The sequence below is a fragment of the Pedobacter suwonensis genome (assembly GCF_900111825.1).
Lineage (GTDB): Bacteria > Bacteroidota > Bacteroidia > Sphingobacteriales > Sphingobacteriaceae > Pedobacter > Pedobacter suwonensis.
Map to the genome: position 1 here is coordinate 57,672 of NZ_FOJM01000010.1, position 182,351 is coordinate 240,022.

Sequence of the window (182,351 nt, forward strand, 5' to 3'; positions counted from 1 at the left end):
GCACGAAACCGGCCATAGTAAAATAATTACCGCTGGCTGCAGCTTTGGTGGTTATCACGCTGCAAATTTCGCTTTCAGGCATCCTTGGCTGGTTAGCCATATGTTTAGCATGAGTGGCGCTTTCGATATAACGGGCCAGCTAGACGGTTTTTACAATGATGATGTTTATTTTAATAACCCGATTGATTTCATATTGAACAACAGTAATCCTGAGCTACATTACATGAAAATTGTTTTAGGTACAACCGACCGCGATATGTGCAGGGCAGATAATGAGCGTTTATCCAATATCCTAAATAAAAAGGGCATCAACCACTGGCTGGATATCAGACAAAACGCAGATCACGACTGGCCAATCTGGAGAGAAATGTTTCCGGATTATATTGCACAGCTATAGATTAGTCCTTAGTCTTGAGTCTGTAGTCGATTTAGTTACAAGCATCAAACAATTAGCCGATTAACCAGTTACACAATAAACAATATTTACCAATGAAGAAAATAGGGATTTTATTTGGACAGGAACGCTCTTTTCCTGAAGCCGTAATCGAAAGAATTAATCAAAAAGCAGAGGAGGGCATTACTGCCGAAGCGGTTAAAATCGATAAGATATTTCAGAATGCACCACTGGGTTATTCAGTAATCATAGATCGCATTTCGCAGGATGTACCATTCTACCGCGCTTCATTAAAAAATGCTGCCATTACAGGAACTGCCGTAATCAACAATCCATTTTGGTGGAGTGCGGACGAGAAGTTTTTTAATAATGCCCTGGCCGAACAAATTGGTGTTCCAGTACCTAAAACGGCCTTGATCCCTTCCAGAGAACATCCAACGGGAACAACGTCCGAATCATTTTCTAACCTGGAAATGCCCTTAAACTGGGATGCGATTTTTGAGTATGTGGGTTTTCCGGCTTATATGAAACCTTACGATGGCGGTGGCTGGAGAGATGTTTATAAACTTCATGATAAAGAAGATTTTTTTGACAAACACAGTGGCACGCAGCAATTAGTGATGCTTTTGCAGGAAGAGATCATTTTCGAAGAATATTTCAGGTGTTATTGTATAGGTGGCAAACATGTTCGCATTATGCAGTACGACCCACGTAACCCACATCATTTACGGTATGCAACCGAGGGTAAATCGCCAGATCCGAAATTGCTTAAAACAGTTGAAGAATATACTTTAAAACTATGTCGCTATTTAGGATATGATTTCAATACGGTTGAGTTCGCGGTGCGTAATGGAGTACCTATTGCTATCGACTTCTGTAACCCGGCTCCAGATGCCGACATTAAAAGTGTTGGTCAGGAAAATTTTGATTGGGTAGTAGAAACCACAGCAAACTATGCGATAGAACGGGCCAAAGCACAAAAAGACGGACAAGATAATTTAACATGGGGCGAATATATTAAATCGTCAGTTGGAGGCAAACCTCTAATCGCTAAAGCTGAATCAAAGATCACTAAAACAACCGCGGCAAAAAAAACTACGCCTACCGAAAAGGCTAAAGCGACAACAACAGAAAAAACAACTGCAAAAACTAAAAAAGCTGCAGTAAAAAAATAAAGGGGATTTAATTTATAATTAGCAAAGGATGAACGAGTTTACGCTGGGCATAGAAGAAGAATACATGGTAATTGATCCCGTTACCAGAGAACTTACTTCTCACGAACAAAAAATTGTTGAAGCCGCACAAAAAATACACAAAGACCAGGTTAAGGCAGAAATGCACCAGGCTGTGGTAGAGGTGGGAACAGGTATTTGCCGTACCACTACCGAAGCGCGCAAGGAAATTGCTCAATTGCGTTATACCGTTTCTCAACTGGCCGGAGAGCAGGGCCTGCGGATTGGAGCCGCGGGAACACACCCTTTTTCTCACTGGGAAAAGCAGCTGATTACCGAACATCCACGTTACAACGAAATTGTGAACGAACTACAGGAGGCTGCACGTTCTAATCTTATTTTTGGTCTGCACGTACACGTAGGTTTCCAATCGCGCGAACTGGCTATCCACATTGCCAACCAGGTGAGATATTTCTTACCACACGTTTTTGCTTTGTCAACCAATTCTCCGTTTTGGGAATCGCGCAATACTGGTTATAAATCTTTCCGCACTAAAATTTTCGACAAATTTCCGCGTACCGGAATTCCTGATATTTTTAACAGCATTGAAGATTATGACAATTATGTAAAACTGCTCATCAAAACCAATTGCATGGATAACGCCAAAAAAATATGGTGGGATATCCGCGTGCACCCTTTCTTTGATACCGTTGAATTCCGCATTTGCGATTGCCCGATGTTAGTAGATGAAACGATGGCCCTTACAGCCTTATTTCAATCCTTATGTGCCAAACTGTACAAACTGCGTTTACAGAACATGGAGTTTATCAGTTATTCAAGAGCGTTGATTAACGAAAACAAATGGCGGGCAGCCCGCTACGGAATTGATGGAAACCTGATTGATTTCGGAAAAGAAATGGAAGTAAACTGCCGTAACCTCGTTTTGGAATTATTGGATTTTGTGGATGATGTAGTGGATGATTTGGGCTGCCGCGATGATATTAATTACGTACATAAAATATTGGAACACGGTACTGGTGCAGACCGGCAGTTGGCCGTTTACCAGCAAACCGGTAGCTTTGAGGCGGTGGTAGATTACATTACTAATCAAACACTTATAGGCGCAAAGTAATTTTAGGATGGATAAAAGAAGCTTAAGAGTAGCCGTTATTGACATGAATAACGGTGCACCCAACCAGGGCATCCGGGGAATTCAGGAAATCTTATCCCGTTTTAAAAAGGATAACGATATTGATTTAAGTTTCGATATTTTTGATTTAAGGCAAAAAGGAGAGATACCAGGCATAGATTATGATGCTTATATTTCAAGCGGTGGCCCGGGCAGCCCAACCGAAAGCAAGGGTGAAAAATGGGAAAATGTTTTTTTTGATCTGCTCGACCAGATTGAGGCATTTAACCAGGCCCATGAAGAAAAAAAGAAATTTGCTTTTTTGATCTGCCACTCCTTTCAATTGGCTTGTAGAAAATATAACCTGGGCAACGTAACCGAAAGGCGCTCGAATGCTTTTGGTATTTTCCCGGTAACCTTAACTGAAGATGGAGAAAGAGACGAAGTTTTTAACGGCATTACAAACCCCTTTTTTTCGGTAGACAGCAGAGACTGGCAGGTTATAGAGCCAAATCTTGCCGCTTTTGAAAAAAAAGGCGCAAAATTGCTGGCCATTGAAAAAGAACGTAAACATGTCGACTTGGAGCGCTGCATGATGTCGATCCGCCTTTCTGATGAAATCATTGGTACGCAATTTCACCCAGAGGCTGATCCGGTGGGCATGAAAATGTACCTGCTACAAGAAGAAAAGAAAAAAGCCATTGTAGATATGCACGGCGAACAAAAGTATCTGGATATGTTGAACAGTCTGGATGATCCGGCGAGGATTGTATTAACGCAAAGTATTATCTTACCTAATTTTTTAAAAAAAGCCGTTGGGAATTTGCAAAAACAGCTGTCGTTGCGAACTGAAGAAATGGATTGAGCGCATGCGTGAAGCAATCTTTCTTTCACCAAATCGTCATTTCGACTGAAACGCAGTGAAATGGAGAAATCTATGAAATACGTGTAAATAAAAACCTATGATACCTGCCCAACGCCAAAAATACAATCAACAATTCACTAACGAGAAATACCAAAATTTCCTCACACAACTGCAAAGCAGTTATCCGGAAATTCCGTTTCGGGTAGCAGAAACGCCTCTTTTTGTTCCAAAATCTTTAAAAGAAAAGTTAATTGTGGCTGGTGAAGAAATCATAAAACTGATTAAGCAACCTAACTTTAAAGCACTTACGCAAAAGGCAATCCCATCCGAATGGAACGTACCTAATGAAAATGACCAGCCACATTTTTTAACTTTTGATTTCGGCATATGCAAAAATCAGGCTGGGGAACTTACGCCAATGTTGATCGAAATGCAAGGATTTCCTTCCCTGTATGGCTTTCAACATCACCTGGCAAAAACTTTTAAAAGTAGTTTTGACATTGATGATTCCGTGAACCATTTCTTAAACGGTTTTACTGAAGATAAATACATCGCCTTACTCAAAGAAGTTATTATTGGCCAGCACAAACCCGAAGAAGTGGCGCTAATGGATGTTGATGCCCCAAACCAGAAGACAGCCATTGATTTTTTTGTGACCCAAAAAATGCTTGGCATTAAAATTTTGGCATTGGAAGAAATTAAAAAAGAAGGCAAAAGGCTCTTTTACGAAGAAGATGGTAACAAAATCCAGTTAAAAAGAATTTATAACCGCCTGATCTTTGATGAAGTAGCCAATAACGCCGAAATCTTTAAAAACAGCTTCGATCCGCGTGAGGAACTCGAAGTGGAATGGGTAACGCATCCCAATTGGTTTTATCGGGTCAGTAAGTTCACCATGCCTTTCCTCAAAAGTGAGTTTGTACCCGAAACACGCTTTTTAAACAAAATAGAAAAACTACACGCCGATTTAGAAAACTATGTGCTGAAACCCTTATTTTCTTTCGCCGGCATGGGCGTTATTATTGATGTAACTGAAACGGACATTGCCAATATCAAGGATCCTGAAAACTGGATTTTACAGCGGAAAGTAAATTATGAGCCTGCGGTACAATCGCCGGATGGTGGTGTAAAAGCCGAAATCAGGATGATGTATTTGTGGCCGGATGGCGGTGAACCCCAGCTTTGCATTAACCTTGCCCGTCTTAGCCGCGGTAAAATGATCGGCGTGCGCTATAACGCCGATTTCGATTGGGTTGGCGGCACTGTCGGTTTCATGGAATAATTCTGCGTTTTAACCGCAAAGTGTGCAAAGAAAGACACAAAGAACACCTTAGCATGGCTACTATAAATCAGTATACACACAAAACCGTTCTTTGCTCTCTGTGAAAACTCCGTTTCCTCTGTGGTAAAAGCACAATAGCGCCCTTTGCGAAAACCTCTGCGTACTTTGCGGTTAATAATAAACCATGCATATACATAAAAACCGCTCTGTGTAAAACTCCGTTTCCTCTGTGGTAAAAACACAATAGCGCCCTTTGCGAAAAGCTTTGCCCACTTTGCGATTAATAATAAACCTTGCATAAAAATACATCTCTGCTCTCTGTGGAAAACTCCGTTCCCTTTGTGGTAAAAACACAATGGCGCTCTTCGCGAAAAGCTTTGCGTACTTTGCAGTTAATAATAAACCATGCATTACATAAAAACCGCTCTGTGTAAAACTCCGTTTCCTCTGTGGTAAAAGCACAATAGCGCTCTTCGCGAAAAGCTTTGCCCACTTTGCGGTTAATAATAAATCATGCATAAAAATACCTCTCTGCTCTTTGTGGAAAACTCCGTTCCCTTTGTGGTAAAAACACAATGGCGCTCTTCGCGAAAAGCTTTGCGTACTTTGCGGTCAATAATAAATCATGCATAAAAATACCTCTCTGTGTAAAACTCCGTTTCCTCTGTGGTAAAAACACAATAGCGCCCTTTGCGAAAACCTCTGCGTACTTTGCGGTTAGTAGCGGCATGACAATAATTTACATTCATCTGAATGCCATACTACTCAAAGACCTTATATTTGTATTATGGATATTCAAACGATTTTAGTCTTTTTACTTTTTGCGGTAGCATTAGTATATGTTGGCCGTTTGGTTTTTAAATCTTTGCATGTAAAAAAAGATGGATGTGGTGGTAATTGCAAATGTGGAGTAGATTTTTCTGATATTAAGCCCGTAAAAAAATAACACCTCACCTCTATGATTCGTCAGTTTCAAAAATACTTACAGGAAAAAATAGAAATAACTGATGAACAGTTCGAAAGCATATCGTCTGTTTTAAAAATTAAAAAATTCGAGAAAAACGAAATCGTTCAATATACAGGCGATAATTTTAAACATGGATATTTTGTAGGCAAAGGTTTATTACGTGCCTATTCAATTGATGCGAAAGGTAAAGAACACATCCTTCAGTTCGCACCCGAAAACTGGCTGGTATCAGACCGCAATAACATGAATAACGAGCCCTCTATATTTTTCATCGATGCCATAGAAGCAACTGAAGCCGTTTTAATGCCTAACAATTTCATGGAAGAAGCAGCCAGGCAAGTACCATGCTTGCAGCCCATGCAAATTAAACTACTGAATAATTCGATCCGCTTTATGCAGAAGCGCATTAATATGCTACTTAGCGCAACCGCTGAAGAAAGATACCTTGATTTTATTAAACTTTATCCTAACCTCACGCTCCGCGTACCACAGTGGATGATTGCATCTTATCTGGGCATTACCCCCGAATCATTAAGTCGCGTAAGGAAGGAACTGGCGAACAAACATTTCAGACCGTAGACAATTTTGAACGAGTGGATGGTGAATGAGTGAATGCTTTAATTAAATTTAGGCCGCTAACCCTTCAACATTATCTCCAATCCACCTATCATTTAATCATTTCCAATTACTTACCATACATCAATATGCAGTAAAAACCTATGTTATACTTTTGTGTTGTTAATATTAAAAACCTCAAAAACAAAAGATATGGCAACTACAAAATGGACATTAGATCCAACCCACAGCGAATTACAATTTAAAGTAAAACACTTAATGATTACTACTGTAACCGGTAGTTTAAAATCTTTCTCAGCAGAATTATTGTCTGAAGGTGATGAGTTCGAAAATGCGGAGATTTCTTTCAAAGGTGATATCGGTTCGCTTGATACCGGAAACACTGATCGCGACAACCATTTAAAAGGTGCTGATTTTTTCGACGCTGAAAAATTTGCCCACGTTGAATTTAAATCCAGTTCAGTAGAAAAAGATGGCAGCGATTATATCGTTAAAGGCGATTTAACTATTAAGGGCGAAACCAAACCCGTAAAATTAACTGCAGAATTTGGTGGCATTGCTACCGACCCATGGGGCAATACCAAAGCAGGTTTTACCTTAAGTGGAAAAATTAACCGCTCTGATTTTGGTTTAACCTGGAATGCAGCATTGGAAACCGGTGGTGTAATGGTAAGTGAAGAAGTGCGCATTTTAGGTGAATTACAGTTTGTGAAACAAGCATAATCTAGCATAGAGCAAAGCGCATGGGGCAGCTGATGCTCCTTGCGCTATGCACCATGCCTTAAATATTGAAGGTAATGGAAACAAAACAAATAGAAAAAGTACTCAAAGCTCCTGCGCCACACATGGTTGGTGATGGATTTAGGGTACACAATTTTTTTCCAGGCGGTTATCAGATCAATATGAGTCCTTTTTTCCTGATGGATTATGGCTCGAAGATCGAATTCTCGGCGAGGAAAGAACCACGGGGGGTTGGCGTTCATCCGCATCGTGGTTTCGAAACCGTAACAATTGCCTATCATGGTGCGGTTGCACATCATGATAGCTATGGAAACAGCGGGGTAATTTATCCCGGTGATGTACAATGGATGACTGCAGCAAGCGGTGTTTTACATAAAGAATACCACGAAACCAATTACAGCTTAACTGGTGGCCCATTTCAAATGGTTCAGCTCTGGGTTAACCTGCCCGCCAAAGACAAAATGGGGAAACCTGGTTATCAAGCCATTAAACAGGCAGACATGGCTCATTTTGACGTACCCGGAGATGGAGGAAAAATTGAAATTATAGCGGGCAATTATGAAGGTATAAAAGGAAATGCAACTACTTTTAGCCCGATAGAACTCTATAATGCCCGCTTAAATAAAGGTGGCCAGGCAACTTTTAATTTTCCCGGGCATTATAACACCGGATTCATGGTAATTGAAGGTTCGATTAAAATAAATGGATCGGAAACAGCTGCGGCAGATCATTTTGTCCACTTTGGCAACAAAGGCACAATGATTAAAATCGAAGCCCTGGAAAATAGTGTGATTTTAATATTGAGCGGAGCGCCCATAGACGAGCCTATTGCACAATATGGCCCATTTTTAATGAATACCGAGGCTGAGATTCATCAGGCCATTGAAGATTACAATCACGGTAAATTCGGTTATTTAGAGGATTAAGAAGTTTAAATAACTTATATTTTAAGCCGGCATTTTTTGATAAATATGCCGGCTTTTTGCTTTTATATTTTGACCTAATTCCTGCCGATCGAATTATCATCCCTGGTTAGCACTGCAATTTTATTAGGTTGCCAATCGGTGTTAAGTATTCATTTTTAGCTCATTAATAAAAATAGTATCTTAGGGAAAACTAACGATCTTATCTGAAAACGCTTCCCTTCAATCATTCATCCAATCTTCATATTCGTTAGTGACATTTGATTAATAAATCAGAAAAGAAAAATGTCCGGAAAACAAATATTTCAAACTGAGACTAAAACACGCTGGCACGCATTTACCTGGGTAAGCCGTACGTTTTTTGTAGTCTTCATTGTCGCAATCATTTGTGTTGTGTACACACTGTCTTCAGTACAGGCACCTAGTTTGCCATTTATCAATACGAATACACCTTTAACACAAAAACAGTTAGAGAGGTTAAAAAAATCACAACGGTATAAAGATTTTACCATCGAAAAATCAAAGTTGCAAAAAATCAAAAAAGACCGTGAACGCCGTATTTTAACCCATCATGGTAATAATAAGCGCATTAACATGGCTTTTTATGTCAGCTGGGCAGCAAGTAAAGAATCATCTATATCGGATTTAAAACGCAACATCAGCCACCTGGATATGGTTGCTACAGAATCGTTTTTTTTGAATGGCGATTCTATTGTAAACAAAGTTGATACTGCGGCTTTAAATGTGATACATGCCGGTAAAAAATCGGCTCTTGCAGTGGTTTCAAATTATAATAAAGACCATTGGGATGGTGCAGCGGTAAGAAGATTGTTAACTGATCAGCCGGCACAGCAAAAATTGATTTACGACCTCATCGCAATAACCAAAAAATACGGCTATAGTGGAATCAATATAGATTTTGAGGAACTCAACCTTCAAAATAGTGATAGTTTTAACGCCTTCATGAAGAATCTTTATACACAGTTTCACGCTGAAAAACTGATCGTATCTCAGGATATTTCACCAGAAAATGATGATTATAAGCCTGAAATTCTTCAAAAGTATAACGATTACCTTGTGTTAATGGCTTATGATCAGCATACCGAACAAAGTAACGCCGGTGATATTTCGCACCAGGAATGGGTAGAGGAAAAACTTGATGACATCTGCAATAAAGTTGATGCTGACAAAGTAATCCTTGCACTGGCTTGCTACGGTTACGATTGGCCAAAAAATAGCATTGGAGAACCGGTTACCTATGAGCAGGCAATGACAAGAGCGGTTACTTATAAAAGCAAGATAAACTACGATCCCGCTTCTGCCAATTTAAACTATACTTACAATGATGGAAGCGGAATTGAACACGAGGTGTATTTTACCGATGCAGCTACCTATTTTAATTTAATCCGCAAAGCTGATGACTGGGATATTGCCGGTGTAGCTTTATGGCGTTTAGGTTCGGAAGATAAACGTTTGTGGTCGTTTATTTCTAACGACTTAAGTTTGGATACGTTAAAGCAAAAACCATTCGACTTACGCAAAATTGCTTCGTTAAATATGGGGGGAATCTCCTATTTGGGCGATGGTGAAATATTAGACCTCATTTCTACTCCTAAACCAGGCAGCGTAAAATTCACTTTAAATAAAGAAGATTTCTCCATTGCCGATCAAAAATATACCAGGCTTCCAGAGCAATACGTGATTAAAAGGTTTGGAGAGGCCGATAAAAAAATTGCTTTAACTTTTGATGATGGCCCGGATCCTGTTTATACACCGCAGGTACTGGATATTTTGAAACGGGAAAAAGTACCTGGCTGTTTCTTTGTAGTCGGCGTTATGGCCGAAAAGAATATGGAGTTATTAAGGCAGGAATATAATGATGGTTACGAAATTGGAAACCATACCTTTTTCCATCCTGATATGTCGGCCATTGGCCCTAAAAGGGTGAAATTTGAATTGAATGCAACCCGCAGGCTAATTGAAGCCGTTACCGGACACAGTACCATTTTGTTCCGTGCACCATTTAATGCCGATGCCGAGCCACAGAACATTTCCGAAATTTTACCGGTTGCACAAAGCCGTAAAGAGAACTACATCAACATTGGAGAATATATCGATCCGGAAGATTGGGAGCCTGGCAAAACTGCCGATCAGATTTTTAATGAGGTGGTAAAACAGCAAAATAACGGCAATATCCTTTTACTGCACGATGCTGGCGGAAACCGCGAAGCTACCGTTGCAGCTTTACCGCGGATCATCAAATTTTTTAAGGCCAAAGGTTACACCTTTACTACCGTGGGCGATTTGATGGGCAAAAAAAGATCTGAGCTCATGCCCGCCGTAAAATCTACTGCAAACAGTGGTTTTTCAGGTTCAGGAGACTATTTTTTCATCAATTTTTTCTATTACGGCAACATCATTTTAAATATTATTTTTTCTGTTGCCATTGTACTGGCTATTTTAAGAACCCTATTTATAGCCTATTTAGCGATCAGACAGCGAAAAAGAGCAAAACGCAATACCGGTAAACTAGTACAGCATCCTTCAGAAAAAGTAAGCATTATTATTCCGGCCTACAATGAAGAAGTAACTGCAGTTCAAACCATCAATAGTTTGTTAAAAACTACCTACCCTGATTTTGAATTGATTTTTGTTGATGATGGATCAAAAGATAAAACCTTTCAAATGGTGAATGAACATTTTGGCAGCCATCCCCAGGTAAAGGTTTTCTGTAAAGAAAATGGTGGCAAAGCGTCTGCATTAAACTATGGCATTTCAAAAGCTAATGCTGAATTTGTAATTTGTATTGATGCTGATACCCAATTAAAAAATGATGCGGTGACCGAACTGATGCGCTATTTCTATAGCGATAAAATAGCAGCTGTAGCGGGAACCGTAAAAGTTGGAAATGCCAACAACATCATAACCAAATGGCAATCGATAGAGTACATCACGGCCCAAAACATGGACAGAAGGGCTTTCGATTTGCTAAATACGATTACCGTAGTGCCAGGAGCGATAGGAGCCTTTAGAAAAAAGGTGGTTTTAGAAATTGGTGGTTTTACTGTTGATACCCTTGCAGAGGATTGTGATTTAACCATGCGGATTTTAAGGGCCGGGTATAAAGTTAAAAACTGTGATGCAGCAATTGCCTATACAGAAGCTCCGGAAACGGTAAACATGCTGCTAAAACAACGTTTCCGCTGGAGTTTCGGAGTAATGCAAAGCTTCTGGAAAAACAGAAAAACATTGCTAAACAAAAAATACGGTTATTTTGGGATGGTAGGAATGCCAAATATCCTGATTTATCAAATCATTTTACCATTGTTTTCCCCACTTGCCGATCTCTTTATGCTTATTTCTTTAATTAGCGGTCTGTTTTCATTAAGCGCTATTAATAATTTAACACTAACCGGATTTTCAGGAATTTTAAGCCTTCATAACGGTTTTGGCCAGGTACTATTCTATTATATTATCTTCATCTTTGTGGATATGATTTTTGCAGCAATTGCTTTTAAGATGGAGAAAGAAAAGTACACCAATTTACTTTACATTTTCCTTCAGCGTTTTTTCTGGAGACAGTTGATGTATGTGGTATTATTCCGTTCGTTCAGAAAAGCGATTAAAGGTGAGTTGGAAACCTGGGGAACCATAAAAAGAACAGGGAATGTTAAGGAACAGGTAGCGTAACAAAATCCCGGTCTAAAAAGAAGTCAAGTTTTAATAGCTGGTGGGCTTTAAACTTGACTTCTTCAGTTATAACCAGAAAAGATTTTTTTACTTCTCAATTAAGCAAACGGCATAAGAAACAACGCCCTCTTCCCTACCAACAAAGCCCATTTGCTCATTGGTGGTTGCTTTTATGGAGATATCTTCCGTAGGAATTCCCGTTGCATCAGCAATGTTTTGTTGCATGGCGGGAATATGGGGGTTAATTTTTGGTGCTTCTAAACAAAGCATGGCATCGATATTTCCGATACGCCAGCCTTTTTCAGACAGTAGTTTAACGGTTTCTTTAAGCAGGATTAAACTGCTGATGCCTTTCCATCTCTCATCTGTGTTCTTAAAATGAAAACCAATATCACGAAGGTTAGCGGCCCCTAAAAGCGCATCGCAAATGGCATGAAGTAAAACATCTGCATCCGAATGTCCAAAAGCACCCTTATGGTGATCTAAGGTAACACCACCAACAACAAAGGGATGTTGATCTTTTAACTGATGTACATCAAATCCGAAACCTACTCTAATTTTCATGTTTATTTTGCTTTAATCTTATTTATCTTTTGCTTTATTTTTGCCAAAGTTAAACAATAGACCAAAACGTAGGGTATTTGCAAGCGGACTAGTCTGTGCATTTGCAATTAAATAAGAGAAATCGATATTAAAAACATTGTATTTTAACCCCAGCCCTAAGGTAAAATACCGGCTGTCACCTTTCATCGGGCTCTGATAGTTATAACCTGCCCTAACCGCAAACTGTTGATTATACCAGTATTCGAGACCTGTCGAAATCCCCACTTCCTTTAATTCTTCACTAAAACCACCTGGTGCATCGCTAAATGAACCAAAAATTCCGGCAGGTACCGAGCGGTTTGGATCTTTTCCGCTTACAATGTTGTTGTTTGAATCGTATATAGGTTGTGTGGGTACCAGTAATTTGTTAAAATCAAGCGCAAAGGTTAGCGTACTAAAATCATCTACCGTAAATGTAGATGCGCCACCAATTTTAAAATTAGTAGGTAAAAAGAAATTTTCTCCGCCATCTGAATAACTCATCTTTGTTCCGATATTGGATATATTGGCTCCGGCAGAAAGCACGGCCTGCCTCCCAAATAATATGGTAGCTGTTTTATATAAGCCAGAAACATCAACTGCTATAGCATTCCCACTGCGCACCTGTCCGGAAGAAGAAAACTGACCGGAAGCCAAATTCGAGTAAATATACCTTAACGAAGTTCCCAGCGAAAACTCCTTACCAAAATTACGCGCGAAAGAAACATCAAAAGCGAGTTCGTTAGGATTGGCGATCCCAAGATCCTGTTGGTTAATATCGGTAAGCTGAATAGATCCCAAAGAAAAATATCTTAAAGATGCACCAATGGTATTGCGATCGTCAAGCTTGTAAAAGCCGCTTAAATAAGCAAGATTAATATCTGGCACCAAACTTTTTAACCATGGGCTGTAAGACACAGCAAATCCGTAAGGTTTATCCAGAAAAGCAAGTTTAGAAGCATTGATACTGGATGAATTTACATCACCTGCTACGGCTACGCCGGCATTACCCATTGCACCAGCACGGGCATCGGGAGTAATGAGCAGAAATGGAACTGCTGTTACAATGTTGTTTGCTTCACTACCGTTTGTTTGGGTATTACCTATGGTTACCTGAGCATTTGTTTTACCAAACACCAATGCCATTGAGAGTGCAGAAAAAGCAAGTTTACTAATGTACTTGAAATTCATCCTTTTAAAGGTACGTAATTTTAGATTTTGGTATTGAATAATCACTGGAGAATATATCAGTAACGTAAAACCAAAACTTATATTTCACCAAAATACGAATTCTATCATTATTTACTAATTAAACATACGATTTTTACATATGGGTGGTAGTCATTAAACTGTAAGTATAAAACCAATAAGCACTTAGCAAAATGACAAGTTATCAGTCGTTTCAAAGAATATCCTCATCAAACCGGCTTTACAGCTGAAAAGTCAAAAACTAAATATGGCTTATTTCAGTATGTATTTAAACATTAATTTATTTGTGATGTTTATCATAAGTTGCTTCAATCGTATCTTGTATTCGTGATCAATATATAATATGATAAACTTTATACAACTTATAAAAGCCTGCGAAGTGACCAGCCAATAATTTTATCTTGCTTATTTATAATTATTTAACGTTAATTTCGTTTAAAAGAAATACATAGCCATAAATTTAAAGTAACGCGTTATTCGATCAAAAAACATTAGCTATTTTTATTCCTACATTATTTATATATTCAGTTAAAATTTGTTTAATTTTATCGGTTAAAAGGCCATTAGGTTATATCCAGTCGCTTCTTATGAAAAAACTAATACTATATTCTTTTACCTGTTTGTCATTAGCCGTCGTCCTTTCGGGTTGTAGCTCAAAAAGTGCGAGTTCCAGCAAAACAGGCATTCCTTATGCAAATAGGAAAAGCAAAAACAACCAATCTGGTGCTTTTGCAGTAGCTACCCAATATAAAAGGGCACCAGGCCCTGGTTTAATTCCGATTGAGGGCGGGGTTTTAGTTGTTGGCGGTAGTGCCATTGAAGTACCAGGTGTTGAGCCCAATATTTATAATTATAAAAGACAGGTAACCGTACCATCTTTTTATATGGATGAAACTGAGGTATCAAATACCGACTGGTTAGAATACCTTCACTGGATCAGGTACAATTATCCTGAAGATCAAGAGTATTATTATAATGAGCTTCCTGACACCTTAGTTTGGCGCCAGGCATTATCTTATAATGAACCTTATGTAGATAACTATTTAAGACACCCTGCTTACCGTGATTATCCTGTAGTGGGTGTTTCCTGGGAACAGGCTTCACGTTATTGTGAATGGAGAACTTCAAGAGCGAACGAATTTATTTTACGTGAAAAAGGAATCTTAACTGATTATAAAACGCTTGCCGGCAACGGAAAAGCTAAAGCTGGCGACCCTGCAACACCCAGACCCGATAAACCTTTCAATACAGATGCCTATTTAAATGGCCAGTATGATGATAAAGGCAGAAATGCGTTTATTGATTATAATACTAAAGCTGGTGCTGCCACAACCACAGCTGGTGGAACGGCAGGAGGTACAGGTAAAAATAACCAGCCAAGGAGAACTGCTACCTTAGAAGATGGGGTAATTATGCAGCCGTACCGCCTACCAACTGAGGCTGAGTGGGAATATGCTGCTTTGGGTTTGATCGGTAATACGGAATATGAGAATATCAATCAGAATAAAATTTACCCATGGAATGGCTTAGGTGTTAGTTCTGCCAAAAAGAAAACCAGAGGTATGATTCAGGCGAACTTTAAAAGAGCGCCTGGAGATTATATGGGGGTTGGCGGTTCATTGAACGATAAAGGAGATTTAACAGTTCCGGTTATTCAATACGCGCCAAACGACTTCGGCTTATATAATATGGCAGGAAACGTAAACGAGTGGGTAAATGATGTTTACAGAACCGGTACTTTTACTGATGCTGACGCATTTAACCCTTACCGTGGTAACTATTTTACCAACAAAAAGTTAGCAGACCCACAAAGTGGAAAAATTGCGTTGGATAAATATGGTAATCCGATTAAAGAAAATGCCTATTCCGGAAGAAAACAAACCTGGGCCGAAAAACAGGCACAAGCGAAACGTGCTGATTCGATTTCCAAATCGACTGATCCACAATCGCCGGTAGCTTCAACCAGTTATCAGGCCGATCAAAGAGGCTATCGCGACAGACAAAATACGTTGTTAAATGAGGAAGGTGTAACACTGGTAAACGATAAATCAAGAGTGTATAAAGGTGGTTCATGGAATGATATGGCTTACTGGTTAAACCCTGCAACGCGTCGTTTTATGCAACAAGATGAATCATCGGCTGAAGTAGGTTTCCGTTGTGCCATGACCATGCTGGGTGCACCAGAAATTAGTACTGCAGGGAAGAGAAGTTTCAAAAACCCTCCACAAAAGCCTTACAGGGTGAGTAGAGGTAGATAAAAAAGAAAAGTCCCGACACCAGATCGGGACTTTTTTATGGGGCATATTTTTTAGACAAGTCATTAACTGCCGTAATTGGCCTTTCGATTGAAACTCAGTGAAATGGAGAGATCTATCTACTCAAGAGAAACGGCCCTGAAATAAATTACCTTCGGTTAGCTCGCTAATGCTCGGTTCAGGGTGACGACACCAACAAATAGCTTAGCGTGAACGAGCCTAACTATTTAAACTGTACCAAAATCTGATTTTTTTCTACTTTATCCCCCTGCTTAATCAGGATCTTTTTAAGCACCCCATCGGTTGATGATTTTAAAATGTTCTCCATTTTCATCGCTTCCAACACCAGAAGGTTATCTCCTTTTTTAACCTCGGCATTTTCGTTAACCAAAACCTTTAATACTAAACCAGGCATAGGAGCCTTAATCTCAGAAACTTTATTAGTGGTCAAATTATCCAGACCAAGTTGCTTTAGTAAAACATCAAACTGATCTTCAATAACGATCTGATAAATATTTCCATTTACCTTTATTTTACAGGTTTTTTCACTTTTGTTGATGTCAACAAGTTCCGTACTGAAAGACCTGTTTTGGTATAACACGTGTGTATTGCCCTGGCCGATTGTACTTAGATCGAGCTGAATCTGCTCTCCATTCACTAAAAAAGATGAATCCTTGTTCTCAACCTCAAATAAAAACTGATCGTTTACTTTTACTTTATACATGGCTTATTGTGTTAAAGCATACTGCACCAAATTTGCACCCATTTTTAACGCTTTGGTTCGTGTTTCCTGCGTATCTTCAGGATAAGTACCAAAGTCTTCCCAGCCGTTCCCTAAATCGCATTCATAGGTATAATAACAAACTATCCTACCCTTGTAAATTAGAGCAAATCCTTGAGGGCGTTTATTATCGTGCTCATGGATTTTGGGTAAGCCTCCGGAAAATTTAAACTTTTGATTATAAATAGCATGGTTAGCTGGCAACTCTACAAAATTAAGTTCAGGAAATACCCTTTTCATTTGCGGCCTTATAAATTTATCCAGGCCATAATTATCGTCTATATGAAGAAACCCGCCACCTGTAAGGTATTGCCTCAAGTTTCTGATTTCCTGATCGCTGAAAACAACATTCCCATGTCCGGTCATGTAAATAAACGGATAATTGAAAATCTCTCTCGATCCTGCTTCTACTATACTTTCTTCAGGATGAAAGTTAGTTTTCAAATTGGCATTACAATAGGCAATTAAATTGGGTAAAGCTGTTCTGTCTGCATACCAATCGCCACCGCCATTATACTTTAATTTAGCCATACGGTAAGTGGGCGGAATAAAAGCAGTAAGGCCTAAGCTTATGGCTAAAAGACTAAAGCTTAAAGTTAAAAACTTTACACCTTTTGAAAACTGAAAATTGAAAACTGAAAACTTCAAACTGACTATCGGTTAAGGTAATTGATTTCAAAACAAACAGATAAAGCGGCAGTTTCTGTGCGCAACCTGTTATCACCTAAAGTTAATGCTTTAAAGCCTTTGTTCAAAGCTAAATCAACTTCATTTGGTGTGAAATCCCCTTCAGGACCAATAAGAATTAAATACTTTTGATGCGGTGCAACCAGTTTGGATATATATTGTTTTTCTCCCTTATCGATACAATGCGCAATTAACCTATGGCCATCAAAAGGTTCCCTTAAAAAAGCTTCAAAAGAGATGGCATCATTTAATTTAGGATGATAAGCTTTAATAGATTGTTTTACGGCAGATGTAATGACTTTATTAAGCCGATCTTCCTTAACTACCCTTCGCTCCGACCGATCAGTGATAACAGGTGTAATTTCATCAATACCCAACTCTGTAGCTTTTTCTAAAAACCATTCTATCCGATCGATATTTTTCGTTGGTGCGACAGCTATATGCAAATAATGATTTCTTTTATGAAATTCCGTTTCTACCTTTAAAACAGACAAAGAAACCTTCTTGGGATTATCGGAGGTAATTTCAGCAGTATAAAAGCCACCTTTCCCGTCTACTAAATTAACAATATCTCCGATAGTTAGCCTAAGCACCCTAACACAGTGTTTGCTCTCTTCCTCGTTTAGTGTATAAGAATTTTGGGTGATATCCGGTGTATAAAAAATATGCATTGTTGAAATTAATGATTATCAACCATATCTTCTTTATTGATTACCAGTTCTAATTTAATGGTTTCGATATTTTGCTCTGTCTTTTTTAAGATGGTAAACAGGTAACCATATGATTCGTTGCTTTCACCCACTTCCGGAATACGTTCAAAAATATGGGAAACCAATCCGCCAATAGTATCGAAATCTTCATCCTCTGGCAAATCGTGAGGTAGATATTCGTTCACATCATACACAGTGGCAAATGCATTTACGATAAATTCATTATCAGAAACCTTTTCTACCAATGGTTTTTCTTCATCGTATTCGTCTTGTATTTCTCCTACCAGCTCTTCTACAATATCCTCTAAGGTAACCATACCCGCTGTACCTCCAAACTCATCTAATACAATCGCAATCTGTATGCGATTACTTTGCAGCTCGCTCATCAGATCGTTAATTTTTTTGGTTTCGGTAACGAAATATGGTTTTCTGATGATATCTTTTAATGTCCAGTGCTGGTTACCGGCTGCAACTAAAGGTAAAATATCTTTAGCATGGATAATTCCAACAATCTTATCCATAATATCATCGTAAACAGGCAAACGCGAATATCCTTCCTTAATAATCGTATCTATCACTTCTTCTTTTGGAGAAGTTAGCTCAATACCAGAAATTTTCGTTCGTGGCACCATGATATTCTTTACCACACGCTCATTAAAATCAAATACATTTTTAATCAGCTCGTGCTCGTTATTATCCAATGCACCGCTTTCTTTGCCCTGATCAAGCAGATACTGTAACTCTTCGGTACTGTGGATTGACTCGTGACCAGCAGATGTGTCAATGCCAAATGGTTTAAGAATAATGGCAGCAAGACTGTTCAGTGTCCAAATGAATGGTTTAAATACTACGTAAAATAGTTGCAACGGTACAGAAACGAAAAGCGTTGTGGCTACAGGCCTTTGGATAGCGAAAGATTTCGGTGCCAATTCTCCAAAGACAATATGCATGATTGTGATGAGCGAAAAGGCTACAATTGTAGATGCTGTGTGAATCGAAGCATCGCTTAAACCCCATTCTAAACTATCGAAGAGATTCTTAAAAATGGTATGCATAACGCCTTCACCTACCCAACCTAAGCCAAGTGATGCAAGCGTTATGCCTAGCTGTGTGGCGGCTAAATATCCGTCGAGATTATGGATAATCCCTTTGGCCATTTTGCCAACCCGACTGCCTGTTTTTGCTTTAATTTCAATCTGTGATGCCCTAACCTTTACAATTGCAAACTCTGCTGCAACAAAAAATCCGTTAAGTAACACCAAAAATAACGCTAGGAATAATCTCCAGCCAACAGCAGTGGTATCGGTTTCCTGTACCGCAGCCAAAACTCCGTTTGTAGGCAGGATTGCACTAAGCTCTAAATTTAAAAACAAACAGACCGTGGGTAAATCCATTATGCTAATTCTCTAAATGTTGTGTTATAAAGTTCTATGCTTTCTTTTATTACTTTATGCGCATAGCGAACACCAAGTAAATGTTCGATAGTTACATTTTTATCTTCTAATGCTTTATAATCCTGAAAGAAACGAACAATTTCTTTCATCTGGTGTGGCGGCAACTCATCTAAATCGTTGATATAGTTTACCGACATATCGTGAGCAGCGACAGCTATGATTTTATCATCCTGCTCACCATTATCTACCATATGCATTACACCAACTACTTTCGCCTCAATCAATGTCATTGGATACACATCTACTGAACAAAGTACCAAAATATCTAATGGATCTTTATCATCGCAATAGGTTTGCGGGATAAAACCATAGTTTGCGGGATACATAACAGATGAAAAAAGAACTCTATCTAACTTAATCAAGCCAGATTCTTTATCTATTTCATATTTCGCTTTTGAGCCCTTAGGAATTTCAATAATTGCGTTTACAATTTCTGGAACATTGTGTCCAGGAGATACGCTATGCCACGCGTGATGATCGTCTTTTGCCATTTTTAATTTAAATCTGTTTTATCCTCTTCAGTGCCACTCACTACTTTACTTTTTACAAAGGTAATTAATAATGGAATAGTTGTAATAAGGATAAAGCCAATAATAATATATAATAAATAATCGTTGATTTCTTTTTCAAATCTTCTGCCTAAAAAATAACCGAGCAAAGTTAAGGAACAGATCCAAAGTACGGCACCCAATATATTATATAAAGCAAATTTTTTAAAATCCAGTTTCACAACTCCTGCAAAAATCGGTGCAAAAGTTCTAACAATAGGTACAAATCTGCCCATTATTAACGCAAAGGCACCTTGTTTCTGATAATATTCCTTTGCGGCTTTTAAATATCTCTTTTTAAAAAAGAAACTGTCTTTTCTGGTATACAATACCGGACCAGTTTTACGTCCGAACCAATAACCTGTAAAATTTCCGGAAATGGCTGCTACGCATAACCCAGCCAGGAGTACTGCAATGTTTACATCCAGCTTGCCGGTCGCCACAAACATTCCTGCCAAAAACAATAAATAATCACCAGGAAGGAAAAAGCCGAAAAACAGCCCTGTTTCTGCATAGATAACGAATACAACTAAATAGAATCCGCCCTCCCTCAATAATTTCTCGGGATCAAGTAGCTGATGCAGGTTATTCCAAAAATCGTGCATATTCAATTATTCGTAAAACTACAAATAATTATTAAACTACAACATACCTATATGAGGTTTAAAATAATTGCAGGATAAATACCCAATACCAATGTTATTGCTACAGAAACCAACAAAACCACTTTATATTGAGAAGGTGTTGAAAGCTCTGTCTCGGCACCATCTTTAAACCACATGGCTACAATCACCCTAAAATAATAATAGAAACCAACCAGTGCATTTAAAATCGCAAATGCCACAAGCAGGGTTTTATACTCTGTCATTACATTCAGGAACATTAGGTACTTTCCAATAAAACCCGCTGTCAGCGGAATACCAGCCAATGAAAGCATGGCTATGGTTAAACACAATGCAACTAACGGATTCCGTTTTGCCAGGCCATTAAAGCTCTCGAAGCTATCGCTACCTGTTTTTTGTTTAACCAAAATTAATACGGCAAAGGCGATAATTGATGCAAAAGTATAAGCCGCTGCATAAACCAGCACATTATTTCCTGAGTTTTTGGTTAGTACAATTAACGAGAACAATAAATAACCTGCATGCGAAATACTTGAATATGCCAGCATACGCTTGAAGTTCTTCTGGAACAGCGCCGTTACATTGCCTATGAATAAAGTTAAACAAACGATTACCATCAATGGCGCAACCCAAAACTCGTGGAGTGGGGCAAAAGCATCAGCAAATAACCTTAAGAATGCCGCGAAACCTGCAGTTTTAACCACTGTACTCATAAAAGTGGTAATTAACGATGGCGCACCTTCATATACATCTGGGGTCCAGAAGTGGAACGGAGCAGCACCAACCTTAAAACTCAAGCCAATCATCATCAGAATTACCCCAGGATAAAATATGGGTGAAACTGCCTGATTATTGACCAGGTAAGCCTGTATTTTATCTAAATCAAAAGAGCCTGTTGCACCATAAATTAAGGTTATTCCGAATAACAGAAAACCGGTTGAGAAAGCCCCCATTAGGAAATATTTTAATGAAGCTTCGTTAGAGGCAAAATCCGTTTTACGGATACCCGCCAAAATGTATAAACTCACAGCCATGATTTCCAGGCCTACAAACAGCATGGCCATATTTTTATACGATACCATCATGATCATACCCGCTAGTGCGAAAAGAATCAAGGTATAATACTCGGCTATGTTATCGCTTTTGGCGTGGAAATAGTTCTGTGTCAACAAGAAGATTAAGAGTGTACCGACAATACATATTCCTGAAAATGCCAGTGCAAAGTTATCTGTCTGCATCATTCCGAAATGAACAGCATTACCATTCCATGCAGAAAAAGTAAATCCCAATGCAGTAAGTAAGCCAACAACGGTAAGTGGTAGTAATGCTTTTTTTGCCTTAAACAAACCTGCATAAAGCACTACAAAAGCTGTTATACTAATGGTTATAATAATATTCATTGCTTAATTTACTGTGTTTAATTTTTGATTTACCTGTTCTAATAAATGTTGTACAGATGCCTCTGTTAAATGCAAAACCGGTTTTGGATAAACACCCAGAACAATAATTAATGCACATATGGTATAAAGAACCAATTTTTCGGTTCCTTTGATATCGGTAAAAGTGATGGTTAAGCTATTGGTTTGTCCCAACATGACGTTCTGATACATGCGCAACATGTAAACCGCACCAAAGATAATGGTTAAACCGGCAATGGCAGCAGCCCAGATACCGTAGTTGTAAACACCCATCAACAATAAAAACTCACCAATAAATCCATTCGTTCCTGGTAAAGCCACTGTTCCCAACACGATAATTAAGAATGCAATTGACAACTGAGGTGCTACTTTGGCAATTCCGCCCAACTCTTCAATTTTATTGGTTTTAACACGCGAGAAGATGATATCTAAAACAAAAAATAAACCAACAACATTAATACCATGGCTCAACATCTGCACCATTGCACCTTGCATACCTTGCTGGTTAAAAGCAAAGATCCCTGCTGATATTAATCCAACGTGAGCGATAGATGAATAGGCAACTAAACGTTTAGCATCTTTTTGGGTAAAAGCAATCAGCGAAGCATAAACAATACCGATGATTGATAAAACAATAGCCAACTGTCCCCAATCATGAACACCTGCCGGAACAATTGGCAATAACCATCTGATTACACCATAAATACCCATCTTTAGCATAATACCTGATAACAACATGGTTCCTTGTGCAGGTGCTGCAGTATAGGTATCAGGCTGCCAGGTATGGAAAGGGAAAACCGGCATCTTGATCGCAAAAGCGATGAAAAAAGCCCAGAAAACCCATCCCTGTTGTGCACTGTCTAAGTTTAAAGCATAAAAGGCCTGAATGTTAAAATTGTGCGCAGGGTTTTGAAGATAGAGATAAATAATCCCCATCAACATAAACAATGAACCAGCAATGGTATACACAAAAAACTTCATGTTGATCCGGATGCGGTCTTTTCCGCCCCAAATGGCACAGATAAAGTAGATCGGAATTAATGCCGCTTCCCATCCGATATAAAACAAGAAAGCATCTAATGCGGTAAATACCAATAATAAACCCGTTTGCATGAATAAAATCAATGCATAAAATGCAGCCGGACTTTTATATTGATGGTTGTAGCTTGATAAAATGATGATCGGTACCAGTAAATTGGTAAGCAATACCACCAGCAGGCTGATGCCATCAATACCTGCATGGAAATTAATCCCCAGATCAGCAATCCATGGCAGGTTAACCTCAAACTGGGTACTTGCATCCGGAATGAAATTGCAGGCGATAACCAAAGCCAGCACTAAAGAAGCTACCGAAAATACGGTAGAAACGATTTTTGCCGACTTACCAGCAAGTGCCGTAATAATTGCACCTGCAAGCGGTAGAAATATAAGTAGTAAAAGTTGTTCCATTATTTATTTTGAACCCTTTTTATATGTAGAAAAATGTATACAATAGCAATGCGATGATACCAAATACCATCATAAATATATAGAAACCTACGTTTCCACTTTGCAATAAACGAATACCTTTACTGGCCTCATTAGTGCTCCATCCCAATCCATTTACAATTCCATCAATAAATTTATTGTCGATAATCCTGTAAAAGAATCTTGATAGGGCATCCAACGGTTTGGTAATGATGAAATCATAAATCTCATCTAAATAAAATTTGTTGTAGGATAGTTTTGCCAATGCTGAACGCGGTGCTTCATCAGCAACAGGAACCCGGGCTCCTTTAACATACCTGGTATAAGCATACAATAAAGCTATTACAGCTGCCGCAACCGAAACAGCCATTAATGAGTATTCAGTAGAGTAACTTAGCTCCAATTCATGCTGTGCAACACCTGCTCCTGATAACCAATGGGCCAACCATTCGTTACCACCAAAAACGTGAGGAAGATTAATTGCTCCACCAATTGCAGCAAGAACAGCTAAAATAATCAGAGGTAAAGTCATCGCTGCTGGCGATTCGTGTACGTGGCTTTCTTCATGATGTGTTCCGCGGTATTTTCCAGAGAAAGTCAGGAACATCATTCTGAACATATAGAACGCCGTTAAAAACGCGGTTAAAACCCCAATTCCCCAAAGTATCGGACTAGCCTGGAAAGCATGTGCCAAAATTTCATCTTTAGAGAAGAAACCCGAGAATGGCGGTAAACCTGCAATGGCAATCGTACCGATCATCATGGTTAAAAAAGTAACCGGAAGTTTCTTTCTCAATCCGCCCATATGGCGCATATCTTGTTCGTGATGCATGGCATGAATTACAGAACCTGCACCCAAGAATAATAATGCTTTAAAGAATGCGTGGGTTAATACGTGAAAGAATGAACCGGTATACGCACCAACGCCTAAACCTAAAAACATATATCCCAGTTGTGATACGGTCGAATAAGCCAATACCTTTTTAATATCCGTTTGTGTTAATGCAATGATAGCGGCTACTAAAGCTGTTGCTGCACCTATAATGGCAATAATGTGCTGGGTAAGCGGTGCCAGATCAAATAATACACTAGAACGTGCAATCATATAAATACCTGCCGTTACCATTGTTGCAGCATGGATTAACGCTGAAACCGGTGTTGGTCCGGCCATTGCATCTGGTAACCAGGTAAACAAGGGCAATTGAGCTGATTTACCACAAGCACCGATAAATAATAAAATGGTGATTAAAACCAAGATATCTGTACTTCCACTAGCCGCCTGAGGGAAAACTTTAGCAAATTCTACACTGCCAAAAGTATTGAAGATTAAGAATACACCTAACAAAAAGCCCAAATCGCCGATGCGGTTCATTACAAAAGCTTTTTTAGCTGCTGATGCATAAGCACTATTGGTGTACCAGAAGCCGATTAGCAGGTAAGAGCATAAACCTACACCCTCCCAACCGATAAACATCACAATGTAGTTTGAACCCAATACCAATAACAGCATGAAGAACACAAACAAATTTAGGTAAGCAAAAAACTTACCGAAACCAGCATCACCGTGCATATAACTGGTTGAATATAGATGGATCAGGAAACCAATTCCGGTGATGATCAAAAGCATGATAGCGCTTAAAGGATCTACCAGAAAAGATAAAGGAATGTGCAATGCACCTGCACTGATCCAATCGAATAAAAGTACTTCGTGAGATTTTTGTGTATCGCCTTGTAAACTAAAGAAAATAACTAAGCTGATTACAAAAGAGGCTAGGATTACCCCACTTCCGATGATGCCAACAAGTCCTTTAGATAAAGAGTTTCTGCCCAGCCCATTAATTACAAAACCTAAAAAAGGTAGTAACGGAACCAACCAAATCAATTGTTCTATTGTCATTCTTATTATATATTTACCACTTAAGGCGATTTAAAACATTAATATCTATCGATTTTGTATTTCTGTAAACCATAACGATGATGGCTAAACCAACTGCAACCTCTGCAGCTGCCAGGGCCATAATGAAAAATACGAAAACCTGTCCGGATGGATCGTTGCTATGCACAGAAAAAGCGGTTAACAATAAGTTAACGGCATTAAGCATCAGCTCTACTGACATAAAGATTACGATGGCATTTCTACGGGTAAGTACACCGATTACGCCAATAGAAAAAATAATGGCGCTTAAATAGATGTAGTGATTTAGCGGAACGCCCTGAAGTTGTGATGTTAAGTTTTCCATTATGCTTCTACCTCATCTCTTTTAGATAATAAAACGGCTCCTACCATTGCTGCCAATAGTAATAGAGATGACAATTCGAATGGTAATAAGAACGGGCCAAAAAGCTCCTTACCAAGATTTTCCACCAATCCCAATCCCGGATTTTTTAAAATCAATGGACTGGAAATACTTGCTGATTTTAAAGAACCGATTAAGGTAACCACCAAACAACCGCCGGCAATCACCCCGACGATTTTAATCAACGGCGATTTACTCGGTTCGGTGTCCTTATTCAGGTTAAGCAACATCAGTACAAATAAGAAGAGTACCATAATTGCCCCCATGTAAACAATAAAGTTTACCACTGCTAAAAACTGTGCGTTTAGCAATACATAGTGAACAGTGAAGGTAAAAAAGGTAAGGATTAAGTACAATACACTGTGGATTGGATTTTTTGCAAAAATCACCAGCAGCGAAAATATGATACTTAATGTGGCTACGAAATAGAATACTTGTGTACTCATTAATTGTTTATTTATTTAATATGTTTTCGTCACCCTGAATTTATTTCAGGGTCTTGTAGAGAAGATGCTGAAATAAATTCAGCATGACGATTATCTTAGTTATAGTGTTCGTGTCCTCACGAACCATTATTTATTTTTTCATTTCCAGTGGTGCCTCTACCAACTTATCTTTTCCGTAAATAAAATCCTTACGTAAATAATCAGCAGGTACAATCGGGCCGTCTAGGTAAATAGCTTCTTTTGGACAAGCTTCTTCACATAAACCACAAAAAATACAGCGCAACATATTGATTTCGTAAGTGGCTGCATATTTTTCCTCGCGGTATAAATGTTTTTCTTCAGGCTTACGTTCTGCAGCAATCATGGTAATGGCTTCAGCCGGACAAGATAAAGCACATAGTCCACAGGCAGTACAACGTTCTTTACCATTCTCATCACGTTTTAGCGAGTGCATCCCTCTAAAGTTGGTCGAAAATTCGCGTTCTACTTCAGGATATCTTACAGTAGCCTCTTTTTTAAATAAGTGACTGATGGTAATGCCCATGCCCTTGGCAATTGCCGGGAGGTACATCCGCTCCATAAAGCTCAAAGGCTTTTGTTCCAGTACTTTTTTCTTATTACTTAATGATTCCATAATTAAAACTTCTCAATAATCGCAATCACAATACCTGTTATTATAATATTGGCAATAGCCAATGGTATTAAACCCTTCCAGCCTAAATTCATCAATTGGTCGTAACGGAAACGAGGGATTGTCCAACGTACCCACATAAAGAAAAAGATGAACATGACAATTTTACCAAAGAAAACAGCTGTACCAATAAGTGGCGCCCAGGTTGGACCTAAGTGCGCAGCAACGTAATCCATACCAGGATAGTTATAGCCGCCCCAATATAAGGCTGCCATTACTGCCGATGATACGAACATGTTGATATATTCTGCAAAAAGGTAAAATCCTAATTTCATTGACGAATACTCGGTATGATACCCTCCAATCAATTCGGTTTCACATTCCGGTAAATCAAAAGGTGCACGGTTGGTTTCGGCAAAAGAACAAACCATAAAGATTAAAAATCCCAGTGGCTGGTACCAAACGTTCCAATTTAATCCATGTTGCTGATCAACAATTTCTTTTAAGCTTAAGGTATTAGTCATTAAAAGCAAAGCAATGACTGATAAGCCCATTGCAATCTCATAACTGATATTCTGTGACGCCGCACGAATGGCACTTAATAAAGAATATTTATTGTTTGAGGCCCATCCGCCAATCATTACACCATAGACACCTAAGGATACTACACCAAAAATGTATAAAACACCTACGTTAATATCGGCAACCTGAAGCGGAACAATTTTACCACCAATTTCCATTGGACTACCCCATGGAATTACAGCGGTACCAATACAGGCACAAAGTAATGCCAAACCAGGACCAACAATAAATAACCACCTGTTAGATGAAGCGGGGATAATCTCCTCCTTCATGAACATTTTAACACCATCTGCCAGGGGTTGTAAAATACCAAAGGGGCCAGCTCTATCCGGACCTAAACGATCTTGCAAATATGCAGCAACCTTACGTTCAGCATAGGTAGAATACATGGCAATAACTAAACTGATGCCGAAAATTACAGCTACCAGGATAAATTTTTCTATAACAAAAGCGCTATCCATTAGTATTTAACTGTTTTATGTAATTCAATTTCATTTGCAGCCTGTAAAGCCTCATTTGGCTGAATTACATGCAAAGGTTTTAATGTTTCGTAGTGGTTAGATGCAATTACCGAAGTATCATCAATGTGTGTTGGACGTTCAATTACCCAATCAGCAGTTGCTTTTTTATCAAAGCGGCAAGTATTGCAAATAAAGTCTTCTACTTCGCCAAACTGATCTTTACGGGCTGTAACACGCAAAACATCTGCTCCTTTATACCAAAGTGTTACCTTACCACTACACTTTTCGTGATCGCAATCGCGGTGTGCATCAACAGGTTTGGTAAACCAAACGCGGTTTTTAAAACGGAAAGTTTTATCAGTTAAAGCACCAACCGGGCAAACATCGATTACGTTTCCTGAAAAATCGTTATCAACCGCCTGCTGGATATAAGTAGAAATTTCTGAATGATCGCCACGATTTAAGATACCGTGAACACGTTTATTGGTAATCTGATCTGCAGTAAAAACACAACGATAGCATAAAATGCAACGGTTCATGTGCAACTGAATCTTATCGCCTATATCTATCCGTTCGAAAGTACGGCGCTCAAACTCATAACGTGTTTTTTGTAAACCATGCTCGTAACCCAAATTCTGCAAATCACATTCACCTGCCTGGTCACAAACCGGACAATCTAAAGGGTGGTTAATCAATAAGATCTCCACCACACCTGCTCGTGCTTCCAAAACTTCTGGTGAAGTAATGTTAAGTACCTCCATCCCATCCATTACGGTTGTACGGCAGGAAGCCACCAACTTAGGCATTGGACGAGGATCTTTCTCCGAACCTTTAGTCACCTTTACAATACAGGTACGGCATTTACCGCCACTGCCTTGCAGTTTAGAATAATAGCACATGGCTGGCGGAACAATATCTCCTCCAATCTGCCTTGCAGCATTTAGAATGGTTGTTCCGTTATCAACCTCTACTGTTATCCCATCTATCGTAACCTTAACTTTTTCACTCATGGTTAATGATATTCTTTTACTTTTTTTTAACTTCTACCGTTATTGCGAGGCAGGAAGCAATCTTTTTTTATTTATTATTTCCCTTTCGGGATTTTATAACCAATTTCTTTCCTTGGCTGTTGTTGTTGCTCCAGTAGTTCATCAAAATACCTGAAGATGACTTCAATGTTTTTATCCTGATTATCTACCTTCTTTTTAATCTTTTCTATTTATAACCTTATTTCTGTGTTGCTTAAAACCATTGTTCTAAGCTGTACAAAAACATCAATAATTTTAATACTTACTTCTACCGCCTGTTTACTTTTCAAAACGTTTGATAGTTGCAAAATACCATGCTCGCTAAATGCAAACGGAAGATACTTTGAATATTTTCCTTGTTCTAAGGTCGCAATTTGCGACCTTAAGCCTTCATTTTCTTCTTTTGTCAATTCGAACATAAAATGTTCAGGTAACCTTTCTATGTTTCTTCGAACCTGTTCTTTAAATCACTTAGTTTCAAAACCAAAGAGTTCTGCTAAATCAGAATCTAACATCACCTTAACTCTTCTAAAAAGATAAATTTTGTTTACAATTATCTCATTAGTAATTATTGATGTCTCTTGCTTCGGCATTTACAAGTTTATTTTCTAAGATCACAAATTGTGATCTTAGGTTTTAATTAAATATCAAACTGATCGCAAATTGCGACCGGCTTCAATTAAATAACTTTCCAAGGCCGCAAATTGCGACCTTTTATTTCTCTTCCGCTACCGGAGCTTTCTCAATCGGTGTTGCATAATTTGCGATACCGTAATTTTGGCTCTGGCTCTTCACCGGTTCCTTAATGTGCCATTCAAATTCATCCCTAAAATGACGTATCGCACTGGCAACAGGCCAGGCAGCGGCATCACCCAACGGACAAATCGTATTTCCTTCAATTTTACGTTGGATATCCCACAATAGATCAACATCTTCCATGGTTCCATGTCCGTGTTCAATTTTGTGCAATACTTTTTCCATCCATCCTGTACCTTCACGGCAAGGAGAACATTGTCCACAGCTTTCATGGTGATAAAAACGGGAAAAATTCCAGGTATTACGAACGATACACTGATCTTCGTCAAAAGCAATGAAACCACCCGAACCTAACATTGTTCCAGTTGCAAAGCCACCTTCTGATAGTGATTCATAGCTCATTAAACGAGGCTCTCCGTTAGCTAATTTTAAAGTGAGGTTAGCCGGTAAAACCGGTACAGATGAACCACCCGCAACTGTTGCTTTAAGGCGTTTGCCATTGGCAATACCGCCGCAATATTCATCAGAGTAGATAAATTCTTCTACCGGTAAACCCAATTCTATTTCATAAACGCCTGGTTTTACTAAATTACCAGATGCTGATATCAATTTTGTTCCAGTGCTTCTACCAATACCGATTTTGGCATATTCGTCACCACCATCGTTAATGATCGGCACTACAGCTGCAATAGATTCAACATTGTTAACCACAGTAGGGCAACCATACAAACCAGCAATAGCCGGAAAAGGCGGTTTAATACGTGGATTACCTCTTTTTCCCTCCAGTGATTCTAACAAAGCAGTTTCTTCACCACAAATGTAGGCACCACCGCCCGGTTGAACATATAATTCTAAATCGTAACCGGTTCCTAAAATGTTTTTACCCAACCATCCGGCAGCTTTAGCTTCGGCAATTGCCTTTTCTAAAATACGGATCTGAGGCATCATCTCACCACGGACATAGATGTAAGAAACCTTTGCACCTAAAGCGAAACTGGAAACAATCATTCCCTCAATTAACGCATGAGGGATGTAAGTCATCAGATAACGGTCTTTAAAAGTTCCTGGCTCAGATTCATCGGCATTGCATACCAAATAGCGTGCAACACCTTCTGGTTTAGCCAAAAAGCTCCACTTCATTCCCGTTGGGAAACCTGCACCTCCGCGACCGCGTAAACCTGATTTTTTAACCTCTTCTACAATTTCTTCCGGGGTTAAGGTTTTCAGGGCTTTTTCCACAGCACGGTACCCGCCTTTCTGGCGATAGACGTCAAGTGTATTGATGCCCGGTACGTTTATATGCTCAAGTAATAATTTACGGCTCATTATTTATAGATATGAGATGTGAGATATGAGATGTTAGACAAATGCCTGATCTCATACCTCAAATCTAGTTTCTCAAATCTTATTTTTTAAATCTTCAATCAATTTATCTACACTTTCGGTAGTTAAGTTTTCATAGAAAGTATACTCCGGGCTAATCTGCAACACCGGGCCATAACCACAGGCAGCTAAACATTCAACCCCTCTAAAGCTGAATAAACCATCAGGAGTAACTTCTCCTTCCTTAACACCCAATTTGTTTTCCAGGTGGCTTAGTATTTTCTCGGCACCCACCAGGCAACATGGACCGGTACGACAAACCTCCAGGGCGTATTTACCTTGCGGTTTTAGAAAATACATGGTATAAAATGTAGCTACTTCATAAACTTCAATCGGCTGAATGTTTAAATATTCAGCAACCTGATCCATAGCTGAAGTAGGCACCCAAAGAAACTCAGCCTGCACCAAATGTAATAATGGCAATAAAGCTGATTTTTGTTTTCCTTCTGGATAACGGTTTTTTACTTCATCAAATTTGGCCAGCAATTCTGATGAAAACACTACAGGTGTTTGTTCTTCTACTTTAAGCATCTAATTCTCCTGCAATAATATTCATACTACTCATGTTGATAATGGCGTCAGACAATAACATGCCTTCGCTCATCGGTGCAAACATCTGGTAGTTTATAAAACTTGGTCTGCGGAAGTGCAAACGGTATGGGGTACGGCCACCATCATTTATCAGATAGAACCCTAATTCACCATTTCCACCTTCTACAGCGTGATAAACTTCTGCTTTCGGCGCATCAATTTCGCCCATCACAATTTTGAAGTGATAGATTAACGCTTCCATATTGTTGTAAACTTCCTGCTTTGGAGGAAGGTAAAATTCAGGAACATCGGCGTGGAAAATACCCTTTGGTTCTGTTTTTAACTTCACAACGGCCTGTTCAATAATGCGGACACTTTGCCACATCTCTTCATTACGTACCAAATATCGGTCGTAAATATCACCGCTTGTACCAACAGGTATTTCAAAATCGAAATCCTGATATGAAGAATAGGGATCGCTTACACGAACATCATAATCTACTCCTGTTGCGCGCAATAATGGGCCGGTCCAGCTATATTCTAAAGCAGTTTCTTTACTCACTTCTGCAACACCGGCCGTTCTGTCAATAAAAATACGGTTACGCGTTAACAGATTTTCGAATTCTTTTAATGCTTTAGGAAATTCTTTTAAAAACTTATCGATTTTGGCAAAGGCAATATCATTGAAATCTCTTTCAAAGCCACCAATACGCCCTATGTTTGTGGTTAAACGGGCACCACATACTTCCTCAAAGATTTCGTAAATATGCTCACGGAACTGAAAAAGATATAGGAAAGTGGTGGTAGCTCCTGTATCCTGACCGATAATCGTATTACAAATAATATGATCTGCAATACGCGAAAGTTCCATAATAATTACCCGAAGATAATCTACACGTTTCGGTATCTGAATATTTAACAACTTCTCAACCGTCATGTGCCAGCCCATATTGTTAATAGGCGAAGAGCAATAATTTAAACGGTCGGTAAGTGGCGTAATCTGATAAAACGGGCGATGCTCAGCAATCTTTTCGAAAGCCCTGTGTATGTAGCCAATAGTAGAAACGCCGCTTACAATACGTTCGCCGTCCAACTGCAGAACATTTTGAAAAACGCCGTGGGTTGCAGGGTGGGTTGGGCCTAAGTTTAGGGTTACCAGCTCACTTTGCGGGTCGTTATCTGTAAATACCGGATGGTTATGATTCATAGTTTACCTTCCAAAAAATTCGTCTTTTTTATCTACCCTGTTCGGATCTTCCAATGGATATTGCTTCAACATCGGGTGAACGCCCAAGTCATCCATATTTAAAATACGGCGTAAATCAGGATGGCCTTCAAATTTAACCCCGAAAAGATCGTAAGTTTCACGTTCCATCCAGTTGGCACCTTTCCATAAAGTTGTTGCCGTAGGGATAGTTGGGTTCTGCTCTGAAATAAACACTTTAATTCTAACCCTTACTTTTTCAACCATGTTATGCAAATGGTAAACCACTGCAATACCATGATCCTTACCAGGATAATGAACCGCTGTAATATCAGTAAGGAAATTGAATTTTAATTCTTCTTTAAGATGTGAAAGCACATTTACGATAACATCTTTATAAGTTACAAAAGTTAATAAACCATAAGGCTCAGAAACAGCAGTAACCTTTTCGCCAAACTTTTCAGTCAGTTTAACGTGTATGTCGTTATTTAGCGTGGTTTCTTCCATTATTTAATGCCGTATTGACCTAAGAGTTCTTTGTAATAATCAGAATTTCTTCTTCTGCCCGACTCGTTCTTCACTAAATCCTGAATGCGCTGGAAACCATCTAAAATGGCTTCTGGTCTTGGCGGGCATCCCGGAACATAAACATCCACGGGAATCACTTCATCGATGCCTTGTAATACCGAATAAGTATCAAAAATACCACCACTACTCGCACAGGCTCCAACTGCCATTACCCAACGTGGTTCTGCCATCTGGATATAAACCTGCTTTAATACCGGAGCCATTTTTTTCGCAATGGTACCCATAACCATTAACACATCTGCCTGACGGGGAGAGAAACTCAAACGCTCTGCACCAAAGCGACCTAAATCGTAGTGAGAACCCATGGTTGCCATAAACTCAATCCCACAACAAGAAGTTGCGAAAGGTAGAGGCCATAATGAATTTGACCGGGCCAAACCAATCACCTTATCTAAAGAGGTGGCAAAATAGCCAGGCCCTTCGGTTCCTGGAGGCGCATCAACTATATTAATTTCACTCATGTTTATAAACAAAAAATGCTCATCCCTTCAAAGAATGAGCAACAAATTTACAATATTTAAAAGGCAAAAAAGCGAGCTTTACCTGATTTAGAACCTTTCTAAATAAAAAAACCGCTATAGGTTAGTGTAAGTGATACACCTCCCGGTTTATAGCTGGCAATTTTCAGTTTACAGTTATTAAACTGGCGATAATTAACCGCTAATTGTGGACTGATAACTGCGAATTGAAACCTGGGAACTGATTAGTTCCAGTCTAAAACCTTTTTCTTGATTACGTAGATAAAACCAAGCAACAAGGTACCCATAAAGATGAACATTTCAATCATTCCATCCATTTTTAATGCACGGAAGTTAACTGCCCAGGGATACATAAAGATCACCTCTACATCAAATAATACAAAGAGGATGGCTACTACGAAATATTTGATTGAAAAAGGCTGGCGTGCATTACCTATTGATTTTACCCCCGCTTCAAAAGTCTCCAGTTTATCGCTGGTTTTGCGTTTCGGCCCTAAAAAGTGGGTAGCAACCAAGGTAGTTACTACAAAACCTAAAGCAACAATTACCTGAAATATAATTGGTAAAAAATCTATAGCTGAACTTTGCGCTTGCATAATTTTTATTTTAGTGATGCAAAAGTAAAAGAAAAAGGCAGAGTAACCAAACTCTGCCTTTTCTAAATTATTTAACTTTAAAATTATTTGCCTTTACCTTTGGCTTTTGAAGCCGCAGCAGGTGACTGCAATTCTTTAAGTTTCGCTGACGCAAAAGGACCTTGAGGGTCTAGCGCTATACTTTTATTTAAAAAGTCAATAGCTTTAGCTTTATCTTTATCAGCATAATACGCACCAAGATAATCGTAAGCTTCTACAAGGTTTGTTTTATTGGCTGCCTGTTCTTCTGGTTTAACCAAGCTAATATACTTTTCAAACAATGGAATTGAAGCATATTTTGGATTTGCCTTATCATCTAAAAGATTGGCAATCCTAGCCCTTGTAAAATAACCCAATGCAAATTCAGGAGAAACTTTATTTAAGTGACTTAACGCTGAATCAGCCTCAACTAATGCAGCTGTATTTAAAGGTTTTTTTTCTCTTTGTGCAAAATATCCTTCCAAGAACCTGGTTTGACCAATATAGTAGTAATTGGTTAACGAACCTTTACCATTTGGATTATATTTAGTTGCTAAAGTATAAATTTCAGCAGCTTTACCATATTTTTTAGCTTTATATAGCGCTAAACCTGCTTCAGCCAAGGCATCTGCATTAGTTGAATCGATTTTAGCTGCTTCAATAATATTATTTACACCTAAACTATCCTGTCCAGCCTTTAACTGAGCTTTACCTAAATAAAGGTAATCATTAGCTAAAATTTTAGATTTATCCTTTTCTTTCGCAAAAAATTCTGTCAAGCTTGTTAATGCCTGAGGATAGTTACCATTTTCATAAGCTGCCCAACCTTTCATCCTGGCAACAACATTACCTTTAGGGTCATTTGCAGGAACCTGTAACGATGAAGCTACTTGCTCTAATGTTTTATAATCTTTCGCATAAAATAAGAACTGAGCATACCGCAATTGAGACTCTAACGATTTATCCGTTAGATCCATGTATTTTTTATAATTCTCAATTGCTTTTGCTGCTTTTTCTTTATCAACACCAAAGCTACTCCATTGTAAATATAACTCACCTAACTCACGGTAAGCCGGACCATAATTTGGATCAGCTGCAATTACATCCTGTAGTTCTTTTTCTCCTTCAGGAAAAGCCCTGGATTCTTTATACATCTTACCGATTTGCGTTTTAGCTCTCCTGTTGTTCGGATCAACATCATTTACACGCATGTAGGGGCCTAATGCTTCAGAGTTTTTCTTTTGTAAAGCGTAAGCATCACCTTGAGCCAGGAAAACCTCAGCATCTTTATCTTTTGAATCCAATTCATCAGCTTTGGTAATATTGGCTAATGCATTGGTAAAGTCAGGTTTTGATACATCATCACTTGGTTTGTCCTGTGCTAAATAAGCTCTACCGATATACAAATAAGTTTTGTAATCTTTAGAAGCCAATGCTACAGCTTTATCAAAATTAGTTTTTGCAGATGTTGGATCATTAGATAATAAATCTGCTTCGCCCAAACCAATTAAGTTTAGGTTGTTTTTAGGATCAGCGGTAAGCCCTTTGTTAAATACGGCCCTAGCTGAATCAATATAACCGGTTTTTAAATAAACCAAACCAAGATTGTAATAATTATCACCATCTGAAGCTTTTGAACTCACCAACGATTTAAGCATTGATGATGCTTTTTGATATTGCTCCGCGTCGATGGCTTTTTTCGCGTCATTTAAACTTTGAGCAAAAACTGCAGAACCCATCAACACCAAACCTACATTTAAGGTTATTGCTTTCTTTAAAATTTTCATCGGATATCCTGTTTTTTATTTAATAAAAATGAAGTGCCTCTATAGATTTACTTCGTGGTTCAATTTATAATTTTTAATTTAATTTCCTTTAGTCAGGTTAATTTGTCTCGGCATTAATTTATGTGGGCCAAGTCCAGATTTAAGTACAATCAATTGCCCTCTCTGACTTCTTAACCATGTTGCAAATCCTGTGCCTAAACCGTCCCTTCCTTCGCAATCAATAATATTGATATTTCTCAAGAAAGGATAAACGCCATTAATCAAGTTATCTTGAGTTGGTTTATAGAACTGATCATCTCCCGCCTTACCTTTCAAATTCTTCACACCCAACACTTTTATCTTCGAAAGGTATTCGCTCAGCTCTGTATCTTTGCCCGTAATCCAATTTACGCCTAAAATACCAATAAAATTTTTATCTTCTGCAATAAGTTTAATTACTTCCTTGCTAGAATTTTTTGAATAAACACCTGTAGCTGGAAACTGGCTGATATGGGCCAACTCTTTAAAATACTGAAAGGTACTGGAATAAGCATTATCAAATACCAGTTTTTTATCTGATTTCTTCCCTTGCAAAATATCAATAACCTCTTTAACGTTAATTGTACTATCGATATTGCCTTCGTTGGTAATTAAAGCAATACCATCAATAGCAAAACGCGAAGTATTGATTTTAATCTGACGTTGGTTGTAATATTTTTCTTCTGCCTTTGTTAACAATCTTGGCAAAACGATTACCCTTACACTATCATTCAAAAAAGCAGGTAATAATTTTTCTTCAGGTTTAACTGTAGCCTGAAATCTGGCATCCGGATAATCTAAACTAAAAATATCGATCTGATTTTGAACAATCGGTCCAACACTTTCATCAACCAATATTTTTAATGTACCACTTGTTCTCGTTTCTTTAACAGCAGCCGCCTTATTTTTGCGCTTGCAGGAAACCAATAAAGCCAGTACACAAAATATTAAAAGAATTTTTTTCATTAAATGATTAATCGCGCCTACCAAGGCTTAAAAGTCTTACAAAAGCATAAATAATAAGGAAGATACCAATTGTAATCCGCCCCCATTCCGGAATGGCACTCAACCGAAGTGCAATAGGTTTATAAAATACAAATGCGATACCAAGTATTACATAAAAGATAAACATGATAAGGCCTAAAATGAGCAAAAACCGCTGTTTAGGCGATTTTTGCTTAAAGATATCGAAATTTAACATTTACGATTAGTTCAATGTAAAGTTAACGTTGATGTTATATTTTACCCTTACCGGCTTACCATTCTGGATACCTGGATTCCAACGTGGACTTGCTTTCAATACACGGATGGCTTCTTCATCAGTTCCGCTACCCAAACCACGGGTAACTGTGATATCAGTTAGTTTACCATCTTTTTCCACAACGAAAGATAAAAATACTTTACCCTGAACGTTGTTTTCTTGTGCCATTGGCGGGTATTTTATTGCTTTACCTAAGTAGGCATAAAACTTAGAGATACCTCCCGGGAATTCTGGTTGTTTCTCGATACTCACAAAGTCGTAAACTTTATTATCATCAACCGCAACAGCAGCTTCTCTTTTGGGTCCTTCTCCTACCGGTTCAGCGATATTAATCTCTGCGGTCGGATCACCTTTGATATCTCTCTGACCTGGATCAGCTTCCTTCAATTTTTCAACCGTAGGTGGTTCATCACGAACCTCAATATCAGGTTTTACAATTGGAGGTGGCATTTTCACCTGGTCAACCTTTGGTGGCGGTGGCTCTACCGGTGGCGGTGGAGGTGTTTCCGGATTTACCGGTGGTGGTGGAGCTAAAATCACTTCCTGTGCTTTTACCTGTTCCTCTTGCTGATCTATTGAGCCTTTGATAAGACTATAGATTTTTGGAGTAAAAAATAAAATCAGGAAGACAATAGATCCAATAATTAAGGCTCTTGTAGTATTAGCACCATTGGTTTTACGCAATTGATACGCACCATAGCTTTTGTTTTTATCTTCAAAAACCACTTCAAGCCATTCTTTTCTGAATATATCTAACTTCGACATAAAATTGGTTTTATTTGATTATAAAATTCCCTTTTCTCTCATGAACTGCTTCTCATTATCAAGGATATTATCATCATCAATCTGACGAACCTTTACTTTAAGAATCTCTAACTCGTCCATAATATCCACAAAGTTCTGAAAGGTAGAACCTGATGTTGGTTTTACAAGTACAACGAAGTCGCCCGCAACACCCGAAGCATCAGCTGCTTTTCTATTTTTTACGATAGCATCTTCAATCTGTGAACCTGATTCAATTGTTGGTGCGCTTTCGCCAGCTACTCCCATGTACCAAGCTACTTTATTGTTTTTACCCAATAAAATGGTCATCGTTTTACTTGCTTTCAGCTCTAATCTATTTTCAGGTAACTTCTCGTTTTTATCCGGCTTTGCAATATCCATCGCTTGTGGCGTAGAGATTACTGTTGTTAAGATAAAGAAAGTTACCAAAAGAAACATTAGATCCACCATTGGGGTCATATCAACCCTTGGCGTGGCTTTCTTCCCGCCCGTGTTTAATTCTGCCATTTCTTATTTCTTCTTTTTAGCTTCAGAATTAGTTACCAACAAAAATTTGTTTACACTTTGTTTCTGAAGTACATCAATAATCTTTTTCACAACTGGATACTCTTCTTTAGCATCACCTTTGATACTGATACGCATATCCTGATTGTTGATTTCTTTTGTAGCCTTACGTGCATTCAGCACCCAAGCATTTAATTGATTATCGGTTGAGTCAGCAGGAATACCTGGCTGAATGCCTGGTTTCATGCGGTCGCCCGCGTTCATCGCAATTAACTGCTTTAAGCTCTGAATAGGAACACCGAAACTTCCGATCCCTGAGAATCTAACCGTTTCTTCTGGCGTAAATTTTACACCATATTGTTCGCCCATCAGCTGCAATGTTTTTTCTCTCACTTTTGGTCCTGCTACTTCAAAGAAAACTTTTCCCTGGCCAATGGTCAATATCGCATTGTTTTCTACCGGCACCTTAAACTCATATGTAGATGAGGGTGTAGAAACAGCTAGGGGTTCTGGTTGTCTTGCCGTAGCAGTTAAAATGAAGAACGTAAGTAACAATGCCGCCACATCGCACATTGCGGTCATGTCTGTTACTGTACTTGTTCTTTTTACTTTAATTCTAGGCATAATTTTTTTTACTAGTTTTAATAATGATGATCTTTTTTCCGGTTTTCCATAAAGCCGGTAAAAATTTTTTCAAAATTCTTATTTATGCGAACTAGCGTATGTTTGAACGATGCTGAAACCAGCCTCATCGATTGCGTAAGTTAACTTATCAATTTTAGATGTTAAGATGTTATACATGATGATCGCTAAAGTTGATACCGAGATACCTGTCATGGTATTGATCAAGGCCTCAGAGATACCTACCGCTAATGCTGCCTGATCCGGAGCACCAGAGTTAGCTAAACCGGCGAATGCACGGATCATACCTGTTACTGTACCCAATAAACCGATCAAAGTACCGATTGATACCAAAGTAGCGATGATGGTTAAGTTTTGCTCTAACATTGGCATTTCTAAAGCTGTAGCTTCTTCAACTTCTTTTTGGATAGCAACGATAGATTGCTCAACATCCATATTAGTATCCGCTTCAACTTCACTGTATTTTTTCAAACCAGATTTAATTACGTTAGCAACTGAACCTTGTTGTTTGTCGCATTCAGCTTTAGCTGCTTCGATATTACCTGAATTTAATAAACCTTTTACTTTAATAATGAAAGTATCTAAGCTTGATTTACCACTGGCTTTACCGATAACGATTAAACGCTCGATAGAGAAAACGATTGTTGTTAATAATAAACCAATCAAAACGGCAACAATAGGACCTCCTTTGTAAGCTGTACCTGGATAGTTGTTTGGTAATGGTAAGTTTTCGTTGTTGTTATCGATAAAGTTCGACGGATCTCCCAATACATATTTCCAAATCACGAATCCGATAACGATACAAATAGGAATAACTAATGTTGCGAAAACATTTGAAGCACTAGAAGAGCTCTCTTTTTTAACAGTTGCTGGTTTTGGTGCGTTTGCCATTTTTTTTTGAATTTTTAGTTTTAGTTCTTGTTTTTAATTTTTAGCTGTTTGTTCTTTTTGTATTACACTCAACGTTTCATATTCGATATTGTTGCGAAAAACAAATTTATAAATTGATTTTAAATTACAAATTAATAAATCAATAAGCAATTAAATCGTTACTTAGAATTTTGTTCCGCTAAATCACCACCGTGTATAACAAAAAAATTGCCCCAGCCGAGGCAATTCTTTCACAATAAAAACTAAAAAAAAATCGAATTGCAAATTTTTCGTTCAAAAAATGCATTTTAAAGCACATTTAACATAATTTTAACGCCACGTGACTGCTTTTTGGCACTTTTGTCAGGTCGAACTGCTTAAAATTCTCTGTAAAAGCATTTAGTAGTTCATAGGCTTTTAAAAAGTATTCTTCCTGATTATCCCATGTTTTGGCGGGATCTAAAATTTCATCCGGCACCCCAGGGCAACTTAATGGCATCATCAGTCTAAATACATGGTGTTGCCTATATCTGTTATGATCTAAGCTGCCATCCAAAGCTGCGGAAATCATTGCCCGGGTGTACCTTAATTTCATCCTTTCCCCTACGCCATAAGGACCTCCGCTCCAGCCGGTATTCACTAACCACACGTTTACCTGATGTTTTTCCATTTTCTCGCCCAATAATGCGGCATATCTGGACGGATGCAGCGGTAAGAAAGCCTTACCAAAACAAGCCGAAAAAGTTAATTGAGGCGCTGTTATGCCGGTTTCCGTTCCAGCTACTTTTGCCGTATAACCGCTTATAAAGTGGAACATCGCCTGCTCTACATTTAACTTTGAAATGGGAGGTAATACCCCAAATGCATCTGCAGTTAAGAAAAAGATGTTTTTTGGAACAGCTCCTATTGAAGGTAAGATGGCATTATCAATATAATCTATTGGATAAGCCACGCGGGTATTTTCTGTTTTACTGATATCAGTATAATCAACCTGTTGCGTACCCGGGAAAAAACCAACATTCTCCAATAGCGATCCAGATTTTACTGCTTTAAAAATCTGTGGTTCTTTCTCTTCGCTTAAGTCCACACATTTAGCATAACAACCGCCTTCAAAGTTAAATACCGAATCTTCGCACCAGCCATGTTCGTCATCGCCAATTAATCCTCTTTCCGGATCAGCTGAAAGAGTGGTTTTTCCTGTCCCGGACAAACCGAAGAATATAGCGGTATCGCCATTTTTACCCCTATTGGCTGAACAGTGCATGGATAAAGTATTATGATATACTGGCAGAATAAAATTTAAAACAGAAAAAATTCCTTTTTTTATTTCACCTGTATAACCGGTTCCGCCGATCAAAATCATTTTTTTGGTAAAATTGATGACCGAAAAATTCTGCTGTCTGGTTCCATCAGATACCGGATCGGCTAGAAAACCTGGTGCAGCAAGGATCGTCCACTCTGGACTTGCCCCCAATTGATCTTCCGCGGGGCGAATAAACAAATGATGGGCAAAAAGATTCTGATAAGCCGTTTCCGTAATTACCCTGATGGACATCGCATATTCGGGATGGGCGCAGGCGGAAGAATCGCGAACATAGATTTTCTTATCTTCCAGATAATTGGTTAGCTTATAAAATAGCTGATCGAATTTTTCAGGAGAGATTTTAATGTTTACATCTCCCCACCAAACCTGATCGATGGTGATGTCGTCGCACACAATAAACCGATCTTTAGGAGAACGCCCGGTAAATTTTCCCGTGTCAACGGCAAGCGCCCCTGAAGTGGCCAACATACCTTCTTTATTTAATAAGGCTTCATCAATTAATTCCGTTGGAGATAATTGGTACTTTACAGCAATGTGATCGCCTAGATTTAAATAGCTTAAATCTGGCGTTTGCAGTTTCTTTTTGCTCATAACAATAAGTTAGTTAGTGCCGCAAAGGTAAAGACTTATTCTGTACAAAAACGAGTTTTAAAACTTAATTTTTTACATATTGTAGCAAATACACTATGATTTAATTATCTGATTTTAAATAGATTAAAACCATTTTTTAAACACAAAAAAAATTAAAAATATACACTAAGTAAATTAGATAAATGGTTTTAGTAATGTTTAATCCTTACGACCACACCTACTTATAAGGATTTAAGAGGTGACGCTTCTTTGATTAAAAGATCAACTCTAAGTCCCATCTATGGATATACTCTTAAAAGCATCGGAGCAGGCTAACCAAGGGAGGGGATAATTAGGCGCTGGAAAGGCGAATAACTTAGATAGCAGCAACAGCACGCGTTAATTAAACCTGATAAAAGTGGAAGCTCCCGATCTCACAGACAGTAAAACAGCAATACCATCAGGACTTTAGCGGTTAGCAGGGCTGCAATGCCCAAAGCACTACTGAAGCACCTTTTTTAATAAAAAAGTGTCTCCCATACCTTATTGTAAAACCGTCAGTAGCTTTTTTTGCGCCTTTGAATATATTTCCCGAAGACCGAGATAATATCGCTATTGCATTTACTTAAACGTTTTAATAAAAATTTCGAAATAAAAATTAAATAACATTTGCATTTTAAAAAAATAATCTTCTACTTTACGGTGTATAAAGTACACCAAGACAAGATGAATTTTACTTCAATTATTACAACGATTATTATTACCACCGGTATAAACCAGCGGGGCTAATTTGTTGTAAATTGAAAAAACATAAAACACAGAGCGTCCCGATGAAAATCGGGACGCTTTTTTTTTTAAACCATGCTGAATGAAACCTGCAAAAACGTGCATTTCAAACCAACGTTGAACGCAGCAACAAACAGTTAAACCTCATATCAATAATGAAAGTACTCAAATTCGGCGGCACATCCGTAGGTTCGGCCGAGAACATTAAAACGCTTTTACGCCTGGTTGGCGAAGAAAAAAAGAACAATAATCCGGTAGTTGTATTATCGGCAATGAGTGGTGTAACCAATTTACTTACCGATATGGCCGAAATGGCTGAACGTGGTGAAGATTACGACGCACACTTAAAAGAAATTGAGGCCAAACACTTTGCTGTCATCCGCGCCCTTTTGCCTGCGGCAGCACAAAACCCGGTGTTTACCCGTCTGAAGATCTTTTTTAATGAATTGGAAGATTTACTGCAGGCCGTAACCAATCTGCGTGAATTAAGTTTACAAACTAAAGATCAGATCTTGAGTTATGGTGAACGCTGCTCCACCTTTATGATCAGCCATATTGCGTCACAGAACATTGGCGGTTCGCTTTATGTAAATGGATCTGAACTGATTAAAACCGACAGCAACTTTGGACAGGCAAAGGTTGATACTGAATTGACTGAACTGCTGATCAACAATTTTTATCAGGAAAATAAAGACCAGGTACTTTTTGTAACTGGTTTTATCGCCAGCAATGCTGCTGGCAGGGTTACTACTTTGGGCCGCGGCGGTTCTGATTATACCGCAGCGGTTTGGGGTGCTGCATTGAATGCGGAAGAAATAGAAATATGGACGGATGTTAACGGTATGATGACTGCTGATCCCCGTATGGTTAAAAAGGCTTTTTCATTACCTGAACTAAGCTATACCGAGGCCATGGAACTGAGTTATTTTGGGGCTAAAGTAATCTACCCGCCAACTATGATCCCAGCTTTTATGAAAAGGATTCCGATTGTGATCAAAAACACTTTCGAGCCTGATTTCGCTGGAACCTACATCAAAAGCGATGTAAAAACATCAAATCTACCCATTAAAGGAATTTCTTCTATTGATCATATCAGCATCATCAACCTCACCGGAAGCGGTATGGTGGGTAAAGCTGGCTTTAGCGGACGGTTATTTTCCCTGCTTTCGCGCGAACAGATCAATGTGGTATTGATTACGCAATCTTCATCAGAACATAGCATTACTTTCGCTGTTAAACCAACAGATGCTTCGCAGGCCATTTCCTTAATCAAAAAAGAATTTGAGCTGGAACTGGATGCTAAAAAACTGGAATTGCCAGAAGTTGAAAATAACCTTGCCGTTTTGGCCATTGTTGGCGAAAACATGAAACGCACGCCGGGAATGAGCGGACGTTTGTTCAGCGCTTTAGGTCGTAATGGTATTAATGTAAGGGCAATCGCTCAAGGTTCTTCAGAATACAACATCTCGGTAATTATCAGTGCAGCTGATCTATCTAAAGCGGTAAATGCAGTACATGATGCCTTTTTTACCGAGCTGAAAAGAACACTGAACGTTTTCTGTTTAGGCACCGGAAACATCGGCAAAACCCTATTTAATCAGTTGAAAGAGCAAATGCCTTTTCTCGCTGCCAATAACGATCTTCAGGTGAAGGTAACAGGCATCAGCAATACACGCAAAATGATCTTCAATGCCAATGGGCTTTCTTTGGAAAACTGGGAAACAGAACTGAACACTGATGGTGAACAGGCAGATTTAGCCGGTTTTGTTGCTAAAATGAAAGCCCTAAATTTGCCCAACTGTGTTTTTGTTGATAACACGGCAGCAGAACAGCCTATCGAATTTTACCAAGGCATATTTGAAAGCAGTATTTCGGTAGTTACCTGTAATAAAAAAGGCAACTCGGCAGATTATGCACAGTACAAATCATTCAAAGATACTGCCCGTAAATTTGGCGTTGACTTTTACTACGAAACCAACGTTGGTGCAGGCTTACCGATTATCCGTACACTGCGCGAACTGATGATGAGTGGTGATAAAGTAGCACGGATTGAAGCTATTTTATCAGGAACGATTTCTTATATCTTCAATAACTTTAAAGGCGACGCCGGTTTTTACGAAACAGTAAAGGAAGCACAGGAACTGGGCTACACTGAGCCAGATCCCCGTGACGACCTAAATGGAAAAGATTTTATGCGTAAGATGCTGATCCTTGCCCGCGATGCTGGTTATCCATTAGAAGCCAGTGATGTAAAAATCGACAACATTTTGCCTGATGCCTGCTTAAATGCAGCATCTGTTGAAGACTTCTATTCAGAATTACAGGCCAATGCAGCTTACTTCGAGAATTTAAAAAACACCGCAGCTAGCGAGGGAAAGGTTTTACGCTATATCGGTAAACTGGAAGATGGCAATGTAGAAATCAGCCTGCAAATGGTAGATGACAGTCACCCTTTTTATATGCTATCGGGCAGCGATAATATTATCTCTTTTACTACAGATCGCTACAAAACCCGCCCATTGGTAGTAAAAGGCCCTGGTGCTGGCGCCGAAGTGACCGCCGCCGGAGTTTTTGCCGATATCATTAACGTAGGTACTTTAAATAAATAGCTTAGCCAATCCATAATGAAAAATAGTATAAAAGTTTTCGCTCCGGCAACTGTTGCAAACGTAGTTTGTGGCTTCGATGTACTGGGTTTTGCCGTAAACGAACCTGGTGACGAAGTTGAAATGCGATTTACCGATACACCAGGTGTGGTGATCAAACAAATAACCGGCGATGAAGGACGTTTACCCTTAGACGCAGAAAAAAATACCGTAAGCGCCAGTGTTCAGCATTATCTAAAACACATCAATCGTTTAGATGTAGGCGTAGAAATTGAATTGCATAAAAAAATGCCTATTGGCAGTGGCTTAGGTTCAAGCTCTGCCAGTACTGTTGCCGGTTTATTTGCCATCAACAAATTAATGGGCGATTTACTAACGGTTAAGGAACTGGTTCCTTTTGCCATGAAAGGCGAGGAACTGGCCTGCGGTTATGGTCATGCCGACAATGTTGCACCGGCTTTACTAGGTGGTTTTGTACTGGTAAGAAGTTATGAACCCTTAGATGTAATCTCATTACCCACTCCTGCAGGCATGTATGCTGCAATTGTTTACCCGGAGGTTGATGTACCCACTAAAGATGCCCGTCAGATGATTCGCAGTAAGGTAGCATTAAGCGATGCCGTTAAGCAATGGGGAAATGTTGCAGGTTTAGTGAGCGGGCTATTTATGAATGATTTTGACCTGATTGGAAGAAGTATGCAGGATGTTCTGGTAGAACCGGTACGTTCGATCCTGATTCCTGGTTTTGAGGAAATGAGAAAACTGGCAACAGAGAACGGCGCAATTGGATTTGGGATTTCAGGTTCCGGACCATCCGTTTTCGCCTTAACCAAAGATGAAGAAACGGCCAGAAAAATTACCAAATTGCAACAACAACATTTACATAAAATAAATATCAATAGCAAAGCTTTTGTTTCTCCGGTGAATGCCGAAGGACCTAGCGTAATTTAAAGAAGGTGTAAGGTAAAAGGCATAGGGCGTAGGGTTATACTCGGCGCCATTAACCCTAAACCTTACACCCCAAACCCTATACCTTAAAATGAAACTATACTCAACCAATAATAAAGATTTACGTGTCTCTTTCAAAGAAGCCGTTTTTAACAGCATGCCACAGGATAAGGGCTTATATATGCCTGTTGAAATTCCACAGCTCGATACCGAATTCGTTCAAAATATTGAGCAATATTCTTTACCTGAAATTGCTTACCAGGTAGCTTCTACGCTATTAAAAGAGGAGATTCCGGCTGAAGATTTAAGAGCGCTAATTAACGATGCCATTAATTTTGATGCACCCGCTGTTCAATTAGATGATAAAACCTTTGTCTTAGAACTCTTCCACGGTCCATCGTTAGCGTTTAAAGATTTTGGCGCCCGTTTTATGAGCCGTGTAATGGCTTACTTCTTAAAAGACGGCGAGCAGCTGCTGGATGTTCTGGTTGCTACTTCGGGTGATACCGGTGGCGCAGTGGCGCTAGGCTTTTTAGGCGTGCCTAATACCAGGGTAACAATCCTTTATCCGGAAGGAAAAGTGAGCCCGATACAGGAATTACAGTTAACTACCAACGGCGAAAATATCAGAGCTGTTGAGGTAAAAGGAACATTTGATGATTGCCAGGCTTTGGTAAAACAGGCTTTTGCTGATCGTGAACTGAATGCGAAATTCAGGTTGACTTCTGCAAATTCGATCAATATCTCGCGATTGATTCCACAAACATTTTATTATTTTAACACTTACGCCCAACTTAAAAAGCAAGGTTTTGAGGATGTGATATTTTCTGTTCCGAGTGGGAATTTTGGAAATATTGGCGCAGGCTTACTGGCTTATAAACTTGGATTACCAGTTAAACAGTTTATTGCCGCTACCAATGTTAATGACACAGTACCGCGCTTTTTAGAAAGTGGTGTTTATGAAACCAGGCCATCAACCCAAACCTATTCCAATGCCATGGATGTTGGTGCGCCTAGCAATTGGGTCCGCATTATGGATCTTTTTGATCAGGATGTGGAAGCGGTAAAAAAAATGGTTACTTCTTACCGTTTCACTGATGATGAAACACTGGAGGGTATTAAAGAAATAGATAAAAATTTAAATTACGTAGCCTGTCCACATACCGCAATTGCATATTTAGCTATTGAAAAATACAGAAATGAAAACCCTGCAGATAACAGTGCGGCTGTTTTCTTATCAACGGCGCATGCCTGTAAATTCCCCGATATTTTCCCAGCGGAGATCGCAGCTAAAATTGAAATCCCGGTGCAAGTAAAGGCGTTAGAAAGCAAACCTAAACATGCAGATCAGTTAGGGATAGATTTTGAAGGATTTAAAGAATATTTGCTTAAAGGATAATAGGGATTGGTCGAGATTGTAGACTTAGAAGGATAAATTGACCAGATTTCAATCTGGAGAACCATAGGTCCGGATTGCAAATCCGGACCATCTTGAAAATATTCATTTAATTAACAGAAGCGAAAGCTGTAGAAGTAATGCTAACGTTATTAAATGTCGCGCTTCCTGAACTGGTGGTAATCGCCTGTCCATTAAATCTAAAAGTGCGTGAGCCTGGGGCCGAAGTGTAAATAATAACCGTATAGGTACCGGCGGTCAATGGCCCATATGAACTTCCGCCCGGACCAAAATAAGCACTAACAGGCGTAGGACCGTAGAGGTAAATAGATCCGTTATCACTGGTTCCGTTACTTAAATTTAAGCCAATGCTAAAAAATTTTCTGACGTTAATTTCTGCCTTGGTATTTTGCAAAGGTAATACAGCCAGTACTGTACAAAACAGCAATAATTGAATAAGCTTTTTCATAAGAATTGTTTTAATGTAGATTTATATCGGTTAGTTATATAAAAATAGAAATTTAAACGTTACGCCGGAAGATATTTGTAAAAATAAATAGTCATAGCATTACATTAGTTAATACAACCCCTAACTAAATTAAAAATTTCTTTAGAAATTAATCTAAGTAGATTACAAGTCTGAAGAACTATAGGTCCAGATTGCAAATCCGGACCAGCATCCAACATGAAGTTAGTCGGGATTTGCAATCCCGACTTTTGGCCTAAGGATTTATAATCCTTATTATTAGTTAAAACTCATAAAATATGGCTTTCAAATACGCTGTCACCGATCAAAACGACATTTACTTCATAACTACAACAGTAGTTGGATGGATTGATGCATTTACTCGAAAAGAACTTGCCGAAGTTATTATTGAAAGTCTTAAATATTGCCAATCACAAAAAGGATTGATTATTTATGCCTGGTGTTTAATGCCAAGCCATTTACATATGATTGTGAGTGCTAAAGAAAATTACAAACTTTCAGATATTATCAGGGACTTTAAGAAATTTACCTCAAAAAAAATTATAAAAACAATCGAAGAAATTAATGAAAGTAGAGAATGGCTCTTAGATAAGTTTTCATTTGCTGCGCGGATCAATATGAAAAACAAAGAATATAAATTTTGGCAGGATGGTTTCCATCCTATTGCTTTATATTCCAATGAATTTAAAGATCAAAAATTGGATTACATCCATAATAACCCCATTGAATCGGGAATTGTTTCAGAACCAGAACATTACAACTATAGTTCGGCTATAAACTATGCTGGTGGTTTAGGCCTGCTGGAAGTTGTTTATTTATGATTAGATATTAATTAACCAGATTATAAATCTGGGATACAATCGGTCCGGATTAAAAATCCGGACCAACAAGTATGAAGTTAGTCGGGATTTGCAATCCCGACTTTTGGCCTAAGGATTTATAATCCTGTAATTAAATGAATTATGGCTTTCAAATACGCTGTCACCGATCAAAACGACATTTACTTCATAACTACAACAGTAGTGGGATGGATTGATGCATTTACGCGAAAAGAACTTGCCGAAGTTATTATTGAAAGTCTTAAATATTGTCAATCACAAAAAGGATTGATTATTTATGCGTGGTGTTTAATGCCAAGCCATTTACATATGATTGTGAGTGCTAAAGAAAATTACAAACTTTCAGACATTATCAGGGACTTTAAAAAATTCACCTCAAAAAAAATTATAAAAACAATCGAAGAAATTAATGAAAGTAGAGAATGGCTCTTAGATAAGTTTTCATTTGCTGCACGGATCAATATGAAAAACAAAGAATATAAATTTTGGCAGGATGGTTTCCATCCTATCGCTTTATATTCCAATGAATTTAAAGATCAAAAATTGGATTACATCCATAATAACCCCATTGAGTCGGGAATTGTTTCAGAAGCAGAACATTACAACTATAGTTCGGCTATAAACTAGGCTGGTGGTTTAGGCATGCTGGAAGTTGTTTATTTATGATTAGATATTAATTAACCAGATTACAATCTGGAGAACCATAGGTCCGGATTAAAAATCCGGACCAACTAAATTACTTAGCGCCCTGCGATTTTAGCATTTTTAACTCATGCCTTAACGCCTCGATCTGTTGCTGTTGCTCCTTGATGCTGGCTACCAAAAGCGGAACTAAACTTTCATAATCTACCCTGGTGATGGTAGCACTTTTAAAAGCATTTTTTCCTGCACTGTAATCTTTGGACTGCACCGAAACAATATTTGGAACGGCTGCCTTTGCATCAGCTCCAACAAAACCATATTGGGGTCTGGCAGATAGTTTTAACTTCTCGGCCCAGGTTTTATCATAATTAAAGCTTACGGGCTCCAGCTTGGTAACCTGGCTTAAGGCGTTTTCTACAGGTTTAACATTATGCTGCACCACTTCTTGCGCACTGATTTTTAAAGAGGCAGCGATCAAAAGCACTGCAAATGAAATTGCTCGTTTCATATCTATTAATTATTTTGAAATTTTTGAAATAGAAAATTGTTTCTGTTTTTTCGAAACAGGAAATAAATCTAAAAAGATGTATTAAATGGATGGAGGCGGTGTTAAAACCTCTGGAAAGTATGCCAGTTGGAAAGCATGATCAGGTATGATCACCTTTTTCGAAGTCTGAAATGGGAAGTACAAGGTTCCGTTAAATGAAATTTCCTGTACCGCAAACTCACTTTCTGTTTTCTTTTCTTCCTTTTCTGGAGCGTCATCATTTATAGACAGAAGCTCAACATGATGATCTGAATAGCTTAAATACGAAACCACATGGCTCACTTTTAAGAAAAAGGCAAGCGCCATGCAGACAATCAATATATATCTAAGACTACCTGATTTCATCGTTACAAATATAGATGCTATTAAATTAAAACAATAATTTAAACTTAATGTTCTGTGTAATTTCAAATGTAGCAATAGGCTAACAGCATTATGGCAACCGCGAAGTCTTCTCGCGCCGAAACTTAGGTTAGTTAATTTGCTGTAAATTTCAGTTCAGCCAGTTTTGAGCTTGCCGACGTGTCGAAATGCCTACAACAATTTACAGTGTTTTTTCGATAAGCTACCATTGACAGAATCCACTAATTAGGTCGTCATTCCCACGTAGGTGGGAATCTTAATGCAACGATTTAAGATTCCCAATCAAGTTGGGAATGACGATCACTCCTAGAGATAATGAAAACTTTAAATCTATCTGTCACTCCTACTGATTTTTACACCCTAAATTATTCCTCAAAGATGACAATTCTGTATTTAGCACACAGCTTGTTTTTTACTAAAAAATAGCCTTTGCAATTTGTTTGGTCTGTTCAGGGCGGCCCATGGTATAAAAGTGTAATACCGGCGCACCGAAATCAATCAGTTGTTTACATTGTTTGATCATGGCCTCAGTACCAATTTCTTTGGCTTCGTTGTTGTTTTTAGCATGTGATAGCGCATCGGTTAACTCATCAGGCAAATCAATATGGAATATTTTAGGCAATACGTTTAACTGTGATAACGTACTGATAGGCTTCAAACCCGGTATAATCGGAATATTGATATCGTTTTCCCTGCATTTCTTTACGAAATCAAAATACTTCTGGTTATCAAAGAACATCTGGGTAACAATAAACTCCGCTCCCGCCTCAACTTTCTTTTTCAGGTATTTAAAATCGGTATTCATATTGGGTGCTTCGAAGTGTTTTTCCGGATAACCTGCCACGCCGATACAAAAATCGCTCTTAAAGGTTTCTACATCTTCATGCAGGAATTTACCTTCGTTATGGTTCTTGATATGCTCAATTAAATCTGTAGCATAACAGTGTCCACCGGGAGTTGGCACAAAATTCCCGTCTGCCTTACGCGCATCGCCACGCAAAGCCAACACGTTATCAATTCCCAAAAACTGAAGATCAATCAGTGCATTTTCGGTTTCTTCTTTGGTAAATCCACCGCAAATGAGGTGTGGAACAGCATCAACCTTATATTTATGGATAATGGCCGCGCAAATGGCAATGGTACCCGGGCGTTTACGGTAAGATACCTTTTGCAGCAGACCATTAGCCTGCTCCTTATAAATATAATCCTCACGCAGTGAAGTTACATCAATAAAAGGCGGATTAAACTCCAGCAAAGGCTCTATCGCATCGTAAATCCATTGGATGCTTTGCCCTTTGATAGGCGGCAATAATTCAAAAGAGAACAGGGTTTTACCCTTTGCGTTTTTTATATGGTCTGTAATCTTCATACCTTGTTAATTGTCATGCTGAATGCTAATGAAGCATCTCATAAATAATGGCAGTTTCTATTTTTTAACTGTAAGTTATCTTCATACTTCGCTTAAAGATCCTTCGTTGCGCTCAGGATGACAAAAGTGAAGTGTTAATAAGCTAAATTCGGACTTAACCATCGCTCTACTTCTTCAACCGGCATATTTTTTCTGATGGCGTAATCTTCTATCTGGTCTTTGGTGATTTTTCCTAATCCAAAATATCTTGACTCTGGATGTGCAAAGTAAAACCCACTTACTGCAGCAGTTGGATACATGGCATAACTTTCAGTCAAACGTAGACCAATTTTATTTTCAGCATCAAGCAATTCGAACAGGGTTCCTTTTTCGGTGTGTTCCGGGCAGGCAGGATAACCTGGCGCCGGACGGATACCTGCGTATTCTTCTTTAATCAATTCCTGATTACTTAAGTTTTCATCCTGGGCATAACCCCAATATTCTTTACGTACCCGTTCGTGCATGCGCTCGGCAAAGGCTTCTGCCAAACGATCGGCCAGCGCTTTAGCCATAATGCTGTTGTAATCATCGTAATTAGATTCGAACTCATTCACCAGTTCATCAATCCCGATCCCTGCAGTTACGGCAAAACCACCAAAATAATCCTGAATTCCGCTTTCTTTTGGTGCAATAAAATCCGATAAAGCATAATATGGCTGCCCATCTACTTTTTCAGCCTGTTGGCGAAGGGTGTGGATTTTGACTAGTTTGGAGTTTGGAGTTTGGGGTTTGGAGTCTCCCAACTCAGCACTCTCAACTCTCAACTCGATGTCGTCTCCTGCCGCGTTTGCCGGCCAAAAACCAATCACAGCCCTTGCGGTTAATAATTTCTCGTCGAGGATACGTTTTAACAGAACCTGTGCGTCATCAAACAGTTTCTTTGCTTCATCGCCGACATTTTTATCGTCGAAAATTTTAGGATAACTACCACGGAGCTCCCATGTATGGAAAAAAGGTGTCCAATCGATGTATGGAACCAATTCTTCCAGGGGATAATTATCGAAAACCCTGGTACCTGTAAATTCCGGAACCGGTAAATCGGGCTGAAAATCAATCTTAAATTTATTTGCTCGTGCTTCTTCTAAAGTTTTAAAGCGTTTATCTGAACGTTTATTTAAATGCGCTTCGCGTGCTTTATCATACTCAGCTTTGATGCCGGCGATATACTCATCTCTCGTTTCAGGATTCATCAATGTACTGCAAACGGTAACACTTCTTGAAGCATCTAATACATGGATAGCTGGCCCTGAATAATTCGGCGCTACTTTTACTGCTGCATGGATGCGTGAAGTGGTTGCTCCACCAATGATCAACGGGATGGTGAACCCCTCTCTTTCCATTTCTTTGGCAAAGTGAACCATTTCGTCCAACGAAGGCGTAATCAAACCACTTAAACCAATAATATCAGCATTTATTTCTTTGGCTTTTTTGATGATATCCTGTGCCGGGACCATCACGCCCATATCAATAATTTCGAAGTTGTTACAGGCCAGTACCACGCCTACAATATTTTTACCGATATCGTGTACATCTCCTTTTACGGTGGCCATCAATACTTTTCCGGCCGAAGAATTCTGGTTCTGATCAGGATTGTTCAATTTTTCCTGCTCAATAAAAGGTAACAGGTAGGCCACTGCTTTTTTCATTACCCGGGCCGATTTTACCACCTGAGGCAAAAACATCTTTCCGGCACCAAATAAATCTCCCACAATATTCATCCCATCCATCAATGGCCCTTCAATAACCTGGATCGGACGGTCGTATTTCTGCCGGGCTTCTTCTACATCATCATCCAGGTATTCTACAATACCCTTAACCAGGGCATGTGATAATCTTTCTTCAACTGAACCTTTTCGCCAGCCTTCATCTTTAACTACTTCTTTACCTTTGGTTTTTACGGTATCGGCATATTCAACCAGGCGTTCGGTTGCATCTTCCCTGCGGTTTAACAATACATCTTCTACCCTTTCTAACAATTCGGGCGGAATTTCCTGGTAAACCTCCAGCATACCGGCATTTACAATACCCATATCTAAACCTGCGCGGATGGCATGATAAAGGAAAGCCGAGTGCATGGCTTCTCTTACCACATTATTTCCCCTGAAAGAAAACGAAATATTAGAAACCCCTCCGCTTACCTTGGCGTGAGGCAGATTTTCTTTGATCCAACGGGTAGCATTGATAAAATCGACTGCATAATTATTATGTTCCTCCAGCCCGGTTGCCACAGTTAAAATATTAGGGTCGAAGATGATATCTTCCGGCGGAAAACCAATTTCGTTTACCAGGATATCATAGCTGCGTTTACAGATTTCGATCCGGCGTTCATAATTATCGGCCTGCCCATGCTCATCAAATGCCATTACCACTACTGCTGCACCATATTGCATAATTTTACGGGCGCTTTCACGGAATTTATCTTCGCCTTCTTTTAAAGAAATGGAGTTAACAATCCCTTTCCCCTGCAGGCATTTTAAGCCATTTTCAATCACCGACCATTTTGATGAATCGACCATAATCGGCAGTTTGGCGATATCTGGCTCTGAAGCAATGAGGTTCAGGAATTTGGTCATGGCGGCTTCCGAATCCAGCATTCCTTCGTCCATATTCACATCAATTATCTGTGCACCACCTTCAACCTGTTGCAGGGCAACGGCCAATGCAGCTTCATAATCGCCACCCAAAATCAGTTTAGAGAATTTTGGAGATCCGGTAATATTGGTACGCTCTCCAATGTTCACAAAAATGCTTTCTGGAGTAATGGTTACGGGCTCCAGCCCGCTCAGGCGCATGTATTGCGGAAGTTTCGGTAATTTTCTGGGTTTGGCTTTTCGTGCATTTTTAGCAATACAACCAATATGCGCTGGTGTAGTACCGCAGCAGCCGCCAACAATATTTACAAAACCCGAGGCAATAAAATCATCAACCAGATGGGCCGTTTCGTGCGGTTGCTCATCGTAAGCACCAAATTCGTTGGGTAAACCTGCGTTTGGATAAGCTGAAACATAGCAGCCTGCCTTTGTAGCCAGCTCTTCAATATGCGGACGCATCTCTTTTGCACCCAAAGCGCAGTTAAAACCAATACTTAGCGGTTTTGCATGCATTACAGAGTTTAAGAAAGCTTCGGCAGTTTGCCCGGAAAGTGTTCGTCCGGAAGCATCAGTAATGGTACCAGAAATCATGATTTCCAATTTACGCCCTATTACCTCTTCGTATTTTTTAATGGCTACAATAGCCACTTTAGCATTTAAAGTATCAAAAATGGTTTCAATCAACAATACGTCCGAACCACCATCTACCAAACCCCGTACCTGCTCATAATAAGCTTTTTCCAGCTCATCAAAATAAACCGCCCTAAAACCAGGGTCGTTTACATTTGGCGACATGGAAAGGGTACGGTTTGTTGGGCCGATAGCACCGGCCACGAAACATTTACGATCAGGATTTGCTGCCATAAATTCATTTACAGCTTCTTTTGCCACCCGTGCGCCCTCATAACTCATTTCGTAAGAAAGGTCTTCCATCTGATAATCAGCCATGGAAATACGCTGTGTACTAAACGTATTGGTTTCGATAATATCTGCACCAGCCGCCAGGTACTCCAGGTGTATCGTTTTGATGATATCCGGACGCGTGATATTGAGCAAATCATTATTGCCTTTCACGTCACAAGGATGGTTTTTAAATCGCTCTCCCCTGAAATCTTCTTCGCTTAAGTTATATCGCTGAATCATGGTACCCATTGCACCATCAATCACCAAAATACGTTTCTCTAATTCTTCTCTTATACCCATTTGCTGTTGTAAGATTTGAGATATGAGAGATTAGATATGAGAATGGATTAGACGTAATGTCTAAAATCTCAAATCTATTGTCTCAAGTCTCTAAAAGGCTTATTGAAAAAGTTGGTACGTGAATCGTAATCCTAAACTTATCTGTTTCCGCTATTTGCAGAATAGAATTTAGCACCTTGTAGGTTACAGGTTGCTAAGACTTCGTTGGGTCTAATCCCTCCGTCTTTCTTAATAAGCATACAAAAATGCAACAAAGCATGATCAATTCCAAAAATTATCGCTTTACTGCCAAATAAAATTACAAAGGCCATGCAATTCTGCACGGCCTTAAGAATATTGTTTTGTTTTTGAGATTAGCTGTTTACTTTTCTTTTATATTTTTTATTATACCAAATTCCCATATAGCTCATCCAAATCCCACTGCCTGAACTTACTACAAAGACATTATCCGTTATAAAAATGGTAATCAGCAACTGAATACATACGCCAACCAACAGAAAACCGGTAATCGCTAAAAACTTATCCATTATCTTCTGCTACCGAAAATACGTAATAGTGATAGAAATAAATTGATAAACGTAATGTAAAGAGATAAAGCACCTAAAATTGCAAGTTTTTTACTTTCATTTACGGCTAAAGTATTGCCATTCTCATCTAAGCCCTGACCAATTCTTTTTAGTTCCTGAACTTTATAAGCGGTTAAAGCGGTAAAAACGGCTACACCGATAAATCCCATGATATAACTCAAGGTGGAGCTACCCAAAAACATATTGATTACGCTAATAATCACTAAACCGATTACACCAGCAAATAATATAGGGCCAAATTTACTTAAATCGGTATTAGTGGTATACCCCATTATCGCCATCACAGCAAATATGGCCGCTGCCGCAGCAAAGCATATTACGACTGAAGGCAAAGAATAAATTAATAAGATAAAGCTAAGCATTACTCCAGTTAATATAGAATATAGCAAAAACACACCTATTAATGTTTGATATGACATTCTTTGCATACCAGCGCCTAATAGTAACACTAAACCAAGCGGGGCAAATATTGCGATGTAACCTAATATGGTAAAACCACCTTTCCCCGTTTCAGGATTAACTGAGACAAGATAATCCATTACAGCTGGTGTGCTTGCTATAAAATAAGCAGCTCCGGTAGAAACTACCAATGCTACAAACATCCATAAAAACACATTTCCGAAAAAGCGTTTAGACTCAGGCCTAGTTTGTACGAAAATGCTATGATCCTGATATTGATAATTTTGTTGTTCCATTTTAATTTTGTATGTTAAATGATATAAAAATAAACATTTAGTTCAATCTTTTTGTCAGCAGTTCTTCAACTTTTTTAAAGAACTGTAAAGGTTTTAAGGTACGCCATGGCAGATTGTCAAACGCACCGCCAAAGTTAATGTAATAATCAATGCTGTTATCACGGAATTCGCTGATTACATGTTCCTGAAAATTTACCCCAACAATCCAGCCATCTTCTACTTCCTGAAACCATTCTTCATAATAACTATCGTCTGAAGCATGAAAATTCAGTACATTTTCACCTATCAGGATAAATTTATTAAGTCCTTCATCCATCATCATCTCCAAAATATCGCGTTTTAGCAACATAATGTCATTATTAATGGCATCGTTCCACTCGCCTATAAACTCTATAATTGCATAACTGCGGTCATAGTCAGCGTACAAAACCTTCATATATAAGGTATTAGAACCAAACTCATCCCATTGTGGGTGTAGCAAAAAGTTATAGATCTGCTTATCAAAGTAAAGTTCTGAATACTCGGTGTTATAAAATGGCGAACGCTCATCTTCTGCCGAAATATAATCATCTCTCCACTGGTAATAAGGCTCAATTTCGTGCATACTTTTTTAATTATTGAAGGATTGAGTTTTGAATGCGTGAATGCTAAGATCATTTCTACATCACATCACTTTTTCATTCAATCATTCCATCCTTCTATCCTTCTCTCATTTTTTAGTGCCCTGCTTCCACAGCTTTACGTACACTTCCATAACGGCTTAACAGTTCAGCGGCTTCATCATAACCAATGTTCAGTTCATTGGCCACCATTTGTGTACCGCGGTCTACCAGTTTATGATTGGTTAACTGCATATCGACCATTTTATTGCCAACCACGCGACCCAACTGAACCATCACCGTGGTGCTTAGCATATTTAATACCATTTTTTGCGCCGTACCGGATTTCATGCGCGTAGAGCCGGTAATAAATTCAGGGCCAACAACTACTTCAACCGGGAAATCCGAAGCTGCGGCAATAGGTCCGCCGGTATTACAAACAATGCAACCTGTTAAAACTCCGTGTTCACGAGCTATTTTTAATCCGCCCACTACATAGGGCGTGGTACCTGATGCTGCGAGGCCAACCAGGCAATCTTTTTCATTAATATCAAATTCCTGAAGATCTTTCCAGGCTTGCTCCGCGTCATCTTCAGCAAATTCTACCGCTTTCCTAATCGCAGTATCTCCACCAGCAATAATTCCTACAACCCAATCAAATGGCACACCGTAAGTAGGCGGGCATTCTGAAGCATCTACTACACCTAAACGGCCGCTTGTACCTGCACCTATGTAAAAAAGACGCCCACCTTTTTTCATCCGCCCGGCCACTGCCGACGTTAACTTTTCAATCTCAGGCAAAGATTTCTCAACTGCAAATGCTACAGTTTTATCTTCATTATTAATGCCCTGCAAAACCTCCAATACCGACATCTGATCGATGTGTTTATAGTTAGATTCTTGCTCGGTAACTCTGTTCATAAATTTAATTTTGATAAAATTCGGTAAATTCTTTCTAAAAACTAGGTTAAAAATCTAAAAAATATCTGCCATAAATTTTAGCCAACCGCGGCAGGTATTATTTAATCCTAAATATTATAAACAAAAGACATGAAAATACAGTTAAAAAATATATCAACCCGCTAATTTTCATAAATTTGCAGTGACGCCAATGAAAAAAAATACCAGGAACAACATACTAATCGCTTTAAGCTATTCTATAATCTTAATAGCAGGCATGTTTTTGGGTATAAAATTCATTAAAGACCAAGGTTTTGGCGTTAAAAAAAGTCCGCAGCTTGCGGAAAACAGCGACGAAAAACTAAACGAAATCTTACACATCATCAATGGTAATTATGTTGATGACATCAATACGGATTCGCTTCAGAACTTACCTATTGATAGCGTTCTGCACCAGCTCGATCCACATAGTGTTTACCTGCCACCAACCGATGCGCAGGATATGACCGATAACCTGGAAGGAAATTTTGAAGGGGTAGGCATAGAATATTATATGCTTAACGATACCATGATGGTTACAGGGGTGGTGAAGGACGGACCGGCATATCAGGCAGGAATTAAACTGGGCGATAAGATTTTGAGTATTGATACTGCTATAGTAAGCGGACGAAACCTGCCTAAAGATCAACTTACCGGTCGTTTTAAAGGTAAATCCGGAACTGGCGTAAGCGTAGTGCTCTTACACCCGGGCGCATCACAGAGCAACCGCATTATGGTTACCCGTGGTAAAGTAAACATCAGCAGTATTGATGCTGCCTACATGATTAACAACGAAACCGGTTATGTTCGGATCAGTAAATTTGGCGCAAATACGGATAATGATTTTGCTGCTGCAGCCAATAACCTGAAAGCAAAGGGGATGAAAAAACTCATTCTCGACCTGCGCGACAACGGAGGTGGCTATTTTACGGCAGCAACTGGCCTGGCCGATCAGTTTCTGGGAGAAAATAAGCTCATTGTATACACCCAGGGTAAGCATGAGCCCCGGACTGATTACTTTTCTACCGGCACCGGGTCTTTTCAAAATGGCAAACTGGCTGTTTTGATTAATGAAAATACGGCTTCAGCGAGCGAAATTGTTGCAGGAGCTATCCAAGACCTGGGCCGTGGGATTATTATTGGCCGCCGCTCTTTTGGCAAAGGTTTGGTACAAGAACAATTTGCTTTTGGCGATGGCTCTGCATTGAACTTAACCATCGCAAGATATTACACCCCTTCTGGCAGAAGTATCCAAAAATCATACAAGAAAGGCTATGATGCTTATAAACATGAGTTGGACGAACGGATGATGGATGGAGAACTTACCGGAGACCGCACTTCTTTTCAGGATTCTATTGAGAAAACGGAAGGGGTAATTCAACACAATAGAAAAGTTAAACCTGTTGGCGGCATCCAACCAGACGTATTCGTAAAATTAGACACTACCGGCTATAATAAGTTTTACACTGGTTTAGTGAACAAAAAAGTGCTTTCTGATTATGTATTTAATGTACTGACTAATAGGTACAGTGCCAGCTTTGTAGAACAGAACATCAACATCTTTACCATAAACGATAATGACTTCAAAGATTTTATCGGATTTCTGCAACGCAAAAACATAACGATAGACCGGTTTCAATTGTACAATTCAAAGAATGTGATCTTAAATGATCTTAAAGCTTTACTTTGCCGCTATTATTTAGGCGATGTGGGCTATTATAAAGCTGTAAACCAGAATGACAATGCGGTAAGGCAGGCGCTCCTCAACCTTCAATAGCCATATTTTATATGCTTCCAAAGTGAAATTGACACAATAAATCAATTTTAAATTTCTTTAAATTGTTAAAAAACAACATAATATTCTGATTTTAAATCAAATATTAATACTAAATTCTGTTTTTATTAATTTTGCCGGTAAACATATCATTTATGGAAACGAGCAGATTAGAAGCAAAAGACCAGGAAGCATTAAACGATCTTTTAGAGAAGGTAAAGGAACAAACCGAGTTATTTCTAGGCTATCCTGTAGCCAAGGATTTTGATTACCAGGCGCTTTCCGGCTTTTTAAAATTTCCGATGAATAATCTGGGCGATCCTTTTGTTACTTCCACCTATGGTGTCGGATCGCGCGAACTGGAAAAAGAAGTGGTTCAGTTTTTTGCCGAACTTTTTCGTGCACCCGCTGATAATTGGTGGGGTTATGTAACCAATGGCGGTTCAGAGGGGAATCTATATGGATTATACCTGGCCCGCGAGCTACATCCAAAAGCAATGGTTTATTACTCAGAAGCTACGCATTATAGTGTGCAGAAGAATCTGCATTTGCTGAATATGTCGAATATCGTAATCCGTACGCAGACAAATGGAGAAATCGACTATGAAGATCTTGAGTACACCATTAGAATGAACCGCCACCTGCCTGTTATTATTATGGCCAATATTGGGACCACCATGACTGAAGCACGTGATGATGTGTCTAAAATCAAAGCCATTTTAAAAAAACTGGCTATCCAGCACTATTATATCCACGCTGATGCGGCGCTTTCTGGTACCTACAGCGCACTGATTGAGCCCAGGCCAGCATTCGATTTTGAAGATGGCGCAGACAGCATCGCCATTAGCGGCCATAAGTTTTTGGGTTCTCCGATGCCTTGTGGCGTGGTGGTGGCCAAAAAATCTAACCGCGATCGGATTGCCCGTTCGGTAGCTTATATCGGGAGCATTGACACGACGATTACCGGATCCAGAAATGGCCATAGCCCCTTGTTTTTATGGTACACCATTAAACGTTTGGGCATAGCCGGTTTGAAAAGCAGGGCCATGCATAGTTTAGCAACTGCCGCTTATACCGAACAACAACTTCAAGCGTTGGGTATTGCTGCCTGGCGAAATGCCAATGCCATCACGGTAAACTTCCCTACCCCATCTGCAAAAATCTGCAAAAAATGGCAGCTTGCCGCCGAGCAGGGAAATTCGCACATTATCTGCATGCCAAATGTAACAGCATCACATATTGACCTTCTGGTTGCCGATCTCAAAACTGAATTGGTTTTACAGGATTGAGACTACAAACATTTCTATACACCTGCTGTTTAAGATGAATATATACGTTAAACAGATAAATGAAAATAATCATTGTAGGCGCTACAGGTACGCTGGGTAAAAAAGTAACTGAAGCTTTTGCTCAAAAGCACGAGATCATCCGTGTGGGGAATACCAAAGGCGATGTTCAGGTAGACATTACCAATGAAACATCGATCAAGAATATGTTTGAGCTGATCGGTCCTTTCGACGCCCTGATCAGTACAAGCGGGAAAGGTCCCTTTGCTCCTGTAAATCAATTAACAGGCGAAGTATTTAAAAGCGGTTTGCTGGATAAACTATTGGGACAGATTAACCTGGTGCTTATTGGCCAGCATTACATTAATAAAGGTGGTTCATTTACGTTAACTTCGGGTATACTGTCTGAACGTCCCGTTGCATCCGGTTCTGTATTGAGTACCATAAACGGTGGCCTCAATGCATTTATTTTGGCAGCTGCCCGCGAAATCGGAAGCGGAATCCGCATAAATGCCGTCAGCCCCAATGTGGTTGAAGACTCGCCTGCTTTTTTCGATTCTTTCCCCGGAGAGATCCCGGTTACTATGGAAAAAGTAATTAAAGCTTACGAGAAAAGTGTATTGGGTATTATAACAGGCGAGGTGATTAAGGTTTATTAGTAATCTTAAGCATTTCGGAAAAGTCTGTGCTGTGATGACTTAATAAAAACTTAGCGTAAAAATCCACCTGGCTAAAACCCCAAAGTTTATATTAGCCTAACTAACAAAACAAGTATGATAGAAACAGAACGCCTCATTTTAAAACCTTTAACGCACGATCAGCTCTTAAAATATATTAAAGATGATCAATCTTTAGAACAAGAATTTGGCCTTCTACCTACCAGGAAAAACATTTCTCCTTCGCTACGTGAGGCTTTGGAACAGACGATTTTACCTAACGTTTTTGATAAAGACAAGGATTATCTATACCATACTTTATGGACAATTATATCCAAACCAGACAACAGAATGGTAGGCGATATCTGTTTTGTTGGGGAACCCGACCAAAATGGGGAAATCGAAATCGGTTATGGCACTGATGAAGAATTCAGAGGCAGAGGATTTATGACTGAAGCAATTGGAAGATTAATTGAATGGGCCAGGGAACAGCCTAAAGTAAAATCCATTTTTGCTGCCACAACAAAGGACAATGTGGCCTCTTATACCATTCTAGAAAAAAACAACTTTATCCATATTGGTGAAGTTGATGATATGTTAAGCTGGAAAATCGAATTAAAGTGAGCTTCGCGGCCAATGCCATTAGTCTTAGCTACTGCAAAAATGTTGTTTAGTTTTTTTGCAGCTTTATTAATTTACAACTGAGACACGGAAAATTACGAATAGTGCCCGCGTTTACCATCCACATTTGCAAAGAGGAGGCTGTGAAAATGCCGATTTTATCTACTTTCGATTTCTATTCCCCCATTACAAATGTGGATCTCCTTCATCTGTGTTACAAACCAAGACGATAGTAAATATTGAAACCTGGTCGCATCAAAGGATAAATGAGTTATCTGTATAGCTATAATATTAAGATTACTTATTACAATACAATCTCAAATAAACTTAAACTGATTCCTTCATAATGTTTTGGTAATCCATCTGTTTTTTCCATGGTTACTACCCCAACATAATTAAACCCACAATCGGTATAATATCCCAGAAGCTTTTTATTATCCGCCCAGGTATCCATTCTAATAAACTTAATGTTATTCCCTACCGCATAATCTTTCGCCCATTTTATAATTTCCTTCACAAAAGCATAACCCCTAAAATCAGGATGGGTTACAATCCTATGAATATAAATTGCATCATGATCACGCGTTCCCCAAATTAAAGGATCATTAAATGTAACGGCAAATACACAGGCTACTACCCCATCTATGAGGATTTTATATTGACGGTTTTCATTAATTTCGGTCTGCACCATATCCATGTTGAAGCCTTGCCAGTGTTTGTTAAATACTTTCTTTTGGTGGGCAATAGCTAAATCATAAAATTCGAAAATGACATCGATATCTGTTGCCTGGCTATTTTGTACTTGTAATTGCATGTGGTAAAGGTAAGGGTATTTTTTAACCACAGATAAGCGGGATAAACACAGATCTAGATATTGTCCGTCATTCCCACGAAAGTGGGAATCTTAAAGCTAGCGCATTAGGGTTCCAAACAAGTTGGTAATGACAATCTCTATAAATATCGCTTCCGCCCCAATGTTCTGTAAAAAACAATCATTCAGAATGACAATGAAATAAAACAGGGCTGCTTCGCTCTGGATGCATCCCTGTTTTTAATCATATGGTTAGGCATTTCGCCTTTAAACCTTCAACCCTATTTCTGTCTGAAATAAATCTGGATCGGTGCGCCGGAAAAATCGAAGTTTTCCCTTAATTTATTCTCGATGAAACGTTTATACGGATCTTTAATATACTGTGGCAGATTACAGAAAAAGGCAAACATTGGCGAAGTTGCATTAATCTGCGTGATGTATTTAATTTTAATGTGTTTTCCTTTCAAGGCCGGTGGCGGGAATTTCTCAATCAGCGGCAACATTACATCATTTAATTTTGATGTAGGAATTTTCTTGCTGCGGTTTTTATAAACCTCTAAAGCTGCCTCTATTGCTTTAAAAATCCGCTGCTTGTTTAATACGGAAGTGAAAATGATCGGCACATCAGTAAACGGACGGATACGCTCATGGATCTGCTCTTCGAAAGCTTTCATTGTTTGCGTATTTTTCTCGATCAGATCCCATTTGTTTACCAGAATCACAATGCCTTTTTTGTTCTTTTCGGCCAGGTGGAAGATATTGATATCCTGACTTTCAATCCCTTCAACCGCATCAATCATTAACACCACTACGTCAGCTTCTTCCAAAGCTTTAATGGTACGCATTACCGAATAAAATTCCAGGTTTTCTTTCACCTTGGTCTTTTTACGTAATCCGGCTGTATCGATCAACATAAACTCATGACCGAATTGATTATAGTGGATTTTGATGGAATCGCGGGTTGTACCTGCGTTTGCAGTCACAATATTCCGTTCTTTACCAATTAATGCATTAACGAGAGAAGATTTACCCACATTCGGACGACCGGCAATGGTTACTTTAGGCAATTGATTTTCTTCTTCAGGAATATCTTCGAAATTTTTAACAATTTCATCCAATAACTCTCCTGTTCCGGAGCCCGTCATAGATGATAAAGGATATACTTCGCCCAATCCGAAACCATAGAAAGTATGGATTTCGTTATATAGAGCCGTATTATCTACTTTATTTGCGCAAACAAAAACGGGTTTATTACTTCTGCGCAATACCTGAGCTATATCATCATCCAGATCGGTAATACCTGTGGTTACATCTACCATAAAGATCAACACAGTGGCCTCTTCAATGGCAATCATCACCTGCTCGCGAATGGCAGCTTCATAAACATCTTCAGAGTTGGCTACATAACCGCCCGTATCAATTACGGTAAATTGTTTATCAATCCATTCGCCCACGCCATAGTGCCTATCGCGGGTTACCCCGCTCATATCGTCTACAATGGCTTTACGGCTTTCGGTTAATCTGTTAAAAAGGGTACTTTTGCCTACGTTTGGCCTGCCTACGATGGCTATAATGTTACTCATGGTCTTCTTTTGATAGTTAATGGCTGTAGTTAACGGTCCTGGTGTTTTAAGCAAGCTGCTTAAAAATTTGGCTATCAGCCATTGACTATCAACTACTAACCGATTTATTTCGGGCTGCAAAGGTACGGTTATTTTTTCGTAACCGCTATTAATATTAATTTTTATACTTTTCCAAAAGTGCTTTGATTACATCTTCCGTTAATTCATTTCCTTGTAACAGCGGAAAACCTTCCCACCTTACCACCCCTTTTGGATCAATAAGGATAGCATGCGGAATACCTTTAACCTGAAGCAAATCTTTAACAGTTCCTTTAGTATCTATGGCTTCGAAATAGTTGATTTTTGGATTATTAAAAGCTTCTACTTTTTCTGCTGCTTCATCAGAAATACCAATAATTACAATTTTATCTTCATATTTCTTCTGGATATCGTTTAATGCAGGGATATATGCCCGGCATGGCCCACACCAGGTTGCCCAAAAATCAATCAGCACAAATTTCCCTTTGGTATCAGGCTGTTTTGAAATCCATTTTTCAACAATTAGTTCCGGTGCCTTTTCGTTAAGGATAGATTTGGCCCACAACTTTTTACCATTGTTTGATTCCTGGGCAAAAACCACTGTACCGATCAACAGCAGAACAAAAGTTAGATTTCTCTTCATATCCTAAAAATCGGAATTAATTATCGTAACCGAAGCTTTTTAAATAATTCTTTTTACTTCTCCAGTCGGGAATTACCTTTACAAACATTTCCAGGAACACCTTGCTATCTAGAAATTTCTCGATTTCTAAACGTGCCTCGGTTCCTACCTTTTTTAACATGCTTCCGCCAGTGCCGATCAAAATGTTTTTTTGCGAATCTCTTTCGACTACAATCTCTGCAGTAATCCTGATCATGGTGCCTTTGCCATTTTTCATTTCCTCTTCCTTAAAGCTCTTTACAATCACTTCGGTACTGTAAGGGATTTCCTTCTGGTAATTCATGAAGATTTTTTCGCGGATCATCTCCGAAACAAAAAAACGCTCAGAGCGGTCGGTTAAATCTTCTTTGTCGTAGTATGGCGGATGCTCTGGCAACATTTCGAGTACGCGATCCAACAATCCATCTACATTGTGTTTATGTAAAGCTGATATGGCATAAACCGCAACCGGATTTAACTTTTCCTGCCAGTAGGCAATTTTCTCTTTTACCTGTTCTTGCGTAGCCTGATCTATCTTATTGATCAACACAATCGTTGGAATATCTTTATTCAGGATTTTACCCAGAACATCGTCTTCATCATGCACCTCATTAATGTCGGTTACAAATAAAAGTACATCAGCATCGGTTAAAGATCCGTTAACAAAGCTCATCATACTTTCCTGCAAACTGTATTTTGGCTTAATTATGCCGGGCGTATCTGAAAAAACGATCTGATAATCTTCTTCATTTACGATACCTAAAATACGGTGCCTTGTAGTTTGCGCCTTAGGAGTAATAATGCTAAGTCGCTCGCCCACAAGCACATTCATAAGGGTAGATTTACCCACATTTGGTTTACCTATTATACTAACAAAACCTGCTTTATGCGCCATTAAAATATTTTTTTAAAAAAAATTTGCAGTACAAAGAAACGAATTATATCTTTGCATTCCAATTCGGAAACAGAGTTAAGGATTTAATTCACAAAAAAGCGAGTTGTATAAAGTGCGGGGTGGAGCAGTTGGTAGCTCGTCGGGCTCATAACCCGAAGGTCGCACGTTCGAGTCGTGTCCCCGCTACCAATTCAGTTGGTGGTTCTCAGTTGGCAGTTTACTGCGAATTGAAAACTGGAAATTTAAATACTGAAATGGCCCGTTCGTCTAGGGGTGAGGACGCCAGATTTTCATTCTGGAAACAGGGGTTCGATTCCCCTACGGGCTACAGAAATCAATATCAAATGATGTAAAACCCCTGCAAATTAAATATTTGCAGGGGTTTTTATTTGTACCAAAAATCTAAAATAGGCATCAAATCGCAATAAGAAGGTGTGTGATTCGGTTCGTATCTAAAACGGAAAACACTACGTAACGGATTCTCAGTAACATTTTTGATTATGATTACGTTGAAGCGTCTAAGGTTTCCATCTCTTATACTCTTCTAATCAATTTCCGGAACAGGTTGACCAAAATGAGAAAGATAAAGACAATCTAATATAATCCTGAAAATTTCGGCTACATTGACCAAGTGAGTCCGCTGCGAATTGGTCAATTTGAGAAATTACACAAAGCTCACCTAGAATCTTACTTAACTGCCCATTGTGTGATTAGTGCAGCCCAAAATACACTGACCTAAAAATCGAAAATGACTTCATCGCCCCAAGCGAAATCTTCGGATGAGATATGTTAGTGTTCTAATTATTGCAATAAACAATCAAAAACAGCGGTTTTGTGACAATGCGACAGAATTACAGTTAAAACAATCTGTCTAAAAATGATTAATTTTTATGGTGATTACCCAACTATTCAAATTTCATTAGAAATAAAAGATAATGTCTGACACCATATTTCTTGCCCCAGTTTTCGATGTCCTTTCCATTGCTACCAACTTGACACCAGGATTTTGAACCATCTTCCCGTTCATACGGAAGGATAATTGCCATAAAATAAAAATTTCCTCCATAGGTAATCGGCAATTTGCTCTCCTCTGCCAGGTTTCTTAAACTATAATCTTTTGTCTTTAATCCTTTGTATTCTTTAGTATTAGAAAATTTATCGGATACAAATGAAATCTTAATCTTATTGTCAGATGTCATTTTAGATATTACTTTCATCTCCAGCGTTGTATCATTGATTTTGTCCAATCCTGCTTCAGCTAAATCTTTAGTGCCAAATACTTTCTTTTCTGATTTCATTTTTCCCTTCCAAAATTCTTTAACCGATATTGAATAGCTCTTCCCTTTCAGATCAATTCCTGAAAACCTGATCTTGTAAAAATCTATACCATCGAACCTTAATAAATCATTGAGTTCTTTATCCTCTGTCCCATAGTTCGAGGTCATTTTTAAATTTTTATCGACTTTTTGTGCAAATGATGCATCTGAAATCAGCGCAAGCAATAGTGTGCTTAATAGAAAATATATTTTCATTATTTATAAGTTTATACAAAACTGGACAAATGTCTACTGCCTATTCGTTAAGCGCAGTTAATACTGAGTTAATTAGTGTTAACGAGCTGTCAAGTTTCATTTTGGAGACTTATGTTTGTGCATGCAAAAGAATATCGTTTTTGTTTTGGTTATGATGAGCTGCTGCGTGCTGGGTATTGTTAGTTTACAACTTTACTGGAACTTTAAAAACTACAATTCTGTAGTCGCTAATTTTAAAAAGGACACCAATAATGCTTTGGATATTGCGGTGGAAAGAGAGATGATGCAGAGGCGGAAACAACTTGTTTCTGAAGTGAAAAAATGGATGAATAATCCTTCAATCGTGAAAATAACCTGCGATACCAATAATAAGGACCATAGTACAGCCTTTACGCTTACGGACGCCATACCTTATTACGCTGATGAAAAAGCTGATCAGGTTACAATGGGGATTAGTTCATTCAACAAAAAGGTAGGCAGAATTAATCCTGAAGCAAAAAAAGTATTTATCGAGCATTTTTCGAAGATTCTAATGAACGATTTGAAAGATGCTACAGTACACTATTACACCCAAGGAATAGGCCATAGGTTGGACAGATCATTCAATGAAAGCAGACTGGATTCAGCTAATTTAATCAAAATTTATAAGGAGGAATTGGCAAAAAGGCAAATATCAACTTCGTTTAAACTTAATACAATGCTTTTAACCAGCAATAGTTTTGTGACGCACAAAGTGAATACTGCATTTAGACGACCTTATGTGAATTCATTGGTATTTGCGAGCCTCGAGAACCCCAACAGTTACTATTTACGGCAAACAAAGTGGCTTGTTATAGGTTCGGTTTCACTGATTGGAATCACATTAAGCTGCTTTTATTATACCGTTAAAACTTTGTTCAATCAACATAAACTGGTGGCTATAAAAAATCAATTTATCAGCAACATGACCCATGAGATCAATACACCACTTTCATCTATACAGGTAACCGCAGAAGCGCTGAAGAAGTTTAAGCCAAATGAAGAAACAACAGAAAAGTATTTAGAAATTATCCTTTACCAGACGCAAAAATTAAATGATTTGACTAACGAGATTTTGGAAAGTGCAAAATTGGATACATTGAAATTTTCAATGGAAGATATGGTAGACTTGAAGCAACTCATATCTGAAATTCTAGCGGATTTATGTGAGGTAATAAAGATTCAGCTTAATTTCGAAGCAGGTGATTTTATCATTATGGGAAATCGGGTCCACCTTCAACGATTGATTACAAATCTTTTGGAAAATGCGATAAAATACAATATTGAATCAATTCCTGAAATTAGCGTTGATTTGGAGAAGATAAACAGCGGTATTTTGCTTCGGATAATTGATAATGGTCCTGGAATAGCAGATGAGCACAAGTCGAAAATCTTTGATCAATTTTATCGAATTCCAACTGGCAATATGCATAATGTGAAAGGTTACGGCTTAGGATTGAATTATGTAAAAAAAGTTGTTTCGCAACATGGAGGCTCGATTTCAGTCAGCGATAACAAGCCTTCGGGGGCGATATTTACATTAATATTTCCAGCTAAATGAGTCGATATAAAATCTTACTTGTTGAAGACGAACCGTTTTTGGCAAAGGTTATTGAAGATAGCCTGTTGCAGAAGAATTATCAAGTATTGCATACCACTGATGGCAGGAAGGCTTACAATTTATTTTTAAATGGAGATGTGGATCTCTTAATTTTAGATGTAATGTTGCCCTCTATGGATGGCTTTACCTTTGCCAGGCAAGTGCGAAAAGTAGATGGAAGCACCCCAATTTTATTTTTAACGGCTAAAACGACTACCAATGATTTGATTGAAGGTTATAAAAGTGGAGGTAATGATTATTTGAAAAAACCTTTTAGCCTTGATGAGTTATTCTTAAGAATTGAGGAACTTTTAAAGCGAAATCGAAAAGAATTGGAGGTAAATTCGATGGAGTTTTCGCTAGGAAAATATGTATTCTATCCCAATAAACAAATTTTAATTTATGCGGATGAGACGATTAAACTGTCTAGCCGCGAATCGGAGTTGTTATTATTACTGTATAAAAATAAGAATTCGTTAACTGATAGGAAGCTGGCACTTATATCTCTTTGGGGAGATGACAATTTTTTTAATACCCGGACAATGGATGTTTTTATCACCAAACTTCGTAAACATCTTAAAAAAGATTCTTCTTTGGAAATAATCAATATGAGAGGTTTAGGCTATAAGCTAATATGCTAGCTTACCATTATCATATATTTTGCTTGTCTTCATCAAAGCGTGGATTCTTCCAATGAATATCAGAAATTGGATTTCTATTTCATCAAAATCCAATTTCAGGGATTTCTAGCACAGAAGATTATATTTGAACAAACAACTACCTTATGAAGATCCTTTCTTTCAGGCACCTTGACCGTTATGATTTTTCATCAAATACTTTAGATATAGGCAATCCAATAACTAAAGCAGACCACACTTTTTAAAATATCTTTTCAAGAGAATTTTGCGATACCACAAAAAGTAAAGAGAGTTATTTTATCAAATTATCTTCATCAAAGTCAACAGATATTCCTAAAATGCAACCCACTCATTATTAAGCAAAAAACATCCATCTGGATATTTTCCCTTTTTTAAATTAGATAGTCCATTCAAAATATTTTAAAAAATATCAGGATTGACTTTGTAGATATCAAAACAATTTATACCTTTGCACTCCCTCAAACGGATATTTGGGGCGAAAAATAGAGTGCGGGGTGGAGCAGTTGGTAGCTCGTCGGGCTCATAACCCGAAGGTCGCACGTTCGAGTCGTGTCCCCGCTACCAATTCAGTTGGTAGTTCTCAGTTGGCAGTTTACTGCGAATTGAAAACTAAAAATTTAAATACTGAAATGGCCCGTTCGTCTAGGGGTGAGGACGCCAGATTTTCATTCTGGAAACAGGGGTTCGATTCCCCTACGGGCTACAATCCCGCTTTACAATGAGTAGAGCGGGATTTTTGATTTTCAGAGAATTTTAATCGGCCTTAGAAGCATTTAAACAAAAATTTTGGTTCGATTCCTGTTAAGTTGACTTGGCGGGAAACTAAACGAACCAATACCCGAGAATATCGTTAGCCGTTGATCAAAAGTGCAGATCTCATACTTGGAAGCATTACACTATAGGTAAGAAGCGTTTTTGATTAAGGGATGACCACGATACTAGATATTTTTATTCTTTCATCAGTATCATTTGATATCGCTTACCATCCATTTTACCAGCAAGTTTTAATTGATGAGCTCCATTTGGTCGCAGGATTCCCTTGAACGTGCCGATGCCCGATGCCGGATATCTCCATTGCATATGAATATCGCCATTTTTTCCAAGCTTGTATTGGCCGATACGGATCCTGCGGTAATCGTTCCAGCTAAAAACTACCTCGTCTGCAATATCAAGATAAACATGGCTCAGAATGCTGTCTGTGGAGAATCTGGCTTTGTAGGGAACGTTATCTATTTTCAAGTTTTCCACCCGGTATTTACCCGTGAGTTCAGGATGCCTGTTAGGATGTTGCAGGTGAAAAGCGCAAAGTATAGGTATTAGAACAAATAACGCAGGCCAAAGCCATTTCACAGGGGTGCTGGAGTTGTCGGAACATTTAAACAATAGCGGGAACAGATGACCGCCTTCTGCCACGATGAAGTAAATCACCGCTGCTAACAAGACGATACCTTGTGCCAGTACACCAAGTGGCATGGCGTAAAAGATGTCTAACAATGTAATAAACACCAGCATAGGCAAAGCGATAAGGCTGCCCAATAACCTGGTCCGCTTGAAGAGGATCAAAGCGGCCGCAATTATCTGCAGTAAAGCGATGATTGATGTAAAACCGTACGAGAAATGAAAAAATGCCCAAACGAGGTTGTAACCCGAGAAAGAGGAGAAAGGCGAATCAAGCATACCCAAGGGGATGAGCATTTGCAATTTTTGCAGCTTTTGTAAACCAAACATAGCGAGATCTAAAGCCAGAAAAAATGCAATGATTTGCATGATCCATATTTTAATAGCGTTAGCTAAGCCTCTCCGTTCGCGGGAGTACCAAATAAATACCACAACCGGCGCGATCAATAAAGGCAGGTAAGCTGCCAGGTAAATAAAATCAACTGGAATGATGTCGGCCGCATATTTGGATGCTAGTCGTCTAAAAACAAGCCCCACAACAAATGCGGAAAGCAGGCAGAGTAATAATTTTTGCAAGAATTTCATGTGATTCGTTTTATCGCAAAATAAGGTGTTAACGGTAAGAAGTTTGTTCGCTTGTATCCAAACGCACGATCCTGCTGGATAGCGACGTATATTTACCTGAGAAACGATATCGTCATTATGCATCCATCATTCGCATTGTTATTTTCCGCACTCAGTGCAGGTACTTTATTTTTAGCGTCTTTCTTATTGCTAACAGGTGCTGCGAAAGCCAATCCGGAAGCTAATAAATGGCTTGGTATATTCTTTTTCCTGCTGAGTTTACTTTTTATGGAGGTTTTATTAGAGCAAACTGATAATTCGTACGTTTTATTAATTCAACTAACCGAGTGGCCCCGCTGGGCCATATTTCCTTCCTTGTATATTTCGGTGTTTAAATTTGTCCATCACCCGCAGAAGCCTCAGCTATTGTTTATTCACTTTTTGCCAGCCATTATTTTTGTAGTGTTAATGATGCTGGGCGGGCATGTACAACTGCCAACTTGGGGAGGGCTTATTGTACGCTATTTCTTTTTTGCACAGGGTTTGGTATATGGATTATTAAACCTGCAAATATTGGCTAAACATCAAGATCGTATTCGCCAGTTATTAGCCGATAAGGCTTCAGATCTTAAATGGTTCCGTCATTTTGTCTATGCACCCTTAATCATAGCTGGATTATGGTTTGCCTTTAGACATCTGCCCGAATTTGAAGGATTGTTACAATTAATATGTTTAGGCGTCTGTCTGTATTTCGTTTCGGCAGCGTTACGTCAACGCGAAGTGTACCCCGAGAAGATATTGAAGGTTGTGGATGAATTGATTGATCGCCCTAAGAACTCTACAACGGCTCAAAGACTTACAAAACAGCAAATTGAGCTGTTAAAAGATCGCGTTGAGTTAATTATTGGCCAACAAAAGCCTTATTTAGATCCCACCCTTAATCTTCAAACCCTGGCAGACAGCGTAGGCATAAATACGCACGAGCTTTCCTTAGTTTTAAATCAGGGCTTTGGTATGAACTTTTATGCATACGTTAATAATTTGAGGGCTGAAGAAGCGGTTAAATTATTGGAGTCAAGGCGATATGGGCGGGGCGATATGGAAGCTATCGCAATCCGATCAGGGTTTAATTCCCGTACAACATTTTATGCGTCCATAAAAAAATTAAAGGGTAAAACTCCGGTTAGTTTGCTAAAATAAGAGGTTGAAATTTGGGTGTAACTGCTACTATTAAATATTACGAAGGTATGGAATGGTATCCTGTGGTTTTCAATATAATTGATCCCGCAGTACTTTCGTAACCTCTCTTCCTGATCTCGTTGTGAGTAGCCTTTACCGGCCTGCTCTTCTGTGCTTACACGGATTATAGAGCTACTGTTTCATATTTGTTCGTTAAAATTAACCAATTGATATACAGATAATTTAACTAAAAAATACAGCAATTACAAGACTTTTATCGCTTCTTTTTATCTACAATGATGCCGTTTTTAGCAAGTGGTTCCATAGCTATTTCGGGCTTTATCATAACTGCATACCGGAAGACTTATGAGCAAAGTACCGCTGATATACTTTAATCATTAACCAGTAATTTCTATTCTGTTGCAGAAAAATATTGTAAATCGTTTTTGCTTTAATTCCCTGCTTTTCTGTACCGATCTGCAATATTATTCATTGAATTAAGTGATTCCTTTTGTTAAGACATTTAATCTCGTGGCAATTTATTAACCCATTGAAAATTTCGTAATATTTCTATTGACTTGAACTTTTGGCTGCGAGAAATGGTAAAAACTTTGGATTTGAAAAGCAAACGAAACAATCAATAAGATCAGTTTATTTATTAAGGAATTTATCTCTATAAGCCTCTTCGAAATGCAACTGCAAAGAGCGTATTCGTTCGGTATCAATATGATTGATATAACGATGAAACATCTGTTCGGAACTATGCCCAGTGGCTTCCATTAATAATGATGTTGGAATTTTGCCGTAAAAATTAGAAGCAAAACTTCGCCGCCCGATGTGGCTGGTGACCGCCTTCCATTTTGGGATTGCCACTCTTAATACCCTGAATCCTATTCGCTTGCCAATATTAACCAATCCATTTATACCGGCCAGCCGGACAACCTCTTTGATCTGTTCATTGTATCTTTTAGATGGTATCTTATCAGGAAAATGCCTCTCATTCTGAGACTTGATGATCAGCACGGCTGGATGCAGGGGCAACAAGATATTCCGTTGCGTTTTTTGCTGCACAAAGGATATACATTCCTGGCCCGCAACGTTCTCTATCATTTGTATGATTAAACTTCATGAAATCCGAAACGCGCTGGCCAGTATAACAACTGATAATCAACCAGTCCCTTGCAGCCTGCAAATTAATTGGCAAGTCCATCCGTTTGATTTTTACCAGTTCGTCTTCGCTCAGGGTAATAAAAGTTGAATTTTTTCGCTCTCTTGGGAGTTCGAGTTCATATACAAAAGTCCTGATCCCTCGTTTTTCCAGATGATTGAGCACAGTTTTTACAAAATTTACTGTACGGTATGCTGTACTGTTATTATAAGCCTCCTCCTTGCAGTAACTCAGAAACTCCCTTACAAATTCGGCATTCACATCGGCAATCATCAAATGCCGCCTACGATACCCTTCAAAACGCTGTAAAAGATTAAAAAATACAATATATCTCTTATGGGTTGATGTACAAATTAGATGCGCTCGAGATGATATATAATTATTGATATTTCCTAAGAGACTTTTCGGGTCGTACGTCATACTTCTGACCGTCACGTTTTTTCGAATTCGGCTGGCAAGCAGCTTTAGAGATACCTTTTCGAATTTCCATCCTATCGAATCCAGATAGGACGCAATCGCGATCCGCATCCTATCCAGCCTGATATTAAGTCTTTTACAGGATTTCAAATAGATATTTATAGGCCTTTGCCGCTGCTCATCCCACATTTCCTTTGTTATACGTAGTGGCGTACGTAACTCGTGAATTTGCCCTTGCTCACCATGGAGCTCCAATAGAATCGTCCTTGACTCTGAATCGCCAAATAATTTAAATGAGAATGTAACCATAAAATCTATCGCTTTAATAAACAGCGAATTTATGGAAGAAATTGGTCTTTCCCAGACTACGATTAGGTTGACAAATATAAAAATTTGTTCGACCAATCAAAAGCTAAAACACTCTGTTTTAAACAAATCATTATTTTTTTTTTCCAAGATTTATTTAAAACAACGGTCCCGGATGGTACTTTTTAAAATTGAACGATCTGGTAATCAATTGTAAAATTATCAAGACAAGTCTGGGAAAGACTACAGTTGGGTTGACAAATATCAAAAATGATACATAGACCAATTAACAATTCAGCACACACCAGTTTTGCTTTTGTAGATTATTGTGAGATGCCTCACTCATTCATCGATACTTTTGCGGAAAGAGCTGATGGGTTTCACCTGTTATTTTCAGCTTTCAACGGTGCAGATCTATTGGACGGGCCTGGCAAATTGGAGCGCCTGCTCCACATATGTATTCTTGATCTTTATACGCCCGTTATGGATGCATTAAGTCCGCCAAGCGGCTTCTGAAATGCTATCACGCTATCATTTTGTTCGGATATACCGCAAGTGAAGATCCGAGAGATATTGGGCGAATGCTCGAACATGGCGTGCGTAAAGTTCACTTTAAAGAACATCCCGTACAAATGTTCAAGGACATCCGAAATCAGATGGACATATTAGAGCGGAGGTAATTGGAAACAACAGTTTTGAAAAATGGTCAGAATTATTTGTTCTTAATTTCCGGCATTAGGGCTACAATAGGTTCTTTAGAATTTATAATAATATAAGACATGAATATAAAAAAAACAATCGTTTGGGGAGCTGTTTGGATAAGTGCACTTATTTGGCTCCGTATTCTAATCTATTTGATCACAAAATACATATTCTAAATAAGATGCATATCAAAAAAAACTTAAAATGTCCCAGGTGTAAAAGAACTGGTGAATGCGAAAGGATACATAGACCTACTGCAGTAAAGCTGTTCCTTCCTTTTATCAAGGCACGTTACAGGTGTCTGCAATGTCTTAGAAAATTTAGTATCCTAAAGAATGCAAGATAACGGTTAGTATATCGGTAGCCTGTGATTTTAGCATTACAAGCAGCAAATGTTATCAGCTGACCAAATCATTATGATGATCGGATGGACATGTATTTAACTATTTAATTAATTATAAATTTTCCAATGGAAAAACGCTACGAAGATACAAATGTAGTCAGCAAACCTTATTCAGTTCTGCATGTAGACAGTGATATGCTCATGCGAAGGATATTTAAAAAAACCTTTTCCGCTGAATTTTTTCACCTTGATTCCGCCGCCGACGGTAAAGAAGCATTTCTGTTTTTAGAACAAAAGCAATATTCCTATGATATTGTGATTACGGAGATGCATATGCATTTCGCCAATGGTTATGAGATCGTAAACCGGATACGTCAGGAGGCTCCAAGCTGTACAGTTATTATCACTTCCAGTATGAGCTTCCTCCATATACGGGAAGGACTCGACTTGATTCGGGAGAATTATTTTAAAAAGCCATTAGTGGTGGGAAAGCTTATGGATCGGATCAAGACGATACTTCAACCAGGAGAAAATACAGGTTATCATAATTCCTATGAACTATCTTCTCCAGCAACACAACTATTGGCCTCAATATTTGAGAGTGGTACTTTCTGTACTGATTCTGCCAAAATTCTGAAAAACAAAGGTGATACCATAGTTGAACCTTTGATTGTTGAGCCTTATGGTACAGAAGTCGACTTAAAACAGGATCATTGGCCGCTGACCGGACCAGACCAAGAACTGGCTAGCGAAGTTACGCTTATAGAACAGTCAGGTCCCAAAAAAATATCATTGGAAACAGCACCGCAACCGTCACAGAAACCACCTTCCTATATGTCTGATAAGCGATGGTGGTAAAAATCAGCTTACACATTAAAAAATTATTCGCATATGTATAATACGTTTTCTTTTTCCAGCCTTTTACAAATTACTAATGCCCCATTGACCAATACCGCAGGTTCCCTGCTAAATGGTTTAAAGATCCGCTTAGACCAATCTTGGTATATCTGCGGCAATCTAGCCCTAAATGAAGGCGCAAATCCCAGAAGGCCACTGAATATATCCCCTGAGGCGACCGAATACCGTGTACTTTTTCAGGCTGCCCTACTTATCGCAGCAGAACAGCAGTCAAAGCAAATGGTCACTACCATTGGCTTTCCTAACAGTATTTACCGTTTGTATAAAGATCAGGCCAGGGACCTGCTGACCAGCGGCTATCAGATTGTATGGGATCCTGGCGTTTATGGTGGTGAAACATCGCAGCCGCTTAATGTTATAGTCGACCAGGTAGAGGTATTGCCTGAGATTGTTAGCTGTATGATTGCGCTGCGTAAAGGTACGCCTGGTATAAATGGTGCTTTTTTTGCATTGAGCCTAGGTTTCGGCACGCTGGAAACTGGTTTAAGCACGGATGAAGGCGTTGTTGAACATGCGATGACCAGCATTCAGGGTCTGCATTATGCCGTAAATATCCTACGGGAAGAGCTTCAGCAGGAGCATGATCTGGCCTTTCAGAGTGTTCAGCAACTGGATGATGCATTTCGTGATGGCTACCTATACATCAACCGCAGGAAGACCGACTTATCCGCTTATCGGAAAAGAGCCATTCAGGCTTATTACACAGAAATCGTTTCTCCTTCACTTCGCCTGATCATCAGTGATAAAAACCTGAAGAAAACCAACCGGATATTTCTGTGTGGCGGAGGTGTAAACTATCATGATCTTTTGGAATGTATCAACCAGGAGTTCGGAGAAATTGCAGATATCCATACCGTTAATGAACCGGAAACGCTGGCAGTACAGGGTTACCTGCTAAACTCACTTCGTTTTACAGCAGGCAGCACAAAAACCCCGGTAGGCATAGACATGGGAAACATTCAGACACGGGTGGCGATACTCCAAGAATCATAACGAATATCTTTCTATCACTATTGATATGCTATGAGCGCCGAAACTATTTTTATCACCATTATCCAATGTATTATCGCATTATCTCTGCTGGGTACGTTTGTCTCGTATACAATCATCGCGACTAAACGCCATAAAGAGGCCAGAAACCGCAAAAGACAGGCCCAGCTCAACCAACTTATCGTTGACAAAATTCTGCCGCAATTTATCAAAGAAGATTTGTCAGAGGCTGTTTCCGAACCGTTGATCGACCGGAAAATCCTGGACGAACTGGCACTGATGGACAAAACCGACCGGCAGTTAATGATCGACACACTAATCCACCTCCGCTGGCATGTGGCTGGGGCGAATGCGTTTATTCTACACCGGGTTTATGTACTATTGGAACTCAATCAGGATTCCCTTCAGAAGATCAAATCCAGACGTTGGCAGGTCAACGTGCAAGGGTTGCACGAGCTGACCCTAATGGACTATGCGATCTCAGACATTGATATTTTACGGTTCAACCTCAGTGATGTATCTGAACTGCGTTCAGCAGCGAGAAGCGCATTTATGCGTTTCAGTAAAAATGAGCCGTTTCGCTTTTTCGACGAGATCCGCGACCCGCTAAGTATTTGGGAACTTGTCGGCTTTTTCCGCATCCTCGACCAATCGAAAGATACCGTCAAATCCAACTTTGCCAACTGGATCCGCTATTCCCGGAATAAGACGGTAGTTATTTGTTGCATGAAGCTGGCCGCGCACGAACAAAGCATAGAGGCCATAGACAGTATCGAAGGCTTGCTGAATGTGAATGACCATGCCCTGCGCTCTCATGCAATCAATGCGCTGGGTCACTTGCGGGCATTGCATACACAGGATCATTTGATCAAAATGTATCCTAACCAACCTATTGACTGTCAATGCGAAATACTATTCGCCCTGGGCATCTTCCGTACGCCGGGGGCAATCCAGTTCCTAAAAGAACAATTTCTCGTCACTTACGACTTTGAGATCGAAAATAATGTGGCAGGCATACTAGCCCGTCTGATGCGCGGGGGGCAGCTAAATTGGACAGTACCACAGCTCCAAGAACGCAAGCAGCGCATATTGAACTATTATTTACAAGAACAATAACCAGTTAAGCAGATGCAAAAAATTATAGATATTTTCCAGTGGTTCATTTTTTTCTACAGCAGTCTGACGATGGTTATTTATGTCGCAATGGCTATCCTTTCCTATAAACATATCCGGCTTTACTTCTGGAAAAATATGGGACATTATACGCAAAACATGATATCCAGCCCCTTATCTCCCGGTATTTCCGTTATTGCACCAGCTTACAACGAAGGGCTGACAATTATCGATAATGTATATGCTCTGATGCACCTGAATTACCCGCTTTACGAGGTAATCATTATCAATGACGGTAGCACGGATGATACCCTGGATAAACTGATCGAACACTTTGCGCTAAAAGATGTTGATCTCCCTTATCATGAACGGATCAAGACCCTGCCTGTTAAGCGGTTTTTCAGATCAAGTGACAAGGCCTATGAGAAACTACTCGTCATTGATAAAGAGAATGGCAAGGGCAAGGCAGATGCATCCAATGCCGGTATCAATGCCTCCAAATATGATTATTTCCTTTGTACAGACGTTGATTGTATCCTTCATGAGGATACACTATCGCGTCTGATGCGGCCAATCCTGGATGAGAAAAGTAGAAATCAGCTTGATGATATCCAGGTCATACCCGATACCGGTTATATACACGTGGAAGATAACCAGCGCCGGGTAATCGCCGTGGGGGCACCGCTTCGGATGATCAATTCTTCCGATGTAGACAATGGCGTCATTACCCGGTTTCGTCCGCCCAACAAAATACTGCCCCGTTTCCAGGAACTCGAATATATAAGGGCATACCTGCTTTCAAAAATGGCTTGGAGCGCGCTTAACTGTGTCCCCAATGTGTCCGGTGGCCTTGGTCTTTTTGATAAGCATATCGCCGTTAAGGTCGGTGGATATGATCCACGTTCATTCGCGGAAGATATCGATATGGTAACGCGCATGAGTGTTTATATGATCCAGAACAATAAGCGATACGCTATCCGTTATATCCCCGTATCGCTATGCTGGACCGAAGGACCGCAGAACCTGAAAGTGTTCAGCAGGCAGCGTGTACGCTGGGCACGCGGGCTGGTACAAATCATGCGCCTGCATTGGCACGTATTGTTTAATACGAAGTTCAAGCGACTTGGAATGGTAGTATTTCCCTACAATTTCCTATTCGAATTTCTCGCGCCGATCTTAGAACTGACGGGATTTATCTTTTATATCTACCTAATCGTCATCGGCGCAATCAATTGGGTAAATACACTTACACTTCTTTGCTTCCTATACATGTTCTCGGTGATGATCAGCTCCATTGCCGTGTTATGGGATCAATTGACCGAACGGCATTACCGGAAGACCAGCGAGGTAATTGGGCTTTGCCTGACCGCATTTGCTGAACCTTTTATTTATCATCCCCTAATTGTTTTTTTCAGCCTGAAAGGCTATGTCCAATCTATGTTCCGGCAAAAACTGGTGTGGGGCAACATGCAGCGCAAAGGATTCTCATCTTCCAATACCAAAGGTACATCATCAAGCACATAGACATCATGAAGTATATCTTACCCTTTATCCTCATTTATATTTTTGTTCAGACCTGGAACATGGCCAGTGCACAGACCTGGAGTTCCATTCGGGCCGAAAAGCGCTACCAGCAAGCCCTTACCGAAATAAAAGGTTCGCGAATAGCCCAAGCGATACCATTACTGGAAGAAGCTGTAAGGCTCAACCCTGACCATATCGACGCCCAGGTACAGCTTGCCCGGCTCTATATGGCAGATAAGCGCTATGAACAATCCATCAGGGTTGCTCTACTAGTGATTGATAAATCTCCGAAATATGAAGACATTTATTATTATATTATTGGCTCTTATCTTTCTATCAAACGTCCTGCTGAAGCCCTACGCTATGTCGATCTGGCGCTTAATTATTTTCCAAACCAAAAAGATTTCGTGATTAAAAAGATTAATATCCTTGATCGGTTGCAACGTTTTCAGGATGGCGATGCCTGGTCACAGAGAATGTTACAGCGGTTTCCGACAGACAGTAATATACGGCGGTCGATAGTTGGCCACTATGAGGCCAAGGCCGACTGGTATGTTCGCAACCACATGGAAAACCTAGCTATGACTTATTATGAAAAAGCACTTGAACTGGCTCCTACCAATAAAGACCTGAGCGATAAAATAAATAAGCTAGTGGCGCAGAGTGGGGACATCAACGCCAAAATCGCCAAAGCGAACGGGGCTTTAAACAGTAACGGAAAATCCTATACTGCCCTGTACTATAAACTTGGCCTGCTCCAGGAAGCCAGCCGGTACGCTGAAGCGCTTGATGTGCTGCGCACGATCTTACGTTATTATCCCCATGATAAAAAAGCTCTTGCGCTAAACAATTCTCTGCGTAAGCAGGCGGCAGGTTACTACCAGAATACGGACGTCTATACATTGTATCAATCCATACTGGATCAAAATCCTAACGACGAAGAGGCCCTGCAAAAAGTAACCGGTATGGCAATTGCTATGGGAGATTTGAACCAGGCATTCTACCGGATAGACCGTGCTTTACAGCGCAAACCTACAAACGTAAAATTACTCCGACAAAAAATGGGCCTGGCCTACCAGCTTCACCGTTACCAGATGGCTGCGGATATTGCAGTCAGGCTTTATAACGTTGCCGATAAAGTTTCCCGTCCAGAGATTCTGCAAATGGTCAACGCCTGCGGCAATTACTATTTACAGGAAAAGCTTGCCGACAGCGCAGTAATGTATTTCGACAGAGCGCTCTCACTAGAAGCCGGGAATCTGGCGGCTATAAAAGGCCGTGTGAACGGATTGATCATGGGTAACAGGCCTGACCACGCTATACGGGAACTTGACCGGGCAAGTGGGCTTTATCCCGATAACATAGATTTGCAAATGGAAAAAGCAGGTTATGTGGCGCAGGTAGGTCGGATCCATGAAGCTTCTAAACTCAGCGAGCAGCTTTTCAGGCGATATCCCCATAACTCAAAAATAAAGAGTTTGTACCTTGAACAAAAGTTAGCCCTGGCTAATGCGTTCATCCAGTCGGAAAACTATACCGAGGCAGAGTCACAATTGCGCACACTGCTGAAAGTAGATCCAGGCAATAAAGATGTACTGAACTATCTCTCCAATATACTCGATCTGCAAAAGCATTATAGTAAAGCATTGGACATCGTCCAAATGGCTTTGGCCCAATACCCTAATGACCGGGAATTTCTGCAAAAAAAAGCATCCATCTTATATAATGACCATCAATACGCCGCCTCGGCACAACTGTCGGCAGCGCTTTTCTCACAATATCCCTTTAATCCTAAATACAAAAAAATGACAACAGACGCCTGGTATTCCGCAAGTCTGGATTATCAGAAAAAAAAGCAACCAGACAGCGCCCTGTTGAGCATCGACCACGTAATGGCTATCAAACCGGCAGACTCTACTGCCCTTTTACAAAAAACGAGCCTCCTAATCGGACAGGGCAGCTTTGAACAGGCGCTATACTGTACAAATTCGGCTCTCCGGAGTTTCGAATATGCTGAACCTTTTTTGCTACGGAAAACAATCATCCTGGATAGTTTGAAACGATATACCGAGGCTGCAGCTTATGCAGATACACTGGCCAAGCGATATACGAATGATAAGAACAGGGACTATGCCGATCTTCTGCGGAGTAGAACGCTACATAACGCATTCGGTTTAACACTCCTAAACAGTTCATTTACCTCAATTGATGGCGCCAACACACCGCCAGCTTACAATATCGTTACGCTTTCTTATGACCGCAGTGGGTTAGATAAGATCAATTATGGTACACAGCTGGTCTTTATTGGCCGCCAGCAAGGTACGGGCGTGATGGCAGCTGGAGATATTTCGTACAAGGTAAACAAGACGTTCCATTGGAACGCCGGAGTCGCACTGTCCAATAACGTCCTGTTTCCTAAATATAGAATTGCTTATTCTCTTTTCAAGACTTTCAGTAATGGACTGGAAGGTGAATTGGGTGGACGTTACTTTCACATCGGAGGCTTTAACGTGGGCTCCCTTGTAGCTGGTATAGGAAAATCGTTTGGCCCTTTTGCGGTTAATGCCAGGGCGTTCGGCATCAGGCAGCAGAACAGCCAATATTTTGCGTTCAATGCAGGTACCCGGTATGAGCTTAGCGGGCAGGATCTGTTGCAGGCAAATTTCGGTCTTGGAACCTCGCCGGACGATATGAGCCGCCTGGTCCTGTTTCCCAGCTTACATGGCATCCTGAACCGAAGCATCGGAGCTTCTTACCGTCGTACATTCCGCTATCGGACTTCCATAGGCCTTGCAATGACTTATATCAACCAAAAAATCACCGATGCAGCATTCAATAACCAATACGACCTGCAAATGTTCATGCTGGTCAAGTTTTAGCAAAAAAGTGAAACCATGAAAAAAACGTTATTGATCTTAGGAGGCGACGGTTATCTGGGATGGCCTTTGGCCATGAAACTGGCGCTACAGCACCCGGACGAAAAGATTGTCATTGTTGATAACCAATGGCGCCGAGAGGCCGTAAGGGAACTGGGATTTGATTCACTTTCCCACATCCCAAGACTTGCTGAAAGGATCGCTGCTTTCCAGCGCCATTATGGCATCTACAATATTCACTATCAATTGTTCGATATATGTTCGACAATGCTGGAAGACCTGATTATCCGGGAACAACCGCATACCATATACCATTTGGCGCAACAGTGTTCGGCCTCCTATTCCATGATGGGTTTGGATGAGGCCTTGCACACATTACGGAACAACGAGGAGGGCAATATGCGCCTGTTATGGGCAGTACGGCAACATGTTCCGAAGGCGCACATTATCAAACTGGGCTCTTTTGGCGAATATGCTAAAGGTGGCATTCCTATTGCGGAAGGATATTTCCGGCCATCCTATAAAGGAGCTTCTGCTTATACCGATCTGCCTTATCCGCGTGAGGCCAACGATATTTACCATATTTCCAAGATCAACGATTCGAATTATACAGCGATGGCCTGCCGGATCTGGAACCTTCGCATAACCGAAGTGATGCAGTCTACGGTATTTGGTTTATTAACAGAAGAGATGGCGTTTAAGCCAGAGCTGTATACCCGGTTTGATTACGATACTGTTTTCGGTACGGTAGCTAACCGTTTTGTTATTCAGGCGGTAAGCGGTAATCCGCTGACGATTTATGGGAACGGCCATCAGCGTACCGGACTGATGGCCTTACGTGATGCGGTTGGCTCACTTGCAAGGTTTGCTGCCGAACCGCCAGCTGCCGGGGAACACCGGGTGATCAATCATGTAACCGAGACACATTATTCCATCAACGAACTGGCTGCCGATATCATCGGTGTTGCCCGTAAGGCTGGGTTGAAAACAAGTGCTGTGCACCTGGATGACCTGCGCAAGGAAAACACCGATTTCAAAGCAGGTTATGAAGTAGAAAGTTCTCTTCACAATCACCCGCTTTTTCATAGTGACTTTCGTGAGGTGATCCTGGAAACCTTGCAGCTGGTATATCCCTATAAAGAACAGATTACTGATCGTCATTTCCTGCCCTTCATTTTTTGGGAAGAGAGCTGTAAAAGCCCAGCAGAAAATTCGGCGGATAGGATGTGGGAGCGATTTTGGAACAAGATACGTAAAAAACACTTCGGACAGCCACAACTTAACTTAAACCCTGGCTGCCTGGGCACCGTGGATATTACAGCAGATCTAGGAACCGCACAAAATGGAAATCCATTGGCACTTTACGCAAAGACACGCGAAGCCTTCCGATATATCAAACAGGAATGCAATCACCTATGGCCTTCTCCCGGCTACCGGTTCACAGTTACCTACAGTACCTCGCAAACCATGAACCTACTTGCACTGGCGATGCTTCGCAAGCTGTTGACCACCAAAAAAGGACCATTCAGGGTAGTGACCAGCAAACACGAGCATCAGGGCGGGATTGGCCCGTTCGAGCAATTGTCAGAATTTATTGTTTATTATCTACCAGACGAAGTACTGGTTTCGCGTGGTATGTTAGAAGAAAAATTGTCCCTCCTACAACCGGATATCATCTTCCTGTCGCATACCTATTATGACACCGGTGATGTTGTACATAACAATAATACCCTGCGGCTCTTAAAAGAAGCCGCGCCAGACGCTTGGCTCATCCTGGATGTTGCGCAGTCGCTAGGTATCCACCAAATCCCGTTCGGAACTGCAGACCTAATCACTGGCAGTACACACAAATGGCTTTTTGGGCCTTATGGCGGGGGGCTTACCTGGATAAAGCATGCTTTTGCTGAATGGATTGGCGCACTGTTCTGGAATGGCCAGCAGCTTTTACCTGACGTAGAAACCCACGGCTTCAGCTTGCCAGGCGGACAGGATTTTAAACTTTATTGGCAACTGCATCAAAGCCTTGATCGCTATAGGCAAATCGGCATAGTTACCGCTTTGGAGCGTAGCTGTGAACTGGCAGATTTCCTTCGGAAAGAGTTGTCTTTAAGGCTTAATACTGCAGGAATCGCCCATTATTATTTAAATGGATTCCCTACGCCATGTCTGGCGCTGGCCTTCACGGATTATGACCCATACCCTCTTTACATACATCTTCACGGGTTGGACATACATGTAAAGTGCATCAAAGACCGGCAAAAGGAAAATGGAGAGACCATTCATATAATGCGTATCGGCTTACCCTATTATGAAACGCGCGAGCGCCTCTTCCGCTTTATACAGGAAGTAGAAAAGTTTGTCAGTATTGAGACGGTATTAGCAGAAGCTATTTCTTTAACTAAAGATCAAGTGGTATGAGCCTTATTCGAATAGCATTTACCGGGCTACAAATGGCCATACTACTGCTGGTGCAATCTTGTCAGGGTAACGATATAAAACTTGTAACAGATCAAAAGCCAGTATCGGAAATCATCCTTCCTGAGCAAGCGTCACCTTTAGAGAAGAAGTCGGCTTCTATTTTGCAGGAATATGTCCGGCGGATTACAGGGGCAACCCTGCCTATTCAAACAGTGCCTTCCCAAAATATTGCGCACCTGATCTATGTTGGCTCTGCCGCTACCCGTGTAGGCCAATTTATTGAACCACTGAAAGCTGAAGGCTATGAGATCGATGTACGTGGTGGTAACATTTACCTATATGGAGGCTCGGGCAAAGGTCTTTTATATGGCGTATATGAACTGATTGAAAAACAGTTTGGCGCAAGAAAGTATGACCAAGGACCAGCTCTTATTCCCCACAGCCGGGATCTCGGCCTACCGGCTGGATTGCATATGCTTTATGAGCCTGTACTGCTTTACCGGGAATCTTATTATCCATCCTCAGCAGATCCAGAATACCTGGATTGGCACCATTTGCACCGCTTTGAGGATCTTTGGGGACTTTGGGGTCATTCTTTTTTTAAGATTATACCTCCAGAACGTAATTTCCGGGAGCATCCCGAATACTTCTCATGGGTTAACGGGCACCGCCAACCCAGCCAGCTTTGCCTGAGCAATCCAGATGTGCTTCGCCAGGCTATCGCTTATTTTGAAAGGGCAACAGCTGCAAATCCCGACGCAATCTACTGGTCCATCGCGCCGATGGACGGTGCGGGATACTGCACTTGTGAAAAATGTGCAAGGGTTGATGCAGAAGAAGGCGGGCCACAGGGGTCGCTCATCCGTTTCGTAAATGCTGTTGCCGCGTATTTTCCAGACCAGTTGTTTACAACACTGGCATACGGTTACTCTGCGGAAGCAACCAAACATACCCGACCAGGAAAGAATGTCTATGTGATGTTGAGTACGATCAACTCCACCCGTCACTTGCCTGTGGCTACCAATCCGGACGCCGTTTCATTTCGCAGGCAACTGTCCGAATGGTCAAAGCTCACGCCCAACCTGCTTTTATGGGATTACACAACGGATTTCTCCGCCTATCTAAGTCCATTCCCGATGCATGATCATTATGTGGCTAACATCCGGTATTTTCAAACTCATGGAATCAAAGGTATTTTCGAGCAGGGAAGTGGCGAAACACTAGGAGACATGTCTGCTTATGCAAGTTATATCCAAGCCAAAGCCTTATGGGATCCTTCCCTTAAATTGGATGAGGTACAAGATGATTTTTTAAAAGGATATTATGGCACTGCTGCCCATTCAATAAAAAATTATATCGGACAATTGCTTTCGGCACGGAATGAGACGCAAGCACGGCTTGGTATTTATGATCAGCCTTTCGCGCACCGTTCAGACTATCTTGCTCTTGACAAAATCAGCAGTTATCGGCAGTCTCTAAAAGAGGCCGCGGATGCCGTTGCTGGTTCTCCCGAACTGGAACATAAAATAAAGACTTTAAGCCTTGGCTTAGAGTATGTAGAATTAGAGCAAGCCAAGGCTTATGGCATTCAACCCGGTGGTTACCTGGAAAAATTACGAGAAGGAACCTGGAGGGTAAAACCGGGCTGGAATGTTCGAGTAAAAAGTTTTGTCAGCGATGCGCAAAAAGCTGGTGTGATCACCTTATCGGAAACTGGTGGCCCTTTGCCAGACTACCTTGCAAGCTGGACAGCTATTTTGGACAATCCTTACCGGCCTTCATTAATACTAGGTGCGAAAGCTTCATTTTCTAATCCGTTCATTGAAGACTATCCGGCCAATGGCTCGGCTACACTCACAGATGGCATATTGGGTGGCACCGATTACAGCTATAACTGGCTACTGTTTGCTGGTGGCATGGTGAAGATTGACATTCCGATTGGACGTGATATCCTACCAGCCAGTATACAAACTGACTTTTTGTTTGATCCCTCCCATTATCTCTTTCTTCCAGAGAAGATTTCCGTCGAAGGATCGATTGATGGCAACAATTATTTTCCAATAGGAAGCCTTCGTTTAGATAACAATGTTCCTTCTGACATGAAAGCTAGGGTGCAAACTGTGGATTGCACGTTAAAGTCTAAGCAGTTGCTACGCTATCTGCGGGTGGCAATATGGTTTCCGGCAGAATTGCCAGAATGGTTTAACGGTTCGCGGCACAGGAAGCCACTGATGGCTATTGATGAACTAAGCCTTGAATAAAAATATTAGGCCTTCTGTCATTTCAAATAGCAGCATCAAATCGAAAAGCCATAATCACCTAAAACCACCCTATTTTTGGTCAGCAGAATAAAAATTTTGCATTTTCCTTTCTTAACCAAACCTCAGCTCCTTTTAAGCATGCCTGTATCAGGTTAATGACGGAAATATTATTCCGCAAAATTTATTTAGACTTATTTTAATTAAATATATTTGCACCTTAATTTTCCATCCCTTAACTAATGATAAGTTATTTACGTACGCTGCTTGTAATTGCTATTCTATCCACCGGTTTAACAGCAACCGCTCAAAATACTGGCAGCATTACCGGTAAAATCCTTCTTGTGAACGGCACTCCCTATGCTTCAGCATCTGTTACGATAACCGAACTCGAAAAGGCTACGCTTACAGATGAAACCGGCACTTACCACTTTAATCATATTAATACGGGAAGTTATCATTTAAAAATCCAGGTTTTGGGTGCACCAGAATACATAATGGAAGTTACCGTTATAGCAGGGCAAACCGCAACGGGCAATTTTCAATTACCTAAAGAAAACGTACAGGCTTTGCAGGAGGTGACCATCGCTTCCAATATTAACAGATTTTCCAAACGTGAAAGCCGTTATGTGGCGCGCTTACCGCTCAAAAACCTGGAAAACCCGCAGGTTTACAATTCCGTATCAAAAGAATTGATGCAGGAGCAAGCTGTAATAGATTTGGGTAGCATCTCGAAAAACGTACCTGGAGCGGGCATCCCTTTAATTCTGAATCAGGGAAGGGTTACTTTCCGCTCACGTGGCTTTGAAACCGAACCTAACGCCCGCAACGGTGTGGCCGGACCAGCTTTTTCATTTATTGACCCGGTAAATCTGGAACGGATTGAAGCCATCAAAGGACCATCTACAACGTTATTTGGCACCAATATTTCCAGTAGCTACGGCGGTTTATATAACCGTGTAACTAAAAAACCTTATAACGATTTTGGTGGCGAGGTAGCCTATACCGCAGGAAGCTGGAACCTTAACCGATTGACACTTGACATAAATACACCCGTTAATGCGGATAAAACTGCCTTATTCCGCCTGAACGCAGCTACTACACATCAAAAAAGCTTTCAGGAACTTGGTTTCACCAATAATATTGCCATAGCCCCGAGCTTCTCCTATCAGATTACCGATAAATTGTCGCTGTTGATGGATGTTGAATTTGGACAGGAAAAAGGCACATCTGTTGTGCGATTCAATCCCTTTATCATACCTAATACCAATCAATCGATAACCGATATCGGCTTCCCTTATAATAAGACATTCCTGAGTAACGATCTTACTTATTCCACACAGATGCTGAACATCTTTGCTCAGGTAAATTATAAAATGTCCGGTAGCTGGACATCTCAAACCATTATCTCCAGAAACCGCTCAACCATTGACGGCTACATCACCGCACTTAACGGAAGATCTGCCACTACAGTGCGCCCGCAGATTATAGTTGGAAATACCAATTTTATCGCAACCAACATACAGCAGAATTTTATAGGTGATTTTAAAATAGGAAAATTCCGTAACCGCATGGTTGCCGGTATAGATTTTTATAATAACTATAATGATTTTGACCGGGTTACCGTTAATTACAACCAGGATGTAAACTTTATAAACCCACAGCCGGCGTATCGCATCAGCCGTTTCAAGGTAGACTCGCTGACCAGCAGGGGTACTTTACGTAAAGAATATAACCGCGACAATACCTATGGAGCCTATGTATCAGACGTATTTAACATTACCGACCAATTGCTGGCCATGGCGAGCATCAGGATAAACACGTTCGACTATAAGGGTGTCTATAATATCGTAACCGGCCAAATCACCGGAGGTTTAGGCTCAAGCGGCACATCTGCCGGTCCTTATAAACAAACAGCTGTTTCACAAAAGCTAGGGTTAGTTTATGAAATTAGCAAAGATCACCTGTCGTTATTTGGTAATTATATGGGTGGATTTTTTAATCGAAACGGCCAGTCACTTGATGGTACCGCTTTCAAACCAGAACATGCCAATCAGCTGGAATTTGGTTTGAAAGGCGACTTATTTAATAACCGTTTATCAGGAACGGTAAGTTACTATGATATAAAAGTAGAAAATGTTTTGCGTCTGGACCCACGGGATATCAACTATTCTATCCAGGACGGCGCGCAACTCAGCCGCGGTATCGAGGTAGACATCATCGCAAACCCTTTCAGTGGCCTGAATATTATAGCAGGCTATGCTTACAATTACAGCTTATTTACCAATGCTGATGCAACGGTAAATAATTTGCGTCCGGCATTATCCGGTCCGGATAAAATGGCCAATCTCTGGGTGAGTTATCGTTTGCCGGAAGGAAGCCTGCGCGGCCTGGGTATTGGCTTTGGCGGTAATTACGGAAGTAAATCCTACCAAACCAACACACAAAGTACCAAGATAACCATACCGGCTTACACCATGCTGGATGCCGCCCTGTTTTATGACCATCCCAGATACCGCGTTAACTTTAAGGTAAACAATTTAACCAGCGAAAAAGCCTGGTCGGTAAGGTTAACGCCACAGGCTCCGGTACAATTTATTGGCAGCATTGCGCTGAAGTTTTAACAGGATGGCCAATAATCGGTTTAAAGGCATTACGGGCTGGCTGCATTTGTGGCTGGGGTTAATCACAGGACTTGTTTTAATGGTAGTTGCATTGTCGGGCTGCCTGCTTACTTTTGAGGATGAACTGGAACTGGTATTTTTTAAGGAACGTCATTTTGTAAGTCCAATCCCGCAACGTTTAAGTGCAGACAGTATATTCAATATTGCCAATAGCATTTACCCTGACAAAAAAGTATCTAAATTAATTTTGGAGGTGGAACCTGAACGAAGTGCGGAAGCACGTATTGGTAAAGGTCCTGAAATGAAAGTTGCCTATCTCAATCCATATAATGGAGCGGTGCTGTACAAAGGCCTTTTTCAGAAACAGTTTTTTAGAGCAGTAAGGAACCTGCATCGCTATTTATTATTGAATCAAACAGGAAAGGCCATAACGGGTATCTCCTGCTGCATTTGTTTATTTCTTACTATTAGTGGAATCATGATCTGGTGGCCTGCCAATAAAAAGGCCATCAAACAACGCTTTAAAATTAAGTGGAATGCAAAAAACAAGAGGCTTAACTGGGACCTGCATGCGGTAACCGGCTTTTATCTCTCGTTTTTCCTGATCCTGATTACCCTTACAGGCCTTGTAATGAGTTACAATTGGGCAGAAAACCTGATCTATAAACTGGCAGACGGTAAAGTGCAGAAGGAACTTTCGCCCAAAAACCTGGTAAAGTCTAAAAAAGCCAATCCAGGTATCCTGCAGAAGATTGAGGGCAGTATGAATAAGTTGTACCCTAATCGAGGTAGGCTTAACTTCAATATTTCACCTAAAAGCGGTCTGGCGATAATGGCTCAAAAGGAAAGTGAAGAATTACCTCCCGGATGCACCAATGCAGCTTATTTTGACGGCAAAACCGGACAGATCATCAGACAGCGGCCCTTTGCATCTGTAAGCTTGGGGACAAAGATCAAAAAGTATGTTTTGCCTGTACATGCTGGAAGTATCTATGGTTCGGGCACAAAAATCCTGGCTTTTGTGGTTGCCTTATTTACGGCGAGCCTGCCGATAACCGGTTTTATGATCTGGCTTGGCAAACGTAAAAAGAAAAAAAAGCCAGTGGTTGATAAACGTTCTTCAAAAACGTTGGCAACAGCATAGCCACAATTTACAACCAATATCAAACCCGGTGATCAATCACCACCGGTGTTTTACCGGTAATAGCATTGGTATACAGATTTAAATCATTACCAGCTAAAACCTCTAAATTTTTTACTTTGTAACCAAACACCTCATATAGCTGTTGAAGTTTTTGTTCTACATACGCATCTTTGTCGGTATTAACTAAACCGGTTATCAGCATAAACCTTATTGACGTATGTCCTTCATGAGGGATGATCTGTATCTGAAACCGTTCGACATCAGCAAAAACGGGATTAAAATCGTCCAGATCATAGTTACACTCATTAAACATAAAGGAATTTGAAGATCTACCCTTTAATTCAAGATAAAGTTTCCCATCAACTTTCACCCATTTGCCAATATCGCCGGTATCATACCTAAAGATTGGAAAACGCTTACGGAATAGATTGCTTACCAATAGTGAGCCATAGCCGTCTGCATCAGGATTGTCTGCTTCCACTATCAGGCCATCAATCACGTTAAACAATAATGGCGATCGGCTATAATCGCACCAGGCCCATATCCCCGTTTCTGCAGAACCATATAACGAATAGACCTGCCGGGTTCCGAAAGTATCTTCAAAAAGTTTGATATGTGATGGCGGTAAAAACTCGCCACCAAACAAAAGATTGGTAACGGATAAACGAAGTTGGTGTTTTTTAAGGTATTGCGCAAAACAAAATAATTTTGAAGGTGTACCCAATAATAAATCGGGCTTAAAATTTAATGCCATCTGGTAAGTGTCTTCAAAAGGTAGGTTTGCTCCGGCTACTAAAGTTGTTGCTCTGCACCTTTCCAGCAGATCGTCCATAATTGCGGCGGTACGGTACATATCCATATAACCAAACATATTGAGCGCAATGGTTTTTGGGGTAAACACTTCAGCTTGTTGTAATGTGGAAGCAAGGGCTGCACGCTGTTCGAGATTTTCTGCAATATCGACCGGAAAAACAAGCGGTTTTTGGGTAGATCCACCAGAGCGCACCAGATAAACCCCCTGTTCCTGGCTATGCAGATCAAAATGGTCATTTAATAGCTTAATCAATTCCTTCTTACCAATTATCGGCGCATCTAAATAATCTTCATAATTAAGATAATAAGACCTGAAAAGATCTGATTGTTTAACAATATGGTAGTATTGATTGAGCGTTGGATTGATCATTATTTATCTTTTGATAAGCAAATAGCCAATGTATTTTGGCAAATAACTGCGATAATGCCATAAAAAACTTATTTTTTGGCGATTGGATGGCAAATTTTGTAAGGCATGTTTATACCAGCGCTCACCGATCATGCCCATCAACAGCCTGTCATGTTTATCCTTGCTTCTGATGTACCTTCCAATCACCAGTGGCAATTCGATTTGCTTGAAATGACTGTATGTTTTGCGCGAAAGGCTTCCCGCCACCTCATTAACATAAAGATAAACTCCGGTTTGCAAGGCTATCTTCCCTGGCACCTCGTTCAATATGCCTTTAAGTACCCGATACCAAAAATCAATACCTTCATTTAACTGCGCATCGGCCTCGTATCGGTTAGCGGCAATCCATTTACTTCGTGTAATTACATTACTGCCAACCCCCATAATAAAATGCGGATTGCTAACTGCCCTTAAAGGATGGCTAATCAGATATAAATCCGTATCAAGCGGTTCAAGGTACTTTTTTAAAGGTTCCAGATCAGGATATATTTCCCTACCCGGCATGAAAACGATATTAAGCACCATAAAATCCAGCTGATGCTTTTCAAATGCATGAGCGGCAACTTCCAGTAAATTTGGATGGTATTCATCGTCGGCGTCCAAAAAACTGATTAATTCGCAACTTGCAGCAGCAAAACCGATATTACGTGCATTGCCAGGTCCCTTATTTTCGGTGAGCTCAATAACCTGTATCCTGCAATTGCCAAAAGCCGAAATATGATCGCGCAAAAAACCATAGACGACAGAAAGACTGTTATCTGTACTTAAATCGTCAACAATGATCAACTCATCCGGTTGTTTACTTTGCCGGATGAGCGAATTTAATGTTTGCGCGATGTAAGCTGTTTTATTGAATAGCGGGATAATAACAGCATGCGTCATACCTATGATGTTGATACCATTGCAGGAAAAATGACTCCCCTACCCTGATGGACATTAACCACACTTTCTGCTGAACCACGGAACAGGCCATGACCAAATGACCGGTCATTGTAACACAATAACATCCCTACCAGATTGATCAGGCTCTTTCCGGTATCGTTGCCATATTTAAACAAACGCTGGGGTACATACTGCTGTACCATGTATTCTGTCCATTGTTTATCAATCGTATCCAACCAAAAACCGGCTTCGCAATCACTTTTTACATACATATCAATACCACGACCGCCACTATTCCGTTTTAATACCCAATTTAAGGATGAGTTGCTTACTTCATTCCTTTTATCTGGTGTATGCAGGGTATATGTGGGAATTAAAAACGACTGTAAGAAAAGATATTCTTCTTCAGAAAGATAATTGCTCATGATCTCTTCGTTATACAGCACAGCAAGGATGCGTTTATCATGAACCAATATCAACGTACGTACATCGTTGAAGTAGTTGCCTTTACTGATGATCAGGTTCAATACTTCAGGATCAAACTTACGCAGTTCTTCGCGGTCCATTTCCAATATAAACTGATCAACGGGTTTACCATCCAGCATAATAAAGCCGTTTTCGCATTTTAAGTGGGCTGGATTTGCAGAAATATAATTTAAGCCCTGTTTGCTAAACTCATTCAACAGGTAAAATACTTCGGTTCCTTTTTCTTTCTCGTGCACCAGCACAATAGGCTCATGATTATTGAAGCGTTTAAAAACGGTACGGATAAAATCGCGCTGATGAGGAACAGCCTCCAATAAGGGCAAACTGCTATCCTCAGCAATCACATTCAGGTAATAACTCAGCATCCAACCATTAATCGGGTACCTGGCCCCTATTTCGCAGATTTTGGTGCTGCCATCCTCTGCCTGTAAAAAATCAGGACGGTACATGCCCACTTCGTAAGGTTGTACGCTTGCAATGCTCAAAATATTGTTCAAACAAGCATCAAAATTGTAAATGGCACGTATCCTTTCATCTTCGAAATAAGCGTTTACAACATTGATAAGTGCTTTGTTTAGCACTTGGCATAGTTTTTCCATCCGTGAAATTTCGCTACGGCTTACAGCAACAGGCACTGGCGAAAATGAATCAGCACCATTGCAGGGTATTTCGCCCAGGTGTTTCACCAATAATTCGTTCAGCATTTCCCTGCTACAGATCATGTGGTTTTCTACAAGCTCAGCCGTCATCATTTATACAATTTCTTCTTCAGAAAGTACAGGATCCAAACTGGCGCTAATGGTTTCCATTACGGCTGCCTTTTTACTTAAATAATCAGCAACAATCTCGCGTAAATCATAATCAGCCAAATTTATACCCATCGCCTTAACGTAATAATTGATGGCATTAACAGCATAAAAGAAATGGTTTTTTTCTGTTGGCCCGCAGTGTACAGTTATCCAGGCCAATGTATGTTTCAATGTATCCTTATCAAAACCAAAATCATCTTCCAGCCAACTCGTAAACTTTGGTAAAATAAACTCCACCTCACCATGGGTATAAATTTCATGAACCAGCGTAGTTAACAAGCCGATCATTAAATCTTTGTTGCGTAACGAGTTTTGGTCTTTCCAATATTTAAAAGCACGTGCGCTAGGATCGAGATATTGCCTTAATAACCATCCATCGTCGCCACAGGTATTTGTCGCCATCGTATAAAACAGGTCAGAGTGCAACACTTTGCCAACAACTGCCAGGTCTTCATCAACAATTCTGTTTAGGCTGGCTACCGATCTGAAAAGCTGAGCTTCATCTGCCACAGGCATATTTTTATGGATCAGCATGGTCATGCGGTTACTCAATCCCGCAACAGTAACTGCGCTGTTATTGGTTTGGCTCCAGCTATGAAAAAAGGGTTTAAGATGGTCCCTGTCATGCAGCACTGCCGTTAGTTTCACAAAACTGTCTTCAATTGTTTTGAAATGTTCAGCCTGTTGCGGAAAATAGGTTAAAAGTTGGTGCTTCAATGGAGATTCTTCCATCCCTTCAAGCACAGGAATGATAATTGACAATAAATTTCTCATGATTATTTGGTTAAAGGTTTATTAAACAATAAAGAAATACGAATTAAAATATTCTCAATTTGTATTAAAACACAAGTCTAATCAGACATTTTAGCACCTTAGACGCGGGGAACGGCAGTTATTTTTATAACAAATTATTATCTGATATTTAGAGATATACCATTAGGATATCATAATCGGAATAACTGATGGAAAAGTAATTTTCATTTTGACGAGCGGTTTGAGGGTGATAAGATGGATTTTATTTATACATAAATACATACTTTTTATTAAAATAAAGAATACATATTTTATATATTTTTAAAATACACAAATAAAACTATTTAATATTCATACCAGTATTATTAAATATACACATATTTCATGATTTACATCATGTTATTGCTTACCACACTTTAGGAAGTTATTTTCCGTTCACAATTGTCAAAGCAAAAAGGATTTTACACTTTTGATAAATATAGTGACTGATTATACGGCGACGGGTATATTATAGATTTTGTACCCAATCTTAACGATGAGGATAATGGCAATATGTTTTAACATTGCTTTGAAGAACTTAGAAGGCAGGTGCGGCGAAAAGCGATGCTTCATCCGATATTCGAAAACACTCCTGTAAAGAGGCCCATATCGTTAAAATTTAGATTACATTATGGATGTCAAACCATAAACATACCTGAAAGGAAAATCCATTACGATATGGGCTTCAACGCTATTTCATCGCCAATTGTTGATCATCTGCTTCGGCCATTTCTTTATAAAAGGCCTTAAACTGATCGATTTTATCTAAAGGAACATAATCTTTCTTTAACACAAAACTTCGCTTTAATAACAGTTTATTTCCCTGTTGCTCGCTCTCAAGCTTAAAATCAATAAAGTCATTGCTCAACTTTACTGATTTAAAAGGCTGAACCATTGCCTTTCCATTGGGAAGCTCTAAAGATAATTCCTGGTTAGACTCATCAATTCCGAATAATTGGGTAAGATCTATACCAAACTTTCTAGGTGAAACCACCTGTAGCGCGGTAGCATAAGATTTGTTCGACCATGGAATAGAGAATATGGACATGCCGGCCACACTTTTGCTCACATTCACCAATTTATAAGAACAGGCTGTTCCTACGGTATCAGATGTTGATTTTGCGGCGTTGAGATTGGTAAAATTTAAGCTATAAACTTCATTTTCAGGATAAGTACCCGTTAAATCTTCCTTCATCTTTTTAATTTGATCGGTATTGCTCAAATCGTTAAAAACACTTCTCATGTAACTAGACATTGATCCGGTATTCCAATTCGTTTCCTTAACCATCATATCGGCATTTTCTAACTTCACCTCGGTTTTGTAACCCATAACATTTCTTCCTCTTATACCAGGATTAAATTGGGTCAGTGCTGTGCTCGTTTTGTTAATTTCAAGGATATTAGATCCGAGAAAAGTATTACTGAAGGTATTAAAAGGCAAAGTTCCTGAAGTAAGCTCTACCCAGTAATCTTTTCCACCTATAGCAGCTTTGGCAATGCAATGATTAAATTCGATACTTGGCAATAATAGCGTATGCTGTCCCCGGTCTCTGGTATTTGCCAAAGCCAGTGTAGCCGAAACACCTGCCTCTTTACACATGCTTACAAAAAGTGTAGATACATCTTTACAATCGCCAATTCTGGTATTGATAACTGTTGACGGATTTTGAGGAATAATACCACTTTGCCTAAACGATACGGAGCTGTATGCAATGTTGGTAATGATGTAATTATAAATCATTTTGATTTTGGTTAAATCATCTAAATTACTCTTGCCCGCAAACAACTCGTTCACTACAGTTTTAATTTCATAACTGCTCCTTGCTTTGGCTGAAGCAATATTATCGTACCAATCTGCAATAAATTTCCAATCCGGAATGGATGATAAATACAGCATATTGGTTACGTCATCCATCGGAGGCATTTTATCCTCATACCTTAATGCTTCCTGTTTATTCTTCTCCCACACATAAAGATCAAATTCATCTTTTGCTGTTTTAACAGGAGCAATATCCTGTTGTGAAAACACATATTTAAATGCTTTGTCGCGATGGATTAGCAGCGAATATTTAATTTTAAGATGATCCAGTCCGTCACTAAAATAGAATGCGTCCCAGAAATGGCTGGACATGGCTCCTACATTGAAATTTTCGATCTTATAGCGGATATTGATTACATCGCCAACTTCGAGGTTTGTAAATACCAATTCATTGTTATCGGTTTCGGCCGGAACTTTGGTTCCATTGGCTTTTATGACCTCAGCAATTTCGATAGCATAATTCTGATCGTTATTGTAAGGAATTGCGTATTCTTTAAAGCTTTCAAGCCCTTTTTGGGTGAGTATTTTCGCCGTAAAAAAGTGTTTCTCTTCTGATCCTCCGTTTTCATAAACAACTTTCTGCACTTCATTATTTAAAACCACAACCTGCCCGTCAGGGTATTCGGTTTTAGACGGCGCCTGGCTAACCATTACCTTCACGTCGGGTTTTTCGAAATAATCGAAAACTGCTTTTTTATCCTGAAGTGTTCTTAACAACTGTATGACAGTGTAATTGTTCGGATCGATCTGCAAACTCTTCTCGTAAGCCTTAATACTTTTCTCTTTCTGTTTATTTGCATTATAAAGCAACCCTAACTGAGAATATACAAATGCATTATTGGGATCGATTTCGAGTACTTTCAAATATAATTTCTCTGCCTCATCATATTGTTGCAATTTATAATAAATACCGGCAAGGTCAGTGTAAACCGCAAAACCGATCGGATCATCTTTCAGTTCTTTTTTGTAAATATCAATTCCCGCATCAGTTTCACCTTTATCCAGATATAGTTTAGCTACATATTTAGCCGCTTTATAATCGTTATTTTCGTTAATATATTTTTGAAGAATATCAATAGCCTTTGGGTTCTTTCTAATCTGCACTTCAATCAGGTATTTTAAATTTACGATATCTGCAGAACTTAAATGCTGGGGATAAATTTTTTCAACCAGGGCGATAATTTCCGGTTGTTTTTTCTCTTGCCCAAGGATATTTAGTTTTTTAATTAAAACTGCCTCATCCTCGCCATAGATTTTTTCGAGTTTGGCAATAATTTCTTTTGCCCGCACATAATCATTTTGTTGAAAATGCTCCGTATACATCAGTTCAAGTGCAAGCGAACATTCGGGGTCGTGTGTTTTGATTTCTTCCTTCAGGGTTTCTATCCCAGTTCTGTTATCTGCTTTTTCAAACAGTTCTATCATCATCAGGTTAAGATAGGTACTTTCAGGAAAACGCTTTTTAAGCTTCTCCAAAATCAATCTCGCATCAAACACATTCCCTAAACGCAAATACAGTTTAGCCATCATTAACTGATTTAAATAATTTTGAGGTTTTGCTTTCAAACCATCTTCAAAATATTTAAATCCAACAGGCTTGAGCTGCGCTGCAGCAGGGCTTGTTTCTTTTAAATAGGTTTGTGGCGTATTCGTAGCAGAAAGGTTATTCAGTGGTGTTCCGTTAGCATCTGTTAACCGAAGCATAAAGTTCGATCTGCCTGCGTAACTTTCGCCTATTTGTACCAAAATGCGGTTGTAGCCCTGATTTAATTTAACCGGTACGATATAGGCATCAAGGTCGTTGTTTCTTTCTTCGGATTCGCTGATGACCAACTGGTCGTTTACCCAAACCTTTACCGAACCAGACACGCCGATCCTTAACTGTGCTACCGTATTTGCAGGTGCATTAACGAAGGTTTGAGCAAACTGCAATGCATTTTCGTAAGTATTGTAATAGGTAAAATCGAACCATTTATCATGCCTTACATACGGCACCGTTCTCCAGCTAAATTTTCGGTTCTTCTTACCAAAAAAAACATAATCGAGTTCAGGATGGGCCAAAATATCATCATACTGTTTATCAAAGCCACTGGTAGAAATATTTTCATATTCACCTGTAATTAACCAATTTTCGATTTCACCGATCTTACTAAAATACTGATCTGCCTCGGCATATTGTTTTTTCTCTTCGTAATGAGCCCCTAACGAAGAATAAGCTAATGCATTTAGGGTTCCGTCAACGTCTTTTCTCGCCGCAAGTTTTCTATAAAATTCCAGCTGATCAGCAGTCTTTATTTTTGAAGCCCTATTGGGCAAATCGCTCCAGAGCGCAACCAGGTATGGCTGTGGGTTTTTAGAGGTATTGGCTAATTTATTTAAATAGTTAAAACCCTCTTTATCTGAATGGTCCATTTCCGTCATCATAGAAAGTGCAACATTTGCTTCGTCTGAAGATGCAGGTTTTAATGCTGCTTTGGTAAAAAAATCACGGGCTGCTGTACGGTTGTTTTTGAAAAAATATTCCCAACCCGGATTTAAATTTGTTTGTGCCTGGATAGACGAAGAAACAAGAACAGAGAGTATTAATAGTTTGAATTTCATTTTGTAATTATAGAAAAAACAAATCTGAATCAAAAGCAATTATGGACTAAATAAGTATAACAACACATTATTCATATCAGCTACCAGCCCTGATATTGAAACTTTCCTGTAGAAAAGAGTTTAACTTAACCAAGCTGGTAACATGTGCTTTGCATTTTGCCTGTAAATTTTATCATTTCTGCCCAGGAGAGCCTAAGCAATATTCTCCAGGTACCTTAATACCTCTTCTTTTTTTCTACTGGAAACCTGGATTTTCTCCCCGTTCTCCATTTGAAGATAACCCTCTCTGAAATATTTTTTAACATGAGCAAAATTAACGAGGTAGGACTGGTGACATCTTAGAAAACCGAAGGGAGATAGCAGTCCCTCATAATCTTTTAATCCTTTTGACACCAGTATTTCGTTTGATCCTTTGATCACAAAAGTAGTATATCCTTTATCGCCCTTGCAGAACATAATATTTTCTATAGCAACTACCTCAATGTATTCGAGTGTTTTAAGCGCAATGCGCTTATTGGCCGATAAGCCCTGAGACAGATAGTACTCTTTAGCGATGCTCAGTTGTTGTTCGTCAAATAAATCCTGTTTATGGTGGTGAAAGCATTTATTGATGGCAGAAGTTAGCGATTCATCATCAACTGGCTTAAGCAGGTAACCAAAAGCGCCAAGATTAAGTGCCTGTATCGCATATTGATCATAAGCGGTTAAAAAAATGACCTGGAAATCGGCTGTTCCAATCTGCTCAAAAAGCTGAAAACTATCTCCATCCTTTAGCCTGATATCAGCAAGAATAATTTCGGGCTTTAAAGCCGGTATTTCTAAGGCTGCAATAGCGATTTCGGCAGCAGTACCCACCACCTGTACATAATCAATCCGGGTTACAATCTGTAGAATATGCTGCAGTATGCGCGGTTCGTCTTCCAGTATGTAAAGTTTCATGTTAGATGTAAATTAATCGTTAATAATCGGGATATTGATTTTGACCAGCACACCACGCTCACCCTTATCTTTTTTGTCGGTAAGCGTAAAACTGGCATTTTGGCTAAAACGGCAAAACAATGCCTCAAACCGCTCGTTCAGAATGGTTTGCGCCAAAGATTGTTTTTGCTGATTGCCAGTTGACTTATTATTTAAGCCACAGCCATTGTCATCTATCGTTATTTCAAGCTGATTGTTTTGCTGATAAAAAGAAATTTTAAGCAGCCCTTTATAAGGGATGTTCCTAAATCCATGTTCAATCGAATTCTCGACAAAAGGCTGGATAAGCATAGGAGGAATAAGTGTGGCCTGTGCATCAATCTCTTTCGAAACTGAGATCAGATAGGTAAAAGTATCGGCATAACGCATCTGCTGTAATAACAGATAATTATTTAGCGAAGATATTTCCTCCTCAATGGCAATAAAATCCTTCCTGTTTTGTTCAAGAATTGCCCTTAGTAAACCTGAAAAAGATTTTAAATACCTTACAGATTCAGATGTATTTCCAGATGAAATCAGGCCTTGCAGATTGGAAATGGCATTAAATATAAAGTGTGGATTAAGCTGTACCTGCAGTAACTTCTGTTCCATAACCAAACGCTGGTTATCGGCCGCAAGAAGCTTGTTCTTATCCTTTAACCGAAGCTGGCGATAAATGATGATGAACAGCGACACAGCAGCCATTGAAATAACCAATACCATAAACATTAACCAGCGCTGTTGATTAATCAGTTTTTCGTTTAGTTGATTACGGCTGTTGAGCTCGTTTATGCTCCGGTCTTTTTTTTCTACCTCATATTTTTCATGCAATTCGGCTATTCTTGCGGCCTCTATGGCTTTATTGTTCCTGATTTCAGTTTTATAAAGGGACTCGGCAGCTGCCAGTGCCGATTTATAATCGCCTTTTAACTTATAAGCATCGATCAGGCCCATGTAGGGAGAGGTTTTACGCTTGCCGGAAGGATCTTTTTTTTCCATTTCCATCCCGGCGCGGTAATAAAAAATAGCAGAATCTGGCTGGGCATTTCGTATAAAGGAAGTAGCAAGATTATTGTATGCAATATCATTGAGGTTATTTGTCTTTTTCAAAAAATGAAAGTATATGCGACTTGACTCCAACGCCTTAGCCGGCTTCATCTGTTTACTGTAAATCTGTGCCTCATTATCATAGGTGCGCGCCAGCGCAAGACTATCTTTGATATCAACAGCCAGTATACGCGCCTGGTTGTTGTAGTACAACATTTTGTTCAGATCGCCCATTCTCGACGCCAATAGAAAAGAGATATCAAAATACCGTTGTTTAATAACGGGATGATTTTTAAAAGGATGAGCCGCAAAATACCTGGCAGCGTATTCCAATGATTTTTGTTCGTTATCGTTCTGATAATAGGCCTGTGCAATTAAATCATAATAACGGTAGGTTAAACTGCTCTTCTGCATTTCAACGGTTTTTAAACCAGATAATATGCGATTCATGAGCCGGGCTTCTACAATTGATCCGCTGGCTATGGTATTCAAAATAATTGCATTTTCCTTTAACAGTTCAATATCATCATTTTTGTGGTACCCTTTCATTTGCTGATAAGCTGCCAGCGCGCTATCCTTTTTCTTTGCAAGCGAAAATTTTCTTGCCCTAAAATAATGGTAGAAAGGATTTTTTTCCTTTTCCGGTGTTAAAGACAGTATACTATCCTGTCGATTGATGGCCAGCTTTAGCTTGTTAGATCCCGCAAGGGTATCTAAAGAAATGATAAACGAGATCATATCAGCTGTAGATTGCGCTTGAACAGATACCGATTGACCAGTTCCAGTTGCCGCGGGCTTTTGCTTGCACGAAACCAGCCAGAGCATGAAAAGCATAAAAACAGGAATAAAGCGGAACTGAAAAAAAAGATTCATGTTGCTTAATTGATAATTAATTATTTCTCCTAGAATTAAAGCCTAAATATATCAATCGCACGCTTAGCGGAGAAACCTATATCGATATTCGGGAACTTTGAGGTTATATCCGTTGATAAACGCTACTTATTCGATAAAGGGTAAAAGCTGGAAGATCATACTATGATGATATGGAATGAAAATTTACCGCATATAGGTTAATCCTCTTTCTATTCAAACTTTTACGATTAAATTATTTTAGAAGAATGAAGTCCCCTCTCTTTCAGATATTTTTAACCATCCGAATAACCAGATTTAACGCGCAAAATTTTATAATATGGCCAAGATGCTGCATAATATGTTCTTACAAATTCAGCTAATTACATGCTTATGAAACAGGGATATTGCTTTAAAAGACGTGCAAAACTAATTAGCTACATAAACACAGAAATCACGGAGGAGATTAAAATTTTCCGTGTTTTTTGTGCTTCCGTGGCAAACATAACGCTTTGGCATGTGCAGAAAGAGCCAGAACTAACAGAGAAAAGTTAAAAGCGATTTCCCTGACTTATGACTAGAATTTTAGTAACACATCGTGCTTTTACTAAGTTTTTAAATATGGTTATCAAGGAAGACTCAATAAATGCAAAACCGATCGAAAATCTAACTGTTTCTCATCAATTTTATAGGCTAAATAAGCACTATATTTAAAAAAATGTTGTTACAAACCAGTTTTTACATAAATTAGTATAACTAAACGAGAATGGTTAAGTGAAGTCTATACCCATTATTGACGAAAAGGCATTATTAATTGAATTAAAGCGTGGAGATAAGATCGCCTTTAAACAATTGTATGAGGTGTATTCGGGCAAACTTGCCAGTAAATTGATTTATCTGTTAAAATCTGAAGAGTTAGCCCAGGATATCTTACAGGATGTATTCCTAAAAATCTGGATCAACCGCGAAATGATCGATACGGAACTGAGTTTTGGTGCATTCCTGTATAAGATTGCTACAAACCTTTCTAAAAATGTAATCCGGAAAAATGTTTACGATCAGCTCATGCGCGATGAAGTGGGCAAGGAAGGAGTTTATCATCCTATGGAAGAAGATGAAGATGCAGAGCAAGCCAAGGCTATTCTAGATCAGGCTATGGATCAGCTCACCGAAAGGCAGCGGGAAGTTTACACCTTACATAAACTGGAAGGGCTAAGTTATCAGGAAATCAGTGAAAAGTTAAATATCAGCCTTTCTGCTATTAATCATCATATCCAAAAAGCCAACAAACAGTTAAAAGCAGTACTGAAATCAAGGTCATTTGAGCTATTTATCCTCCTGCTACCCACCATATTAAAAAAATAATTAACCAAGAGGTGCTATTTTTTCTTTTTCATGTGTATTCTATTTAAAAAGGGATGATTTTTTCCCTAGTTTACCATGAGCAAACCAAACAGAATTAAGTTTTTATTTGATCAGTACTTAAACAATGTCATCACAGAGGATGAATTGGCAGAGCTTAACGAACATCTTCAAAATAATGAAGATGAATTACAGTTTGATGCTGTAGTTAACGGATACTTTGATTCGGCATCTCACGCTGTTCATCCAAAATCTAAAGCTATTGGAGATTTAGCCTGGAATGCAATCGCTCATGAAATAGAAAAGGTTCAGCCCAAGCAGCGGAAATTGTTCTCTTCTTTACAATATATAGCCGCAGCAGCAGCCATCTTGATTTTTTTATGCTCGACATTTTTTATTTACAGATCCATTTATCTTAAAGATACTCTTCGAAAAGATATTGCACATGACATACTTCCAGGTACGCATCGAGCAACTTTACAGGCTGCAAATGGGAAAATCTATCAGTTAGATGGCAGTAAGCAGGAGATTATCAATGATGAAAATACGATCCGCTACAAAGATGGAGCATTGCTTGAAAAAGAAGATCAGATTCAGGATTTTACTTTATCTACCCCAAAAGGAGGGCAATACAGAATTACTTTAGCAGATGGTACCAAAGTATGGCTGAACGCGGCTTCATCGATATCTTATCCCAGCGCATTTACAGGAAAAGAAAGAAGAGTGATGGTGATGGGTGAGGCTTACTTCGAGGTTGCCCATAATGCTCAAAAACCTTTCATCGTAAAAACCCAGTCGCAGGAAATAAAAGTTTTGGGAACAGCCTTTAACGTTAATGCCTATCAAAATGAAGGGGTAACGGTTACCACGCTTGTCCATGGCCGGGTACAACTCAACAGCCCTGATATTTCAGAACCAGCTTATTTGAATCCTGGAGAACAATCAGTATTGAACCAAAATGCTTTCCGGATTACTCCTGTTGATGCTAGTTTTTATACAGCCTGGAAAGATGGGGAATTTATATTTAAAGCTACTCCAATTACCGAGGTACTTCGCCAGATCGAACGCTGGTACAACCTGGATATAGATTACAGCGGTATACCTGAAGATATTCAAATTCATGCCTCCATTCAACGCGACAGACCATTATCAGCGGTACTGTCGGCGATTGAAAAAATTACCAATTTAAAATTCAGTATCGAAGGAAGGAGGATGAAATTGACTAAATAATTTTACTAGTAAGGCAAAAACATGGTAAGGACAAAACTAATCCATACCGTCGCCTCCTACCTATAAACCAATCAACAACCACTAACTAACCAACAAACTAATCATAATATGAATGATTTCCTTTTTTCTAAGGAGTATAGCGGGCGTATGCCCGGTCATCAAATTAATGGCGGAGCCACTAATACCGATTCGCAGTTCTCTTTTCGGTGGATCATCCTTTTACTTTTTGTATTGACACTTTCATTTTCAAATAAATCGCATGCACAAACCGTAACCTTTGATCTTAAAAATGCATCGATTGTCAGGGCAACAACAGAAATAAGAAAGCAAACCAAGTATGATTTTACCTATAATGACCTTATCCTTAAAAAAGCAAAACCAGTTACACTAAAACTTGTTAAGGAGCCCCTAAACAGCGCATTAAAAAAGTTATTTGCAGGTCAGGATCTTGATTATGAAATCAAAGACCGGATCATCATTATTACGGAAAAGAAAGCAAACGTGGCTAATGGAGCTAATAATAATGGTTTAAACAGCCCGGTAAATGGAAATGTAACCAACGAAGACGGTAAGCCGATGGATGGTGTTACTGTGAGGGTTAAGGGAACAAAGTTCTCTACTCAAACAGATAAAAGCGGTCATTTTACCATTCCTGCCCAATATGCAACGGGCGTGCTTGAAATTAATCACCTGGGCTATTATCATTTGGAAATTCCTGCGCAAAGGGCACGTGTCGTTTCGCTTAAAATTTCCGCATCCGATCTGAAAGACATCTTGGTAAGGACAGGTTATGAGGAAATCGATAGCCGTCAGTTAACCAGTTCAGTCTATACTGTCAAAGCTGAAGATCTTCTTACACCTGGTGTGAATACCATTGATAAATTATTGGAGGGTAGAATACCGGGTTTAATTTCGATGCAAAATTCTGGACAGGTTGGTGCTGCACCTAAACTTAGAATCCGTGGAACATCTACCATTTTAGGTAACCGTGAACCCTTATGGGTGCTAGATGGGATTGTACTTCAGGATCCTGTGAATGTTAATCCGCAATCTATCAATGACCTTGACTTTGTAAACTTATTGGGTAATGCCATTGCAGGATTAAATCCCGAAGACATTGATCAGATCGATGTGCTTAAAGATGCTTCTGCTACCGCTTTATATGGTGCAAAAGCAGGTAATGGTGTAATTGTAATTACTACAAAAAAAGGTAAACCTGGTAAACCAACTATTTCGTATTCAACCAATGTTACCTTTAACAGGCGCCCGCGCTATTCAGACAGAAACATGAACATGATGAATTCTGAGGAAAGAATGGATGTATCGAAGGAAATGGTAGAGCGAAGAATGCAATACAACAATGTAACCCAGTTTTCAGGTTATGAGAATGCCCTTCAGCAATATTACAAAGGAACCATCGGTTACGATGAGTTTAAACGCCAAAGTGACTATTATGCCAGTGTAAATACAGACTGGCTAGGCTTGATTACTCAGGATTCCTACTCTCAAAGTCATACTGTAACCTTATCCGGAGGTTCTAACCGTATTAAGTTTTATTCTTCTTTGGGTTATCTAAATGAAAATGGAACCATTAAAGGAGAATATAATAAGCGTTATTCATCAGTAGTAAACGTTACCGCTGATTATGATAATTTTCTGGCTCAAGTAAGCTTTACGGGCAACTATTCATCCAGGAATTATACACCTTCTGATTTAGGTATCATGAACTATGCCTATAATACGAGCAGAACGTTGCCTGCTTACAATCCGGATGGCAGCTATTTTTATTACCCGGTTACCACCCCAGCCACCCAGCTTTTTAATTACAATATCCTAAAGGATAGAGAATACAGTGCTGACCATACTGATTTGCTTGCAAGTAACTTAAAGGCATTATTAAGATTAAAAATTACACCAAAATTTAATGTTGAAGGTACGTTTGCATATGGGATCAGCAATAACGATCAGCAAATTTACTATACAAAAGACTCCTATTACATTGCCAAACTTAGGCAAGACTACAGCTTTAGGTCTGATTTAGCCCCGGTAGGAGGCGAATGGACAAAAAAAGAAGTTCGTAATAATAATTATACCGGCCGTTTACAGGCGAACTATGCCACTACATTTGGTGCAGAAAATAGACATTCCCTTACCATTTCAGGCGGTACAGAAATAAAATCGAATGAATATAATGGCTTTGACATTACCAGAAGAGGCTATTTTCCGGAGATGGGCGGTTATTTTGATGTTGTGCCGACCACTTATTCAGGCTACTACAACCAATGGATGTCTGATAAGCGCGCTTTAGGGGCATTCAACCGCCAGTTAACCAATGAATTTGCCTGGTATGGTACCACGGGTTATTCTTACCGTAATAAATATATTTTTAATTTTCACATTCGCGGTGAACAATCCAACCTATTTGGAACGCGTTCAAATGATAATTTGCTACCTATTTACGCTTTTTCTGGCAGGTGGAATATGAAAGATGATGTTGCCAGAAATACTTCATGGATCAGTGACCTGGCCTTAAAGGCTTCATGGGGATGGCAAGGAAATATGCTTCCCGGGCAGTCGCCTTATATGATTATCAGACAGAATCTTTCTACTGATCCTTATTACAACTCTACATCCGCAAATATTGTAAACTTTCCAAATCCAGATTTAAGATGGGAGCGTACTTCATCATCCAATATCGCTGTGGATTTTTCTTTGTTTGGCAATAAAGTAACCGGATCAGTCGGTTATTTTTATAAGAAAACCGAAGACGCATTCCTGAGTAAAATCGTGTCTGAAATTAATGGTGTTCAATCTTACATCATCAATAGCGGCACTATAGAGAATAAAGGTGTGGAAGTGGCTTTAAGTGTTACAGCCATTAATAATGTGGGTATGGATAAGTCTAAACGGGGTTTTGTTTGGCGCTTTGATCCACAATTGGGTCAGGTGTTGAATAAACTGATTAACCAGGCCATCAATAACAGAAATAATGTACTTATCGACAATATCAACTACTCCAATTACTTAAGCGGTAATGTCCAGCTTGCTGGTAAACCGATCAATACCTTTTATTCTTACAAATTTAAAGGCTTAAGCCCGGTTGATGGCTCCCCAATTTTTTATGGTTTAGAGAATGAAAATTCGGCAGCCTACCAGAAACGCTATTTAAATATGGATAGGCAGGATGTTTATCTGGAGATTATGAGTGAATCGGGCCGTCGTGAACCATTTATTCAGGGTGGCTTATCCAATTACTTTGGGTACAGGAATTTTGGATTATCATTTAACCTTTCCTATTCTTTAGGTAATAAAATCAGATTAATGAAAATTGCTTCAGGTTACGCCAGCACAAGTGCATATCCACAGCAAAATCTGCGTAAAGAATTTGTAGATCGCTGGCGCAGGCCAGGAGATGAAAACTATACTAATATCCCAGGTCTTCAGGTAGCTACTAATGGTATCAATCCTTGGTGGTCAAACTCTCCGGTAAGCAGTCTTGAATTAGGTGGCAGTGCTTATGATATGTATGATAACTCCGATATCAGATTGGTGAGTGGAGATTATCTAAAATTACAATCGGCATCTTTCCGCTATAATCTCTCCGAATCTTTAACGCGTAAATTGAAGCTGAGTTCAGCATATGTTAGTCTCACCGGGACCAATTTATTTACCATTAGCAACAAAATGCTAAAGGGACAAGACCCTACTCAATCGGGTTCTACGCCAAACATCAATTTAACGGTCAGACCAACCTATTCGCTAAGCCTAAATGTTTCATTTTAAATAAATAAGCTATGAAATATCTTTTAACCCTTTTAGCTTGCCTTTTGCTTCTCAGCTCTTGCAGCAAGTTCTTGGAAGAATATTCTACAGATCAAAAATACCTGGAAACTACCAGTGACGTGAATAAAGTAATGATTGCTGAAGCTTTCATGAATAATGTGTACGGTATTTCGTTATACAATCCGGCAACCATGGGAAATATTGCCTCTGAGACCGACTTTTCTGCCCCATGGCTCCATGTGATGGATGATGACACTGAAGCATTCGTACTTGGCGCTGCTGACAGAGATCAGCCTACGCCGCTTAACATCCTTTCTGGCTTTCACAACTGGGCACAGTATCCGGCAGTTAACATCCTTGGCCTGACCTGGAATGATGTGATGTGGAAGAAGGTTTACAAACGTATTGGTGCGATTAACGCGTTAATTTATCAGGCTTCAGAAATTGCTACAAAAAATCCGGCCGATGGTGACCTCCGGCATTTACAAGGAGAAGCTTATTTTCTACGTGCTTATTATTACTTTTTACTTCAAAATATTTACGGATCTCCTTATCGTAAGGCAAGCGCTGCTACCGATGAAGGTGTACCATTAAAAATTTCAGAGAAAGTGGAAGATAACTATTTCAAAAGGACAAATAATGAGACCGTGTATAACCAGATTATTGCTGATCTTGATCAGGCTGCAAATTTCCTTCAAGGCTACAATCCTACAACTAAAATCAGAGTAGGTATTGCTGCGGTTAAGTGTTTACAAAGCCGCGTATATCTATTTACGGAACAATACGATAAAGTATTGCAGGTCACTAACGGTTATGAAAACATGGGTTACAGTATTGTTGATTTAAAGCGTTATGTAGCCAACACTAACTTTACTTACCGCAGTTCTACAGAAACCATATTTACTATGGGAACAAATTCAATTCCTGTGGTTTTTCCTAATGATTCTTTAGCATCTTATGCGCCGGTAAATCGTCTTGCATCTAGCTTTAAGGCCTCTGATAACTTAATACAGAGTTATAACAATAATGATCTCCGCTTAAATGCCTGTTTTACGCTATCATCGAAAAGCAAAGCATTTCTTCCGGCTAAATGGCGTACCTGGCGAACCTACAATGACCCGGAGCAAGTATCGTGTATATTTTCTTTCCGTTTGCCTGAAATGTTGCTTAACCGCGCAGAAGCGCAAGCTATGCTTGGTGCTGATGGTGAAGCATGGAGTGAAATCCAAAAACTGCAGGCGATGCGCTTTAATAACGGAGGCAGCCAGCAACCCACATCTAACCAGGCATTGGTTAATTTTATCCGCGATGAACGTAGACGTGAATTTTGCTTCGAAGGTCATCGCTGGTTTGATTTGAGGCGATACCAGGTAAATTCGAAATATCCACTTGGTTCAGGTTTTACCATCAAGCATCCAACTTATACCTATGATGCACAAACCAATACTTATACCCGTGCAGGAAATTATGTTTTAAATTCCATAGCTCAGGATGCAGCAAGCTGGCAGGTACCCATCCCTAATTATGCTATAGAATTTAACAGGGGATCGCTAACTAACCCCATTCGCAGTGTTCGTAATGTTCAACCTTAAACTGATGAAGATGAAAAATATTTTATTTGTTGCAGCAGCATGCTTCACGCTTACGCTGGTTTCCTGCAGAAAAGAACCTTTTACCGAATTTCCGGATTATGATAAAAACTGGTTGGCCATGGAAGATAATCCTAATGATCCGACCATACATGCCAACTATCAGTTTTATCAGGAAACGGGCATTCCCGTATTCGTTAACGATACCATTGGTTCGCAGAAGCGCGTGGATGTTTTTGGCAAAGCCTATACCTACTATGAAGTTTTATCTTTAAGCTATTCGCTTGGTGGTATACCAAGTGGTCCGCCTCCTACAGTACAATCCTTTACTTATTGTAATAAGGCAGATGTGCCAGTTGCACTAACATTTTTAAGAAGTGAAATTATGCCGATAATAGGAAAAATACATGTTCCAAGTATTCTTTTGGTTGAAAATATGAATACAAATGCCTTTGGAACATATGCCTATAAAGGTTTCAATACCGTTGCTATGGCACAAATTTCAAAAATTTCAACGATGAACCAGGATACAAAAACAGCCTACAAAGCTGCCATTTTGAGGGCCATGCTCACCAATTCCGTATTAGATAATAAATATGCCGATATCTTGGATAAATTTTATGCAGTATCGCGGAAGCTTGTATCAACACGAGACGCCTATGGTTTAGCTACTTATTTTTTAAACAGTACCAATGTTACCGGCCTACCGGCGGGTACTCCTATTACTTTACAGGCCATCGGTTTTCTCGGAACAGATACCAGGATATCATCCTCCTCACCCATTTCTACATGGCTGGATGTATGCATGTATATTGAGGCGGCAATGGCAAATACTGATGCGCAATTCAAACAAAAGTATACTGCATATCCTAATATTCTGACCAAATACGCTTACATCAGACAAATTCTGACTGGCATTGGCATCAAACAATCTTAATCAATACTTTAAAAAAAACAATTACAAACTAATAATGAAAAAAACACTATTTTTTTCCATGATGCTGGCCGTATCGGCATCCACATGGGCGCAAACCGCAGTTATCAAAGGAAAATTCCATAAACTTATGCCAAATGGCAAAGAAGCTCAAGAGGTCTTTTTTTCCAAACCAAAAGACGGTGAAATTGAGGTACTTCTACCAATGATAAAAAGTAGACAAGATCAAACCTTCCGTGGTGAGGTAAAAAAAGAAGATCTGAATAACATCCGTTATGTTGGGATATTTGATGAACAATATGCGGTTTATCTGAAAGCCGGTGATGAATTGAACATAGATGCCGGTGACGGACAGATTGTTTATTCGGGCACAGTTAACAAAGAAAACCAAGTATTTGCCGATTGGTACAAAATGATTAAACCATTAAGAACTTATGGTTATACCAAAGATGGTTACCGATTGCCTCCTGCCGGTTACCTTAAAGCTATCGACTCATTAAAAGTACCGGTTGAGCAATTTATTAAAAATATCAAAACCGGTAACGCGGACTTTGATAAACAGGCTAAATATTTCTTAACCTATAGCTATAAATATGATGTGATTATCCCTACTGCTTCCGGTTTAAACATCGGAAAGAAAGAGGAATATCCTGAAAGTCTGGTAAAATTTTACAATGATGAAAAATGGACAGATGGCAATATCTGGACACTGCCTATGGGTTATCATTACATGCTGTACCATGCCTTTGTAAAACACATTATCTATAATAGTAAACAGGGAATGGCTGCAGATATGCTCATCCCTGAGATATCCAATAAAGAGCTTAAAGCCAAATTTATTCTGGCACAGGCTGAAAGAGGTGCAAACGTGAACCTGGTTAAATACCTGGAACGTAATGAGCAGTTTATGCAGACTAATCAACAACGGGACAAAATTAATGAATTATTAAAAAGAGCACGCCTGCAGCAACCTGGGGGCGAATCTATTGATTTTGCCTATCCCGATGCGAGCGGTAAGATTCATCGTTTAACCGACAATCTCGGCAAAGTAGTATTGCTTGACCTGTGGGCTACCTGGTGTGTTCCATGTTTGAAAGAACAACCGGCATTAGAAGAACTGGAAAAATCATATGAAGGCAAAAACATCGTATTTATCAGCCTTTCTATTGATACCGATCAAGCCAAATGGCAAAAAATGGTAGAAGAGAAAAAATTATCCGGACTTCACCTGTTTACCAACAACAAAGGACCAATGATTGGCGATTATGAAGTAATATCAATCCCAAGATTTATCCTGATTGATCAAAACGGAAAAATGGTGGATTTCCAGGCTCCCCGCCCTTCAGACCCTAAACTGAAAGCACTGATCGACTCAACTTTAAACAACACGCAAACATCAAAATCGAAATGAAAAAACTAATTGCATGCTTAACCATTTGTCTAGGCATCCTGAGCTGGCGATCTGCACAGGCTCAAGGCATTAACTTCGAAAAACTGACCATGAACGAAGCCTTAAATAAGGCTGGAATTCCTGGAGCCGAGAAATTAATACTTATTGACTGCTTCACGAGCTGGTGTATTCCCTGTGCAGAGATGGAAGCACAGGAATTTCCTAAAAAAATAGCCGGAGATTACTTCAATCCGAAATTCGTATCAGTGCGGTTTGATATGGAAAAAGGTGAAGGCAAAGAGATTGCCAAAAAGTATAATGTAACGGCTTATCCAACTTTTCTATTGCTGAATTTCCAGGGACAGGAAATTAACCGTGTAGTGGGCAAAGCTTCGGCACAGGAATTTGTAGACAAGGTAAAGGCAGCACTGGATCCGAAAAATTCGATACCTGGACTGAAAGCCGCTTACGAAGAAAAGAAAAGTATGCGCACAGGATTTCCTTACGCTTTAGCACTTTATCAAAATTCAAAAGATCCTTCTCCGGTTCTCGAAGAACTATTTGACAATGCACAGGATTTTGAGCGGTTCAGTAAAGAGTATCTTGAACTGGCATTTGGCATCACTAAGTTCGGTAGCCCTTTCTTCAGAAAACTGATGTTAGAGAAATCGAATATAGATGCTTACTGGGGTACGGAAGTAACGAACAGGATCGTATTTGATAAAATACGCAAAGATATGTACCAGATGGCCAGTGAAACCAATGCCAAATACAATATCTATTATACCCCTAAGGAAGTGGAGGAAGTTGCCTATACCGTAGCATTGTTGAAGTTACCTCAGGATAAACCGGAATCACATATGTGCAGAATTGCCCTTTACGTCGTCAATAAGGATTTGGATGGCTTAATTGCTTATTATAAGCGCAACATTGCAAACCTTCCAAATATAGATGTATTCAAGGGAATTTTGGATGGTATTTTAATGAAGCAATTCGATAAAGCGAATGAAACGCAAAAAAGCGCAATAAGAGAATATTTCAGTGGGGTAGCGAAGACCTACGAAAGGGAGGCGCAGGATTATCAGCGTAAAGCAGAACGCGTGATGAAAATGACGGGTAAGTAGCGAAGGCTTAAAATCGTAAAAAGATGTTAGGAATAAAAACACTTAAGAAAGGCATAGGTATGGCAACAGGTATATTTTTACTTGCTGTTGGTGCTACCTGTGCACAAACCTTTACCGACGATGCCAGGATTTCAGCAAAGTACCAGAAATCATTAGATTCGTTATTTCTAAAAGTAAAAAGCGTTACCGCAGATGATGTTAAAACGCAATTAGCAGAAAATACACAGGCTATTTCACTAAATTTACTGAAAACGGATAAAAGGGAAAAAACCGGAAACGAAATCTATGAGCTAGCTAAACCTGCAACGGTAACCGTAGGTATTGCCTATCTTTGTCCGAGATGCAGCAATTCTCATATTAGTGAATCTTCCGGGTACGTTATAGATCCGAGTGGCATTGTAGTAACCAATTATCATGTAGCAGCAATGTATGCCAACATCAGCGATGGGAATAAACCGCTAGGACTTACCGTTAGGATGGCTAATGGTAAGGTTTATGCTGTAAAGAGTGTTCTCGCCTGTTCCAAGACAAATGATCTTGCATTAATTAAACTGGTAACTGATGGCGAAAAAATTCCTGCTTTATCACTGGCACAAGCTGGTAAGGTTGGTGATGATGTGTATGTTTTGGGTCACCCGAAAGGCATGCACTACTTTTTTAGCAAAGGCATTGTAACCAACAAATACATGGAAGAAGCCGGTGAAATTAACAAAAAATTTTTCCGTGAAATGATGGCCATTTCAGCAGATTATGCAACGGGATCCAGCGGCGGTCCGGTAACGGATAGCTATGGAAATGTGATTGGTACAGTATCCAATACCAAAATGTTTACCCATAGCGAAATGAACCCTAGTGTGCAGATGGTAGTGAAGAATACAGTACCTGTAGAGTCACTATGGAAACTGATCAGATCGGGCTCAACTCAATAAACTTAGCTTCGTATTAACAGCATGTTTCAATACCCGCGATTAAAAACCGCGGGTATTTTTTGTGATATCAAAAATTGCGTCCTGCCCATTCCCGTAAAATTTAACGCTGCCTAACCCAAGCTTTTGATATCTTTGCGGCATGGAACATGTATTGGATAATCCGATTTATTATGCCCTAACATCCGGGCATAGCCATATCTCAAAAGGCACTGATGAAGTAAAATATTATATCGAAGATATTACTGCGTTTGCCGGGTTAAAAGATAATTCTCAGGAGAATTTAAATACCCTCTATAAAATCAGCCCGCCAGAAAGTCTTTTCGTATTTTTTTCTACAACTCCGGTTGAAATACCTGGACAATGGAAATTGTTGAACCAGATTAACATGTTTCAATTTGTTTTTCGTAACAAAGAAATACCCAAAACAGGTGCAACCGGAATAACAGATCTCGACCTGCAACATGTTACAGAAATGATCAATCTGGTAGAACTGACCAAACCGGGTCCGTTTTTGGCCAAAACCATTGAGCTGAGCAATTACACCGGCATATTTACGGAAGGAAAACTGGCTGCCATGGCCGGACACCGGTTTTTCCCAAGCCCTTATCGGGAAGTGAGTGCCGTTTGTACGCATCCTGATCACTTAGGAAAAGGTTATGCCTATAAAATTTTACAGGAACAGATCAAAAGGATATTACTCCGTGCTGAAATACCCTTTTTGCATGTTAGAAATGACAATGATGGCGCTATTAAACTTTACCGGAAACTGGGTTTTGAAATCAGAACAGATATGATGGCCTACGTGATCAGGAAGGAAGCCTAAGCCAACAAGAGAATGTTTCTAAATAGAAAACTACTTAAAAACTAACATTTCTATGCTGTAGTTTTGTGCCAAACTAGCACATACATGTCAAAAACAAAACTTACCATTAACAATAACGGCTCCGTTAAAATAGAGGGCGATTTCGAGATAGTAGATAAAAACGGGAATGCTTATGGCCTGCAGGGCAGAGAAGTCGTTTCAATCTGCCGTTGTGGTTTATCTAAAAACAAGCCTTTTTGCGATGGCGCCCACAAAGGCCATTTTGAGCATGAAGCCATTGCATTTGATCTTCCACCTAAAAAAGTTTAATAAACAGCATTTAAAAGCATCAATCTTTCCGGGTTGGTGCTTTTTTGTTCCAGGCGCAACAAATCCAGTTTGTAGCTGGGTATAAATCCTTGATAGGGACTAATTTCATTTTAAAAAATTTTAATTAAAATTCGCTATACATAATCTTAAAATCCTGCATTAGCTAACCATCTCCCCTACTTTTACAGGAACATTTTTCTACAATTTGGTGTTATCTTGAATAAATAATCTACATCATGGCAAAAGAGAAGAAAAAAAGCAAAAAGAAAAAGGATAAAAAGAAAGGTAAAAAAAAGAATAAGTTAGGCGTTAAAAACTCGTTGGTGAACAACATTAATGCCCGAAAGAAAAAAGGCAAGTCGAGATCAAAAAAGAAATCGAAAATCAGCAAAAAAGCCTACAAAAAAATGCAAAAAGGCTGGAAAAAATAACATTTGGTGATACTGTTCTCATGACAGCCACCTAAAACTATCCAAACGATACTTATATTCAAAAAGATAGCGACATCCTTAATTAAAGCTTGTAAATTTGCATGATGGAACCAGGAAAAAAACACCGCAACAAAGAAACCTGTACGGCAAGTTTAAATGCGGTAAAAGATGCCCTATATGTATTAAATGGGAAGTGGAAGTTTCCGTTAATTATCGCTTTGCAAGATGGCCCTAAGCGATTTAATGAAATACAGAAATCGCTTGGAGAAATTACGCCCAAAATATTATCGAAGGAACTCAAAGACCTCGAGTTAAATGAGTTTCTGGTTCGAAAAGTATTTTCCACCACCCCCGTTACCGTAACTTACGAGCTTACCCCCTATAGCGAATCGCTTGACCGGGTAATTAATGAGCTCAGAGAATGGGGCTTAAAACATCGCGAAAGGCTGGTTAAGAACAGGAAAAACGAACATACCACTGCTGAAACACTGGTTTCCCTTTAAATGTAAACATGAACAATGATCTCCACCTATCGGCCTGAACAAGTAAAAAAGATAATGATAAAATTCAACTATCTTTGTACAAAATAAAATCCATGGCGGTATTACATAAAAAAGAAGAAAAAATCCAGGCAGTGCTAGGTAGGTTGCCTAAAAAATATACAGACGAACAATTTGTAGAAATGTTTATTAAACTCTACTCTAAAGACTGGGGAAAAATTAAATCAGCTTATATTAAGCAATCTCAGGATAAAGAACCGGGAACCATCATCAATATGCCTAAACCAGAGGTGTATTTAAGACAGGTCCTCGCTAACTATCTGAAACAAGATCACACGTCTGAAGCAGTAGAGGCTAAAGAAGAACCTGTTGCTGAGGCACCTGCAACTGAACTGAAAAAAGCAAAAACTCCGGCTAAGAAGAAAGCAGAAGCAACTGAAGAATTAACGGTAGAAGTTAAAAAAGCTAAAGCGCCTGCAAAGAAAAAAGCTGAGGTTACAGAAGAAATTCCAGTAGCAGAAAAGAAAACAAAAGCAGCAGCAAAAAAGCCTGCAACAAAAAAATAAAAAATATTTTACCTCATATACAATAAATCACCTTTTTGGCTGTTTATATATCTGAGAGCGTTAATTTAGATGACGGGGATAGGTCGGTATGATTTATCCCCGTTTTTTTTGGCTTTTTTCCATATCTATTTTTCATTGTCATGCTGGAGCCGTGCGAAGCATCTTTCATTTTAGTATATACCTTCCTTCGTTTTTACCTATCCAGAAGTTTTACATCCAATTGTAAACTTTAGCTATTTAATTGGTATATCGGAAAAAGTCGATATACATTTGCAACATGGATCAAGTAGAAATATTTAAAGCCCTTTCCAATAAAACACGTTTACAGATTTTAACCTGGTTAAAAGCACCGGAGTTACATTTTCCGGAACAGCCAAATGCCGATTTTGAAAATGTTGGTGTTTGCGTTGGTCAGATCCAGATGAAAAGCGGCCTGTCGCAAAGCACCATTTCAGAATACCTGTCCATCTTACAGCGTGCTGATTTAATCAGTTCTACACGACTGGGCCAATGGACTTATTACAAACGCAATAAAGAAGGCTTAAAAAAATTAAGCGATATCATTAATACCGAAATATAATTTAAAAATATATGAACACAGATAGTTTATTCAGGCCATTTAGCCTTAAAACTTTGAATATCAAAAATAGAATTGTAATGGCACCTATGACGAGATCATTCTCTCCGGGCGGAGTGCCAACACCTGAGGTTGCTACTTATTATGCAAAAAGAGCGGCCGGAGAAGTAGGCTTAATTTTGTCTGAAGGAACGGTAATTAACCGTCCATCTTCTTCTGCGGACCCAAACATTCCACATTTTTATGGTACAGAAGCTTTAGCAGGATGGCAACAGGTGATTAATGAAGTTCACCAGGCCGGCGGGCAAATGGGTCCACAAATCTGGCACCAGGGAATTATGGAAAACCATGCATCAGGCTGGTTGCCCGATGCACCTTTTGAAGGCCCTTCAGGTTTTAACAAACCGGGTTTTGAAAATGGTGTACCGATGACGGATGCAGCTATTGCCGATACCATTGCTGCTTTTGGTCAGGCCGCAGCTGATGCCAAGACTTTAGGTTTTGACACAGTTGAAATACATGGCGCACACCAATATCTGATTGATCAGTTTTTTTGGGATGCTACCAATAACCGAACCGACATTTATGGAGGAAAAACCTTAGCAGAGCGTACCCGTTTTGCCGTTGAAGTAATTAAGGAAGTACGTAAAAGGGTTGGCGAAGATTTCGCTTTGATTATCCGTTTATCGCAATTTAAACCCGCTGCTTACGATTTTAAATTGGCTAAAAACGAGCAGGAAATGGAAGAATGGTTAACCCCACTCGCAGAAGCCGGAATTGATATTTTCCATTGTTCGCAACGCCGTTTCTGGGAACCGGAGTTTGAAGGTTCTGACCTGAATTTTGCCGGATGGGCGAAAAAAGTAACAGGTAAGGCCACCATTTCAGTAGGTTCAGTTGGGTTAGACGGTGATTTTTTTGGTGCTTTTGCGGGACAAAGTTCGCAGCCTAGTTCGCTAGATGAATTGGCGCGCAGAATGGACCGTGGCGATTTTGATTTAGTAGCAGTTGGACGTCCGTTGTTAGCAGACCCTAATTGGGTTGAAAAAATTAAACATAACCGCTTGGATGAATTGAAAGGCTTCAGCAAAGAAGCTTTGATGCAACTGGTATAAGAACTATATTTTCTCTTTAAGTTTAAAAGCATCTCAAAAGGGATGCTTTTTTTTGTTTCTGGTTGTGTCAGATGTTACCATCTGACACACCTCTCAAATATTAATTGTGGAGTTGCTCTCTTTCTAATTTCTTAATACCTTTTTTAGCCAGTCAAATGGTAACATCTAACTTCAAATAAAATTTTTTTTTGCTACGGAAATACTGAAGCACGGAATCTTTTTGGATAATTATGAAAGCAATACCTGTAATGCTTCGGTTGCTCCAGCCCCGCCCTTTGCTTAATCCGACTGAAAATTGGGATAACGCTGTTGGCCGGGTTTATTTAACTTCTGATAGCAGCAATGCCGTAGCCATCTAAACCCGATCGAAGCGGGATGCCAATTCCTTCCAATTGGCGAAAGCGGGAGCGGGACCACAATTGCCTAAAAGCCTCTGTTACTGCTTTCCAAATAAAATTAAACGACCAAACTTTGTCACCTCAATCAATTCTGTGAGGTCAAATGTTTACATCTGACACGTATACAATCTTTATTTCAATTCTTTCGAGAATGCACATCACTAAATGCCGTTTTTATAGATTTAGCTTCGCTGAGCCTTCGGGTTCTCGATTCCGTTGCAGTTCACTCGAAATGACGTGACAAATAGAATTTCAATTTAAATCCCAGTCTTTTTCCATAAATTCACGTCATCAAAAAATTGATTGTCCCATGTCGAACATTAAACTCATTATCGAAGAAAGACCTGCAAATATTGGCAATTTCATGGTTGGCAGACTCCTCCCTTTCCGTGAAAAACGTATGGTTGGGCCATTTTCATTTATTGATCATATGGGGCCTGCCGCAATGAGCGATCATGAAAACCTTGATGTTCCACCCCATCCGCATATCGGTTTATCTACCCTAACTTTCTTGTTCGAAGGCGAGATTACGCACAAAGACAGTTTAGGATCGGATATTGTGATTAAGCCTGGACAGGTAAACTGGATGACTTCCGGAAGTGGTATTGTACATTCAGAAAGAACCCCTGAATACCTTAGGCATACGGATAAAATGCTTCATGGCCTGCAGATCTGGGTAGCTTTACCAAAAGCTTTAGAACAGATGGAACCCGAATTTTTCCATGTGGAAGAGGCGGATATTCCGGGCTGGACCCAAGATGGCGTCCATTTTAAATTGATTGCCGGGGAGGCGTTTGGTTATAAATCTCCGGTACCGGTATACAGCCCTTTATATTTTTTAGAGTTAAAGAGTACTAACCGCCAGAAAGTAAATATTGGCGACTATCTTTTCGGCGAAAGTGCCCTCTATATTTTAGAAGGCGCAATAGAAAGTGACGGACATATTTTCGAACCCCGCCAGATTCTAATTGCCAACGATGCCAGACTCTGTGAATTTACCATGCACGCAAATACCACGGTTTACATTTTCGGAGGTGAACCTTTTCCTGAAGAACGTTTTATTTACTGGAACTTTGTAGCCTCTGATAGGGAATTAATTGAAAAAGCAAAAATAAAATGGCTGGAACAAACCTTTAAACCCGTACCTGGAGAAACCGATTTTGTGCCTTTACCAGATCCCATCCGCAATATTAAACACTAATTCCTCCTAAACAGATTCATATTTACAGAAATAGCCACGCCTGTTGACGATAACCTGCTATTGCCATAACCGATATCGGTTAACGGAATTTTCATAAAAGGTTTAGCGCTAATGCTTAAATTATGATTGATTTTGTGCTGAAACTCTATACCAACATTGGCTATACCTAAATAATGCTGGTTCGCATTTTTTACTTCGAAATTTTGCGGACCCTGATAAGTGCCGTTGTACGAAAAGCTATATTTTTCTTTTAACATTAAATAACTCGATAAACCTGTACTTACAGAAATAGAATTACGGCGGTTATCAAAAACTTTGTAATTTAAATTGATCGGGATATCCAATACGTCACAATTGGCATGGATGTTTGATGGTTTTATGCTGAATACATAGTTTGTGTTGGGCTTGTATAAACTAAAATCCGAACCGTAAATTTTCTTTGCGTAAGATGCCCCTGTAGTAACACTCAGTTTTTTTGTTAGGATAACGGTCGCTTCTATGCCCAAGCCTCCACTTAAGCTACTTTGCCCTGATTTTTGTACGCTGGTTAAATCGGGCGCAGCCAGAATACTTAATATCAATCGCGGTTTCTTCTTAAAAACAGGATCTTGAATTTTTGCCACCCTACCCTGAGCAGGCTCAAACACCAGGTTTTGTTGTTCAAATGCTATTGGTTCGCGCTCAGTATTTATTTTCGGTTTATAAATTACATCAACTAATTGGTTACTGTTATCACTGCCGGTTTCCATAGCTTTTAGTGAAGTGGACCGTGTTTCAGCGCCCTTTTGCACATTAATGGCTTTTTCTGTATTATGATGGCCAGCCAATAAACTTCCTTGTCCATTTCCGGCAGAACCATTTTCATCTGCTGGCTTTTTAATCAGCTCTTCTTTATCATTTAAAGGCTTACCGGCATTATTGTTTTTTTCTATCTTGGTTTTAACCTGTCTGTTTTTGGCCTGATCAGCATCGGGTTTAACCAACAAATACACCACCAGCAACATGGCAGCTATCCCGGCTACGGCAGTTAGCCATATTATCGGTACTGTTCTCCTTTTTGGTGATGGATGCAACCTTTCCTCCAGATTATCCCAATCTAAATCATTAAAAGGAAGGTCGGGATTTTCCAATCCATCCTTAAATAATTTATCTATATCTTTTCCCTCTTTCATTGCATATTTGTATTTAACCTTACCTGTAAAAGGTTCCTGTCTACCTCCGAACTTCTCACTTGGTAAGTGTTCGTCTCCGTAGCTTTTAACATTTCCTGTAGTTTTTGCCTTGCCTTAAACAGGTTAGATTTTGATGTACCTACCGATATTCCCAACATTTCGGCAATTTCTTCATGCGTATAGCCGTCTATAGCAAAGAGGTTAAATACGGTACGGTAGCCTGGACTCAGTTCTTGCACCAGCGCCAATAAATCCTGATATGCCAGCTTATCATATATAGAACTTACCTCCGCTACATATTCATGATCGGTAACATCTAAGTGATCTGCAAATTTAAGATTGGCACGATAGTAATCGATAGCAGTATTGGTTATAATGCGCCCAAGCCAGGGCAAAAAAGCTTTGGTAGGTTCGTATTTGGCAATGTTCTTAAACGCTTTAAAAAAACCATCGTTCAAAATTCCCACAGCATCTAACCGATCATTTGCATAACGCAAACAGATACCCATAGCAAAGCTGTAGAAATGTTGATATAGCGCTTTCTGACTATCTCTTTCATTTCTAATGCAGCCTTGAATATACTTTTGTATAAGAATATCTTCTTTGTCGCGCTTAGCGGTCACAATTCTCCTTTCAAAACACATTACGATCAGGAGCAACGAAAGGTTGCTTCAAAATCAATCCTTTTTTTAAATATCTGTTATTATTCATTTTGGCTTAAAAACCTTCGTTATGGAAGCAACCATTTAAAACCTGTGGGCGTAATAGCGGCATATCAATTTTTATTAAAGTTAAAACTTAAAACAAAATCTTATGCTAATCTACTTAAAAAGAAATCTATTGGCTGTACTTTGTATAGCTGTAGTACTTACTGCCTGCAAAAAAAGCAATTCAGATGAGCCAACAACTCCGCCAAACAATAACAATAAAGGAATCCAATTGGCAAGCGATGCCAAATTCGGCACTGTATTAACGAATAAAGACGGTAAAACCTTATATTTTTTTGCTAATGATGCCGCAGGAGTACCTACTTGTACAAATGGTTGTGAAACCAACTGGCCACTTTATTACAGTGCCGATGCCAGTACAGATTTAAACCTGAATAAGGCAGAAGTAGGTGAGGTTACCCGTACAGATGGGCGTAAACAAAGTACTTACCGTGGTTACCCACTTTATTATTTTTCCGGCGATGCTGCTAAAGGAGACATTAAAGGCGACGGCGTTGGCGGGATCTGGTTTGTGGCAAAACCTGATTATTCGTTGATGTTGGCCAATGCACAACTGGTAGGGGCTGATACCAAAACCTATACAAGTACTTATGTGGAGGGAACTGGACTCACCAAATACCTTACTGATGCATTTGGCAGAACACTTTACGCCTTTGCTCCCGATAAAAACGGATTAAATACTTATACAAAAGGCACAACACAAGAAGGAATCTGGCCGGTTTACACTTCTGAAATACAGAATGTTCCATCTGTAATGGCAAAAACAGACCTGGGTGTAATCACAGTAGCCAGCGTGAATAAAAAACAACTTACCTACAAAGGATGGCCATTGTATTATTTTGCATCCGATACCAAAAGAGGCGATAATAAAGGAATTACTGTCCCGGGATCGGCAGCTCCGGGATCAGTTTGGCCTTATGTTTCAACCACAACCTCGGTTGCTCCGGCACAATAAAATATTTGGGGTTGGGCAAATAGAATGGTCGGCTGTGTTTTTACAGCCGGCCTTTTATACCTCTAGTAAGGCTTGTTTAATTTTTTCAGCTGCGTCAGCCAATTCCTCATTGCTTGGCTTTAACTTTTCTTTGCTGAAATTCATATCGCTTACATTATTCATCGGGATTAAATGAATATGTGCGTGCGGCACTTCCAATCCGATGACCGAAACGCCTACTTTTTTGCATGGAAAAGCTATTTTTACACCTTTTGCTACAATTTTAGCAAACATCCACAAGCCAACATACAAGTCTTCCTCCATATCGAAGAGGTAGTCTACTTCAATTTTTGGGATAACCAGCACATGGCCAGCAGTTAATGGCGAAACATCTAAAAATGCTAAATATTCTACAGTTTCAGCAACAACATGAGCAGGAATTTCGCCTGCAACGATTTTAGAGAAGATAGTCATAACGTGGAAGGTTAAAAGGTGGAAAGAGCTGGGCGGTTAAGGTAAGTGTTTGGCGGTAAGCGACTAACGCTTATCGCCAAATGTTATCCGCTTATCTGGATATCTCTAAAACTTCAAATTGCATTTTGCCTGCAGGCACTTCGATTTCAGCAAGTTCTCCTACCGATTTTCCCAATAAGCCCTGTGCAATGGGCGATTTCACCGAAATCTTTCCGGTTTTTAAATCGGCCTCACTCTCTGCCACCAATTGGTAGGTCATGGTTGCCCCATTTTTAACATTTTTTATTTTTACAATAGATAATGCCAGTACCTTCGATAAGTCCAAACGCGACTCATCGATCAAACGTGCATTTGCCAATGTATTCTGTAATTTAGCTATTTTAGCTTCGTGCAGCCCCTGCGCTTCTTTTGCGGCATCGTATTCTGCATTCTCCGATAAATCACCTTTATCCCTTGCTTCTGCAATTGCTTTAGATATTAGCTGACGACCGGTGGTAGTTAAATAATGAACTTCCTCTTTTAATTTATCTAACCCTTCTTGGGTGTAGTAGGTTACCTCTGTCATTGCTCTATTAATTTTGTTCAAACGCTATAAAAAACAAACAAGACTATATAGTTGGTTTGCTACATAGTCTTGCTTCAATTATAACGAAGATAAAATGTGGAAATTACAAAAGCAAATAAAAGATTAAGATTTAACGTAATTTTAGCTTTCACCATCTTTTTTTACGCCAAACTGTTTTCATCGCGAGATTAATCAATCATTTACATAACATTCAATCGCACAGGTATTCAAAATTCAATCATTAATTTTAATTTAGCTTAAATTATTCTTAAAAATGAAAAAGTTATTTTCTATTGCCCTGCTCGTTTGCCTGGGTGGCTATACAGTTTCTGCACAGGAACTTTACATGCCCCGGAATATTAAAGCAGCCTATGCTAAAGGTACACGTGCCATGAACGGGAAACCCGGGCCAAATTATTGGCAAAATCATGGCAAATACAATATGGATATCCAGGTAGATGCCGAAACCAAAGTAGTTAGCGGTAAAGAAGAAATTTTATACAGCAACAACAGTTCAGACACCTTAAAAAACCTGGCCGTACGCTTTGTAAATAACCTGCATAAACCCACCGCACCAAGAAGTGGTGCAGTTAGCGAAGATTTTTTGAGTACAGGTTTAAATATCAAGGCCTTTTGGGTAGATGGTCAGAAATATAAGGTGGACAGCAAAAACTGGGGAACAGTTGGGAATGTTACGTTAAAAAACCCTTTATTGCCAAAATCTAAAATCACCGTTAAAATTGAATGGGATTACCCCTTATCAAAAGAAAGCGGAAGGGAAGGACAGATTGATCCAAATTCTTTTTTTGTGGCTTATAGCTACCCCCGTATATCGGTCTACGATGATTATAACGGATGGGACCGCATTCCACACACTGACAGGGCCGAATTCTATAATGACTTTAACGATTATGAATTCTCAATCAAAGCCCCTAAAAACTATGTGGTTTATGCAACCGGAGATTTCCTCAACCCCGATGAAGTTTTACAACCGGAGATTTCTGCACGTTTAAAAAAATCATATAATGGTGATGAAGTGATCCATATCGCCACCGAGCAGGAAATGAAAGATGGTAAGGTAACACAACAAAAAGACTGGAATACCTGGAAGTTTGCGGTAAACCACATTACCGATGTTACTTTTGCCTTGAGTAATCACTATGTTTGGGATGGTGCGAGCGTAATAGTGGATAAAAAGACCAATCGGCGTGCCAGTGCCCAGGCAGCTTACAACCCAGCTACAGGAACAGATTTTGTCAACTCGGTTAAATACAACCTCAATGCTTTGGATTGGTTTTCCAACAACTGGCCGGGAATCCCTTACCCTTATGTAAAAACCATTGCTTTTCAAGGTTTTGCAGACATGGAATATCCAATGATGGTGAACGATTCTCAATTTGGCGATCCGGTATTTGCACAATTGGTTCAGGACCATGAAGTTGCCCACACCTACTTCCCTTTTTACATGGGCATTAACGAAACCCGTTATGCCTATATGGATGAAGGATGGGCCACCACATTCGAATATTTAATCGGCATTGCCGAGCATGGCAAACAGGCGGCAGACGATTTTTACAGGAAATTTAGGGTAAATAACTATATTAATGATAAATCGGCAGAAGAAGACCAACCCATTATTTCGATGTCTGATCAGGTTTCGGGCGCAGGTTATGGAAACAACTCTTACGGGAAAGCTTCATTATCTTATCTGGCACTTAAAGATATGCTGGGAGATGATTTATTTAAAAAAGCACTGCACACCTATATGAGCAACTGGAACGGCAAACATCCTATTCCATGGGATTATTTCAATTCCATGAATGCAGGTTCAGGACAGAATCTAAACTGGTTTTTCCAAAACTGGTTCTTCACCAACAACTACCTTGATTTAGCCATAAGCAAAGTAACAACAGCAAAAGGAAAATCAACTGTGACCATTAAAAATGTGGGCGGATTTGCCATTCCGTTTGATATGGTGATAACCTATATCGATGGGCAAACCGAGACTATACACAAAAGTCCGTCAGTTTGGAAAGCCAATCAAAAAGAGCTGAACATCGCGCTGAATACGGCTAAAAAAGTAAAATCGGTTGCATTGGATAACGGAATTTTTATGGATGCAACACCGAAAGATAATGTTTGGTCAGGACAATAGTTGACGGTATTCGGTTTTCAGTTGGCAGTATGAACCGCCAACTGAAAACTATTAATGGGGACTGAAAACTTTATTGTCCGCGTTTGCAACGCGGATTACAGAACCCCGCATTTGTAATGCGGTTAACTGAAATTTTTAACGATTGACTCGTCATTCTCTCCCAGTTTTTGTGATAACTGCAAATTGAAAACTGCAAACTAATAACTGATAACCAGCTGATGTTTAACTGGAAAATTTAAAGAATTGGCTATAAAACACATTTTATTGGCTTCTTGGTGTAGCGATTCTGCTAGTTCATAAGTCGCCTGATCAGCAATTAAGATTTGAGGATGCAGGATAACTTCTTTAAAACGGCCGCTTCCATCAGCCGATTCTTCCATTGTACCTACTGCTTCATCTTTATAATCAATAACCACAATTCCATTTTTGGAGCATAAATGTAAATACCAGAGCATGTGGCAGCTGGAAATTGAAGCCAAAAGCAAATCCTCAGGGTTGTACTTAGATTTATCGCCTAAAAAAACAGAATCAGAAGAGCCTGCAATATCGGCTTTACCTTTTACTGAAATTACATAATCTCTGTCGTACGAGCGGTAATCCATTGTACCTGATCCTTTGTTGCCCGTCCAGGTAACGGTGGTCGAATATAGATGATCTTTCGGCATAATAAAATGGTTAGATTGTACTGCCAATTTAAGAAAATAAAATGGAGATTTATCTATTTTTCGCTTCTACTTTCAGACCTATGAGGTTTTAAAAACTTCATAGGTCTCACCGAATATAATGCCCTTTTGAATTTAAAAACGATTTGAGCAATTCATAGTTTCTTTCATCAGCGTCGATATTAATATGCTTGTCAGTTTCCATATAACAACATTCAAAACAGATATTAAACGCAGAAATTATTTCTCTTTTCTTATTTTAAAATATAATCGCATCCCTGTAAATAGGCGCACAAAGCCACGAAGGGAAATTCAAGATATCAGTTTCTAGAATACTGATCATTATAAATGCATCTGCATCATTACGCTGAAATAAACTTATTTTTTGTGAAGAATTATTTAATTTCTTATCTAAATCGATATACGCTGATCATGCCAGGGTATTTCCCCAGTATTCCTATTCGTTTCCGAATAATAGGCCTCTTGCTGAAAAGAATAGGTTTCAACATATTCAAAATCGAAGCTTTTAATATATTCTTTTGATTGAATAGCTTGATTTGCCATAAAGCATTAAATATTCCGAAGTTTCTCAGCCAAAACTTCCGAAATCTTACGGTAAGAATCGAACGTCCAGCCACCAACATGTGGCGTTAAAACAACCTGATTATTATGCCTTAATTCATCATACCAGGGCTGTTCGCCCAAAGCCGGAAATTTTTCTGTTTGCAGCACATCCAGTCCGGCGCCCAAAATCTTTCCATTTTTTATCGCATTCAATACGGCAGTGGTATTAACAATCTCTCCTCTGGCAGTATTGATAAAGAAGATAGGCTTTTTAAAATGAAAGAAATATTCGTCATCAACCATTTGTCTGGTTTCTGTTGTTAAAGGAATGTGCAGGCTCAGCACATCGCTATATTTCACAATTTCTTCCATACTTACCTCACGGGCAAACGCATCAGAAAAACCGGTTTTGTACTTATCATAAGCCATCACATCAACCTCAAAGCCGGTCAGTTTTTTAGCGAAGCTTTGTCCCATAAAACCGTAGCCTATAATCCCGACTTTTTTGCCTTTCAACTCGTAACCCCGGTTTCCTTCCCGATCCCAAACACCATTCCTGATTTCGATATCAGCCTTACGAAAATTATTCATTAACGATAAGAGCAAACCTGTGGCATGCTCGCCGACAGCATCGCAATTGCCTTCAGGTGCATTAATCAATTCGATATTCCTTTCAAAGGCAATTTTATCATCAATATTATCCAAGCCAGCCCCTGCCCTGGCTACAAATTTTAAATTGGTGGCAGCAGCAAAAATCTCCTCATCAATCCTGAATTTTGTACGTACGGCAATCCCGGTATAATCCTTTATCTTATCCAGTGTTTGTTGTCGGGTAATCAGTGGTTCATCATCTACCTGATAACCCATCGCAACGGCCTGCTCTTTAAAGGCAGGATGCAGATCATCAACAATTAATATTTTTTTCATTTTTTAGTCTATGCTCAATATGATGAACAAAAGTAACATTTTGAAGATCGTTCAATTGAAATATTCATTTATAGTTTTTATAAAAGCGGTAATTGCGTACGGTTAACTGCAAAACTTCATATTACCCACAAAAATATTACTATAAAATGGCTGTAATAAAATAGTTACGGCCCGTTTATTAAACTAAGTTGCCGTTACTTTGTCTCCCTTTATAAAAACACACGAAATTTTATTTTTAATGAGACTTTTACAATCCAGAACTATACAGATTACCCTTTTACTTTTAAGCTTATCATTTAATCTTTTCGCACAAACAAACGGAAAGGCAAAAATTACCGGAGTACTTAAAGATGCAAAAACCCAGGAAACCATTCCGTTTGCTACAGCAGTTTTAATTGATAAAGCTACGGCCAAAAATGCAAAAATAGCTCAAACCGATGTAAACGGCGCTTTTGTAATGACTGATATTCCTAACGGAACCTTTACTTTTAAAATTAGCTTTGTGGGTTACCAAACCATGGTGAGGGATAATATCAAAATAACGGCAGGCACAGGTACCTTAAATTTTGGCGATATTAAAATGAATACTGCAAAAGGCAATGTATTAAGCGAAATTACCGTAACCGGCCAAAAACAAGGTATGCAAATGGGAATCGATAAAAAGATTTTCGCGGTAGATCAGAGCGTAATCAGCGAGGGCGGTTCTGCAGGCGATTTATTACAAAATGTACCATCTGTTTCGACCGATATGGATGGCAATGTGAGTTTGCGAGGTTCGTCAGGTGTTAAAGTTTTAATTGATGGAAAACCATCTTTAATTGCTGGCGGCAACGTAGCGCAGATTTTGCAATCCATCCCCGCCAGTTCTATTGAAAGCGTTGAGGTTATTACCAATCCGTCAGCAAAATACGATGCCGAAGGCCAATCTGGCATTATCAATATCGTACTTAAGAAAAACACCAAACTGGGCTTTAATGGTTCAGTTGCCTTAACTGCAGGTAACCGTGATAATTATAATGCCAATACCAACTTAAGTTTCCAGAACAGTAAAGTCAATATTTATGGAAACTATGGTTACCGTTATGGCAATCGCGTTGGAGGTGGTTTTCAGGATATTACCTATAAATCCGATTCATTAAATACCAGATTTGCCAGTCAAAACACCGTTTCCAAATCATTGGATAAAGGACATAATGCCAAAGCAGGTATTGATTATTACATAGCACCTAAAAGTGTAATCAGCTTATCCGGTGGCTTTAATTCAAGAGATAATGAGCGTAACGAACAGCTCGACATCAGACAATTAGATAAAAACCAATTGCCGGTTCTGCTTAGCAACAGAACGAATAATACCGATGGTTTTGGATCAAGCTATGACGCAAATTTAGATTTCGTACAGAAATTTAAAAAACCAAAGGAAGAACTGACATTTAATTTCGGCTATTCGCACGGCACCAACAATAATGATCAGTATTACAGTACCAATACTACCAACCGCAATGGCGTGCCTATTGATGAAACCCTGAGTTTACAGCGTGTATTCAATACCGGTAACAACACCAATTACAACATCCAGACTGATTACGCATTGCCTGTAGGTAAAGCGGGTAAAATTGAAGTGGGTTACCGCAGCCAGATCCGTTTAGGTGAAAATGATCAATATGCCGATTCGATCCTAACCAATAGCAGCATTTACATTAGAAACAACAAATTGATCAATGGTTTTGACAGCAAAGATCAGGTGCATGCCCTGTATTTCAATTACCAGAACCAAATTAAAGATTTTGGGTACCAGATAGGTTTAAGAGGCGAAGATGCACGTTTAGATACACATCTGGAAGGCTACACAAATAATACATTAACCACTGCCGAAGGAAATATCCATTATAAAAGAATATACCCGAGCATATTTTTAACACAGAAACTAAAGGGCGATAACCAGCTTCAGTTGAGTTACACCCGTCGGGTAAACCGTCCACGCCCATGGGATACCAATCCATTTTTAGATGTTTCCGATCCATTAAATTACAGAGGTGGTAACCCGAATTTATTACCGGAAGATGTACACTCATTTGAGTTGGGCTATAGCAAATACTGGAAAAAAATTACCTTGACTTCAAGCTTGTATTTCCGTCAAACCAATGATGTAATCCAGCGCGTAAGAAGTACACCGGTTAATGGAATTATTACCTCAACGCCTCAAAACTTATCAAACCAGATTAACAGCGGATTGGAATTAATCGGCCGTTTTGACCTGATCAAGGCTTTAAATTTTACCACGAACGTAAACTTGTACCAGGCAAAATTTGCCGGCGACGCCCGGTTTGATATCCCATCAAGCAGTGGCTTTAGCTGGAACGCCAACGTAACCGGAAATTTAACGGTTGTTAAAAATTTATCATTACAGGTACGCGGCGACTACAGGGCTGCAGAAGTGATGGCACAGGGAAAGCGTAACGCCATGTATGGAATTGACGGGGGCGCCAAATATGATTTCCCTAGTAAAAAAGCATCTTTAAGTTTCAATGTTAGGGATATATTTAATACCAGAAGATGGAGCATGACTACTGAAGATCGCGCAACAATTGTTGATTTTGAGCGACAGTTTCAGGGTACAATGGGAAATTTAACTTTCTCTTACCGCTTTGGAAAAACCACCTTTACCGGTACTAATAAAAAGAAAAAAGAAGAGCAGGATAACCGCCCTGATGAAGGGTCATTTTAATAACCAAAGAGCTTAGAAATCATTTCTAAGCTTTTTTTTTGATATTGTAGAAACCCACAACAAAAAATAAGATGATTGCTTATCTTGCAGCCATGGAAGAAATCAACCCCTGGAAAACGCTAAAGAGCGAGGTAAAATACGACAACAACTGGATCCGCCTAACCGAACACCAGGTGATTAATCCATCTGGCGGGGAAGGGATTTACGGTACCGTTCATTTTAAGAACCTGGCCATAGGCATTCTTCCGTTAGATGAAAACTATAATACCTGGCTGGTTGGTCAATACCGGTATCCATTAAACGCCTATAGTTGGGAGATTCCGGAAGGTGGCGGACCCTTCCATGAAGCGCCTTTGGAAAGTGCAAGAAGAGAATTACTGGAAGAAACGGGCATAAGTGCAAGAGCATGGAAAGAGATTCAAAGAATACACCTTTCCAACTCGGTAAGCGACGAATTAAGCATTATTTATATTGCTACCGATCTTATTGAAGGTATTGCCATGCCTGAAGAAACAGAACAACTGGTTGTAAAAAAATTGCCCTTTAATGAAGCCTATCAAATGGTTTTGGATGGAAAAATCACTGATTCGATGAGCGTAGCCGCAATTTTAAAAGCAAAGCTCATGATGCTGAATGGGGAATTGTAACGATTATAACCACCAAATGTTCCTAACGGAACATAAAAAATATCACACATTCTTTCTAACGAGCACATGTCCCGATGGGACATTTTGAGATAGAACACATTTCATAAGTTTTGATTTTAACATGCTGTTCCGTAGGAACAAGTCCCCGGTAGAAAATTAGTACAGTTAGAATTTTCGTTCCGTAGGAACGTTTCTTGCAAATAAAAATGCCAAGGATTTATGAGAATCGAAAAATAATTTATAATTTAATAAAAGATTACGAACAACAGTACATCCCCACACTCAAATATCTTGTTTAAATTGTGTGAGTGATCCCTAAAATTAAATCATCCTAAAATTTAAAATTCATATGAACAAATCCTAGCTGGAAAAAGTAGAGCTGGTAATTTTAGTTCAAGAAGAAAACTGAATATTGATTTAATTTAGAACGCCATGCCAAATACATACACCCAATTGCATATTCAATTTGTGTTTGCAGTTAAATTCAGGGCTGCATTAATCAAAGCAGATTGGAAAGAAAGGCTCCTGAAGTATATTACCGGAATATTTCAGGCGAATAACCATAAAATGATCCAGATTAATTGTATGCCCGATCATATCCACATTTTTATCGGCATGCGTCCGCACCAATCCATTTCTAGCTTGATCCAAAATGTAAAAACAGAGAGCTCTAAATGGATAAACCATCAGGGATTTTGCTCACGAAAATTTGCCTGGCAAGAGGGCTATGGTGCATTTTCCTATTCGAAAAGCCATATTCAACAGGTTATTCAATATATCCAAAACCAAGAAAAACATCATAAAAAGAATACCTTTTTAGAGGAATACAGTCATTTCTTGAGAACATTTGAGATTGAATATGAAGAAAAATACATCTTCAAAGAACCAGAATAATTTATTATTATCTTTGCCATCCATTAAATCAACCAGATGAGCAAGCTTTTCGGATATATTTTAAGCCCTATATTTTATATTTTATTTGGATTATGCCTTTGTGTCTTTCATCCTATACAATGGCTTTGTTATAAACTTTTTGGCTATAAAGCACATAAGGTTTCGGTTGATATTCTTAATTTTTTCCTTACCTATTGTCAGCTTTTCCTTTTCAATTCGATCAGTTTTAAAAACGAATATGATCTGCCAACCGATAGGCCCATTATTTTTGCAGCAAATCACCAAAGTATGTACGATATCCCCTCGCTAATTTGGTTCTTAAGGAGATACAGTGCAAAATTCATTTCTAAAATTGAGCTTACTAAAGGTATTCCATCCATATCCATTAACCTGCGTTTGGGAGGCGGGGCAAACATCAACCGGAAAGATAACAAACAGGCCATTTCTGAAATCATCAAACTTGGCCGTAGAATGAAAGAACAAAACTGGAGTACTGTTATTTTCCCTGAGGGCACGCGGGCAAAAGACGGGAAATTGAAAACATTTCAGTTTGGCGGTATCGCTACCCTGTTAAAAGTGGTACCCAATGCATTGATCGTTCCGGTGGCCATAGAAAATTCATGGAAAATTGTACGATTCGGCATGTTTCCCTTAGCGACAGGAAATGCTTTAAAATGGACAGTGTTAAAACCGATAGAACCAGGAGTAAAACCAGCAAATGAGATTACCTTGGAAATAGAAAACGAAATCAGAAAAGTTTTAGATCAGCCAATGGCTCAGCCAGCGACTCTATAACCATATTAATCTCATTAAGGATCCTTCGATTCCGACAGCATAGAGATTTTCCATAGAATGATTGTCATCTCTGTAGCGCATCGAAATGCCTGCCCGTACAGGCGGGGAAAGATCTACCTAAACAGATTTCTCGACTGCGTTGCACTCCGCTCGAAATGACGATTTTTTGTTAGGTACTCCGTATTTCTGTGAATCCGTGGCAAAAAAATGCTGAAACCAGTTTAAGCGCTAAAAGACTAACACCAATAACGCTAAATATTCTTATTCCCAATCACCCTAAAAAATTCATCGCGGTAGGTATCGCCAACGGGAATCGTTTTTTGATTAATGGTAATGCGGCTACGCTCAATACTTTCAATCTTATCAACGGCTACAATATATGATTTATGTACCCGGATAAACTGACTTTGAGGCAAAGCTTCTTCCATTTTTTTCATGCTTTGCAGCGTAATTACACGTTCATCTTTGGTAAAAATTGAGATGTAATCCTTTAATCCTTCGATGTATAAAATATCGTGCAGGTAAATTTTCTGGATCTTATGTTCTGTTTTAACGAAAATATAATCCTGAACCGGGTTTGGTGAACCAGAAAAAGGTGCAGGTGTAACAATGGGTTGTGCTACACTAGCGGGTACTTCAACCGGTTTTACCTGATTATGCACCTTTTCTACTGCTTTATAAAATCGATCAAACGCAATCGGTTTCAACAGATAATCCGAAACATTGAGGTCGTAACTTTCTAAAGCATACTGCGGGTAGGCAGTGGTTAATATATAATGGCATTTATTGCCAGCGATTTTTAAAAACTGGATTCCGGTTAACTCAGGCATCTGAATATCCAAAAACACCAGATCGATTCCCCCGCCCTGAACAATCTGCAAAGCTTCGATAGGGTTTTCGCACCTTTTAACCATGGTTAAAAAAGGCACTTTAGAAATATAATCCTGTAAAATATCAAGCGCTAAAGGCTCATCATCAACAACAATACAGTTTAGGTTCATTTTAGGTTATTATTTTAATTAATGACAATATCCGGCTTATGCTTGGTTATTTCCGGCTATATGTCAATCATCAGTTCACAGGTATAATGAGTAGCCGAATTTACAACATTTAATTTATATCTGTCAGGATAAACCAATTGTAACCGTCGTTCTACATTGGTTAACCCAACTCCACCCTGTGCATCTTTATTTTGCTGATTCTTCTTATTCACTACACTAAAATGCAAAATCTTCTGGTTGGCAATGATATTGATTTTAACGGGTTCTTCGGGATCGGTTACCACACCATGTTTAAATGCATTTTCAACAAAAGAAATTAGCATTAAAGGAACAATTTTTTGATTATCGATCTCACCGTTCAAAGTCAGTTCAATATAAGCACCATCCTTAAAACGTATCTTCTGCAATTCAATATAACTGGTTAGGTAATCTACTTCTTTACTTAAGGCTACGGTTGGCGTATTGCTTTCATAAATCATGTAGCGCATAATTTCAGAAAGCTTCATAATCGCATCGGCAGTTTTATCCGATTTTTGATAGGCCAATGAATAGATATTGTTAAGTGAATTGAAAAGAAAATGTGGATTTAACTGTGATTTTAAAAACTGAAGTTCCATCTCACGACGCTCACTTTCTAAGTTACGCTGAATCCGCTCGCTCGCAAACCAATCAATAGTAAATCTGATAATGCAGCTACTGATCATGAAAAAGCCACCAACAAAAGCTTTTCCTGCATAATATTCGTTTACATTGTATTCAGCGGCCTTGCCCCTCACCATCATCATATCGGCAGGATATAAGACAGCAATGACTGTCTTAATTAATGCAAAAACTGCAATCATCAGAAAAAAAGCAAAAACATAAAGCCAATACTTTTTTCTTCTTTTAATGAGTTCAGGAATCAAAAAAATGTAATTGATGTAGAAAAGTGAAATATTTAGGATTCCAAATACACCAAATGAAATAAATTCCCGCTTCAGCGTTATTCCTGAGCTCGTTGTGATTACAATTACAACCGCAATTATCACTATAGTTGCCCAAAAAATACTGTGCAATATTAAAGCGCCTTTACCTTCTTTCATTTACAAATTATTTACCAGAAATAGCAGCTAGTCAAACATGGAAAACCATACCACTTTTCATGCATCCAAAATAAATAAAGTTTTATCGATTTACTTATACAATCTACCAACGGGCATTTTTTTTCTACCAACGGCCCAATAGGCAAATTTTATCGACAAACGCCAAAAATGTCTGTTGATCTAGAATCTTGAACACTTGGTATAATAGATTTTAGCAGGTTATTTTTCTTGAGTTTCTTTGAATCATCAAAACGAAAACAAAATGAAAACATCATCAGCAATCCAATTCAAAAATCAAACAGTAATTACTGACGGTGTTTTCACAATCTCTCAAATAAAACCATCGATCATGAAAAAGTTAGCAAACACATCGCCATTTTTACTTTTATTATTACCAGTATTTATGATGATTATTTTAACGCTTACCGTTAACACCAATCAGAATGATGCAGAAATAGTTGTAAAACCTGCAAAAACATCAGGTTCTATTGTGAAACAGGCGACTGCTATTTTCAAATAGTAGTAATGGGTAATTACGCTATCGAAACCGTAGGTTTAAACTTTAACTTTGACAACCAGGCTATAATAAAAGATTTATCTTTACAGGTCCCGAAAGGGAGCATTTATGGTTTTTTAGGACCTAACGGCGCTGGCAAGACCACTACCATCAAAATCCTGCTGAACCTATTGAAGTCACCATCCGACCAGGTTTTTATATTTGGCAAGGAAATAAACAGCAACCGCATATCGGTCCTTAAACGTATAGGCGCTTTGGTAGAACAACCGGCTATTTATGGCCATTTAACAGGAAAAGAAAACCTGGTTAACCGTTGTATCTTATTGGGCATTAAAAAAGCAAAGGCTGATGAAATGCTGTCACTGGTAGGCTTAGCAGAAGCGTCAAATAAAAAAGCCAACAAATATTCGCTGGGCATGAAACAACGCCTGGGCATTGCACAGGCACTAATCTCAGATCCTGAATTACTCCTGCTGGATGAGCCTACCAATGGATTGGATCCGAATGGCATTATTGAAGTCCGGAACCTCATGATCGATTTAGCCACAAAACATCAAAAAACAATACTGGTTTCAAGCCATTTATTGGCAGAAATAGAAAGAACGGCAACACATGTTGGCATTATAAACCAAGGTCAATTATTATTTCAAGGTACGATTAACGAACTTCATTTACTGAGCAAGCCCAGCCTCGAAATCGAAGTTAACAATATTGAAGATGCATGCACCTTGTTAATCAAGCAGGGATATGAAGTTACAGCCAAAACAGAGCGGATTATTACTTTACCATTTATTTCTTCTCAAAACAGCGGGGAGCTAAATACATTATTAATCCAGAATGGCTTTATTGTGAGCAGCCTGTACCAGCAACGAAAAGATCTCGAAAATTTATTCCTTGACATCACTAAAGCCAACTAACATGCATGCTCTTTATATTTCCTTACGATCAGAATTCTATAAATCAAGGAAAACCCTGGCCTTTTGGGCCGCCATTTTATTACCCCTCATCATTTGTGGTTTAATCAGTTCTGGTTTTTACTACGACGCTGAAAAAATCATTGCTGGCCACTACCCTCCCATACTGTTGTGGGCACGCTATAGTGGCGCATCACTAAATGTAATGGGATTCCTGATCATGCCTTTTTATGTCATATTTATGGCCTTTTCGGTCAACAATATTGAACACAAAAACGATACCTGGAAAATGTTATTTGCCCAGCCTCTCCAAAAGTTTTCAATTTATTCGGCAAAATACCTGTATGCTATACTTTTGATATTTATCTGTTTATTCTTATTTGCCACACTTACTTTTGCATTTGGACATTTACTGCAGCTAATGGTCCCTAAATTTAACTTTGATCAATACAATCCGTTAAAAATTCTGATTAATTCTTATACCAAATTATTTTTAGCCTCTTTGGGCATTTTATCCCTACAATTTATATTCAGCTTGTTATGGAGCGATTTTCTTAAGCCAATGGGGATTGGTTTTGTAGGCACCATCATGGGGATTATCACGGCCAACATAGGTTGGAAATATGCTTACCTGAACCCCTATTCTTTGCCAACGCTGGCTTTAAGAATAACTAAGGTAAAACAAGGTGATGATCCATTAGCTTTCCCTGTTTTTACCCAGGAAATATGGACAAGTTTAATTTATGCCTCAGTTCTTTTTATCATTGGCTACTTTATTGTAACCAAAAAGAGCATAAAGTAATTGCACTCAGATCAAAGTTCATTTCCCCTTATAAACATACCCACAAATAAAAGCCTGCTGAATTGACTTTAGTATCAAATAGCAGGCTTTTTGTTTAGACTGAGAGGTTGTATATATCTTAACTCTTATAGAGACAGTATTCTTTCTTTGAACGCCCAAACAATCAATTGATAAGAATTTTTTAGATCTAATTTTCTTACCATATTTCTCCTGTGCGTATTAACGGTGTGTTCGCTGATAAAAAGCATTGCACCAATTTCTTTACTGTTGTAACCCATTGATAAAAGGTGTACGATTTCAATTTCTCTTTCACTAATCGAACCATGATTGTCCTGCAATAGGATGTTAGTTATCATTTTTTGAGAGAATTAAGTAGTTAAATCAAAATTTACCGAAACAGACTTATTTTGAAATAAGTTTAAAAAATTTGTTTTTATAGCGTAGACATCATTATTTAACCATAGCAAAAAATTATTTCTTACTATTGTATACCAAAAGTAGTGGCTAAATGAAGAATGATGCTAGCGTAAAACGCCCTAAATGGAAAGGTATTTTTACGGTATTTATTTACAAATACTTCTTGACAGATCATTAATTATTATCGACTTTTAAGCTTTTACAAACAAACTATCTAAATTTATGAGCAAAAAATTAAATAGCGAACCTATCGACCCGAAGGTTGCAGAAGCTATGGTTAATGCCTATGCCAAAGATGGCATGAACGCTTCAGAATGTTATACTAAGGCAGTATGGTTTCCGGCTGAACAGATTCTGGACATTGCAAAATCAATGAGTGAAGGCAAATATGACGGTTTAAGAATTTATTTTGCAAAATACCTGGAAGGAGCAATTGATGGTGTCCCTAAATCGTACGAAGGAAAAAATACTTTATTATTGGTACCAACTACCCCAAGAGTGGGAAATGGCGTTGGAGGAAACGACCATTATGATGACCTAAGCAATATTGAAAACCGCGGTCAAGGCTGTCCTGATCAATGCAGCGGGGTAGCTTTATAACAATGAGATATCTATCCCCCATATTTATAGCAGAGGTTATTTGCTTTATAGCTGCACTCAATATGATATGGAAAGATAAAAATGCTTTCGGTAAGGTGATTACCTGCTATTTAGCTGTGGCGTTCATTACAGAAGAGGCTGCAGCTTATTTAGCCATAAGAGGAATACATAATTTATGGTTATTTAATATTTATCTTGTTTTTGAGATCAGCACCATATTATACGGCCTCTACCATTGCCTGAAAAAATATATAAATCCCAAGCCTATAATTTTGATAGGTTTGGGTATTATAAGCCTAACCTATATTTTCTTTTTAATTACGCAACCTTTTTCGAATTTAAATACAGTTACAATTACTGTAATGTCTGTGATTTTTACTCTTTTTTGCCTTTACTATTATTACTTGCTGTTAAAAGATGAAAACTTTATTGAGATCCACTCACATCCGGAATTCTGGTGGATTACAGGCGTTCTGTTTTACTACTTTGGCAGTACAATGTCTAACCTTTTTGATGGATTGTTTTCCGTTAAACTTATAGGCTTTGCTACTGTGAAATATTGTATTTATATCGTATTAAACCTTATTCTATATGGCTGTTGGCTATATTCCTTTATATGCAGAATGAAACAACGAGAATTGCATTTCTAGTCGCCATTGCAACGCTTATATTCCTCCTTGTGCCCGTATTTTTGATTTTATACATCAGGTCTTACAATCGGCATAAAAAGAACCATTTTCTGGAAAAGCAGAATATGCAGCAGAAATTTGAATCAGAAATACTCCAAACCCGTATAGAAGTGCAAGATCAGACCATGCAAAGTATCGCTGCCGAATTGCACGATAATGTGGGCCAGTTGCTCAGCCTCACCACCCTTACCTTAAATTCCGTAAATTTAAATGACGGAGAGAAGGCCAAAAAGAAAATAGACAATTCCTTGGCACTTGTTAACAAATCCATTAAAGAGTTAAGGGAGCTGGCCAAACTATTACATGGCGAACAACTGGTAGAAAATGGTATTGGCCATGCGATTGATCAGGAAATTAACTGGCTTAGCAAAGCAGGCAAATATGAACTGGAAGTGAATAATCAGTTAATTGATCTGCAAATCACATCGCCTGATAAGGATTTGATTATTCTACGCTTATTGCAGGAAATCATCAACAACATTATAAAACATGCTCACGCCAAACATATACAGATCAATGCCTATCTGGACAAAAACGTTTTACATCTAAAGGTAGCTGAAGACGGGATAGGATTTGATCCGGTTGAGATGAAGGGTAAAAAAACAGGGATGGGCCTAAATTCTATTTACAAAAGAATGGAGATGATCAATGGAAAATTAGTATTAAATTCGGCGCCGGAAGAAGGCACTTCACTCACAATTGAAATCCCTTACCCTTAATTATGCAGCAGCCAAGTATTTCCATCGCAATTGTTGACGACCACACCCTCTTCCGTTCCGGATTGGCCAGTTTACTGGAAGAATTTGATGAAATAGAAGTAATATTCGAGGCCATGAATGGCATTGACCTTCAGGCTAAAATCAACCGCCATGCTGAAGTTCAGCTAATTTTAATGGACATCAACATGCCTGGAATGGATGGTTTTGCCTCTACAAAATGGATTAAAGCCAATTACCCAAATGTTCATGTACTTGCACTCAGCATGCTTGAGGATGAAAAAGCAATAATCGGGATGCTCAAAGCAGGTGCCGGGGGATACATGCTCAAAGAATCTACACCTTATGATCTGTTGACCGCCATTAAGGTGCTTGTAGATAAGGGTTATTATGTAAATGAGCTGGTATCGGGAAGGCTTTTATTGGCTTTAAAAGAGGGCGACATGAAACCGACATTCTCTGACAGAGAACTTACATTTCTACAATATTGCAGCACTGAGCTTACCTATAAAGAAATCGCCGACCTCATGAATGTAAGTCCACGAACAGTTGACAACTATAGAGAATCTCTTTTTGCCAAGTTAAACATCAGATCGCGCACCGGATTAGTGGTATACGGCATCAAAAACAACCTGATCAACATTTAACCTAAAAACATACAATACCCTGATTATCAAACATATAAATCCTGTACTTTCCATTACTTCCCCGTAGATAGAAGTTCTATAGTGGTAATAAAAACGCTATGTGATTATTTTCAAATAATTATTGGTAAAAATTTGGGCACCTAACCAATTAGTTTTAACTTTAGTTAAAAGCAAATTAATTTGCTATCATCCTTATTATTATTAACTATTATGGAAATTAAAGATTTAACCAAAGCGGAAGAGCAGATCATGCAGGTTCTGTGGCAGTTGGAAAAAGCATTTGTTAAAGAGGTAATCGAAGAGCTCCCCCTTCCAAAACCTGCTTACAATACTGTATCTACCATCATTAGAATTTTGGAAACCAAAGGTTTTATTGGCCATGAAGCTTTCGGAAAAGCTCATCAGTATTACCCGTTAATCAGTAAAGAAGAATATAAAAGGCATGCTACAGAAAAACTCCTGGGTAATTACTTCGAGAATTCTGTAGAGAGTATGTTTTCTTTCTTTGTTAAAGAAGAAAAACTGGATTTAACTGACGTTGATGAAATTCTGAAAATGATTAATCAGATTAAACACAAGCCAAAATGAGTTTTGCCCATTACTTATTACAGGTAAATTTATACTTAATTGTTTTTTTTGGCTTTTACAAATTACTGTTAGATAAAGAAACCTACTTCACTTTAAACCGTATTTATTTAGTAGCTGCCGGAGTTCTGTCTTTATGCACTCCATTTATCCGTTTAGAGTGGTTAACGGAACAAAAAGCCGCGCAGCAGGTTTACACATCAGTTAATTGGGAAGCCGTGTTGGCGCAGGCAACAATTGTAACCGAACGTAACGATGGCTTTAGTTGGGGAAATGCACTTGTATATATTTACTGTGCAGGAATCCTGTTCTTTTCTGGCAAATTCATATTTAACTTACTGGCCGTAAAAAAGCTCTTCACAATAAGTAAAGCTGGCTCAGCATTTTCTTTTTTCGGCAGAAAAGTGATTGATCAGGGATTACCACAGATGGATGTGATTGATATCCATGAGGAAGCACACATCAAGCAGTGGCACACGCTGGATATTTTATTTTTTGAAATTATAGGAATTATTACCTGGCTAAACCCGGTGATTTATTTTTACAAGAAAACTATTAAAAATATCCACGAATATTTAGCTGACGAACTCGCAGCCGAGTTTCAAGGCGACAAGGCAGCATACGCCATGTTGTTACTTAGTAAATCATTCGGTATTTCACCAAATAGCTTAACAAACGGCTTTTTAGAAAAATCGCTGATCAAAAAGAGAATTTTCATGCTTCATAAAGAGCGCTCTAAAAAGATTGCTATCTTAAAGTATGGAATTTTTATTCCGCTATTCGCGCTTTTCATTTTGTTTTCATCTGCCACAGTACGTAAAAATGAGAAGCTGATATCTATTACCGATCAAATCCCAATGGATAAGCCAATAGAAATGGTTGAAAACATGGTTACAACGCAAGAGAAAACTGTTAAGGCACAAACAACTTCTGTTGATGGTAACACGGATGCCAACTGGAAGGGATTTTATAAATTTTTGGCGGTAAACATCAAATATCCGAAAGCAGCAAACAGTAATCAGATTCAAGGTAATTCACAGGTAAGATTTAATGTTGAAGGAGGTAAGGTCATCCATATCGCATCAAATGTAAAATTAGGTACTGGCTGCGATGAAGAATTGATAAGGGTTATTTTATCCTATAAAGGGTTTAAAACTGTTGCTGATGGCAAATATGCGCTAACAGTAGGTTTTAGCATTCCTGAATCCTCAAAAGAATTTAAAAACAGCTTATTGCCTAAATCGGGCGGGTATATAAATCTGAACAAAATTAATATCCTATCCTATCTTCCTGAAAATACCGGAACCAGCGGTATTAAATCTGAGAATACAGATGACATCTATGATTTTGTTTCCATCGAGAAACAACCGGAATTTCCGGGCGGCATAGCCAAATTTTATAAATATGTGGGCAGCAATATAAAGTACCCAAAGATTGCACAGGATAACAATGTACAGGGTAAGGTTTTCCTTAGTTTTGTGGTTGAAAAAGATGGTTCCCTTTCTGACGTACAGATTACCCGCGGTTTAGGAAGTGGTACTGACGAAGAAGCGATAAGGGTTTTAAAAGAATCGCCAAAATGGAATCCGGGCATTAAAAATGGCTTTGCCGTAAGGGTAAAGTATAATATCAATGTTAATTTCACACTCGCCAATCCTATAACAGAAACAAAAACAAGCCATATTTCTGACGACAAAATCAGATTGACAACGGGTAGCAATGTTGATCCGCTAATCATTTTGGATGGTGTTAAATTAGCAGATAATGATCTGCTCGGTAAGGTTAATCCAGATGATATCGAATCAATGGAGGTATTAAAAGATAAAGCCGCAACGGATTTATATGGACCAAAAGCGAAAGGCGGTGTAATTTTGGTAACCAGTAAAGCGCCAAAATATAATATTTTTAGCCCATTTAACCCAAAAGAGGCTACTATAGTAGATAAAGATGCTAGCTTTTAGCAATAGAGGTAATAAAAGATGCTGGTTCTCAAAAATTATATAGTGAAAAAGGTAAATATGGAGTGATAATTATTACCACTAAAAAAGCAGTATCACATCAAAATTAATTGAACAATACTAAAAATTTAATTTTCCAAAAAAACACGAAACCCCTGCAAAATTGCCGGGGTTTCGTGTTTTCTCTCCTGTCTCGGAAGATTAAATTTATAAAAACTTTAATACATATACAAATAATGCAGAATAAAATTTCCAAAAATGCAAAATTTTAATATGCAGACATAAGATTATTGCAACTTTCGCAAACTTTTATTTTGGAGGCAATCTATTTTGCAACCTTTCGATTTCAAAACATAAAGTTTCATATGTTTTCACAATAGTCTAAAATTGTGTGAAACAAGTATTGCTTTAACCATCTGCCTGCTTAAAAAGCATTGAAAATTTCCTTATTAAATTTATCAAAATAATAATGCCAGGGCATTACTATTATACTAAAACAACTTAAGCCAAACTAAAAAGCCCCCACTAGGTGGAGGCTCAGTATCTGGCTAGTAAACCAGAAATACAGTATAATGTTTAAACAGTTTCTTCTGAAATAAATTTGGCAGTTGCAAAATCGCGGTTCATACGTGCGATGTTTTCTAAAGAAATTCCTTTAGGACATTCCGCCTCACAAGCACCGGTATTGGTACAGTTACCAAAACCTTCAGCATCCATTTGCGCAACCATGCTTTGTACCCGACGATAACGCTCCGGTTGGCCTTGTGGCAATAAAGCCAGTTGTGAAATTTTAGCCGATACAAATAACATTGCAGAAGCATTTTTACAAGTTGCTACGCAAGCACCACAACCAATACAAGCAGCCGCTTCGAAAGCCGCATCTGCCTGCATTTTAGGGATTGGTAAATTATTTGCATCTTGTGCATTACCGGTATTTACTGAAATAAAACCACCGGCAGCAATAACCCTGTCAAACGCCGAACGGTCTACAGTTAAATCTTTTACTACCGGAAAAGCAGCAGCTCTCCAAGGCTCAACAACTATGGTATCGCCATCTTTGAATGAACGCATGTGCAACTGGCAGGTCGTAACTAAATCTTTTGGTCCGTGCGGACGGCCATTGATAAACATTGAACACATTCCACAAATACCCTCGCGGCAATCATGGTCGAATACAACCGGCTCTTCACCTTTGTTAATCAATTGTTCGTTTAATACATCGAACATCTCTAAGAAAGACATATCCGGTGAAATATCGGCCAATTTATAATCTACCAAAGCACCTTTGGTTTTGTTATCTTTTTGACGCCAAACTTTTAGCGTTAAGTTCATATTTCCTGTACTCATGATATTGAGATTTAGGCGGGGAGCATAGAGCAGAGCGCTTGAAAGCACTTTGCACCATGCGCTCTGCTATTTATAACTTCTTTGTGCAACTTTAATATTTTCAAACTTCAGTTCTTCTTTGTGAAGTTCGAAGTTTACACCTTCCTTAAATTCCCAGGCGGCTACATAAGCGTAATTTACGTCATCGCGTAATGCTTCGCCTTCCTCTGTTTGGTACTCTTCGCGGAAGTGGCCACCACAACTTTCATTGCGGTTTAAGGCATCAATACACATCAACTCACCTAGTTCGATAAAATCAGCTACGCGGCCTGCTTTTTCAAGTTCAGGATTAAGCTCATTAATTGCACCAGGAACACGAACCTCACTCCAGAATTCAGCACGTAATGCCCTGATTTCCTCAATGGCTTCTTTTAAGCCTTTCTCGTTACGTGCCATACCGCATTTCTCCCACATAATGTGGCCTAAACGCTTGTGGAAATGGTCTACAGACTTCGTTCCCTTAATGTTGATCAGCTTATTTAAGATGCCTACTGCCCTTTCTTCTGCCTCTACAAACGCCGGGTGATCAGTCGGGATAGCTTTGGTAGAAATTTCTTTTGATAAATAAGCACCTATAGTGTAAGGTAAAACGAAATAACCATCGGCTAAACCTTGCATTAAAGCAGATGCACCTAAACGGTTGGCTCCATGATCAGAGAAATTAGCCTCTCCGGTGCAATATAAGCCTGGTACCGATGTCATTAGGTTATAATCAACCCATAAACCACCCATGGTATAGTGAACTGCCGGATAAATACGCATCGGCGTTTCGTAAGGATTTTCACCAGTAATCTGCGCATACATATCAAACAGGTTACCATATTTTTCCTTAATCACCGCTGTACCTAAACGCATGCAGGTTTCTTTATCCGGATTGTGGTTACCCGCCTTAGCCGCTTCGATTCTTCCATAACGCTCTGTATTGGCTTTAAAGTCTAAATAAACAGCCAATTTAGAAGCACCAACACCATAACCTGCATCGCAACGCTCTTTCGCTGCACGAGAGGCCACATCACGGGGAACCAGGTTACCAAAAGCAGGATAACGGCGTTCTAAATAATAATCTCTTTCATCCTCAGGAATTTCTGAAGCTTTACGGTTGTCATCTTTCTTTTTAGGAACCCAGATACGTCCGTCGTTACGCAACGATTCAGACATCAGGGTTAATTTAGATTGATGATCGCCAGAAACGGGGATACAGGTTGGGTGAATCTGCGTGTAGCAAGGGTTTGCAAAATAAGCTCCTTGCTTATGTGCTTTCCAGGCTGCAGTCACATTACTTCCCATTGCATTGGTAGAAAGGTAGAATACGTTACCGTAACCACCTGTTCCTAATACAACGGCGTGACCGAAGTGACGTTCGATTTCTCCTGTAATTAAGTTACGGGCAATGATACCACGTGCTTTGCCATCAATTTTAACAACCTCAAGCATCTCGTGGCGGGTATACATCTCTACTTTACCCATACCAATCTGGCGTTCTAAGGCAGAATATGCACCCAATAATAACTGTTGACCGGTTTGGCCAGCAGCATAGAAAGTACGCTGAACCTGTGTACCGCCAAATGAACGGTTGTCTAACAAACCTCCATACTCGCGGGCTAAAGGCACACCTTGTGCCACACATTGATCTATAATATTGGCACTTACTTCTGCCAAACGATGCACATTGGCCTCGCGGGCGCGATAATCACCTCCTTTAATCGTATCGTAGAAAAGGCGATAAACACTATCACCATCATTCTGATAGTTTTTTGCTGCGTTGATCCCCCCCTGAGCAGCAATAGAATGTGCTCTCCGTGGTGAATCCTGAAAACAAAAACATTTAACCTTATAACCCATTTCAGCCAAAGTAGCCGCTGCTGAAGCACCTGCTAAACCTGAACCAACAATGATTACTTCAATAGTTCTTTTGTTCGATGGGTTAACCAAAGGCACAGAAGACTTATATTTTGTCCATTTACTGGCTAATTCGCCTTCCGGAATATTTGAATTAATATCTGACATATATCTTTTGTGCTAAAACTTAATCAATTAAATGTGTGTAAACTGCAATTGGCATTAATGCGAATACGATCGAAATAATTATGGCATACCATACACCAACACGTTTAATAATTCCATTATATTTTGAATGGTTCCATCCCATTGTTTGGAATGCGGATGCAAAACCATGTAATAAGTGGTAACAGAGAGAAATCATTAACAAAACGTAAGCAACAACCCTAACCGGATCCTGAAACTTCTCTTTCATTACTGCATATAAATCTTCATTTCCGTTGGCATCAACAGTCGGAATTCCTGTAAAACGGGAAACCACCCAAAAATCCTTCAGGTGAATAACAAGAAAAATTAACAGTAAAGTCCCCAACAAGCCCATTGAACGACTGTACCACTTGCTGTTAGCACTACCATTATAAACTGCGTAACCTTCAGGTCTTGCTTTCTTATTTTGGATAGTTAGGTTAACTGCCTGGTAAATGTGCACAAGTAAACCTAAAAACAATATGTACTCGCCTGCTCTAATGATCCAGTTGGTAGCCATAAAATGTGCTCCAATATTAAATTTCAAACCATTATCGTCAAGAAATATTAACGAATTAATACCAGCGTGTACAATTAAAAAAAGTATCAGGAATATCCCTGTAATACCCATTACGTATTTTCTTCCTATTGATGAAGAAAGTGCATTTCCGAAACCACTCATTTGATTAGGATTTATATCTAAATTTCCTGCAAAAATATCTAATTATGAGTTTAATTTATAAACGATTATGACAAAACAGCGATAAAACATTTATTTAGAAACATTCTAAAGCATATTCGTAATTAATCGAAAGAATATATGCTTATTTAGCGTTTCGATTTTAATATCAGTTAAATGTAGTGGCCTGTTCAAAGGTTTTCAGAACATTGAGAAATCACAATAACATCAGGTTGCCTGGCTGATACGTTACTGCTGTCGAAATAAATGCCCAATTTATTACCTGTTTTTAGCGTTGCGTGATTAAATAACGCTTGAATGTTAAATCTGACAAAAAAACTCCTGATAATAAGCCAATATCTTAGATAAATGATCAAACATAATCGAACTAAAAATTTCGTCTTAAAACTAATTTTTTCGTTATATTACTTCGCCAATTGATCAATATGAAAAAAAAGCGCTACTTACTTATTTTATTTGCCTGCTTCTATTATAGCTGTGATCCTGCTCCTGCTATTTTTAATTTCGAAACTAAAAATTTCGGGCCCAATGCGGTGATCTCCGTCAAAAGTTCAGAAAACGGCGAAACCTTAAAAGTCGAAAATATTACCAATGGCAACCAAACGTTCAGAATTAACATGCCCAAAAAAGGTTACGCCATATTGAGTACATATGACGATGGTCATGATGAAGAATATTCCTTTTATTTGGATAAGGGGAATTATAAGGGGGTTCTTGACGGAAAAAACGCCGCGACTTACCCGTTTAAAATCTTACCGACTAAAGAAGGTGAAGAAATGATCAGCTTTTACAAACAAAAAGAGGCAATGAACAGAAGCCTGCTGGATAGCTTGGCGCTCGCAGAGCGTGAATTCAACCTCGCTACCCCTGATAATATTGCAGAAAAGGCGAAAAAGGCTGATATATGGAGAGCCAAAAAAATTAGTTCAGAACTGAATAATATTGAAATTTTTGCCAAAAATCATCCTAAATCCGACGTTACTATATTTTTACTAGACAGATTTGGAAGAGCAGGTTCTGAAGCTAAAAAATACCTGTCCATCTTTAAAGGCTTGGATAAGGAGGTAAAGGAAAGCAAAAGAGGCAAAAAACTGCTTTCAGAAATTATGCAGGCTAACCAAATGATGGCCGGAAATAAAATGCCCCACATCGAAGGCGAAACACCTGATGGGAAAAAGTTTAATTTGAGCGTATTGAAAAAAGTTAACCTAATTATCTGCTGGGTTTCCTATAGTGGAAAAAACAGAAAAAACAACCAGATATTGGCTCATCTTTACGAAAAATATAAGGATCAGAACGTAGAATTCATTGGTGTATCGTTCGATAAGAATAAAGATAGCTGGAAAAAAGTAATTAAAGCCGATAAACTGACCTGGCCGCAATATTCGGACCTTTTGGGGGAAAAATCACCTAACGCAAAAAACTTAAGTAATTATAGCGCAACATATTTCTTTTTGGCAGATAGAAATGGCATAGTGCTCAGCAATAATGACCTCTCACTTGATTTTGTGGACAGTGAAATAGGCAAACATTTAGCCAATCAATAATAACGCAAACCTGGCTCATAAAAAAAGTCCCGATTTACATCGGGACTTTTTACGATTTATGTATTCGAGTTTTCTTAAGCTACTTTAACATTTACCGCATTTAGGCCTTTTCTACCTTCTTCTACATCGTAGTTTACGGTATCATTCTCGCGAATGTTATCGATTAAGCCTGAAGCATGAACAAAAATTTCGGCATCGCCATTAGATGGAATGATAAATCCGAAACCTTTAGTTTCATTAAAAAATTTTACTGTTCCTTGTTGCATTATATTGTATTTTAATTTACACCAAAGATAGGCTTAAATACCCATAATAAATTTTTTATTTTTTATTATGTTAAAATCTATAAATATATTGACTATTTGCCCTTTAGAGCCCATTCATTAAAGTATCTTGGCCGACGATTTATCGAGTTTTGTTTACGGTTTAGAAATAAAACACCTTCAGAACGACGGTCAACTTTGATTTTTCTGCCTAAAACGCGTACAGATTGACCATAAAAATCGCTTCATAATCTGCTGTACCTTATCTATGAATAGGTGGAAAATTAGCTAAAAACAAGACTTTTGCTTTGATCATAATTCACCGTCACATTCTCGGAAATCTTTACAACCAATGTTTCGTATTCTTTGGCGCTATAGCTCATGATCAGCAAGTCATCAACAATCTCGTGTAAAACAAGTTCCGGACTGGTATAGGTAATGGACACAACATGCGCTGCTTTATTTCGCAGATCTGAAGCATAAATATGTAGCTCAGCATAATCAAAAATGACTGGACGATTTTCAAGGTCACTTAAAACAGGCATTTTATACTCCAGGGCTGCAATGCTGTTCATCACCGCGTACTGAAGCTTCTGATTTAGTGCAATGGCCTTTTTATCTGCTTGCTGCATCTCAGAGAAGGTATGCAGCTGTTGATCTAAACTATATATGGCTGATCTTTTTTGAAATTCTTTATAAGTATCATGAAATATCCGCCTTTCAAAATCCGTTCTGCACATGAAATTGAAATATTGTTTTACGCTGAGGTTAGTATTAGCTAAAGCCATAATATTCAGTTTTTTGTTGATTCTAATGTGGAACTATAAAAAATTAATCAATCTCCCTAAGGGCTGGTAAACAATCGATGATAACGAAGCTATATCTTGATTATGAAAAACGGATGAATATTGATTTATGTATCAGGAACAAGGCTGAGTAGCTAAGATTTAAGATATTTTAACAGTTAACACTTAAATATTGCCAGATAATAGGTCACAAAATGTACAGATATTGAAACTGATTCAACAATCTTCATTTGGAGATGGCCTGTATTTCACTGGCAGCGAAAAGACAAATGTATAGGTAAGATTACTAAGGTGTCAGATAAGGTTATCGTATATTGAACATAAAACAATATACCACGTAAACTAAATTTAAAAAAAACTGTTTAACAGGCTGGCAGGTTATTATTATAAAACATGTGTAACTAAAACAATTACAATATGGAAACGAGAAACAACCATGCTTTAATCCAAACCTTACTGGATTGTGCGCTAGCTTGTGAACACTGTGCATCATCTTGCTTGAAAGAAGAAGATATCAACATGATGATCGATTGCATTAAACTGGATAGGGATTGTGCTGATATCTGTACCCAAGCGGCCAGATTATTGCAGAGAGATTCGATTATAGGACATCAATATTTACTGTTGTGCGAAGAAATATGCAGACTTTGCGCAGCTGAATGTAGCAAGCACGATCATGAACACTGCAGGCAGTGTGCAGTGGCATGCGAAGAATGCGCAGATGCCTGCCATGCCAACCACGAAACAATCAATCAGGATTAAAATAAAAAAGGCTTCCCAAATCAAATTGGGAAGCCTTTTAACTATTTATTACAACTAATTACTGTGCAGGAAAACTGTAGTTATATGAGCCTTGCTCGCTCACACCAGAAATGCTCACCATATTATTTCTGCCTAAAGGCAATGCTTTTTGAACATCAGCCACAGAATTTACAGGTTGTCCGTTTACCTTGGTGATAATTAAACCTTTTTCTACTCCGATATTATCGAAAGCTTTACCGGTAGTAACCGATGTTACAACCACACCGCTGTTGATTCCATATTTCGCTTTTTGTGCTTGAGTAGCCGGAGCGAAAGTTGCACCTAGTTTAGAAACTTCCATGCCTTTGCCAGCCGTATTCTTAGCCGTAAGGCCAACGCTTGCTTCTCCTTTTAGCGTTACGGTGTAATCTTTAAGCGCACCATCTCGCAATACGGTTAACTTAACTTTATCTCCAGGATTTAAACGGCCTACCCTTTCCTGAAGATCAGGTGAATCGTTAATTACTACTCCATCAACTTTTTTAATTACGTCACCTGCTTTAATACCTGCTGCAGCAGCACCGCCTCCGACAACTACATCACTCACATACAAACCACTTATTTCATTGGTCTTTATACCTTCAGGCTTTTCTTCACCACTTAACGGCACAAAGTTAACGCCAATATAACCACGTTTAACAGAACCGTATTTCATAAAATCGTCTACAATTTTGCGGGCCAGGTTAACCGGAATAGCAAACCCATATCCCTGGTTATATCCGCTCTGTGATGCGATTGCCGAATTAATCCCCACCAATTCGCCATTGGCATTTACAAGTGCACCACCGCTGTTACCAGGGTTAATGGCAGCATCTGTTTGGATAAATGATTCAATACTGGTATTAGCCGGACGATCTGGTCTTTTGCCGGTACGTTGGTATTCGCGATATTCCTCCTCTGTAATTTCATTACCTTGTTGCTCACGGCCGATTATACCGATGCTTCGGTTTTTCGCACTTACAATACCCGCTGTTACCGTTGTATTTAAATCTAACGGGAAACCAACCGCTAATACCCACTCTCCAACTTGTACATTATCTGAATTACCCATCTTTACAACAGGCAAACCAGTTGCATTTACCTTGATTAATGCTAAATCCGTATTGGGGTCGCGGCCAATTATTTTTGCCTCTACCTTACGCCTATCTGTTAAAACCACTTCAACCTTCTCTGCATTTTCTACCACATGGTTATTGGTTACGATATAACCATCCTGACTGATGATTACACCAGAACCTGATGCTGCTCTAGGCATACGCTGCATCTGACGGCCACCGCCACCAAAGAAATCTTCCATCATGTCAAAAGGAGAAGAACTTCTGCCACCACCACTTTGTGCAGCGTAAGTTGTTTTGATATGCACTACACCCGGTGCCACTGCCGCTGCCGCCTGGGTGAAATCTGCAGTACCAGCTGATGACACTTTTAGTGGGTTATTGGCAAAATACAAATTCTGTTTATCAGTAATTGTACTGCCTGTCTGGTTACGCTCAAATAGCTTATAACCTCCGATTGCTGCTGCCCCACCTATAAAAGCAGCTAACACGGTAATTCCTAATATTTTTTTCATGTTTCTGTATGTTTTTTAATGGTCATGATTTATTATAAACTAATTTGCTAGCTAATGGTTTAGCTCATAATATTCATTTATTAAAGTATGTTTGCAGGAGCGTTTTATTTTGATTTAAGCAGAGTGCTCCAGCAGTTCTCATCTGCTTAAATTTTGTTGAGTAAGTTTGTTCAAATTTAATACCATATAAACGATATTTGTATCATCAAAGCACTTAGTTTTGTGTTAAAAAATGTTAAATCAAAAAACACAAATCATTAACTGGCTTTTCGCATCTCAAATATTGCACTAGAAAATGAAGCTTTCATGAAAATTAATTTCTTTAAATACCAGGGCGCAGGCAACGATTTTATTTTAATAGACCACACCAACGAACAATTAAAAGACATTGATAACCAATTAGTTGAACAGCTATGCCATAGGAGATTTGGTATTGGCGCCGATGGATTAATGTTTATTACAAAACATGAGGATTATGATTTCGAAATGCATTATTTCAATGCAGATGGTAAACCTGGAAGCATGTGCGGCAATGGTGGCAGATGCATTGTGGCCTTTGCCAAACAACTCGGCATCATTGATCGGGAAACAAACTTTTTGGCAGTTGATGGCCCACATTATGCCAGAATTTCAGAAAACGGAGAATGGATCGATCTACAAATGATTGATGTTGATACCATTACAAAAGATAATGAAGCCTACGTACTAAATACTGGTTCGCCTCATTACGTTGCACTGAGAAGTAATTTAAAAGATTTTGATGTTTTTAGCGAGGGAAAAAATATACGCTATAATTCGACCTATGCAGAAAAAGGCATTAATGTCAACTTTGTTGAAGACAAAGGCGATCATTTATTTGTCCGCACTTATGAGCGTGGTGTTGAAGATGAAACCTATGCTTGTGGTACCGGCGTTACGGCGGTTGCCATGGCTATGGCCAAACATAAAAACCAAACCGGTCATATTAAAACTGATATTAAGGTTTTGGGGGGCGACATTAAAATAGAGTTCGATTACGATGGTAAAGTATTTACCAATGTATTTTTATGTGGACCGGCCAAATTGGTTTTCGAGGGAGAAGTGGGTTAGTGCGTTTGCTTAACGATCAATTTTCAGAAACTTAACGTATTTAGCAACGATCGAGCATTTAGTGTAAAATATACACCAATGCCATTTTCTGTTTAGTAAAACAAACAGGACCAATCAAAAAAATAAGATTATTTTAAGCAATTTAACAGCTTTTAACAACTGTCTCAAGATATTTACAAGCGTCATTTTAGAATACAAAAAACGATTAAAACACTGATAAACAATATTTTAATCACACATAAGACGTATCTAACCCCGAAAATAAATCAATCGATTGATTAAATGACAGAATTTGGACAGATATATTTTTGCTTAGGCGCTATTTTTGGAAAATAATTCCGGAAATCGAAGTCATAATTTTTGGCGACGCTCTTAATTCCCGGAAATTCAAATTTATACACACACAGAAATAGTCCATGAGAAAAGTTACAACTCTCTTTTTTAGCATGAGCATTGGTATGCTTTTAGCATCTTGCGGAAACAATGATGATGCGAAAAAAGCAGCAGCTGCTGCTGCGGCAGCTGGTCCACAAGCCTATCCGGTTTTTACCGTAAATACACAAAATACCACTTTAGATTCTGATTATCCTGCAACCATTGAAGGTATCCAAAATATCGACATCCGCCCAAAAGTTGATGGCTTTATTGAAAAGATTTTTGTTGACGAAGGTGCCGTGGTCAAAAAAGGCCAGTTACTTTTCACCATTAATGCGCCTCAGTACGAACAACAGGTACGCACAGCAAGAGCGGCCATCAGTAGTGCAGAGGCTGATGTTAATGCTGCCCAGTTAACCGTAAACAAAACCAGGCCATTGGTAGAAAAAGACATTATTAGCAAATACGATCTTGACGCTGCCCAATTAACATTGCAAAGCAGAAAAGCAGCGTTGGCACAGGCAAAGGCTGAACTGGTAAATGCACAGGTTAACTTAGGCTATACCTCTGTTAAGAGCCCTGTTGATGGTGTAGTTGGCAGTATTCCTTTCAGAAATGGAAGTTTAGTAAGCAGTACCAGTACACAGCCTTTAACAACAGTTTCCAATATATCAAAGGTTTATGCTTACTTCTCTTTAAATGAGAAACAACTACTTGATTTTTCCAGAACATATAAAGGAAATACTTTGGCCCAGCAAATGAAAAATATTCCAGCAGTAAGTCTGGTACTTGCAGATGGAACAGTTTACGCCCAAAATGGTAAAATTGAATCCATTAACGGACAGATTAATACCAGCACGGGTTCTGCAAGTTTAAGAGCCACTTTCCCTAACCCCACGTCTTTATTAAAAAATGGCGCCAGCGCATCTGTAAGGGTTCCGCAGCACATTGAGAATGCCATTCTAATTCCTCAAAAATCAACAATCGATTTACAGGGTAAAAAGTTCGTTTATGTTTTAGGTGACTCTGCTAAAGTAATTAACACGGAAATTGAGATTATGGATTTGGCCAAAGGAAAGTTCTATGTAGTAACCAAAGGCCTTAAAAGTGGAGATAAAATTGTTTTGGAAGGCTTCCAATCGTTAAAAGACGGAACAAAAATCAAACCAGAAGAAAAAAGTGCCGATTCAGTTTATGCTGAGATCAAGAAATAACAATATCATGTTGCTTATCACACTTTCATAGTGTAATCAATATTAATTATGTTTAAGAAATTTATAGAAAGACCGGTTTTATCAACGGTTATATCCATCATCATCGTTATACTCGGTGTTTTAGGTTTAGCTACGTTGCCGGTTTCACAATACCCGGAAATTGCCCCACCAACGGTGCAGGTTTCTACATCATACCAAGGTGCCAATGCCGATGTGGTGATGAATAGTGTGGTTGTTCCTCTGGAAGAGCAGATAAACGGTGTGGAAGACATGACCTACATGACTTCAAGCGCCAGTAACGATGGTACCGCAACCATTACAGTAAACTTTAAATTAGGTACCAATCCCGATCTGGCAGCAGTTAACGTACAGAACAGGGTTGCACGCGCGACCAGTTTATTACCTGCAGAGGTAACCAAGTCGGGTGTGATTACCGCGAAAAGACAAGCGAGTAACGTATTGATATTTGGTTTGTATAGCGACGATCCTTCCTACGATCAGAAGTTTTTGCAGAATTATGCCAATATCAACATCATTCCACAGATTAAAAGGATCAATGGTGTTGGTGATGCGAGTGCGTTTGGAACGCTGGATTATACCATGCGGATCTGGTTAAAGCCCGATGTGATGGCCACTTACGGCCTGGTGCCAAACGACGTTAGCGTTGCCCTTGCCGATCAGAACGTGGAGGCTGCCCCGGGTCAGTTTGGAGAGCTTGGTAATCAGGCATTTCAGTACACCCTAAAATATACAGGCAGATTAAAAGATGAAGCGCAGTTTGGCAATATCATTATCCGCACAACTGATAATGGCCAGATTCTTCGATTAAAAGACATTGCAAGGATTGAGTTAGGTGCCCAAAGTTATGCCAGTTCGGTTAAATTCAACGGAAAACAGGCATTGGGTATCGCCATCAACCAAACGGCGGGTTCCAACGCAAAAGAAGTAATCGAGAATTCTATTAAAACCCTTGATGAAGCGCAAAAATCCTTTCCAAAGGGGGTACACTACTCCACATTGGTTAACGTTAACGACTTTTTAGATGCATCGATTGAAAAAGTACTTCATACCTTAATTGAAGCATTTATTCTGGTATTCTTGGTGGTGTTTATCTTCTTACAGGATTTCCGTTCAACCTTAATTCCGGCAATTAGTGTACCAGTGGCTATTATCGGAACGTTCTTTTTCCTGAGTTTATTCGGATTTACCATCAACCTGCTCACCTTATTTGCCTTGGTATTGGCAATTGGTATTGTGGTAGATGATGCGATTGTGGTAGTCGAAGCCGTACACGCCAAACTAGATGAAGGTTATACAGACGCCAAAAAAGCAACCATTGATGCCATGGACGACATTAGTGGAGCAATTATATCGATTACGCTGGTAATGGCTGCCGTGTTTATCCCGGTGAGTTTTATCTCCGGATCATCAGGCGTATTTTATAAACAATTTGGTTTAACACTGGCGATTTCGATTATTTTGTCGGCCATTAACGCCTTAACATTAAGTCCGGCATTATGTGCTTTATTCTTAAAACCGCATAAAGAAGAACACAAAAAATCTAAAAACTTTTTACAGCGTTTCTACGATGCTTTCAATACCTCTTTCGATGCCGTAACCGGAAAATATAAAAAATCGGTAAGTTTTCTTTCCAGAAAAAAATGGATCGTTGGTTTGGCTATTGCCTTTTTCGTTGGACTACTGGTTTGGACAATGAATACTACACCCAAAGGTTTCGTGCCAAATGAGGATTTGGGAACCATTATGAGTGATATTTCCTTACCGGCGGGAACTTCGCAGGAAGAAACCAGTGTGATCATTACCAAGATTGATAGTATTGCGCACCAGATACCAGAAATTAAAAATACGTTAAGGATTGTTGGCCGAAGCATGATCAGTGGTTCAGGCAGTTCATACGGTATGGTAATTTCCCGTTTAACACCATGGGATGAACGTAAGGGCCGAGACGTAAAAGCGATTATTGGCGAATTGTTTGCAAAAACAGCAGGCATTAAAGGGGCTAAAATTATTTTCTTTGCGCCGCCAACTATCCAGGGTTTCGGTACCAGTGGTGGTTTTGAGTTCCAGTTACAGGATAAAACTGGTGGAGATATCAAAAAATTCAACGAAATTGGAAATGGATTTCTAGCAGCGTTAAGTAAACGTCCCGAAATCCAATATGCATCTACTTCTTTTAATCCAAATTTCCCGCAATATCAGATTGATGTAAATGTGGCCAAGGTTAAACAGGCAGGCCTGAATGTTAGTGATGTATTGGGTGTAATGCAAGGCTATTATGGCGGTGTTTATGCCTCAAATTTCAACAAATTTGGTAAACAGTTTAGGGTAATGTATCAGGCCGATGCGCAGTACCGGGCAAATGAGCAAACTTTAACCCGCATTTTCGTTAGAACCTCTTCGGGGCAAATGGCTCCGGTATCGGAATTTATAACGTTAACCAAAGTATATGGACCACAAGCCATTTCGCGTTTCAACTTGTTTACTTCAATATCGGTAACGGGTAACCCAAATGCCGGCTACAGTTCAGGTGATGCATTAAAAGCTGTTCAGGAAGAGGCAGCCAAAAACCTTCCGGCAGGTTACGGTTACGAATTCTCGGGTTTATCACGTGAGGAGATGGCAGGCGGAAGCCAGACGGTTTTTATCTTTTTACTTTGTGTAATCTTTGTTTATTTCTTACTCGCAGCACAATACGAAAGTTATATTTTACCATTAGCGGTTTTATTTTCTTTACCGGTTGGTTTAGCAGGTGTATTCGTTTTCGATAAAATCTTCAGTGTAGATAATAACATTTATACGCAGATTACGCTGATCATGCTTGTGGGGCTTTTAGCCAAAAATGCGATTTTGATTGTAGAATATGCAGTAGATAGAAGAAGAAAAGGCATGAGCATTGCCAATGCCGCAATTGATGGTGCAACAGCACGTTTACGCCCTATTTTAATGACCTCTTTCGCTTTCATTCTTGGTTTACTACCGCTGATGTTATCATCAGGTGTTGGTGCAGCAGGTAACACCTCAATTGGTACCGGAGCGGTAGGCGGTATGTTAATCGGAACTATATTTGGTATTTTCGTTATCCCCGCCCTGTTTATCGTCTTTCAATCCTTACAAGAGCGAATCAGCAATAAATCGCCTTTTAACGAGGGCATTGACCATGAACAAACGCAAGAAGAATACGAATTGGCTACTGCGAACAGTAAACATTAATAGTAAAAAAATGAATTTTAGATATAAACATTCCCTTTTAATCGGTTTAGCCATCGTTGCCCTGAGTGCTTGCGTAACTAAAAAATACGAGCGCCCTCAGTTAAAAAGCGAGGGTTTGTACCGGGATAATAATACAACGGATACCACTACAATGGCCGACCTGCAATGGCGAACATTGTTTTCGGATACGACCTTACAGTCGCTGATCCAACAAGGCATAAATGAAAATTTAGACTTGAAACAGGCCATTGAGCGGATCAAAATTGCCGAGGCTACCCTGATCCAAAGTCGTGGGGCATTACTACCAAGCTTACAGGCTGATGTAAATGTAACTGATAATAAACAATCGCAAGCCTCTTTGAACTTTCCTCCCGGGATAAATATTAACTTGGAAACCCAAACCTATAAGGCACAGCTGAGCACCAGTTGGGAAGCCGATATATGGGGGAAATTAACAAGTGCAAAACGTGGCGCATATGCAACTCTGTTACAAACCGATGCGGCAAAAAGAGCTGTCCAAACACAGTTAATTGCTACTATTGCCAATAACTATTATACTTTATTGGCACTTGATAAACAATTGGCCATTACTGAACAAACCATTAAGGTGAGAGCTCAGGATGTGGAGACCATGAAAGAACTGAAACAAGGCGCAGTAGTAAATGGTGCGGCGGTTGTGCAAAGTGAAGCCAATCTGTATGCTGCACAGGTAACTTTGCCTGATTTAAAAAGAAGCATTAAAGAGGCTGAAAATGCATTAAGTGTACTGGTAGGAAAAGCACCGGATGCAATTAACCGAACCACCTTAGATCAGCAGACCCCTTATGCCAATTTACAAACAGGTGTTTCAGCACAGTTATTAAAAAACCGTCCGGATGTAATCGCTGCAGAATTTGGTTTTAGATCAGCGTTTGAAAACACCAACGTTGCCAAGGCCTACTTTTACCCTGCTTTAACCATTACTGCAGCCGGTGGATTATCCAGTTTACAATTACAGGATTTTTTCAGCAAATCTATCTTTTATAATTTAGTGGGCGGTTTAACACAGCCAATTTTTGCCAGGGGAGCAAACAAAGCCCGCCTAAAAACCGCTGAAGCCAATCAACAGATTGCTTTTTACAACTTTCAACAAACACTGTTAACGGGTGGACAGGAAGTTTCAAATGCCTTGTATGCTTACCAGACTGCTGCTGAGAAAGAAGAAACAAGAACAAAACAAATTGCCTCTTTAACAAAAGCAGTAGATTTTACCAAAGAGTTACTACGCTACAGCTCAGCGACAAATTATACTGATGTGTTAACTTCAGAACAAAGCTTATTAACAGCTCAATTAAATGGGATTAACGATCGATTACAAAAACTGCAGTCGGTGGTAAATCTGTACCGTGCATTGGGCGGTGGCTGGAAATAAATAATCATCAAAAAGTACATTACAGGCATTCTGAGTTACAGGATGCCTTTTTTTGTGGTTAAATAAAGAGGTAATTTTCATCCCGAGGGATTATTTATTGTATAAAAATCAATAAAAATGACAGGTAAATTTTAAGTAGATAATGTCCATCGAGAAATCGTCAGTCCCAACTTGATTGGGAACCACGAAGTGCTCATGAATGCCGCTATATAAAAGCAAACACTGATGAATAATCTTGAAACGCTCTCATTAAGATTCCCGCATGCGCGGGAATGACGACCTTACGAGTAAATTCTGGCAATGGTAGCGCAGCGAAGGATCTTAAAAATAAGATATCCCCTTGCGGGATCAGAAAATTAAACGACTGCATTACAGTCCCTTTTCAATGCAGCTTAAAATTCAGTATATTTTTATCCCCAAAATGGTCTGGTTTTTTTGATGTAAACGCAAAATATTGTAAGTTTAAATTTTTTTAAGCGCTTAGCTTAGAAAAATTTTTAAACCAATCAATGTTACGTGTAGATAGCGCTAAAGCCTGTAAAGTGGTGTACTCATTGTGCAAACATGAGTATCTGGGCTATTTAATTGAACCACATGTAGTTCAGCTAAATCCACAGGGAGATTTTTCCTTTACTTATCAACGAATTTTCACACATACCGCGGAAGAATTTAATGCCTGTTTAAGTGACATTGATTATAAGCTGATCAGGATTTTGGATGATATTGAGCAGGATTCGCTGATTAAAAAATATTATAAAAAATTAATCAGGCCTACTGAGTTCTTTACCAAAATTTTCGACGATAAGTTTTATGAAAACGTCCGTCCTAAAATTGAAAAGAAACTTGCCGAGGTTTTAGAAATCTTAAAGGTAAAAAATGAACTTTACATAATGGACAAAGATGGCTGGCCTGTAGAGCGTAAAATCGAACTTGCCAACGAGCCTGCATCTATCCTTTTCCATTTCCGGAGGAACGAAACGGAAACCCGTTATTTCCCGACCATCAAATATCAGAACCTGCGCATTGAATTCATGTTTAAAGAAGCGCAGATTATCAGCAATAAACCTGCCTGGTTATTGCTAAACGATGTGTTATACTTTTTCGACCAGGATATTGAGGGCAAAAAATTACAGCCCTTTTTAAACAAACGCTTTATTGCGATACCCAAAACAACCGAAGCTACATATTTCGAAAAATTTGTTGCGCCCCTGATCGAAAAACACCACGTATATGCGGAAGGTTTCGAAATCAGGACCGAACAATTTGAAGCTATACCAGTAATTAAGGTATTATATGTTGATGGTGGTCTTTCTCAGATCCAGCTATACTTCAAATATGGGGAATATACTTTCCCGGTAGAAAATGCACATAAAGTTACGGTACGTTTAGAAAAAACGGCTGACAACTATATTTTCCACCGCATTAAACGTTCTGCAGACTGGGAGAAAAAGCAGTTTAACCTACTTCTCTCGTTAGGGCTAAAGAAAACAAGTTCTTTATTCAGTAATCTGGAAGTAGCTTCTGCTGAAGAAAACCCGAGTTATGCCGCAATAAACTGGGTAAATGAGCATATTGAGATCTTAGAGGCATCGGGTTTTGAAATTGAACAGGCTACCGGGCAGAAAAAATTTGTACTTGGTGCCAGTAAAATCGATCTGGAGGTTAAAGAGGGGAATGACTGGTTCGATATCCATGCCGTGGTTTGGTTCGGTAAATACCAGATCCCTTTCCTATCGTTAAAACAGCATATCTTACATAAAAAACGTGAGTTTTTACTGCCTGATGGAGAGGTAGCCATTATTCCTGATAAATGGTTTACACAATACGGCAGTTTGTTCAGTCTTGCAGAAGCCGGACAAACGCTTAAATTAAAGAAACACCATATTGGTTTAATTAACGACCTGGCAGAAGATAGTTTGGCAAATGTGACGCTCGAACGCAAGCTCCAAAGGTTATCAGACTTTGAAGATATTGCCGACACACAGATGCCGGTAAATTTTAAAGGTAGTTTGCGCGATTACCAGAAAGCCGGCTATAACTGGTTCAGCTTTTTACGTGAATACAACTTTGGTGGATGTTTGGCCGATGACATGGGATTGGGTAAAACCATCCAAACACTGGCCATGCTGCAAAAAGTGAAAGAAGAGGATCAATTGCTTGAAACGCAGACTACCTCGCTCATTATCATGCCCACTTCCTTAATTTATAACTGGTTAACAGAGGCTAAAAAATTTACACCAAAGCTCAAAATACTGGCGCATACAGGCACCAATCGGAATAAAGATGTAGCCAATTTTACAAATTACGACATTATCATCACTACCTATGGAGTAACAAGGGTAGATATAGACGAATTGAAAAATTTCTATTTCAATTATATTATTCTGGATGAAAGTCAGAATATCAAAAACCCGGCATCAAAATCGTTCAAGGCGGTTAGAAGCTTAAAATCGAAACACAAACTGATTCTGAGTGGTACTCCGGTAGAAAATTCGGTAAGTGATTTATGGTCTCAATTAACTTTTCTAAACCCTGGTTTATTGGGTACGCAGGCATTTTTTTACGAAGAATATGTGCAGGCAATAGAAAAGAAAAAAGACGAAGAAAAAGCGCGTAAGCTGCAGTCTATTATCAAACCTTTTGTGCTGCGCAGAACAAAAGAACAGGTAGCGGCAGAATTACCACCTAAAACAGAACAGGTAATTTACTGCGATATGAGCGAAGACCAGGCCGCCTATTACGAAAAAACCAAATCGGCCTACCGTAACGATTTATTGCAAAGTATGGATGATGGAACCTTCGCGCAGAAACAGGTTCAGCTTTTACAGGGATTAACGGCTTTGCGCCAGTTGGCCAACCACCCTATAATGATTGATGGTGAGTACATATCCGATTCGGGCAAATTTGAAAATGTAATCCATACTTTGGATAATGTACTTAAGGGGGGGCATAAGGTTTTGGTTTTTTCACAATTCGTAAAACACCTGGATATTTTCAAAAAACATTTTGAAGCTGAGCATATCCCTTTTGCTTATTTAGATGGCTCAACCCGTAACCGTGGGGAGATCGTTTCTGAATTTCAGCAAAATTCGGACCTGAAGGTTTTCTTAATCTCCATCAAAGCTGGTGGTGTTGGCCTAAACCTAACCCAGGCTGATTATGTTTTCATCCTCGATCCATGGTGGAATCCGGCGGTAGAACAGCAGGCTATTGACAGAACGCACCGTATTGGCCAGGATAAAAAGGTTTTCATTTATAAATTTATTGCAAAAGACACGGTTGAAGAGAAAATCCTGGCTTTACAGAACCGCAAAAAATCTTTAGCCAATTCATTGATTACCACAGAAGAAAGTTTCTTTAAATCGCTGAGTAAAGAGGATATCAGGGATATTTTAAACTAATATAAAGTATTTACAGTCATTAGTCCATTGGTTATTATAGCCTATACGAGCAGGTTGAATTTTGGAAGTAAATCAGCCGCGTGCGTCAATTGATCTGTAACGAAGCGGAAAGCTACGAAGTAAACCGAGCCTTAAGCGGGCACACTGAAGGTCATTTATTTCAGGGTCTTAATAACAATAAGATTTAAAATTCTTTTCAAACTCATTCCCTCCTTACTTGTTATACAGTAGAACATAAATTCTACCATTATGACAAATCAAGATTTTAATACCGCAGTAAACAATGTAAAAGAGGCATGGAAATATCCAGAGTTATTTGAAAATGTTTCAAAATCAGAGCGTTGGTTATCAGGCGCTGCAGGCACATATCTGCTTTTCAAGGGTATCACCAGCATTTTCTCACATCCTGTAATTGGCCTAACTGGCGCAGCCATTGGTGCCGGACTACTTTACCGTGGTATTACAGGCTATTGCCCCATGCGCGATCTGGCAGAGCAACGCAAAGAAGATATCGCCCCTGATGAAGTAGTAATTACAGAAACCTATGTTGTTGACGATTTAGGGTAAAATTTTAAATACTAAATTTCTATTTCTTAATAAACTGGTTAACTTTAACAAGTTAAACCACAATCATGAACAAATACACACTATTATTTATCCCGGCACTTTTTGCAGGGCAAGTTATGGCACAAGATAAGAAACCAGATCCTGCCAATGATCCGAAAACAACGGAGGTTTGGGAACCTGTTCCGAAAATTGTTACGCCGGGTAAATTGCCTCAGGATGCACCGTCTGATGCTATTATTCTTTTTAATGGTAGAAATTTAGATGCATGGCACTCTGTTAAAGACCCATCTAAGCCAGCAGCATGGACAATTGATGATGGATTTTTTACCGTTAAAAAAGGGACAGGAAATATCGAGACAAATAAAAAATTTACAGATTACCAACTGCATCTGGAATGGAAAATCCCTGAGAACATTTCTGGAGAAGGTCAGGCACGTGGAAATAGCGGCGTATTTTTAGCTTCAACCGGTGGTGGCGATGATGGTTACGAAATCCAGATTCTGGATGTTTTTAACAATAAAACTTATGTGAACGGACAAACAGGAAGTGTTTATAAACAGGCAATTCCTTTAGCTAATGCCAACAAAAAACCTGGCGAATGGCAATATTATGATATCATCTGGAATGCGCCACGTTTTAACGAAGACGGAACTGTATTAAAACCAGCAAGTGTGACCTTGTTCTTAAATGGTGTACTTTTACAGAACGGATTTGTATTAAAAGGGGCAACCAGGTATATCGGTACTCCTGAATATAAAAAACATGGTCCGTCTTCGATAAAATTACAAGATCACGGTGATCCGAGCCCTGCCATTAGCTACAGAAATATTTGGGTAAGGGAATTATAATTTCAACAGACCGAAATATGGTCCTCGTTTAAAACGAGGATCAACGAGAATTGCGATTGTATCGCTAATGAACTATAGTCACATTAAAAATGTGAATCTCATACATCCCCGTTGCAAACGGTGACGATACAAAGTAAGAGAATTATAATTTCAACAAAAAAACAATAAAAAACCTGCAGGCCAAAAGTTTGCAGGTTTTGTTTTATAGATAATTTGGCTGACAACCATACATTTGATACCCTTAACCTTAGCTGTTATAACTTTAAGAACTTTGAAGCATTTCCATGTATAACTCCCTGCTCATCATTTCAGCTCCTAAACTCATTAAATGATCATTTGGCAACTGGCAATCGATCAAATCGATATTCATTTTACTTAAAAAGATTAATGCTGCTTTTGAAGCATTACTTACATGGCTGAACATACTTTCGCCACAAAAAACACGGTTAATCTTTAAACCATATAAGCCCCCCACCAATTTCTCATCCTGCCAAACCTCTACGCTGTGTGCATACCCATGGTTGTGGAGCCTGATATAAGCATTTTGCATTTCATTGGTAATCCATGTGCCATCCTGCCCTTTTCTAGGCGATGTGGCGCAGTTTTGAATTACCTGGGCAAAAGCCTGGTTAAAAGTAATTATAAAAACCGCGTGGTTTAAAATTTTTCTCATGCTTTTACTGATCTTGATTTTATCGGGGTAAATCACACAGCGTTCGTGCGGCGAATACCAGAGAATCGGTTCACCTTCACTAAACCATGGAAATATACCATTTGAGTAGGCAATCAGTAACCGTTCCATACTTAAGTCGCCCCCAATGGCCAATAAACCATCGTCCTCTGCCAAAGCCGGATCAGGAAAACCTGGGTGATCATCTAGTAACTGAAAAAGCATGGTCAAAAATAAGAAAGAAAACAAAGATTAAACCCTTGGGTTTTAAACAAGTCATATTGTAAAACGGTCCATTATGAACACGAAAGATAATTTTTTAAAAGTAAAACATCTTTACAACCGGGCAGGCTTTGGCATTTCTTATGCTGACTTACAAAAATTAAGCAGAAAAAAACTAGATAAAGTAGTAGACAATTTGCTTAAGGATTCCCAAAAAGACGATCCGATTCAATTAGTAAATGATTTTGAATCAAGACGACAACTTTTGGTACAAGCCGGTTTATATGCGAAAAAAGATCTTTCAGAAGACGAAAAGAAAATGCGTCAGCAGATTATCCGTGAACAGAATGAAGTGAGCCGCGACCTGAATATTGCTTTCGTTACCAAAATGATCAATACTGATGCTCCACTGAGGGAAAAGATGACCCTGTTTTGGCATGGACATTTTGCCTGCCGCAGCAACAATCCGTTTTTTGCGCAACAATTAAACAATATTCAACGGGCAAATGCCTTAGGAAGCTTTAAAACCTTATTGGTCGAGGTATCTAAGTCGCCTGCCATGCTGCAATACCTCAATAACCAACAAAATAAAAAGGGTAAGCCAAATGAGAATTTCGCCCGGGAGCTGATGGAGCTTTTTACCTTAGGAAGGGGAAATTATTCAGAACAGGACATTAAAGAATCTGCCCGTTCCTTTACCGGCTGGATGTACGACAAAGACGGCTCGTTTATTTTCAGGAAGAACCAGCACGATAACGGCACAAAAACGTTTTTCGGCAAAATCGGGAATTTTGAGGGCGAAAACATTATTGATATTATTCTCGAGAAACCAGAAACCGCAAAATTTATTGCCTGGAAAGTATATAAATTCTTCGTTAATGATCATCCAAATGAGACACACGTTGACGAACTCGCCACAAATTTTTATAACTCGAAATACGATATCGCGTCGATGATGAAAAAAATGTTTACTTCCGATTGGTTTTATAGTCCGGAAAATGTAGGCACAAAGATTAAATCGCCAGCCGAATTTTTAGTGGGTTTAAGCCGTGAGTTTTATGTTACGTATAACAAACCTCAGGTTTTAATACAGCTACAAAGCAGTTTGGGCCAATATTTATTTAACCCACCCAATGTTGCGGGCTGGCCTGGCGGACAAAGCTGGATTGATAGTTCATCGTTAATGTTAAGGATGCGGATTCCTTCGCTTGTGCTAAATGATGGGGAAATTGATTTTAGTGGAAAAGCAGATCCTGAAGATGAAGCTGTAATTGCTTTGAGCCGCACGGCAACCACTAACGCAAATGCCAATGCAAAACCAAAATCATACGTCAATGCAATTGCAGATTGGCCTAAATTTTTAAGCACTTTACCAAAAGGATTAACGCCATTAGAGCTTACCGAGTTTTTATTGCAACCCAAATTAAACTCCAAAATCACCACCATGGTGAGTGATAATAAAGGGTTGCGAAGTACAGCAGTAGAAATTACCAGCATGCCGGAATATCAGTTGTGCTAGACTAAATGCTGGCTGATGGTTTGATGGCTGATAGCCGTTTCACTAAAAAACCAGATCATCAAACAGAATAAGTGAACAAAAACACTAACAAGATGAACAGAAGAAATTTTTTAAGAAATACAGGGTTTGTTGCAGCAGGTTCGCTATTTGTTCCTGCTTTTATGAAACCGCTTGAGGCTATGGCACTTGATGAATTAAGCCTCTATAAAAATCTGATTGTTGTACAGCTTTCTGGCGGAAATGATGGCCTTAATACAGTTATTCCTTTTGGAAATGATATTTACTATCAAAAGCGAAATAGTATTGCCATTAAACCCGAATCAATAATTAAACTGAATGATATGCAGGGGCTAAATCCCAACATGGCTGCCCTGCAAGAAATTTACGATCAGGGCTGGATGACGATAATCAATGACGTTGGCTATCCGAATCCCGACCGTTCGCACTTTAGATCGATGGATATCTGGCAAACCGGCAGCGATAGCAATCAATTTTTATCAACCGGATGGATTGGCCGCTATTTAGATAGCAATTGCAAAACCTGCAAATTCCCTTATACCGCGATAGAAGTTGACGACTCACTTTCTTTGGCCATGAAAGGTCAGACTAAAAAAGGGATTGCGTTAATAGATCCTGCAGCTTTGTTCCGCAATACCAATGATCCTTTTTTTAAGGCCATGCTGCAGAATGACAAGGAACATTTGGATGAAGATAACTTAGGTTATTTATATAAAACCATGATCGAAACCTCTTCTTCAGCCAGTTATATACAAAATACTTCCAAAGTTTATCAGTCTAAATTTACCTACCCTAATTCAGGCTTTGCCAATCAATTGAAAACGGTTTCAAAATTTATCTCTTCAGGATTAAAAACAAGGGTGTATTATGTGTCGTTAAGCGGTTTTGATACACATGTGAACCAGATTGGTCAGCAAGGCAACCTGCTTAAACAATATAGCGAGGGTATAGCTGCTTTCTTAAAAGATCTAAAATCGAACAATAAACTTGAGGATACCCTGGTGATCACATTCTCTGAATTTGGCCGAAGGGTAGAGCAAAATGCCAGTAACGGTACCGATCATGGAACCGCAAATAATATGTTCGTTTTTGGCGGCAGATTGAAGAAGCAGGGGATTTTCAATGCAGCACCTAACCTGAGTGATTTAGACACCGGAGACTTAAAATACCAGTTGGATTTCAGACAGGTTTACGGTACTATTTTAGATAAATGGCTGGATGTAAATAATGCTGACATCCTGAATAAGAAATTTAATACCCTGGATTTTATATAAGGTATACAAAGAAGTCAAGTTTAATAACCGACTTTGCTATGAATAATCGACTTTGCTATGAAACTTGACTTCTTTATTATTTACTTCCTTTTTAATACATATACCGGCCTATTGCTATCCTTATCAATCTGCTCGGCATAAACACTAAATAATTCATAACCATAGGCTTTCATTTTGTTCACGCCATCTATAGGTGAATTAAATTCGAGTTTTTTACCATCATCATCCCTGATGTACAGTTCACTATAATCGCCTACCTTTTGTCCGTATTCGAGGGCAATCCATTGTTTATCGGCTAAGAGGCTTTTAACTGAGCGAATTTGGATGTAATCTACATGGATGTCGGTCAATTTCATACCGTTTACATTTTGTGCTTTGGCATTAAATAGGCCAAAGCCCGCGACTATTGCCGCTGCAAGTGTCAATTTTTTCATATTGTCTTTCCTTTGTGTGTAATTCTAAATTACAAAGAATCCAAATAGAATATATGAACGAGCTGTAACAAAATATCCGATATTAAATCTTAACGTAAAAAACACCATGAACTTTTTAGGCAATATTATCTGGATTATTTTTGGCGGTATCTTTATTTTCTTCGAATATGTTATCGGAGGGTTAATCCTTTGCCTTACCATTATTGGGATTCCTTTTGGCATTCAGTGCTTTAAATTTGCCATTGTAGGCTTGGCACCTTTTGGTGTTAAAATTACCGATACTTCATCAAATACCGGCTGCTTATCTACCATCATGAATCTAATCTGGATTTTCTGTGGTGGCTTCTGGATTGCCCTAACGCATTTGTTTTTCGGTGTTCTGCTTTGCATTACTATAGTGGGCATTCCGTTCGGTCGTCAGCATTTTAAGCTGATGAATCTGGCCTTTACACCTTTCGGAAAATCTATTTCCTGATATTATCATCTATATAAATCCATCATTTCGACCGTAGCGGAGAAATCTGTAATATAAAGTTCTTCTATAGATTTCTCCATTCCGCTTCGCCCCAGTCGAAAGAACGACCGATCCTTACTAAAAAATCTGCGAGGCCGGGTAGCAGGGAGGAGATGGGATAATTGGAGCGATTTCTTTCTTCCAAAAATCGTCATCTCGACCGTAGTGGAGAGATCTTTGGACTTTAAGCATAGAAAGATTTCTCTCCCGAACGTTCGGGACTGCGCTCCAGTCGAAAAGGACGGCAACTGTTCCTATGATATTTTCGGCATGGTAATAAGTTAAGCTATACAAATTTAAGAAGAGACCATATCATCTATACAATCAATCCTATTAATTTAGAATGCGCTATCGCTTCCGCACTATCATTAAATAAACAAGCTTCCACTCCTTTGTCTTTTACTTTTTTGAGCAATTCTATGGTTTCCACCTCTTTTTCAGGCCGGATATTTCGAATATAAACTGCTTCAATGTTTTGCGGGTATTTTTCTACTATCGAACTATAAATTTTCGGGTCCTGCTGCGAGTTATCGCCAAAGAACACAAACTTTTGATTAGGGAAGGTATCCAAAATCCTCATCACCCGTAATAATTTGCCTTCATGACCAGTTTTGCCTGTTCTAATTAAATCTTTCCATCTTTTAATTGTATTTAAAAGAAAAGCACCATCAGGCAGTTTATTAAACCTGAAAGTCTCCACCAAATAATCGTAAAGGTTCCATTCACTACTGCTGACATAAAAAAAAGGGTTGGGTTGATTTGGCTCCGTGTGTGAAAGGGCGAGTTGCTGATAGTGACTGGCTGTATCGGAAAAGGTTTTACGGGTATGCGGATTCTTGATAAACAACTCTCTCAACCTTCTGCCAACAGTTGCCGAATGAGAAACCATCACCGTATCATCCACATCAGAAATAAAAGCGTATTGAGTAATGTGTGGTACATATACCCTGCCCTCTCCGGTATTCAAAACAGATCCATCCAGATCAACAGCCTCCACTTTAACGTCGTGCCAGCCTGCCGGAACATCATGTCGGGCATCCCATTCAAACTTAAAAAAACCATCTCTTTCGGTTTTATGGTAAACCGTCTGATCCAAAAATTGCAAGCGCACCTCAACGAAAGCATAAGGTTTCAGGATAAAGAGTTTTAAAAGATGGATAATGTTTACAAACAAATTGTTACTGTAAACCTGCCGTGTTTTTGCCTTGCGTTTAAAAACATGACCATAAACAACCAGATTGTGTGCATGGCCATAACCGTGATATACTTTAACACTAACAGATTTATTCATCTATGTTAAAACAGAGTTTATTTAAAGTTGTTTGTTGATTAAACCATTAGGTAGCACATGAAATTATTATTCGTCATCAACCCAGGCTCAGGCAGCCATGATACTAATTTAAAGAAAGTAATTTCTACCCATTTCGATTCAAAAAACACGGAAATTGATCTTTTTGAATTACCGGAAGACTGCTCTTTAGAAAAGATTAAAGATAAGATCAGAAGTGCAAAAGCAGATCGTGTGGTAGCCGTTGGTGGCGATGGAACCTTAAAATTGGTTGCAGAATGTTTATTGCACACAGAAACACCGATCGGCATAGTTCCTGCGGGTTCGGCTAATGGGATGGCAAAAGAATTGGGTATACCTACTGATATTGAACAGGCTTTAGACATTCTGGATGAAGGCCATCTGCAAAAAATCCACGTGGTTAAACTTAACGACGAGATTTGCATCCACTTATCCGATTTGGGCTTTAATGCCTACCTGGTAAAGAAATTTGATACCCTGCCACAACGTGGTATGTTGGGCTACGCAAAAGCTACATGGCATGCCTTGTGGAACCATAAGCGAATGGATGTACAGTTGAAACTTAAAGATAAAACCATTACTTCTAAAGCAGCTATGGTTGCCATTGCCAATGCTACCATGTACGGAACCGGGTTAAAGATTAATCCTGACGGAAAATTAGATGATGATCTTTTTGAAGTGGTTTTAGTTAAAGATTACTCCTACCTGGAAATTATAAAGATATGGATCACTAAATTACCCTTCAACCCAAAAAAAATAGAGGTGTTTCAAACTGCTGAAGTAAAAATTTCCTCTAAACATAAAGCGCACTTCCAGGTAGATGGAGAGTACGTTGGAAAGTTAAATACAGTCGAAGCAAAAATCCTTCCTGCCGCCATAACAGTGGTTTTACCTGAAGCATTAAAAAACTGATCGATGAATTTTGATCGTAAAATATAACCTGAAAAATTCGGCAATAAAACAGATCCGGAATAAAATATCAAACCACCTCTCGCCCAGACTTAACATTTCAGGCAAAAAAGTGATAAAACCGATTGAAAATACCCATACGATTAAACGGAAGGGAAATTGAATGTAATAGGCAATAAAACCAAATTTCTTAAATAAGATTAATCCGATTGCCGAAATAAACAATGATACAAATAAGGGCAATAGTAAAATTACTTTAGCCTGTGAAAGGATCTGATCAGGAATTTCATTTAAATGCGTTAAAATCTGCCAAAATTGTCTGGCTAACAAAAAGATGCTGATGAGATCCAACAAAGCAAAAAATCGGCCGGTGTTCTTCATTACTTACAATACTTTGCTAAATAATCATCTGCTATTTTGCTTCCCATGTATTTAACAAAAAGGAAATCTTCACAGGCGCCTTGTTTATCGCCCTGTTTTATCTTTTTTAAGCCCATTTGAATGCGGTCTTCGAGGTATTCATCATCTATACCCAGCTGATTTTTGATTGCTATAATCTGAACTTCTTGTCCGGGTTTGGCCTGATCAATGTTCTTATAGAAATTAATTACTGAATTGGTGAGTGCCTCTTCAGCCTGATAATTGCGAATGGCTTCTTGAACCGCTTCATTTGATTTCCCTTCGCAATTGTAGCCTTGCAGTTTAAAATTAACCGGAGCCACGATCGAAACGGTTGTATCATAACCCGCCGGAACCTGCCACTTACCGCTGCTCATTCTAATTAAGCGTAGCGCTTCTTGGTCTAAGTCAGATAATATGCCTTTGCTCACTTTCGAAAAATAAACTTTCCCCTGTGCATTAAGCTTAAAACTGATGTTCACTGTACCCTGGATACAATTATCTTTAGAGAACTGTGGATAGATGGTATTTTGCGTTAAGAAGTTTGTAAAACCATTTTTACCGGATTTAAACTGAACCTGGGCTATGGCCAGCGAGCAAGAGAAAAACAAGCAGATGGTGAACAGTTTTTTCATTGTACTAATTTACTAAAAAAAGCTGAAAGCATTTTACCACAGAGAGACACTGGGTTTTTCACAGAGAAAATGAGCGTTTTAATTTAATGGTAAGGTCGTCATTACCACGCAGGTGGAACCACGGAGTGCTCAGCGAAGCTAATCTTAAATCGTATTCAAGTAGCGATCGTTGTAAGATTGCTTAGCGGCTGAAAAAGCCTTCTTATAATGACCTTCCCCGCAGCACTTCATCGCAAACAATTCTCTCTCTGTGTCCTCCGTGCCTTCCCCTCTATTTTCTCTGTGGTTAAAAACTAAGAAAAAGTTGTTCTCAAAATAAACTCCGGATCAGGGCAATTGGTTAGGTATTTTTTGCGCTCACTAAACTTACATACACCCGGATAGTCGCCTTCTAATCCGTGCATATCTTCGATAAGCTGAAAATGAAGGTGTGGAGGCCAGCAACCGTTTTCATCCTTATTACCGAATTCGGCAAATCTTGCACCTGCTTTTATTGGCATTCCTTCGCTTAGATTACTTAAAGAAGCTAAATTCAGGTGACCGTAAAGTGCATTAAATTTGTACCCTGCAATATTATAAGTCAGAATGATGGTTGCACCGTAATCGCCAAAGTTGTTGTTATTGGCAAAGCTATGAACGGTTGCATCGTAAAAATTGTAAACTGGTGTTCCTGCCATCCCCCAGATATCTACCCCTAAATGCAACCTGCGAGGTTCTTCTTCCGTATCAAAATGTGCGCTTCGCGAATAAATGCTACGGTGCTCGTTGTATCCACCAATTCCGTATCGCGCATCATTTTTAAGCAGCTTTTCATTTACCCAATCAGAAAACATATTGGTATCGTTCAAAACCTCATCTGTTAATTCCGTATTGGATGCGGTAAAATCAAGAGGCAAAAGCCGATCGTTTTTTACATCGAAATCAACAACTTTTTGGATTAATGCAGCATTTGATTGAATAACCTGACCGAAAGTTCGCATCTGTAATTATTTAAAGATATACACGAAATTATAAATGTAATGCGATAATGCACCACCAATTACAAATAGATGCCAAAGTTCGTGGCTGTGCATCCACCTGGATAATTGCTTATCTTTTGCATAATAATAAGTGCCGCCTATATAAAAAATACCGCCCAAAAGCAGCCAGAAAATCGCCCCTAAGGGCAAAGTCCCCAACATTTTCTGAAGCAAAGGAACGATTAAGCAGCCCATTAAGATATAGATGGATAATGATATGGCTGTACTTTTTAAACGGTTAAAAATTTTGAGCAGACAGCCGGCAATGGCAATAATCCATACAACAGCAAACAAGCCCCAACTTAGCCAGCCATCAAAAACCATTAAGGCTGTAGGACTGTAAGAGCCGGCAATCATGAGGTAAATGCAGCAATGGTCAAACTTTTGCCAAAAACGTATCCCGTAATCGGTAGCCGGATAACCATGATACATGGCACTAACACCAAAAAGAATAAAAGTTCCGATGCTGTAAATCCACGCAGCGGTATATTCAATTGGTGTATTGCATTTTTGGAGCAAAAAGTATCCGGCCGGGATTGCTACCAAAGCCGGTATAAAGTGCGTGAAGAAATTAACGGGTTCCCTTAGTTTCCTCACAAAAATTATTCGCTGTCCTCGTCTTTTTGCCTCGGCTCTTTTGCAATCTTATCAAAAAGATGATCCATGCGTTCTACATACTCGTTGGTATCATCCACAAAGAAAGTAAGTTCTGGCACCACCCTTACCTGGTGGCGGATTCTGCTTCCCAGTTTATACCTGATTTCTCCGGCATGCGAATTCACCGTATTGATTGAAAGTGTTGTATTATTGGTATTTAAAAAGCTGAGGTAAACTTTAGCCACTGCCAAATCTGGCGAAACCCTTACCCGGGTAATGGTTACCAATGTATTAGGCAAAAATGCAGCACCTTCACGCTGAAAAACCTGTGCCAACTCCTCTTGTAATACTCCTGCAAATTTCTGCTGACGTTTACTTTCCATAATGTTATAATTATCAATTACCAATGATCAATTACCAGACGATTCAATCCAGGTAATATCGATTGATAAGGTTTTAAAATCATCAATAACCAATGTTCAATTATCAGACCATAACTCATCTGCTAATATTAAATTGGAAGACTATAAAATTTAAAATGCAAACTGATGAAATTGATCAACTCAGTTTTTTGTAAAAATACTTATATTTAATTAATGAGCAACGGAACCAACTTTAATCTCGAAGAAAGGACTTTTTTATTCGCCCAATCCGTTAGGTCTTATTGTAAAAAGGTTACCCATAATATTATCAACATTCAAGACATTAAACAAGTTGTTCGGTCTTCAGGTTCTGTTTCTGCAAATTACATCGAAGCCAATGAATCTTTAAGCAAAGCAGATTTATTTACAGAATAAAGATCTGCAGAAAAGAAGCTAAGGAGACTAAACTCTGGCTCAATCTTATCGATATAGAAGATAAAAAAGATCTAGAACCTATAAAACTACTTTTAGTTAGTGAAGCAAATCAACCCATGTTAATTTTTAATGCTATTATCGAGAAATCCCAATAGCAAAAGATCAAATTACAATAATCAATTTTTATTCTGAAAATTGATTATTGTTGATTAGTTATTTGTGCTCCAGGCTCGTTTGAATATTGATTATTGTTTTTTGGTCACTAATATAAAAGGTTGCTATCATACGGATACCTTGCCACATGTGCAGCCCTGATTTTATCGTATAATAACGTTTTAAATTCTTCTATATTCTCTTTCTGAGTGGCTGAAATAAACAGGACTGGTACTTTGCCATGACTCATCCAGCTGTTTTTAAATTCTTCCAGTGTTAATTTACCGTCGTCATCGTCTCCTTCTACTTCCGGCGAAACGTAAGCGTCAATTTTATTAAATACCAGGATCATATCCTTATCAATTGCACCAATATCTTTTAAGGTTTCATTAACGGTATTGATCTGATCTTCGAAATTTGGATGCGAAACGTCTACCACATGGATCAGCAAATCTGCTTCCCTAACTTCATCCAAAGTAGATTTAAAGCACTCTACCAAATGGTGAGGTAATTTGCGGATAAACCCAACGGTATCAGAAAGCAGGAATGGTAAATTCTCGATTACTACTTTGCGTACAGTAGTATCCAAAGTAGCAAACAGTTTATTTTCTGCGAATACTTCCGATTTCGACAACATATTCATGATGGTTGATTTACCCACGTTGGTATAACCTACCAAAGCTACCCGAATCAGCTGACCGCGGTTTTTACGTTGTGTTTCGTTTTGCCTGTCTATATTTCTCAGACGTTCTTTTAGTAAAGAGATTTTATTTAAAATAATCCGCCTATCACTTTCAATCTGCGTTTCACCCGGCCCACGCATCCCGATACCACCTTTCTGGCGTTCTAAGTGCGTCCACATCCCTGTTAAGCGTGGTAAAACATACTGTAACTGGGCCAGTTCTACCTGAGTCTTGGCCTGAGCAGTTTGAGCCCTGTTGGCAAAAATATCAAGAATTAAATTACTCCGGTCTAATACCTTAACACCCAGTTCACGGTCTATATTCCGCAGTTGCGACGGCGATAATTCATCATCAAATACTACAGTATCAATTTCTTCTGATTTTACATACGCTTTTATCTCTTCCAGTTTTCCGGTTCCCACAAAGGTAGCACGATCAGGCTTAAGCATTTTTTGCGTAAAAACTTTCTCCACCTTCCCACCGGCTGTATCTACCAAAAAGGCCAGCTCGTCTAAATATTCTTTTGTTTGGGCTTCCTTCTCGCCAGGCGTAACCACACCGACTAAAATTGCCCTTTCCTGCACTACGGCAGTATCATAAAATTTTTGTTTTCCCATGTAATTGATACAAAGATACAAAATTTGCGAACGTGTATTTTTTTTGTTCAAACCCCGCAGGTTTTTAAAACCTCCGGGATTTATAAAAGGCTAAATCTGCGCCACAAATTCTTTGATAGAAGCTCCGGGATTATCGGTTTTCATAAAATTTTCACCAATTAAAAATCCGTTAAACCCTGCGGCTTTCAATTCTTTTATGGTCTGCGGATCACTAATGGCGCTTTCCGAAATCTTTAAAAATTTATCCGGAATTTTATTTACTAAATCGAACGAAGTCTGGATATCGACTGTAAAATCAGCCAGGTTCCGGTTGTTTACCCCAATAGCATCTAAATGAGGCGAAATACTTCTTTCCAGCTCTTCATGATTATGCACTTCTAAAAGCACATTTAAACCAAGATTATGTGCAAATTTTCCGAAATCATTGATCTGTTGCGGTGTTAATATCGAAGCAATCAACAGAATAATATCGGCACCCCAGGCTTTAGCTTCAAGGATCTGGTATTCATCGATCATGAAGTCCTTTCTTAAAATCGGAATATTGTTTGCAGCGCGTGCAGCCAGAATATCATCGGTTTTACCACCAAAAAAATCTACATCTGTTAATACCGATAGTGCAGATGCCCCGGCGGCATTATATGCCTGCGTTACTTCTCCAACATCGGCAATGCCATTAATTAAACCTTTTGAAGGAGACCGGCGCTTAAATTCGGCAATAATACCCGTCCGATCTTCAGCTAATAAAAAGTCTTTAAAAGAATAAGGTTTCCGCTTAAAATGGGGCGAATTTTCTAAATCCGTTATGGAAACCAAGGCTTTCGCATCGGCAATTTCTTCTTTTTTTCGTATTACGATTTTATCTAGTATGTTCATTTATCAATCTGTTAAGAGGGGCATCTCAAATATGTAATTTTCATCCTGGCTTATTGAAGAAGTTTTAATAACTTCTTGCGCGGCGTTTCGACAGGCTCAACGTGACAAAATTTTAAAAAAGGTGATATACCTCATCTAAAATTTTATCATTTCAATCAATTGAGACCCTGATGCAAATTCAGCATGAAGACCGGGTGAAAAAAGTGCTAGAACGAAGCGGTTAACCAATTCTCCATCATTTGTTTGCCATGTTCTGTAAGCACACTTTCAGGGTGAAACTGTACACCACGCACATCCAGCGTTTCATGTCTTAACGCCATAATTTCATTCTTATGATCTCTGGCTGTAATTTTTAAACATGAAGGAAAATTATCCTGACTCACTACCCAGCTATGGTAACGTCCAACGTTAATGGTTTGCGGACATTCCCAAAACAAAGGCTCATCACCATCTACAACCGTAACTGGCGTAGCAATACCATGCATTGGCCTGCCTAAGTTGTACAATGTACCACCAAATGCTTCTGCAATGGCCTGTTGCCCTAAACATACCCCAAAAATACTTTTTGTCGGCGCGTAAGTTCTGATTACATCCAGCAATAAACCCGCTTCTTCCGGAATGCCCGGACCTGGTGAAAGCAATATTTTATCGTATTTCTCTACATCAGCCAAATCGAATTTATCATTTCTCCAAACTTCAGCTTCATAACCAACTTCGTTAATTAAATGCACCAGGTTATAGGTAAAACTGTCATAATTATCGATTACCAGAACCACCCCCTTGGCCCCCGAAGGGAGATTACTATTTATATTTTTTTCCATTGTATTCCTTACTATTGGATTTTACTCCAGACTGAAAACTCCAAACTAAATCTGCTCTGCCATTTGCACCGCTTTACGCAATGCGGCAATTTTATTGTTTACTTCCTGCATTTCGGTTTCAGGTACCGAATCGGCTACAATACCTGCTCCCGCACGGTAATGCAGTTCGTTGTTTTTGCTCATAAAAGTCCTGATCATGATGGCATGGTTAAAGTCCTCGTTAAAACCCATAAAGCCAATGGCTCCTGCATAAAAGTTCCTACCCAGTTTTTCATTTTCATCAATCAGCTGCATGGCTTTATACTTTGGTGCCCCGCTTAAAGTCCCTGCCGGATAAGTGTCGGCAACTACCTTAAAAGCGCTTACATTTTCCTGCAAATGACCGCTCACTTTACTCACTAGGTGAATCAGGTGCGAATAATACTGCACTTCCTTAAAAGATTTTACTTCAACGCGGTTACAGTGCCTGCTTAAGTCGTTCCTGGCCAGATCAACCAGCATTACATGCTCAGCACTCTCTTTAGGGTCTTGTTCCAATTTTCTGGCCTGCTCTGCATCTTCAATGTCGTTTCCACTCCTTTTAAACGTTCCTGCGATTGGAAAAATATTCGCCGAATTGTTTTTAATCGTAATCTGTGCCTCTGGTGAGGAACCAAACAATTTAAAATTACCGTAATCGAAATAAAAAAGATAAGGTGATGGATTGATCGAACGCAGACAACGGTATACATTAAATTCATCTCCGGTAAAAGCTTGTTTAAATGCCCTTGAAGGTACAATCTGAAAAACATCACCGCGATAAATATGCTTTTGCAGTTTTTCAACCAGATCCATAAAACCCTGATCAGTTAGATTTGAACTTTCCTCACCACGAAGCTGGAACTTGTATTCAGGATAATTTTTATTCTGGATCAGGTATTCCATTTTTTCCAATCCACCCTCTTCTTCTCCATCGAAAGTATTTTTGAAAAGCGTAATTTCGTTCTTAAAGTGATCAATGGCAATGATGTAACGATACAAGTGGTATTGCATTTCCGGAATTTCTTCTCCTTCGGGTGTTTCGGAAGCGAACTTGATATCTTCAAAATGCTGCACGGCATTCCAGGTAAAATAGCCAAACAGGCCGCTTGAGATGAATTTAATTTCGGGCAGTTCAGTTTCCTTAAATTTACCCTTAAAATCAGCAATTTCATCGATCAGATTTTTGCTCTCGGTAATCTCGACCGTACCATCAGGAAAATAGGTTTCCAGTCTAGAACCTTTTAAAATGATCCCCGCAACCGGATCGGCGCAAACAAAACTCATGGAATTTTCACGACTGTGGTAATCTGAACTCTCCAGTAAAATGCTGTTTGGATACACATCGCGCAAGCGCAGGTAAATGCTTACCGGCGTGGTGGTATCGGCAAGTAGTTTTTTGTAGGTCGTATTTATTTTATACATGATTTTACTATGTTGCTATTGCTTCGTGCATCGCAATAACGTTTAAATTATTTTTAACAATAAAAAGCCCGGCGTGTGGTTCTACGCCGGGCTTTAATGGTTCTTTAATAAGGTTTAGGTTGATAAACTATATTTCTTTCATACGCAGCCAGCGCAATCCGTTTTCGAATTACTTTGCCAAAGCCAGGTATGTATATTGTTGATCATGAGCCACAAAAATATAAAGAATTTTGAAAAAGCAAAATATTTATGAAAATAAGTTTAGTCAGAAGTTATGAGTCCCAATCCCCTTGTCACCCTGAGGGATAATTTATGATATAAAAATCAATATGATTGACGTTTTTTCCTTCGCACAATTCTTGCCTCGGCTCACCGCCGCCGAAGGGCTCTTA

At 39.1% G+C, this 182,351-nt stretch carries 157 protein-coding genes, 4 tRNA genes, 1 pseudogene and 1 riboswitch (1 of these 163 only partly in view); of the genes and pseudogenes, 82 read left to right on the top strand and 80 right to left on the bottom strand.

The annotated features are described in order from the left end of the window. From BM107_RS13990 to BM107_RS14045, 10 genes are all read left to right on the top strand, one after another. Window positions 1-397, top strand: partial view of an esterase family protein gene (locus BM107_RS13990; protein ID WP_090984346.1) — the 3' portion only. The gene continues 311 nt to the left of window position 1, outside the view; 397 of the gene's 708 nt are visible here — the last part of the coding sequence; its start codon lies off the left edge, out of view; its stop codon occupies window positions 395-397. 92 nt (window positions 398-489) lie between these two features. After that, a complete protein-coding gene (locus BM107_RS13995; protein WP_244278814.1) occupies window positions 490-1,569 on the top strand; it encodes an ATP-grasp domain-containing protein in 1,080 nt (359 codons plus the stop codon). Between the two features lie 28 nt (window positions 1,570-1,597). Continuing rightward, a complete protein-coding gene (locus BM107_RS14000) occupies window positions 1,598-2,698 on the top strand; it encodes a carboxylate-amine ligase (RefSeq protein ID WP_090984348.1) in 1,101 nt (366 codons plus the stop codon). Between the two features lie 7 nt (window positions 2,699-2,705). Then, entirely contained in the window at window positions 2,706-3,560 is an 855-nt protein-coding gene (locus tag BM107_RS14005; protein ID WP_090984350.1) for a type 1 glutamine amidotransferase, read from the top strand. Between the two features lie 97 nt (window positions 3,561-3,657). Further along, window positions 3,658-4,842, top strand: a complete 1,185-nt coding sequence (locus BM107_RS14010) for an ATP-grasp domain-containing protein (protein ID WP_090984352.1) — start codon at window positions 3,658-3,660, stop codon at window positions 4,840-4,842. Window positions 4,843-5,629: 787 nt separating this feature from the next. Then, window positions 5,630-5,788, top strand: coding sequence for a FeoB-associated Cys-rich membrane protein (locus tag BM107_RS14025; protein ID WP_090984358.1), 159 nt, complete (start codon window positions 5,630-5,632; stop codon window positions 5,786-5,788). A 12-nt stretch (window positions 5,789-5,800) separates the two neighbouring features. Then, window positions 5,801-6,388, top strand: a complete 588-nt coding sequence (locus BM107_RS14030) for a Crp/Fnr family transcriptional regulator (protein WP_090984360.1) — start codon at window positions 5,801-5,803, stop codon at window positions 6,386-6,388. Between the two features lie 189 nt (window positions 6,389-6,577). Beyond that, window positions 6,578-7,108, top strand: a complete 531-nt coding sequence (locus tag BM107_RS14035) for a YceI family protein (protein ID WP_090984362.1) — start codon at window positions 6,578-6,580, stop codon at window positions 7,106-7,108. A 74-nt stretch (window positions 7,109-7,182) separates the two neighbouring features. Beyond that, complete coding sequence (locus BM107_RS14040; RefSeq protein WP_090984364.1) at window positions 7,183-8,052, top strand: pirin family protein; 870 nt, start codon at window positions 7,183-7,185, stop codon at window positions 8,050-8,052. Between the two features lie 282 nt (window positions 8,053-8,334). Continuing rightward, window positions 8,335-11,739: a trifunctional glycoside hydrolase family 18/polysaccharide deacetylase/glycosyltransferase family 2 protein gene (locus tag BM107_RS14045; RefSeq protein WP_090984366.1), complete on the top strand. Its 3,405-nt coding sequence runs from the start codon at window positions 8,335-8,337 to the stop codon at window positions 11,737-11,739. An 87-nt stretch (window positions 11,740-11,826) separates the two neighbouring features. Here the strand turns inward: BM107_RS14045 and ispF are convergent, their stop codons facing one another. Both ispF and porV read right to left on the bottom strand, forming a co-directional pair. Next, complete coding sequence (gene ispF / locus BM107_RS14050; RefSeq protein WP_090984368.1) at window positions 11,827-12,303, bottom strand: 2-C-methyl-D-erythritol 2,4-cyclodiphosphate synthase; 477 nt, start codon at window positions 12,301-12,303, stop codon at window positions 11,827-11,829. 18 nt (window positions 12,304-12,321) lie between these two features. Further along, on the bottom strand, window positions 12,322-13,512 hold the full coding sequence (porV, locus tag BM107_RS14055) for a type IX secretion system outer membrane channel protein PorV (RefSeq protein ID WP_090984370.1): 1,191 nt from the start codon (window positions 13,510-13,512) through the stop codon (window positions 12,322-12,324). A 605-nt stretch (window positions 13,513-14,117) separates the two neighbouring features. Here porV and BM107_RS14060 point away from each other — a divergent pair. After that, on the top strand, window positions 14,118-15,788 hold the full coding sequence (locus BM107_RS14060; protein WP_166672341.1) for an SUMF1/EgtB/PvdO family nonheme iron enzyme: 1,671 nt from the start codon (window positions 14,118-14,120) through the stop codon (window positions 15,786-15,788). Between the two features lie 220 nt (window positions 15,789-16,008). Here BM107_RS14060 and BM107_RS14065 read toward each other — a convergent pair whose 3' ends face one another. From BM107_RS14065 to pckA, 29 genes and pseudogenes are all read right to left on the bottom strand, one after another. Continuing rightward, entirely contained in the window at window positions 16,009-16,509 is a 501-nt protein-coding gene (locus tag BM107_RS14065) for an acyl-CoA carboxylase biotin carboxyl carrier protein subunit (RefSeq protein WP_090984373.1), read from the bottom strand. A gap of 3 nt (window positions 16,510-16,512) precedes the next feature. Continuing rightward, complete coding sequence (locus BM107_RS14070) at window positions 16,513-17,097, bottom strand: DUF4159 domain-containing protein (RefSeq protein ID WP_208864387.1); 585 nt, start codon at window positions 17,095-17,097, stop codon at window positions 16,513-16,515. A 122-nt stretch (window positions 17,098-17,219) separates the two neighbouring features. Further along, the gene (locus BM107_RS14075) at window positions 17,220-17,924 is read right to left on the bottom strand and encodes a 16S rRNA (uracil(1498)-N(3))-methyltransferase (RefSeq protein WP_090984377.1); all 705 of its coding nucleotides are present in this window, start codon (window positions 17,922-17,924) and stop codon (window positions 17,220-17,222) included. A gap of 8 nt (window positions 17,925-17,932) precedes the next feature. Further along, the gene (locus BM107_RS14080; protein WP_090984379.1) at window positions 17,933-19,357 is read right to left on the bottom strand and encodes a hemolysin family protein; all 1,425 of its coding nucleotides are present in this window, start codon (window positions 19,355-19,357) and stop codon (window positions 17,933-17,935) included. Then, on the bottom strand, window positions 19,357-19,908 hold the full coding sequence (locus tag BM107_RS14085; RefSeq protein ID WP_025146339.1) for an inorganic diphosphatase: 552 nt from the start codon (window positions 19,906-19,908) through the stop codon (window positions 19,357-19,359). Before BM107_RS14085 ends, BM107_RS14080 begins: the two co-directional genes overlap by 1 nt. 2 nt (window positions 19,909-19,910) lie before the next feature. Then, the gene (locus BM107_RS14090; protein ID WP_090984381.1) at window positions 19,911-20,570 is read right to left on the bottom strand and encodes a DedA family protein; all 660 of its coding nucleotides are present in this window, start codon (window positions 20,568-20,570) and stop codon (window positions 19,911-19,913) included. A 47-nt stretch (window positions 20,571-20,617) separates the two neighbouring features. Continuing rightward, window positions 20,618-21,988: an NADH-quinone oxidoreductase subunit N gene (locus BM107_RS14095; RefSeq protein ID WP_090984383.1), complete on the bottom strand. Its 1,371-nt coding sequence runs from the start codon at window positions 21,986-21,988 to the stop codon at window positions 20,618-20,620. A gap of 3 nt (window positions 21,989-21,991) precedes the next feature. Next, window positions 21,992-23,455 (bottom strand): complex I subunit 4 family protein, encoded by a 1,464-nt coding sequence (locus tag BM107_RS14100; protein WP_090984385.1) that lies wholly within the window; start codon window positions 23,453-23,455, stop codon window positions 21,992-21,994. A 19-nt stretch (window positions 23,456-23,474) separates the two neighbouring features. Further along, window positions 23,475-25,364, bottom strand: coding sequence for an NADH-quinone oxidoreductase subunit L (gene nuoL, locus BM107_RS14105; RefSeq protein ID WP_090984662.1), 1,890 nt, complete (start codon window positions 25,362-25,364; stop codon window positions 23,475-23,477). Window positions 25,365-25,383: 19 nt separating this feature from the next. After that, on the bottom strand, window positions 25,384-25,713 hold the full coding sequence (nuoK, locus tag BM107_RS14110; RefSeq protein ID WP_055908793.1) for an NADH-quinone oxidoreductase subunit NuoK: 330 nt from the start codon (window positions 25,711-25,713) through the stop codon (window positions 25,384-25,386). Beyond that, window positions 25,713-26,216, bottom strand: coding sequence for an NADH-quinone oxidoreductase subunit J family protein (locus BM107_RS14115; protein WP_090984387.1), 504 nt, complete (start codon window positions 26,214-26,216; stop codon window positions 25,713-25,715). The genes nuoK and BM107_RS14115 overlap by 1 nt, the downstream gene beginning before the upstream one ends. 130 nt (window positions 26,217-26,346) lie before the next feature. Further along, a complete protein-coding gene (locus BM107_RS14120; protein WP_090504254.1) occupies window positions 26,347-26,850 on the bottom strand; it encodes a NuoI/complex I 23 kDa subunit family protein in 504 nt (167 codons plus the stop codon). Window positions 26,851-26,852: 2 nt separating this feature from the next. After that, on the bottom strand, window positions 26,853-27,890 hold the full coding sequence (nuoH, locus tag BM107_RS14125; RefSeq protein WP_090984388.1) for an NADH-quinone oxidoreductase subunit NuoH: 1,038 nt from the start codon (window positions 27,888-27,890) through the stop codon (window positions 26,853-26,855). After that, window positions 27,890-28,900 (bottom strand): NADH-quinone oxidoreductase subunit G, encoded by a 1,011-nt coding sequence (locus tag BM107_RS14130; RefSeq protein WP_090984390.1) that lies wholly within the window; start codon window positions 28,898-28,900, stop codon window positions 27,890-27,892. The genes nuoH and BM107_RS14130 overlap by 1 nt, the downstream gene beginning before the upstream one ends. 209 nt (window positions 28,901-29,109) lie before the next feature. Further along, window positions 29,110-29,370 (bottom strand): annotated as a pseudogene (locus BM107_RS25100) (ORF6N domain-containing protein); the annotation flags it as partial. 262 nt (window positions 29,371-29,632) lie between these two features. Next, complete coding sequence (nuoF, locus tag BM107_RS14140; RefSeq protein ID WP_090984392.1) at window positions 29,633-31,000, bottom strand: NADH-quinone oxidoreductase subunit NuoF; 1,368 nt, start codon at window positions 30,998-31,000, stop codon at window positions 29,633-29,635. A 72-nt stretch (window positions 31,001-31,072) separates the two neighbouring features. After that, the gene (locus tag BM107_RS14145; RefSeq protein WP_090984394.1) at window positions 31,073-31,588 is read right to left on the bottom strand and encodes an NADH-quinone oxidoreductase subunit NuoE family protein; all 516 of its coding nucleotides are present in this window, start codon (window positions 31,586-31,588) and stop codon (window positions 31,073-31,075) included. Next, a complete protein-coding gene (locus BM107_RS14150) occupies window positions 31,581-32,795 on the bottom strand; it encodes an NADH-quinone oxidoreductase subunit D (RefSeq protein WP_090984396.1) in 1,215 nt (404 codons plus the stop codon). Before BM107_RS14150 ends, BM107_RS14145 begins: the two co-directional genes overlap by 8 nt. A gap of 3 nt (window positions 32,796-32,798) precedes the next feature. Continuing rightward, a complete protein-coding gene (locus BM107_RS14155) occupies window positions 32,799-33,299 on the bottom strand; it encodes an NADH-quinone oxidoreductase subunit C (protein ID WP_090984399.1) in 501 nt (166 codons plus the stop codon). Continuing rightward, complete coding sequence (locus BM107_RS14160) at window positions 33,299-33,841, bottom strand: NADH-quinone oxidoreductase subunit B (RefSeq protein ID WP_039472971.1); 543 nt, start codon at window positions 33,839-33,841, stop codon at window positions 33,299-33,301. Before BM107_RS14160 ends, BM107_RS14155 begins: the two co-directional genes overlap by 1 nt. 242 nt (window positions 33,842-34,083) lie before the next feature. After that, a complete protein-coding gene (locus BM107_RS14165) occupies window positions 34,084-34,455 on the bottom strand; it encodes an NADH-quinone oxidoreductase subunit A (RefSeq protein WP_090984401.1) in 372 nt (123 codons plus the stop codon). Window positions 34,456-34,538: 83 nt separating this feature from the next. Then, window positions 34,539-36,260 carry a tetratricopeptide repeat protein gene (locus BM107_RS14170; protein WP_090984403.1) on the bottom strand — a complete coding sequence of 574 codons (1,722 nt, stop codon included), beginning with the start codon at window positions 36,258-36,260 and terminating at the stop codon, window positions 34,539-34,541. A gap of 78 nt (window positions 36,261-36,338) precedes the next feature. After that, window positions 36,339-37,244, bottom strand: coding sequence for a PstS family phosphate ABC transporter substrate-binding protein (locus tag BM107_RS14175; protein WP_090984405.1), 906 nt, complete (start codon window positions 37,242-37,244; stop codon window positions 36,339-36,341). Window positions 37,245-37,251: 7 nt separating this feature from the next. Further along, on the bottom strand, window positions 37,252-37,479 hold the full coding sequence (locus BM107_RS14180) for a hypothetical protein (RefSeq protein ID WP_090984407.1): 228 nt from the start codon (window positions 37,477-37,479) through the stop codon (window positions 37,252-37,254). Window positions 37,480-37,485: 6 nt separating this feature from the next. Beyond that, window positions 37,486-38,304, bottom strand: coding sequence for an energy transducer TonB (locus BM107_RS14185; RefSeq protein WP_090984409.1), 819 nt, complete (start codon window positions 38,302-38,304; stop codon window positions 37,486-37,488). An 18-nt stretch (window positions 38,305-38,322) separates the two neighbouring features. Then, a complete protein-coding gene (locus tag BM107_RS14190) occupies window positions 38,323-38,829 on the bottom strand; it encodes an ExbD/TolR family protein (protein ID WP_090984411.1) in 507 nt (168 codons plus the stop codon). A 3-nt stretch (window positions 38,830-38,832) separates the two neighbouring features. Beyond that, a complete protein-coding gene (locus tag BM107_RS14195) occupies window positions 38,833-39,450 on the bottom strand; it encodes a biopolymer transporter ExbD (protein ID WP_090984413.1) in 618 nt (205 codons plus the stop codon). Between the two features lie 78 nt (window positions 39,451-39,528). Further along, entirely contained in the window at window positions 39,529-40,359 is an 831-nt protein-coding gene (locus BM107_RS14200; protein ID WP_090984417.1) for a MotA/TolQ/ExbB proton channel family protein, read from the bottom strand. Window positions 40,360-40,657: 298 nt separating this feature from the next. Further along, complete coding sequence (pckA, locus tag BM107_RS14205; RefSeq protein ID WP_090984418.1) at window positions 40,658-42,253, bottom strand: phosphoenolpyruvate carboxykinase (ATP); 1,596 nt, start codon at window positions 42,251-42,253, stop codon at window positions 40,658-40,660. A gap of 920 nt (window positions 42,254-43,173) precedes the next feature. Here pckA and thrA point away from each other — a divergent pair. The 3 genes from thrA to thrC all read left to right on the top strand — a co-directional run bounded on the left by thrA (window position 43,174) and on the right by thrC (window position 47,971). After that, window positions 43,174-45,627, top strand: coding sequence for a bifunctional aspartate kinase/homoserine dehydrogenase I (thrA, locus tag BM107_RS14210; protein ID WP_090984420.1), 2,454 nt, complete (start codon window positions 43,174-43,176; stop codon window positions 45,625-45,627). Between the two features lie 15 nt (window positions 45,628-45,642). Then, complete coding sequence (locus BM107_RS14215; RefSeq protein WP_090984422.1) at window positions 45,643-46,575, top strand: homoserine kinase; 933 nt, start codon at window positions 45,643-45,645, stop codon at window positions 46,573-46,575. 88 nt (window positions 46,576-46,663) lie between these two features. Further along, window positions 46,664-47,971, top strand: a complete 1,308-nt coding sequence (gene thrC / locus BM107_RS14220) for a threonine synthase (RefSeq protein ID WP_090984424.1) — start codon at window positions 46,664-46,666, stop codon at window positions 47,969-47,971. 106 nt (window positions 47,972-48,077) lie between these two features. Here the strand turns inward: thrC and BM107_RS14225 are convergent, their stop codons facing one another. After that, entirely contained in the window at window positions 48,078-48,437 is a 360-nt protein-coding gene (locus tag BM107_RS14225; protein ID WP_090984427.1) for a hypothetical protein, read from the bottom strand. A 296-nt stretch (window positions 48,438-48,733) separates the two neighbouring features. Between BM107_RS14225 and BM107_RS14230 the strand changes: the two genes are divergently transcribed. Both BM107_RS14230 and BM107_RS14235 read left to right on the top strand, forming a co-directional pair. Further along, window positions 48,734-49,276, top strand: a complete 543-nt coding sequence (locus BM107_RS14230; protein ID WP_090984429.1) for an REP-associated tyrosine transposase — start codon at window positions 48,734-48,736, stop codon at window positions 49,274-49,276. A 141-nt stretch (window positions 49,277-49,417) separates the two neighbouring features. Beyond that, window positions 49,418-49,921, top strand: coding sequence for an REP-associated tyrosine transposase (locus BM107_RS14235; RefSeq protein ID WP_090984431.1), 504 nt, complete (start codon window positions 49,418-49,420; stop codon window positions 49,919-49,921). Window positions 49,922-50,030: 109 nt separating this feature from the next. Here the strand turns inward: BM107_RS14235 and BM107_RS14240 are convergent, their stop codons facing one another. The 7 genes from BM107_RS14240 to murQ all read right to left on the bottom strand — a co-directional run bounded on the left by BM107_RS14240 (window position 50,031) and on the right by murQ (window position 58,850). After that, window positions 50,031-50,444: a tail fiber domain-containing protein gene (locus BM107_RS14240; RefSeq protein WP_090984433.1), complete on the bottom strand. Its 414-nt coding sequence runs from the start codon at window positions 50,442-50,444 to the stop codon at window positions 50,031-50,033. 81 nt (window positions 50,445-50,525) lie between these two features. Beyond that, window positions 50,526-50,789 (bottom strand): hypothetical protein, encoded by a 264-nt coding sequence (locus tag BM107_RS14245; protein WP_090984435.1) that lies wholly within the window; start codon window positions 50,787-50,789, stop codon window positions 50,526-50,528. A 472-nt stretch (window positions 50,790-51,261) separates the two neighbouring features. Beyond that, window positions 51,262-52,215 (bottom strand): methylenetetrahydrofolate reductase [NAD(P)H], encoded by a 954-nt coding sequence (gene metF / locus BM107_RS14250; protein WP_090984437.1) that lies wholly within the window; start codon window positions 52,213-52,215, stop codon window positions 51,262-51,264. A 134-nt stretch (window positions 52,216-52,349) separates the two neighbouring features. Continuing rightward, window positions 52,350-56,048, bottom strand: a complete 3,699-nt coding sequence (gene metH, locus BM107_RS14255) for a methionine synthase (RefSeq protein ID WP_090984439.1) — start codon at window positions 56,046-56,048, stop codon at window positions 52,350-52,352. 134 nt (window positions 56,049-56,182) lie between these two features. Next, a riboswitch (SAM riboswitch) is annotated at window positions 56,183-56,286 on the bottom strand. A gap of 288 nt (window positions 56,287-56,574) precedes the next feature. Next, window positions 56,575-57,330: a Bax inhibitor-1/YccA family protein gene (locus tag BM107_RS14260; RefSeq protein WP_090984441.1), complete on the bottom strand. Its 756-nt coding sequence runs from the start codon at window positions 57,328-57,330 to the stop codon at window positions 56,575-56,577. Between the two features lie 37 nt (window positions 57,331-57,367). Then, window positions 57,368-57,934 (bottom strand): hypothetical protein, encoded by a 567-nt coding sequence (locus BM107_RS14265; RefSeq protein ID WP_090984443.1) that lies wholly within the window; start codon window positions 57,932-57,934, stop codon window positions 57,368-57,370. Window positions 57,935-58,046: 112 nt separating this feature from the next. Continuing rightward, window positions 58,047-58,850 carry an N-acetylmuramic acid 6-phosphate etherase gene (gene murQ, locus BM107_RS14270; RefSeq protein WP_090984445.1) on the bottom strand — a complete coding sequence of 268 codons (804 nt, stop codon included), beginning with the start codon at window positions 58,848-58,850 and terminating at the stop codon, window positions 58,047-58,049. Between the two features lie 190 nt (window positions 58,851-59,040). Here murQ and BM107_RS14275 point away from each other — a divergent pair, with 190 nt between their 5' ends. From BM107_RS14275 to BM107_RS14290, 4 genes are all read left to right on the top strand, one after another. Further along, window positions 59,041-60,645, top strand: coding sequence for a S41 family peptidase (locus tag BM107_RS14275; protein WP_090984447.1), 1,605 nt, complete (start codon window positions 59,041-59,043; stop codon window positions 60,643-60,645). A 152-nt stretch (window positions 60,646-60,797) separates the two neighbouring features. Continuing rightward, entirely contained in the window at window positions 60,798-61,931 is a 1,134-nt protein-coding gene (locus BM107_RS14280) for a histidine decarboxylase (protein ID WP_090984450.1), read from the top strand. 59 nt (window positions 61,932-61,990) lie between these two features. Continuing rightward, window positions 61,991-62,587, top strand: a complete 597-nt coding sequence (locus tag BM107_RS14285; RefSeq protein ID WP_090984452.1) for a short chain dehydrogenase — start codon at window positions 61,991-61,993, stop codon at window positions 62,585-62,587. Between the two features lie 114 nt (window positions 62,588-62,701). Beyond that, window positions 62,702-63,208 carry a GNAT family N-acetyltransferase gene (locus BM107_RS14290; protein WP_090984454.1) on the top strand — a complete coding sequence of 169 codons (507 nt, stop codon included), beginning with the start codon at window positions 62,702-62,704 and terminating at the stop codon, window positions 63,206-63,208. 301 nt (window positions 63,209-63,509) lie between these two features. Here the strand turns inward: BM107_RS14290 and BM107_RS14295 are convergent, their stop codons facing one another. The 4 genes from BM107_RS14295 to era form a co-directional block, all read right to left on the bottom strand. Next, window positions 63,510-64,019, bottom strand: a complete 510-nt coding sequence (locus BM107_RS14295; protein WP_090984456.1) for a GNAT family N-acetyltransferase — start codon at window positions 64,017-64,019, stop codon at window positions 63,510-63,512. Between the two features lie 278 nt (window positions 64,020-64,297). After that, window positions 64,298-65,599, bottom strand: a complete 1,302-nt coding sequence (gene der / locus BM107_RS14300; RefSeq protein ID WP_090984664.1) for a ribosome biogenesis GTPase Der — start codon at window positions 65,597-65,599, stop codon at window positions 64,298-64,300. Window positions 65,600-65,753: 154 nt separating this feature from the next. After that, window positions 65,754-66,260 carry a TlpA family protein disulfide reductase gene (locus tag BM107_RS14305; RefSeq protein WP_090984458.1) on the bottom strand — a complete coding sequence of 169 codons (507 nt, stop codon included), beginning with the start codon at window positions 66,258-66,260 and terminating at the stop codon, window positions 65,754-65,756. A gap of 16 nt (window positions 66,261-66,276) precedes the next feature. After that, entirely contained in the window at window positions 66,277-67,173 is an 897-nt protein-coding gene (gene era, locus BM107_RS14310; RefSeq protein WP_090984460.1) for a GTPase Era, read from the bottom strand. A 113-nt stretch (window positions 67,174-67,286) separates the two neighbouring features. Between era and BM107_RS14315 the strand changes: the two genes are divergently transcribed. After that, window positions 67,287-67,362: transfer RNA gene (locus tag BM107_RS14315), tRNA-Met, on the top strand. A 67-nt stretch (window positions 67,363-67,429) separates the two neighbouring features. Then, a tRNA-Glu gene (locus BM107_RS14320) sits at window positions 67,430-67,501 on the top strand. A gap of 577 nt (window positions 67,502-68,078) precedes the next feature. Here BM107_RS14320 and BM107_RS14325 read toward each other — a convergent pair. Continuing rightward, entirely contained in the window at window positions 68,079-68,705 is a 627-nt protein-coding gene (locus BM107_RS14325; RefSeq protein ID WP_090984462.1) for a hypothetical protein, read from the bottom strand. Window positions 68,706-68,826: 121 nt separating this feature from the next. On the opposite strand from BM107_RS14325, the gene BM107_RS14330 reads away from it, so the two are divergent. The 4 genes from BM107_RS14330 (at window position 68,827) to BM107_RS14345 (ending at window position 71,685) form a co-directional block, all read left to right on the top strand. Next, window positions 68,827-70,284 (top strand): sensor histidine kinase, encoded by a 1,458-nt coding sequence (locus BM107_RS14330; protein WP_090984464.1) that lies wholly within the window; start codon window positions 68,827-68,829, stop codon window positions 70,282-70,284. Continuing rightward, window positions 70,281-70,964 carry a response regulator transcription factor gene (locus tag BM107_RS14335; RefSeq protein ID WP_090984468.1) on the top strand — a complete coding sequence of 228 codons (684 nt, stop codon included), beginning with the start codon at window positions 70,281-70,283 and terminating at the stop codon, window positions 70,962-70,964. Before BM107_RS14330 ends, BM107_RS14335 begins: the two co-directional genes overlap by 4 nt. 506 nt (window positions 70,965-71,470) lie before the next feature. Beyond that, window positions 71,471-71,546: transfer RNA gene (locus tag BM107_RS14340), tRNA-Met, on the top strand. A 67-nt stretch (window positions 71,547-71,613) separates the two neighbouring features. After that, window positions 71,614-71,685 (top strand) — tRNA-Glu (locus BM107_RS14345). A 245-nt stretch (window positions 71,686-71,930) separates the two neighbouring features. On the opposite strand, the gene BM107_RS14350 is transcribed toward BM107_RS14345, so the two are convergent. Next, on the bottom strand, window positions 71,931-72,965 hold the full coding sequence (locus tag BM107_RS14350; protein WP_090984470.1) for a hypothetical protein: 1,035 nt from the start codon (window positions 72,963-72,965) through the stop codon (window positions 71,931-71,933). Between the two features lie 420 nt (window positions 72,966-73,385). On the opposite strand from BM107_RS14350, the gene BM107_RS14355 reads away from it, so the two are divergent. Continuing rightward, the gene (locus BM107_RS14355; protein WP_159435245.1) at window positions 73,386-74,144 is read left to right on the top strand and encodes a helix-turn-helix domain-containing protein; all 759 of its coding nucleotides are present in this window, start codon (window positions 73,386-73,388) and stop codon (window positions 74,142-74,144) included. Window positions 74,145-75,120: 976 nt separating this feature from the next. Here the strand turns inward: BM107_RS14355 and BM107_RS14365 are convergent. After that, a complete protein-coding gene (locus BM107_RS14365; protein WP_139222294.1) occupies window positions 75,121-76,017 on the bottom strand; it encodes a phage integrase SAM-like domain-containing protein in 897 nt (298 codons plus the stop codon). A 267-nt stretch (window positions 76,018-76,284) separates the two neighbouring features. On the opposite strand from BM107_RS14365, the gene BM107_RS14370 reads away from it, so the two are divergent. The 10 genes from BM107_RS14370 (at window position 76,285) to BM107_RS14415 (ending at window position 92,924) form a co-directional block, all read left to right on the top strand. Next, the gene (locus BM107_RS14370; RefSeq protein ID WP_134204257.1) at window positions 76,285-76,530 is read left to right on the top strand and encodes a hypothetical protein; all 246 of its coding nucleotides are present in this window, start codon (window positions 76,285-76,287) and stop codon (window positions 76,528-76,530) included. A 655-nt stretch (window positions 76,531-77,185) separates the two neighbouring features. Further along, window positions 77,186-77,917 carry a response regulator gene (locus BM107_RS14375; protein WP_090984480.1) on the top strand — a complete coding sequence of 244 codons (732 nt, stop codon included), beginning with the start codon at window positions 77,186-77,188 and terminating at the stop codon, window positions 77,915-77,917. Window positions 77,918-77,950: 33 nt separating this feature from the next. After that, on the top strand, window positions 77,951-78,970 hold the full coding sequence (locus tag BM107_RS14380) for a ParM/StbA family protein (RefSeq protein ID WP_090984482.1): 1,020 nt from the start codon (window positions 77,951-77,953) through the stop codon (window positions 78,968-78,970). A gap of 30 nt (window positions 78,971-79,000) precedes the next feature. After that, a complete protein-coding gene (locus BM107_RS14385) occupies window positions 79,001-80,083 on the top strand; it encodes a HEAT repeat domain-containing protein (RefSeq protein ID WP_090984484.1) in 1,083 nt (360 codons plus the stop codon). A 12-nt stretch (window positions 80,084-80,095) separates the two neighbouring features. After that, complete coding sequence (locus BM107_RS14390; RefSeq protein ID WP_090984486.1) at window positions 80,096-81,604, top strand: glycosyltransferase family 2 protein; 1,509 nt, start codon at window positions 80,096-80,098, stop codon at window positions 81,602-81,604. 5 nt (window positions 81,605-81,609) lie between these two features. Continuing rightward, the gene (locus BM107_RS14395; protein ID WP_090984488.1) at window positions 81,610-84,483 is read left to right on the top strand and encodes a tetratricopeptide repeat protein; all 2,874 of its coding nucleotides are present in this window, start codon (window positions 81,610-81,612) and stop codon (window positions 84,481-84,483) included. A gap of 30 nt (window positions 84,484-84,513) precedes the next feature. Continuing rightward, on the top strand, window positions 84,514-86,898 hold the full coding sequence (locus BM107_RS14400; protein WP_159435246.1) for an NAD-dependent epimerase/dehydratase family protein: 2,385 nt from the start codon (window positions 84,514-84,516) through the stop codon (window positions 86,896-86,898). 32 nt (window positions 86,899-86,930) lie between these two features. After that, window positions 86,931-89,159 carry a DUF4838 domain-containing protein gene (locus BM107_RS14405; protein WP_159435247.1) on the top strand — a complete coding sequence of 743 codons (2,229 nt, stop codon included), beginning with the start codon at window positions 86,931-86,933 and terminating at the stop codon, window positions 89,157-89,159. Window positions 89,160-89,398: 239 nt separating this feature from the next. Further along, the gene (locus tag BM107_RS14410; RefSeq protein WP_090984494.1) at window positions 89,399-91,780 is read left to right on the top strand and encodes a TonB-dependent receptor domain-containing protein; all 2,382 of its coding nucleotides are present in this window, start codon (window positions 89,399-89,401) and stop codon (window positions 91,778-91,780) included. A gap of 4 nt (window positions 91,781-91,784) precedes the next feature. Next, window positions 91,785-92,924 (top strand): PepSY-associated TM helix domain-containing protein, encoded by a 1,140-nt coding sequence (locus BM107_RS14415; protein WP_090984495.1) that lies wholly within the window; start codon window positions 91,785-91,787, stop codon window positions 92,922-92,924. Window positions 92,925-92,943: 19 nt separating this feature from the next. Here the strand turns inward: BM107_RS14415 and BM107_RS14420 are convergent, their stop codons facing one another. The 7 genes from BM107_RS14420 to BM107_RS14450 form a co-directional block, all read right to left on the bottom strand. Further along, the gene (locus tag BM107_RS14420) at window positions 92,944-94,107 is read right to left on the bottom strand and encodes a phenylacetate--CoA ligase family protein (RefSeq protein WP_090984497.1); all 1,164 of its coding nucleotides are present in this window, start codon (window positions 94,105-94,107) and stop codon (window positions 92,944-92,946) included. A 3-nt stretch (window positions 94,108-94,110) separates the two neighbouring features. After that, window positions 94,111-95,028 (bottom strand): glycosyltransferase family 2 protein, encoded by a 918-nt coding sequence (locus tag BM107_RS14425; protein ID WP_090984499.1) that lies wholly within the window; start codon window positions 95,026-95,028, stop codon window positions 94,111-94,113. 2 nt (window positions 95,029-95,030) lie between these two features. Further along, on the bottom strand, window positions 95,031-96,263 hold the full coding sequence (locus BM107_RS14430) for a hypothetical protein (protein ID WP_134204258.1): 1,233 nt from the start codon (window positions 96,261-96,263) through the stop codon (window positions 95,031-95,033). 3 nt (window positions 96,264-96,266) lie between these two features. Continuing rightward, complete coding sequence (locus BM107_RS14435; RefSeq protein WP_090984503.1) at window positions 96,267-97,097, bottom strand: CBS domain-containing protein; 831 nt, start codon at window positions 97,095-97,097, stop codon at window positions 96,267-96,269. Between the two features lie 709 nt (window positions 97,098-97,806). Further along, the gene (locus BM107_RS14440; RefSeq protein WP_090984505.1) at window positions 97,807-101,535 is read right to left on the bottom strand and encodes a tetratricopeptide repeat protein; all 3,729 of its coding nucleotides are present in this window, start codon (window positions 101,533-101,535) and stop codon (window positions 97,807-97,809) included. A gap of 192 nt (window positions 101,536-101,727) precedes the next feature. After that, on the bottom strand, window positions 101,728-102,474 hold the full coding sequence (locus tag BM107_RS14445; RefSeq protein ID WP_090984507.1) for a LytR/AlgR family response regulator transcription factor: 747 nt from the start codon (window positions 102,472-102,474) through the stop codon (window positions 101,728-101,730). 12 nt (window positions 102,475-102,486) lie between these two features. Continuing rightward, window positions 102,487-104,412, bottom strand: a complete 1,926-nt coding sequence (locus BM107_RS14450; RefSeq protein ID WP_090984509.1) for a tetratricopeptide repeat-containing sensor histidine kinase — start codon at window positions 104,410-104,412, stop codon at window positions 102,487-102,489. A 750-nt stretch (window positions 104,413-105,162) separates the two neighbouring features. Between BM107_RS14450 and BM107_RS14455 the strand changes: the two genes are divergently transcribed. The 17 genes from BM107_RS14455 to BM107_RS14530 all read left to right on the top strand — a co-directional run bounded on the left by BM107_RS14455 (window position 105,163) and on the right by BM107_RS14530 (window position 122,649). Beyond that, window positions 105,163-105,753, top strand: a complete 591-nt coding sequence (locus BM107_RS14455; protein ID WP_090984511.1) for an RNA polymerase sigma factor — start codon at window positions 105,163-105,165, stop codon at window positions 105,751-105,753. 75 nt (window positions 105,754-105,828) lie between these two features. Further along, window positions 105,829-106,980 (top strand): FecR family protein, encoded by a 1,152-nt coding sequence (locus tag BM107_RS14460; protein WP_090984514.1) that lies wholly within the window; start codon window positions 105,829-105,831, stop codon window positions 106,978-106,980. 108 nt (window positions 106,981-107,088) lie between these two features. Further along, window positions 107,089-110,763 (top strand): SusC/RagA family TonB-linked outer membrane protein, encoded by a 3,675-nt coding sequence (locus BM107_RS14465; protein WP_090984516.1) that lies wholly within the window; start codon window positions 107,089-107,091, stop codon window positions 110,761-110,763. Window positions 110,764-110,774: 11 nt separating this feature from the next. After that, window positions 110,775-112,355, top strand: a complete 1,581-nt coding sequence (locus BM107_RS14470; protein ID WP_090984518.1) for a RagB/SusD family nutrient uptake outer membrane protein — start codon at window positions 110,775-110,777, stop codon at window positions 112,353-112,355. Between the two features lie 10 nt (window positions 112,356-112,365). Next, window positions 112,366-113,289, top strand: a complete 924-nt coding sequence (locus tag BM107_RS14475; protein ID WP_134204260.1) for a hypothetical protein — start codon at window positions 112,366-112,368, stop codon at window positions 113,287-113,289. 34 nt (window positions 113,290-113,323) lie between these two features. Next, window positions 113,324-114,697 (top strand): TlpA family protein disulfide reductase, encoded by a 1,374-nt coding sequence (locus BM107_RS14480; protein WP_090984522.1) that lies wholly within the window; start codon window positions 113,324-113,326, stop codon window positions 114,695-114,697. Beyond that, complete coding sequence (locus BM107_RS14485; RefSeq protein ID WP_090984524.1) at window positions 114,694-115,800, top strand: thioredoxin family protein; 1,107 nt, start codon at window positions 114,694-114,696, stop codon at window positions 115,798-115,800. The genes BM107_RS14480 and BM107_RS14485 overlap by 4 nt, the downstream gene beginning before the upstream one ends. A 23-nt stretch (window positions 115,801-115,823) precedes the next feature. Beyond that, window positions 115,824-116,729, top strand: a complete 906-nt coding sequence (locus BM107_RS14490; protein WP_090984526.1) for a S1 family peptidase — start codon at window positions 115,824-115,826, stop codon at window positions 116,727-116,729. 139 nt (window positions 116,730-116,868) lie between these two features. Next, window positions 116,869-117,552, top strand: a complete 684-nt coding sequence (locus tag BM107_RS14495) for a GNAT family N-acetyltransferase (RefSeq protein WP_090984528.1) — start codon at window positions 116,869-116,871, stop codon at window positions 117,550-117,552. A gap of 84 nt (window positions 117,553-117,636) precedes the next feature. Then, window positions 117,637-117,861: a CDGSH iron-sulfur domain-containing protein gene (locus BM107_RS14500; RefSeq protein ID WP_090984530.1), complete on the top strand. Its 225-nt coding sequence runs from the start codon at window positions 117,637-117,639 to the stop codon at window positions 117,859-117,861. A gap of 236 nt (window positions 117,862-118,097) precedes the next feature. Next, window positions 118,098-118,292 (top strand): hypothetical protein, encoded by a 195-nt coding sequence (locus BM107_RS14505; protein WP_090984532.1) that lies wholly within the window; start codon window positions 118,098-118,100, stop codon window positions 118,290-118,292. A gap of 101 nt (window positions 118,293-118,393) precedes the next feature. Further along, window positions 118,394-118,795: a winged helix-turn-helix transcriptional regulator gene (locus BM107_RS14510; protein ID WP_317614803.1), complete on the top strand. Its 402-nt coding sequence runs from the start codon at window positions 118,394-118,396 to the stop codon at window positions 118,793-118,795. Between the two features lie 92 nt (window positions 118,796-118,887). Further along, window positions 118,888-119,358: a hypothetical protein gene (locus BM107_RS24945; protein WP_208864385.1), complete on the top strand. Its 471-nt coding sequence runs from the start codon at window positions 118,888-118,890 to the stop codon at window positions 119,356-119,358. 277 nt (window positions 119,359-119,635) lie between these two features. Then, entirely contained in the window at window positions 119,636-119,938 is a 303-nt protein-coding gene (locus tag BM107_RS14520; RefSeq protein ID WP_090984537.1) for an ArsR/SmtB family transcription factor, read from the top strand. Between the two features lie 11 nt (window positions 119,939-119,949). Further along, window positions 119,950-121,050, top strand: coding sequence for an NADH:flavin oxidoreductase (locus tag BM107_RS14525; protein ID WP_090984539.1), 1,101 nt, complete (start codon window positions 119,950-119,952; stop codon window positions 121,048-121,050). Between the two features lie 230 nt (window positions 121,051-121,280). After that, complete coding sequence (locus BM107_RS25210) at window positions 121,281-121,409, top strand: hypothetical protein (RefSeq protein WP_262987383.1); 129 nt, start codon at window positions 121,281-121,283, stop codon at window positions 121,407-121,409. A 349-nt stretch (window positions 121,410-121,758) separates the two neighbouring features. Continuing rightward, window positions 121,759-122,649, top strand: a complete 891-nt coding sequence (locus BM107_RS14530) for a pirin family protein (protein ID WP_090984542.1) — start codon at window positions 121,759-121,761, stop codon at window positions 122,647-122,649. Here the strand turns inward: BM107_RS14530 and BM107_RS14535 are convergent. Both BM107_RS14535 and BM107_RS14540 read right to left on the bottom strand, forming a co-directional pair. Next, window positions 122,646-123,821 (bottom strand): hypothetical protein, encoded by a 1,176-nt coding sequence (locus BM107_RS14535; protein ID WP_090984544.1) that lies wholly within the window; start codon window positions 123,819-123,821, stop codon window positions 122,646-122,648. The genes BM107_RS14530 and BM107_RS14535 overlap by 4 nt on opposite strands. Then, window positions 123,818-124,444: an RNA polymerase sigma factor gene (locus BM107_RS14540; RefSeq protein WP_244278816.1), complete on the bottom strand. Its 627-nt coding sequence runs from the start codon at window positions 124,442-124,444 to the stop codon at window positions 123,818-123,820. Before BM107_RS14540 ends, BM107_RS14535 begins: the two co-directional genes overlap by 4 nt. Before the next feature lie 190 nt (window positions 124,445-124,634). Between BM107_RS14540 and BM107_RS14545 the strand changes: the two genes are divergently transcribed. Then, complete coding sequence (locus tag BM107_RS14545; protein ID WP_090984548.1) at window positions 124,635-125,504, top strand: hypothetical protein; 870 nt, start codon at window positions 124,635-124,637, stop codon at window positions 125,502-125,504. A 54-nt stretch (window positions 125,505-125,558) separates the two neighbouring features. On the opposite strand, the gene BM107_RS14550 is transcribed toward BM107_RS14545, so the two are convergent. Beyond that, window positions 125,559-125,957 carry an HIT family protein gene (locus BM107_RS14550; RefSeq protein WP_090984550.1) on the bottom strand — a complete coding sequence of 133 codons (399 nt, stop codon included), beginning with the start codon at window positions 125,955-125,957 and terminating at the stop codon, window positions 125,559-125,561. A 91-nt stretch (window positions 125,958-126,048) separates the two neighbouring features. Beyond that, window positions 126,049-126,522 (bottom strand): transcription elongation factor GreA, encoded by a 474-nt coding sequence (gene greA / locus BM107_RS14555; protein WP_090984552.1) that lies wholly within the window; start codon window positions 126,520-126,522, stop codon window positions 126,049-126,051. Window positions 126,523-126,796: 274 nt separating this feature from the next. Between greA and BM107_RS14560 the strand changes: the two genes are divergently transcribed. Then, window positions 126,797-128,677, top strand: coding sequence for a M1 family metallopeptidase (locus BM107_RS14560; protein WP_090984554.1), 1,881 nt, complete (start codon window positions 126,797-126,799; stop codon window positions 128,675-128,677). A 197-nt stretch (window positions 128,678-128,874) separates the two neighbouring features. On the opposite strand, the gene BM107_RS14565 is transcribed toward BM107_RS14560, so the two are convergent. Beyond that, entirely contained in the window at window positions 128,875-129,342 is a 468-nt protein-coding gene (locus tag BM107_RS14565; protein WP_090984556.1) for an OsmC family protein, read from the bottom strand. A gap of 567 nt (window positions 129,343-129,909) precedes the next feature. Further along, window positions 129,910-130,830 carry an NAD(P)-dependent oxidoreductase gene (locus BM107_RS14570; protein WP_090984558.1) on the bottom strand — a complete coding sequence of 307 codons (921 nt, stop codon included), beginning with the start codon at window positions 130,828-130,830 and terminating at the stop codon, window positions 129,910-129,912. Window positions 130,831-131,068: 238 nt separating this feature from the next. Here BM107_RS14570 and BM107_RS14575 point away from each other — a divergent pair, with 238 nt between their 5' ends. The 4 genes from BM107_RS14575 (at window position 131,069) to BM107_RS14590 (ending at window position 135,891) form a co-directional block, all read left to right on the top strand. Beyond that, a complete protein-coding gene (locus BM107_RS14575; protein ID WP_090984560.1) occupies window positions 131,069-133,555 on the top strand; it encodes a TonB-dependent receptor in 2,487 nt (828 codons plus the stop codon). 92 nt (window positions 133,556-133,647) lie between these two features. Continuing rightward, window positions 133,648-134,202 (top strand): NUDIX domain-containing protein, encoded by a 555-nt coding sequence (locus tag BM107_RS14580; RefSeq protein ID WP_090984667.1) that lies wholly within the window; start codon window positions 133,648-133,650, stop codon window positions 134,200-134,202. A gap of 432 nt (window positions 134,203-134,634) precedes the next feature. Beyond that, window positions 134,635-135,096, top strand: coding sequence for an IS200/IS605 family transposase (gene tnpA / locus BM107_RS14585; RefSeq protein ID WP_090984562.1), 462 nt, complete (start codon window positions 134,635-134,637; stop codon window positions 135,094-135,096). 36 nt (window positions 135,097-135,132) lie between these two features. Next, a complete protein-coding gene (locus BM107_RS14590) occupies window positions 135,133-135,891 on the top strand; it encodes a lysophospholipid acyltransferase family protein (RefSeq protein ID WP_090984564.1) in 759 nt (252 codons plus the stop codon). Between the two features lie 251 nt (window positions 135,892-136,142). On the opposite strand, the gene BM107_RS14595 is transcribed toward BM107_RS14590, so the two are convergent. Then, the gene (locus BM107_RS14595) at window positions 136,143-136,892 is read right to left on the bottom strand and encodes a LytR/AlgR family response regulator transcription factor (protein ID WP_090984566.1); all 750 of its coding nucleotides are present in this window, start codon (window positions 136,890-136,892) and stop codon (window positions 136,143-136,145) included. Between the two features lie 56 nt (window positions 136,893-136,948). Further along, window positions 136,949-137,974: a sensor histidine kinase gene (locus BM107_RS14600; RefSeq protein ID WP_244278817.1), complete on the bottom strand. Its 1,026-nt coding sequence runs from the start codon at window positions 137,972-137,974 to the stop codon at window positions 136,949-136,951. Window positions 137,975-138,236: 262 nt separating this feature from the next. Here BM107_RS14600 and BM107_RS14605 point away from each other — a divergent pair, with 262 nt between their 5' ends. From BM107_RS14605 to BM107_RS14615, 3 genes are read left to right on the top strand one after another with little or no spacing between them, the layout of a single operon-like run. Continuing rightward, window positions 138,237-138,494 (top strand): hypothetical protein, encoded by a 258-nt coding sequence (locus BM107_RS14605; protein WP_090984568.1) that lies wholly within the window; start codon window positions 138,237-138,239, stop codon window positions 138,492-138,494. Window positions 138,495-138,499: 5 nt separating this feature from the next. Continuing rightward, entirely contained in the window at window positions 138,500-139,408 is a 909-nt protein-coding gene (locus tag BM107_RS14610) for an ABC transporter ATP-binding protein (protein ID WP_090984570.1), read from the top strand. Between the two features lies 1 nt (window position 139,409). After that, window positions 139,410-140,207, top strand: coding sequence for an ABC transporter permease (locus BM107_RS14615; RefSeq protein ID WP_090984572.1), 798 nt, complete (start codon window positions 139,410-139,412; stop codon window positions 140,205-140,207). 125 nt (window positions 140,208-140,332) lie between these two features. Here the strand turns inward: BM107_RS14615 and BM107_RS14620 are convergent, their stop codons facing one another. Next, a complete protein-coding gene (locus BM107_RS14620) occupies window positions 140,333-140,563 on the bottom strand; it encodes a response regulator transcription factor (RefSeq protein WP_090984574.1) in 231 nt (76 codons plus the stop codon). A 283-nt stretch (window positions 140,564-140,846) separates the two neighbouring features. Here BM107_RS14620 and BM107_RS14625 point away from each other — a divergent pair, with 283 nt between their 5' ends. The 5 genes from BM107_RS14625 (at window position 140,847) to BM107_RS14650 (ending at window position 145,822) form a co-directional block, all read left to right on the top strand. Continuing rightward, window positions 140,847-141,224, top strand: a complete 378-nt coding sequence (locus BM107_RS14625) for a hypothetical protein (RefSeq protein WP_090984576.1) — start codon at window positions 140,847-140,849, stop codon at window positions 141,222-141,224. A 616-nt stretch (window positions 141,225-141,840) separates the two neighbouring features. Next, a complete protein-coding gene (locus BM107_RS14635) occupies window positions 141,841-142,632 on the top strand; it encodes a sensor histidine kinase (RefSeq protein WP_090984580.1) in 792 nt (263 codons plus the stop codon). 2 nt (window positions 142,633-142,634) lie between these two features. Beyond that, complete coding sequence (locus BM107_RS14640) at window positions 142,635-143,276, top strand: response regulator transcription factor (RefSeq protein ID WP_090984582.1); 642 nt, start codon at window positions 142,635-142,637, stop codon at window positions 143,274-143,276. Window positions 143,277-143,486: 210 nt separating this feature from the next. Beyond that, entirely contained in the window at window positions 143,487-143,864 is a 378-nt protein-coding gene (locus BM107_RS14645; protein ID WP_090984584.1) for a BlaI/MecI/CopY family transcriptional regulator, read from the top strand. Next, window positions 143,861-145,822 (top strand): M56 family metallopeptidase, encoded by a 1,962-nt coding sequence (locus tag BM107_RS14650; protein WP_090984588.1) that lies wholly within the window; start codon window positions 143,861-143,863, stop codon window positions 145,820-145,822. The genes BM107_RS14645 and BM107_RS14650 overlap by 4 nt, the downstream gene beginning before the upstream one ends. A gap of 573 nt (window positions 145,823-146,395) precedes the next feature. On the opposite strand, the gene BM107_RS14655 is transcribed toward BM107_RS14650, so the two are convergent. The 3 genes from BM107_RS14655 to BM107_RS14665 all read right to left on the bottom strand — a co-directional run bounded on the left by BM107_RS14655 (window position 146,396) and on the right by BM107_RS14665 (window position 149,912). Beyond that, window positions 146,396-147,166 carry a succinate dehydrogenase/fumarate reductase iron-sulfur subunit gene (locus tag BM107_RS14655; protein WP_090984590.1) on the bottom strand — a complete coding sequence of 257 codons (771 nt, stop codon included), beginning with the start codon at window positions 147,164-147,166 and terminating at the stop codon, window positions 146,396-146,398. 66 nt (window positions 147,167-147,232) lie between these two features. Beyond that, the gene (locus BM107_RS14660) at window positions 147,233-149,212 is read right to left on the bottom strand and encodes a fumarate reductase/succinate dehydrogenase flavoprotein subunit (RefSeq protein ID WP_090984592.1); all 1,980 of its coding nucleotides are present in this window, start codon (window positions 149,210-149,212) and stop codon (window positions 147,233-147,235) included. Window positions 149,213-149,231: 19 nt separating this feature from the next. Next, complete coding sequence (locus tag BM107_RS14665; protein ID WP_090984595.1) at window positions 149,232-149,912, bottom strand: succinate dehydrogenase cytochrome b subunit; 681 nt, start codon at window positions 149,910-149,912, stop codon at window positions 149,232-149,234. A gap of 443 nt (window positions 149,913-150,355) precedes the next feature. Between BM107_RS14665 and BM107_RS14670 the strand changes: the two genes are divergently transcribed. Further along, a complete protein-coding gene (locus BM107_RS14670) occupies window positions 150,356-151,477 on the top strand; it encodes a TlpA family protein disulfide reductase (protein ID WP_090984597.1) in 1,122 nt (373 codons plus the stop codon). A gap of 74 nt (window positions 151,478-151,551) precedes the next feature. Here the strand turns inward: BM107_RS14670 and BM107_RS14675 are convergent, their stop codons facing one another. After that, window positions 151,552-151,743, bottom strand: coding sequence for a cold-shock protein (locus tag BM107_RS14675; RefSeq protein ID WP_090984599.1), 192 nt, complete (start codon window positions 151,741-151,743; stop codon window positions 151,552-151,554). A 281-nt stretch (window positions 151,744-152,024) separates the two neighbouring features. Beyond that, window positions 152,025-152,528: a hypothetical protein gene (locus BM107_RS14680; RefSeq protein ID WP_090984601.1), complete on the bottom strand. Its 504-nt coding sequence runs from the start codon at window positions 152,526-152,528 to the stop codon at window positions 152,025-152,027. A gap of 435 nt (window positions 152,529-152,963) precedes the next feature. On the opposite strand from BM107_RS14680, the gene BM107_RS14685 reads away from it, so the two are divergent. Next, window positions 152,964-153,308, top strand: a complete 345-nt coding sequence (locus BM107_RS14685) for a four-helix bundle copper-binding protein (protein WP_090984603.1) — start codon at window positions 152,964-152,966, stop codon at window positions 153,306-153,308. A gap of 58 nt (window positions 153,309-153,366) precedes the next feature. On the opposite strand, the gene BM107_RS14690 is transcribed toward BM107_RS14685, so the two are convergent. Further along, the gene (locus BM107_RS14690; protein WP_090984606.1) at window positions 153,367-154,917 is read right to left on the bottom strand and encodes a trypsin-like peptidase domain-containing protein; all 1,551 of its coding nucleotides are present in this window, start codon (window positions 154,915-154,917) and stop codon (window positions 153,367-153,369) included. Between the two features lie 306 nt (window positions 154,918-155,223). Here BM107_RS14690 and dapF point away from each other — a divergent pair, with 306 nt between their 5' ends. The 7 genes from dapF to BM107_RS14725 all read left to right on the top strand — a co-directional run bounded on the left by dapF (window position 155,224) and on the right by BM107_RS14725 (window position 167,053). Next, a complete protein-coding gene (gene dapF, locus BM107_RS14695) occupies window positions 155,224-156,006 on the top strand; it encodes a diaminopimelate epimerase (protein WP_090984608.1) in 783 nt (260 codons plus the stop codon). A 416-nt stretch (window positions 156,007-156,422) separates the two neighbouring features. After that, window positions 156,423-157,595: an efflux RND transporter periplasmic adaptor subunit gene (locus BM107_RS14700; RefSeq protein ID WP_090984610.1), complete on the top strand. Its 1,173-nt coding sequence runs from the start codon at window positions 156,423-156,425 to the stop codon at window positions 157,593-157,595. Window positions 157,596-157,643: 48 nt separating this feature from the next. Then, a complete protein-coding gene (locus BM107_RS14705; protein ID WP_090984612.1) occupies window positions 157,644-160,826 on the top strand; it encodes an efflux RND transporter permease subunit in 3,183 nt (1,060 codons plus the stop codon). 10 nt (window positions 160,827-160,836) lie between these two features. Next, window positions 160,837-162,237, top strand: coding sequence for an efflux transporter outer membrane subunit (locus BM107_RS14710; RefSeq protein WP_090984614.1), 1,401 nt, complete (start codon window positions 160,837-160,839; stop codon window positions 162,235-162,237). A 509-nt stretch (window positions 162,238-162,746) separates the two neighbouring features. Further along, the gene (locus BM107_RS14715; RefSeq protein ID WP_090984616.1) at window positions 162,747-165,638 is read left to right on the top strand and encodes a DEAD/DEAH box helicase; all 2,892 of its coding nucleotides are present in this window, start codon (window positions 162,747-162,749) and stop codon (window positions 165,636-165,638) included. A 249-nt stretch (window positions 165,639-165,887) separates the two neighbouring features. Then, the gene (locus tag BM107_RS14720) at window positions 165,888-166,205 is read left to right on the top strand and encodes a YgaP family membrane protein (protein WP_090984618.1); all 318 of its coding nucleotides are present in this window, start codon (window positions 165,888-165,890) and stop codon (window positions 166,203-166,205) included. A 65-nt stretch (window positions 166,206-166,270) separates the two neighbouring features. After that, window positions 166,271-167,053 carry a 3-keto-disaccharide hydrolase gene (locus BM107_RS14725; protein WP_090984620.1) on the top strand — a complete coding sequence of 261 codons (783 nt, stop codon included), beginning with the start codon at window positions 166,271-166,273 and terminating at the stop codon, window positions 167,051-167,053. Window positions 167,054-167,315: 262 nt separating this feature from the next. Here the strand turns inward: BM107_RS14725 and aat are convergent, their stop codons facing one another. Then, window positions 167,316-167,948, bottom strand: coding sequence for a leucyl/phenylalanyl-tRNA--protein transferase (gene aat / locus BM107_RS14730; protein WP_090984622.1), 633 nt, complete (start codon window positions 167,946-167,948; stop codon window positions 167,316-167,318). Between the two features lie 73 nt (window positions 167,949-168,021). On the opposite strand from aat, the gene BM107_RS14735 reads away from it, so the two are divergent. After that, window positions 168,022-169,464: a DUF1800 domain-containing protein gene (locus BM107_RS14735; RefSeq protein WP_090984624.1), complete on the top strand. Its 1,443-nt coding sequence runs from the start codon at window positions 168,022-168,024 to the stop codon at window positions 169,462-169,464. A gap of 92 nt (window positions 169,465-169,556) precedes the next feature. After that, the gene (locus BM107_RS14740; protein WP_090984626.1) at window positions 169,557-170,756 is read left to right on the top strand and encodes a DUF1501 domain-containing protein; all 1,200 of its coding nucleotides are present in this window, start codon (window positions 169,557-169,559) and stop codon (window positions 170,754-170,756) included. 80 nt (window positions 170,757-170,836) lie between these two features. Here BM107_RS14740 and BM107_RS14745 read toward each other — a convergent pair whose 3' ends face one another. Then, window positions 170,837-171,190, bottom strand: a complete 354-nt coding sequence (locus BM107_RS14745) for a hypothetical protein (protein WP_090984628.1) — start codon at window positions 171,188-171,190, stop codon at window positions 170,837-170,839. 106 nt (window positions 171,191-171,296) lie between these two features. On the opposite strand from BM107_RS14745, the gene BM107_RS14750 reads away from it, so the two are divergent. Beyond that, window positions 171,297-171,665 carry a YccF domain-containing protein gene (locus BM107_RS14750; protein WP_090984630.1) on the top strand — a complete coding sequence of 123 codons (369 nt, stop codon included), beginning with the start codon at window positions 171,297-171,299 and terminating at the stop codon, window positions 171,663-171,665. Between the two features lie 355 nt (window positions 171,666-172,020). Here BM107_RS14750 and BM107_RS14755 read toward each other — a convergent pair whose 3' ends face one another. Further along, the gene (locus BM107_RS14755) at window positions 172,021-172,995 is read right to left on the bottom strand and encodes an App1 family protein (protein WP_090984632.1); all 975 of its coding nucleotides are present in this window, start codon (window positions 172,993-172,995) and stop codon (window positions 172,021-172,023) included. Window positions 172,996-173,052: 57 nt separating this feature from the next. Here BM107_RS14755 and BM107_RS14760 point away from each other — a divergent pair, with 57 nt between their 5' ends. Then, a complete protein-coding gene (locus BM107_RS14760; protein WP_090984634.1) occupies window positions 173,053-173,925 on the top strand; it encodes a diacylglycerol/lipid kinase family protein in 873 nt (290 codons plus the stop codon). Here BM107_RS14760 and BM107_RS14765 read toward each other — a convergent pair. The 5 genes from BM107_RS14765 to rbfA all read right to left on the bottom strand — a co-directional run bounded on the left by BM107_RS14765 (window position 173,914) and on the right by rbfA (window position 176,955). Next, the gene (locus BM107_RS14765) at window positions 173,914-174,303 is read right to left on the bottom strand and encodes a hypothetical protein (protein WP_090984636.1); all 390 of its coding nucleotides are present in this window, start codon (window positions 174,301-174,303) and stop codon (window positions 173,914-173,916) included. The two genes, BM107_RS14760 and BM107_RS14765, sit on opposite strands and share 12 nt — an antisense overlap. Then, the gene (locus BM107_RS14770; RefSeq protein WP_090984638.1) at window positions 174,303-174,956 is read right to left on the bottom strand and encodes a TonB family protein; all 654 of its coding nucleotides are present in this window, start codon (window positions 174,954-174,956) and stop codon (window positions 174,303-174,305) included. Before BM107_RS14770 ends, BM107_RS14765 begins: the two co-directional genes overlap by 1 nt. Window positions 174,957-175,249: 293 nt before the next feature. Then, on the bottom strand, window positions 175,250-175,936 hold the full coding sequence (locus BM107_RS14775) for a peptidoglycan DD-metalloendopeptidase family protein (RefSeq protein ID WP_090984640.1): 687 nt from the start codon (window positions 175,934-175,936) through the stop codon (window positions 175,250-175,252). Window positions 175,937-175,942: 6 nt separating this feature from the next. Next, window positions 175,943-176,572, bottom strand: coding sequence for a PAQR family membrane homeostasis protein TrhA (trhA, locus tag BM107_RS14780; RefSeq protein ID WP_159435248.1), 630 nt, complete (start codon window positions 176,570-176,572; stop codon window positions 175,943-175,945). Between the two features lie 5 nt (window positions 176,573-176,577). Beyond that, on the bottom strand, window positions 176,578-176,955 hold the full coding sequence (rbfA, locus tag BM107_RS14785; protein WP_090984644.1) for a 30S ribosome-binding factor RbfA: 378 nt from the start codon (window positions 176,953-176,955) through the stop codon (window positions 176,578-176,580). 213 nt (window positions 176,956-177,168) lie between these two features. Between rbfA and BM107_RS14790 the strand changes: the two genes are divergently transcribed. Next, complete coding sequence (locus BM107_RS14790) at window positions 177,169-177,369, top strand: four helix bundle protein (RefSeq protein WP_090984646.1); 201 nt, start codon at window positions 177,169-177,171, stop codon at window positions 177,367-177,369. Window positions 177,370-177,631: 262 nt separating this feature from the next. Here BM107_RS14790 and hflX read toward each other — a convergent pair whose 3' ends face one another. From hflX to BM107_RS14810, 4 genes are all read right to left on the bottom strand, one after another. Next, window positions 177,632-178,822 carry a GTPase HflX gene (hflX, locus tag BM107_RS14795; protein WP_090984648.1) on the bottom strand — a complete coding sequence of 397 codons (1,191 nt, stop codon included), beginning with the start codon at window positions 178,820-178,822 and terminating at the stop codon, window positions 177,632-177,634. A gap of 90 nt (window positions 178,823-178,912) precedes the next feature. Then, a complete protein-coding gene (trpC, locus tag BM107_RS14800; protein ID WP_090984650.1) occupies window positions 178,913-179,695 on the bottom strand; it encodes an indole-3-glycerol phosphate synthase TrpC in 783 nt (260 codons plus the stop codon). Between the two features lie 206 nt (window positions 179,696-179,901). After that, a complete protein-coding gene (locus BM107_RS14805; RefSeq protein WP_090984652.1) occupies window positions 179,902-180,516 on the bottom strand; it encodes an anthranilate synthase component II in 615 nt (204 codons plus the stop codon). A 45-nt stretch (window positions 180,517-180,561) separates the two neighbouring features. Continuing rightward, window positions 180,562-181,959 carry an anthranilate synthase component I family protein gene (locus tag BM107_RS14810; RefSeq protein WP_208864386.1) on the bottom strand — a complete coding sequence of 466 codons (1,398 nt, stop codon included), beginning with the start codon at window positions 181,957-181,959 and terminating at the stop codon, window positions 180,562-180,564. Between the last annotated feature and the right edge of the window lie 392 nt (window positions 181,960-182,351).

What these genes read in the sequence shown, in the direction of transcription:
- BM107_RS13995 (WP_244278814.1), top strand. Translation starts at nt 490, where the DNA reads ATGAAGAAAATAGGGATTTTATTTGGACAGGAACGCTCTTTTCCTGAA.
- BM107_RS14000 (WP_090984348.1), top strand. Translation starts at nt 1,598, where the DNA reads ATGAACGAGTTTACGCTGGGCATAGAAGAAGAATACATGGTAATTGAT.
- BM107_RS14005 (WP_090984350.1), top strand. Translation starts at nt 2,706, where the DNA reads ATGGATAAAAGAAGCTTAAGAGTAGCCGTTATTGACATGAATAACGGT.
- BM107_RS14010 (WP_090984352.1), top strand. Translation starts at nt 3,658, where the DNA reads ATGATACCTGCCCAACGCCAAAAATACAATCAACAATTCACTAACGAG.
- BM107_RS14025 (WP_090984358.1), top strand. Translation starts at nt 5,630, where the DNA reads ATGGATATTCAAACGATTTTAGTCTTTTTACTTTTTGCGGTAGCATTA.
- BM107_RS14030 (WP_090984360.1), top strand. Translation starts at nt 5,801, where the DNA reads ATGATTCGTCAGTTTCAAAAATACTTACAGGAAAAAATAGAAATAACT.
- BM107_RS14035 (WP_090984362.1), top strand. Translation starts at nt 6,578, where the DNA reads ATGGCAACTACAAAATGGACATTAGATCCAACCCACAGCGAATTACAA.
- BM107_RS14040 (WP_090984364.1), top strand. Translation starts at nt 7,183, where the DNA reads ATGGAAACAAAACAAATAGAAAAAGTACTCAAAGCTCCTGCGCCACAC.
- BM107_RS14045 (WP_090984366.1), top strand. Translation starts at nt 8,335, where the DNA reads ATGTCCGGAAAACAAATATTTCAAACTGAGACTAAAACACGCTGGCAC.
- ispF (WP_090984368.1), bottom strand. Translation starts at nt 12,303, where the DNA reads ATGAAAATTAGAGTAGGTTTCGGATTTGATGTACATCAGTTAAAAGAT.
- porV (WP_090984370.1), bottom strand. Translation starts at nt 13,512, where the DNA reads ATGAATTTCAAGTACATTAGTAAACTTGCTTTTTCTGCACTCTCAATG.
- BM107_RS14060 (WP_166672341.1), top strand. Translation starts at nt 14,118, where the DNA reads ATGAAAAAACTAATACTATATTCTTTTACCTGTTTGTCATTAGCCGTC.
- BM107_RS14065 (WP_090984373.1), bottom strand. Translation starts at nt 16,509, where the DNA reads ATGTATAAAGTAAAAGTAAACGATCAGTTTTTATTTGAGGTTGAGAAC.
- BM107_RS14070 (WP_208864387.1), bottom strand. Translation starts at nt 17,097, where the DNA reads ATGGCTAAATTAAAGTATAATGGCGGTGGCGATTGGTATGCAGACAGA.
- BM107_RS14075 (WP_090984377.1), bottom strand. Translation starts at nt 17,924, where the DNA reads ATGCATATTTTTTATACACCGGATATCACCCAAAATTCTTATACACTA.
- BM107_RS14080 (WP_090984379.1), bottom strand. Translation starts at nt 19,357, where the DNA reads ATGGATTTACCCACGGTCTGTTTGTTTTTAAATTTAGAGCTTAGTGCA.
- BM107_RS14085 (WP_025146339.1), bottom strand. Translation starts at nt 19,908, where the DNA reads ATGGCAAAAGACGATCATCACGCGTGGCATAGCGTATCTCCTGGACAC.
- BM107_RS14090 (WP_090984381.1), bottom strand. Translation starts at nt 20,570, where the DNA reads ATGCACGATTTTTGGAATAACCTGCATCAGCTACTTGATCCCGAGAAA.
- BM107_RS14095 (WP_090984383.1), bottom strand. Translation starts at nt 21,988, where the DNA reads ATGAATATTATTATAACCATTAGTATAACAGCTTTTGTAGTGCTTTAT.
- BM107_RS14100 (WP_090984385.1), bottom strand. Translation starts at nt 23,455, where the DNA reads ATGGAACAACTTTTACTACTTATATTTCTACCGCTTGCAGGTGCAATT.
- nuoK (WP_055908793.1), bottom strand. Translation starts at nt 25,713, where the DNA reads ATGGAAAACTTAACATCACAACTTCAGGGCGTTCCGCTAAATCACTAC.
- BM107_RS14115 (WP_090984387.1), bottom strand. Translation starts at nt 26,216, where the DNA reads ATGAGTACACAAGTATTCTATTTCGTAGCCACATTAAGTATCATATTT.
- BM107_RS14120 (WP_090504254.1), bottom strand. Translation starts at nt 26,850, where the DNA reads ATGGAATCATTAAGTAATAAGAAAAAAGTACTGGAACAAAAGCCTTTG.
- nuoH (WP_090984388.1), bottom strand. Translation starts at nt 27,890, where the DNA reads ATGGATAGCGCTTTTGTTATAGAAAAATTTATCCTGGTAGCTGTAATT.
- BM107_RS14130 (WP_090984390.1), bottom strand. Translation starts at nt 28,900, where the DNA reads ATGAGTGAAAAAGTTAAGGTTACGATAGATGGGATAACAGTAGAGGTT.
- nuoF (WP_090984392.1), bottom strand. Translation starts at nt 31,000, where the DNA reads ATGAGCCGTAAATTATTACTTGAGCATATAAACGTACCGGGCATCAAT.
- BM107_RS14145 (WP_090984394.1), bottom strand. Translation starts at nt 31,588, where the DNA reads ATGCTTAAAGTAGAAGAACAAACACCTGTAGTGTTTTCATCAGAATTG.
- BM107_RS14150 (WP_090984396.1), bottom strand. Translation starts at nt 32,795, where the DNA reads ATGAATCATAACCATCCGGTATTTACAGATAACGACCCGCAAAGTGAG.
- BM107_RS14155 (WP_090984399.1), bottom strand. Translation starts at nt 33,299, where the DNA reads ATGGAAGAAACCACGCTAAATAACGACATACACGTTAAACTGACTGAA.
- BM107_RS14160 (WP_039472971.1), bottom strand. Translation starts at nt 33,841, where the DNA reads ATGAGTGAAATTAATATAGTTGATGCGCCTCCAGGAACCGAAGGGCCT.
- BM107_RS14165 (WP_090984401.1), bottom strand. Translation starts at nt 34,455, where the DNA reads ATGCAAGCGCAAAGTTCAGCTATAGATTTTTTACCAATTATATTTCAG.
- BM107_RS14170 (WP_090984403.1), bottom strand. Translation starts at nt 36,260, where the DNA reads ATGAAAATTTTAAAGAAAGCAATAACCTTAAATGTAGGTTTGGTGTTG.
- BM107_RS14175 (WP_090984405.1), bottom strand. Translation starts at nt 37,244, where the DNA reads ATGAAAAAAATTCTTTTAATATTTTGTGTACTGGCTTTATTGGTTTCC.
- BM107_RS14180 (WP_090984407.1), bottom strand. Translation starts at nt 37,479, where the DNA reads ATGTTAAATTTCGATATCTTTAAGCAAAAATCGCCTAAACAGCGGTTT.
- BM107_RS14185 (WP_090984409.1), bottom strand. Translation starts at nt 38,304, where the DNA reads ATGTCGAAGTTAGATATATTCAGAAAAGAATGGCTTGAAGTGGTTTTT.
- BM107_RS14190 (WP_090984411.1), bottom strand. Translation starts at nt 38,829, where the DNA reads ATGGCAGAATTAAACACGGGCGGGAAGAAAGCCACGCCAAGGGTTGAT.
- BM107_RS14195 (WP_090984413.1), bottom strand. Translation starts at nt 39,450, where the DNA reads ATGCCTAGAATTAAAGTAAAAAGAACAAGTACAGTAACAGACATGACC.
- BM107_RS14200 (WP_090984417.1), bottom strand. Translation starts at nt 40,359, where the DNA reads ATGGCAAACGCACCAAAACCAGCAACTGTTAAAAAAGAGAGCTCTTCT.
- pckA (WP_090984418.1), bottom strand. Translation starts at nt 42,253, where the DNA reads ATGAGCAAAAAGAAACTGCAAACGCCAGATTTAAGCTATTTAAATCTA.
- thrA (WP_090984420.1), top strand. Translation starts at nt 43,174, where the DNA reads ATGAAAGTACTCAAATTCGGCGGCACATCCGTAGGTTCGGCCGAGAAC.
- BM107_RS14215 (WP_090984422.1), top strand. Translation starts at nt 45,643, where the DNA reads ATGAAAAATAGTATAAAAGTTTTCGCTCCGGCAACTGTTGCAAACGTA.
- thrC (WP_090984424.1), top strand. Translation starts at nt 46,664, where the DNA reads ATGAAACTATACTCAACCAATAATAAAGATTTACGTGTCTCTTTCAAA.
- BM107_RS14225 (WP_090984427.1), bottom strand. Translation starts at nt 48,437, where the DNA reads ATGAAAAAGCTTATTCAATTATTGCTGTTTTGTACAGTACTGGCTGTA.
- BM107_RS14230 (WP_090984429.1), top strand. Translation starts at nt 48,734, where the DNA reads ATGGCTTTCAAATACGCTGTCACCGATCAAAACGACATTTACTTCATA.
- BM107_RS14235 (WP_090984431.1), top strand. Translation starts at nt 49,418, where the DNA reads ATGGCTTTCAAATACGCTGTCACCGATCAAAACGACATTTACTTCATA.
- BM107_RS14240 (WP_090984433.1), bottom strand. Translation starts at nt 50,444, where the DNA reads ATGAAACGAGCAATTTCATTTGCAGTGCTTTTGATCGCTGCCTCTTTA.
- BM107_RS14245 (WP_090984435.1), bottom strand. Translation starts at nt 50,789, where the DNA reads ATGGCGCTTGCCTTTTTCTTAAAAGTGAGCCATGTGGTTTCGTATTTA.
- metF (WP_090984437.1), bottom strand. Translation starts at nt 52,215, where the DNA reads ATGAAGATTACAGACCATATAAAAAACGCAAAGGGTAAAACCCTGTTC.
- metH (WP_090984439.1), bottom strand. Translation starts at nt 56,048, where the DNA reads ATGGGTATAAGAGAAGAATTAGAGAAACGTATTTTGGTGATTGATGGT.
- BM107_RS14260 (WP_090984441.1), bottom strand. Translation starts at nt 57,330, where the DNA reads ATGGAACAACAAAATTATCAATATCAGGATCATAGCATTTTCGTACAA.
- BM107_RS14265 (WP_090984443.1), bottom strand. Translation starts at nt 57,934, where the DNA reads ATGCACGAAATTGAGCCTTATTACCAGTGGAGAGATGATTATATTTCG.
- murQ (WP_090984445.1), bottom strand. Translation starts at nt 58,850, where the DNA reads ATGAACAGAGTTACCGAGCAAGAATCTAACTATAAACACATCGATCAG.
- BM107_RS14275 (WP_090984447.1), top strand. Translation starts at nt 59,041, where the DNA reads ATGAAAAAAAATACCAGGAACAACATACTAATCGCTTTAAGCTATTCT.
- BM107_RS14280 (WP_090984450.1), top strand. Translation starts at nt 60,798, where the DNA reads ATGGAAACGAGCAGATTAGAAGCAAAAGACCAGGAAGCATTAAACGAT.
- BM107_RS14285 (WP_090984452.1), top strand. Translation starts at nt 61,991, where the DNA reads ATGAAAATAATCATTGTAGGCGCTACAGGTACGCTGGGTAAAAAAGTA.
- BM107_RS14290 (WP_090984454.1), top strand. Translation starts at nt 62,702, where the DNA reads ATGATAGAAACAGAACGCCTCATTTTAAAACCTTTAACGCACGATCAG.
- BM107_RS14295 (WP_090984456.1), bottom strand. Translation starts at nt 64,019, where the DNA reads ATGCAATTACAAGTACAAAATAGCCAGGCAACAGATATCGATGTCATT.
- der (WP_090984664.1), bottom strand. Translation starts at nt 65,599, where the DNA reads ATGAGTAACATTATAGCCATCGTAGGCAGGCCAAACGTAGGCAAAAGT.
- BM107_RS14305 (WP_090984458.1), bottom strand. Translation starts at nt 66,260, where the DNA reads ATGAAGAGAAATCTAACTTTTGTTCTGCTGTTGATCGGTACAGTGGTT.
- era (WP_090984460.1), bottom strand. Translation starts at nt 67,173, where the DNA reads ATGGCGCATAAAGCAGGTTTTGTTAGTATAATAGGTAAACCAAATGTG.
- BM107_RS14325 (WP_090984462.1), bottom strand. Translation starts at nt 68,705, where the DNA reads ATGAAAATATATTTTCTATTAAGCACACTATTGCTTGCGCTGATTTCA.
- BM107_RS14330 (WP_090984464.1), top strand. Translation starts at nt 68,827, where the DNA reads ATGCAAAAGAATATCGTTTTTGTTTTGGTTATGATGAGCTGCTGCGTG.
- BM107_RS14335 (WP_090984468.1), top strand. Translation starts at nt 70,281, where the DNA reads ATGAGTCGATATAAAATCTTACTTGTTGAAGACGAACCGTTTTTGGCA.
- BM107_RS14350 (WP_090984470.1), bottom strand. Translation starts at nt 72,965, where the DNA reads ATGAAATTCTTGCAAAAATTATTACTCTGCCTGCTTTCCGCATTTGTT.
- BM107_RS14365 (WP_139222294.1), bottom strand. Translation starts at nt 76,017, where the DNA reads ATGGTTACATTCTCATTTAAATTATTTGGCGATTCAGAGTCAAGGACG.
- BM107_RS14370 (WP_134204257.1), top strand. Translation starts at nt 76,285, where the DNA reads ATGATACATAGACCAATTAACAATTCAGCACACACCAGTTTTGCTTTT.
- BM107_RS14375 (WP_090984480.1), top strand. Translation starts at nt 77,186, where the DNA reads ATGGAAAAACGCTACGAAGATACAAATGTAGTCAGCAAACCTTATTCA.
- BM107_RS14380 (WP_090984482.1), top strand. Translation starts at nt 77,951, where the DNA reads ATGTATAATACGTTTTCTTTTTCCAGCCTTTTACAAATTACTAATGCC.
- BM107_RS14385 (WP_090984484.1), top strand. Translation starts at nt 79,001, where the DNA reads ATGAGCGCCGAAACTATTTTTATCACCATTATCCAATGTATTATCGCA.
- BM107_RS14390 (WP_090984486.1), top strand. Translation starts at nt 80,096, where the DNA reads ATGCAAAAAATTATAGATATTTTCCAGTGGTTCATTTTTTTCTACAGC.
- BM107_RS14395 (WP_090984488.1), top strand. Translation starts at nt 81,610, where the DNA reads ATGAAGTATATCTTACCCTTTATCCTCATTTATATTTTTGTTCAGACC.
- BM107_RS14405 (WP_159435247.1), top strand. Translation starts at nt 86,931, where the DNA reads ATGGCCATACTACTGCTGGTGCAATCTTGTCAGGGTAACGATATAAAA.
- BM107_RS14410 (WP_090984494.1), top strand. Translation starts at nt 89,399, where the DNA reads ATGATAAGTTATTTACGTACGCTGCTTGTAATTGCTATTCTATCCACC.
- BM107_RS14415 (WP_090984495.1), top strand. Translation starts at nt 91,785, where the DNA reads ATGGCCAATAATCGGTTTAAAGGCATTACGGGCTGGCTGCATTTGTGG.
- BM107_RS14420 (WP_090984497.1), bottom strand. Translation starts at nt 94,107, where the DNA reads ATGATCAATCCAACGCTCAATCAATACTACCATATTGTTAAACAATCA.
- BM107_RS14425 (WP_090984499.1), bottom strand. Translation starts at nt 95,028, where the DNA reads ATGACGCATGCTGTTATTATCCCGCTATTCAATAAAACAGCTTACATC.
- BM107_RS14430 (WP_134204258.1), bottom strand. Translation starts at nt 96,263, where the DNA reads ATGACGGCTGAGCTTGTAGAAAACCACATGATCTGTAGCAGGGAAATG.
- BM107_RS14435 (WP_090984503.1), bottom strand. Translation starts at nt 97,097, where the DNA reads ATGAGAAATTTATTGTCAATTATCATTCCTGTGCTTGAAGGGATGGAA.
- BM107_RS14440 (WP_090984505.1), bottom strand. Translation starts at nt 101,535, where the DNA reads ATGAAATTCAAACTATTAATACTCTCTGTTCTTGTTTCTTCGTCTATC.
- BM107_RS14445 (WP_090984507.1), bottom strand. Translation starts at nt 102,474, where the DNA reads ATGAAACTTTACATACTGGAAGACGAACCGCGCATACTGCAGCATATT.
- BM107_RS14450 (WP_090984509.1), bottom strand. Translation starts at nt 104,412, where the DNA reads ATGAATCTTTTTTTTCAGTTCCGCTTTATTCCTGTTTTTATGCTTTTC.
- BM107_RS14460 (WP_090984514.1), top strand. Translation starts at nt 105,829, where the DNA reads ATGAGCAAACCAAACAGAATTAAGTTTTTATTTGATCAGTACTTAAAC.
- BM107_RS14465 (WP_090984516.1), top strand. Translation starts at nt 107,089, where the DNA reads ATGAATGATTTCCTTTTTTCTAAGGAGTATAGCGGGCGTATGCCCGGT.
- BM107_RS14470 (WP_090984518.1), top strand. Translation starts at nt 110,775, where the DNA reads ATGAAATATCTTTTAACCCTTTTAGCTTGCCTTTTGCTTCTCAGCTCT.
- BM107_RS14475 (WP_134204260.1), top strand. Translation starts at nt 112,366, where the DNA reads ATGAAAAATATTTTATTTGTTGCAGCAGCATGCTTCACGCTTACGCTG.
- BM107_RS14480 (WP_090984522.1), top strand. Translation starts at nt 113,324, where the DNA reads ATGAAAAAAACACTATTTTTTTCCATGATGCTGGCCGTATCGGCATCC.
- BM107_RS14485 (WP_090984524.1), top strand. Translation starts at nt 114,694, where the DNA reads ATGAAAAAACTAATTGCATGCTTAACCATTTGTCTAGGCATCCTGAGC.
- BM107_RS14490 (WP_090984526.1), top strand. Translation starts at nt 115,824, where the DNA reads ATGTTAGGAATAAAAACACTTAAGAAAGGCATAGGTATGGCAACAGGT.
- BM107_RS14495 (WP_090984528.1), top strand. Translation starts at nt 116,869, where the DNA reads ATGGAACATGTATTGGATAATCCGATTTATTATGCCCTAACATCCGGG.
- BM107_RS14500 (WP_090984530.1), top strand. Translation starts at nt 117,637, where the DNA reads ATGTCAAAAACAAAACTTACCATTAACAATAACGGCTCCGTTAAAATA.
- BM107_RS14505 (WP_090984532.1), top strand. Translation starts at nt 118,098, where the DNA reads ATGGCAAAAGAGAAGAAAAAAAGCAAAAAGAAAAAGGATAAAAAGAAA.
- BM107_RS14510 (WP_317614803.1), top strand. Translation starts at nt 118,394, where the DNA reads ATGATGGAACCAGGAAAAAAACACCGCAACAAAGAAACCTGTACGGCA.
- BM107_RS24945 (WP_208864385.1), top strand. Translation starts at nt 118,888, where the DNA reads ATGGCGGTATTACATAAAAAAGAAGAAAAAATCCAGGCAGTGCTAGGT.
- BM107_RS14520 (WP_090984537.1), top strand. Translation starts at nt 119,636, where the DNA reads ATGGATCAAGTAGAAATATTTAAAGCCCTTTCCAATAAAACACGTTTA.
- BM107_RS14525 (WP_090984539.1), top strand. Translation starts at nt 119,950, where the DNA reads ATGAACACAGATAGTTTATTCAGGCCATTTAGCCTTAAAACTTTGAAT.
- BM107_RS25210 (WP_262987383.1), top strand. Translation starts at nt 121,281, where the DNA reads ATGAAAGCAATACCTGTAATGCTTCGGTTGCTCCAGCCCCGCCCTTTG.
- BM107_RS14530 (WP_090984542.1), top strand. Translation starts at nt 121,759, where the DNA reads ATGTCGAACATTAAACTCATTATCGAAGAAAGACCTGCAAATATTGGC.
- BM107_RS14535 (WP_090984544.1), bottom strand. Translation starts at nt 123,821, where the DNA reads ATGAAAGAGGGAAAAGATATAGATAAATTATTTAAGGATGGATTGGAA.
- BM107_RS14545 (WP_090984548.1), top strand. Translation starts at nt 124,635, where the DNA reads ATGCTAATCTACTTAAAAAGAAATCTATTGGCTGTACTTTGTATAGCT.
- BM107_RS14550 (WP_090984550.1), bottom strand. Translation starts at nt 125,957, where the DNA reads ATGACTATCTTCTCTAAAATCGTTGCAGGCGAAATTCCTGCTCATGTT.
- greA (WP_090984552.1), bottom strand. Translation starts at nt 126,522, where the DNA reads ATGACAGAGGTAACCTACTACACCCAAGAAGGGTTAGATAAATTAAAA.
- BM107_RS14560 (WP_090984554.1), top strand. Translation starts at nt 126,797, where the DNA reads ATGAAAAAGTTATTTTCTATTGCCCTGCTCGTTTGCCTGGGTGGCTAT.
- BM107_RS14565 (WP_090984556.1), bottom strand. Translation starts at nt 129,342, where the DNA reads ATGCCGAAAGATCATCTATATTCGACCACCGTTACCTGGACGGGCAAC.
- BM107_RS14570 (WP_090984558.1), bottom strand. Translation starts at nt 130,830, where the DNA reads ATGAAAAAAATATTAATTGTTGATGATCTGCATCCTGCCTTTAAAGAG.
- BM107_RS14575 (WP_090984560.1), top strand. Translation starts at nt 131,069, where the DNA reads ATGAGACTTTTACAATCCAGAACTATACAGATTACCCTTTTACTTTTA.
- BM107_RS14580 (WP_090984667.1), top strand. Translation starts at nt 133,648, where the DNA reads ATGGAAGAAATCAACCCCTGGAAAACGCTAAAGAGCGAGGTAAAATAC.
- tnpA (WP_090984562.1), top strand. Translation starts at nt 134,635, where the DNA reads ATGCCAAATACATACACCCAATTGCATATTCAATTTGTGTTTGCAGTT.
- BM107_RS14590 (WP_090984564.1), top strand. Translation starts at nt 135,133, where the DNA reads ATGAGCAAGCTTTTCGGATATATTTTAAGCCCTATATTTTATATTTTA.
- BM107_RS14595 (WP_090984566.1), bottom strand. Translation starts at nt 136,892, where the DNA reads ATGAACCTAAACTGTATTGTTGTTGATGATGAGCCTTTAGCGCTTGAT.
- BM107_RS14600 (WP_244278817.1), bottom strand. Translation starts at nt 137,974, where the DNA reads ATGAAAGAAGGTAAAGGCGCTTTAATATTGCACAGTATTTTTTGGGCA.
- BM107_RS14605 (WP_090984568.1), top strand. Translation starts at nt 138,237, where the DNA reads ATGAAAACATCATCAGCAATCCAATTCAAAAATCAAACAGTAATTACT.
- BM107_RS14610 (WP_090984570.1), top strand. Translation starts at nt 138,500, where the DNA reads ATGGGTAATTACGCTATCGAAACCGTAGGTTTAAACTTTAACTTTGAC.
- BM107_RS14615 (WP_090984572.1), top strand. Translation starts at nt 139,410, where the DNA reads ATGCATGCTCTTTATATTTCCTTACGATCAGAATTCTATAAATCAAGG.
- BM107_RS14620 (WP_090984574.1), bottom strand. Translation starts at nt 140,563, where the DNA reads ATGATAACTAACATCCTATTGCAGGACAATCATGGTTCGATTAGTGAA.
- BM107_RS14625 (WP_090984576.1), top strand. Translation starts at nt 140,847, where the DNA reads ATGAGCAAAAAATTAAATAGCGAACCTATCGACCCGAAGGTTGCAGAA.
- BM107_RS14635 (WP_090984580.1), top strand. Translation starts at nt 141,841, where the DNA reads ATGCAGAATGAAACAACGAGAATTGCATTTCTAGTCGCCATTGCAACG.
- BM107_RS14640 (WP_090984582.1), top strand. Translation starts at nt 142,635, where the DNA reads ATGCAGCAGCCAAGTATTTCCATCGCAATTGTTGACGACCACACCCTC.
- BM107_RS14645 (WP_090984584.1), top strand. Translation starts at nt 143,487, where the DNA reads ATGGAAATTAAAGATTTAACCAAAGCGGAAGAGCAGATCATGCAGGTT.
- BM107_RS14650 (WP_090984588.1), top strand. Translation starts at nt 143,861, where the DNA reads ATGAGTTTTGCCCATTACTTATTACAGGTAAATTTATACTTAATTGTT.
- BM107_RS14655 (WP_090984590.1), bottom strand. Translation starts at nt 147,166, where the DNA reads ATGAGTACAGGAAATATGAACTTAACGCTAAAAGTTTGGCGTCAAAAA.
- BM107_RS14660 (WP_090984592.1), bottom strand. Translation starts at nt 149,212, where the DNA reads ATGTCAGATATTAATTCAAATATTCCGGAAGGCGAATTAGCCAGTAAA.
- BM107_RS14665 (WP_090984595.1), bottom strand. Translation starts at nt 149,912, where the DNA reads ATGAGTGGTTTCGGAAATGCACTTTCTTCATCAATAGGAAGAAAATAC.
- BM107_RS14670 (WP_090984597.1), top strand. Translation starts at nt 150,356, where the DNA reads ATGAAAAAAAAGCGCTACTTACTTATTTTATTTGCCTGCTTCTATTAT.
- BM107_RS14675 (WP_090984599.1), bottom strand. Translation starts at nt 151,743, where the DNA reads ATGCAACAAGGAACAGTAAAATTTTTTAATGAAACTAAAGGTTTCGGA.
- BM107_RS14680 (WP_090984601.1), bottom strand. Translation starts at nt 152,528, where the DNA reads ATGGCTTTAGCTAATACTAACCTCAGCGTAAAACAATATTTCAATTTC.
- BM107_RS14685 (WP_090984603.1), top strand. Translation starts at nt 152,964, where the DNA reads ATGGAAACGAGAAACAACCATGCTTTAATCCAAACCTTACTGGATTGT.
- BM107_RS14690 (WP_090984606.1), bottom strand. Translation starts at nt 154,917, where the DNA reads ATGAAAAAAATATTAGGAATTACCGTGTTAGCTGCTTTTATAGGTGGG.
- dapF (WP_090984608.1), top strand. Translation starts at nt 155,224, where the DNA reads ATGAAAATTAATTTCTTTAAATACCAGGGCGCAGGCAACGATTTTATT.
- BM107_RS14700 (WP_090984610.1), top strand. Translation starts at nt 156,423, where the DNA reads ATGAGAAAAGTTACAACTCTCTTTTTTAGCATGAGCATTGGTATGCTT.
- BM107_RS14705 (WP_090984612.1), top strand. Translation starts at nt 157,644, where the DNA reads ATGTTTAAGAAATTTATAGAAAGACCGGTTTTATCAACGGTTATATCC.
- BM107_RS14710 (WP_090984614.1), top strand. Translation starts at nt 160,837, where the DNA reads ATGAATTTTAGATATAAACATTCCCTTTTAATCGGTTTAGCCATCGTT.
- BM107_RS14715 (WP_090984616.1), top strand. Translation starts at nt 162,747, where the DNA reads ATGTTACGTGTAGATAGCGCTAAAGCCTGTAAAGTGGTGTACTCATTG.
- BM107_RS14720 (WP_090984618.1), top strand. Translation starts at nt 165,888, where the DNA reads ATGACAAATCAAGATTTTAATACCGCAGTAAACAATGTAAAAGAGGCA.
- BM107_RS14725 (WP_090984620.1), top strand. Translation starts at nt 166,271, where the DNA reads ATGAACAAATACACACTATTATTTATCCCGGCACTTTTTGCAGGGCAA.
- aat (WP_090984622.1), bottom strand. Translation starts at nt 167,948, where the DNA reads ATGCTTTTTCAGTTACTAGATGATCACCCAGGTTTTCCTGATCCGGCT.
- BM107_RS14735 (WP_090984624.1), top strand. Translation starts at nt 168,022, where the DNA reads ATGAACACGAAAGATAATTTTTTAAAAGTAAAACATCTTTACAACCGG.
- BM107_RS14740 (WP_090984626.1), top strand. Translation starts at nt 169,557, where the DNA reads ATGAACAGAAGAAATTTTTTAAGAAATACAGGGTTTGTTGCAGCAGGT.
- BM107_RS14745 (WP_090984628.1), bottom strand. Translation starts at nt 171,190, where the DNA reads ATGAAAAAATTGACACTTGCAGCGGCAATAGTCGCGGGCTTTGGCCTA.
- BM107_RS14750 (WP_090984630.1), top strand. Translation starts at nt 171,297, where the DNA reads ATGAACTTTTTAGGCAATATTATCTGGATTATTTTTGGCGGTATCTTT.
- BM107_RS14755 (WP_090984632.1), bottom strand. Translation starts at nt 172,995, where the DNA reads ATGAATAAATCTGTTAGTGTTAAAGTATATCACGGTTATGGCCATGCA.
- BM107_RS14760 (WP_090984634.1), top strand. Translation starts at nt 173,053, where the DNA reads ATGAAATTATTATTCGTCATCAACCCAGGCTCAGGCAGCCATGATACT.
- BM107_RS14765 (WP_090984636.1), bottom strand. Translation starts at nt 174,303, where the DNA reads ATGAAGAACACCGGCCGATTTTTTGCTTTGTTGGATCTCATCAGCATC.
- BM107_RS14770 (WP_090984638.1), bottom strand. Translation starts at nt 174,956, where the DNA reads ATGAAAAAACTGTTCACCATCTGCTTGTTTTTCTCTTGCTCGCTGGCC.
- BM107_RS14775 (WP_090984640.1), bottom strand. Translation starts at nt 175,936, where the DNA reads ATGCGAACTTTCGGTCAGGTTATTCAATCAAATGCTGCATTAATCCAA.
- rbfA (WP_090984644.1), bottom strand. Translation starts at nt 176,955, where the DNA reads ATGGAAAGTAAACGTCAGCAGAAATTTGCAGGAGTATTACAAGAGGAG.
- BM107_RS14790 (WP_090984646.1), top strand. Translation starts at nt 177,169, where the DNA reads ATGAGCAACGGAACCAACTTTAATCTCGAAGAAAGGACTTTTTTATTC.
- hflX (WP_090984648.1), bottom strand. Translation starts at nt 178,822, where the DNA reads ATGGGAAAACAAAAATTTTATGATACTGCCGTAGTGCAGGAAAGGGCA.
- trpC (WP_090984650.1), bottom strand. Translation starts at nt 179,695, where the DNA reads ATGAACATACTAGATAAAATCGTAATACGAAAAAAAGAAGAAATTGCC.
- BM107_RS14805 (WP_090984652.1), bottom strand. Translation starts at nt 180,516, where the DNA reads ATGGAAAAAAATATAAATAGTAATCTCCCTTCGGGGGCCAAGGGGGTG.
- BM107_RS14810 (WP_208864386.1), bottom strand. Translation starts at nt 181,959, where the DNA reads ATGTATAAAATAAATACGACCTACAAAAAACTACTTGCCGATACCACC.